Source organism: Malonomonas rubra DSM 5091, from assembly GCF_900142125.1.
In the GTDB taxonomy this organism is placed as follows: Bacteria; Desulfobacterota; Desulfuromonadia; order Desulfuromonadales; family Geopsychrobacteraceae; genus Malonomonas; species Malonomonas rubra.
This window is the reverse complement of sequence record NZ_FQZT01000006.1, coordinates 1-230686: the sequence shown is the minus strand read 5'-3', so window position 1 is coordinate 230686 and position 230686 is coordinate 1. Positions and strand designations below refer to the sequence as shown.

Annotated in this window: 189 protein-coding genes, 3 tRNA genes, 4 pseudogenes and 1 riboswitch (1 of these 197 cut by a window edge); of the genes and pseudogenes, 96 read left to right on the top strand and 100 right to left on the bottom strand. The window is 53.7% G+C overall.

Annotation, left to right across the window (positions count from 1 at the left end):
• The 6 genes from BUB13_RS10420 to BUB13_RS10395 form a co-directional block, all read right to left on the bottom strand.
• Positions 1 to 725: the start of a bifunctional diguanylate cyclase/phosphodiesterase gene (locus tag BUB13_RS10420; RefSeq protein WP_072908650.1), read on the bottom strand. It extends 2077 nt beyond the left edge of the window; only the first 725 of its 2802 coding nucleotides appear in the window; it begins with the start codon at positions 723 to 725; its stop codon lies beyond the left edge, outside the window.
• A gap of 97 nt (positions 726 to 822) precedes the next feature.
• Complete coding sequence (locus BUB13_RS10415) at positions 823 to 1005, bottom strand: hypothetical protein (protein ID WP_072908648.1); 183 nt, start codon at positions 1003 to 1005, stop codon at positions 823 to 825.
• A complete protein-coding gene (hemH, locus tag BUB13_RS10410; protein ID WP_072908645.1) occupies positions 1002 to 1976 on the bottom strand; it encodes a ferrochelatase in 975 nt (324 codons plus the stop codon). The genes BUB13_RS10415 and hemH overlap by 4 nt, the downstream gene beginning before the upstream one ends.
• 102 nt (positions 1977 to 2078) lie before the next feature.
• A complete protein-coding gene (gene hemE, locus BUB13_RS10405) occupies positions 2079 to 3113 on the bottom strand; it encodes a uroporphyrinogen decarboxylase (RefSeq protein WP_072908642.1) in 1035 nt (344 codons plus the stop codon).
• A gap of 45 nt (positions 3114 to 3158) precedes the next feature.
• Positions 3159 to 4271 carry a radical SAM/SPASM domain-containing protein gene (locus BUB13_RS10400; protein ID WP_072908641.1) on the bottom strand — a complete coding sequence of 371 codons (1113 nt, stop codon included), beginning with the start codon at positions 4269 to 4271 and terminating at the stop codon, positions 3159 to 3161.
• A gap of 109 nt (positions 4272 to 4380) precedes the next feature.
• Complete coding sequence (locus BUB13_RS10395; protein ID WP_072908638.1) at positions 4381 to 5103, bottom strand: hypothetical protein; 723 nt, start codon at positions 5101 to 5103, stop codon at positions 4381 to 4383.
• A 211-nt stretch (positions 5104 to 5314) separates the two neighbouring features.
• Between BUB13_RS10395 and BUB13_RS10390 the strand changes: the two genes are divergently transcribed.
• The 3 genes from BUB13_RS10390 (at position 5315) to BUB13_RS10380 (ending at position 9255) form a co-directional block, all read left to right on the top strand.
• Positions 5315 to 7507, top strand: a complete 2193-nt coding sequence (locus tag BUB13_RS10390; RefSeq protein ID WP_072908633.1) for a primosomal protein N' — start codon at positions 5315 to 5317, stop codon at positions 7505 to 7507.
• Positions 7508 to 7603: 96 nt separating this feature from the next.
• Positions 7604 to 8818, top strand: coding sequence for a murein transglycosylase A (gene mltA / locus BUB13_RS10385; RefSeq protein ID WP_072908628.1), 1215 nt, complete (start codon positions 7604 to 7606; stop codon positions 8816 to 8818).
• A complete protein-coding gene (locus tag BUB13_RS10380) occupies positions 8818 to 9255 on the top strand; it encodes an NUDIX hydrolase (RefSeq protein WP_072908626.1) in 438 nt (145 codons plus the stop codon). Before mltA ends, BUB13_RS10380 begins: the two co-directional genes overlap by 1 nt.
• 62 nt (positions 9256 to 9317) lie before the next feature.
• Here the strand turns inward: BUB13_RS10380 and BUB13_RS10375 are convergent, their stop codons facing one another.
• Complete coding sequence (locus BUB13_RS10375; protein ID WP_072908624.1) at positions 9318 to 9848, bottom strand: glycine cleavage system transcriptional repressor; 531 nt, start codon at positions 9846 to 9848, stop codon at positions 9318 to 9320.
• 256 nt (positions 9849 to 10104) lie between these two features.
• Between BUB13_RS10375 and BUB13_RS10370 the strand changes: the two genes are divergently transcribed.
• On the top strand, positions 10105 to 10569 hold the full coding sequence (locus BUB13_RS10370; protein WP_072908622.1) for a bacteriohemerythrin: 465 nt from the start codon (positions 10105 to 10107) through the stop codon (positions 10567 to 10569).
• 161 nt (positions 10570 to 10730) lie between these two features.
• On the opposite strand, the gene BUB13_RS10365 is transcribed toward BUB13_RS10370, so the two are convergent.
• Positions 10731 to 11174, bottom strand: a complete 444-nt coding sequence (locus tag BUB13_RS10365; protein ID WP_072908620.1) for a tetratricopeptide repeat protein — start codon at positions 11172 to 11174, stop codon at positions 10731 to 10733.
• A 182-nt stretch (positions 11175 to 11356) separates the two neighbouring features.
• Between BUB13_RS10365 and BUB13_RS10360 the strand changes: the two genes are divergently transcribed.
• Entirely contained in the window at positions 11357 to 11794 is a 438-nt protein-coding gene (locus BUB13_RS10360) for a CBS domain-containing protein (RefSeq protein WP_072908618.1), read from the top strand.
• Here the strand turns inward: BUB13_RS10360 and BUB13_RS10355 are convergent.
• From BUB13_RS10355 to BUB13_RS10345, 3 genes are all read right to left on the bottom strand, one after another.
• On the bottom strand, positions 11791 to 12342 hold the full coding sequence (locus BUB13_RS10355) for a shikimate kinase (RefSeq protein ID WP_072908616.1): 552 nt from the start codon (positions 12340 to 12342) through the stop codon (positions 11791 to 11793). The genes BUB13_RS10360 and BUB13_RS10355 overlap by 4 nt on opposite strands.
• A complete protein-coding gene (locus BUB13_RS10350; protein ID WP_072908614.1) occupies positions 12339 to 13352 on the bottom strand; it encodes a GPMC system family 4 glycosyltransferase in 1014 nt (337 codons plus the stop codon). The genes BUB13_RS10355 and BUB13_RS10350 overlap by 4 nt, the downstream gene beginning before the upstream one ends.
• Positions 13353 to 13523: 171 nt before the next feature.
• Entirely contained in the window at positions 13524 to 14516 is a 993-nt protein-coding gene (locus tag BUB13_RS10345; protein WP_072908612.1) for an NAD(P)H-quinone oxidoreductase, read from the bottom strand.
• A 140-nt stretch (positions 14517 to 14656) separates the two neighbouring features.
• On the opposite strand from BUB13_RS10345, the gene BUB13_RS10340 reads away from it, so the two are divergent.
• Both BUB13_RS10340 and BUB13_RS10335 read left to right on the top strand, forming a co-directional pair.
• A complete protein-coding gene (locus BUB13_RS10340; RefSeq protein ID WP_084091994.1) occupies positions 14657 to 15460 on the top strand; it encodes a rubredoxin-like domain-containing protein in 804 nt (267 codons plus the stop codon).
• Positions 15461 to 15486: 26 nt separating this feature from the next.
• Positions 15487 to 16092 (top strand): patatin-like phospholipase family protein, encoded by a 606-nt coding sequence (locus tag BUB13_RS10335; protein WP_072908610.1) that lies wholly within the window; start codon positions 15487 to 15489, stop codon positions 16090 to 16092.
• A gap of 80 nt (positions 16093 to 16172) precedes the next feature.
• On the opposite strand, the gene BUB13_RS10330 is transcribed toward BUB13_RS10335, so the two are convergent.
• The 4 genes from BUB13_RS10330 to BUB13_RS10315 all read right to left on the bottom strand — a co-directional run bounded on the left by BUB13_RS10330 (position 16173) and on the right by BUB13_RS10315 (position 20766).
• Complete coding sequence (locus tag BUB13_RS10330; RefSeq protein ID WP_072908608.1) at positions 16173 to 16382, bottom strand: hypothetical protein; 210 nt, start codon at positions 16380 to 16382, stop codon at positions 16173 to 16175.
• 384 nt (positions 16383 to 16766) lie between these two features.
• Positions 16767 to 19082, bottom strand: a complete 2316-nt coding sequence (locus BUB13_RS10325) for an APC family permease (RefSeq protein ID WP_084091992.1) — start codon at positions 19080 to 19082, stop codon at positions 16767 to 16769.
• Between the two features lie 30 nt (positions 19083 to 19112).
• Positions 19113 to 19817: a response regulator transcription factor gene (locus BUB13_RS10320; RefSeq protein ID WP_072908606.1), complete on the bottom strand. Its 705-nt coding sequence runs from the start codon at positions 19815 to 19817 to the stop codon at positions 19113 to 19115.
• Positions 19810 to 20766 carry a sensor histidine kinase gene (locus tag BUB13_RS10315; protein WP_084091990.1) on the bottom strand — a complete coding sequence of 319 codons (957 nt, stop codon included), beginning with the start codon at positions 20764 to 20766 and terminating at the stop codon, positions 19810 to 19812. The genes BUB13_RS10320 and BUB13_RS10315 overlap by 8 nt, the downstream gene beginning before the upstream one ends.
• A gap of 116 nt (positions 20767 to 20882) precedes the next feature.
• On the opposite strand from BUB13_RS10315, the gene BUB13_RS10310 reads away from it, so the two are divergent.
• Positions 20883 to 21962, top strand: coding sequence for an NAD(P)H-dependent flavin oxidoreductase (locus BUB13_RS10310; RefSeq protein WP_072908602.1), 1080 nt, complete (start codon positions 20883 to 20885; stop codon positions 21960 to 21962).
• A gap of 72 nt (positions 21963 to 22034) precedes the next feature.
• Here BUB13_RS10310 and gap read toward each other — a convergent pair whose 3' ends face one another.
• The 4 genes from gap to BUB13_RS10290 form a co-directional block, all read right to left on the bottom strand.
• Positions 22035 to 23090 (bottom strand): type I glyceraldehyde-3-phosphate dehydrogenase, encoded by a 1056-nt coding sequence (gene gap, locus BUB13_RS10305; RefSeq protein WP_072908600.1) that lies wholly within the window; start codon positions 23088 to 23090, stop codon positions 22035 to 22037.
• 104 nt (positions 23091 to 23194) lie between these two features.
• A complete protein-coding gene (locus tag BUB13_RS10300) occupies positions 23195 to 24391 on the bottom strand; it encodes an FprA family A-type flavoprotein (RefSeq protein WP_072908598.1) in 1197 nt (398 codons plus the stop codon).
• An 89-nt stretch (positions 24392 to 24480) separates the two neighbouring features.
• Entirely contained in the window at positions 24481 to 25491 is a 1011-nt protein-coding gene (aroF, locus tag BUB13_RS10295; RefSeq protein WP_072908596.1) for a 3-deoxy-7-phosphoheptulonate synthase, read from the bottom strand.
• A 56-nt stretch (positions 25492 to 25547) separates the two neighbouring features.
• On the bottom strand, positions 25548 to 26708 hold the full coding sequence (locus tag BUB13_RS10290) for a pyridoxal phosphate-dependent aminotransferase (protein ID WP_072908594.1): 1161 nt from the start codon (positions 26706 to 26708) through the stop codon (positions 25548 to 25550).
• 146 nt (positions 26709 to 26854) lie between these two features.
• Between BUB13_RS10290 and BUB13_RS10285 the strand changes: the two genes are divergently transcribed.
• The 4 genes from BUB13_RS10285 to BUB13_RS10270 all read left to right on the top strand — a co-directional run bounded on the left by BUB13_RS10285 (position 26855) and on the right by BUB13_RS10270 (position 30014).
• The gene (locus BUB13_RS10285) at positions 26855 to 27172 is read left to right on the top strand and encodes a c-type cytochrome (protein WP_072908592.1); all 318 of its coding nucleotides are present in this window, start codon (positions 26855 to 26857) and stop codon (positions 27170 to 27172) included.
• 18 nt (positions 27173 to 27190) lie between these two features.
• Complete coding sequence (gene trmB, locus BUB13_RS10280) at positions 27191 to 27880, top strand: tRNA (guanosine(46)-N7)-methyltransferase TrmB (protein ID WP_072908590.1); 690 nt, start codon at positions 27191 to 27193, stop codon at positions 27878 to 27880.
• Complete coding sequence (truD, locus tag BUB13_RS10275) at positions 27877 to 29064, top strand: tRNA pseudouridine(13) synthase TruD (protein ID WP_072908588.1); 1188 nt, start codon at positions 27877 to 27879, stop codon at positions 29062 to 29064. The genes trmB and truD overlap by 4 nt, the downstream gene beginning before the upstream one ends.
• 146 nt (positions 29065 to 29210) lie before the next feature.
• The gene (locus BUB13_RS10270; protein WP_072908586.1) at positions 29211 to 30014 is read left to right on the top strand and encodes a sugar phosphate isomerase/epimerase family protein; all 804 of its coding nucleotides are present in this window, start codon (positions 29211 to 29213) and stop codon (positions 30012 to 30014) included.
• A gap of 63 nt (positions 30015 to 30077) precedes the next feature.
• Here the strand turns inward: BUB13_RS10270 and BUB13_RS10265 are convergent, their stop codons facing one another.
• Positions 30078 to 30533 (bottom strand): universal stress protein, encoded by a 456-nt coding sequence (locus tag BUB13_RS10265; protein WP_072908584.1) that lies wholly within the window; start codon positions 30531 to 30533, stop codon positions 30078 to 30080.
• Between the two features lie 244 nt (positions 30534 to 30777).
• Here BUB13_RS10265 and BUB13_RS10260 point away from each other — a divergent pair, with 244 nt between their 5' ends.
• The 8 genes from BUB13_RS10260 (at position 30778) to BUB13_RS10225 (ending at position 41325) form a co-directional block, all read left to right on the top strand.
• Positions 30778 to 31560 (top strand): IclR family transcriptional regulator, encoded by a 783-nt coding sequence (locus BUB13_RS10260; RefSeq protein WP_072908582.1) that lies wholly within the window; start codon positions 30778 to 30780, stop codon positions 31558 to 31560.
• Between the two features lie 62 nt (positions 31561 to 31622).
• Positions 31623 to 32408 (top strand): alpha/beta hydrolase, encoded by a 786-nt coding sequence (locus BUB13_RS10255; RefSeq protein WP_072908580.1) that lies wholly within the window; start codon positions 31623 to 31625, stop codon positions 32406 to 32408.
• A gap of 264 nt (positions 32409 to 32672) precedes the next feature.
• Positions 32673 to 34949, top strand: coding sequence for a sensor histidine kinase (locus BUB13_RS10250; RefSeq protein WP_072908578.1), 2277 nt, complete (start codon positions 32673 to 32675; stop codon positions 34947 to 34949).
• Entirely contained in the window at positions 34949 to 36397 is a 1449-nt protein-coding gene (locus tag BUB13_RS10245; RefSeq protein WP_072908576.1) for a sigma-54-dependent transcriptional regulator, read from the top strand. Before BUB13_RS10250 ends, BUB13_RS10245 begins: the two co-directional genes overlap by 1 nt.
• A 300-nt stretch (positions 36398 to 36697) precedes the next feature.
• Positions 36698 to 38332, top strand: a complete 1635-nt coding sequence (locus BUB13_RS10240; protein ID WP_072908574.1) for a hypothetical protein — start codon at positions 36698 to 36700, stop codon at positions 38330 to 38332.
• 74 nt (positions 38333 to 38406) lie between these two features.
• Entirely contained in the window at positions 38407 to 39015 is a 609-nt protein-coding gene (locus tag BUB13_RS10235) for a DUF4412 domain-containing protein (protein ID WP_072908572.1), read from the top strand.
• Positions 39016 to 39423: 408 nt separating this feature from the next.
• Positions 39424 to 40866, top strand: coding sequence for a choice-of-anchor F family protein (locus BUB13_RS10230; RefSeq protein WP_072908570.1), 1443 nt, complete (start codon positions 39424 to 39426; stop codon positions 40864 to 40866).
• Between the two features lie 54 nt (positions 40867 to 40920).
• Complete coding sequence (locus tag BUB13_RS10225; RefSeq protein WP_072908568.1) at positions 40921 to 41325, top strand: hypothetical protein; 405 nt, start codon at positions 40921 to 40923, stop codon at positions 41323 to 41325.
• A gap of 79 nt (positions 41326 to 41404) precedes the next feature.
• Here the strand turns inward: BUB13_RS10225 and coaE are convergent, their stop codons facing one another.
• On the bottom strand, positions 41405 to 42016 hold the full coding sequence (gene coaE / locus BUB13_RS10220; protein WP_072908567.1) for a dephospho-CoA kinase: 612 nt from the start codon (positions 42014 to 42016) through the stop codon (positions 41405 to 41407).
• On the opposite strand from coaE, the pseudogene BUB13_RS19385 reads away from it, so the two are divergent.
• The 7 genes and pseudogenes from BUB13_RS19385 to BUB13_RS18945 form a co-directional block, all read left to right on the top strand.
• Positions 41988 to 42467 (top strand): annotated as a pseudogene (locus BUB13_RS19385) (AMP-binding protein); the annotation flags it as partial. The gene coaE and the pseudogene BUB13_RS19385 sit on opposite strands and share 29 nt — an antisense overlap.
• Before the next feature lie 64 nt (positions 42468 to 42531).
• Entirely contained in the window at positions 42532 to 43899 is a 1368-nt protein-coding gene (locus tag BUB13_RS10210; protein WP_072908563.1) for an AMP-dependent synthetase/ligase, read from the top strand.
• Between the two features lie 61 nt (positions 43900 to 43960).
• Positions 43961 to 45541: a HEAT repeat domain-containing protein gene (locus BUB13_RS10205; RefSeq protein WP_072908561.1), complete on the top strand. Its 1581-nt coding sequence runs from the start codon at positions 43961 to 43963 to the stop codon at positions 45539 to 45541.
• Entirely contained in the window at positions 45531 to 46838 is a 1308-nt protein-coding gene (locus tag BUB13_RS10200; RefSeq protein ID WP_072908559.1) for an HD-GYP domain-containing protein, read from the top strand. Before BUB13_RS10205 ends, BUB13_RS10200 begins: the two co-directional genes overlap by 11 nt.
• Before the next feature lie 14 nt (positions 46839 to 46852).
• The gene (locus BUB13_RS10195; RefSeq protein WP_072908557.1) at positions 46853 to 48532 is read left to right on the top strand and encodes a sensor histidine kinase; all 1680 of its coding nucleotides are present in this window, start codon (positions 46853 to 46855) and stop codon (positions 48530 to 48532) included.
• Complete coding sequence (btsR, locus tag BUB13_RS10190) at positions 48529 to 49239, top strand: two-component system response regulator BtsR (RefSeq protein ID WP_072908555.1); 711 nt, start codon at positions 48529 to 48531, stop codon at positions 49237 to 49239. The genes BUB13_RS10195 and btsR overlap by 4 nt, the downstream gene beginning before the upstream one ends.
• A gap of 177 nt (positions 49240 to 49416) precedes the next feature.
• Positions 49417 to 49554 carry a hypothetical protein gene (locus tag BUB13_RS18945; protein WP_153305039.1) on the top strand — a complete coding sequence of 46 codons (138 nt, stop codon included), beginning with the start codon at positions 49417 to 49419 and terminating at the stop codon, positions 49552 to 49554.
• A gap of 69 nt (positions 49555 to 49623) precedes the next feature.
• Here BUB13_RS18945 and BUB13_RS10185 read toward each other — a convergent pair whose 3' ends face one another.
• A complete protein-coding gene (locus BUB13_RS10185) occupies positions 49624 to 50187 on the bottom strand; it encodes a HEAT repeat domain-containing protein (protein ID WP_161947642.1) in 564 nt (187 codons plus the stop codon).
• 93 nt (positions 50188 to 50280) lie between these two features.
• Between BUB13_RS10185 and BUB13_RS10180 the strand changes: the two genes are divergently transcribed.
• Positions 50281 to 51585, top strand: a complete 1305-nt coding sequence (locus BUB13_RS10180; RefSeq protein WP_072908552.1) for a tetratricopeptide repeat protein — start codon at positions 50281 to 50283, stop codon at positions 51583 to 51585.
• 6 nt (positions 51586 to 51591) lie between these two features.
• Here BUB13_RS10180 and BUB13_RS10175 read toward each other — a convergent pair whose 3' ends face one another.
• The 4 genes from BUB13_RS10175 to BUB13_RS10160 all read right to left on the bottom strand — a co-directional run bounded on the left by BUB13_RS10175 (position 51592) and on the right by BUB13_RS10160 (position 56177).
• Entirely contained in the window at positions 51592 to 51933 is a 342-nt protein-coding gene (locus tag BUB13_RS10175; protein WP_072908550.1) for a PAS domain-containing protein, read from the bottom strand.
• A 1-nt stretch (position 51934) separates the two neighbouring features.
• A complete protein-coding gene (locus BUB13_RS10170) occupies positions 51935 to 54103 on the bottom strand; it encodes a heavy metal translocating P-type ATPase (protein WP_084091984.1) in 2169 nt (722 codons plus the stop codon).
• 89 nt (positions 54104 to 54192) lie between these two features.
• Entirely contained in the window at positions 54193 to 54876 is a 684-nt protein-coding gene (locus BUB13_RS10165) for a VWA domain-containing protein (protein ID WP_279625982.1), read from the bottom strand.
• Between the two features lie 77 nt (positions 54877 to 54953).
• The gene (locus BUB13_RS10160; protein WP_072908546.1) at positions 54954 to 56177 is read right to left on the bottom strand and encodes a magnesium chelatase ATPase subunit I; all 1224 of its coding nucleotides are present in this window, start codon (positions 56175 to 56177) and stop codon (positions 54954 to 54956) included.
• Positions 56178 to 56400: 223 nt separating this feature from the next.
• Between BUB13_RS10160 and BUB13_RS10155 the strand changes: the two genes are divergently transcribed.
• Positions 56401 to 57498 carry a phospholipase effector Tle1 domain-containing protein gene (locus BUB13_RS10155; protein WP_072908544.1) on the top strand — a complete coding sequence of 366 codons (1098 nt, stop codon included), beginning with the start codon at positions 56401 to 56403 and terminating at the stop codon, positions 57496 to 57498.
• Between the two features lie 63 nt (positions 57499 to 57561).
• Here the strand turns inward: BUB13_RS10155 and nhaA are convergent, their stop codons facing one another.
• Together nhaA and BUB13_RS10145 are read right to left on the bottom strand one after the other, a co-directional pair.
• Positions 57562 to 58743, bottom strand: coding sequence for a Na+/H+ antiporter NhaA (gene nhaA / locus BUB13_RS10150; protein WP_072908542.1), 1182 nt, complete (start codon positions 58741 to 58743; stop codon positions 57562 to 57564).
• A gap of 454 nt (positions 58744 to 59197) precedes the next feature.
• Entirely contained in the window at positions 59198 to 59716 is a 519-nt protein-coding gene (locus BUB13_RS10145; RefSeq protein ID WP_072908540.1) for a single-stranded DNA-binding protein, read from the bottom strand.
• A gap of 295 nt (positions 59717 to 60011) precedes the next feature.
• Here BUB13_RS10145 and BUB13_RS10140 point away from each other — a divergent pair, with 295 nt between their 5' ends.
• The 5 genes from BUB13_RS10140 to BUB13_RS10120 are packed head-to-tail and all read left to right on the top strand — an operon-like array spanning position 60012 to position 66253.
• Entirely contained in the window at positions 60012 to 60716 is a 705-nt protein-coding gene (locus tag BUB13_RS10140) for a lysophospholipid acyltransferase family protein (RefSeq protein WP_072908538.1), read from the top strand.
• Positions 60713 to 62392 carry a ribonuclease J gene (locus tag BUB13_RS10135; protein ID WP_072908536.1) on the top strand — a complete coding sequence of 560 codons (1680 nt, stop codon included), beginning with the start codon at positions 60713 to 60715 and terminating at the stop codon, positions 62390 to 62392. Before BUB13_RS10140 ends, BUB13_RS10135 begins: the two co-directional genes overlap by 4 nt.
• A gap of 46 nt (positions 62393 to 62438) precedes the next feature.
• On the top strand, positions 62439 to 63239 hold the full coding sequence (uppP, locus tag BUB13_RS10130; protein WP_072908534.1) for an undecaprenyl-diphosphatase UppP: 801 nt from the start codon (positions 62439 to 62441) through the stop codon (positions 63237 to 63239).
• A 22-nt stretch (positions 63240 to 63261) separates the two neighbouring features.
• A complete protein-coding gene (locus tag BUB13_RS10125; RefSeq protein ID WP_072908532.1) occupies positions 63262 to 65562 on the top strand; it encodes a DNA translocase FtsK in 2301 nt (766 codons plus the stop codon).
• A 13-nt stretch (positions 65563 to 65575) separates the two neighbouring features.
• Entirely contained in the window at positions 65576 to 66253 is a 678-nt protein-coding gene (locus BUB13_RS10120) for a DUF1847 domain-containing protein (RefSeq protein WP_072908530.1), read from the top strand.
• Between the two features lie 77 nt (positions 66254 to 66330).
• Here the strand turns inward: BUB13_RS10120 and msrA are convergent, their stop codons facing one another.
• The 10 genes and pseudogenes from msrA to hisZ form a co-directional block, all read right to left on the bottom strand.
• Positions 66331 to 66924 (bottom strand): peptide-methionine (S)-S-oxide reductase MsrA, encoded by a 594-nt coding sequence (gene msrA / locus BUB13_RS10115; RefSeq protein ID WP_208610152.1) that lies wholly within the window; start codon positions 66922 to 66924, stop codon positions 66331 to 66333.
• A gap of 26 nt (positions 66925 to 66950) precedes the next feature.
• Positions 66951 to 67385: pseudogene (gene msrB / locus BUB13_RS19525) on the bottom strand (peptide-methionine (R)-S-oxide reductase MsrB); the annotation flags it as partial.
• Between the two features lie 424 nt (positions 67386 to 67809).
• The gene (locus BUB13_RS10105) at positions 67810 to 68877 is read right to left on the bottom strand and encodes a sensor histidine kinase (RefSeq protein WP_072908528.1); all 1068 of its coding nucleotides are present in this window, start codon (positions 68875 to 68877) and stop codon (positions 67810 to 67812) included.
• Positions 68878 to 68880: 3 nt separating this feature from the next.
• On the bottom strand, positions 68881 to 69585 hold the full coding sequence (locus BUB13_RS10100; RefSeq protein WP_072908526.1) for a response regulator transcription factor: 705 nt from the start codon (positions 69583 to 69585) through the stop codon (positions 68881 to 68883).
• A 212-nt stretch (positions 69586 to 69797) separates the two neighbouring features.
• Positions 69798 to 70754, bottom strand: a complete 957-nt coding sequence (locus BUB13_RS10095; protein ID WP_072908524.1) for a Gfo/Idh/MocA family protein — start codon at positions 70752 to 70754, stop codon at positions 69798 to 69800.
• A gap of 197 nt (positions 70755 to 70951) precedes the next feature.
• On the bottom strand, positions 70952 to 71416 hold the full coding sequence (locus BUB13_RS10090) for a hypothetical protein (protein ID WP_072908522.1): 465 nt from the start codon (positions 71414 to 71416) through the stop codon (positions 70952 to 70954).
• A 140-nt stretch (positions 71417 to 71556) separates the two neighbouring features.
• A tRNA-Glu gene (locus BUB13_RS10085) sits at positions 71557 to 71634 on the bottom strand.
• Between the two features lie 54 nt (positions 71635 to 71688).
• A tRNA-Lys gene (locus BUB13_RS10080) sits at positions 71689 to 71764 on the bottom strand.
• A gap of 78 nt (positions 71765 to 71842) precedes the next feature.
• Positions 71843 to 73138, bottom strand: coding sequence for an adenylosuccinate synthase (locus BUB13_RS10075; protein WP_072908520.1), 1296 nt, complete (start codon positions 73136 to 73138; stop codon positions 71843 to 71845).
• A gap of 57 nt (positions 73139 to 73195) precedes the next feature.
• Positions 73196 to 74482, bottom strand: a complete 1287-nt coding sequence (gene hisZ / locus BUB13_RS10070) for an ATP phosphoribosyltransferase regulatory subunit (protein ID WP_072908518.1) — start codon at positions 74480 to 74482, stop codon at positions 73196 to 73198.
• 275 nt (positions 74483 to 74757) lie between these two features.
• On the opposite strand from hisZ, the gene BUB13_RS10065 reads away from it, so the two are divergent.
• The gene (locus tag BUB13_RS10065) at positions 74758 to 75354 is read left to right on the top strand and encodes a glycoside hydrolase family 108 protein (protein WP_072908516.1); all 597 of its coding nucleotides are present in this window, start codon (positions 74758 to 74760) and stop codon (positions 75352 to 75354) included.
• Positions 75355 to 75387: 33 nt separating this feature from the next.
• Here BUB13_RS10065 and BUB13_RS10060 read toward each other — a convergent pair whose 3' ends face one another.
• The gene (locus BUB13_RS10060) at positions 75388 to 76884 is read right to left on the bottom strand and encodes a leucyl aminopeptidase (protein ID WP_072908514.1); all 1497 of its coding nucleotides are present in this window, start codon (positions 76882 to 76884) and stop codon (positions 75388 to 75390) included.
• A gap of 213 nt (positions 76885 to 77097) precedes the next feature.
• Between BUB13_RS10060 and BUB13_RS10055 the strand changes: the two genes are divergently transcribed.
• A complete protein-coding gene (locus BUB13_RS10055) occupies positions 77098 to 77685 on the top strand; it encodes a DUF5666 domain-containing protein (RefSeq protein WP_072908512.1) in 588 nt (195 codons plus the stop codon).
• Between the two features lie 27 nt (positions 77686 to 77712).
• Here BUB13_RS10055 and mnmH read toward each other — a convergent pair whose 3' ends face one another.
• Positions 77713 to 78765 carry a tRNA 2-selenouridine(34) synthase MnmH gene (gene mnmH / locus BUB13_RS10050; RefSeq protein ID WP_244151860.1) on the bottom strand — a complete coding sequence of 351 codons (1053 nt, stop codon included), beginning with the start codon at positions 78763 to 78765 and terminating at the stop codon, positions 77713 to 77715.
• 127 nt (positions 78766 to 78892) lie between these two features.
• On the opposite strand from mnmH, the gene BUB13_RS10045 reads away from it, so the two are divergent.
• A tRNA-Met gene (locus BUB13_RS10045) sits at positions 78893 to 78969 on the top strand.
• A 144-nt stretch (positions 78970 to 79113) separates the two neighbouring features.
• Positions 79114 to 80262 (top strand): SEL1-like repeat protein, encoded by a 1149-nt coding sequence (locus BUB13_RS10040; protein WP_072908510.1) that lies wholly within the window; start codon positions 79114 to 79116, stop codon positions 80260 to 80262.
• Between the two features lie 59 nt (positions 80263 to 80321).
• Here BUB13_RS10040 and BUB13_RS10035 read toward each other — a convergent pair whose 3' ends face one another.
• Positions 80322 to 81299 carry a chemotaxis protein gene (locus BUB13_RS10035; RefSeq protein ID WP_072908508.1) on the bottom strand — a complete coding sequence of 326 codons (978 nt, stop codon included), beginning with the start codon at positions 81297 to 81299 and terminating at the stop codon, positions 80322 to 80324.
• A 181-nt stretch (positions 81300 to 81480) separates the two neighbouring features.
• On the opposite strand from BUB13_RS10035, the gene BUB13_RS10030 reads away from it, so the two are divergent.
• The 16 genes from BUB13_RS10030 (at position 81481) to BUB13_RS09955 (ending at position 100350) form a co-directional block, all read left to right on the top strand.
• Entirely contained in the window at positions 81481 to 82578 is a 1098-nt protein-coding gene (locus tag BUB13_RS10030; RefSeq protein WP_084091978.1) for an SEL1-like repeat protein, read from the top strand.
• Between the two features lie 8 nt (positions 82579 to 82586).
• On the top strand, positions 82587 to 84479 hold the full coding sequence (locus tag BUB13_RS10025) for a zinc ribbon domain-containing protein (protein WP_072908504.1): 1893 nt from the start codon (positions 82587 to 82589) through the stop codon (positions 84477 to 84479).
• A 76-nt stretch (positions 84480 to 84555) separates the two neighbouring features.
• Positions 84556 to 86274 (top strand): sigma-54 interaction domain-containing protein, encoded by a 1719-nt coding sequence (locus tag BUB13_RS10020; protein WP_084091976.1) that lies wholly within the window; start codon positions 84556 to 84558, stop codon positions 86272 to 86274.
• Positions 86275 to 86628: 354 nt separating this feature from the next.
• Complete coding sequence (pruA, locus tag BUB13_RS10015) at positions 86629 to 88278, top strand: L-glutamate gamma-semialdehyde dehydrogenase (RefSeq protein ID WP_072908502.1); 1650 nt, start codon at positions 86629 to 86631, stop codon at positions 88276 to 88278.
• A gap of 76 nt (positions 88279 to 88354) precedes the next feature.
• A complete protein-coding gene (locus BUB13_RS10010; RefSeq protein WP_072908501.1) occupies positions 88355 to 89260 on the top strand; it encodes a proline dehydrogenase family protein in 906 nt (301 codons plus the stop codon).
• 183 nt (positions 89261 to 89443) lie between these two features.
• Complete coding sequence (locus BUB13_RS10005) at positions 89444 to 90568, top strand: branched-chain amino acid ABC transporter substrate-binding protein (RefSeq protein ID WP_072908499.1); 1125 nt, start codon at positions 89444 to 89446, stop codon at positions 90566 to 90568.
• Between the two features lie 166 nt (positions 90569 to 90734).
• The gene (locus BUB13_RS10000) at positions 90735 to 91631 is read left to right on the top strand and encodes a branched-chain amino acid ABC transporter permease (protein ID WP_072908497.1); all 897 of its coding nucleotides are present in this window, start codon (positions 90735 to 90737) and stop codon (positions 91629 to 91631) included.
• Positions 91631 to 92587: a branched-chain amino acid ABC transporter permease gene (locus BUB13_RS09995; RefSeq protein WP_072908495.1), complete on the top strand. Its 957-nt coding sequence runs from the start codon at positions 91631 to 91633 to the stop codon at positions 92585 to 92587. Before BUB13_RS10000 ends, BUB13_RS09995 begins: the two co-directional genes overlap by 1 nt.
• Positions 92577 to 93356, top strand: a complete 780-nt coding sequence (locus BUB13_RS09990) for an ABC transporter ATP-binding protein (RefSeq protein ID WP_072908493.1) — start codon at positions 92577 to 92579, stop codon at positions 93354 to 93356. The genes BUB13_RS09995 and BUB13_RS09990 overlap by 11 nt, the downstream gene beginning before the upstream one ends.
• A complete protein-coding gene (locus BUB13_RS09985; RefSeq protein ID WP_072908491.1) occupies positions 93349 to 94065 on the top strand; it encodes an ABC transporter ATP-binding protein in 717 nt (238 codons plus the stop codon). Before BUB13_RS09990 ends, BUB13_RS09985 begins: the two co-directional genes overlap by 8 nt.
• A 51-nt stretch (positions 94066 to 94116) precedes the next feature.
• Positions 94117 to 94929 (top strand): universal stress protein, encoded by an 813-nt coding sequence (locus BUB13_RS09980; protein ID WP_072908489.1) that lies wholly within the window; start codon positions 94117 to 94119, stop codon positions 94927 to 94929.
• A 4-nt stretch (positions 94930 to 94933) separates the two neighbouring features.
• A complete protein-coding gene (locus BUB13_RS09975; protein WP_072908487.1) occupies positions 94934 to 96355 on the top strand; it encodes a sigma-54 interaction domain-containing protein in 1422 nt (473 codons plus the stop codon).
• Positions 96356 to 96501: 146 nt separating this feature from the next.
• A complete protein-coding gene (locus tag BUB13_RS09970) occupies positions 96502 to 97638 on the top strand; it encodes an MFS transporter (protein WP_072908670.1) in 1137 nt (378 codons plus the stop codon).
• A 149-nt stretch (positions 97639 to 97787) separates the two neighbouring features.
• Positions 97788 to 99014 (top strand): EAL and HDOD domain-containing protein, encoded by a 1227-nt coding sequence (locus tag BUB13_RS09965; protein ID WP_279625981.1) that lies wholly within the window; start codon positions 97788 to 97790, stop codon positions 99012 to 99014.
• Positions 99015 to 99039: 25 nt separating this feature from the next.
• The gene (locus BUB13_RS09960; RefSeq protein WP_072908469.1) at positions 99040 to 99864 is read left to right on the top strand and encodes an AraC family transcriptional regulator; all 825 of its coding nucleotides are present in this window, start codon (positions 99040 to 99042) and stop codon (positions 99862 to 99864) included.
• Between the two features lie 147 nt (positions 99865 to 100011).
• Complete coding sequence (locus BUB13_RS09955) at positions 100012 to 100350, top strand: tRNA-binding protein (protein ID WP_072908467.1); 339 nt, start codon at positions 100012 to 100014, stop codon at positions 100348 to 100350.
• A gap of 43 nt (positions 100351 to 100393) precedes the next feature.
• Here BUB13_RS09955 and BUB13_RS09950 read toward each other — a convergent pair whose 3' ends face one another.
• The 5 genes from BUB13_RS09950 to BUB13_RS09930 all read right to left on the bottom strand — a co-directional run bounded on the left by BUB13_RS09950 (position 100394) and on the right by BUB13_RS09930 (position 105081).
• On the bottom strand, positions 100394 to 100855 hold the full coding sequence (locus BUB13_RS09950; protein WP_072908465.1) for a CBS domain-containing protein: 462 nt from the start codon (positions 100853 to 100855) through the stop codon (positions 100394 to 100396).
• 17 nt (positions 100856 to 100872) lie between these two features.
• A complete protein-coding gene (locus tag BUB13_RS09945) occupies positions 100873 to 102141 on the bottom strand; it encodes a cation:proton antiporter (RefSeq protein ID WP_072908463.1) in 1269 nt (422 codons plus the stop codon).
• Between the two features lie 36 nt (positions 102142 to 102177).
• Positions 102178 to 102987 (bottom strand): Mrp/NBP35 family ATP-binding protein, encoded by an 810-nt coding sequence (locus tag BUB13_RS09940; protein ID WP_072908461.1) that lies wholly within the window; start codon positions 102985 to 102987, stop codon positions 102178 to 102180.
• Positions 102988 to 103039: 52 nt separating this feature from the next.
• Positions 103040 to 104233: a cation diffusion facilitator family transporter gene (locus tag BUB13_RS09935; RefSeq protein WP_072908459.1), complete on the bottom strand. Its 1194-nt coding sequence runs from the start codon at positions 104231 to 104233 to the stop codon at positions 103040 to 103042.
• 227 nt (positions 104234 to 104460) lie between these two features.
• Positions 104461 to 105081: a LysE family translocator gene (locus BUB13_RS09930; protein ID WP_072908457.1), complete on the bottom strand. Its 621-nt coding sequence runs from the start codon at positions 105079 to 105081 to the stop codon at positions 104461 to 104463.
• A gap of 343 nt (positions 105082 to 105424) precedes the next feature.
• Between BUB13_RS09930 and BUB13_RS09925 the strand changes: the two genes are divergently transcribed.
• From BUB13_RS09925 to BUB13_RS09920, 3 genes are all read left to right on the top strand, one after another.
• Positions 105425 to 105625 carry a cold-shock protein gene (locus tag BUB13_RS09925; protein WP_072908456.1) on the top strand — a complete coding sequence of 67 codons (201 nt, stop codon included), beginning with the start codon at positions 105425 to 105427 and terminating at the stop codon, positions 105623 to 105625.
• A 102-nt stretch (positions 105626 to 105727) separates the two neighbouring features.
• Positions 105728 to 105853 (top strand): hypothetical protein, encoded by a 126-nt coding sequence (locus BUB13_RS19380; protein ID WP_279625980.1) that lies wholly within the window; start codon positions 105728 to 105730, stop codon positions 105851 to 105853.
• A 145-nt stretch (positions 105854 to 105998) separates the two neighbouring features.
• Positions 105999 to 106370 carry a hypothetical protein gene (locus BUB13_RS09920; protein ID WP_072908454.1) on the top strand — a complete coding sequence of 124 codons (372 nt, stop codon included), beginning with the start codon at positions 105999 to 106001 and terminating at the stop codon, positions 106368 to 106370.
• Here BUB13_RS09920 and BUB13_RS09915 read toward each other — a convergent pair.
• Both BUB13_RS09915 and BUB13_RS09910 read right to left on the bottom strand, forming a co-directional pair.
• On the bottom strand, positions 106364 to 107395 hold the full coding sequence (locus BUB13_RS09915) for a M48 family metallopeptidase (protein ID WP_084091972.1): 1032 nt from the start codon (positions 107393 to 107395) through the stop codon (positions 106364 to 106366). The two genes, BUB13_RS09920 and BUB13_RS09915, sit on opposite strands and share 7 nt — an antisense overlap.
• Entirely contained in the window at positions 107395 to 108657 is a 1263-nt protein-coding gene (locus BUB13_RS09910) for a DUF898 family protein (RefSeq protein WP_072908450.1), read from the bottom strand. The genes BUB13_RS09915 and BUB13_RS09910 overlap by 1 nt, the downstream gene beginning before the upstream one ends.
• 106 nt (positions 108658 to 108763) lie before the next feature.
• On the opposite strand from BUB13_RS09910, the gene BUB13_RS09905 reads away from it, so the two are divergent.
• From BUB13_RS09905 to BUB13_RS09845, 12 genes are all read left to right on the top strand, one after another.
• On the top strand, positions 108764 to 109300 hold the full coding sequence (locus tag BUB13_RS09905; protein WP_072908448.1) for a hypothetical protein: 537 nt from the start codon (positions 108764 to 108766) through the stop codon (positions 109298 to 109300).
• A 30-nt stretch (positions 109301 to 109330) separates the two neighbouring features.
• Entirely contained in the window at positions 109331 to 110506 is a 1176-nt protein-coding gene (locus tag BUB13_RS09900) for a choice-of-anchor F family protein (RefSeq protein WP_072908446.1), read from the top strand.
• 192 nt (positions 110507 to 110698) lie between these two features.
• Positions 110699 to 111718, top strand: coding sequence for a lipid A deacylase LpxR family protein (locus tag BUB13_RS09895; protein ID WP_072908444.1), 1020 nt, complete (start codon positions 110699 to 110701; stop codon positions 111716 to 111718).
• Between the two features lie 204 nt (positions 111719 to 111922).
• The gene (locus BUB13_RS09890; RefSeq protein WP_072908442.1) at positions 111923 to 112288 is read left to right on the top strand and encodes a hypothetical protein; all 366 of its coding nucleotides are present in this window, start codon (positions 111923 to 111925) and stop codon (positions 112286 to 112288) included.
• A gap of 29 nt (positions 112289 to 112317) precedes the next feature.
• A complete protein-coding gene (locus tag BUB13_RS09885; protein WP_072908440.1) occupies positions 112318 to 113934 on the top strand; it encodes a glycerol-3-phosphate dehydrogenase/oxidase in 1617 nt (538 codons plus the stop codon).
• Positions 113935 to 114066: 132 nt separating this feature from the next.
• Positions 114067 to 115563, top strand: a complete 1497-nt coding sequence (gene glpK / locus BUB13_RS09880) for a glycerol kinase GlpK (RefSeq protein ID WP_072908438.1) — start codon at positions 114067 to 114069, stop codon at positions 115561 to 115563.
• Between the two features lie 308 nt (positions 115564 to 115871).
• A complete protein-coding gene (gene hypD, locus BUB13_RS09875) occupies positions 115872 to 118232 on the top strand; it encodes a trans-4-hydroxy-L-proline dehydratase (protein WP_139249349.1) in 2361 nt (786 codons plus the stop codon).
• Positions 118233 to 118751: 519 nt separating this feature from the next.
• On the top strand, positions 118752 to 119660 hold the full coding sequence (locus BUB13_RS09865; protein WP_072908668.1) for a glycyl-radical enzyme activating protein: 909 nt from the start codon (positions 118752 to 118754) through the stop codon (positions 119658 to 119660).
• A 267-nt stretch (positions 119661 to 119927) separates the two neighbouring features.
• Positions 119928 to 120212, top strand: a complete 285-nt coding sequence (locus BUB13_RS09860) for a hypothetical protein (RefSeq protein ID WP_072908432.1) — start codon at positions 119928 to 119930, stop codon at positions 120210 to 120212.
• A gap of 84 nt (positions 120213 to 120296) precedes the next feature.
• A complete protein-coding gene (locus BUB13_RS09855; RefSeq protein ID WP_072908430.1) occupies positions 120297 to 121622 on the top strand; it encodes an MATE family efflux transporter in 1326 nt (441 codons plus the stop codon).
• Positions 121623 to 121674: 52 nt separating this feature from the next.
• Positions 121675 to 122565, top strand: a complete 891-nt coding sequence (locus tag BUB13_RS09850) for a DMT family transporter (protein WP_244151859.1) — start codon at positions 121675 to 121677, stop codon at positions 122563 to 122565.
• 115 nt (positions 122566 to 122680) lie between these two features.
• Positions 122681 to 123103: a hypothetical protein gene (locus tag BUB13_RS09845; RefSeq protein WP_072908428.1), complete on the top strand. Its 423-nt coding sequence runs from the start codon at positions 122681 to 122683 to the stop codon at positions 123101 to 123103.
• Between the two features lie 139 nt (positions 123104 to 123242).
• Here the strand turns inward: BUB13_RS09845 and BUB13_RS09840 are convergent, their stop codons facing one another.
• The 7 genes from BUB13_RS09840 to BUB13_RS09810 all read right to left on the bottom strand — a co-directional run bounded on the left by BUB13_RS09840 (position 123243) and on the right by BUB13_RS09810 (position 134633).
• Positions 123243 to 127400: a choice-of-anchor O protein gene (locus tag BUB13_RS09840; RefSeq protein ID WP_072908426.1), complete on the bottom strand. Its 4158-nt coding sequence runs from the start codon at positions 127398 to 127400 to the stop codon at positions 123243 to 123245.
• Positions 127401 to 127854: 454 nt separating this feature from the next.
• Positions 127855 to 128046, bottom strand: a complete 192-nt coding sequence (locus tag BUB13_RS09835) for a hypothetical protein (protein ID WP_072908424.1) — start codon at positions 128044 to 128046, stop codon at positions 127855 to 127857.
• A gap of 53 nt (positions 128047 to 128099) precedes the next feature.
• Positions 128100 to 128273, bottom strand: coding sequence for a twin-arginine translocase TatA/TatE family subunit (locus BUB13_RS09830; protein ID WP_072908422.1), 174 nt, complete (start codon positions 128271 to 128273; stop codon positions 128100 to 128102).
• Between the two features lie 86 nt (positions 128274 to 128359).
• A complete protein-coding gene (locus tag BUB13_RS09825) occupies positions 128360 to 129217 on the bottom strand; it encodes a hypothetical protein (RefSeq protein WP_072908420.1) in 858 nt (285 codons plus the stop codon).
• A 76-nt stretch (positions 129218 to 129293) separates the two neighbouring features.
• Complete coding sequence (locus BUB13_RS09820) at positions 129294 to 133343, bottom strand: choice-of-anchor O protein (protein WP_139249346.1); 4050 nt, start codon at positions 133341 to 133343, stop codon at positions 129294 to 129296.
• 35 nt (positions 133344 to 133378) lie between these two features.
• Positions 133379 to 133768, bottom strand: coding sequence for a hypothetical protein (locus tag BUB13_RS09815; RefSeq protein WP_072908416.1), 390 nt, complete (start codon positions 133766 to 133768; stop codon positions 133379 to 133381).
• Between the two features lie 169 nt (positions 133769 to 133937).
• Positions 133938 to 134633: a response regulator transcription factor gene (locus tag BUB13_RS09810; protein ID WP_072908414.1), complete on the bottom strand. Its 696-nt coding sequence runs from the start codon at positions 134631 to 134633 to the stop codon at positions 133938 to 133940.
• Positions 134634 to 135368: 735 nt separating this feature from the next.
• On the opposite strand from BUB13_RS09810, the gene BUB13_RS09805 reads away from it, so the two are divergent.
• On the top strand, positions 135369 to 136253 hold the full coding sequence (locus BUB13_RS09805) for a DMT family transporter (protein ID WP_072908412.1): 885 nt from the start codon (positions 135369 to 135371) through the stop codon (positions 136251 to 136253).
• 1 nt (position 136254) lies between these two features.
• Here BUB13_RS09805 and BUB13_RS09800 read toward each other — a convergent pair whose 3' ends face one another.
• Together BUB13_RS09800 and BUB13_RS09795 are read right to left on the bottom strand one after the other, a co-directional pair.
• On the bottom strand, positions 136255 to 137688 hold the full coding sequence (locus tag BUB13_RS09800; protein ID WP_072908411.1) for a cache domain-containing protein: 1434 nt from the start codon (positions 137686 to 137688) through the stop codon (positions 136255 to 136257).
• 79 nt (positions 137689 to 137767) lie between these two features.
• A complete protein-coding gene (locus BUB13_RS09795) occupies positions 137768 to 138427 on the bottom strand; it encodes a type 1 glutamine amidotransferase (protein WP_084091970.1) in 660 nt (219 codons plus the stop codon).
• A gap of 91 nt (positions 138428 to 138518) precedes the next feature.
• Between BUB13_RS09795 and BUB13_RS09790 the strand changes: the two genes are divergently transcribed.
• From BUB13_RS09790 to BUB13_RS09760, 7 genes are all read left to right on the top strand, one after another.
• Positions 138519 to 138749 (top strand): hypothetical protein, encoded by a 231-nt coding sequence (locus BUB13_RS09790; protein WP_072908409.1) that lies wholly within the window; start codon positions 138519 to 138521, stop codon positions 138747 to 138749.
• A gap of 191 nt (positions 138750 to 138940) precedes the next feature.
• A complete protein-coding gene (gene gltB, locus BUB13_RS09785) occupies positions 138941 to 143362 on the top strand; it encodes a glutamate synthase large subunit (protein WP_072908407.1) in 4422 nt (1473 codons plus the stop codon).
• Positions 143363 to 143435: 73 nt separating this feature from the next.
• Positions 143436 to 144821 (top strand): glutamate synthase subunit beta, encoded by a 1386-nt coding sequence (locus BUB13_RS09780; RefSeq protein WP_072908405.1) that lies wholly within the window; start codon positions 143436 to 143438, stop codon positions 144819 to 144821.
• 14 nt (positions 144822 to 144835) lie between these two features.
• The gene (locus BUB13_RS09775) at positions 144836 to 145375 is read left to right on the top strand and encodes a hypothetical protein (RefSeq protein WP_072908403.1); all 540 of its coding nucleotides are present in this window, start codon (positions 144836 to 144838) and stop codon (positions 145373 to 145375) included.
• A gap of 69 nt (positions 145376 to 145444) precedes the next feature.
• Positions 145445 to 146392, top strand: coding sequence for a hypothetical protein (locus BUB13_RS09770; protein WP_072908401.1), 948 nt, complete (start codon positions 145445 to 145447; stop codon positions 146390 to 146392).
• Positions 146393 to 146451: 59 nt separating this feature from the next.
• Complete coding sequence (locus BUB13_RS09765) at positions 146452 to 147228, top strand: HAD-IIB family hydrolase (RefSeq protein WP_072908399.1); 777 nt, start codon at positions 146452 to 146454, stop codon at positions 147226 to 147228.
• A 12-nt stretch (positions 147229 to 147240) separates the two neighbouring features.
• Positions 147241 to 148452 carry a glycosyltransferase family protein gene (locus BUB13_RS09760; RefSeq protein ID WP_072908397.1) on the top strand — a complete coding sequence of 404 codons (1212 nt, stop codon included), beginning with the start codon at positions 147241 to 147243 and terminating at the stop codon, positions 148450 to 148452.
• An 87-nt stretch (positions 148453 to 148539) separates the two neighbouring features.
• On the opposite strand, the gene BUB13_RS09755 is transcribed toward BUB13_RS09760, so the two are convergent.
• From BUB13_RS09755 to BUB13_RS09745, 3 genes are all read right to left on the bottom strand, one after another.
• The gene (locus BUB13_RS09755) at positions 148540 to 150132 is read right to left on the bottom strand and encodes a DUF342 domain-containing protein (protein ID WP_072908395.1); all 1593 of its coding nucleotides are present in this window, start codon (positions 150130 to 150132) and stop codon (positions 148540 to 148542) included.
• A gap of 80 nt (positions 150133 to 150212) precedes the next feature.
• Positions 150213 to 151961 carry a sugar phosphorylase gene (locus BUB13_RS09750; protein WP_072908392.1) on the bottom strand — a complete coding sequence of 583 codons (1749 nt, stop codon included), beginning with the start codon at positions 151959 to 151961 and terminating at the stop codon, positions 150213 to 150215.
• 123 nt (positions 151962 to 152084) lie between these two features.
• Positions 152085 to 152399 (bottom strand): cytochrome c3 family protein, encoded by a 315-nt coding sequence (locus BUB13_RS09745; protein ID WP_072908390.1) that lies wholly within the window; start codon positions 152397 to 152399, stop codon positions 152085 to 152087.
• A 193-nt stretch (positions 152400 to 152592) separates the two neighbouring features.
• Between BUB13_RS09745 and BUB13_RS09740 the strand changes: the two genes are divergently transcribed.
• On the top strand, positions 152593 to 153804 hold the full coding sequence (locus tag BUB13_RS09740) for an EAL and HDOD domain-containing protein (RefSeq protein ID WP_072908388.1): 1212 nt from the start codon (positions 152593 to 152595) through the stop codon (positions 153802 to 153804).
• A gap of 21 nt (positions 153805 to 153825) precedes the next feature.
• A complete protein-coding gene (msrB, locus tag BUB13_RS09735) occupies positions 153826 to 154218 on the top strand; it encodes a peptide-methionine (R)-S-oxide reductase MsrB (RefSeq protein ID WP_072908386.1) in 393 nt (130 codons plus the stop codon).
• On the opposite strand, the gene BUB13_RS09730 is transcribed toward msrB (BUB13_RS09735), so the two are convergent.
• Positions 154215 to 154619, bottom strand: a complete 405-nt coding sequence (locus BUB13_RS09730) for a bacteriohemerythrin (RefSeq protein ID WP_072908662.1) — start codon at positions 154617 to 154619, stop codon at positions 154215 to 154217. The two genes, msrB (BUB13_RS09735) and BUB13_RS09730, sit on opposite strands and share 4 nt — an antisense overlap.
• 151 nt (positions 154620 to 154770) lie before the next feature.
• Here BUB13_RS09730 and BUB13_RS09725 point away from each other — a divergent pair, with 151 nt between their 5' ends.
• Entirely contained in the window at positions 154771 to 155190 is a 420-nt protein-coding gene (locus BUB13_RS09725) for a hypothetical protein (RefSeq protein ID WP_072908384.1), read from the top strand.
• Between the two features lie 79 nt (positions 155191 to 155269).
• Positions 155270 to 156313, top strand: coding sequence for an AI-2E family transporter (locus BUB13_RS09720; protein WP_072908382.1), 1044 nt, complete (start codon positions 155270 to 155272; stop codon positions 156311 to 156313).
• 3 nt (positions 156314 to 156316) lie between these two features.
• Here BUB13_RS09720 and BUB13_RS09715 read toward each other — a convergent pair whose 3' ends face one another.
• From BUB13_RS09715 to BUB13_RS09705, 3 genes are all read right to left on the bottom strand, one after another.
• Positions 156317 to 158242 (bottom strand): CHASE4 domain-containing protein, encoded by a 1926-nt coding sequence (locus BUB13_RS09715; protein ID WP_072908380.1) that lies wholly within the window; start codon positions 158240 to 158242, stop codon positions 156317 to 156319.
• Positions 158243 to 158432: 190 nt separating this feature from the next.
• Positions 158433 to 159821, bottom strand: a complete 1389-nt coding sequence (locus tag BUB13_RS09710) for an ammonium transporter family protein (RefSeq protein WP_084091966.1) — start codon at positions 159819 to 159821, stop codon at positions 158433 to 158435.
• A gap of 42 nt (positions 159822 to 159863) precedes the next feature.
• Positions 159864 to 160202 (bottom strand): P-II family nitrogen regulator, encoded by a 339-nt coding sequence (locus tag BUB13_RS09705; protein ID WP_072908378.1) that lies wholly within the window; start codon positions 160200 to 160202, stop codon positions 159864 to 159866.
• A gap of 394 nt (positions 160203 to 160596) precedes the next feature.
• Between BUB13_RS09705 and BUB13_RS09700 the strand changes: the two genes are divergently transcribed.
• The 4 genes from BUB13_RS09700 to BUB13_RS09685 are packed head-to-tail and all read left to right on the top strand — an operon-like array spanning position 160597 to position 166989.
• A complete protein-coding gene (locus tag BUB13_RS09700; protein ID WP_072908376.1) occupies positions 160597 to 161232 on the top strand; it encodes a TetR/AcrR family transcriptional regulator in 636 nt (211 codons plus the stop codon).
• Positions 161226 to 162632, top strand: coding sequence for an efflux transporter outer membrane subunit (locus tag BUB13_RS09695; protein WP_072908374.1), 1407 nt, complete (start codon positions 161226 to 161228; stop codon positions 162630 to 162632). The genes BUB13_RS09700 and BUB13_RS09695 overlap by 7 nt, the downstream gene beginning before the upstream one ends.
• 2 nt (positions 162633 to 162634) lie before the next feature.
• Entirely contained in the window at positions 162635 to 163822 is a 1188-nt protein-coding gene (locus BUB13_RS09690; RefSeq protein ID WP_072908372.1) for an efflux RND transporter periplasmic adaptor subunit, read from the top strand.
• Positions 163819 to 166989 (top strand): efflux RND transporter permease subunit, encoded by a 3171-nt coding sequence (locus BUB13_RS09685; RefSeq protein WP_072908370.1) that lies wholly within the window; start codon positions 163819 to 163821, stop codon positions 166987 to 166989. Before BUB13_RS09690 ends, BUB13_RS09685 begins: the two co-directional genes overlap by 4 nt.
• A gap of 80 nt (positions 166990 to 167069) precedes the next feature.
• Here BUB13_RS09685 and BUB13_RS09680 read toward each other — a convergent pair whose 3' ends face one another.
• Entirely contained in the window at positions 167070 to 167573 is a 504-nt protein-coding gene (locus tag BUB13_RS09680; protein WP_072908368.1) for a pilus assembly FimT family protein, read from the bottom strand.
• Between the two features lie 235 nt (positions 167574 to 167808).
• Here BUB13_RS09680 and BUB13_RS09675 point away from each other — a divergent pair, with 235 nt between their 5' ends.
• The gene (locus BUB13_RS09675) at positions 167809 to 168102 is read left to right on the top strand and encodes a hypothetical protein (RefSeq protein WP_072908366.1); all 294 of its coding nucleotides are present in this window, start codon (positions 167809 to 167811) and stop codon (positions 168100 to 168102) included.
• A gap of 70 nt (positions 168103 to 168172) precedes the next feature.
• Positions 168173 to 168874 (top strand): PilZ domain-containing protein, encoded by a 702-nt coding sequence (locus BUB13_RS09670; protein WP_072908364.1) that lies wholly within the window; start codon positions 168173 to 168175, stop codon positions 168872 to 168874.
• On the opposite strand, the gene BUB13_RS09665 is transcribed toward BUB13_RS09670, so the two are convergent.
• Positions 168871 to 169587 (bottom strand): lytic transglycosylase domain-containing protein, encoded by a 717-nt coding sequence (locus BUB13_RS09665; RefSeq protein WP_072908362.1) that lies wholly within the window; start codon positions 169585 to 169587, stop codon positions 168871 to 168873. The two genes, BUB13_RS09670 and BUB13_RS09665, sit on opposite strands and share 4 nt — an antisense overlap.
• Before the next feature lie 157 nt (positions 169588 to 169744).
• On the opposite strand from BUB13_RS09665, the gene ttcA reads away from it, so the two are divergent.
• Positions 169745 to 170515, top strand: coding sequence for a tRNA 2-thiocytidine(32) synthetase TtcA (ttcA, locus tag BUB13_RS09660; protein ID WP_072908360.1), 771 nt, complete (start codon positions 169745 to 169747; stop codon positions 170513 to 170515).
• A gap of 19 nt (positions 170516 to 170534) precedes the next feature.
• Here ttcA and BUB13_RS09655 read toward each other — a convergent pair whose 3' ends face one another.
• The 13 genes from BUB13_RS09655 to glmU all read right to left on the bottom strand — a co-directional run bounded on the left by BUB13_RS09655 (position 170535) and on the right by glmU (position 193240).
• Positions 170535 to 172433, bottom strand: coding sequence for a response regulator (locus BUB13_RS09655; RefSeq protein WP_072908358.1), 1899 nt, complete (start codon positions 172431 to 172433; stop codon positions 170535 to 170537).
• Positions 172426 to 175608 (bottom strand): bifunctional [glutamate--ammonia ligase]-adenylyl-L-tyrosine phosphorylase/[glutamate--ammonia-ligase] adenylyltransferase, encoded by a 3183-nt coding sequence (glnE, locus tag BUB13_RS09650; RefSeq protein WP_072908356.1) that lies wholly within the window; start codon positions 175606 to 175608, stop codon positions 172426 to 172428. Before glnE ends, BUB13_RS09655 begins: the two co-directional genes overlap by 8 nt.
• Before the next feature lie 11 nt (positions 175609 to 175619).
• Positions 175620 to 176687 carry an S-methyl-5-thioribose-1-phosphate isomerase gene (mtnA, locus tag BUB13_RS09645; protein ID WP_072908354.1) on the bottom strand — a complete coding sequence of 356 codons (1068 nt, stop codon included), beginning with the start codon at positions 176685 to 176687 and terminating at the stop codon, positions 175620 to 175622.
• A gap of 131 nt (positions 176688 to 176818) precedes the next feature.
• Positions 176819 to 178255 carry an Asp-tRNA(Asn)/Glu-tRNA(Gln) amidotransferase subunit GatB gene (gene gatB, locus BUB13_RS09640; protein WP_072908352.1) on the bottom strand — a complete coding sequence of 479 codons (1437 nt, stop codon included), beginning with the start codon at positions 178253 to 178255 and terminating at the stop codon, positions 176819 to 176821.
• Positions 178256 to 178273: 18 nt separating this feature from the next.
• A complete protein-coding gene (gene gatA / locus BUB13_RS09635) occupies positions 178274 to 179731 on the bottom strand; it encodes an Asp-tRNA(Asn)/Glu-tRNA(Gln) amidotransferase subunit GatA (RefSeq protein WP_072908350.1) in 1458 nt (485 codons plus the stop codon).
• Positions 179732 to 179758: 27 nt separating this feature from the next.
• A complete protein-coding gene (gene gatC, locus BUB13_RS09630) occupies positions 179759 to 180046 on the bottom strand; it encodes an Asp-tRNA(Asn)/Glu-tRNA(Gln) amidotransferase subunit GatC (protein ID WP_072908348.1) in 288 nt (95 codons plus the stop codon).
• 144 nt (positions 180047 to 180190) lie between these two features.
• Positions 180191 to 181057 (bottom strand): Mrp/NBP35 family ATP-binding protein, encoded by an 867-nt coding sequence (locus BUB13_RS09625; RefSeq protein ID WP_072908346.1) that lies wholly within the window; start codon positions 181055 to 181057, stop codon positions 180191 to 180193.
• A 27-nt stretch (positions 181058 to 181084) separates the two neighbouring features.
• Positions 181085 to 184108 (bottom strand): response regulator, encoded by a 3024-nt coding sequence (locus BUB13_RS09620; RefSeq protein ID WP_072908344.1) that lies wholly within the window; start codon positions 184106 to 184108, stop codon positions 181085 to 181087.
• Between the two features lie 16 nt (positions 184109 to 184124).
• Positions 184125 to 186368: an ATP-dependent helicase gene (locus BUB13_RS09615; protein WP_072908342.1), complete on the bottom strand. Its 2244-nt coding sequence runs from the start codon at positions 186366 to 186368 to the stop codon at positions 184125 to 184127.
• The gene (locus BUB13_RS09610; RefSeq protein WP_167366812.1) at positions 186368 to 188194 is read right to left on the bottom strand and encodes a chloride channel protein; all 1827 of its coding nucleotides are present in this window, start codon (positions 188192 to 188194) and stop codon (positions 186368 to 186370) included. Before BUB13_RS09610 ends, BUB13_RS09615 begins: the two co-directional genes overlap by 1 nt.
• A gap of 201 nt (positions 188195 to 188395) precedes the next feature.
• Positions 188396 to 189772 (bottom strand): sodium:solute symporter family protein, encoded by a 1377-nt coding sequence (locus tag BUB13_RS09605; RefSeq protein ID WP_072908340.1) that lies wholly within the window; start codon positions 189770 to 189772, stop codon positions 188396 to 188398.
• 123 nt (positions 189773 to 189895) lie between these two features.
• The gene (gene glmS / locus BUB13_RS09600) at positions 189896 to 191725 is read right to left on the bottom strand and encodes a glutamine--fructose-6-phosphate transaminase (isomerizing) (RefSeq protein ID WP_072908338.1); all 1830 of its coding nucleotides are present in this window, start codon (positions 191723 to 191725) and stop codon (positions 189896 to 189898) included.
• A gap of 132 nt (positions 191726 to 191857) precedes the next feature.
• Positions 191858 to 193240 carry a bifunctional UDP-N-acetylglucosamine diphosphorylase/glucosamine-1-phosphate N-acetyltransferase GlmU gene (gene glmU, locus BUB13_RS09595; protein ID WP_072908336.1) on the bottom strand — a complete coding sequence of 461 codons (1383 nt, stop codon included), beginning with the start codon at positions 193238 to 193240 and terminating at the stop codon, positions 191858 to 191860.
• 158 nt (positions 193241 to 193398) lie between these two features.
• Here glmU and BUB13_RS09590 point away from each other — a divergent pair, with 158 nt between their 5' ends.
• Both BUB13_RS09590 and BUB13_RS09585 read left to right on the top strand, forming a co-directional pair.
• On the top strand, positions 193399 to 193947 hold the full coding sequence (locus BUB13_RS09590; RefSeq protein WP_072908334.1) for an MXAN_5187 C-terminal domain-containing protein: 549 nt from the start codon (positions 193399 to 193401) through the stop codon (positions 193945 to 193947).
• Between the two features lie 10 nt (positions 193948 to 193957).
• On the top strand, positions 193958 to 195817 hold the full coding sequence (locus tag BUB13_RS09585; RefSeq protein WP_072908332.1) for a B12-binding domain-containing radical SAM protein: 1860 nt from the start codon (positions 193958 to 193960) through the stop codon (positions 195815 to 195817).
• 63 nt (positions 195818 to 195880) lie between these two features.
• On the opposite strand, the gene BUB13_RS09580 is transcribed toward BUB13_RS09585, so the two are convergent.
• The 20 genes from BUB13_RS09580 to BUB13_RS18795 all read right to left on the bottom strand — a co-directional run bounded on the left by BUB13_RS09580 (position 195881) and on the right by BUB13_RS18795 (position 222447).
• Positions 195881 to 197248 carry a response regulator gene (locus tag BUB13_RS09580; RefSeq protein WP_084091962.1) on the bottom strand — a complete coding sequence of 456 codons (1368 nt, stop codon included), beginning with the start codon at positions 197246 to 197248 and terminating at the stop codon, positions 195881 to 195883.
• Between the two features lie 127 nt (positions 197249 to 197375).
• Positions 197376 to 197651 (bottom strand): thioredoxin family protein, encoded by a 276-nt coding sequence (locus tag BUB13_RS09570; protein ID WP_072908330.1) that lies wholly within the window; start codon positions 197649 to 197651, stop codon positions 197376 to 197378.
• Between the two features lie 103 nt (positions 197652 to 197754).
• Entirely contained in the window at positions 197755 to 200367 is a 2613-nt protein-coding gene (gene clpB, locus BUB13_RS09565; protein ID WP_072908656.1) for an ATP-dependent chaperone ClpB, read from the bottom strand.
• A gap of 146 nt (positions 200368 to 200513) precedes the next feature.
• Positions 200514 to 200888 carry an Hsp20/alpha crystallin family protein gene (locus BUB13_RS09560; RefSeq protein WP_072908328.1) on the bottom strand — a complete coding sequence of 125 codons (375 nt, stop codon included), beginning with the start codon at positions 200886 to 200888 and terminating at the stop codon, positions 200514 to 200516.
• Between the two features lie 38 nt (positions 200889 to 200926).
• On the bottom strand, positions 200927 to 201355 hold the full coding sequence (locus BUB13_RS09555; protein ID WP_072908326.1) for an Hsp20/alpha crystallin family protein: 429 nt from the start codon (positions 201353 to 201355) through the stop codon (positions 200927 to 200929).
• 228 nt (positions 201356 to 201583) lie between these two features.
• On the bottom strand, positions 201584 to 203032 hold the full coding sequence (locus tag BUB13_RS09550) for a sigma-54 interaction domain-containing protein (protein WP_072908324.1): 1449 nt from the start codon (positions 203030 to 203032) through the stop codon (positions 201584 to 201586).
• 286 nt (positions 203033 to 203318) lie between these two features.
• Entirely contained in the window at positions 203319 to 203888 is a 570-nt protein-coding gene (locus BUB13_RS09545; RefSeq protein WP_072908322.1) for a methyl-accepting chemotaxis protein, read from the bottom strand.
• A 10-nt stretch (positions 203889 to 203898) separates the two neighbouring features.
• A complete protein-coding gene (locus BUB13_RS09540) occupies positions 203899 to 204870 on the bottom strand; it encodes a cytochrome c3 family protein (RefSeq protein WP_084091958.1) in 972 nt (323 codons plus the stop codon).
• Between the two features lie 20 nt (positions 204871 to 204890).
• Positions 204891 to 205784 (bottom strand): NHL repeat-containing protein, encoded by an 894-nt coding sequence (locus BUB13_RS09535; protein WP_072908318.1) that lies wholly within the window; start codon positions 205782 to 205784, stop codon positions 204891 to 204893.
• A 5-nt stretch (positions 205785 to 205789) separates the two neighbouring features.
• A complete protein-coding gene (locus BUB13_RS09530) occupies positions 205790 to 207070 on the bottom strand; it encodes a cytochrome c3 family protein (protein WP_072908316.1) in 1281 nt (426 codons plus the stop codon).
• Between the two features lie 11 nt (positions 207071 to 207081).
• Entirely contained in the window at positions 207082 to 209067 is a 1986-nt protein-coding gene (locus BUB13_RS09525; protein WP_072908314.1) for a cytochrome c3 family protein, read from the bottom strand.
• A gap of 59 nt (positions 209068 to 209126) precedes the next feature.
• Complete coding sequence (locus BUB13_RS09520) at positions 209127 to 211154, bottom strand: peptidyl-prolyl cis-trans isomerase (protein ID WP_072908312.1); 2028 nt, start codon at positions 211152 to 211154, stop codon at positions 209127 to 209129.
• 42 nt (positions 211155 to 211196) lie between these two features.
• Complete coding sequence (locus tag BUB13_RS09515) at positions 211197 to 213479, bottom strand: phage tail protein (protein WP_072908298.1); 2283 nt, start codon at positions 213477 to 213479, stop codon at positions 211197 to 211199.
• Complete coding sequence (locus BUB13_RS09510) at positions 213451 to 214044, bottom strand: GNA1162 family protein (protein ID WP_084091954.1); 594 nt, start codon at positions 214042 to 214044, stop codon at positions 213451 to 213453. Before BUB13_RS09510 ends, BUB13_RS09515 begins: the two co-directional genes overlap by 29 nt.
• Positions 214045 to 214080: 36 nt before the next feature.
• The gene (locus tag BUB13_RS09505) at positions 214081 to 216252 is read right to left on the bottom strand and encodes a hypothetical protein (RefSeq protein ID WP_072908296.1); all 2172 of its coding nucleotides are present in this window, start codon (positions 216250 to 216252) and stop codon (positions 214081 to 214083) included.
• 2 nt (positions 216253 to 216254) lie between these two features.
• Entirely contained in the window at positions 216255 to 217685 is a 1431-nt protein-coding gene (locus tag BUB13_RS09500) for a YncE family protein (RefSeq protein ID WP_139249344.1), read from the bottom strand.
• A complete protein-coding gene (locus BUB13_RS09495; protein WP_072908292.1) occupies positions 217682 to 218884 on the bottom strand; it encodes a hypothetical protein in 1203 nt (400 codons plus the stop codon). Before BUB13_RS09495 ends, BUB13_RS09500 begins: the two co-directional genes overlap by 4 nt.
• Before the next feature lie 149 nt (positions 218885 to 219033).
• A complete protein-coding gene (locus BUB13_RS09490) occupies positions 219034 to 220206 on the bottom strand; it encodes a hypothetical protein (RefSeq protein ID WP_072908290.1) in 1173 nt (390 codons plus the stop codon).
• A gap of 33 nt (positions 220207 to 220239) precedes the next feature.
• Positions 220240 to 220314, bottom strand: a riboswitch (cyclic di-GMP riboswitch).
• Positions 220315 to 220361: 47 nt separating this feature from the next.
• Positions 220362 to 221459, bottom strand: coding sequence for an NHL repeat-containing protein (locus BUB13_RS09485; protein WP_072908288.1), 1098 nt, complete (start codon positions 221457 to 221459; stop codon positions 220362 to 220364).
• Positions 221460 to 221670: 211 nt separating this feature from the next.
• The gene (locus BUB13_RS18795) at positions 221671 to 222447 is read right to left on the bottom strand and encodes a cytochrome c3 family protein (protein ID WP_139249343.1); all 777 of its coding nucleotides are present in this window, start codon (positions 222445 to 222447) and stop codon (positions 221671 to 221673) included.
• Positions 222448 to 222827: 380 nt separating this feature from the next.
• Here BUB13_RS18795 and BUB13_RS09475 point away from each other — a divergent pair, with 380 nt between their 5' ends.
• From BUB13_RS09475 to BUB13_RS09450, 6 genes and pseudogenes are all read left to right on the top strand, one after another.
• Positions 222828 to 223529, top strand: coding sequence for a response regulator (locus tag BUB13_RS09475; protein WP_072908284.1), 702 nt, complete (start codon positions 222828 to 222830; stop codon positions 223527 to 223529).
• 80 nt (positions 223530 to 223609) lie between these two features.
• Entirely contained in the window at positions 223610 to 224533 is a 924-nt protein-coding gene (locus BUB13_RS09470) for a phosphate/phosphite/phosphonate ABC transporter substrate-binding protein (protein ID WP_072908282.1), read from the top strand.
• A gap of 32 nt (positions 224534 to 224565) precedes the next feature.
• Positions 224566 to 226380 (top strand): ATP-binding protein, encoded by a 1815-nt coding sequence (locus tag BUB13_RS09465; protein WP_072908280.1) that lies wholly within the window; start codon positions 224566 to 224568, stop codon positions 226378 to 226380.
• 5 nt (positions 226381 to 226385) lie between these two features.
• Positions 226386 to 227783: a sigma-54-dependent transcriptional regulator gene (locus tag BUB13_RS09460; protein WP_072908278.1), complete on the top strand. Its 1398-nt coding sequence runs from the start codon at positions 226386 to 226388 to the stop codon at positions 227781 to 227783.
• A 707-nt stretch (positions 227784 to 228490) separates the two neighbouring features.
• Positions 228491 to 229060 (top strand): CPBP family intramembrane glutamic endopeptidase, encoded by a 570-nt coding sequence (locus tag BUB13_RS19520; RefSeq protein ID WP_084091952.1) that lies wholly within the window; start codon positions 228491 to 228493, stop codon positions 229058 to 229060.
• A 38-nt stretch (positions 229061 to 229098) separates the two neighbouring features.
• Positions 229099 to 230379: pseudogene (locus BUB13_RS09450) on the top strand (DASS family sodium-coupled anion symporter); the annotation flags it as partial.
• A 43-nt stretch (positions 230380 to 230422) separates the two neighbouring features.
• Here BUB13_RS09450 and BUB13_RS19260 read toward each other — a convergent pair.
• Positions 230423 to 230686 (bottom strand): annotated as a pseudogene (locus BUB13_RS19260) (IS3 family transposase); the annotation flags it as partial.

Below are 230686 nucleotides of genomic sequence, written 5' to 3'. Positions count from 1 at the left end.
TCACTTGTTCCGCCGAGCAGCTGTCTGCGCCAATCCGAATCAGGGGCAACAATATGCTGCAGGAAAGCGCCTTGGTCAGGGTGCAGCAAAAAACGCCCCAGTTCATCAACCAGGTACACTTCAGCACCATGCTCGAGTTCACGCCGATGGAAGAAGGAATTGAACAATGCAAGAGGAACAGATGCCTGGAGAACCCCCTTGAATTCGTCACCAAAATAACCGACCTTCGCCATGGTCAGGACGATGGACGGCCCGGAAAAATCGATATCGTAGGGCTCAACAGTGACCAGAACCCGGTTCGGCCGCTCAAGAACTTGCTGCAGGAGGCGTTCCTTCAGTGGCTTTAAAGAGCCCTGCAACACCCTGCCATCAAGCACCTTAAGGTCTTGCTGGCCCGATTCTTCGAAATAACTGAGACGGGGAAAAACATCCTGCTGCTCAACAAAGACCTTCGCCAGAACCGGAACACGTTGATAACGATGATATTCAAAGGTCTCCAGCCGCCACAAACGATCTTTTAGCTGTTTCAGCTGCTGATCGGCTTCGATCGCCAGGGCCTGGGCATGCGCTTCAAGTGTTGAACGTTGCGAATCCGTGTTAAATTCGTGGAGAAGAGAAAGGCTGATACCGGTCACCAGAGTGACCGTCATCAGGATGGAGGCAAGCTGAATACCGAAAAACTTAACCCGGATACTGCGACATTTTCTGTAACCTGATCGTGGCAAGCCAGCCTCCAAGCTAATTGATCGTTTTACAGCCAAGCCACAATTATAGTTTTAGCTTATTAAAAAATCTACACCCTTATGTAAAATCTATTTATTTCTAATCGAAGCAATCCGTCCGGTACATCATCGCCAGACGGCCACGGCTGGCCAGGCAATCTGGGCAAAGCAGACCGGCATCTCCATAATCCTGTTCGGCCAGGTGCTGACCGGCAATGGCTGCCGGATCGGTCAACACCTGGTCAGGATCGAATTCTTTCTGACAGAGGCGGCACTTTTTCATAACCCTCCCCTGTCTTTAACCAGTGCAGCCATGGCATTGAGGAAATCCGCGTTATCGTTCAGCGAAGGAGCACGGTGGAAATGATGAAAACCGGCTTCAGCAGCTAACTCGCGATACTCGATGTCGATCTCTTCCAGCGTCTCGATGTGATCAGAAACAAAAGAGATCGGCACCATCAACAGGCACCTGTGATCATCCATCGCCAGCCACTTGATCACATCCTCGGTTCCCGGCGTCATCCATCTGACCGGACCACTGCGGCTCTGGTACGCGATACGCCAGCCGAAATGATCACCGACCCGCTTCATCACCTCATGCGCAGTGACTTCAACATGTGTTTGGTAAGGGTCGCCACGGTCGATGAATTTCTGCGGCAGGGCATGAGCGGAAAAAAGAATCTGCACCTCGTTCTGCAGCAGATCGTGGAAAAGCTCGATCCCTTCCTTCACCCGGTTAGCCAGTGAATCAAGATATGGCGGCCAGTTATACCACTCTTCGATCAGGTGGTATTCCAGCTCAGGGTAGACGTTGCCAACTGCCCGACGGAAATCATTGATGCTGCTTCCAGTAGTGGCTCCGGTATAATGCGGATACATCGACAGAACCACCGCTTTTTCGATGCCCTCCTGTTTGATTTCCCGTAGCACATCATCGGCAAAGGGATGCCAATAACGCATGATGACGTAAGGTTTAACATTATCGAGCCGCGACGCGATCCCTTCTGCCTGCTTCCGCGTCCACTCCAGCAGCGGTGATTTTCCGCCGATGGTACGGTAGTTCTCCACGACTTTTTTCGCGCGGAAGTGGGAGATCATTTTTGCAAAAGGCTTCTGCAGCAGAGCACCGGCAGGTAACTGGATCAGCTCCCGGTCGGAAAAAAGGTTGTAAAGGAAGGGTTCGACGGCATCAAGCGAGTCGGGCCCGCCCATATTGAGGAGGATCAGTGCGGTTGGTTTGGCATTCGATGACATTTGCAAAGTCCTTTAAAGCTCCGGGGTTGCAGCGCTGACAAGCGAAAACGAAAAGGGGCAGAATAATAAATTCTGCCCCCATCATCACACACCAAGTTTGCTCTATTTTTGACTAAGCCTGTGTACGCATTCCACCATGTGAATCGCATTCTCCGGCGGAACCGTCGGCAGAATACCGTGGCCCAGGTTGAAGATGAAGCCGGGACGATCAGCATTCTCGTCCAGAATCCGCTGGACTTCACGCTCAATGTGGTCTTTCGGTGCATAAAGCACGGTCGGATCGAGGTTGCCCTGGACGGCGATGTCCGGGCCGAGAATATCACGTGCTTTACCGAGGTTGACATGCCAGTCGAGGCCGAGCACATCAGCACCTGCCTGCTTGACCAGTTCGAGCATACCGCCACCACCTTTGACAAAGTAGATGATCGGAATGTCTTTACGGTTGAGGCCGTTAATCAACTCTTGAACATACGGCAGAATGTATTTTTCAAAATCATGCGGCGCCAGCAAACCACCCCAGGTATCGAAAATCTGGATCGCCTGGGCGCCTGCTTCGATCTGCATGTTCAGGTAACGCCGATCCATCTCTGTGACCTTCTTCATCAGCGCATCGTAGAGCGGGAAGTCGCCGTACATCATCTGCTTGAGGCTGGCAAAATCCTTGCTCCCTTTGCCCTCAACCATGTAGCAGGCGAGAGTAAAAGGTGCGCCACCGAAACCGATCAGAGGCACACGCCCCTCGAAAGCAACACGCAGGCGCTTGATGATCTCGGGCACGTAGGAGACGGCCTCTGCCATGTCTTCCGGCACCACCAGAGCATCGACGTCGGCTGCGGTACGAATCGGGTTTTCAAACACCGGCCCCGGCACGAAGTCGAGTTTCATCCCCATCGGCTCTATCGGGGTGAGAATGTCTGAGAACAGGATTGCGGCATCAGCGTTGAGGATATCGATCGGCTGGATGGTCACTTCCGCTGCACGCTCCGGGTCTTTACACAGATCGAGAAAAGTGCCACCCCCCTTGGCGCGGACATCCTTGTAGCACTGCAGGTAACGGCCAGCCTGGCGCATCAGCCAGACAGGAACACGATCGACGGGCTGGCACCAGCAAGCTTTGAGAAAGTTGTATTCGGTCATCGTTGACAAATCTCCTGAATAAAATTTAGGGTCAAAAATCGAAATCTATTCTTTTGGCGCGTTTTCCGCCGCTTCCTTTTCCATCCGTTTGCGGGTCTTCAACGGAATGTAATTACAGAACGGCTCTTCCGCCATGTAGTCACCGTACACTGCATCGGCTCGGGCACGGCAGCCGCCACAGACATTGATGAACTCGCACTCGCCACACTTGCCTTTGTACTGGCTGAAATCGCGCAGTTCCTTGAAGGTTTTGGAGTTGAACCAGAGCTCCTTGAACGGTATCTGCTTGACGTTGCCGACGCTCGAGTGGAAATAGGAGCAAGGTTTGAGGTTACCGAAACAGTCGATCAGGCAGATGGTCTGGGCGGCAATGCAGCCTTTGCCGCCACCGGTCGAAAAGGTCAGGCTCCGGCGCTTGAAGTCGGCCCCTTCCGCTTTCGCCATTTGCGGCACGATGCGGTAGTAGTGCGGCGCACAGGTCGGGCGCATGAGGATGTCATCCTCGTTCTTTTCCTGCTCATAGTGCCAGGCGAGAATCTCTTCGTAATCCTCTTTGCTGACCAACTCGTTCATGATCTCTTCGCCACGGCCAGTCGGCACGATCATGAACATGTACCAGGCGGTGGCGCCGATCTTCTTCGCCAACTTGAAGCACTCGCCGATATCATGCTGGTTGCGCTTAGTGAAGGATGAGTTGACGAGAAATTTGATGCCGTTGCGCTTGAGAGTCTCAGCGCCACGGAGGGTGCCTTCGAAAGCACCAGGGCAAGCCCGAAAGTCGTCGTGAATTTCAGCAGTTGACCCGTCGAGAGAAAGCGACACCATCTTAATATCGGCCTTGATCATCTTCTGGCAGACTTCATCGGTTATCAGGGTGCCGTTGGTCGCCATGCACATGCGCAGGCCCTTGCTGGTTCCGTACTCGGCGATCTCGAAGATGTCGGGGCGCATCAGTGGTTCACCGCCGGAAAGCACCATGACCGGCTGGCTGACTTCACAGATATCATCAATCAGCTTGAAAGCTTCTTCAGTCGTAAAATCCCCTTCAGCGGCTTCCATATCGGATGAGCAGCGGCAATGAACACAGTTGAGGTTACAACGCTGGGTACTCTCCCAGGCCAACCACTTGGGGATAAACTTCTCTTCGTTGGAACTCATGTAGACTCCTTGGGATTTATGGTCCTTCGGCAAAAGCGCCCGTCGCCGAAATACGCAACGGGCAAAACTTTTGCGATCTAATCAAGATACTACAAAAAGCGGGTTCGACTCAATCATTGTCGAGTGCCAGCCAGGCTCTTTCCCCCTCGATAAACACTGAAAATGCCTGTGGAGATGCGCTTTTCAACAAAGCCATGATGTAATCCTGGATGCTGCCATCTTCAGTGTACAGGCGAACCGACTGCAGCAGTTCGAAAATACGAGCCCGCATCATCTGGTCACAGCCCGTCAGGTCGATCAGCAGCATCGGCCCATCGGCCACGCCCTCTTCATTGATCGGATCGGGCAATACCAGGACCCCGCCCTCAAGCGCTGATGGCAGATCGATTTTCCTCACCATGCGGACCGCCAGCTCGCGGTTGTACTTGCTCACCGACATGACTTCGCCTTCTGCCAGAGGCAGCGCAGGAACAACAAACAGGGTACCGCGCTCTTTCAGCTCATCCTGGCTGGCAAAGAAGTAAAGTTGCTGTAACGCACTGTCGAGAATATCCTGTTTCATCTGTGGCGCCACCAGGTAGGCATACTGATCGTAAGCAGGACGCTCAAGCCCAAAATCGAGCAAAGGTTCCCAGGGGATTTCCTGTGGGGGCGTTTCCTTCAGTTTCTGCTCTTCCATCTGCACCAGCAACTGCTTCAGCTTTTTCAGTTTTTCTTGCAGCAGGCGGACCCGCTCTTCCTGCTCACTGGCAAAGGCAGGAGTGATGACCGCCCCGCAACTGATCGACAACAACAGCAGACAGCAGAGCAGGGGGATATACTTTCGCAGCATTTAATTCAGCTCCTTCGGACGTGATTTCGCTAACACTAAAGTCCGAGGATTATACAGAAAAAATTGTTCAAGATGGGGCTTTTAATCTTCTTCCGGCAAAAAAGCTGCGAGGTGAGGAAAAAAACCTTGTGAAGAAATTTTCCCCCTCAGTAACTCACGGCTGTGGTAATAGAAAAGCAGTCCCCCTGTTTACTCTTCCCAGCAGGTTTTTATGTCCGAACTGATCGCCGATATTGCCGTCAACGCCCCCTTGAAGCAGCTGTTTTCCTACCTAGTGCCAGCAGAAATGGTGGAAAAGGTTGCTGTCGGCAAACGTGTCAAAGTCCCTTTCGGACGTCGAACCAGCACCGGTTTCATCCTGCTGACACGACAAGGGTCCAGTAAAGGTCTGAAAAAGATATCGACCCTGTTGGATGAAGAACCGCTTCTCACCCCGGAGCTGATAACTCTTCTGCGCTGGGCCGCTGATTATTACTGTCACCCGATTGGCCAGGTTATCCGCAACGCGCTGCCTGCAGGACTGGGTAGCGACAAAACCCAGACGCGGATACTCTATGAACCGGTTTATCGCTTGTTGAAAAGGGAACCCTTGCCGCGTGGCCAAAAACAGCAGGAACTGCTCAAGCTTATCGCTGAGGAAGAAAAAACACCTTTAAGCCGCATACGGCAAGAGTTTTCCACCCCACACAGCAGCCTGAATCGCCTGGTCGAGCAGGGCTACCTTGAAGTATGTGAACAGGAGATCCAACGCGATCCCTTTCTCTACGAAAAAATCACAGAAGACAAATGCCTGACCCTGAATAATGACCAGAAAAATGCAGTCAAATCAGTCTCTGACTCTCTCGAGAAAAATTCCTTCAGCCCCTATCTGCTACATGGCGTAACGGGCAGCGGAAAAACCGAGGTCTACCTGCAAAGCGTTGAAAAGTGTTTAAACTTAAAGCGTCAGGCATTGATACTGGTACCGGAGATTGCTTTGACTCCGCAACTGGTCGCGCGCTTCCGCGCCCGCTTCGAACCCAAAGGGAGCAAGCTGGCAGTTCTCCACAGCGGCTTGAGTGACGGCGAACGTTATGATGCCTGGCGTCGGATCAACCGTAATGAAGTTGACATCGTCATCGGTGCCCGTTCAGCGATTTTCGCTCCGCTGAGTAGGCCCGGTCTGATCATCGTCGATGAAGAACACGAAACAAGCTATAAGCAGAGCGAAGGGTTTCGTTATAACGCCCGCGACCTAGCCCTGGTTCGGGCGCAGCAGCAGGGCTGCACGATTGTTCTTGGCAGCGCCACACCTTCGCTGGCCAGCTATTACCGTAGTGAGCAGGGCAGCCTGCAACGTTTAGAGTTGCCGCAGCGCGTCCACACTGGAAACCTGCCGCAGGTCGAACTGATCAACCTGGCAGAAGAAGAAAGCTCTCAAACACTCGCCAATCCGTTGATTGAGGCATTGCAAAACACGCTGGAAAAGCGTGAACAGGCAATGCTGTTGCTTAATCGCCGGGGCTTTGCGCCTTTTTTGCTCTGCACCGATTGTGGCACCAGCTTTCATTGCCCGAACTGCGAAATCACCCTGACATTTCACCAACGTGAGCGCCTGCTCCGTTGCCATTATTGCGATTACGCCGAACCGCCGAAAGAAGTCTGCCCAAATTGCAATGGCGGGAATATCGAACCAGAAGGTGCAGGGACAGAGCGCCTTGAGCAGGAAATTACCGAGCTTTTTCCGGGAGCCCGGATTGCACGCATGGATAGAGACACCACCAGTCGAAAAGGCGCCCATCAGCGTATCGTTGACAAAATGATGCGACGCGAGATCGATATTCTCATCGGCACACAGATGATTGCCAAAGGGCATGATTTCCCCGGTGTAACTTTAGTCGGTGTGCTCGGCACAGATAACTTGCTCAATTTCCCCGACTTCAGAGCCGCAGAACGCAGCTTTACCCTGCTCACCCAGGTTGCCGGGCGGGCCGGCAGGGCAACCGGAAAAGGGAAGGTCTTTATCCAGACCTACAATCCTGAACATTATTCTCTGACCTGTGCTGCCGAGCAGAACTACGCTGATTTTTACCAGCTGGAACTCCCCTTTCGCCAGGAGCTCGGCTACCCACCTTGTGGCCATCTGGTTCATCTCGTGCTGGCGGGAAATCAACCACAGCAAGTCAAGCAGCAAGCAGAGCAACTGGCAGAACAACTGTTCAGCATAGCGACCAATGTCGAGGTCCTCGGCCCCAGTCCTTGCCCACTGGCCAAGCTACGTGGCAAAACGCGCTACCAAATCCTGTTGAAATCGGCCGCAAGAAGCAGCCTCAGAAGTATGCTTGCAGACCTTGAAGCTCTATCAAAAAATATACCTGGCGGTGTCGGGCTTTCTATCGATATCGATCCAGTCGATATGCTTTAACCTCTTTTGCCAGAAATCCACACTGGATTCTACTGTCCGCCTCTGTCATAATTGTTAGATTATTTTCAGTATCACTTTCAGGACAGCAGTAAGCATATGAAATACAAATTTTTTATTTTTATAATTTTTCTGTTCCTGGCAGCCTGTGTCAGCAAAGCACCGCCGGTTGTCATTGAACCCGAGCTCCCCCCTGTCACACCTCCGCCGCCACAAATTGAAATCGAGCCTTTACTTGCAGTTGATTGGCACCAGCTCGACGGCTGGAACGATGACGATCTTATTGAGCCATTTAAAGTTTTTGAGCAGAGCTGTAAAGCGATCGGTCAACGAGAACAATGGCGCGAGGTCTGTGAGCTTTCCAAGCAGGTTTCGCCTCTCACTTCAGCGACTGCGAAAATGTTTTTCGAAACCTTTTTCCAGCCCTACCAGGTTCGTAACGAGGACGGCAGCTTTACTGGGATGATCACCGGCTACTATGGCCCGGAACTACCGGGTAGCAGGATACAGACTGACAAATATCGCTATCCTCTCTATGGCCAACCGGAAGACCTGCTGATTGTTGATCTTGACGAAATCTACCCTGAGCTGAGCAATTATCGCCTGAGGGGGCGTGTCGTTGGCAACCGGGTTGTCCCCTATTTCGAACGAGGCGAGATCGACAACGGGAAGAATCCGCTTGCCGGGCATGAAATTTTCTGGGTCGAAGACCCTGTCGAGCTATTCTTCCTGCACATTCAGGGCTCCGGTCGCATCCGCCTGCCAGATGGCGAACTGGTGATGGTCAATTACGCGAACCAGAATGGTCACAAGTACCGTTCCATCGGCAAACTGCTGCTGGATCGGCAGGCGATGACACGCGATCAGATGTCGATGCAGAATATTCGCAGCTGGGTCAATGCCAACCCTCAGGCGGGGCGTGAATTGCTGGCCGAAAATCCAAGTTATGTCTTTTTCCGTGAGTTACCCTCTGACTATGAAACGCCACCCGGTTCACTCGGCATTCCGTTGACAGAGCGCCGCAGCCTGGCAGTTGATCCGCGCACCATCCCACTGGGAGCCCCAGTCTTTTTGGCAACCTCAGTCCCTGGAACGGACAAACCACTGCAGCAACTGATGGTCGCCCAAGATACAGGTGGCGCGATCAAGGGCCGGGTGCGTGCTGACTTTTTCTGGGGAATGGGAAAAGAGGCAGGTTCGATCGCCGGGCGCATGAAACAGGATGGGCAACTCTGGCTGCTGCTGCCAAAGAACAGCGACGAGCAACTGCAAAGTCGCATTGAATCACAACCTTCTGACACTGGAATCAACTGATGAGTCAACCGAAACATGTCGTCGTTGTCAGCTGCATGATTCGCAACACTGCCGACGAAATCCTACTGGTAAAGCACCATCTGCGCGGCTGGGAAATCCCCCAGGGCCGGGTTGAGGAAAGAGAAGCCCTGATCTATGCGCTTAGCCGCGAAGTGCTTGAAGAGGCGGGCGTCACTATCTGCAACGCTAAACCGGCAATCATCTGGTCGAAGGTTTCTGATCCAGCAGCCGTCATCTTCTGCTTTACCGCACAGCACTCCTCCGGAGAACCAACCCCAAGCGAGGAAACGCCAGAAGCCGAATGGTGCCCTGCAGACAAGGTTCTTGAGCGAATCACACATCCGGTCAACCGTGATCGCATCAAAGCTCTGCTTGAACACGACGGCAACTTGCACTTACGCAGTTACGCCACCGGTCCCTACAGGATACTCTCCTGAAAATGACAAAGCCGGAGTAAAAACTCCGGCTTCGCAATCGTCCAAAAATCAACACCGCTCACTCAACGCGACAACAGCACATCGACATGTAACTCGTCAGCGACATCCATCAACTTGTCTTCAACATCATCCAGCGGCACCTCTTCCGGTACCTGGATATGAATATCCATACAGTAAATCGGTACACCACTTTCTGGCGACGCTTTGGCCGTTGAATTAAGGCGGATAATATTCAGTTTGTTATCGGCCAGAAACTGGCTGGTTTTAAACACGATTCCAGCCTGGTCCAAACCCTCAATGTGCAGTGTACAGGTTTTATAACCTTTGCGTGCTTGTTGCTGAGCAGCCTGTAAAGGACGGACAAAAGCGGAAATCGCTTTTTCCATCTCAAGGCGCCGACATTCTTTGGCGAGATGCTCTTCAATGTCGGCCCGGGGGCTGGAAAACAGAAGACTCAGAGTAAATTCATCTGCCAGCATCGACATGCTGGTATCTTCCAGATTGCACTCATTTTCGTACAAAAGGCGAGTCACATCAGCAACAATGCCAACCCGGTCTTTGCCGAAAGCGGTCATGATATAGCGGTTCGCCATCTGCTCCTCCTTGCAGGTGATATTTCTACGTTATTTAACCACAGTTCCGAAATCACACAAAGAGAAACTAATTGACAAAGAAAGGACACAGAGTTCAGTGGGTTAGCCAAAAGAAATTAATTATTACCAAAACGGTTGATTTTAATTTCACTGCATTATAAAGTTACTGCGAATTTCATCTCACCAAATGAAAACATTTCCAGCATTAATTTTACACACGACAACACCGGGAATCTTATTTTATCAGGGGATAGCTATGAGCAATTTCATCGATTGGTCTGACAAAATCAGTGTAGGAATTCAGGAACTTGATGAGCAACACAAGCACTTGGTCGCTTTGATCAATCGCCTCTTCGAAGCCATGACAGAGGGTGAGAATAAAGCGGCCGTTGCCAAGGAGATCATGAACGAACTCATTCAGTACACAGTTATTCATTTTGCAGTTGAAGAAAGTCTGTTCCGCATTTTTGAATACCCCGACTATGATGATCACTGCCGCCATCATCAGGAGCTTCGTGCCCAGGTAATGGAAATCAACAAAAAAGTTCAGTCTGGTGAACGCATGGTCACACCAGAACTGCTATTTTTCCTGAAGAAATGGATCACTAATCATATCATGGTTGAGGATCAGAAATACGCCCCATTCCTGCTGAAAAAAGGCGTCAAAAGATCCTGGGTCAAAGATTCCTGGGTCGGCAAGTTCTGGAGTTTCGGGCACTGATAAACAGCAGGGGGCTGCATATCTGCAGCCCCCTGCTGTTTTTTGTCTGGCCTTCTGCAATTGATCATTCCCGCCGGTTCAAAGAAAACTCACCAGTTTCCCTGTGGAGAACAACTCAACCAGCATAACGACGTATTCCAGATTCACAGAATGGCGGTCTTTCAGCGCAGACCAATTGTCGAAAAAACTTTACCTACCACCTTATTCAAAGGGTGTTTTCTGTCCAGGCTTTTAAATATGGCAGGTTTTCTCAGCCCCAGAGATTTCAATTCAACAATAATCTTCGGGTTGGGACTGGTTTTCAAGCCTTGGCGAAATGCTGCGACCGCTTTCGTCTTTTCTCCCGCCAGAAGCAGGATCCGACCAAGCAGGAGATAATGCAGTGAGTTGCCCGGTTCACGACGAATAGACTCCCTGCAGGTGCGTGCCGCTGCACTTATTCGTCCCTCATCTTTGGCCATGCAATAGGCCAGATAGCTGTGAAGCTCTGGCGTGTTACGCCCTTCGACGGCTTGGTTCAACAAAACCTGAGCAGAATGAATGTACCCTTTTTCCGCGGCCTCAATGCCCTGACGAATAATCGTATCAATGTTTTCCTCTGCCATAGTTCACACCACCTTTTCTCATTTAACTTAGTCATTTAGCGTATAAGTATAACCGATCTTTGTCCATCTTCGCAGAGGTTTCAGTAGAAAAAGCGTTTGCAATTACGTTGCTCGAAGGTAGAGTATGGTGATTATATGCTTTTGATTTTTATATCGTAGAGGGATTAACACGGAGGTCAGAGATGAGAACCGTCAAGGAGATTCTGCAGGAAAAAGGGGCCAATGTTTCAACGATCAACTCTTCAAAGACTGTCTTTGAAGCGCTGCAGCAAATGGCCGCCGCCAATATTGGTGCCGTCATTGTTACCAGCGATGAGGATGGGGCATTGTGCGGTATTTTTTCCGAGCGGGACTATGCGCGCAAAGTCACTGAGCACGGTTCGGCCCCTCTCGATGCATCTGTAAGTTTATTCATGACTGAAGTCGTACATACAGTGCAACCCGAGAGTACCGTAGATGACTGCATGGCATTGGTCACAGACAAACGCTGCCGCCACCTGCCGGTTGAGCAGGAAGGTCAACTTTGCGGGCTGGTCTCCATTGGCGATCTGGTTAAAGCGTCACTGGCTGAAAAGGAATTTCTGATCAAACAGCTGACAGAATACATCCAGTACCCCTAATCGTTTTTTTTCTCTGTCATCATATCGACCCAGCGGTCGATCTGTCCCACCAGCACCTGTTTTTCAATCCGCGCTGCAACCTGCTCGGTATTCAGACCGGTGCAATCGACAAAAACATCAGCATGTTCAGCATACAAAGGCGTACGCTCAGCATACAGATCACTGAAGCTCTGCCCTGCCCCCATGACCAACCCGCGCTCCCCCATGTCGGAAATACGGGACTGCAATTCTGCAAGTCCAACCTGCAAATAGACTAATCGGCCACAGCGTTTTATGGCCTCGATCCCGGGGCGACTGTAGATAACTGAGCCACCTGTTGCAATAACGGTCCGCTGGGTCTCAAGCCCCAGGAGCACCTGCTCTTCGATCTGGCGGAAACGCTCGAGGCCCTGCCGATCGATAATGTCCTGCAAACGACAGCCCTCCTGCGCCTGGATGAGCAGATCTGTATCAATAAAGTGATAGCCAAGCCGCTTCGCGAGGATGACACCAACGGTGCTCTTGCCTGCTCCAGGCATGCCGATCAGGATGAGGTTTTCGCTGCTCATGATTTTGCCACCAATTGATTAAGAAGAGATGAAAGCACTTTTATCTCCCTCTCTGGAGCATATGCGGAGGGGTTCGGCTTTGAAAGTTTCTTTCTTAATTTGAGATCACGGCTGAGTTGCAGCGCCTGCTGAACAAACTGTTGTTGATCAAAATAAAGCAAACCATTTTTACCGTGCTGAACCACTGCGCGGTTGCCGATGATATCCGCAGCGAGGATCGGACGGCCAAGTGCAGCCGCTTCGACCAGTGCGTTGGAAACTCCTTCAGAGCGTGAATTATTAACAATGACATCGGCCTTACGCATGCTATCAGCGATAGCCATTTTCGGAATCTGATCGACATAATGCGCCCAGGGGCGCGCATCCAGAGTGTCAAAAAAACGTGCGGTATACTCCTCATCAAGCGGGGGCCCACAAAACACCAGGTTAAAGTTCGGTTGTTGCTCAACCAGTTTATCGCACATCAGGAGCAAATCGAGATTACCCTTAACCGGACGAATTCCAGCGGGGTAAAGAAACAGCGGGGTGCTGACAAGCAGGCCAAGCTTTTCCCGCAGCGGGTAAGGCTCATTGCCCAAGCGAATCCCGGGCGGCAGGTACTTCAACTTACTCCGGTCGGTTTTCAATTCTTGTCCCAGGCGCAGCAGCGCGAGCTGGTTTTGCAACAAGACAGCACCTGCCTGCTGCAAAACCCGGTCAACGACCACAGCACGATCAGGAACGCGCAAGTCGTGATTATAGTCTGTTCCACTCAAAAATACGGCAAAAGGAACCGTTGGAGGCGGGTCAAGTTGCAGCCAGCAGCGGCCGCTCCGATAAGCATGGATCAACAGAACCACATCAGGCCGATGTTGCTCAAGCGCCAAGGGAATCGCAGCAGTATTTTCAACATCGGCCTCGACAACAGTCGCCTGCCAACCATACTGCGGAAGAAGATCAGCAAAACGTCTGGCGGTAATATGATTACCCGTAATGACCGGTTGTTTCGGTACAACAATCAGCAATTGCATGCAGGTATCCTCGCATTTTTCACCAACCTGTGCAATATGCTACAGACATGGTCATGATTGCAGACAGCGACAACGTCGCAATCCTTTTGAGCAAACAAGCAGCAGCTTGAAATCATAAGAAAAGCCCGCACATTGCGGTGCGGGCTTTCGTCTATAAGATATTAATCACGATCAGGCATCGGCAATTTTCAAGACAATCTTGCCAAAATGCTTGTCCTCTTCCATCATCCGGTGGGATTCAACCACTTCCTCAATCGGGAAAACCTTTTCGATGATCGGAACAATACTGCGATCAGCAAATTTCGGTAGCGCCCGACGGGTGAATTCAGCAATGATTTCCCCTTTCTCAACAACCGGGCGGCTACGCAGAACCGAACCGATAATCTGCTGCCGCTTTACCATCATCAGCGCCAAATTCAACTCAGCCTTAATCCCGCTGATAACGCCAATAATCACCAGCTTACCTTTGTAAGCCAGCGAATTCATATTTGGCTTCAAATACTTGGCACCGACGTGGTCGAGAATCAGATCGACCCCTTTCTTACCAGTAAACTCTTTGATTGCGTCGGTAAAGTCGGGAGTTGTCGTGAAATCAATCACCAGATCGACACCCAGCTCTTTGACCCGCTCCATCTTGTCGGGATGCGCAGTGATAACCAACTTGGCGTTCGGCGTCAGCGCCTTGGCCAACTGAACCGCTGCCGTGTTGACCCCGCCACCACCGCCGTGAATAATCGCGGTCTGGCCATCTTCGAGTCCACCGATCATGAACACATTGAGGAAAGCGGTAATGTAGCTCTCGCAAACACAGGCCGCTTCTTCAAAGCTCATGCTCTCCGGGATCGGCATCACGTGATTATCGTAGGCAACCGCGAACTCGGCATAACCGCCACCACCGACCAGTGCCATAACCCGATCGCCGACTTTCCAGTCAGTGACATCACTGCCAACCTCAGCGATGGTTCCGGCCACTTCCAGTCCGAGAATCTCGGAGTCGCCCGGAGGTGCGGGATAATTGCCCATGCGCTGCACCAGATCGGGGCGATTAATACTTGTCGCAACGACTTTAATCAGAACTTCGTTGGCTTTCGGTTGCGGCTTGTCGATCTCGCCAACCTTCATGACGTCGACGGCACCGAACTCGTCCATCAAAACTGCTTTCATCTTCTCTCTCCTTAATAAATAATTATCTGATTGGAAAAACAGGCCAGATTGCTAAAATAAGCGTTAATTTCAGATTCGGCTGTGATTATAGAGAAATCTCGGCCGGAATCAAACTCTTATAAAATTGCCGGGAGGAAAGAATGTCGAAAACTTGGAGCTGCACGGTTTGCGGCGATCAACATACGGGGCTCCAACCGCCGGACACTTGCCCGACTTGCCACGTCGATGCAAGCAAGTTCGACCCCATAGAGACCCCAGGTCAGAAACCGACTGGCAACAAAAAGGACATCCTGGAAAAAGGAGCGATCGTGCAACGGGATCGTCAGACCTACGCCATTACCCCGCATACACCGGCCGGCCTAGTCGACAGCGCTACATTACGTAAAATTGCAGATGTCGCTGACAAATATCAGGCAGAGAAAATCAAGCTATCCAGTGCACAACGGATTCTCTTGATCGGCTTACAAGAAGAAGATCTGGATTCTGCCTGGAAGGACTTGGGTCAACCGATCGGCCAAGGTGGAGGGCTCTGTGTGAGAAGCGTAAAAATCTGTCCTGGCACGGACTGCTGCAAACGTGGCCTGCAGGATTCCATCAAAGTCGGGCTGGACCTCGACCGACGTTTTCACGGCAAACCGTTGCCGTGGAAGCTGAAAATGGGAGTTTCCGGCTGCCCCAACGATTGCGGTGAAACCTGCATCAAAGATATCGGCCTGATCGGCACGCCGAAGGGCTGGCACCTGACTGTTGGCGGCAACGGCGGCAGTCATCCGCGGTTGAGCCAGCGGCTGATTGAACATATTCCGGACAACGAACAGGCAATCGCCGCGGTCGAAAGGCTGCTCGACTGGATTATCGAAAACGGCCGCAAATGCCGATTTGGTAAACTTGTTGAGGAAGTCGGACTAGACAGGCTACGCAAGGTCGCGCTGGGAGAACCATAGCGGCAACAGACAACAGGATAGAGATGATGACGAACACCGAACACTCTGAGCAATCATTTCTAGCGCAGCAACCGATCGTCCCGGTGCTGGCCGGTGGTGGCACACGGTTGCCTGCCCATGTCGGGGTCATTGCCGCCCTTGATGAACTTCAGGTGCAATTCGATCACATTGTTGGCGTTTCCGGCGGCAGCATTGTTGCAGCCCTGAAAGCCTGCGGTAAAAGCATTGAAGAAATCTATGATCTGGCTCTAGATGTCGACTTCCGCCAGTTTCGTGGCTTTTCACCTTATCAGTTATTATTCCACGGCGGACTTTCTTCTGGCGCCAGTTTCGAACACTGGCTCGACGAACAGATTGCTGGCGCCCGCTTTGGCGACCTGCCGATAAACCTGCATGTTGTCGCCATGCTGATCCGATCCTTCATGACAACGGTATCGCGTGAATTTATCAATGACGCCTATTGGCACTCAACCATCATCATCAACGCTGGAGAGATTTCGCCGATCGAGTTCGGATTGAGCCGGGATAAAAAGATAGGGCTTTATCAGGAAGGCTACCAGACGGCATTGCAGTACGTACCTGCTAAATTCATGAAGTACGGCACGAAACAGAAGTTGGTTTACGAACGTTAAAAAATTGAAAACAAGAGAACTGTATGACCATCCGGCAGAGAAGTCGGATGGTCATTTTTTTTGCGGTAAAAAAGAAACGGTCAGATAGCCAACCGGTTCCGGTAAGGACAGGACTCGTGAAAGGAAAGAATGCGTGCAAATGCGCTGTCGCTTAACTGGCTCAGACACCCCTTGATTTCGCTTTTCTTCTTGCCTTTGTATTCAGCCAGGATGCAGCCAGACAGAGGATGACAATATTTACAGTGGAGCACCAAATTAACGACTGTATTCTTTTCATTTTGCAGATGCATGCAACAAACTCCTGCTCTTCTGCGAAGTAAACTCTATAAAATATTCACACCGAAGCCAGATCCCCCCTCAAGAATCACCTGCAAGTCTACGCAGAACCTCTGACATAAATCTGATTTCTAGCCATCCGGGAGAAAAAACTTTGAGAAAAACTGAGCGCAACAAAAAAGGTAAAAACATCAAGAGGTTAGAGATTAACCTCTTCAGTATCATAGGTTGCAAGAAAAAAATAACTATTTTAGTCATTTTTTTCTTGCAATTGAAAACCATTCTCAATAACATAGGAATCAAACAAAAGCTTGTTGTGGCAGGCAAGCCGAGTTCATTTTCATTCTCCTTTCGTGGTCGAGAAGGCCAGCTGCGGTGCCTCCCTGCAGTTGGCCTTCTTACGTTTGGCTATCTTTTTCCTGAAATTTGTTTTCGCCCTGGGAACTCTCATCCGGCGTCACCAATTCCCCGATAAACAAGCTGCCGTTGTGAACAAAAACACATGCAGGCAAACCTTCGGCAAGCTGATACAGGCGACGTGCGTAATCTTCTTCCTTCCCTTCCTCCGGAGTTGCCAACCCAAGCATTACCAGGTCAGCACCACTACTTTGCTCCAAAATAATCTTCTTTACGCTTTCTCCTTCAGCTCTGGTCATCACTTCGATTTCAGCATCGATCCGGATTTCTGGGATCAAACTGGCCAAGAAGTTTTCCGTCGTCTCTTTCATAAGCTCGTTAGAGGCAACGCTGAGAATACGGATGGTACTATCTCTCCACTCCGGATTGCAGCTGAGCAGATAGGCAAGCAAAAGCAGCAGATCACCATTACGCTGCAGCCCACCCCACCAGATGTCGACCCGGCGTTTTTTCCCCTCTTCGACCGGTGGAAGGGCTGTTACACGACCAATGACCATCGACTGGTTGAGATGCTTCAGGCGACGGATAATCTTCATAAAAGCGACCATCCTCTGCGGGTCATCGGGCCAGCCAAGCACAACGGTGTTACATTCAATGCCGGGAGTTCCAGTCGCCTGGGCGACGGCTACAATACCGCGCTCAACATTTTGCACAACATTCACTTCGCCGAAGGCTGGTATGCCCTCACGGTGCAGAACCTGCTGGATATATTGCTGACGCTGCTGCAGATCGATATCGACCTCCAACAGATCGCCCTGGAGCAGCTCACTGACGGTCACCACTCCCCGCTCTTCACTGAACCAGGCTGCATAGCGAACCAGATCCAGCCGCTTTTCTATGTCACCAACGAACACCAGCACATGCGGCCGCCAATTTCGTGCCGTCATCGGTTTTTCCACCAACCGCAGCAATGACCAGCGGACAAGCGCCTGATAAATGTCACGCCGGATATCGCCTGCTCCACCGCGAAACCGAAGTTTCTTCTTCAGCAGCAGCCAGATAATAAGCTCTATCGAAATAGCGAGTATGCTGGCAGGCAGATGAATCAGCATCATCACGGCAAAACAAGCCAGAGCCCCAAGCAGGCTCAGCCACCAGGGCACATCAACGCGCGGCCGCCAAGAAGGATTGCCGGAAAGTTTTTCCAGCGCAGCTACCAAGTTGATGATGCCGTAGACACTGAGAAAAAACATGGTAACAACGGTGGCAACAGCATTCAGGTCGCCCAAAAAAACGGCTCCCAAGGCCAGGAGTAACGTGGCCAGCAGTCCGAAAACAGGCTCTGAGCTAGTGCCCTTTTTTCCCCCAGCGAGCAACTTGGGGGCCAGATGGTCAAGCGCTAGGGCCTGCAGGGTACGCGGTGCTCCAAGCATCGAGCCAACAGCAGAAGAAAAGATAGCCCCCCATAAACCAGGCAGGATAAGCCAAGGGCCAAACATGGCAATTTTTGTCCAGATCAGCGGATCCTCGCGCAGAGCAGAAATATCTGCACCAAGAATCAATAAAAAGGGAACGATCAGATAGATGGCAAAACCTGCCAGAACAGCCATCATTGTTCCACGCGGAATCGCTTTACGCGGGTCCTCTAAATCACCCGAGAGGCTTAAACCAGCCATAACCCCGGTCACTGCCGGAAAAAAAATCGCGAACACCATCCAGAAACCAGCCGGTTGCAAAGGCTGCTGCACAGCGGAAGCAGGAACCGTATTGCCGAACAGGGCCCCAAGCAGCAGAGCCAGTAGTGACAAGCCAATCAAAACCATGATCGGCACCTGGCTGCGAAGTGCGGCACCCGCCCCACGAAAAGCAAGAGCAGCCACCAGAATAATGATGACAAACGCACAGGGCATCAATGGCGCATCGGGCCAGACCAGCCGCAGCGACTCGGCCAGACCGAACGCGTACAGGGTGACCGAAAGCGCCTGCGATAAAAACAGCGGCAGCCCGATGGCCCCGCCGATTTCCAGCCCCAAGCTGCGAGAGATCATGAAATAAGCACCGCCGACGCCAACCCGCGAGTTGGTCGCGACCGCAGACAGGCAGAGTGATGTCACCAGGGTAATGGCATTCGCCATACAGACGATCAGAAGGGTTTTCCATACACCGACCTGCCCGACAACCCAGCCGAAACGCAGGTACATTATGACGCCGAGAATGGTCAGGATGGTTGGAGTAAAAACACCAATGAAAGGTCCAAGTTTACTACTTGGACGATACATTTTTTTCTTCCCCTGCTGCGGGAAGAAGAGCCGTGCAAAACGTTCCAGAAAAGAGGTTTGACTTGATTGCCGACCCATAACAGCTCCAGTGATCAAAGAGGTGAAGGGCTACCCTTCATCGCGAAAGAACCTGTAACCTCTCCCTCTGACAGTCTTGAAATATCTCGGACTAGAGGGGTCAGGCTCAAAATATTTTCGCAATCTGACGATGAAATTATCGAGGGTTCTGGTTTCCGTATCGGGCTGCATCCCCCAAACTGACTGCAGCAACTCACCACGAGTCAACAACCGACCTTCATTGTCGATAAAAAGCCGAAGCATTTTCACTTCCAGCTCGGTCAGCTGAAGCTCTCCATCAGAAGTCATTGCCAAGTGGCTGTCGAGGTCAATCCGGTTCGGTCCAAAATGAACTTCGTTGTGACCATTTCCGTTACTCTGCCAGTCGACCCGGCGCAACAACCCGGCAACCCGGAGCAAAAACTCTTTCAGGTTAAATGGCTTGGCCAGGTAATCATCTGCTCCCTCCGACAGGCCGGCGACCCGGTCATCTTCCTCTCCGCGCGCCGTCAACATCAAAACAGCAACCTGGTTGCCCGCCTTGCGCAGTCGCCGACAGACCTCAAGTCCGTCGATTCCGGGCAACATCAAATCCAGAACGACCAATCCACAAGGCTCAGTCTGCAGATGCTCAAGGGCCGCTTCACCACTTTCGACATGGGTCACTTGGTAGCCTTCTTCACGCAGATTATAGACCAGCCCCTGGGCGATGTGAGGCTCATCCTCGACCAGCAGGATCGGAATTGCATCAGCCATGATCAGTATTCTTTCGTACCCTCGGAATGGTCAGGTGAACTGTCGTGCCGAAACCGGGACCGGCACTCTGCAGCCAGACTTTGCCACCGTGCAGGCGGACGGCATTACGCACGATAAACAGGCCCAGCCCGCTGCCCCGCACTGAGCGCTCTCCTTTACGAATGCGATAAAACATCTGAAACACTTTCTTTTTGTAACGCGGATCAATCCCTCGTCCCTGGTCGGCCACGGTCATGTGCGCCAGATGACCATCGCGAAACAACTTCACCTCGACCTCCGGTGGGCCGTCGGCATAAAGGATTGCATTTTCCAAAAGATTACGCAGAGCAGTCTCCAGCAGTTCGGCATCAAATCGGCCCATCAAGCCAGATTCGATTCTCCAGCTCAGCTTCCCGTTCTCAGGAAAACCGCTCTGCCGATGCTGCAAATAAGTCTCAAGCGCCTGCGATAAGTTGCCGTACTGCAGGTTAAGACCGATCCCTTTATGCTCCAATCGGCCGGCAGCCAACAGGTTGCTGATCAAACCTCCGAGCCGATCGGCATCGGCCTGCATCAGCTTGACGAACTCCTGTAGCTGTTCCCCTTCAGGCTGGCGCATCTCGATCGTCTCAAGGTGCAGTTGAATCGAAGCCAAAGGAGACTTCAGTTCATGTGTCACCTGATTGATAAAATGCCGCTGGGCCCGGTTCAACGACGCCTGCCGTTTCCAGAAGATAAAAATGACGTAGGTCCCGACCAGAATCGCAACCAGCAGAACAATCCCCTCTGCAAGGATAAACCAGTCAGTGGTATCCGGCAGCCATTCCGCCTGGTAGCGGTCAGCCAGTTCCTTGAGCTGCTGATGACGCCCCAAGAACCAGTAAATCCAGGACACCAGCAGGAAAATCCACAGTAGCTGGATACCGATAAACGTAATCAGGGGATGAAAGATACGTCGAAACAGTTTCATAGCCCTATTATGCATCTGCAAACGATTGTAACAAGTAGGTTTTTACATAAGTATTACATTGAGTTTCCAGCTCTGCTGCTAGAGTATCGGTTCAATTCTACGACAGGAGAGAGTGAATGGTGGAAGGGTTAACAATTGGTCGACACAGCGTCGCTTATCCCATTATTCAAGGCGGCATGGGCGTTCGGGTTTCCGGCGCACGCCTGGCTGGCAACGTCGCCCTTTGCGGCGGCATCGGACTGATCGCTGCAGCCGGCCTCGGACTCGGGAGCGATCATTACGACGGCAAAAACTATTTTGCTGCCGATAAGCAAGCCCTGATTGACGAACTGAAAAAAGCCTACGAGATTGCCCCCGACGGTGTTATCGGCGTCAACGCCATGGTTGCCGTCAGCAATTATGATGAATGTGTTGTCGCCGCCTGCGAAGGTGGGGCAAAAGTAATCGTGAGCGGTGCCGGCCTGCCAATGAACTTACCCGGCCTGACTGCCGACTACCCAGATGTCGCGCTGGTCCCCATCGTCTCTTCGGTCAAGGCAGCAGAGCTGATCTGCCGCAAATGGCATAAAGGGTTTGATCGCCTGCCAGATGCCATCGTTGTCGAAGACCCGGATACGGCTGGTGGTCACCTGGGGGAAAAACCGGAAGTCATCGGTACCGGTCAATATAATCAATACGAGACCGTCCGCGGTGTCAAAAGCTACCTGAAAGAGAAGTGGAAGCTGGATATTCCAGTCATTGCTGCCGGTGGCGTCTGGGATCGCAAGGACTTGCAATATGCCCTTGCACAGGGTGCGGATGGCGTGCAGATGGGTACCCGCTTCGTCGTTACTGAAGAGTGTGACGCCGATGATGCCTTCAAACAGGCCTACGTCAACTGCAGAAAAGAAGATATCGGCCTGATTATGAGCCCTGCCGGGCTACCGGGCCGGGCACTGACCGCGAACATCGATCAGGTCCGCCAGCGCGATGTCGATCTCGATATCCGCTGCCCATCCGGTTGCCTGAAGAAATGCGCGTACAAAACCAGTCAGGAGCGTTTCTGCATCGTTCACGCCCTCGACCGGGCACAAAAAGGCGACATGCAGACCGGCCTGATTTTCTGTGGCAGCAACGCCTACAAAGCCGAGCGTATCGGCACTGTCAAAGAAGTGTTTGAGGAATTGTTCCCGCAAGAAGAACGGAACGCTGTTTAACCGAACGTCTGATAAAATCAAAAAGCCGCGGGGCATCAACTCCCGCGGCTTTATTTGTTATCCGCCAGCAAATCAGGAAACCTTCAACTGCCCTTCCTGCCAGTTTCCGTCCTCTTTGATCAACGCCTGCCTGCTGCCCATGTGCTGCACCAAGTCGACGAGACGGTTTGAGTAGCCCCACTCGTTGTCGTACCAGGCAATCACACGCACCATATTTTCACCAACGACAACCGTCGATTCAGCATCGACAATTGCCGAAGCCGGATGACCGGTAAAGTCCTTCGACACCAACGGCACCTCACAGTATTCGAGAATGCCGGTCAAAGTCCCCTGTGCGGCATTCCACATCGCCCTGTTGACCTCTTCCGCTGTCACCGTCCGTTCCGTCTCCACCACCAGATCGATCAGCGAGACATTCGGCACTGGCACCCGAACTGCCATGCCAAGCAGTTTTCCTTCCAGTTCTGGCAGCACAGCTGTCACCGCTTTGGCAGCTCCGGTCGTCGTTGGAATCATCGACTGTCCAGCCGAGCGGCCCCGGCGCAGATCTGCCTGCGGCACGTCATGAATCTGCTGGCCGTTGGTGTAGCAATGTACGGTATTCAGTAACCCCTTGACGAAGCCGAACTCCTCCAGCATTACTTTGGCGACAGGAGCCAGACAGTTGGTGGTACAGGAGGCATTGGAAATGATCCGGTGCTGCTCCGCCTGGTATTGATCTTCATTGATCCCCATGCAGATGGTCAAATCGGCATCTCGTGCCGGGGCACTGATGATAACCCGTTTGGCACCTGCCTGGAGGTGTTTTTCGCTGTGCTCACGATCGGTGTAACGACCACTTGACTCAATCACGATATCAACATCTAGCTCGGCCCAGGGAAGGTTTTTCGGGTGGGGCTGGCGCAGAACCTTGATCTCTCTTCCCTCAAGCAGAAAACCGTCTTCGATAACTTCAACCAAAGGGTCGAAACCGCCGTGAACAGAATCGTACTTGAGAAAGTGCACCAGGGTCGCGGCATCGACCAGGTCGTTGATAGCGACGATTTCTATCTCCGGGTGAGCACAAGCGACACGGAAAAACGCCCGCCCGATCCGACCGAAGCCATTAATGGCAACTCTTACCGACATCTCTTTTAAATTCCTTGGTCCAAAAAGCTGAACAAAAGCCTCAACAGAAAAAAGGCTCCTCACTGTAAAGCAAGGAACCTTTTTTCACAACTGGCGAAAACTGGCTACTCTTCAGTCAGTACAGCACCGGCAACTTGCTCAGCGAAACTGCGGCAGACGTCCATATTTTCCTTGGTCGGAGTAAAACGGAAGGAGATACCCTCAGCAACCAGTTTGTACTTAAGGCCAGTCATCCTTTGCTCGACCATTTTCACAGCTTCACCACTCCAGCCATACGAGCCAAAAACAGCACCCAGTTTCGACTTCGGGGTGACTGAAGAAACCAGCGACAAGGCATGCCAGACGTGGGGCGGCGCATCACGCTGGATCGTCGGGGTGCCGATCAGCAACACGTCGGCGTGCTCAAGCGCATCGCGATAGTCGTCGTCCCGCATATCACTCAGAGCGAACATATCGACGTCGACACCCTGATCTTTCAGCTCAGTAGCAATAACGTTGGCCATGTCCCGGGTATTGCCGTGGGACGAAAGAACTGCCATCAACGCCTTCGGGCGACCATCGTTGATCGGTTCCGCACACCAGCGAGCGTAGGACTCGATCGCAAAGTTGCCGGTGGAGCGCCGAATCGGTCCATGTGACGGACAGACCATTTTGATCGGCAGACCTTCACACTTTTTCAGCGCGTCACGCACCTTGTCTTTGAACGGGCGAACAAGACAATCGAAATAGAAGTGGAAGTCGCTGTAAAACTCGTTGATCTCATCATCGAACAACTTTTCAGGGCAGTAGTGAGCACCGAAAGCATCGCAAGGGAATAGGATCTCTTCTTCAACCAGGTAGGTAAAGATGGTGTCCGGCCAATGCAAATAAGGGGCAATAACAAATCGCAGGGTCTTTCCCCCCAGATCGATTTCGTCGCCATCGTTCACATTGACCGCATTGAAAGGCTTGTTGAGAAGCTGCTTGAGAAAGTTCTCCCCGGCCTTGCTGCAATAAATCTGCACATCGGGATTTTTTTCAATAATATGAGCGACGGCACCAGAGTGGTCGGGCTCGGTATGGTTAACCACCACGATATCGACCTTCGACGGATCGATGTGCTCGCTGACCTTATTGAAAAACTCGTCGGAAAACCGCTCTTTAACAGTATCGATAAGGGCTGTCTTTTCCGTGCCCTGGATCAAGTAAGAATTATAAGTCGTTCCGTTGCGGGTCGGGAAAAGATCATCGAAAACCTTCAGATCCGGGTGCCGGGCACCGACCCAATGAACACCCTCGACAACTTTGATACTAGTCTCCATCTGCTTCGTCCTCCCTGAATTCTAATTGTGATTTTTTCAGCAAACTATAGCGTGGTCATCACCCGGCAGGCAAGGGTCTGCGGGCGTTTTTAATAACCGAGGTATTCGAACAGGCCGTTGATATCCTTCATCAGTTCGGCAAAGCCGATACCATCGAGGCTTTGCGCACCGTCGCACAACGCTCTTGCTGGATCAGGGTGAACTTCGACCATCAAGCCATGTGCCCCGACCACCAGCGCAGCTTTACCCATCGATGTTACCAGATTCCGTTTTCCGGTGGCGTGACTTGGGTCGACGATGATCGGCAGATGGCTCATCTCTTTGATCAGCGGCACAACCGAGAGGTCGAGTGTGTTGCGGGTGGTTTTTTCAAAAGTACGGATACCCCGCTCACAGAGCACCACCTGATCATTGCCTTCGGCCAGGATATATTCTGCGGCAGCCAGAAATTCCTCGATGGTTGCGCTCATTCCTCTCTTGAGCAAAACCGGATGCCTGGTCTTACCGACCTCTTTCAGCAGATCGAAGTTTTGCATATTGCGCGCACCAATCTGCACCATGTCGGCATGCTCACAGACAGCTTCAAGCTGACCGATACGCATCACCTCAGTCACAACCGGAAGACCATAGGCCTTACCCGCTCGCTGCAGATATTTTAACCCTTCAATCCCCAATCCCTGAAAAGAATAAGGACCTGTGCGCGGCTTAAAAGCGCCGCCACGCAACATCTGTGCGCCGCCTGATTTTACCTGCTCGGCTGCAGCCATCATCTGTTCTTCCGTTTCTATAGAACAGGGCCCAGCAATCATAACCGGCTTTTCACTATCTCCAAACCTGACCCCCCCAACATTGACAACCGTAGATTCAGGATGGAAGTCACGCGAAACCATTTTGTAAGGTTTACTGACGTGAATCGTCTCCCGCACGCCGGACAGGGTGCGGATGGTAGAATCATCAACATAGCCCTGGTTGCCGAGAACACCGATAGCGGTCCGCAGACTGCCGGGAATCGGCTCAGCCTTCAGGCCCATCGCCTCAACCGCCTTGATCACCTCATCAATCTGTGCATCCGTGGCGTGATGATGCATAACAATCAACATGATTTCTCTCCTTTATTATTTCTTGCGGCAAAAACCGCAAAGCTGCTCAAATCGGCTTACGGAAGCTTGCCTCTCTGCCGCAAGTACCCCTCGATACGCTCGAGCGCAACAACGATTTCATCAAACGGACGCGTGTAGGAAAAACGCAGAAAGCCTTCAGCCCCTTCACCGAAATCGATTCCAGGCGTCACGGCCACTCCGGTTTTTTGTAAAATATCAAGGGACAGTCTTTGTGAATTTGTATCTATATGACGAGCATCAGCGAGGACGTAGAAGGCTCCCTTCGGCTCGAAGTGAACGCCAAAGCCAAGCTCGCGCAAACGCTTGACCAGTTCCTGCCGACGTTTGTCGTACACCTCGCGCATATCGGCGACGTCATCAGCACACTGCTGCAAAGCAGCGATTCCGCCACGCTGGACGAAATGATTGGCACAGATCAGGAAATTCTGATGCAGGGTCTGCAGGGTACGGACGCAGGGCTTAGGCGCAATCAAATAGCCGAGTCGCCATCCGGTCATGGCATAGGCCTTGGAAAAACCGCCGAGAACAAAAGCATCATCGGTAAACTCGAGGATGCAGCGCTCCTCGCCCTGGTAAGTCAGCCCGTGATAGATTTCGTCGGAAACGATCGGTATCGGCAACTCGGCCAACGCCTGCATCTGTGCGCCACTGAGCACCGATCCGGCCGGGTTGGAGGGCGAATTAATCAGCAAGCCACGGGTTTTATCATTGATCAACGCCTGAACCTGCTCAGGTTGCGGCTGAAATCCATCCTCCGCCGACGTCTTCACCAGCGCAGGCACACCACCGGAAAACTTGACGAATCCGGGATAGCAGGCATAACCGGGATCAGGCAGGATAAACTCGTCTCCCTCTTCCAGCATAGCGGTAAAGAGCAACAGCATCAACGGGCTGGTTCCTGAGGAAACAATCACCTGCTCCGGTTCGATCACGACTGCATACTGATCACGGTAAAAACGGCAGATTTCCTGCCGCAATTCAATCAAGCCCAGCGAATGAGTATAAGATGTCGCGCCTTCGGCCAGTGCCTGGCCTGTTGCAGCAAGAATTGCCGGTGGCGTCGGGAAGTCAGGCTCTCCCAGGCAGAGGTAGATAATATCACGCCCGGCGGCTTCCAACTCTTTGGCGCGCTCCATCACCTCCATCGCTAGAAAGGGCGTGACCAGTTGTGAACGCTGTGACAGTTTGATCTGCATAAAACACGACTCCTTTTTCTTCGTCGCCCAGCTTAATCCCCGCCCAAAGCGATTGCAACTCTATTTCCCGACAACCCGGCAGAACCGTTGCAATCAGCGGCAACAGCAGGTAAAGTGGGCAAAAGTTCAGCGTAACGGATCCCACGGTGTTGATAAAAAAACTCTCTATTTTTCTTTTATTCATCCTGATTCCCCTGTCAGCGTTTGCCGAACAACAGGAATCGCCGGAGGCCCTTGGCCTGATCAACGCTCTCGGCTGCAAAGCCTGCCACAACCTGGCTGGTGAAGGAGGCAGTCTGGCGCCGACGCTGGATAAAATCGGCAGCCGCAAAACGGCTAAACAGATCGAACAGCACCTGGTCGATCATCTGAAACCCAACCCCGACGCATTCATGCCCAGCTACAACACCACCTCGAAAAAAGAGCTGAAGCAGATAAGCGACTATCTTTACAACCTGCAATAAAGAAAAGATCGAACCACCATGTCCCAGAGAATGACCCTGATCACATCGCCCGTGTTCATCCCTGAAGCACAACTGAAAAAAGCCGATGGCTTTGCAGCTCTGTTTGGCAACGACAAACCACTTTGTCTCGAAATCGGCTGCGGTATCGGCGACTTCGTTGTGCAGATAGCAGCCCGCCAGCCTGAATATAATTTCATCGCCATCGACATCTTCAACCAGGGTTGCCGCGCAACCTGTACCCGGATCGAAGAGTCGGGGCTGGACAACATCCGCATGATGCGGATGGAGGCGCGCTACCTGCTGCACCACCACCTGGGCAAAGACAGCCTGCAGGCTATCTACATCAACTGTCCCGACCCCTGGCCGAAAAAACGCCACCGTAAGCGCCGCCTGCTGAATAAAAGTTTCCTCGATTTGGTGCTGTACTGCCTGCAGCCGGGCGGTATCCTCAATTTTTCCACTGACTTTGTTGATTACGGCGAAGCCACCGGAGAGTTGCTGGCAGCTGACGAGCGCTTTGAAAACCTCCACAGCACAGCTTACACACACGAACTTGGTGATTACCCAATATCCAAGTACATGCGCCGCTTTCTCGACCTGGGCCAACCGATCTACCTTTGCCGCTACCGCAAAAAAGAAGGGGTCGTCATTCCTGCGCCGAAAATCCAGAAGGGTTTCCGCTTGCGTTGGGCCAAGGAGGATGAGTGAAGCTGCTGACGGCGGATCTGCCAGGAACCGGTGGAATCTACAAGCAAGAAGCGCAGGATTTCCAAGTTGAGGAAATCCCCCTTTACCCCTGCTCCGGTGTGGGCGAACACCTTTACCTCTGGATCGAGAAAGAGGGGATCAGCACTCACGAACTGCTCAACCAGCTAAAAAAAGAGCTAAGAATAAAGGATCGCGAAATCGGCTACGCCGGGCTGAAAGATGCCCGTGCCCGCACCCGGCAAATGATCTCGGTCCCGGCGCGCTGTGAAAAAAAACTGCAGCAGGCGAGATTGCGACAGGCGACGATCATTAACAGCAATCGCCACGGCAATAAATTACGACTCGGCCATCTGGCGGGAAACCGTTTCTCTATCCGCTTGCGCAACGTCGGCCCGGATGGGGCAAAGCGTGCACAGGCAATTCTTGATGTTTTGGCCAGCACCGGTGTCCCGAACCGCTTTGGCGAACAACGCTATGGCCTGCTCGGCAACTCTGCCAATTTGGGGTTATTGCTACTGCAGGAAAACTACCAGGCGTTCTGTCGCGAGCTGCTCGGCGATCCAGCGCTGATCCGCAACACGCAATGGCAAGCGGCAGCGACCGCCTACCGCGCGGAAAACCTATCCCGCTGCCTTGAACTGCTGCCGCAGCGGATGCGGGATGAGCGACGGTTGGTACAGGCCCTGATGGCAGGGAAATCTCATCAACAGGCAGCCCTGTCTCTACCGCGAAACTTGCTGCGTCTCTACCTGTCCGCCTGCCAATCACAACTGTTCGACCAGCTGCTTGAAAACCGCCTGCCAAACCTTGATCAACTCTTTGATGGAGACATCGCCTACAAACATGAGAATGGCGCCTGCTTCCGGGTTGAATCGGCAAAAATCGAACAGCCGCGCGCCGAACGTTTCGAGATCAGCCCAACGGCTCCACTGTTCGGATTTAAAGCCATGCAGGCTGAGCAGAAACCAGGAGCAGATGAAAAAGAATGCCTGACGAACGCCGGGCTGAGCTACGAGAGTTGGCGACTTAAAGAAGGATTGGCGATGCCGGGAGAGCGCCGACCACTGCGGGCTCCGATCCAGAACATCAATCTCAGTCAACCAGCAGAGAACCAACTTTTGCTCGAATTCTCTTTGCCTAAAGGGAGCTACGCGACCAGCGTTTTAGCTGAAATAATCAAATAAATCTTCATTAACAATCTGGAGATGCCGATTGACAGGTTGGAAGCAGTTTGATAAACAGAACTGATCAAATGTTGTTTTATTGACCCCGGAGCAGTGAACCAACTGCTTTCCGGCTGACTTCCGGATTTGGCGGAAACGCTGTACCGATGAAAATAAATCTCTCTGCAGGCTCCCTTCATACTCTCCCTCCGCGTAAAGTTTTCGAGATCGCGCGCGATGTCGGCTTTGCCGGCATTGAAATCATTATCAATCATGACTACGAGTACGGAGCGGGAAAAGAACTGCTGGCAGAGGTTGTTGAAATTCTTCCAGTTGCTTCGATCCACGCGCCCTTTTTCGAAATCAACGGTTGGGGCAATAAAATTGACCAGCTGAACAAGACTGTTCGATTGGCCAAACTGTTCGACATCCCGCTGGTCAACTTTCACCCTCCGGTCTGGCTGGGGCTGGAACGCAAATTCTGGCGTTGGATGAACAAAATCTCCGACTTTCAGCAGGACGTCGGAGAGGGCGAGGTCATCGTCACGATCGAAAACATGCCAGCCACCGGCCCCCTCGGCTGCAATCCCTATTTTCTGAGCAACACCGGGGCCATGATCGACTTCATGGACAAGCACAACCTCTACCTGACCTTCGACACCGCCCACATGGGTACATACAAAACAAACTTTTTGACCGATTTTCACCACTTTTACAATAGTGGCCGCATCCGCAACGTGCACTTTTCCGATTATGCGAACGGCCGCGAGCACCTGCTGCCTGGGCACGGAAAACTGCCGCTGACCCGCTTCCTCAATCACTTGCAACAGACCGGCTACGACGGCACCCTCACTTTGGAATTAACGCCGAGCGAACTGCCCGAAAGTGAAGAACTGATCTGCGCCAGCCTGAGCGAAATTCTTACCTATATTCGCGAACAGACCGGTCAGGCTCTGCAGAGCGCTGTCTGAGGGCACAAAAAAACAGGCTGCCAAAATTTGACAGCCTGCCTCGTCCTTATGAAACAGTTCCGCTTAGCGAACGATGTAAACAGAGCAAAGCGCATTGAGCGCCACTTTGGTGGAAATCGAACTTCGCAGCATCCGCGACAATCGACCCCGCCCGGACGCGCCGATGACAATCAGGTCACACTCTTCTTCTTCAGCGAACTTCAGTAAAGCCTCGTCGACCTCGCCGTAGATCACCTCTTTACGAAGGTTTACACCGGCCTCTTCCGCCGCCTTGTCAACAACGTAAAAAATCCGCCGCTGCTTCTCCGCCCAGTCGTCACCACGTGTTCGTTTAGGTGCCAGAGAGAGATCAGTCAGTGCCGGAGCGTCCTGTGCCGGGAGGACAATAACGGCATAAAGTGTGCTGCTGAACCGTTCACCGCTGGTGGCCCTGGTCAGCCTGACAGCTTCTTCCGCGGCCTTGTCAGAAGCCGGGGAACCATCGATAGCAACTATGATTTTCTTGCTTAAATTAAGCATTTGCTCTTGTTCCAAGGTCAGGTTTTGCACATCCTAGCCAACCGGACTCAGGCTGTCAACAAACTAAAATAAGACTAAATTTCCACATTGATTGACAAAAACAAAACGGCGTTCTATAGTTCATTGAAGATCGTATACATGCTTTGTCAAGAACTGACCCCTATACGTCTTGACAGCACTCTTTCACAGAGCTAGAATCGCTGTCTTATATATATAAGAAATTTCCAAGAAGGATATAAACACAATGGTCAAAAAAGACAAGTCGGAATATATCATCCAAGCGGTTTCGCATGCACTCGACCTTTTAGAACAGTTTCACGACGATGTCGACGAGTTGGGCGTAACCGAACTGAGCAAGCGACTTAAGCTGCATAAAAACAACGTCTTCCGACTTCTGGCCACACTGGAGTCACGCGGCTATATCGAGCAGAATAAAGCGACTGAAAACTACCGTCTCGGTTTGAAAGCGCTTGAACTGGGTCAGACCTTCATCAAACAAATGGGTTTGCTGCGCCAGGCCAAGCCAATTCTTGAAGATATCGTAGAAGACTGCAACGAGACCTCCTACGTCGCTATCTACAAAGAACATCACACAGTCTATCTCGACGTTGTCGAAACCAGCCTGACCGTACGTGTCGTTTCGCGCGTTGGCTCACGCCTGCCGGCATACTGCACCGCAGCGGGCAAGGTTCACATGGCCCACATGAACGAAGAGGAACTGGATGACCTGCTCAGTAATATCAAGCTCATTCAGCACACGCCGACCACCCTCTCCTCTCCAGAAGCACTGAAAGCCGAACTGGCCAAGGTTCGTGAGCAAGGGTACGCCTTCGACGACGAAGAGCTTGACGCCGGAGTCCGTTGCCTTGCTGCTCCGATCCGCGACTACACCCGTCGCATTGTCGGTGCCATCAGCATCTCCGGCCCCAGCATGCGTCTTGACAACGACCGCGTTGACAAAGAGCTGGTCCCGCTGGTTCTGAAAGCAGCGGCCGATCTTTCGACCCGCCTCGGCTACCCGAAATAGTTCAAAAGTCAGACTTACTTTACAAAAAGGCCCCGCATGGGGCCTTTTGCTTTGGAGCTCGTTTGAAGATAAGCATTGAGCAGGAGATAACACTGGCACAGCAGGAGGGGGTAACGCATCCCCACAATCTGCCCTATCTGCGCATGCCTGCCTGCGAAGCCAAACAAGCGGTCCTGCTGGTTCACGGCTTCGGCTCCACCCCTTGGGAAATGAACTCACTGGCAGAGCATTTACTGGCTAGAGGAGCTGCTGTTTTCGCTGTACGCCTGCCGGGTCACGGGACGAGCGCGGAAGACCTGGCCACGCGAACAGCCGAGGAGTGGCTGGCGACAACAATCCGCGGCTATAAACTTCTGCAGCAATTACAATTACCGCTGTCCGCCGCTGGTCTCAGTACCGGCTGCCTGCTGATCTTACTGTTGGCTCACCGCTATAAGTTGCACAGCATGGTCCTGCTCGCCCCCTACCTGCGCCTGAAGCACCGTCTCTCCCCTTTTGCTCGTCAGCTGGCTCCCTTCATCCGCTACCAGAAACGGGTTATCAGCCCGCAGGATCAACCGTATTACTATGAAAAACGACCACTCAAGGGGGTCGTCCAGCTTAACCGGCTACGTAAGCAAGTGACTCCTCTTCTCCCAGAAATAATAACGCCAGCCCTCATCCTGTCATCAGAAGGCGACCGAACAGTCGCACCCGGCACTGGAAAAGAGATTTTCGACCGGCTCGGAAGCGAGAATAAAACCTATCACTGCTACGGTCCCGAAGCGCCGCATGTCCTGACGTCTCCAGAGAATCCTTTTCGCGAGGACGTCCTCCAGCGCAGCGCTAGTTTCCTTCTCAGCAGTTGAGCCTCTCGATATAAAATCGGGTCGCACAATTGCATCGCCCCTGTATTCCGAATTAGACTACAGATATTATCAAGAAAGTTTCCCGATAATTACAATGGGTTAGCGACATTCGATGAAAAAACGGAACGGTCAACATTAAGCACTCAACCCTTAGCTAAATCGAGAGCTTTCTCGTGACAAAAATCGTCACCTCCTAAATAGCTGGTTTTCCATATCAATTTATGAGAAAATCGCCAAATCGCTAACTTCAGAGGGTTACCAGATTTGTCGTTCGTACGCTACACATTGCTGACAATCTTGATTTTGCTGACCGGCCTGATGACTGCCTACGCAAACCATGCAACGCCACATCTTCAAGTCGGCAGCAACAACAAACATGTCCTGATTCTTCATTCCTACCATCCGGGCTTGCCTTCGACCGACGAAGTCATGTCCGGCCTGCAAAAGACCCTGTTAGAGACCCCGCTGCCACCCAACTTTCATGTCGAGTACATGGACACCAAGCGGCATCCCGATTCCGACTATTTCAACCATGTGCTTGACGCCATCCTGCACTACAAACTCCAGGGAAAATCTTTTGATTTATTAATTGTCTCCGGGAACGAAGCGCTCCATTTTGCCCTGGAGCATCGGGTCGATTTATTTATTGATACCCCGATAGTGTTTACCGCCATCGAATCCTTCCCACCTGAGCTGCTGGTCGGTCAGGATATGCTCACCGGTGTCATCCAGGACCCCGATTATCAAGGCATGTTTGAACTGGCTGCCAGGCTGCATCCGGAAGCGAAACGCGCTATTCTTATCGGCCGCGACACCGGCTACTCAAGTGCGCTGGTAACAGAAAAACTCCGCAAGCTGACACAAGAACTCAACCTGTTCGAATTTGAATTCTGGAACAATTGCGACCATGGCACCCTGCCTCATCGCTTACAGCAACTAGACCCGCAGACCCTGATTTTCATCAACGGCCTCTACACCGATGAAAACGGCAACCTGCCCTGCGTGCTTGATAGCGAACACCACAACAGACCGATCTACAGCCCGCTGGAACTCTACTTCAATCGCGGAACAGTCGGTGGACCTTTGACCAACGACCGCCAGCAAGGAACCTTGGCTGGAGAATTGGCGCTGAAAATTCTTTCCGGCGACGATCCCAACAGTCTGCCGATTATCCGCCCGAAGCAACAACCACCGAGATTCGACAGCTTGATGCTGAAGCAGTTCGGCATTGAGGAGAAATTACTGCCGAGTAACGCCACATTCATCAACCAGCCTCAGCAGACCTACCCGCTGTCGAAAAACCTTCTTTACGGCATCATCGGATCACTACTGGCCGCAGTCGCCATCATTTTCCTGCTCAGCACCAATTACATCAAACGAACCAGAGCGGAGCAGCAATACAAGCAACTCTCCCAGCAGTTCCAGATTATTCTCAACGGGATTCCGGACAACCTCACCCTGATATCGCCCGACATGAAGGTCATCTGGTCGAACAAAGGAGGCGGCGACTACATTAATCGCCAGATCGGCACCGAAGAAGGAGAATATTGCTGCAAGCTGCTCTACAACAATTCGGCCCTGTGTGAAAACTGCCCTGCCATCGACACCCTGGCCAGCGGCGAAAACGCTGAAGCGACTATTACCAGCCCGGACGGGCAAGTCCTTGAAGCAAAAGCCTTCCCGATCAAAGACGAAAATGGCAATGTCACCAGCGCCATCCTGCTGGCAAGTGATGTCACTGAGAAAAATCGCCTCAGGGATGAAGCGATCCGTGCCAGCCGTCTTGCCTCCCTCGGCGAACTGGCTGCCGGCGTCGCCCATGAGATCAACAACCCGAATGCCTTAATCAAGCTGAATGCCGAACTGCTGAAGAAAACTTTTGACGGTATCATGCCAATCCTTGAAGAACGATATGAGCAGCAAGGTGACTTCTCCCTCGGCGGCCTGCACTATTCCGACCTCAACGAGGAGATGCCCTACCTGTTTGAGGAAATGCTGGAAGGCACCCAGCGGATCAAACATATCGTCAACGATCTGAAGGACTTTTCGCGCAATGACACACCCGACCACAACGACCAGATCGATCTGAACGAACTGGTGCAGACATCGGTGCGCCTGCTGAACAATACCATCAAGAAGAGCAGCGATCACTTCAGCACTCATTACGCCACATCACTGCCAAGCTTCAAGGGCAGCTTCCAGCGCATTGAGCAGGTTGTCGTCAACCTGATCGTCAATGCCTGCCAGTCCCTCAACAGCAAAGACAAAGCCGTCTGGGTGACCACCAAGTACGATCCAATTGCGCAGCGCGCTATACTTCAGGTCACCGACGAAGGCATCGGCATCACTGCGGACCACCTGGAGCACATAACCGAACCATTTTTCACCACGAAAAGAAAAGAAGGCGGAACCGGGCTTGGCTTGTCGGTCGCCAATCGAATTATCTCCGATCACGGCGGCGAACTGACGTTCAGTTCGCGCGAAGGTCACGGCACCACAGTGACAATGTCGCTGCCGGCCGGGCAAACAGGAGCAGTCTGATGAAAGACAATAACCTCTTCCCCGCACTTCCTATCCTGATGGTTGATGATGAGCGCCCCTGGTTGCGCAGCCTTGCCCTCACCCTGAAAGAGATGGCAGGAATCAACAACACCATCAAGTGCACCGACAGCCGGGAAGTGATGAAGATCATGGCTGAACAGGAAGTCTGCCTGGTACTGCTCGACTTGACCATGCCACACCTTTCTGGCACCGACCTGCTCACCATGATTCACGCCGACCACCCGGACGTTCCGGTCATCATCCTCAGCGGCATGAACCAGGTGGAGACAGCGGTCCAGTGCATCAAGCAGGGAGCTTTTGATTATTATGTAAAAACCGTCGAGAAAGACCGCCTGCTGACCGGCATCCAACAAGCCTTTGCCATACGGCAGCTGAAAAAAGAGAACTTCCGCCTCAAGCGCCGCTTCCTCGACCCGCTCAGCAACCCTGATGTTTTCAGCCAGTTCCAGACCCGCAATCACCGCATGCGGGCAATCTTCCAGTATCTTGAAGCGGTCGCCGGCAGCGGCGAACCGATTCTGATTACGGGCGAAAGTGGCGTTGGCAAAGAACTGGTCGCCAAAGCCTTCCACAACCTCAGCCACCCCAACGAACCCTGGGTTGCCGTCAACGCAGCCGGGCTGGACGACAACCACTTCAGCGACACCCTGTTCGGCCACACCCGCGGCGCTTTTACCAGCGCCGACAAGGAACGTCCGGGAATGATCGCCAAAGCGCAGGGCGGCACCCTGTTCCTTGATGAAATTGGTGATTTAAGCATGCAGTCACAGATCAAACTGCTGCGGCTGCTGCAGGAAGGGGAGTACTTTCCACTCGGCAGCGATGTTCCTAAAATGTCTGAAACGACTTTCGTTTTTGCCACCAACGTCAACCTGGAAGAGCAGGTCAACAAAGGAGAGTTTCGCAAAGATCTCTACTACCGTCTTTACTCGCACCATGTCCAGGTCCCGCCGCTACGTGATCGGCACGAAGACCTGCCATTGCTATTGGAAGATTTCTTCAGCGAAGCTGCGGAAAAACTTGGGAAGAATCCGCCCTCGGTGCCCCACGAGTTAATTGGCCTGCTGTCGACATACAGCTTCCCCGGCAACATCCGCGAGCTGCGGGCGATGGCATTCAACGCTATCAGTCTGCATAAATCGCATAAACTCTCGTTGCAGAGCTTCCGCGATGCCATCGTTCGCGAAAAGGATATCATCAGCAGCGACCAAGCCGAATCTGGCACCCCCCTGCCACTGTCCAACCATGTCACTTTCCCGCAACAGATGCCAACGCTCGAAGAGCTAGGCCATCAGGCCGTGCGTGAAGCGATGAAGCGAGCAAAAGACAACCAGACCCTCGCCGCCAGCCTGCTCGGCATCACCCGACAAGCCTTGAGCAAACGGCTACAAAAGTTAAATAGTCAAGAAAACAACAGCGCAACCTGAGCTGCACCTGTAAATTTTAATTGCAAAATCACAACCCCCTAAAATCACTCTACTCTTTTTTATGTCCCACCTATTATCCGCAACCTGGGTTGCACCTGGGGGAAATCCGTCAAAGCGTAAAATATCGTAAATTCAGCACATTAAGCAGCATATCAATTTTGGCACCTACCTTGCTCTAATCAAAAGCACAGCCCCCAACAAAACAATTCAAAAACAGCTGCAACACCCAAATGATTAAGTTTTCCATTCATCATAGCAGCATAAGTATCCCTTATGCTGCAAAGCACGAAAGGTAGAAAAATGAAGATGCGTTCCCTGTTGAAGAAAACTTGCCTATCGCTGTCGATGCTCGGCGTCTTTGCCGCGTCGGCCACTGCCGCAACCTACTATTCACCGGTTCACGTTTTTTCCATTGACGACGTGCAGTGCGACACACGGGTTTACGGCTCGGCCGACTGTCTCGACCTGAGCAACCCGATCCCCGGCACAAAAGATGACTACACCTACTTCGGTATCGACTCAGCGTATTCCTTCACCGCGGTCGATTTCAAGCCGCTCGAATCGAAACTGCCGATCCCACGCGATGGCGTATACAATGACGGCTGGATTGCCAACATCTATGATGCCTCCGGCAACGTCATTGGCGTCAAAGCCAAGTCGCCCGAGACAAAAACCTGGAAAGCTGGCGGCCTGAACGGCGCTTGGGCCGCAGGCTTGGGTGGTAATTCGGTTAAAGCTTCGACTGAGCACTACGGTGTCATGGACCATATCCTCAACGCTGCCTGGATGCCACCGATGGTGATGGGAACCGACTACACCTATAAGCTGAAAGACGACGGTAAGTACCTGTTCCGCTGGGGTAACATCAACAAGTCCCCTTCGGAGGTCCGTCTCTACACCCAGATTCCACTACCGGAAGGTTTTGTCGGCGGCAACTACACCGTCACCAAGGCAACCCTGACATTCAAGCACCGCATTTCCAACAGCCCGAACGATCAAATCCGTCCGGAAGATTTTGAGAACGAGGGCGCCACGGGAATCCTGCCGCAGTACTATGTCATCGGCAACCAGTGGTTCTCCTCGGTCGATTCAGTTGAAGGCGACGGCGATTTTATTCCCGCGGGAACTCTGCTGGCTGACTTTGACAACCCGATGGAAATCGATTTCGACAATGACGGCGTCATCGACTACACCGACTACATGACCAACGCCTGGTACACCACTCTCGACCGGGATCCCTGGGGCGGCGTGAATCCCCGCTATCGCTTCAAGTCGAGCAAGTACGGCCAGGATCTGCCCGGCGTCGAAATGGAACAGTACACCAGCGGCGATCTGACAACCACCACCATCGACCTGCTTACCATCCACAATGAAGAAACAGGCGAAATCATCCTGCAGAACAGCGACAACTGGGGTGACTACCTCGACGTCAACCCGCTCAAAGGCGACCTGATCGACGATGAACAGACCATCGACGACTGCGAACTCTCCGACAACCTCGACCTGATGATGTACGTCAAAGGCGAGTACAAGGGCATGGAAATTTACGACGTTCAACTCCGCGTCGATTATATCGGCGGTGTAGATGAAGGGGAGCCGATCGCTGAAGAAATCGACGTCGTCGTCTCCGTCGATGGCCCACGCACAGTAGCGACCGATGGCAGCAAAGGAGTTAAGGCCGAAGTTCAGAACCTGTTCGACTCCTTCGCCAGTGGCACCCTGCGCGTAACCGGCACCCTGCTGGACGGCACCCAGCTTTACAGTTTCAGCGAGCCGTTCACCGTCGATAGTGAGCCGCAGAAGTTTACCTTCCGCTTCACTGCACCTTCGACCGAAGACACCATTACCTGGTCTGCAAGCGCTTACATCGAGGCGGATGTCGCTCTGGACAACAATGTCGACAGCGATACAACCTCGGTGGTCGGCGGCAACTAGAATTCTCTCTTTTGCGATCGCCTCCCGCACCTGGTGTGTGGGAGGCAATTTCTTTGCAACCGGAAAGTCCCAGCATGCGCACAACCTTGCAAATATCTTTTTTTCTTCTGCTTTTCTTAACTGTCGCCTGCACAGCTCCGCACCCGAAGAACAAAATCGCACAGCCCCTCGATGTCCACTACGCCTTTATGAATATCGAATGGGATAGCTACAGTTCAGCGGCAAAAATCTGGCAACAGGAACACAAGCTGCGGATGGAAGTTCTTGGCGGGCGTAAATCTAACATCATGCTGGTTGACTACCAGAATGACAAAGCCCTTGTCCTGATCCCCAGCCAGGGGAAATACCAGCGCTTTCCCGTCGAACGTCTGAACCAGTCTTTGCCGCACTTTTTCGATCCACAAGTCATGTTGGAAAAAAAGGATCTTGGAGATGAAACGATCTCAGGCCACCCGGCAACGAAATACAGAGTCCTTGCGACAGGGCGAAATGGAAAAAAATACCGCGGCACTCTCTGGCTTTCTCAAGAATGGGAAAACTTCCCGCTGAAATGGATTTCCGCTGACAAGAAAGTTATCGTCTCCTGGAGCGACCTGGAATTGCAATCGCTGTCGACCGATTGGTTTAACCTTCCCACCCACTACCAACCCCTGAACACTGCCATTATTCAGCCCCCCCAGTAACAGAGGGGGGCGTCTCGTACATCTGTCAACATTCAACCTTAAGCAATAGGCCCGTCCGTCATATAGCCACCTACCTTCTGCATATCACAACAAAATTCACCGATATAACTACTAGGAAATGCGCAACCATGGTTGATTTGTCAACTATGGTTGCGCATTCATCTTACCTTGCGTTTTCAGATACTTAACTCGATAAAACGATACTGGCGCAACTACAGTTGACAAGTCGGCGAACATTAACATCATCATTTACCTAGAACTTTAGTCAGCTATCTCGGTGACTTACACAACCTTTATGAATTGGCACAACCATTGCCATATCCTAGCTCAGCGCTAAGACGGCGCCAAAAAGCATTATGCAGTTCTGCCGCATAAAGAAATGATTAACACTAGCCTGGAGGAGAAAAAATGAAAAACAAAAGAAGTACCAAACTTGCTCTGGCCTTAGCAGGCCTCCTCTTCACCGCCAGCCTGTCTTCGGCTGCAGTGATCAATGAATGGGACATGGACGCATCAGGTGCAACCCGCGTTGCTCCGACCAACGAAGTTATTCCCGCAGCAGATTACCCGTTCGATCCCTACAACTACATTGAGCCCGGCTCACTGATCGATCCGAACACCGGAAATGTTGCTGCTGACGGTTTCATGCCGAGCGGTTGGGCCAAGTATGTTGTCGGTTCCTGGGATCTACCGAACGGTGCTATGACCTGGAAAGAGCGTGACACTCAAGGCCCTGGCCTGAGCGTCGTCACCGGTGATGACGTTACCGGCGACAACTGCATCATGTCAGCTGGATGGAACCCGGACTCGACACCGGATGCAACCGTAATGGCTGACTGGTGGGGCGTTGACACAAAGCAGTGTTCCGATCCATGGCAGTCGAGTAAGCGCTTCAAGATTGTCAGCCGCAACCTCTCCGCTCCCCTCGACCTGACCTTTAACGTCTCCGACAACGGTCAGGAAGACATCTACCGCGTTTTGCAAAAATATGGCAACCAAACCGGTAGCCGCGTCACCGGTTACAAGCAGCAGCTCGGCTTCATGATTAACGGTCAATTTGTTGAGGCAACTCCGGGTCAGGGCTTGGCCTACACCCTGAAAAACGGCACCAAGTTCGACAATGCCAACCCGACCCCGAGCAACATGGCCAACCAGGGTGAGCTCGACTCGCTGATCGCCCACGGTCTGTTTGGTGCTCCTGACAAGCACCATACCTCTGCCGGTTACTACAACCCCTACGTCCGTGCAAACTTCGGCCTGGAAGCTGGTGAAACCTTCATCAACACAACCGGCATGCACCCGGTTCATACCTCTCTGGTCGGCGAGTGGATTCCGTCTAACGATCTGCCGGGCGCCTACTACTTCGACATGGACGGCATTGTCTACACCGACAACGCTCTGATCGCGACTTGCGAAGGTACTTTCGACGAAGAAGCTGGACAAGCTGATCCTGTCGGCACCAACGCTGGCTGTAACGGTACTTGGGTCACCTATCGCTCCTCCTATGTACCGGTTGACAACGGTGATGGCACCTGGACTATCGCTCCTTCTACGGGCATTGATCCGCTGGACACTTCTGCCAACCGCACTGAGATCCCTGCTGATGTCCTTGCTCAATGGGCTGCCAGCCCGCTGTGGATTCCGGGCTATATTGATGACTTTGCCAACGTCAACATCAACTCCTACATCGCTGTCGGAAACGCTGCCAATTGGCCGACTGCTGACGGTAACGGCAATGCCAGCTTTACCATCCGCGTAACCCCGACTTTCGACCAAGCCGTGGCGGATGAGAACAGCGTCGCTGACGACACCTACATCCTCACAACAGATGCCCCGACGACGGTTCTGTAAGCAGTGCGTGTAAACAAGAAACATTAAACCAAGAAATTTCTTTTGGAGGATAAAATGAAAACCATCAAAATGATCGTACTGGCGATGTTACTTGCATTCGTCACCGTCACCCTGGCCCAGGCAGGAACCCAGGTTGCTAAAGGACAAATCGCTCCGGTCAAAGTCACCGTTAAAAATGCTGGCTACAGCACTATGGCGGCTGTCAAAATGACCGCTTACGATAACGCTGGCAGTAAAGCTGGCCAGCTCTGCAAAGAAGTTTACCTGCGCGGCTACGGCAACACCACTGCCGTTGAATACAGCTGGCAAGCTCCGAACTACGCCACCGGTCTGTTCTGGCAGGCAAAAGTTGAGAAGAATGGCGAATGCCCGAACGTTGAAGTCCCGACTGTTGACCCCGTACCATCGCACGACAGCGACAGCGACAGCGACGACGGTGCTTACGACTATCATCATTAAGTCGCACGCATAAAGTGGCAAAAAGCGGCTGCTGGCTTTCCCAGCAGCCGCTTTTTTATTGAACCAAAGTTCAGCAGAATTAAACTATGACCAGTTTCTGCCAGAGCTGTTCGACCTGGATAAAAAGTTCCTCTAACGACCCAGAATTATCAACGACATAATCGGCCCGTGCCAGTTTTTCATCCTGTGGCATCTGCGCAGAGACACGCTGCTGTGCCGCCGCTTCATCTATGCCGTCCCTCTGCATCAGGCGTTGCAGCTGCACCTGCAGATCAACCTTTACCACCAGAACTTTATCAACCCGGTTCTCCGCTTTGGCTTCAAACAGCAATGGCGCTTCGTAGACGACCAGGGGCACATCAGCTAAGCGTTTCCCCTGCTGCAGTCGCTCGACCGCCAGCTTGCCGATGGCTGGATGGGTGATCTGGTTCAGATCAAGCCGCGCCTGCTCATCAGCAAAAATAATCTGCGCCAATTTATCCCGATCAAGGCTTTTATCCGCCCGTAGAATATCAGTTCCGAAACGCTCAACCAACTGCTGCAGCGCTGGCTGTCCCGGCTCGACGATCTCGCGCGCCAACTGGTCGGCATCGATCAATAAGGCACCACGCTCGGCAAACATTTTAGCCACAGTACTTTTCCCGGAAGCGATATTTCCGGTGATGCCTAAAATCAATTTCTCTCGTGGCATGATAAACTTGGTCCTGTTCGGTAATCTGCAGGAGGGCTTGATGAAACAAACCATTCCCCAGATGGTTTTTGCGCGTATCGAGAAGTATCAGCAGTACCCGGCAATGCGCCGTAAGATCGACGGCCACTACCAGCCGATCAGCTGGCACGAACTGGCTCAGCAGGTTGACAGCTACGCCGCTGCGCTGCTCGGATTCGGTCTACAACCGGAGGAGCAGGTCGCTATCCTCGCCCCCAACTGCCCGGAATGGGTTTTCGCAGACCTGGCGATCATGAGCCTGCAGGCCCACACTGTCCCCGTTTACCACACCGAGGGCATAAAGACAATTCTGCACATCCTGGCCGACTCTGGCAGCCGCATGTTGTTCACTCATTCGCTGCTGCTGGCACAGGAGATCATTCGTCAACGCCAGCATTGCCCGGCGCTTAAATCGATCATTCTGCTGGAAGGTGAAAGCGGCAAAGCCAATATCTATCCGCTGAAAAGGTTTCTCCAGCAGGCTAACGAAGGCAGACGTGCAGGTCGCCCGGATTCGCCAGCAGGGAGATGGCGACCAGCTGGCGACGCTGGTTTACACCTCCGGCACAACCGGCCCACCGAAAGGAGCCATGCTGACCCACGACAACATCCTTTGCAATGTCGAAGAGTGCTGTTCCCGTTTCGATGTCACCGCTGGCGATCAATGCCTCTCTTTCCTCCCGCTGTCGCATATCTTCGAGCGGACCACCGGCTACTACCTGATGCTGCGGCAGGGCGCGACCATCGCTTACGCTGAAAGCATCGATAGCGTCGCCATCAACCTAGCAGAGATCCGGCCGACGGTCCTTATCAGTGTGCCGCGCCTCTATGAAAAAATGCACAATCGTGTACTGGAGCGGGTCACCACTGGCCCCTGGCTGAAGAAACAGCTGTTTTTCTTTGCCCTGATCCTTGGCCGCAGCAAAGTTCGCCGCAGCCAGAAGGGCTTACGCGCAAGCCCGCTCCTCAACCTTTCACTAAAGTTGTTCGACCGCTTGATTTTCAGCAAGATCAAGGCACGACTTGGTGGCCGCCTGCGTATTCTGATCTCCGGAGGAGCTCCCCTCTCGGCTGAGATCGCTGAATTTTTCCTCGCTGCCGAAGTCCCCATTTATCAAGGCTGCGGCATGACTGAAACCTCGCCGGTTATCGCCGTCAACTATCCCGATAGAAACCGGATCGACAGTGTTGGCCCCCCGCTGCCACAGGTGGAACTGAAAATTGCGGATGATAGGGAATTACTGGTCAAGGGCCGCAGTGTGTTCCACGGGTACTGGCGGGAAACCGGCGAAAACTCTGCCCTGCAGGAGGGCGGTTGGTTTCGCACTGGCGACCTGGCCAAGCTGGATGATGATCGTTTTCTCTTCATCACGGGCCGGAAGAAAGAGTTGATCGTTACCGCCGGCGGGAAGAATGTTGCTCCACAGGAGATCGAGAACGAGTTGAAGACTGACAAGTTTATCAGCAACTTGGTCGTTTATGGCGATAATAAGCCTTATTTAATAGCTTTAGTAGTGCCTGACTTTGTAAGTTTGCAGAAATATGCAAACTACAAGCACCTTGATGTGCTTGACCAGAAAACCCTGCTTAACAATCCTCAGGCTCTCGATCTGATCCGCCGACGTATTACCACCCTCCAGCAGCATCGCCCATCTTACCAGCAAATCAAGCGCTTCACCCTTTTAGCACGAGACTTCAGCAGTGACAAAAGCGAAGTAACGCAAACACTGAAGCTTAAACGCAAGATTATCGCTGACAATTTCGCCGAAGTCATAGAAGACCTTTATCGCACCAAAAGTGAAGCAATTCACAAAACTTGCTTCTGCAGTATCGGCGAAGAAAAATCAGCTGTTGAGAATCCATGAGAAAGCATTTATGCTGTGAAGATTAATCATCTTTCTCCCTGTTTGCGGAACTGCCTTTGTCATGGAAGCAGCAAGTCATTTAAAAAATCTCAGCGCAGATCTGGAACGAGCGTTGGCTGGCCTGTTGAAACTGGTAAAAGCCCTCAGCTTTTATCCGGCCGACCACCCTTCTTTGCTGAGCACCATCGGTAAAACAAGTAGCGCCTTTCAGACTTTTCTGCAGAACCACAAACCAGCAGCTTACCACGTTACCCAGAATGGCTTCAGGCTTGACAGCACCCCAGTCGCCCCAGGGAACCTGCAACTGCAGGAACTTGCGCTCAAACTGGTGGAACGCCGTGTTCGCCACATTCTCTTCATGCCGAAAATGGACCAGCAAGACTTACTGATACTGGCTGAGGAGTTGGCAGCACCGCTCGAGCAAACATTAGCAGCAGGTGGGCTGGCAGAACAGCTGAAGCAGCAAGGGCTGACGTCCATAGTGATCAACGAAACCAATCTGCAGGCGATCTTCGAACAGCTGGGTTCCCCTGCAGGAGCAGTCGCTGAGGCATTCGATATTGACCCGCAGCAGTTGCTTGAAAAGCTGCCTGAAGAAAAACCTCAGCCAAGTACAACCGAGCAAATGCGAGAACTGCTCGAAGAGTTAAAAGCGCCACAGTCTGAGGTTGCCTTTGATAAACTGCTCGGCAAGATCAGAAAAACAGCTGAACCATTCTTCAACGAAACACGACTGACTGGCCAGTTGGCCGTCTTCAGCCTGCTCGAATCTCTGCATAAGGATCAAACACGCTCGCCCCGTCAACGCGCATCGGCAAACGAATTAAGCTCAGCCCTGCTAACCGCAAGCTGCCGCAAACAATTGATCGACGCCCTCGCTAACAGCGACTTGAAATCATCACAGAGGCGCCTGCTCGTACGCTTGCTGATCAATTTCGGGGAACGCATCGCGCCAGACATGCTGCAACGACTCTATGCCGAGAGAGATGCCCTTATCCGCCGTGATTATTCTGCTGTTCTGGCAAAAATGGGGGAAAAGATCTTTCCCTTATTGAAAGCCGATCTGCACCACACAACTTGGCACCGCGTGCGCAATGTCGTCACCATTCTCGGCGAATCACGCCTTGAATCGGCGTTGCCACTGCTGGCCCAGGTGGTCGACTACCCGGAGCCACGGGTCCGTCGTTCAGTCATCCGTGCCTTGGCGGCGATCGGAGGCAACCAGGTTATCCCCTTCCTGATAAAGTTGACGGAAGATGCAGACGAAGATCTACATCAACCAGCAATACAGGCCCTGGGGGGCTTGAGAAGATCACAGGCAGTTCCGCCCCTGATCGACATTCTCATGCGAAAGGGCCCTCGCGAAAAGCAGCACCTGCTGAAAATTGAAGTCATCCGGGCACTGGCGGCAACCCGCTCACCAAAAGCGATTATCCCCTTGCTGAAAATCGCCCGGCAACGAAACCTGCTCAACCGCAAAAATATTGAGACCCTGCGTGCTGAAGCAATTCTGGCCATCGGCCAACTGGGAAACGCAAAACTGATTCCACTCCTTGAACAGTTGCCGAAAGTGGAAAAAGATCCGGCCGGCCGCGCGTTGAAACAGGCGACGAGCCAACTTCTGAAGCACCATGTCGCCTGACCTGCGAAAACAGCTCCCGCAATCTCTGCATAGCCTTCTGCTTGGTCTGCGCCTTTACCCGGCCGAGCATCCGCAAATCTCGCAGCAGCTTCGCAGTTCGCTTGAAACCCTGCAGAGTTTGTTGAAATGGAACGACCGCTTGACTCTCGGGCTACTCGACGGTTGCCTGCTTGTCAACGAAATCCCCTGTACAGAACAAACAGCAGCCGTCCAGGAAATCGCCCGCTTACTCGAGAAACAGCAGCTCAAAGCCCTGGAAATCATGCCCGGCATCGACAGTCGTCAGCTATTGATTTTCTGTCAGCATTTTCCGCGCCTGCAGAACGACGACTTCCAGCAAAGACTCGAGAACCTTGGAATCCATGACATTCGTGCAATCCAGCCGGACGAGATGGATAACGCAGCGGTCACATATCAACAAGCGCTGCAAACCGTAGAGAGTTTGTGCAACGATGTCCGCGTCGGCAGGACTCCCTCGGCAGAAGACGCGATCAAAAGCACAAAAGCGATGGTGGTGAATATCCTCGAGCAGCCATACACACTGCTGGCGCTGGCGATGCTGAAAAATTACGATGACTATACATTCAACCATTCCGTCAATGTCGCGGTCATCGCCATGTCGGTCGGCAAAGCTTGTGGCCTGCCGCAAGACCAGCTGTTCAAACTGGGTCTTGGCGGATTATTCCACGACCTCGGAAAAATGACCATCACGCCACAAATTGTCAACAAACCAGGCAAGCTTAGCCCCAATGAGTATGCGACCATCCAGCAGCACCCGGGAAATGGTGCCGACCTGGTCAGCAAAATGAAAGAGATCCCTGCTGAGGTTGTCGATATCGTCAGACACCACCATTTAGGCTTTGACCGTACTGGCTACCCACCGAGCGGACGCTATCTGCATATTTCACCACTGACAGAAATGACCTGTATCGCTGACAGCTACGACGCGATGACCTCGATCCGCTGCTATCAACCACCCTGCTCGCCTCGCCAGGCAATAGATAATATGAAAAAAAGGCGTGGCAGCTATTTGCACCCTGAATTTCTGGATAAATTCATCGACTACCTCGGCCCTTATCCAGTCGGTACGCTGGTTCGATTGAAAGCTGGTTCAATTGGCCTTATCTGCGACCAGAATCGGGATCACCAGGGCTCACTCAGTCTGAAGCTGGTCATTGATTACAAAGGCCACAAACAGCCTGAACCAACCTTGTTAGAGCTGGCTGACAGCAGCAAAATTGTTGCCGAGGTCGACCCGATTCTCAACGGCATCACGTTGAACGATTATCTCCCCTGAAAGACTATGGCTCTATGGATTTAACGATCTCTTTGCTTCGTCAGTTGAGCGTTTTCCTGGTTATTGCTTACCTGTTCAGCAAATCCCCGGCCTTTAAGCCGCTGACTGAAAAGAACCTTCAACCGAAAAGCAAGTTATTGCTGTTCGCTATCTTCACCGGCTTTTCGGTCCTTGGCATTTACACCGAACTACCGGTCGAAGGGGCGATAGCCAATACCGGCGCGATCGGTGCAGTCCTTGCGGGCCTGATTGGTGGTCCAGTGCTCGGCAGTGCCGTCGGTGGCACAGCAGCCCTGCATCTTTTTATATTGAAGGGGAATTCAGCCCTCGTATATGTTGTCTCGACCGGGGTCGCCGGACTGTTCGGTGGGCTGGCCAACATTTACCTGCTGCGGCAGAACAAACCGGACCAGGTGTTCAGCCCGAAAGCCGCATTCCTGGCAACGTTTGGTGCCGAAGCGCTGCAGATGCTGATCATCCTGATGATGAAGAACCCTTTTTCCGAAGCTTGGGCGCTGGTCAAGGTGATCGCCCTGCCGATGATGATCGCCAACCCGATCGGCTCGGCGCTGTTCATGAGCATGATGCGCGACCAGAAGAGCATGTTCGACAAAGTTGGCGCGCTCTTCTCCGCCAAAGCGTTCAACATTGCCGACCGCAGTCTCGGCATCCTCAGCAAGGGGTTTAATGCCGAGAGTGCCAAGCAGCTGGCTGAAATCATTTACGACGAAACCGGGGTCGGCGCTGTCAGCATCAGCGACGGAAAAAAAATTCTTGCCTACATCGGCATCGGTGATGACCATCATCTGCCTGGTCTCGATATCGTTTCCCCGCAGACCCTGGAAGCTGTCCGTGACAACAAGGTTATCTTTGCAGACGGCGTCCACGAACATTTCCAGTGTGCTATTTCTGACAGTTGCCAGCTCGGTTCAGCACTGATTGTCCCGCTCAGGGTGGAAAACGAGGTGGTCGGCACCATTAAACTCTACGAGCCGAAAAACAAGTTGTTCCTGAACCTGAATAAAACCCTCGGTGAAGGAATCGCCAAACTGCTTGGAGAGCAACTGCTCCGGGATCGCTACCGAACCCAGCGCAACCTGCTGGTAAAGTCGGAACTGAAACTGATCCAGGCACAGGTTAACCCGCACTTTCTCTTCAACGCTCTCAACACCATCATTGCCATCGTCCGCAATGACCCGGAACAAGCCCGCAGCCTGCTACGCCACCTGTCCAACTTCTTCCGCAAAAACCTAAAACGCTCCGGTGACCTGTCATCGCTGGAAGAAGAGCTCGATCACGTCAATTCCTACCTGGTGATCGAACGCGCCCGTTTTGGTGATCGTTTGCAAGTCATTGAAGAAATCGACCCAGAATTGCTGCAGATCAAAATCCCTACATTCACCCTTCAGCCGATTGTTGAAAACGCTGTCAAACACGGTATTTCCAACCTGCTCGATGCCGGAGTCATCAAAATTTCCGCCGGCCATTCTCGCGACCGGGCGATCATCGCGGTAGAAGACAACGCAGGCTGTTTTTGTGATAAGCTTGATGGCGATGGGCTGGGAATGAACATCGTCGACAAACGGATAAAGAACCTTTACGGCAACCAGTACGGAATACAAACGGAATGTGTTCCCGACCAGGTCACTCGGGTCGCGCTGGTCCTACCGTTCGAGGAAAGAGAGTCGAAATGATCAGGGTCATGATCGTTGATGATGAGCAGCATGCACGGGACGAGCTGGCCAGCCTGCTGAATGAAGTCGCGCAGGTCGATATCGTTGCCAGCTGCGCCAACGCACTGGAAGCGGTCAAGCTGATCAACAAGCTTCACCCCGAGGTCCTTTTTCTTGATATCCAGATGCCGGTGATCGACGGCTTCGAGTTGCTCAGCCTCCTCGATCAAGAGGTCATGCCACAGGTTGTCTTCGTCACCGCTTACGACCAATATGCGCTGAAAGCCTTTGAAGAAAAAACTCTCGACTACCTGTTGAAGCCGATTGACCCGGAACGACTGAAGAAAACCATGGCAAAGATCGAAGCGGCTATCGACACCGGCGAAGAACCTCACTACCAGACCCCGGAACTGACCCGCATCCCTTGTGCCAGCGGTCACAAAATCAAGCTGATCGATCCCAAGCAAGTCGAATACATTCACTCCGATCTGAGCGGCGTCCATGTTTTTACCGCCGAAGGCAACTTTTTTACCGAATTAACCCTGAAAGTACTGGAGAAACAAATCGGCTTGCTGCGTTGCCACAAACAGTATCTCATCAACCTCGCCCATGTTGCTGAAATCATTACCCTAGAAAATGGGCTGGCGGAAATCGTTACCCTCAGCAACCATAAGCTACCGGTAAGCCGACGTTATTTGCGCAGTCTCAAAGAAGCTTTCCACTTATAACCAAGCAAAATAGTAAAAAACCGCTCACATATAACTACCGACCACTTAACTCGTGTATACGGCCGGTCACTCCGAATCGACTTTTTTTCAAAATCTGCCTGCTTTAATCTCCTTTTCAACGCGACAGGGATTGCTCCTGCCGGCAAAACTTTTTCAAAAACACAAGGAGTCAAAACAATGGGCGAAGCAGCACTTTCTTACTGGCTGGACGAATTTATCAACCCTACACCTGTAGCCGCTGATGCAGAAATCACCGACTACATCACCCTGATCGACGGCGAAACCGACGACGACTGGAAGTACGGCACCGACTGATTCTTCCAGCACTGGAATATAGTCATACGCAACGAAAGCCCGACAGTTAATGCCGGGCTTTTGCTTTTTTTACAGTGGCAGACAGGCCAGAATCTGCGCCGCTTTGGCACGAACTGCCGAACGCTTATCACGGATAGCAGTAAAAACCACCTGCTCCCCGTCAGCAGAGTTAAGTTCTCCGATCGCATCGAGCGCAACTAAAGCCAGCTCTTCCTGGCGGCAGACCAACGGCCCCAGGACTGCCAGCAACGCCGGGTCACCAAAGCCTCCGAGCACCCGAGCCACTTCGACCTGCACAGCAAGTTCTGGATCATCCAACAGCTTGATCAGCGCTGCGACCGTCTTCGGATGCTTTTTCTCCCCCAGCACTTTGACCGCCAACAGGCGCATCTCGGCATCGTCAGCCTTCAAAGCTTCCAGGAGCGCAGGATAAACCCGTTTATGATTCAATTTCCCCAGTGCATAAACCGCTTCCAGCCGCTCTACCCGTTCGCCGTTGCGCAACACGCTCAGCAGACGATCGAAATCGGCAACCGCTTCAACCACATCGAGTGCCGTGGCGGCAGCTTGACGCACATCAGCATCCGGATCGAGCAACATAGAGCGCAGTGCGCTTCGCCTTTCAGTGATCATAGTTCCCCCAAACACAATTAAAATGCTCAACATTCCCGTGGCAAAAAGATATTATAGAAGCTCCCCACACCCTCAATCAGGAAAGCAGTGATAATGCCCGCCAAACAACCTCATATTTATGTCACCTGGCTCCTTTTTGCCATAATCATTACTGGCTACCTATTATTTGCTGTCAAATTCCCCCTCGCTTACATCGTTGCCACCTATGAAGATTTGGTCGGCGAGTGGACACAGGTTTTCCTGTTTGCATCGACCATGCTGTTATGCACAAGGCTGGCATGCCAGAAAATCGCTGAGCGATGGTGGTTTGCCCTGCTCGCGCTTGCCTGCTTTTACGTGGTCGGCGAAGAGATTTCCTGGGGTCAACGAATTTTCGACATTGCGACGCCCGATTTTTTCCAGCAGCACAATCAGCAGAATGAAACCAACCTGCACAACTTTTTTACCGGCCCAATCAAGTCTACCAGCAAAATGCTGCTGGAGTACCTGCTGGCTGCCGGGATCACCGGTTACGGCTTGCTTTACCCACTACTGATCAAGCTACGCAAGCAGCCTGCACTCTGGTTCAACGGCAAAGGGCTACCCTTTCCGCCACTCTACCTCTGGCCTTTTTTTGTCGCCAGTGCCATTTTTGAGCTGGGCCTGATCCAGTTCAACGAATCTGAAATTGCAGAGCTTCTACTCCCGCTGGCTCTGTCTCTGATGGCGCTGAATTACCTGCTGACAGCTCGCGAGAAAAAGCCGTTGGCTGAGCTTTCAGGTTGGGACCTTCAGCGGTCGCGAAAACTTGGCAGACAAACGCTGCTTCTTTTCGCCACTGTAATCCTGCTGGCTTGTGGAACAACCGCGGCTTGCTACAACTCCCCCCGCCTTGGCCCTGAAATCAGCGAACGTTACCTGAACGGCATGGAAAAATTTGCCGGACGTTATCAACGACTCGGCAATTGGGAGATTGCCAGCCAACTCTACAGTCGCGTGCTGCAACAGGAACCGGAGCGAGCGGATATTTTACGCCAACTCTTCAAGGTAGAAACGGAACGGGGAGATCCTGCGCAGGCTAAAAAATACCTGCAGCAGGCACAACAAGTGGATATCGAATACCTCGCCCGCAACTCGCTCAGCGTAGCAGCCCACCTGTCGCTAGCTGACACCTATGATTTGCTGGAAAAAACAGAGGATGCTGAAGATCATCGTCTCGGAAGTTTGCAGATCGCTCAACTGAACGTCAAAAGAGCGCCTAACGGCACAACTGTCTACTGGCTCGCCAAGGCACTTGAGGCCAATGGCCAACAAGATGAAGCTTTGAAGGCATACCGACGCTCTCTCGAACTGCAACCGGGCTCACTCAGAGCACTTAAAGCGATTCAACGTCTTGGCACAGAACAGAAAAATGACTGACAACAGCTAACTGCCTCGAGGCGGCTCAAAACGCTCGAAGTAACCGATAAGTTCCCCTGCACCGTTACGAACGGCGCGCATGTAAAGGCGCCGTTTTTCATTATCGCTGATAAGAATTTCTTCCAGCCCTTCTGCCATCTGTTGCAAAATATCGCGCAGCTGCTTACGCGAATTTTCATTGTGGCATTCGAGCAAATCACAGCCGAGCAGGTTGTTTCCGTTGGGATAAAATTCTACCGCCGCCTTGTTGAGATAACGGACAACGTGATCGGTATCGGCAAAGAGCACCGGCTCCTTGACGCTGTCTAGCAGGTCGTGAAAAAAGGCCAGGGATGCAAAATCATTCATATCACACCTTGATAATACGCACGGCATTTAAGACTGCCAACAGCGCCACACCGACATCAGCAAAAATGGCCTGCCAGATGGTCGCCAAGCCGAACAGACCGAGCAACATAACAGCGCATTTGGCGACAAAGGCGAGAGAGATATTCTGCCAGACGATCCGCCGTGTCAGCCGCGCGGTTTCTATCGCTTCAGCCAGCTTCCCCGGCTCATCGGTCATCAGCACCACATCAGCCGCCTCAATGGCTGCATCGCTGCCGAGACCTCCCATGGCGACGCCGATATCAGCCCGCGCCAGAACCGGCGCGTCGTTGATACCGTCACCAACCATAACCAGTCGCCCGTGGCGGCATTTCTGCTGATAGTTTTCCAGCGCCGTCAATTTCTGCTCCGGCAACAGTTCTGCTTTCCAGCCGTCTAATTGCAGTTCATCCGCAATCCGCGCGGCCTCCTGCTGACGATCACCGCTAAGCATGCGAACTTTTCGCACTCCCATCTTTCGCAGGGCAGCCACAGCAGCAGCTGATCCTTCCCGCAAACGATCGGAGATGATCAATGCTCCAGCATATTTGCCACCAACAGCGAGAAATACCGGGCTACCGATTTCTTCTGCCTCAGGCACATCGATCCCCTCTTGCTCCAACAATTTACGCTGACCGAGCAGAACCGAGCGTTCATCAATCTGCACTGAGATACCGAAACCTGCGATCTCCTGCAAACCCTTCAGTCGCGATCTACTCAGCTTTTTAGTGTGAGCAGATCGAATCGATTCGGCAATCGGATGGTTGGAATCGATCTCCGCCAACGCAGCCAGTTCAAGAACTTCGTCGGCTGAAAAACCATTTGCAGGAAAGATCTTTTGTAAATCGAAAACACCTTCAGTCAAGGTGCCGGTTTTATCAAAAACAACCGACTCAGTCTGAGCCAATGCTTCAAGATAATTCCCACCTTTGACCAGAATTCCCTGTTTCGAAGCTCGGCCAATGCCACCGAAAAAGCCGAGAGGAATCGATATCAACAAAGCACAGGGGCAGGAAACAACCAGAAAGATCAGCGCACGATAAAACCAGTCCCCCCAACTACCGACAAAGATAGGCGGCAGCAGCGCAATCAATGCCGCGATCAGCACAACTGCAGGGGTGTAAATACGAGCGAAGCGGGTGATAAAACGTTCTGTGTTGGCTTTTTTCTCACTCGCCTGCTCGACCAGTTCAATGACACGAGTCAAAGATGATTCAGCAGAAAGCTTGACAACTCTCAGTGTCAGGCTTGAAGTATTATTAATCAGGCCGGCCAACACTTCATCCCCAACTGTCAATCGGCGTGGGCGAGACTCACCGGTCAAAGCCGAGCTGTCGAGTAAACTCTCGCCTTCGACGATAATGCCATCGAGCGGAACACGTTCACCAGGCCTCACCAGAATCATCTGACCGATACTAATCTCCTCCGGTGGCACCACGCGAACTTGATGACCTTCCAGCAGGTTTGCACTATCAGGCCGGATATTGAGCAGGGCGGAGATCTCGCGGCGTGAATGATCCACGGCTCGACCCTGAACAATCTCGCCGAGCAGATAGAAGATCATGACAGCTACGGCTTCTGCATATTCTCCAAGAAAAAGCGCACCTACCGTTGCAATCGACATGAGGAAGTGTTCGTCGAACCAACCACCGCGTCGCAGATTGTTCTGTGCTGCCCAAAGCACCGATCCACCTGTGATCGCATAACTGGCCAGGAAACAAACTACAGCCGCTGTGGAGCTAATATAGCTATCGACCAAAAATGCTAAAATAAAAAGCGCGGCACCGATAGATAGCCTTATTATCTGATTTTTTATTCGGCTACCTGGCTCTTCAACCTTCGCTTCAGCCCAGGGCCGAACAGCCACACCCGGTTCAAACCGCTCGACGATCTCGCGGACTTCCCGCAGAAGCTGATGGCAGGGCTGAGGTGAGTCAACTCGCAGGCTTCCTGCTGTAAAATTCAGGTAAGCCTCGCTGACATGGGGCAACTCCTGCACCGCGGCTTCTATTTTCCCGGCGCAACTCGCACAACCGAGACCCTGCAGGGAGAAACGGCAACTGGCGCTGGTCAAAGGGTTATCGATACGGCAGTCATCTCCCGCCGCATGAGCACAGCAACACTGGCTGCCACATGTTGAATGTTCGGACATGGCACCTATCTTTTCCGGCTGCAAGTCGTTAAAAAATCATGAATATATTATTTCAACAATAGCGTTTTCTGACCATTTTGGTCAATCATTCACCGCTCCAGTGTCTGCACAGCTTCGATCAATCGCCCGGCGTGCAAATCACGAATCTGCGTGTAGCGGCCACCCAACCGTCGAGCCAATTGCTGCAGCTTTTCGTTGCCGACACCACCGCGGCTGTCGATCACGACACTTTGAATCTGATCCCTGGCAACCTGCAGGGCCAAGCCAAACAGCTCATCGTAAACGTTGCCCCCGGGGGACAATGGCAGGTTTGCTTCACCATCGGAGACAATCACCAACAAAGGCTGCAGGCTCGGCTGCTTTTGCCGTTGCGTGCGGATCAGCTGCCATCCTTGCCAGAGTCCATCGGCAAAAGGCGTCGCACCCCCCAGCGGCAACTTGCGTAACTGCTGCTGGGCGAGCAACACGCTGGAGGTCGGTCGCAATAAAACCTGTGCTCGTTCGCCGCCGAAAGAGACCAGCGCAACCTGGTCACGATTCTGGTAGGCCGCCGTCAACAGACCGAGAATGGCTCCTTTTGCCGCCTTCATCCGCTCCAGTGAGCCTTGCCCCATCGATTCGGACGCATCTATCACGAAAACAATCAGCGCCCGCTGCCGCTGCAGAAACTGCTTCGCCTGCAGGTCTCTTAATTCGACCTCACTACCACGGATCAAGCTGGCGCGCAGGGTTGCAGGGAGATCGATGATTGCATCAGGTTGATTGGCTCGCAGCGGCAGGCTGCGCAGATGACGGCCAGCGCGGCCACGGCCCTTACTGCGGCGGCGTCCGGACCTGTTACGGGAAAAGCTCAGCTGCTCGATATTGACTGGGGCGAGGCAGTGCTGGTCGTCGATATCGACGATTCGCTGTGAAGTTTTTTTTTAAGCGTCTGGAACAGCATGCTTCCCGCGGCGGCGGAACCAGGAAACTCGTAATCGACCAACATGAAGTCAAGGTCATCAAGGGGATCCTGATCATCAAGACTAACCTGCTCCGGCTTGCCTTCAAGCACCCTCACCAGGGCGTCGTCGAGATTTTTCCGGGCAGCTTCGCTGTTCAGCAAAGTCCCGCCCGGCAGGCGATGCGGCAGGACAAAAGCGGCCGCTTCTTTGACTTCAGCCACGCTGACCGCTTTCTTTCCGAGCAATGCTGCCAGCGCACGGGCGACCTTCAGCAGGGCGATATCTGCCCGGTGGCCATGCACCTGCAGCTCAATCGCCAGCTTGACAACCAGATCATACGCGGCCTCCGGGATCACCACCTGGTTCAGATTTCTTTGGGCCTGCTGCACCTGTGCAGCCAAGAAATGTTCTTCCTGCTGCCAACGGGCAACGAAATCCTGCGGATTCTGTTCATAAGCAATGCGATTTTCGATCAATTGCCGGCGCTGATGTGGATCACTAATCCCTTCGACATTGACCACAAGACCGAAGCGATCCAGAAACTGCGGCCGCAGCTCACCCTCTTCCGGGTTCATGGTGCCAATCAGCATAAAACGTGACGGGTGAGTGACGCAGAGCCCTTCCCGCTCAACCCGGTTTACACCGGACGCAGCAGCATCGAGCAGCAGATCGACCAGGTGATCTTCCAGCAGGTTGACTTCATCGACGTAAAGAATGCCGCGATTCGCCGCAGCCAGCAGGCCAGGCTCAAAACGCTTTTGCCCGGTTTTGAGTACATGCTCCAATTGCACACTGCCGACCACCCGGTCTTCTGACGCGCTCAGTGGCAGCTCAACCACCGGCATCGGCCGTTTCGTTCTCTCCAGCTGTTCGCCTTTTTCCAGCTTTTCCCGGCAGCCGTCGTGCAGTTTTTCTATATTCCCCGGATCACACTGGTAGGGACAACCGGCAACAACCTCGATGGCAGGCAAGAGCGCAGCCAACGCACGCGCTGCGGTCGACTTCCCCGTCCCTTTCTGGCCACGAATCAGGACACCGCCAATACTGGGATCAACGGCGTTGAGCAACAATGCTGCCTTCATGGCGTCCTGGCCGACGATAGCGCTGAGAGGGAAGGGAAAGTTCTGCATGGAGCAACCTTTCGGCAAATGATATTCAAGTTTTAGCCCAGACATCGGACAAAGGCAAGCGAGCTGAACGCACAGCAGCCAGATTCAAAAGCTGCGAATAAAAACAGCTAACCTCTTGATCTTCATTAAAACTGACGTACATTTTAAGTAACACTTACCCACGCAAACCGACAGCAGCAGCTAACCACAGAACCGGCAAACCAACCATCACAGGGAGGACGCTATGGCGGGCAAAAATATCATTATCTGCTTCGACGGGACATGTAACCATCCGAAGAGCGCAAAACAGGAACGCGAATGGTTCGGATTGGGGGACATCGATGACAAGGGCATCACCAATGTTCTGAAGCTGCACCTGTTGCTGGGCGGCACACTCGACAACCGCCCCCACAACAAGCAGCAGCACAGCCTCTACTACTCTGGCGTCGGCACCTACGGCAACAAAGTACAACAGCTCTTCAATGCCGCTTTCGCTCCGAACAACCTGGACGTCGCCCGCATCATCAAACAAGCGGGTTACGATCTCCAGAAGATCTATAAAAAGAATGACCGCATCTTCCTCTTCGGCTTCAGCCGGGGTGCTGCATTAGCGCGACGCTTTGCAGCCGTCATCGACAAATATGTGCCGGTCAAACCGGAAGACAAGGTTGTCCGCTTCATCGGCGTATTCGACACAGTCGCCGCCATCGGCTTTCCCAACCTCGACGATGATGACAAACCTGTATCCGATGTGATTTTTGAAAACTGCACTGTTTCCGGGCATGTCCAGGAGGCCTTGCACCTGGTATCTCTGGACGACAAACGGATTGCCTTTCTGCCAACACTGATGAATAAAGAAGATCGGGTGACTGAAGTCTGGTTCGCTGGCGCTCATTCCGATGTCGGGGGCGGATTCTGGTTTGATGGCCTTTCAGATATCAGCCTCGATTTCATGCTGAAAGAACTCGAAAAGCGTGAACTGGGCCTGACCGTACTATCGGCAGACGATGTGCAGTTCAATAAGTTGGGCGTTCCTGCGGAAAAATATCAACTCGATTACGACGACCTGTTCATCAAACCCCGCCTGCACGGCAAAATCCACACTCAGGACCGTTGGCTGCCAATCGCCCGCGCCACCCTCACAGAACGTGAAGTTCGGGTAAACATTAATGACAAGCCCGCCCCCAACGAGCTGCCGTTGGTTCATTACACTGCCATCGAGCGCATCAAAGAAATCGTCGATTATCGACCAAAAGCATTAAAGGGAGTGAAACACAACTGCCTGCACGCCAACGGCAACACGATTGAGCATCGAGGGATTCGGGACCACATTGATGTCTAAACCAAAAACGCCCCTTGCGGCCATGCGCAAGGGGCGTTTTTATATCCCGCATTCGGCTCTCACTCAATCAGGCTTGCGCCCTCCCATCAGCACCAGGTAACCGATCACTCCGGAAACCAACGAGCCGGTAAGAATTCCCAGACGTAGGGTGGTGATGTAACTGAACGAGTCACCACCGGTATGTTCAAAGGCAAGACCACCGATAAACAAACTCATGGTGAAGCCGATGCCACAGAGAGCTGCAATACCGAGCAGGTGACGCCAACTTGCACCTTCCGGCATTTGTGCGATACCCAGTTTGATCGCAACAACAGAAAAGCCACCGACACCGATCAGTTTACCAACCACCAAACCAGACATAATGCCGAAGGGCACCGGATGCAACAGGTCACTGAAACTCATTCCAGATAACGGGATCCCGGCATTGGCAAAAGCAAAAATTGGCAGAATCATGTAATTGACCCAGGGATGCATCTCGTGTTCAAGGAATGTCAGTGGCGAATATCCTGGATCCTTCTGGCTCTTCAGGGGGATGGCAAAAGCCAGCGCCACCCCGGCCAAGGTGGCATGAACACCAGACTTGAGAACGAAAATCCAGAGGAAGAACCCAACCCAGAGATAGGGAACAACAGTCTCGACCCGCATCCGGTTGAGGATAACCAGCAGCGTCAGGCAGACCAGCGACAGCACCAGCATGGTTCCGGAAAGGTCGCCTGAATAAAACAGCGCGATAATAACGATAGCGCCGAGGTCATCCATGATCGCCAGAGCGAGCAAGAAAATCTTCAAAGAAGGCGGCACCCGGTCGCCGAGCAAAGCGACGACGCCAAGGGCAAAGGCAATATCTGTCGCTGCAGGAATCGCCCAACCGTTCAAAGCCACCATGTCACCCATGTTGATCAGCACGTAGATAAGCGCAGGAACCAACATCCCGCCGATCGCGGCGACACCGGGCAGGATAATCTGCTCTTTGCGCGAAAGGCGGCCGATCAGAAGTTCCTTTTTCACTTCCAGCCCGATGAGTAGGAAAAACACGGCCATCAGACCATCATTGACCCAGAGCAACAGCGGCTTGGCGATATGAATCTGGCGTCCCAGACGGACCTCGAAAGGCGTCTCGAGGAAGTAATCGTACAACCAGTACAGCGGTGAATTTTCCAGCAACATGGCTGCGACGGTTGCAACCATGAGCATAATGCCGACAGATGACTCTTTTTTTAAGAATTTATTGATGGCATCAAGCATCTGAGCTCTCCAGTAAAAAAAGATGTTATTTAATCCGATAAAATACCGCAAAGCGCCCTAGGGCAAAAGGCGCCTCGAGGCAACAAAGACCGAAAGCTGTTAATTTGATCGCGCAAACCGCCCCGTTGCAGCCGGCAAATCTAAGAGCACCACAAATCAACCTCAGCGCAGTCAGAGGTTAATTCCGCCAACAACAAACACCAATTATAGATATCCCCGGGTACACCCGGGTTCCTGATGCTCCGCAAACTGATTGCTGTTGCAATCAGTTAACACCACAGATCCTTCGGATCTGATTTCCCAGATGCCACAGCATCTGCAGCGGCACCCGAGAAAAGGACTCATTCAACCACGGCTAAAGCCGTGGTGTTCTGTCTTCGACCGTATAAAGGGCAAAAAAAAGGCTGCAAGTTCAACAACCTGCAGCCCTTTCTCACATTCCTCAACAGTCTTCCTAGAAGGGGATCTCATCATCAGGATTAAATGCCGGCTCACTGAAACCGCCCCCTTGTTGGGGAGCGCCTTCCTGTTTTCTCGGCGGTTGAGATTGACCGCCCCCCTGAGGCCCGCCGCCATAATTCCCCTGGCCACCCTGGTTGTAACCTTGGCCACCGCCCTGCTGTCCGCCAGCATAACCACCACCCTGATCGTCACGACTGCCGAGCATCTGCATCTGTTCAGCAACAATTTCAGTGATGTAGCGCTTATTACCGTCACGATCGTCGTATGAGCGGGTCTGGATGCGGCCTTCGATATAAACCTGCTTGCCCTTATGCAGATACTTGCCGCAAACCTCGGCCAATTGCCGCCAGGCAACAATATTGTGCCATTCAGTTTGCTTGTTACCCTCCCGGTCCTTGAACGGGTTGGTCGTCGCCAGGGAAAAAGTTGCCACCGCAGCACCGGACGGAGTATAGCGAAGCTCCGGGTCCTTCCCCAAGTTCCCCACTAAAATCACTTTATTTACAGACATTTAAAACCTCCTCGAAATTATGACTGCCCGCAAGCTTGATTCTTGAAAGAAAATCGCAGACCGCGTTTCCCAAACCTCCGACAGTTGTTTACCTGTTCGCTCTTCAGAATATTTTTGAACCGGACATGTTACACGGTTCAGCACAAGACGTGAAGCCATTTCCCTATTTGGGCACGTGCTCCAGAGACACTCTAAAATTGCAGACAGCCAACCTTTGCCGGGAATCTGTAAATTCAATTGACGGCAACGAACCAAAGTCAGTATTGTTGAATGTTTAGATGCATTGGAGGCATAAGTGCTACGCACATTGTTTTTTTATCTAACGTATTATCCCTGGACTTTCATTGTTTTACTGCTCGCGCTACCACTTTCCCTGCTGGGGCAAAATCACGTGCACCGCTTGGGAATTCTCTGGGGCCGCAGCGCTCTTTTCTGTGCTGGACTGAAAATAACAGTCAAGGGATCTGAGAACATTCCGCGCGACCAGCCTGTTGTTTATATTGTCAACCATTCGAGCAACTTCGATATTCCGGTTCTCTACGCTGGTCTGCCGCTGCAATTCCGCTGGATGGCTAAAAAAGAACTCTTTGATGTACCATTGTTTGGACTGGCAATGCGCCGTTGTGGTTATATCCCAATCGATCGCTCCGACAGGCGTAAAGCGATGCACAGCATGAATGATGCTGCCAAACAAATTCAGGCAGGGGCTTCTGTCATCATCTTCCCTGAAGGAACTCGCACACCCGATGGTCACCTGCAGGAGTTCAAGAAAGGCGGCTTTCTGATCGCAATAAAAGCCCAGGTTCCCATTGTTCCGGTCGCAATTACCGGAAGTTTCAACGTCATGTCTAAAGACAGCCTGCGAATCAACAAGAGCGATATAGAAATGGAAATTTTTCCGCCCATTACAACTGAAGGGCTTAAAAATGCCGAGACCAAGCAACTGATGGCACAAGTCCGCGAGCCGATTTTCGAAAAAACCGAAAGGGGGCAAGAGTGAGCACAGAAACAAGCGAACAACTCAGTCTCTACACTCTTGGTGGTCTCGGCGAGATCGGCATGAACATGATGGCGATTGAATATGCCGGCAAAATATTGCTGGTCGATTGCGGCCTGATGTTCCCGGAAGCCTACATGATGGGCATCGACCTGGTCCTGCCCGACATCAGCTCCCTGGAGGGAAGGCAGGACGACATCATCGCCCTGGTCCTGACTCATGGGCATGAAGATCACATCGGGGCGATCCCCTTCTTGTGGCGAGACCTTGGAGAGCCGGCAATTTATGCAACTGGCCTTACACTGGGCCTGTTGCGCAGCAAGCTGAAAGAGTTTGAACTCGACAGCAAAGTTCCGATGATCGAGATTCAAACACGGCAAAAAGTTGATCTTTTCCCCTTTGAAATTGAACCGTTTCGAGCAGCGCACTCAATAGTTGATGGTGTCGGGCTTGCCATAAGAACGCCTATTGGTTTAATTGTTCACACCGGCGATTTCAAGATCGACCAAACCCCGGTCGATGGCCAAAATACCGATCTGGCCCGCCTGGCTGAATTCGGCGAAGAGGGTGTTTTGCTGTTGCTGGCCGACTCGACCAATGTTGAAAACGACGGCTATACCCTTTCTGAACGCACGGTCAAAAAAGCGCTCGAAGAGATTATCCCGCAGAGTGTAAAGCGGGTCGTCGTGGCAACTTTTTCCTCCAACATCCACCGCATTCAGCAGATTGCCGATGTCGCTGCAAGCAATAACCGCAAACTGCTTATCAACGGGCGCAGCATGGTTGCCAACATCGATATAGCGCGCAAACTTGGCTACTTGAAAATCGCTGAGGAACAGTTTATCGATTTGCGCGATATGCGAAGCCTGCCACCAGAAGAAGTTCTCATAATAACAACAGGAAGCCAAGGAGAACCGCTTAGCGCATTAATGCGGATTGCTCTTGGCGACCATAAACAGATCGAATTGGAACGGGGCGATACGGTCATCCTCTCCTCCAAATTCATCCCTGGCAATGAAAAGGCGATTTCCGACCTGATCAACAATCTCTATCGTCGGGGCGCAGAGGTTTTTTACGAGAAAACCAGTGAAATCCACGTCTCAGGCCATGCCAGCCGAGAGGAACTGAAGCTTGTACACAACCTGACCAGGCCCAAATACTTCATGCCGGTCCATGGTGAATATCGCCATCTTGTCAAGCATGCGCAACTGGCGCAGGAGATGGGGATAGACGCAGAGAACTGTTTTGTTGTTGATAACGGCTACCCTTTGCTGATAACTGCAGAGGGGGCCGAACTTGGTGAAAAGTGTGAAACTGGCCGTGTCTTCGTCGACGGCAAAGGCGTCGGCGACGTCGGCGCCATGCAACTGCGCGACCGGCGTCATCTGGCAAATCACGGCCTGGTTATTCTCATGCTGGCGATCAACCAATCGACGGGTAAAATCGTTCAGGGACCGGAGCTGTTCAGCAAAGGCTTTATCGAGGAAGAGAGCGAAGAAAACAATGCCCTGCTGGACGAAGCGAAACAGGCGGTTTGCGACCTGCTGGACGAGCACAGCCTGGACGCCGTCAGCGACTGGGAAGAGTTGCGAGTGGAAGTCCGTAAGGCTCTACGTCGTTGTTTCAACAAAAAAGTCGCCCGTCGGCCGCTGATTTTACCCGTCATCCTGCAGCTTTAACTTCATGAACCAGAAACCAAATCAATAACCAGGATAAAATATAGAGATGGACACTTTACACGCAATACTCCTCGGCCTGATTCAGGGCCTGACCGAATTTCTTCCCGTTTCTTCTTCCGGGCATCTGGCGATAGCCCAGCACTTTCTGCCCGGCTTCGAGCAACCGGGGCTCCTGTTCGACGTACTGCTGCACTTTGCTACCACGCTGGCGGTTATTATTTATTTCCGCAAAGATGTCTGGAAGTTGCTGACCTGCTTTTTCCGCAAAGATGCTTATGCCATTGATGACCGACACACATTCTGGATGATCATTCTCGGCTCCATCCCGACAGCGGTGATTGGCCTGAGCGGGAAAGATTTCTTCGAAGGACTGTTCGAGAACCTGCTGGTCATCGGCTGCATGCTGCTATTGACAGCCATGCTCCTGATCGTCGCTGAAAAGACACGCAAGGACGGCCGCAGCCTGGCAGAAATACGCATCAACGATGCCCTTCTGGTCGGCGTGGTGCAGGGCATGGCGATCATTCCCGGCATCTCCCGCAGCGGTTCAACCATCGCCACATTGCTTCTGCGCGGAATCGATGGTGAAGCTGCGGCCAGATTTTCTTTTCTTTTGGCGTTGCCGGCAATTTGCGGCGCCATGCTGCTATCGATGAAAGACCTGCAACATGTCACGGCGAGCGAGCTGCCTGCTTACGGCATCGGCGCGATCATGGCTTTTGCCAGCGGACTGTTCGCCATCCGCTGGTTGATGAACGTTGTCCGTCGCAAACGACTGGCTGGATTCGCCGTCTACTGCCTGCTGGTCGGCAGCAGCATTATCGGCTATTCTATGCTGGCTGGCTGATTTACCGATAAATGGATAAGTTATGAGTAAAGCGAAAAGTAAAACCAAAGAGGAAACGGAAACCTCGATCGAAAGACCGGTCCACCGCGAAATTCTGGGGCTGGTCTGGCTGGCGCTGGGAATATTCCTGCTGCTCTGCCTCGGCAGTTACAGCACTGCAGACCCATCGTTCAATAACAACCTGAACCCGGCAAAAGTCAACAACCTGATCGGCATTATAGGCTCACATCTTTCCGATCTGCTTTATCAGGCATTCGGCCTGACCGCCTGGCTCTGGCCGCTCGGTTGCCTCACTCTTGCCTGGCGCTGGCTGAAGTTTCGCGAAGTTCACTTTCGCCTTTTGCGCCTGATTGCATTTCTGCTGCTGCAGGTCACCCTCGGCGGGCTGCTCGCGCTGCAGTTGTCAGAGGTCAAACTGTTCGGCAGCCAGATCCGCGAGGCGGGAGGGGCAATTGGCCGCATCCTGGTGAACCTGCTCTCCAGCTATCTGAACCTTGGCGGGGCTGCCATCGTCCTGCTGGTTTTCTTCCTGGTTTCACTGATTCTATCGACCCGCTTTTCCTTCGTTCTTTTCGTTGATGGCTTTCTCGAGCGCTTCGGCCGCAGGCTGGAACAACGCAGCGAAGCCCGTAAAGTTAAAAAAGAACTGAAACAGAAAGAGAAAAAGAACAAGCCGGAACCGGAAATCAAGGCCCCACTGATCTTACCGCAAGAGCCAAAACAACCGGTTGAAGTAAAGGGCAAAAAACAGAAAAAACCAAAAGGCAAAGATGAAGAGAACCAGGAAGCATTCGCATTTCTGGAACCCTCCGGCGCATACCATATGCCAGGCCTGTCACTTCTCGATCACGATGGTGGCGACCCTAAACCGATTGACAAGGACAGTTTAACCAAGGCTGCCCAGATGCTGGAAAACAAGCTGCTTGACTTCGGTGTCGAAGGCGACGTGGTTGAAGTCAAGCCGGGCCCGGTGGTTACCATGTACGAATTTGCTCCGGCTCCCGGCGTCAAAGTCAATAAAATTTCCAACCTGCAGGATGACCTGGCAATGGCACTGCAGGCCGTTTCGATCCGTATTGTCGCACCGATTCCGGGTCGCGGTGTGGTTGGCATCGAAATCCCGAATAAAGATCGGGAAACGGTTTACCTGAAAGAGATCATCGAAGATCAGGCGTTCCAGAAAACCGGGAGCAAACTGCCAATGGCGCTGGGGAAGGACATTTTCGGCAACGTGGTCGTTTCCGATCTGGCCAAAATGCCGCACCTGCTGGTCGCCGGCTCAACCGGCAGCGGCAAATCGGTCTCGATCAACACCATGATTTTGTCGCTACTCTACCGGGCAACGCCGGATGATGTGCGCCTGATCATGATCGACCCGAAGATGCTCGAACTGTCGATCTACGAAGGCATCCCGCACCTACTGCTGCCGGTCGTCACCAACCCGAAAAAAGCCTCCCTGGCGCTGGCCTGGGCGGTGCGGGAGATGGAGCGCCGTTACCAGCTGATGGCCGACAAAGGCGTACGCAACATCGACGGCTACAACCGCAAACTGGCAAAAGAAGAGAAGGAAGCGGAGACCCTGCCGCCGGAACCGGAGGCAAATGAGGATTTTCTCGATGCCGAAATAGAGACCCCGGAATTCATCGAACCGGAAGAGGAGCTGGAACACGGCCACCTGCCCTATATCGTTGTCATCGTCGACGAGTTGGCAGACCTGATGATGGTCGCCGGCAAGGAGATAGAAGAATCGGTCGCCCGACTGGCGCAAATGGCGCGAGCCGCCGGCATCCACCTGATCCTGGCCACTCAGCGCCCGAGTGTCGATGTCATCACCGGCCTGATCAAGGCCAACTTCCCGACCCGGATCTCCTTCAAGGTGTTCTCGCGTACCGACTCGCGCACCATCCTTGACTCGATGGGGGCCGAATCGCTGCTCGGCATGGGCGATATGCTGTTCCTGCCGCCCGGGGTCGGTTACCTGCAGCGGGTCCACGGTGCGTTTGTTTCTGAGTTGGAAGTGCAGCGGGTGGTTGACTTCCTTTCCAAGCAGGGAAATGCAGATTACGACAAGAGCATTCTGCAAGCGCCGCAGAACAGCGCCGGGGCCGAAACGGGCGAAGAGGAGTACGATGAGCTCTGGGATGAAGCGCTGAAGTTTGTCGCTGATACCAAGCAGGCTTCGATTTCCCGCCTGCAGCGCCGTTTCAAAATTGGTTACAACCGCTCTGCGCGGATGATTGAGCGGATGGAGCAGGAAGGCATTGTCGGCCCATCGGACGGAAGCGGCAAGCCGCGTGAAGTCTTGATCAACAAAATTGAATAAAGAGAGCAGGAACATGAAAGAGATGACATCTCACTGCGCCCTTTGCAATGTCGCCGTTGCAGAGCGTGCCTGCAAAATCACTCCGGGAAAAGGCCCTGCAAGCTGTCCTACCCAGCAGCATGATGACTTGAAAGAGAACGCTTTCGCCAGCTACCAGAACGAGGAACTCTGCGAGTTCGCCCGCCAGTCATCGATCCAGGAAGCGGAAGGCTACACCAACAGGGATAAAAGTTACGCAGAGCTGAAACCGGTCAAGCCGCGCATTCTGGAAATTATCGAGTTTGCCCACAAGATGAACTACCAGCACCTCGGTCTGGCCTTTTGTATCGGGCTACGCAATGAGGCTAAAGCGGTTGAACAGCTCCTGCTACAGCACGGCTTTAAAGTCAGTTCCGTCATCTGTAAAATCGGCAACATCGACAAAAACGAGATCGGCCTGGATGACAGCGAAAAGATCGTTATCAACAGCTCTGAGGCGATGTGCAACCCGGTTCTGCAGGCGCGCGTCCTGAATGACGAAAAGACCGACCTCAACGTCGTCATCGGCCTCTGTGTCGGCCACGACTCGATCTTCTTCAAAGAATCCGTTGCCCCCTGCACAGTGTTCGCCGTCAAAGATCGCCTGCTCGGCCACAACCCGCTTGCCGCCATCTACACCCTCGACAGCTATTATCGATCGCTGAAAAAATAAGCAGAAAGCCCCGGCATAACCGGGGCTTAACTTCACAATCTACAATCTATTGTCATCAAGACTCTTATCAGCAAAGCTTACCCGTGGTCCGCTTCGTCACCCCAGATCTCTTTCACCCGCTGGTCGCGGCCACACCCCCAGCGATAGTAGTTATAGCGGATCGGATTTTTTTTGTAATAATCCTGGTGATAGCTTTCTTTTCCCGTTATCGGCCAAAATGTCGTGGCCGGCAATATCGGCGTCACAACTTTCTGCTGCGGGAACAGCTCCTGCACCTGTGCTTTTGATTCTTCCGCTATTTTGCGTTCCTCCGGGTTGGCAACAAAGACGGCCGCCTTGTAGCTGTGACCGCGATCGCAGAACTGCCCACCATCATCAAAAGGATCGATATGGCGCCAGTAGTAATCGAGCAACTGACGGTAACTCAGCACCTGCGGATCATAGGTAATTTCAACCACTTCGTAATGCCCTACATGATTGCCATTATAGGTCGGGTTCTGCAGGTCTCCGCCGCTGAATCCCGAGACGACGTCGCTAACACCAGCCAGTTTTTCAAAATCGGACTCCATGCACCAGAAGCAGCCACCGGCCAATATTGTTGTCGCAGCGAAAACCTGGGTTGAAATCGTCAATATCGCTACCGTTAAAATCAATATCCGTTTCAATAACATAATGTCACCTCGACAGTTTTCTCCAATTATTTGAACAGGTGAACATAGTCGCCATAGCCTTCTTTTTCCAACTCGTCAGCAGGAATAAAGCGCAAAGCCGCTGAATTCATGCAGTAACGCAATCCAGTCGGTTGCGGGCCGTCATCGAACACGTGTCCGAGATGGGCATCGGCCAACTTGCTGCGAACCTCGTTACGCACCATGAAAAAACTCCGGTCTTCTGTGACAAAAACTGCATCCGGATCCAGCGGTTTGGTGAAGCTTGGCCAGCCTGTGCCAGAATCATATTTGTCGGTCGAACTGAAAAGAGGAACGCCAGAGATCACGTCGACGTACAAACCAGCATCATGGTTATCCCAGTAAGTATTGTTGAACGCCGGTTCAGTTCCTTCTTTACGAGTGACCTTGTATTGCAGTGGAGTCAAAGACTTGCGCAGCTCTTCATCACTCGGGACAGAATACTCACGCTTCATACTCATCCCGTCATCCATCTTCATCTTACCATCATGCATCATCGGCTTTTCCTTCATCCTATCCTGCGTATCCAGCATGTTGTCCTGCATCGACTTCTTCATTCCCTTATCCATCGCTTTCACATCCATGGAATCCTGCATTTCCGTGCCCATTGCGTGGCCTGAAGTGTTTTTCTTCATCCCCTGATCCATCATGTCTGCTGCAAAAGCCAGTTGAGAACCGAGGAACAAGGTCATAAAACAGTAAAATATCGGCATTTTTTTCGTTGATCTTTTCATCTTGTCTCTCCTTGATAAAGACCGAAAGAACTTGAACTCTGCTTGACCTTCAGAGTAGAGAGCTGTGATAAAGAGGGAAAAACGTTTCTGTAAAGATTTGGTAAAGCTCCAGCATTTTCTGTTGAACCTTTGTTCATTCCGGCACTATCAGCCACACCTCGGTTTTTCCCTCCGAACTTTCAGCACCAACCTGTCCGCCGTGCGCCGCAATCAGCTCTCTGCTGATTGCCAGACCGATGCCGGCGCCACCGCCGATGCGGGAGCGGGAACGATCGGCACGGAAGAAACGTTCAAAAATATAGGGCAGGTCTGCCGCCGGGATATCTGGCCCAGTATTCTGAAAAACAACCTTCATCCCGTCCTCCACCGGGGTAACAGCAACCCGTACGCTGCCTCCATGCGGAGTGTATTTACAGGCGTTGTCGAGCATATTCTGCATGGCCTGCAATATTTTATCTTTATCGACCTTCACTGGACGCTCCAAAGCGCTGTAGTCGGTTTCAATTTCGATCTCTTTCTTCTGAAAATTGAGCTGTCCCAAAGTGAGCAGATGGCCGACCAGGTCGGACAGCAAAACCGTTTCACGCTTGAGATAGGCCTTAGCGGCATCTGCACGGGCCAGCTGCTGCAGGCTTTCCACCAGGTGCACCAGCCGCAGGCTCTCCTGCTGCAGCATCTGCAGGGTATCAGAGGTCGGCGGGATGACACCGTCATTGAGCGCTTCCAGGTAGCCTCTCAGGTTGGTCAGGGGGGTTCTCAGCTCGTGTGCGACATCAGCGACCATCGTTTTGCGCAAGCGCTCAACCTGCTCCAGGCTATCTGCCATGCTGTTGAAAGCCTCCCCCAGCTGGCCGACCTCATCACCTGTTGTAACCTCTGCGCGCAGAGAATAATTGCCCGCAGCAACCTCTCTGGTGATCGCAGTCATCTGCTGCAAAGGGCGGAGCACCCGTCGCGTCAACAGGTAGCTGAGAACAAAGGCCAGCGCCAGGGCTGCCAGGCTGGCCCAGACAAGGTAACGATGGATCGAGCCGATGAACATGCGGTGAACGTCGTCGACAGCAACGTCGTACTTTTCCATCAGCGCCATGAAATAGTGAGCGGCAAGGTTATCAACGGAAAACCATACGATCAGGAAAATAACCCCGACCACAGGCAGGATAGTGATCAGCATCAATTTCCAGAGCAGGCGCAACTTCACGGGTCAGCCTTCCTCTTCTTCGGCAAAACGATAGCCGAAACCACGAACGGTAATTATCATCTGAGGGTTGGCCGGATCGCTTTCTATTTTCTGCCTGAGCTTGCCGATATGCACATCGATGACCCGGTCGATGACCGTTTCACCATGCTGGTAAAAGCGGTCGAGCAGTTCATCCCGGGAGAAAACCTTGCCAGGTGCCGACATCAGTGCCTGCAACAGTTTGTATTCCGAGGTTGTCAGGTTAAGGCTGCGGCCATCCAGAGTGACTTTTAGCTTGACCGGGTCGAGACTGAGGCCCTGATGGGTCAGAACCTGATCGTTGGTCTGAGAGCGCGATTCGACACGACGCAGAATCGCTTTAACCCGCTCGACCAGCTCCCTGGGACTGAACGGCTTGACGACGTAGTCATCCGCTCCGATCGACAGTCCCATCACCCGATCGATCTCCTCCTCCCGGGCCGTCAACATGAGAATGGGAACCTCGGAGAATTTCCGTATCTGCCGGCAGATTTCCCAGCCGTCCATGCTGGGCAGCATGATATCCAGAATCACGAATCCGGGGTTGCTGCGCCGCGCAAGCTGCAGGGCGTCTTCACCATCAAAAGCAACAATCGTCGAAAAGCCCTCTTGCTGCAGGTAGGTCTCCACCAGCGAGGAAGTATTCTTGTCGTCTTCCGCAATCAGTATCGTTTTTTTGGAAAGAGGCATCGCAACTTACTCCCCTGGGCCAACCTAAATACCCCGAAGAAACAGGCCAACTCCAGCGATCATAATCAGTAGCCACTTTGGAGTATTGGAAATTAAGATCTGAGCTAAATACTACCAAAAAAATCAACAATTCTGCAAAACCGACTCTCCCGGCACAAAAAAGGGGATGACCTTTCGGCCATCCCCTTGGATTTTTCTGACGCTCTGCGTGGCTAAATTTTGCGATTGGCGGCGAACAGCAGTTTATGCAACTTACAGGATAGTTCCTGGTTATCCTCACCCTTTTCGTACATTTCAGTGAGGTTGGAAAAAACACCGCAGTAGTGGTTGACCAGTCGGGGCTTGTCAGTTGCCAGGTTAAAGACCAGCTCGTCACCACCGCGATGGTTGAGACGGGCAAATTCCTTGGCGTGATCCAGCTCAATACTGCCGTTTTCGTACCAGAGGCGGGTCATCTTGTGGTTTTTACCAAGAGTCCAGTTGGTATCGACAATTCCGAATCCGGGCTGATCATCAACAATAAAACGATAAATGCCCAACCCTTGCACTTCGCTACATTTGAGGCTTGGAATTGTGGTCATCCGGCCATCGACCAGCTGCATGGCGCTTGGATCGATCAAGCGGGAAAGGATACTCAAGCTGCTGGCACCACCATCGATCCATGCGCCAGCCTTGCCGACAGCGCCAAGAGTCAGCTCACCGTTCAGGTAGTAGGGGTCGGCAAAACAGGACTCGAAACCGAGCAGCTTGCCAAGGTCGAAATTCTGCTTCTCTCGCTGCTCGACCCACCACTCGACCTCACGGCCGTAAGAAGGATGAAAAGCTGTGTAGAGTGGCAACTTGCGCGTTGTTGCTGCAGTGCGCAAAGCATCTTCCTGCTCAGGGCTGATACAGAGGGGCTTTTCTACGATAGCCACCCGATCGGCTTCGATCACTTTCATGGCAACTTCAAAATGACTCGGAGTCGGCGTCGACACCATAAACGCATCGGCTGTCGATCGCTTCAGCAACTGGTCAAAGTTTTCATAAAAAGTGACGCTTCCAGGCAGTTCCTCGGCGCGCACCGGATCAAGGTCATGAGCATCGACCAGACTGATCCCCTTGGTATGAGAAATCGCCTGCATTTGGTAGTTGGCAATCTTGCCGATTCCGATCAGTCCAATCTTCATTTCGAATCTCCGAATCTTGTTGACTCTTTAAGGCCAGAACGCCGGACAGAACTGGTCAAACCAGTGAGCCAGCAGAGCATTCAGCTTATATACAAAGAGGTTTACGGCTTGTCAAGAAATGCCGTCAACACTTTTACCAAAGCGTGAAGATGAGACCTGTTTCCAACAAAAAAGCCCCCAATGACGGGGGCCCTTCTTTAGAAATAATTGACGCGGTCAAGCATTCGCAGCTCTCGGCCGCTGATGATCTCAGCATTGAGGCAACCGATCCTCTGACAAATACCTATACAATTTGAAAAATCGTTATCAGGGGACGTAAAGAGCGCTATCAAGTGAGCGTTGCAGCCGCATTGATTGTAAATCGGGAACGGCTCGTCACAGACTGGACAACAGATTTCGACGATCTCACCGCTGCCCCACTTGGTGCCATGAAATGTTCGATCCGTATCACCAATAATTGGGCTGAGTGACAACAAACCTTCCTTCTCAGCTGTTTTCAGCTTTAACAGAATTCCGGGATAGCCGGAGTAAAGGTGGTCTTCACTGAGAATGTTGTGTCCCCGAGAGCAGTGGCACTGTTCGACCACCTGCGGTAACGGAACCTCCTCGACAACTTTCTCCACACGCCGGGCATGCCCGGGAATCAATTGCTTCCAACCCATAAAATCTCTCCCAAAAACAATATCAATCAAAAAATACCCGATAAAAGGTATACAATATATCTTTTTGATTTTGGGGTCAATTTTTGTGTTGGCAAAAAAGAAAAAGCCTCCCCCGATTTCTCGGAAGAGGCTCTTTCAATTGGCGTCCCCAGGGGGATTCGAACCCCCGTCGCCGGCGTGAAAGGCCGGTGTCCTGGGCCAGGCTAGACGATAGGGACTTAAACTTGCTAAGTACCCTGCGGGAAATGTACCCGCGTGTACGACGCCTTAAATGGTGTGCCGCGTAGGGATCGAACCTACGACCATCTGATTAAAAGTCAGATGCTCTACCAACTGAGCTAGCGGCACGCAACGGAGACCTGTTATACGGGAAAGCTCTTAACCGGTCAACCCTTTTTTCATACTTTTTTCAACTTTTTTTCACACCTATTTTACAAACGGGTTAGTGCGCTGAATGGTCTGGTCACGACGCGGTCCGACCGAAACCAAAACGACCGGACAACTGGTCCAGGCCTCAATTTTGTCGACATAATCCCTGACCTGCTGCGGCAGTTGATCGTACTCCTTTGTATCGTTGATGTCACACTGCCAGCCCGGTACTTCCTCGTAGACCGGTGTGCACTCTTTGAGGACATCAAAATCCTGCGGGAACTCTTCCAACAGCTCCTCACCGTGACGATAGGCGGTGCAAACCTTGACCGTTTCCAGTTCATTGAGAACGTCCATCTTGGTCAGGGCGATTCCAGTGAGACCGTTGGTGCGCACAGCTTCTTTCAGGGCAACAATATCCAGCCATCCGCAACGCCGTGGCCGTCCGGTGGTCGCACCGAACTCGTGCCCGGCAGCACGCAGGCGCTCACCCATTTCATCATGCAGCTCAGTCGGGAAAGGACCTTCACCGACACGGGTGACATAAGCCTTGGAGATACCAATGACTTGGTCGATCTTGTTCGGGCCGAGACCGGTTCCTGTACAGGCACCACCAGCAACGGTCGAAGAGGAGGTGACGTACGGATAGGTCCCGTGATCGACATCAAGCAAGCTACCCTGAGCACCTTCGAACAGGACGTTGTCTCCTGCTTTGATCGCAGCGTCCAGAGTGGTCGATACCCGGCCGAGGTAGCAGCGGAGGCGATCGGCATACCCCAGATACTCTTCAGCGATCTCATCAGCTGACAGCGGCTCCTCTCCCAGATACTGTTCCAGGTAGAAATTTTTCTCCGGCAGGACATCGGCCAGCTTGCGCTTGAAGGTCTCCGGCTTCATCAGATCAGCAAAACGGATCGCACGACGGCCGGCCTTATCTTCGTAAGTGGGGCCGATGCCACGACCGGTCGTACCGATCTTTTTCGCTCCAGCTTTTTGCTCGCGGGCAATATCGATCTTCTTGTGATACGGCATGATGATATTGACAGCGCCATCGACAACAAGCTGGCTATCGTCCTTGAGATAACCCTTCTTCTTCAGCCCGTCAATCTCCTCGAGGAAGACTTTGGGGTCGAGAACAACACCGTTGCCAATCAGGCAGCGCTTGCCTTCGTGCAGAATGCCGGACGGAATCAGGTGCAGAACAGTCTTTTCATCACCAACCACCAAGGTGTGACCGGCATTGTTGCCGCCCTGAAAACGCACCACCTGCTGTGAATACTCGGTGTAGATATCGACGATCTTTCCTTTGCCTTCGTCACCCCACTGGGCGCCGACGATAATTACGTTGGCCATAATTTTTTGCAACTCCTGTGACGCCGGTCGTAACCGACTGTTTTTTATGAATCGACCTTAGAGTTCCAGGCCATTCTGGAATGCTTCAGCCCAGGGAATCCAGCGAGTTTGCTCATCGGCCAGAGCGACCAGCTCAATCTCGTTCCCCTCCCCGGCAACAACTGCAAAATATCTGAAGTTCATCTGTTTTGCGTACTCGACAGCCTCGGCTCGATCGCGCGGCAAAATGTCGCGGGCAACCGCATAGCCCTGCTTACGCAGTTTGTTGGCCAGCTGTTGTGCCGGGCGCAACTCGCCTCCAGCCGCAAAAATCAACAGATCACTTCCCGGCTGAACCAGCTCGTCCAGCTCTTTATCAAGAGCAAACAGCAGATGCAGCAGACTGAACGTGAAGCCGGTCGCCGGCGCATCGAAGCCGTACTGCCCGGTGAGATTGTTGTAACGGCCCCCACTGCAGACGGCGCGACCGACGCCAGGCAGGAAACCCTGGAACGTGATGCCGGTATGATAATTGAGCCCGCGCAGTTCACCAAGATCGACAGTAACATGATCGAGCACGCCATAAACTTCCAGCACATCCAGAACTTGGGCCAGGTTATCGAGGGCCTTGCGCGAACGCGCGTTGCACACAACCTTCTCAGCCCGTTCCAGCACCTCGCGACCACCGAACAACCGCGGCAGAGCCAGCACCTCATCGCGCGCACTGTCATCGACATCGGCGTCTCTCAGCAACGCCTGCAGTTCGGAACTGTCTTTGCGCAGGATCGCATCGGCGACCTGATCGGCCACATCTCCCTCGAGAGAGAGGCCGTCCATGACGCCACGGAAGAAATCTACCTGGCCGATATCGATGGTGAACTCTTTTGCGCCGACTGCCTGCAACGCCTCGACCGCCATAACGATCATTTCAGCATCCGCTTCCGGGCTGTCAAGGCCGATCAGTTCAACGCCGGTCTGGAAGATATCGCGATCCTTGCCCATCTGCTGCTCGGTATGCCGCAACACCCGGCCACTGTAGCTCAATCGCAGCGGCATCGGCCGTTCGCTCATGCGGGTAGCGGCGATACGGGCAATCTGCGGTGTCATATCGGGCGGGAAGGCAACCAGTCGGCCGCTCTGACGGTCATCAAAGCGAAAAGCCCGATCGCGCAGGCCTTCGCCCAGCCCGTGCTCAAGCACATCAAGATATTCCAGTTGAGGGGTAATTACCGGGCGGAAGCCCCAAGCAGCAAACACCTGGCGCAACTGCTGTTGAAGGAAATCGGCCTTGGCCGCTTTCAGCGGCAGGAAGTCCTTGACTCCCTTTGGCAGATCGGTCTCCAGGGAAAACTTTGAAGAACGCATTTCCAAACTCCATCCCGCCGGTTTTTCAGCCTGTGGCAACGGGAAGCAAAATTGTTTTTGACGGTGAAAAATCACCCGGATCAGCCCACGGATTGCGGCCGAACGTGGCAATCTAGCAACAGTTTGCACAAGATGTCAAGGAAACGAAAATGGCCCATCGCTGTTTCATTTTTACGCGTCTGGCAAAGGGCCCTCATCCAAGCAGTGCACCGGCTTGTCTTTAATGAAATCAGTGATAAATTTTTACATTCAGACAAAGGAAAAAGGAGGAGCAAATGGCAGATTTTGAATCGGCATTCAAAATAACGCTCGGCCACGAAGGCGGTTATGTTTTCGATCCCGATGATGCCGGCGGTGAGACCTATCGTGGGGTCTCCCGTCGCTACCATCCGGGATGGGTTGGCTGGAGCAGCATCGACAGGCTCAAGCAGCAGGCGGAAAACCGGCGCCAGCTGAACAGGTTGCTGGCAGAGGACGACGATCTGCAGCTGCAGATCCGCGACTTCTACAAGCAGCACTACTGGGATCGCTTTCAGGGAGATGCCATCGATTCACAGCAACTGGCCGAAGAGCTGTTCGATACCGGGGTCAACATGGGGGTTCACCGGGCAGTCAGGTTCATGCAGGAAGGACTCAACCTGCTCAACCGCAACCAGAAAAGTTTCAAGGATATTCTCGAGGACGGCAAATCGGGTCCGGGCACCTTGGCAGCTCTGAACGCCTACCTGGCAAAAGACCCGGCGGAACACCTGTTGAAAATCATGAACGTGCTGCAGGGGATGCACTACATAGACTATATGCGCAAAAGTCCGGCCCAGGAAAAGTACGCCCGCGGCTGGCTGAAGCGGGTCTGCATCGGCAACGCGAAATAAAAAGGGGCAGCCGTCTCGGCTGCCCCGCAAAAATCACCCCAGCGCGCGCAGGTATTCGACCAGAACCCGCACGCCAAAACCGGTCCCACCTTTCGGCTGTCCCGGTTTGCCGCTGCCCTCCCATGCCATTCCGGCGATATCAAGGTGTGCCCAGGTGTAGTCATCGGCAAATTTCTGCAGAAATGCCGCAGCCGTGATGGTTCCTGCCGGGCGACCGCCGGTATTTTTGACATCGGCAAAATCGCTCTTGATCTGCTGCCCGTACTCTTCCCACAACGGCAGCTGCCAGAGCCGCTCCCCGCTGCGTTCACCCGCCTTGATCAGCTGGCGCGCCAGGCCATCACTGTTGCCGAGCACAGCCGCGGCATGATTCCCAAGTCCGATAATGACCGCACCGGTCAAAGTGGCGACATCGATCACCACGCGCGGTTCGAAGCGACCGACATAAGTTAGCGCATCGGCCAGGATCAGACGGCCTTCTGCGTCAGTATTCAGAACTTCGATGGTTTTCCCCGCCAGCGAAGTGAGGATATCGCCCGGCCGGATCGCCGTCCCCGATGGCATGTTCTCAACCGCCGGGACCACGGTCACCAGATTAACCGGCAGTTTCAGCTGCGCCGCTGCCATGATGGCACCAAGCACCGCTGCTGCGCCGCCCATGTCCATCTTCATCTCATCCATCTTCTCTGCAGGTTTCAGCGAGATACCTCCAGTATCGAAGACGACTCCTTTGCCGACCAGTGCGACCGGCTTTTCATCCGCTGTTCCTCCACAGTATTCGAGGACGATCAGGTAGGGATCGCGCGCGCTGCCCTGTGCTACGCCGAGCATGGCACCAAAACCCTGTTTTTCCAGCTGTTCACGATCAAGCAGTTTGACCTTGATCCCGACCCGTTCCGCCATAGTGACAGCCTGCATAGCCATAAACTCCGGTGACTTTTCGTTACCGGGAGCATTGACCAGATCGCGAGCGAACGCGACCGACGAGACAATCGCTTTAGCATCGCTGGCGGCCTTTTCGGCCTCGGCTTTACTATCGGCGGAAGAAATCAGCAGAGTGACCTTGCCCAGCTGCACAGCCTGCCCTGACCGGTCTGCTGGCAGGTAACGTACGTAACGGTAATCAGCCAGCAACACGCCCTCGGCCACGGCCTGGACTTTCTCTGCAAAGGCCAGCTTCTTGACCGGCAGCTGCGCCAGCGCCAGCACGAAGCTGTCCAGCTGTTTCTCGCTCAGTATTTTCCCTGCCATACTTGCAGTTTTGCGCAAATTATCGGCCGTCAGCTGTTTATCTTTGCCCATTCCACAGAGCAAAACCCTCTCGACACCCCCAGCAGCACAATGCAGTAACAGGGTTTCCCCTTTTTGCCCACTGAACTCTTTAGCTTTCACAGCGCGAGCAAACGCGCCGCCAACCATCTCATCCAGCTGCTGCAGTTCGTCCGTTTTCAACTTTCCTTCCACAACCCCAAGAACCAGGCAGGAGGTCTTTTGCTCCAGACCCATGCTTTTTATTATTTTCAAGTGCATTTTTTCTCCTTTCACCATCATTGACATTAACAGCATAATTTTATTTTTGTTTTTCGATCCGAGCAATCATAGCACCCTCGTCGCTGGTTTGCGACCGGCAGTATTTACTGTTAGCTTGTTCGCACTTTTTCGCGCCTCCCTCTTTTCGCCCCGACATCTCATTAAGTAAAATACAAACTATCTATCCAAGCTAACGCCTAAAAGGGGGACAACATGTTGAAGCGAATTGCTCTTTTCACAACCTTATTTATTTTAATGACCATGCACACGGCCTTTGCAAGCGGCTATGGGTATAAATCCGGCGAGCAGAAAATCTACGGCGTTGTAGAGCAGATCCCGCAAGACGGTTACGGACACTGGATCATCGACGGCCACCCGGTTCTCGTGACTGAAAGGACCAAAATAGAGAACGAGTACGGCCGCATTGCTGTCGGCAGTTACGTCGAGGTTGAAGGCGTGGTCGACAACCAGGGGTTCAGGGCCTACGAGATCGAAGGAAAAGCGAAAAACGACAGCAAGCGGAATGAATACGGAAACAAATATCGTCAAACCCGTGGCAGTGACCGCGAAGAGTACGGCAGTAATTATGCGGAAGGCAATGAATTTTACGGTGTCGTCGAACAGATCCCGACGGGGGGACTAGGGACCTGGCGCATTAGCGGCAGAGAGGTTTTCGTTGACCGCTCGACCCGGATCAAGTCAGAACATGGCCCAATTACTGTCGGTGCAAAGGTCGAGGTTTCTGGGGCAAAGCTCGCAGACAACGGGGCGTTCTACGCCCACGAAATTGAAACTGAATAACCATTCAACACTCCCCCGGCGAAGCGCTCAGCTCTCGGGGGAGCTCGTCAGTTCCTGCAATGCCGCTGCGACCCGCTCTACGCCGGCATCGACGGATTCCAGTTCGATTTCAACCCTCTGCTCCGGCTTGGTGTGCAGATAAAGCGGGTCGTAGTAATGCACCATCAGCTCGTAAACCAACTCTTCCCACCTACCCTCATTCAGCAGGCCGAGAAGTTGATTGACGATCTTTTTCCCGAGCCGTTCCTTCAATGCGCAGATCGGCTTTTCAAACTGTTCCCGCAATTGATCAAGAGCGGGGTAATCCTGCAGAATAATTTTTGTGCGGAAATCGAGCGATGCCCCAAGCCAGAGGCTCGTTTGCACCTGCATCGCCTGATGAAATCTTTTCGGCACCAGCAAACGACCGATATGCAGGCTTTCTCCTTCCGTCAGCAGATAGGCAGCATCCCGCAACTGCAGCAGGCGGTCCCACAGCAGTGCTTCGAACATTTTCTGTCCCGGCTGCTGCGGCAACCCCAAAGCACCAAATGCGCTGCCGCGATGGTTTGCCAGCCCTTCGAGATCGACAACGGGATACCCCTGTTCTGCCAAGTGATGGAGAACCTGCGTTTTTCCAACCCCGGTTAAACCTCGCAGCACATAAATCGGCTGCCAGTCAGCCTCTTCAAAATAAGCGCAAATATGGCTGCGAAAGGCTTTATACCCGCCAATCAGCTGTCGAGCATGAATACCGGCCAGATTCATAAGGCTGGTCATTGCCAGGGAACGCATGCCACCGCGCCAGCAAAAAACAACGACAGGTCCATTGCAGCCCCTGCGGAGAACCTCAACCTGCTCCATCAATTGGGGAATTTTAGGTGACACCACTTCGATGCCGCGTTTGCGAGCAACGCCTTTACCCTGCTGTTTGTATAAAGTACCAATCTCGGCCCGCTCTTCATTGCTGAAGATCGGCACATTCACAGCGCCGGGAATTGTCGCCTCGGAGAATTCCGCCGGCGTGCGGACGTCAACCAGCAAGGCACCTTGTGCCCGTAGTCGCAATACCTTCTTTAATTCAACTGTCGCTTGAATCACCTGAAAAACGCCCCTTGAGGAAAACTACAGTGGAAAGGTTCTACACCATCGCTCGCAGCAAAACAACCGATCTGTAAATAAATGGTTGACCAGCTGCTAAATTTCCGTTAGGGTCTGCATCCGTTGTCGCGGGATGGAGCAGTCTGGTAGCTCGTCGGGCTCATAACCCGAAGGTCGGGGGTTCAAATCCCTCTCCCGCAACCAAAAAAATTCAAGCGATCGACCGCTCTGGTCGATCGCTTTTTTGTTGCCTCCCCCATATTGCAAAATTTGCAACTCCTTGACAAATCTGCTAGATTCCATCGAACATGGACTAATGAGACAAACTCTCAAATTCGCGGAGATGCAATGAACAAAGCTCCTTTCATAGTCGATGGTCGCTACCGCATGGCCGCTGAGCAAGGGAATGCTGATGCCCAGTATAACTATGGACGGATGTGTGAAAAAGGTGACGGGGCCGAGCTGAATCCTGCTGAGGCGGCCAGCTGGTACCAACGCGCGGCCGAGCAGGGACATATGCAGGCCCAGCTGGCGCTGGGCTTACTTTACGAGCATGGCTCCGGTGTAGAGCAAAATGATGCTGAAGCAGTTAAATGGTATCGCCTTGCTGCGCGGCAGGACAGTGCCGACGCTCAATATCACCTTGGCGTCATGCTGGCCTTTGGTCACGGCATCACAACCGACAGCCAGGAAGCCCTTTTCTGGTGCCTGAAAGCAGCTGAACAGAATCACATTGAAGCCCAATACACTCTCGGCATGATGTACGCCAACGGCGAAGGTGTCGAGCAGAACTTCGAGCAGGCCATCTACTGGTACCGGCTGGCGGCTCAGCAAAATAATGCAGATGCCCAATACAGCCTCGGCGTCATGTACGCTTTTGGCCAAGGTGTTCCGCGAGACAGCGTGCAGGCTTTCAAATGGTGCCGCATGGCGGCCGAGCAGGGGCATGTCGATGCTCAGCATAACCTTGGCGGCATGTACGCCAAAGGAGAAGGGACCGAAGCCGATCCCTATGCCGCGGTCGAGTGGTACCGCCTCGCTGCCGAGCAGGGCGATATTGACGCCCAGTACAGCCTCGGCAGCATGTATGTGAACGGTGAGGACATCCCGCAGGATTATGCAGAAGCGCGCTACTGGTGGACCATGGCGGCCGAAGCTGGCAACGCTGCAGCACAGTACAATCTCGGGGTCATGTACGTATTCGGCTACGGTGTCGAAAAAGACGACGCCGAAGCGATCAAATGGTGGAACCTGGCTGTCGAGCAGGGCTACACAGACGCCCAGTATAACCTGGGAGGGATGTATGCCCTCGGCCGCGGGGTACCGAAGAACTACATTAAAGCTTACGTCTGGCTGCGCCTGCCAGCCGACAAGGGGCACAGTGATGCCCAGAAAGTACTAAAGTCGCTTGAAAACAAGATGACTCCAGCGCAGATCGAAGCAGCACGCAGAGATGTCGAAAAGGTCTGCTCGCGGTTGGAAAAAAATATCGGCTAAACTAAAAAGCGCTGCCAATAACTGGCAACGCTTTTTTCAGCTCTCGATCTCTATTTCTTCTAGCTATTTGCAGGCTCTCCATCGATCCCCAGATGCTTGTCCATCATCTGTACCAGGTATGGAATTTGTGGCTTGGTCGCATAGCCATCGGCGCCGACCGAATCACACTTGACCGCCATCTGCTCGTTGATCAGGGATGAAAACAGGATCACCTTGACATCCCGCATGAAAGGATCATCTTTCACCCGCTTGCACAATGTCAATCCATCCATCTTCGGCATCTCGATATCGGTAATCAGCAGGTTCAGGTAATCGGTGATCGGCTTCCCCTCCCGCGTTGCCTCTTCTTTTAACCTCATCAAATCAAGGTAACAATCCTCACCGTCTACAAATGTTTTCAGATTGGCATAGTTGGAACTCTTCAGTACCCGCTCAATGCCAGCCCGAATCAAGGATGAGTCTTCCGCCAGCATCAGTTTCATCTCCTGCCGCGTATTCGGCAGTTTTTCTTCCATCGCGGCACTATGAATTTCAGCTTCATAGTCAAGAGCGGATTCAGGATCAAACTCGGAGACGATATGCTCCAGGTCGACGATCAGAATCTCCCGCCCTTCGATATTAATACTGCCGGTAAAGCGGGGATGATACTGATCGATAAAAGTCGCCATCGGCTGAACATCGCCCCAGGAAACCCGGTGAATCATATTCACACCATCAACCTTGAAACCGTTAACGCGATCGTTGAACTCACAAATCAACACAACGCGGCGGGCGTCTTCAGGCAGATCCGGTTCTTTCGAAGCGATATGCTGTTTCAAAGCAACCAGCGGGATGGTGCTCCCCCGCAGCAGCAGAGTCCCCAGCATGCCAGGATCACTGCCCGGCACAACCGTCACGGCCTCTTCGTCGAAAGGAATAATCTCTTTCAGTTTATGTACGTTAATGCCGAACGATTGGGTTCCGAGATAAAACTCGATAATCTCCATTTCGTTGGTGCCGGTTTCCAGCAGAATTTCCTGTTTAACGAGATCTGACATATCTTTCTACCTTTCAGTCACAAAGGTCAGTGCACGGCAATCATTTGAACATCTTAACCAAATTGAGTCAATTAGCAAATACTACATTTACATTTTTTTCTCAGCCCCAACTGATGTATAATGATTTTTTGTAAAAAAACGGGTAAAACCGTATAAATCAGGAGAAATCAAGAGGGATCCAATGACAGGAATGGCACAACAGCACTACCGCCTAGGGATGAATTATTTTCAGGGCAAAGGAGTGCAGAAATCATATGCAGAGGCGATGAAATGGTTCCGCCTGGCAGCCCAGGAAGGTTATCCGCGGGCTATTTTCATGCTCGGCCGCATGTATGACACCGGAAAAGGAATCGCGGAAAACCCGGCGGAAGCGGTCAAATACTACCGTCAGGCAGCAGAGCTGGGCTATGCCCGCGCACAGAACCTCCTCGGTCAGGCCTTCATCAAGGGGCATGGCGTTCCTGCAAACTACGACGAAGCATTGAAATGGTTCCGCAAAGCAGCGGAACAGAATTTTTCCGATGGCCAGTATAACCTCGGTCTGATGTACGCCAAGGGGCACGGCGTGCCGAAAGACTTTCTCGAAGCCCGCCGCTGGTGGGGGCTGGCCGCCGAACAGGGCAACCCGAAAGTACAATTCACCCTCGGCCATATGTACCTGGTCGGCAAGGGTGTGAAAAAAAACTACTCCAAGGCTCGCCAGTGGCTGCGTCAAGCCGCTGACCAGGGTCTGCCCACCGCCCAGTACCACCTCGGCATCATGTACGCAAAAGGCACCGGCGTGCTGCAAAGCTATACCGAGGCCCGCAAATGGCTGCAGAAAGCTGCAGAACAGAACTATCTCGACGCTATCTACACTCTCGGTAAACTCCTCAGCACCGGCAACGACGAAGTGCGCGATCCGGCACTGGCAGTCAGCCTGCTGCAACAGGCAGCAACCCGCGGACACCAGCGGGCCAAAGTCGCCGTCGCCCATCACTACGCCAAGGGAATCGGCATTGCTCAGGACTTACAACTCGCCTATCACTGGTGGCTGGAAGCAGCCAAAGAGGGCAACTCTGACGCTCAGTACAACCTCGGCGTCATGTACATCAATGGCAAAGGCGCCAAAAGGGATGCATTGGAAGGCAAAAAATGGCTGACCAAAGCGGCCGACCAGGGCCACACCAAGGCGCAGTATTGCCTCGGCGTCATGTACTCCACCGGTAAAGGTGTTCCTCAGGATATGGATGAAGCTCTGCGCTGGAAAGAAGCAGCAGAGTTCTGGGAATCCCTCTAGGGTCCGTCATGCCGACAGTCAGATGCCCGCATTGCGGTGCAGAGCGCAACACCCCGAGCAGCAAACTCCCTGCAAAAAAGAGTAGCGCCCGTTGCCCTGAATGCTGCCAGACCCTTATTTTTGATCCTGCAGAATCTCAACGCACGCAAACGACTGACAACATCGCAACCTGCCCGCACTGCGGGCTGCAGCGGCGCATTCCTAGCGATCGACTCGAAATTCAATCAAAAACCGTTAATTGTCGTCGCTGCAATCGCAGTTTCTGCCTGCAGCCAGAACGAGAATTCCGGGCATCCGGTTCAGGCCTGCGCAGCATCAGTCAACTGCTTGCCGACAGCTGGGAACTGTTCTGCCGCCGCGGCTGGGGATTGCTGGGCATCTACCTGCTCGGCATTGTCCTGGCGTTCGCTCCCATTTTTTCTGCTCTCCTGCTGAAACCAGCCACATGGCTCAACCCACAAAACCAAAACTGGCAGTGGGCCATCTTGCTGGCAACTGTCGCCTACATCCTGCTGGGTCTCTCCTGGATGACAGGCAGCATGTTCATTTACATCTGCAAAACCGACGTTGGGCTGTTCAGATCGATGAAACTTGGGCTGCGACATGTCGGCTCATTCACCCTGCTCCTCATTCTGCTCATTCTTGTCGTTGGCGGGGGCTCCCTGCTGCTGATAATTCCGGGCCTGCTCTTCTGCGTCTGGTTCTTTTTCTGTCAATACGTCCTTGCCGACGACAACATCGGCGGGCTGCAGGCATTGGAAAAAAGTCGCTTGCTGGTCAGCGGGCATTGGTGGGCAATTTTCGGCCGTTTTGTTTTACTGCTTGTCATTTCTCTTACTCTCTCGTTTCTGACCGCGCGCATCCCCTATGTCGGCGAGGCAGCGAACCTTGCCTTTTCTTTGCTTCTGACGCCGTTCTCATTTCTTTACTATTACCTCATCTACAGCGACCTGAAAGCAAACTACCGGGGACCGCAGCACCCTCCCATCAAAAGGCAGTGGCTGCCGCTGACAGCTGCAATTTTCGGCTGGATGCTCATTCCGGGCTTACTGCTCGTTAGCCTCAGCCGCCAGAACCTGTCCGCCGAGCAGCTGCTTTCTGCCGGCAAAGACATTCAGCAGAGACTCGGCACACAGCCCCAGCAAACGCCTGACCTCAATCGGTCACTTCCAGAAGAACCGCAGCGTCTGAGTTCTGCCGATTACAAACTTCTGCTGAGCAAGCAGCGAAAAACTACCTCTGAAGGCGGGCTGAGCCTTGGGCCAGTGACACTTTTCGCTGACCGTTTCTGGGCCGACGACCAGAATCCTCACCTCTGGCTAAAATTGGAGCTGAGCGATTTCCCCAATCTGAGCCTGGCACAGAAAGGCTCTGCGCGGATAGAGATCGACAAGGTTCTCGACGACGACGCCCGCGATCTTTATGACAGGCAACACAGCTTCGAACACCCGGCCTTTCACTGGGTCGGTATCAACCAGACCGATGAGAACGATTTATTCTCCGGAATCCGCAGCATCTACCTGCGACAAGGCACTCAGGCTGAACAGGTCCACTCGATTCTAGGTAAACTTGAGCTAACCCTGCCCCTCGCCATCGAAAGCCTGCAGTTGACTCGTAACGATATCGGCAAAACCCTGCAAATCGGCGGCAAACAGCTGATCCTGCAACGACTCGGCAGCAATGCCGTCACGCTGCGCTTCCTCGGCGACCGCACTGACCTGCTCAATGTTCATGCCAGCAACAGTCATGCTGAGCCCCTGCGCGAAATCGGCTTCACCTGGCAGAAGTCCGGCGATGCCTTCAGCCTCAGACAGATGTTTGATGGCAACATTGAAAGCATCACAGTACTGGTCGCAGGCGACAGCATGACACAGAGCTACCCCTTCGAACTGACCCGCTAAAGCCCATTGACAGCAGTCAGTCGGGCGACTATGCTTTTGTGCATACTCTATCCCTTATTGCATAAAGGCAGTCTTCATGAACCATACCCTGTCGATCGATGCCCTGCTTGACGCCACCGCCCGCGCCATTTTCACCGTCAACGCAGCTGGTTTGATTATTCATGCCAGCCATCTGGCCAGACAGAGCCTTCACATCGAACCAGGAGAAAACCTGCTGGAGCAGCTGCCCGATTTCTGGCCACAAGTCAAAAAAACACTCAGCGGGCAGAGCCCCCAGCAAGCGCTACCACTTCACATGCGACAGGATGAATATTTTGTCGACATCAACCCGCTACTGGTCGATGGCGATATCATTGGTGTTGCCTGCACGCTGGTCGACAGCCAGCAGCTGGAGCGAATGACCAGCAAACTGCCTTCATTCCAAACGTTATCGCGCGAGCTCGACACTATCATCGACTCCTCTTCCGACGGACTGTTCGTCTGTGATGCTGACGCGAACGTAATTCGTGTCAACCCAGCCTCTGAGCGCATCCACAAAATTTCCGCCCGCGAACTCATCGGTCGCAACATGCGTGAGCTGGTAGAAAGCGGCTTTATCGATCGTTCCGCGGCACTCGAAACAAGTTTGACCAAAAAACCGGTCAGCCAGCTGCAAAATAAAGATGGTCGTAAACTGATCTCGATTTCGACTCCGGTTTTTGATGAAATGGGCGAACTGATCCGCATCGTCGTCAGCGAGCGTGACATTACCGAAATCGACACGCTGCAACGCGAACTCGAAGACAAAGAGGCGCTGAACGACCAGTTTCGTGACCAGATGCTGGCAATGCAGCACGCTGAGCTCGACGCGAAACAGATTATCGCCCGCAGCCCCGAAATGATCCGTGCCCTGCAACAAGCAGTGCGCGTCGCGGGAGCGGACTCATCGGTTCTGGTTCTTGGCGAATCAGGAGTCGGCAAAGGGCTGATTGCCGACCTGATCCACAAGAACTCGCGCCGCGCTGACAACCCGTTGATCAAAATCAACTGTGGCGCCATCCCCGAATCACTCATCGAAGCGGAACTATTCGGTTACGAAAAAGGCGCTTTTACTGGCGCCCAGGCAAACGGAAAACCGGGCCACTTTGAGCTTGCCGATGGGGGAACCCTGTTCCTCGACGAAATCGCCGAGTTGCCACTCCCGTCACAGGTGAAGCTGTTGCGTTTCCTTGAGGACGGGCGCATTACCCGCCTTGGCGGCACCAGCAGCAAGAATGTCGATGTCCGGGTGCTGGCAGCCACCCACCGCGACCTTGAGCAGATGGTCAAAGAGGGGCGCTTCCGGCTCGACCTCTATTATCGACTCAACGTTATCCCGATCCAGGTGCCTGCCGTGCGCGAGCGGCGCGACTGCGTGGTCCCGCTGATCCGCCATTACATAGAGCTGTTCAGCGAACAGGTTGGCAGTAAAAAAAGGCTGACCCGCGCCGCCCTCGACACCTTGGCCAACTACCCCTTTCCCGGAAACGTCCGTGAATTGATGAACATTTGCGAGCGCCTGGTGGTCATGAGCGAAACCGAGTCGATCGACATCAGCGACCTGCCGGCTCAAATCGTCGAACGCGCAGAAAGGCTTAATGTCAACAGCGTCGAATGGCAGGAAGGAATGAGCCTGCAGGACGCACTCGACAGGGTGGAGAAGAGCATTCTGGAAAAAGCACAGAAACGCTTTGGCAATCAAACCGAAATCGCAAAAGCTCTCGGCGTCAACCAGTCGACCATCGCCCGCAAACTGAAACGGCACCAGCTCAACTGAAACACCATTAAATCAAAAACAGGGATTTTCTAAGGCCCTTGGTCACTTGCTCGCGTTAAAACTTTACAATTTTGAATACGCCCCAAACGGTTATGCAAAAGAGCATAAAAAAGACATTCCCAAAAACCACTCCTCTTCAGAAAGCCTTCGCAAAACCTCTTTTCAAGAATTAGCCCTACCAGCCTGAAAAAAAGAAAAACCCTGATAAAATAAAGACTATTGACCTTTTCATTGGTTTTCACAGGGCACTCAAAACAGGGCTTGGCACTCTCCTTGCCATACAAAGAGGAGAAATTAATCGACATGCGCGAATGAATACACTGGACCAACCAAACGAAAGAAGAGGAAAAATCGATGAACCTTTTAAACAACGCCGTCATTAACATCCCGACACCCGTCAATGAGCCTGTTCTCTCTTACGCACCCGGCACCCCGGAGCGGCAGAAATTGAAGGACGCACTCGAGGAACTGAAATCGCAGCAGATCGAAGTTCCCCTGATTATCGGCGGCAAAGAGGTTCGCACCGGCAACACGGCAAAAATTGCCTGCCCGCATGATCACTCCATCGAGCTGGGCCAGTATCACAAGGCAGGGCCTAAGGAAGTGCAAATGGCGATCGATGCTGCCATGGCCGCCAAGCCGGTCTGGGAAAGCCTGCGCTGGGAAGAGCGCTCCGCAATTTTCCTCAAGGCCGCTGACCTGCTCTCCGGCCCATACCGCTTCCTGATCAACGCTGCAACCATGCTGAACATCAGCAAGAACCCGTTCCAGGCCGAGATCGATTCCGCCTGCGAGCTGATCGACTTCCTGCGCTTCAACGTTTTCTTCGCCTCGGAAATTTACCGCGAGCAGCCGATGTACTCTTCCAAGGACATTTGGAACTACGTTCAGCACCGTCCGCTGGAAGGGTTCGTTTTTGCCGTTGCGCCGTTCAACTTCACCGCGATCTCCGGCAACCTGCCGACCTCGCCGGCGATCATGGGTAACACCGTAGTCTGGAAGCCGGCTTCTTCGGCCGTTTTTGCTCCTTACTACTTTATGAAGCTGCTGCAGGAAGCTGGCCTGCCAGACGGCGTCATCAACTTCGTTCCGGGCTCCGGTAGCGACGTCGGCGACACCATCCTTGCCAGCCCCGACTTCAACGGCATCCATTTCACCGGCAGCACCCCGGTCTTCCAGAGCATGTGGAAAGAGATCGGCGCCAACCTGGCGAAAGATCACTACAAGACCTATCCGCGCATCGTCGGCGAGACCGGCGGCAAAGACTTCATTTTCGCCCACAGCTCGGCCAACGTAGCGGCGCTGGCCACCGCCATGGTTCGCGGCGCCTTCGAATACCAGGGGCAAAAGTGCTCGGCAGCCTCCCGTACTTACCTGCCGGAATCGCTCAAAGATGCAGTGCTCGCTGAAGTGAAAAACCAGGTCAGCCGGATCAAAACCGGTGACGTCTGCGACTTCGGCAACTTCTTCAACGCCGTTATCGATAAAGGCGCCTTCAAGTCGATCACCGAGTACATCGATTACGCCAAGACGGCGGATGATGCCGAAATCGTCATCGGTGGCGGTTACGACGACAGCAAGGGCTGGTTCATCGAGCCGACCCTGATCGTCACCACAAATCCGAAGTTCAAAACCATGGAAGAAGAGATCTTCGGCCCGGTGTTGACTGTCTACTGCTACCCGGATGCCGAATACGAGCAAACCCTGGAGCTGTGCGACCAGACCTCGCCGTTCAGCCTGACCGGCGCCGTTTTCGCCCAGGAACGCACCGCTATCAGCCTGGCGTTGACAAAGCTGGAGAATGCCTCCGGCAACTTCTACATCAACGACAAACCGACCGGTGCAGTCGTCGGCCAACAGCCCTTCGGTGGTGGCCGCGCCTCCGGCACCAACGACAAGGCCGGCAGCAAGCAGAACCTGATGCGCTGGGCCTCGGTCCGTACCATCAAGGAAAACTTCGTACCACCGACCAGCTTCGAGTATCCGTTCTTGGACGAGGAATAAGTCGCCCGGACATCTGTCGCAGGGGAGCACCTGCTCCCCTGCCCTGACTTAGCCAACAAGAGAAAGCGGAGCAATCATGTCTATTTTCAACTACCTGGTCTCCAAGACCATTATGCACATTCCCGGTCCGATCGTCGGTTTTTTCGCCAAGGGCTACATTGCCGGCGAGAAACTGGATGATGCGGTCCGCGTTGGCCGCAAACTGAACGAGCAGGGGATGGTTTTGACCCTCGACATCCTCGGCGAGTTCATCAAAACCAAGCCGGAAGCAGCGTTCTTCAAGGACCAATGCCTGGAAATCCTCGAAACCATCCACCGGGAAAAGCTTGACGGCAACCTGTCACTGAAACCGACCCAGATGGGGATGCTGCTCGACGAAGAATTCGCTTTTAAAAACATTCGCGAGATCATCGCCAAGGCAGCCGAACTTGACAACTTCGTGCGCATCGACATGGAAGATATCGAGTGCACCGACAAAACTCTCGAATTCTATCGTCGCCTGCGCGACGAGTTTCCGAAGAATGTCGGCGTTGTGCTACAGGCCTACCTGCGCCGCACCCCGCAGGATATCGAAGATCTCAGCGACAAGCCGATGCACTACCGTCTGTGCAAGGGAATATACAATGAACCGCGTACTGCGGCCTACAAAGACATGGACACCATCAATCGCAGCTTCATCTACTGCCTGGAAAAAATGTTCAAGCATGGTGCCTATGTCGGCATCGCCACCCACGACGAGAAACTGGTCTTTGAATCCTTGCGCCTGATTGAAAAGTACGGTCTCAGCAAAGACCAGTACGAGTTCCAGATGCTGCTCGGCGTCGACCCCGAACTGCGTCAGATTCTGGTGGATGCCGGCCACAAGCTGCGTGTCTACCTGCCTTACGGCGAACAGTGGATGCCTTACTCGCGGCGTCGACTGAAAGAGAACCCGAACATCGCTCGCCATGCCCTGTTGCAGATGCTGCGTGGCAATGGTTGAGCAAATTTATCGGCAATAGAAGTTGAGATTTAGTCAGGAAGGCTATTAATTTCACCAAACCGCTGTTTGATTTGGGTATACTTCAGTCTCGACTTCAGCAGATACGAAATTGCTGCAGTGAAGTTTTTGTCATCGTGCTTTTGAGTACGATCGTTCACACCTTTACTTGACGGAGGAAACAGAATGAAATTCGGAAAAATCATGCTGGCCCTGGTAGCCATCGCCCTGATCGCCGTTCCGGCTTTTGCTGACACTCTCAAGGTCGGCGTTCAGGCCCCGATCACCGGCTCCTACGCTAACGAAGGCCAAGGCATCGACAACGGCGCCCGCCTGCTCGCCGAGCAGCTCAACGCCAAAGGCGGCGTCCTCGGTAAGAATATCGAAGTCATCACCTGCGATGATCAGGGTACCGCCATGGCTTCGGCAATCTGCGCCAAGGATCTGGTCAACAAGGGTGTCAAGCTGGTCGTCGGCTCATACACCTCGACTGCTGCTGAAGCAGCCCAGAAGACCTACTACAAGGCTGGCGTCCTGCAGACGTCCGACGGCACCGCCGACAGCCTGACCGAAAAGGGTTACTGGACTTTCCTGCGCAACTCCTTCCCGAACAGCGCAGAGGCCGAGTTCGTAGCCAAATACCTGGTCGATGTCAAGAAGTACAAGCGCATCGTCGTTATCTCTGACTTCTCGACTTACGCTGACGGCCTGGCCAACGCTGCTGAAGCTGCCATCAAGAAAATGGGTGGCAACGTTGTCTCCCGCGACAAGATCAAGGCCGATTCGCAAAACTTCACCCCGGTCCTGACCAACATCAAGAGCAAGAACCCTGACGCCATCTTCTTCGCCGGTTACTACACCGACGGTGGTCTGCTGCGCGCTCAACAGGTTGCTCTCGGCATCAAGGCCGACTTCTACGGCGGCGACGCCAACGACAACCCGGACTTCGTCAAGCTGGCCGGTTCTGCCGCTGAAGGCGCATTCATTGTTAACGTTCCTGAGCCGGCAGCACTGCCGACCCCGATCGCCAAGTCGTTCATTGCTGACTACCAGAAGAAGTACGGCGAAATGCCTCCTTCCATCTGGGGCCTGATGAACATCGACGGCATGCGCGCCATCCTGCACGCGTTCGAGCAGAACGGTAATTTCGACACCAAGGCCGCTGCTGACTACCTGCACAATATGGCACAGCCGCTCGACGGCATCACCGGCCCGATCGCTTTCGCCAAAGATGGCAACCGCAAAGGCGGCGCCTACGTGGTCAAGCGCATCCAGAAGGACGGCAGCTACTTCAACGAGTACGTCCAGTAATACAGATCAAAAAGGGCGGGGGAGTCTATCTCCCGCCCTTTTTTTGCCCGCAAAAACGTAAACGGTAAACCTTTTACGCCGCTGCCCAGCAGACGCGAGACGAGGACAACGCCGTCCTCACCTGGCGTTTGCAAGGCAGACTGTTTCACCAACCTTGGAGTCACTTATGGATATTTTTCTTCAACAGCTGGCCAACGGCCTGACCATCGGCAGCATGTTTGCCTTGGTCGCCCTCGGCTACACCATGGTCTACGGCGTCATGAAGCTGATCAACTTCGCCCACGGCGATATGGTCGCAGCTTCCGCCTTCGTCGGCCTGACGATTTACACCCAGGTGATGGGGCAGGCCACGTCTCTGGCAGCGGTTATCGCCATTTTCCTGCTTTCAGCGCTGTCGATGGCGGTCATCGGGGTCATTCTCGAACGGGTTGCTTACCGCCCGTTGCGCAGTGCCCCCCGACTTTCGGCTGTGGTCTCGGCACTTGGCGCTTCGCTGGTTATCCAGAACGGCATCATGCTGATCTGGGGCCCGCGCATGCGCATCTTCCCCGAGCTGGTGCCGCAGGTTTACTGGGACCTGGGCGGCGTCGTCATCAGCCTGATCCAGGTAATCATCCTGGTGCTTTCGCTGATCCTGATGCTCGGCCTCTACCTGTTCGTCGAAAAGACCCGTATGGGTGCAGCAGTTCGCGCCGCTTCCATCGATCAGGACGCAGCCCGGCTGATGGGCGTCAACGTCAACAACATCATCGCCTTAATCTTTATCATCGGCTCCTCCCTCGGTGCCGTCGGCGGCCTCTTCATCGGCCTCTACTACCGTGGCATCACCTTCAACATGGGTTGGCAATACGGCCTCTACGCCTTCATCGCCGCAATCCTCGGTGGAATCGGCAACATCCCCGGCGCCATGCTCGGTGGCATGCTGCTCGGATTGTTCAACGCCTTTATCGCTGGTTATGTTTCCAGCACCTGGGCCGACGCCTTCACCTTCATCCTGTTGATTCTGATCCTGATCGTCCGCCCCACCGGGATTCTCGGCGAGCGCGTTGCGGAGAAAGTCTGATGAAAAATTACGAAAAATTTGTCCTCCCGGCCTTTATCGCAGTGATGGCGGTGCTGCCGCATCTGCTCAACGAGCGCTGGCAGGCGGTCGCCATCACCTTTCTGATCTTCTCAGTCGTCGCCCTTTCCCAGGACATCATCCTCGGCAAGAGCGGCATGTTCAACATGGGCCAGGCGCTGTTCTTCGGCATGGGCGCTTACACCACGGCAATCCTCAATAACGAATACGGCTGGTCGATCGTCTCCACTATCCCCTTGGCGATCCTGATTCCGGCCATCTTCGGCATCCTGCTCGCAGGCCCCATCGTTCACCTGCGCGGTGATTACCTGCTGGTGGTCACCATCGGCTTCAATATCGTCTTCGTCCAGGTGCTGCAGAATAACCTCGGCGGCGTCACCGGCGGGCCGAACGGCATCTTCGGGCTCGACTCCCTGAGCATCTTCGGCTACGACCTGATGAATCAGGTCGCGGTCTACTACTTCGCTTTCATCGTCCTGCTGCTGACCTTGTGGATAATGAGCAACCTGGAAAAGAGCAAGCCCGGCCGCGCCCTGCACTACCTGCGCGAAGACCAGCTAGCGGCCGAAAGTATCGGTATCAACACCCGCGTTTACAAAATCTTTGCCTTCGGCCTCGGCGCCGGCATCGCCGGGCTAGCCGGAACAGTGTTCGCTGTGCAGTATTCGGCGGTCAGCCCGGAAGCTTTTGAATTTATCCAATCGGTGCTGTTCTTCAGTATCGTTCTGGTCGGCGGCTCCTCAATCCCCGGCGTCATGCTCGGTGTCTTCGTCATGTTCGTGGTGCCGGAGATTTTCCGTGAGTTTGCCACCTGGCGTTACTTCATTTTCGGTTTTGCAATGATTGCAGCGATGATCCTGCGCCCACGCGGCATTGTCCCGGCCACCTTCGGCAAAATCCCCAAGTTCCTGATCAAGGGAGGCAGCCATGGCGCGTAACGAACTGATCCTGACCGATGTCACCAAGCGTTTCGGCGGGCTGACCGCTGTCGATGCCCTCAGCCTGAAAGTCGAGGACGGCCAGATCTACGGCCTGATCGGCCCGAACGGTGCCGGCAAAACCACCGCCTTCAACAACATCACCGGCATCTATAGGCCGGAAGAGGGCTCGATCAACTGGCGCGGCGAAGAGATCACTGGGCTGACGCCATACCAGATCGTCGATCGCGGCATCGTCCGGACTTTCCAGACGATCCGCCTGTTCTCGCAGATGTCGGTGGCCGAAAACATCATGAGCGGCCGTCACATCAAGAGCAAGCAGAGCTGGTGGCACGGCATTATTCCGACACCCGGAAAAAAACAGGACGAGCTGGAAAACTGGAAGAAAGTAGAAGAGCAACTCGACTTTTTCAAGCTCGGCGAGTTTGCTGCCACCCCGGTCGGCTCGCTGCCCTACGGCATTCAGCGCCGGGTAGAAATGGCCCGGGCGATGGCGGTCGAACCGACTCTGCTGATCCTCGATGAACCTGCGGCAGGCCTCAACGACAAAGAAACCATGGAGCTGCTGGAAACCATCTTCAAGATCCGCGACAGCGGTGTCACGGTGTTTTTGATCGAGCACGACATGGACATGGTCATGGAAGTCACCGACTATCTGACCGTAATCAACTTCGGCAAGAAGATCGCCGAGGGCACCCCGGCAGAAATCCAGAAGAACCCGGCCGTCATCGAGGCCTACCTGGGAAGTGAGGATGACGACGATGAGTGATGTGCTATTCGAAATAAAAGACCTGGAAGTCTCCTACGGCAGCATCGCCGCCATCAAGGGGATTTCCCTGGAAGTGCGTAAAGGTGAGATCGTCACCATACTCGGCGCCAACGGTGCTGGTAAAACCACCACCATGCGCACCATCAGCCAGTTACTGAAAGCTAAATCCGGCTCCATAAATTTTAAAGGCCAGGAACTCACAAAACTCGCTGCACACAAGATTGTCAAGCTTGGCATCAGCCATTCACCGGAAGGTCGCCGAGTCTTCGGTATCCTCACCGTCGAAGAAAACCTGATGCTCGGAGCCTTCACCCAGAAGAAGATGGACCGCGACGTTCTTGAGTGGGTCTACAAGCTGTTCCCGCGCCTGAAGGAGCGGCGCAAGCAACTGGCCGGCACCCTTTCCGGCGGCGAGCAGCAGATGCTGGCCATCGGTCGGGCGCTGATGAGTAAACCGGAGCTGCTCCTGCTTGATGAGCCCTCCCTCGGCATCGCCCCGATTCTGGTAAAGGAGATTTTCAAAGAGATCAAGGAAATTTCTAAAAGCGGTGTCACAGTGCTGCTGGTCGAGCAAAACGCCAAGGCAGCGCTGAAGCTGGCCGACCGTGGTTACGTCCTCGATGTCGGCAAGATAGCCCTCTCCGGCACCTCGGCAGAACTGCTGGCATCGGAGAAGGTGCAGGAAGCTTATCTGGGCAAAAAGCATTAGCAAAAACAAACTGACTCACGATTCAACCAAACTGCCAAATGGGGCAAAAGCATGAACTTAAAAGACATCCTTGTTCATATCGACAACCGCCAAACGTGCAAATCCAGGCTGCAAGTCGCCATACAGCTGGCCAAGCAGCAGAGTGCATTCCTCTCCGGGATTTATGTCATTCCTCACCCGTATTACGCATCGAAGCATATCGATCAGCAGGCACAGGCAGAGATTGCTCGCAAACAATTTGAGCAGACAGTGACTGAAGCCGGCCTTGACTCGGAATGGATCTGCGTCGACAGCGTCAAGACTGGCCTCGATTTACCACACGCTCTCAACCTGCACGCTCATTACCGTGACCTGCTGATTATCAGCCAGACCGACATGGACAAACCTGATCGCGCCACCCCGCACAATTTGCCGGAAAAGACCGTCCTCGGTTCCGGCCGCCCAGTGCTGATTGTCCCTTACGCTGGTCAGTTCAAAAATGTTGGCCAACAAGTGATGCTTGCCTGGCGTGGCGGCCCGGAGTCATCCCGCGCACTGCACGACGCCATGCCCCTGCTGCGCTCCGCCTCGCATGTTCAGGTCATGACAATTCAGGGCCAGCATGGAGATGAAGCCTACGAAGCCCACGATGCTGATATCTGCCAACACTTGTCCCGCTACGGGCTTCCAGGCCTGGAAGGGGAAAAACACATCACCGCTGGACTGAGTGTCGGCGACATGCTGCTCAACCGCTGTGCCGATGAAGGAATCGACCTGCTGGTCCTTGGCGCCTTCTCACAATACCGCCGTGGCCATCAGACCCTCGGTGAAGTCGGCCGCTACCTGCTCGACTACATGACCGTTCCGGTACTGATGTCACACTAGACTCATGAACCGCAAAGTTCAGGAACTGACCTGGGAACATGACGCTATTATCGACTCTTCGTCGGACGGACTGTTCGTCTGCGACGGCAAAGGGAAGATCCTGCGCGTCAATCCCGCATCTGAGCGGATAAACAATGCATCGGCCAGCCAGCTGGTTGGCCGTGATTACCTGGATGCCGCCAGCGACGGGTTGTTGATTCTGCCCTCGGCCGCCCTGGAAGCGATCAAAAAACGTGAACCGGTCAGCCTGCTGCAGGAGAACAGGCACGGGCGCAAACTGATCTCCTCCGCGACCCCGGTATTTGATGATACCGGCGAGCTGATTCGGGTGGTCGTCAGCGAACGGGATATCACTGAAACCGACCGCTTGCAACGTGAACTGGAAGAGCAACAAGCTCTCGGCGACCAGTTCCGCCATCAGATTGTCGAACTTCAACAGGAACAACTGGAAAACTACCCGGTGATCGCCAAAAGCCCCTGCATGGTCAAAGCATTGAAGCAGGCACTGAAAGTCAGCGAAGTCGACTCCACCATCCTGCTGCTCGGTGAATCAGGAGTCGGCAAAGGGCTGTTCGCCGACCTGATTCACCAGAACTCAAGGCGCAAAGAAGAACCGATCATCAAAATAAACTGCGGTGCCATTCCGGAAAATCTGATCGAAGCAGAGCTTTTCGGTTACGAAAAAGGCGCCTTCACCGGCGCTGTCGGTAGCAAACCGGGCCACCTGGAACTGGCAGACAAAGGCATCATCTTTCTTGATGAGATTGCCGAGTTGCCATTGGCCTCGCAGGTCAAACTGTTGCGCTTCATGGAAGATGGCAAAGTCTCACGGCTGGGAAGCACCCAGAGCAGGCAGATCGATGTACGCATCCTCGCCGCGACCAATCGCGACCTGCAGCAGATGGTCGATGCAGGAAGCTTTCGCCTCGACCTCTATTACCGTTTAAGCGTTATCCCTCTTTCGATCCCACCATTAAGAAACAGGAAAGAATGCCTGACCCCACTTATTCGGTCATACATAACGCATTTTTCAAAGCGTTCAAACACTGAAAAGAGATTGTCAACTGCAGCCTTGGATACCCTGACAAGCTATTCTTATCCTGGAAATGTCCGTGAGTTGATGAATATCTGTGAGCGCCTGGTCGTGATGTCGGAGACCAACCTGATTGACGTCAATGACCTGCCACAGCATATCCTTAGCGGATCTGACAACAACAGCGAAATGCTGCTCGTGAACTGGCCATCTGAAATGGATATGTCCCAGATCATTGAATCGGTCGAGCGCCGCGTCCTGCTGGAGGCAAGCAAACGCTACCGCAAGCAGCAACAGATCGCTGCCGCCCTCGGCATGAGCCAACCGACCGTTGCCCGCAAACTGCACAAATACGGTATCAGCAGCCATTTCAGCCCTGAAGAGAACCTCTGACAGAATTCATATACCAAAATCCGCACTGTTGATGTAAAAATGGGAGAGACTCGCCGTCATTTTCTACAGTTACAACAGATCGGAAACATTAAGTGCAACCCTCCCCAAGCAAATCCTGGCAACGACCGGAAACCCTGCTTCTGCTGATGGCCTTTGCCGTTCCAATCAGCTTTTCCGCTTGGCAGGCACTGCTGAATAATTTCGCCATCGAACAGGTCGCCTTTACCGGCAAGGAGATGGGCATTCTGCAGTCATTGCGGGAAGTACCAGGTTTTCTTGCCTTTGCCGTCGTCTTCGTGCTGCTGTTGTTCCGCGAACAGACACTGGCGCTGACATCACTTTTTCTGCTCGGCCTGGGGACAGCTTTAACCGGATTTTTCCCATCGACGATCGGGCTTTACCTGACCACGATACTTATGTCGCTCGGCTTCCACTACTATGAAACCATGCAGACCTCTCTGACCCAGCAATGGATCGCTAAAGAACACACGGCGGAAACTTTCGGCAAGCTGATTGCGATTGGGTCGTCAGCGGCTATCATCACGTTTGGACTGATTTGGCTGGGGTCAAGCTTTTTGCACTTGGATTTTAAATGGCTTTATCTCTTGTTCGGTGGCCTGACCATGTTAATCGCTCTGATCGCCCGTTTCAGTTTTCCGGCGTTCGAGCAGCAGACCATTCAGCACAAACACATGGTACTACGCAAACGGTACTGGCTCTACTATGCCCTCACTTTCATGTCAGGGGCGCGCCGGCAGATTTTCATGGTCTTTGCTGGTTTCCTGATGGTGGAGAAGTTCGGCTACTCGGTTAGCGACATTTCTTTGCTGTTCCTGCTGAACGCATCTCTGAATGTCTTTTTCGCTCCGCGTATCGGTCGGCTGATCAGCCGAATTGGCGAACGGAACGCCCTGGTGATCGAGTACATCGGCCTGATCCTGGTCTTCTGTGGCTACGCTTTGGTGGAAAGTGGCAAACTGGCAGCGGGTCTCTATGTTCTCGACCATCTTTTCTTCGCCTTGGCGATCAGCCAGAAAACCTATTTTCAGAAGATTGCCGCACCGGAAGATATCGCTTCAACGGCTGGTGTCAGCTTCACGATCAACCACATTGCTGCCGTCGTCATCCCCGCCCTCTTTGGTCTGATCTGGCTACAATCCCACGCGCTGGTTTTTCTCCTTGGAGCAGCGATGGCTCTAATTTCTCTGCTGCTGGCGACGCTGATCCCAAGAACGCCACAGCAAGGGCAGGAAACCTGTTTCGTAAGACCAGCTCAGCTGTGATTCTTTCGAGACAAACGTCATAGCCAAATACATGGCTGCGTGACTGCTCCAAGCTGATATCAACGATCTAATTTCTATGTCCGGAGAAACAGCTGTTTCCCTTTTGTAAGCAATAAAAGTTGTGTACTGTTACAGTTAAGACCCAAGCTGTGGAGGTTGCTTTGAATAAACAAAACGAAATTCTTCTGGCCAGTCAGCCAATTTATTCAAAGCACAAGAGACTTTTCGCTTACGAACTTTTTTTCCGCCACGCAGAAAACATTTCGGCGGCCGAATACGGCGAAGAGATGGCAACCACAGATGTTCTTGTCAATATGTGCACCGGCCTTTCTGACCACCTCGACAACAACCATCGCCCGGTATTCGTCAACTTCCCCGCCGACATCCTTTATTCGGATGTGTCGCTGCCGATTGCACCTGAAAACATCATCATCGAGCTCCCTGCTGGCTTACAGGTCGACAAACAGACATTGGATGCCGTCCAGAAATTCAAATCGGAAGGGTTTCGTTTTTCTTTAGACAGCTACAATTTTGCCCCTTGTTATGACTCCCTGCTTGAAGTCATCGACTATGTCAAAGTTGACGCCCTTGCCGAGCAAAATGAAAACACTCAGGAGAAGTTCAATCGCGTGGCCAAACGCTCTGTTGTCTGGGTCGCAGAAAGGGTTGAAACAGAAGCACAGTACCAAAAGTTTCTCGATCTCGGCTTTGCACTGTTTCAGGGCTATTTCATTGCTGAACCTCTCCAGATCGAAGGGCAATCGCTTAAGCAAAAAGCAAAAATCTGCGCCAATACACTTGAATCGATCAGCCACGCTGATATCGATATCGACAAACTTTGCCAGATCGTTGCCCAAAACCCTTATCTGGCGACCCAGCTTTTAAAAATTATCAACAGCCCGGCCTGTGCCCTGCAAAGAACGATTTCATCGTTGAAAGAAGCAATCATATATCTTGGGCTGGGTACAGTTAAAAACTGGATTATCATGCTGAGCATGCTGCACGACAGCTCTGCGAAAGAAGGAACGGGACGTGTTGTTCTAACGCGGGCAAAAGCCTGTGAGGAATATGCCTCCACAACGGTTTTCACAACCCCAGAAAAAGCATTCCTGGTCGGGCTCCTCTCTGGTGTCAACCTCCTCTTCGGGATTGATAATGAGCTTTTTTTGAAGCATAGCTCACTGCATGAGGAAATAACGTCAGCTGTGCTTCTACGAAAAGGATTTCTTGGACAAGTTCTGGATGAGATTATCAGGACAGAGCACGCCATTATGCAGAATCCATCAAGTTTGAAAAGGGATGACGACGGTTTTATTGGTTCTTTTTACCTGGCAACCAACTGGGTTGAAAAAGCGCTCAACTCCATCAGCGATTGAAACAGATGAATCCGGGTAAAACACAATGAGGAACTGTCAAGTCAGATATTTCAAACCGGAAGGGCTAAGCGGGCTGGAACTGCTCAGCTGCCCCGACGTCAACTACCTGTTCCCTCCCCATTTTCACGACGCTTACTGTATCTGGCTCAACAGCAGTGGTGGCGAACGTTATCGCCACAGTGGAAACAGTTCAATTCTGCAGCCGGGCCACTTCGGCATCATCGCCCCAGGAGAAGTTCATGAAAATTACGCTTGCGAAAACGACCGGCGCAACCTGCTGACCTTTTATCTTGCTCCCTCCCAACTGCAGTCGCTCGCTGCGCAAATCCGTGATGTCGATTCTGACGACTGCGAGTTCCGCACCGATTTTTACCGGGACAACGAAGCCTACGCTGGCCTTATCCAGTTGCACCAGACCCTTTATCATTCCGACTCCAAACTGGAAAAAGAAACCGCTTTTATTGAATTACTGGCCCTGCTGATTTCCCGGCATACCGCCAAAACCATCAATTCAGCCAAATTCGGCCAGGAAACAGAACGGGTGAACAAGATTATCGAGCTGTTCCACGAACAGATCGAAGAGGATTTCGGCCTGAGCGAGCTGGCACAGCAGTTTGATTGCACCCCCTACCACTTGATCCGCTTCTTCAAAAAAGCGGTCGGCATAGCGCCGCACGCCTATTTGGTCCAAATGAGACTGGAGAAAGCGAAGCAGCTGATCAGCGAAGGGGATTCGCTGGTCGATGCAGCCTTGGCAACAGGTTTCGCCGACCAGAGCCACCTGACCCGTCACTTTAAAAACAAATTCGGCGTCACCCCCGGCATCTACCGCAAGCAGGTTCTAGGCTGAGATCAATTTTGTACAAGAAAACCGTTCGCAATTGCGGTTATCTCTGGCCACGGCTGAGCATATGCGCAAGTATCTGGTGACCAGTCGCGTTGATGCCTAAAGTTATGCCGGTCGCTAGCAGAAAACGAACAACAGGAGCAACGCAGGATGGAAGAAATCAGCTGGCAGCAATTTGAAATGGTCGAACTCCGCACCGGAACCATCATCGAAGTAGAGGATTTCCCGGAAGCACGCACCCCGGCCTACAAAGTCAAAGTCGACTTCGGCCCGGAGATCGGTATCAAAAAATCGAGCGCGCAAGTGACCGACCTTTACAGCAAAGAAGATCTGCTCGGTCGGCAGATTATCGGCGTAGTCAATTTCCCGGTCAAACAGATCGGGCCGATGCGTTCAGAATTTCTGCTGACAGGCTTCTACCAGGAAGATCGCTCGGTTGTGTTGGCAGTGCCGGAGCGAGCCGTGCAGAACGGGGCCAAGTTGGGGTAACAGGCTACTTCACATACCTCCTCGTCCCTCAAACCGAAACTGGTCAGTGGGCATCTACGATCAAAAAACGCAGCAAATCGACAATCGTGATATCTGCTGTCACCCGCCCGGAGTTGTCCAGAACCGGAACTTCTTTGACATTTGCCCCGAGCATCCGTTTCAGTAGCGCGCCAACTTCATCTCCGTCACGAGCACTCAGGGTATTTTTCTGCATGATATCTCTGGCACATTCCGCGGTGACCATATCGATGAGAAACCGCGGATGAATCTGTGGCTCATGGCTGGGACAAAAGACATGACGAGCCAGCAGGCCCAGCGAGATGGTGCCGACAAGGCAACCCTCGCTGTTGACCACGTAAAGCAGGCGGCTGTGCTCATAATCAATCATGGCATCAACCACATCTGCGATGCTGGCGTCTTCGGGAATCAGCGGCAGATTCCTTGTTTTGATGCGAGCCACCAGTTCGCTGATTTTTGAACTGCGGACAATTTCCTCCTGTGCCATGCCTGCCATCCTTTCCCTCAACGGGCCTTCTGCTTTTGGTGTATTTCCCCCGCCCTGGACAAGGCAAAACGGACGAAAAACGGTGTCAGCAATTCATTGATGATGACCGATCCAAGGACGGCGTTGATCATCACTTCCGCCTGAAGAGTCGGCCCGAAGATCTCTTCGGCGGCCAGTACCAGCCCTACGGTGACCCCGGCTTTCGGCAACAGCGCAAAACCGAGATAGTTTCTCACGCAGTCAGGTGCGCCGGAAATGCGGGCACCGACCCGACTTCCCAGCAGTTTGCCGACAAATCGACCGAGAATGATGAGCAATGCCAGCCCACCGGCAGCTTCGATGACCCGGAAATCAAAGTGAGCTCCAGCCAGGGTAAAAAACATGGCGAAAATCGGCTCTTCAAACTCCTCGACAGCAGCAAACATGTCATCACGTCGCTCCACGAAATTGGTGACCACAAAACCGAGCGACATATTGGCCAGTAAAGGGGAGGCCTTCAGGCTGATGGCGAGACCGCCCAGTAGGAAGATCGTGCCGATCATCATGCCCGGAAGCGCTTTTTTACGGGACACAAAGCGTATGGCTTTTTGCAGCCCAAGCCCCAAAGCCCCGCCCAGAAGCAGTGACAGAAGAATGGAAACACCCGGGACAAGCACGACTTGCTGCCAACTGACTGCGGTCTGTTGCAGCAGACCTGCGGCAACAGCACTTGCGAACGCGAAAAAAAGGATCGCCAGAGCATCATCCAATGCTACAACACCAAGTAGAACCGAAGTCAAAGGTCCTCGCGCCTTGTATTCGTGGATGATAGCCAAAGTCGCTGCCGGCGCGGTTGCCGCACTCAGAGCTCCAATCAGAAGTGCGACCGGCCATTGGAGAGTTGAAAACGAAGATGACAAGGCGCTGAAAGCACCGAACGTAACAAGCAGTAAAAGCGTTACAGCGATAAAAGCGCTCGAGGCTTCTGCGCAGGTAATCCAAAGAATCTGCTTGCCGAGCTTTTTCAGCTTGGCGACCCCCAGCGACCCGCCGATGGAAAACGCGATGATCGAAAGGGCCATATCGGTGATCAGGCTTAGTTCATCCTTGACCAGCCGTTCATGAAAGACCCCCAGCACAGAAGGACTTACCAAAATCCCTATGACTAGGTAGCCAGTGACCCGCGGGGCATTGAAATAGTTGGCCACTTTGCCGCCAAAATGACTGAGCAATAACAGCAGTCCGAGAAAAACCAGCGAATGCGCCTGGCTCAGTCCTCCAGCCAGGTCAGTCTGCCACAACTCCATATCAGCCTCTCATTTCCAGCAACCGAAGGACGTGTTTCAAGTGGAAGCCAAAATACTCCGACCAATCGCTTTAAAAATTTGGCCGGCCTCGGAATCGGCATCTGCTGCCATCAATGGTACGCCTGCGTCTCCTCCGGTGCCGATGGCGAGATCCAGGGGAACAGATCCCAGAAGAGGGAGATCGAGTTCTTCACTGAGGAGTTCTCCACCCCCATGGCCGAATATCTCGATCGGCTCGGAGGTATGCCCGCACATGAAATAGGACATGTTTTCAACCAGGCCAATGATTTCAAGATCGTACCTGCGGAACATCTGTATGGCCCGCCTGACATCAGCCAGAGCAACCCCCTGGGGAGTTGTCACCATCAGCACTTTTGCCTTCGGAATCGACTGGGCGATGGTTATTGACGGGTCTCCGGTGCCGGGAGGCAGATCCACAACCAGAAAATCCAGCTCTCCCCAGAGAACGTCACCCAGCAACTGCTGAATCGCCCGGCCCACCATTGGTCCCCGCCAGATAAATGCCTGCCCGGCTTCGGCAAGCATCCCCAACGACATGACTTTCAGCCCGTATTTGCACACCGGGACGATCATTTTGTTTTCCCGGGCCGGCTCCTCTTTTAGAGCGAGCATAACCGGCACACTCGGCCCGTAAACATCTGCATCCAGAAGGCCGACCTGCTTGCCTTCTCCGGCGAGGGCCAGAGCGATATTCACCGCTAAGGTTGTTTTGCCGACACCACCCTTACCGCTGGCAACGGCCAGTACCTGCTTGACCTTTTCCAGTCCAAGCAAAGATTCTCGGCGAGAATTAAAGGTTTGCTTCTCTTTCTGTTCAGAAGACATTCTGGGCCCCTTTCCCTGAAAGACCGGTTAACACTAGCAGTACCGGCCAAATTTATGACTCCTGACTCCCGCTTTCCCGTAAATTTGACAAGGCAACCTCCGCATCGCTTTGCCGAGTCACCTCGATAGTGACCTCAGCATTGCCAAGGACATACCCCGGCCCCTTTCCGGCAAGCTGCTCACGAACCAGCAGGCTATCAACTCCCTGCGTCAACAGCCAATTGGCAACCTTGATTCCTTTTGCTTTTTCCTCATCGCAGAATGGATTCGCTGTAACGGCATCCAGAGTGACATCTCCCGTTCTGGCGAGGAGAGTGACCATCCGAAAAAATGGCGCTTCGCCGAAATGTTCAGACAAAGTTCGGCGGTCCGCTGACAGAGGCATCGCCACAATGAAATGGTCTTTTTGCTGAGGTTCGTAATGAATTTGCACATGGTCGACATGTTGCAGCTCAGCCTTGATGCTGCGCTTTATTTCCTCACTTATCCGGTGCCCCTTTTCCAGTTCCTTGACGCGTAGGGTCAAGTCCAGCTCAACAAACTTGTAGCGCCCTGCGTTGCGTGCCCTTAACTGGTTAATCGTCACAACATGCGGATCGTTCGTGACAATCCGCCGAATCGACTCCAGGCTTTCAGGATCGAGCGAGGCATCGAGCAGCACGCGAACCGCATCAAGGGCAATAAGAAGCGCAGTCCGCCCAATGAAGGCAACAACAATCAGCGCCGCATAACGATCCAGTGCGAATCCGATCATGTTGCCGAGCAGTGACAGCAGGATGACCAGCGACGACAGCATATCTGTCCAAATGTGCCGGGCATCCGCCACTAAACTGGGGGAGCCGGTCTCCTCCCCTTTTTTCAGCTCATAGCGAGAAAAAAGCCAGGTGATGATAATGGTCAGCGCAATTCCGCCGACAGCAAGCGGCATCTGCCCGGCAACCAGAGGAGAAGCGTTTGCAAACACGTCCTTGATAATTTCGTAGCCAGCCAGGAAAATCAGCAGCGAAGTTCCCAACGCGACCAGGTTTTCCAGCTTGTACAGGCCATAAGGAAAGGCGCGTGTGCGGCGTTTGGATATTTTGATGCCAAGCAGGATGGCAAACGAGGAGAGGACATCGGTGAGCGAATGAACGGCATCGGCTTTAATCGCCAGACTTCCGGTAGCAGCCGCCAACAGCGCCTTAATCATCACCAGTAACACATTGGTCAGAATAGACAACCAGGCTGTTTTGACATCAGGTTGCATACTTTTCCCAGCACATGAAAAAACCGGCACTTAACTCGATTAATCAATGAGAGATTGATACCATAATTGTCTCACGAATTAATTGGATTGCAATGTTTGAAAAAATTCTTATTCGAGGTGGGATGCAACGGCCGAACAATGAACTGAAAACATCAGACAAGGGAAATTCGGCGTGTTGATTTACGGTTTCAGTCCCGCATTAAGGTACGATTAAGAACGAGCCAGCATCAATCTACAGCCAACCACACTCCGACAGCGAACATCAGGGTGCCGGCGATGCGGTTGAGCAGGCGAACGTTATCGCTTTTCTGTAGCAGATGATTGAGGGTCCGCCCGCCACTGGCGTACAGAACCAGGCTGATAAACTCGATACACAGGATGATGCCGAGTAGAAGAGAAAGCTGCCCCGGCAGAGGCCTTTGCTGATCGATGAAAGGCGGTAGCAGGGCGATAAAAAACGCCCAGCCCTTGGGGTTGGCGACAGCGGTGACAAAGCCCTGCAAAGCCAGCTGCGGCGCGGACATCTTGCCACTGAATCCCGACTCAAAGTCGATCGCCATCTTCCCCTTGGCCATCCACATTTGCACGCCGAGGTAGCAAAGATAGAGACCACCGAGATATTTCAGCGCCAGAAACAACATCGGATATTGCAGCATGATCGCCGCCACGCCGACCACCGAAGCACCGGCAACCAAGCCGACGCCGATCAGTTCTCCCGCCATCATCCACAGCGTCCTGCGCACACCGATGGTCATGCCGAGGGTCATCGACAGTGTCATGCACATGCCGGGGGTGACCGATACGGCAACAAATGTGGGAACAAAAACAGCAAGGACGGTGCTACTCATCAACTCTATCCTGAGAACAATCTCAACCCAAGGTGGTTCTACATAGTCAATGCCGGATTCATACACCAATCCCCAGGAAAAGGCTACTGCCGACGTTCAATCTCCGTAAAACAATACAGCTAAACGGAACCAATATTGACTTGCTCCTTGCTTTTATAATGCCAAAGGTGCTATGGTTAAAAAACTTAAGTACGTTTGTGGAAATTTTTTGTCACTCACCGGACTGGCAAGGTGTCGTTCCGGACCAAAAACACAGGCCCTCTTGGGCGTGTGTTTTTTATTTTAGCTGAGTGAGTTTCGCACGAACAAATCATGTTCCGATACAGGAACAAGGAGAAAATCAATGGCAGAAGGTACAGTGAAGTGGTTTAACGAATCAAAAGGTTTTGGTTTCATCGAGCAGGATAATGGACCTGATGTGTTCGTCCACTTTTCCAATATCCAGGGCGAGGGGTTCAAATCCCTCTACGAAGGCGACCGGGTAAGTTTTGATGTCACCCAAGGTCAGAAAGGCCCTCAATCAGCGAATGTCGTCAAGCTCTAAAAATACTTGCATAACATTCGAAAAAGGGCTCTGCAGTTTTGCAGAGCCCTTTTTTTCAGCTTTCAAGTGGAATTGTGCCCTGCTGACAGAAAAGGATACCTGATGGCAAGAAAAACGAATTATGGTTATGAGAAACGCCAGAAAGAACTCGCGAAAAAGGCCAAAAAAGAAGAAAAATTAAAGCGTAAGCAAGAACAATCTTCCCAGCCCCCACAAGATCAAGAGTGAAGAAGCTTCTCCACACTTCAGGAAAATAGTATTTTCATCATTGCCTTTTTGCTGTTACTTTCGTTTTTTGACCTACCAAATTTTTCCAGTAATATGTGATATAGACCACCTTTAAGATATCATCAGGGCCCCTTAGAGGAAAAATATGCGCAGAGCCATTGAGTATTTAAATGACTTGGACATTGTATGCGTGCAAACTTTGGGAACCTATGCCCTCAATCAGGAAGTTGAAACCGTAAAAAGGGCGATTGAGATGATGAAATCGCACAGATGTAATCGTTGCCTGTTCGATCATCGGCAGACAGAGGTGATCGCGGAAACCATGGAAGCCTATGAGCGCTCAGATCGTTATAAGGAAATTGGTCTGGAGCCGCAAATGCGGATTGCGTCCCTGCTGCAAGAAATCACCAGAGACCTACAATTCTACCGTGATGCCGCGGTCACACGCGGTTGGACCGTTGAAATTTTTGATGACTACGATGCAGCTCTGGCCTGGCTGAAAAAGTCTGATCAATAGCTGGATAAGCGCTCAATCCTCTCCTGCGTTGCCGGATGCGTTGAGAGATAACGAAGCGCCGAGGGCTCACCGCTGCCTTCTTTTTCCCCACCAACTGATCTTTGCAGGTTCAGCAGAACGTCAGCAAGATGATGTAAAGGAATCCCCTGCGCCAGCATGTATTCAACAGCGGCATCGTCTGCTTCCCGTTCCATGTCGCGGGAGTACTTGGCATCAACCAGCATAGTCGGCAGAGCGGCAGCGATGGATCCGGAAGAAAGAATATCGCCAGTTATAGCTGCGACCAGCAATCCCGCGGTAGAACTCTGAATAATCTTGCGCAGGGCATGCCGGTTGCGGATGTGACCGATTTCATGGGCCAGTACCGCGATCAGTTCTTCATCCCGGTCAACCAGCGCCATAAAATCATCAGTGACGATGACGGTTCCGCCCGGCAATGCCAATGCATTGGCTCCGAAAGCAGCCGAGTCACGAAACAACAGCTGGTAATCGCGCTGATCCTGTTCCATGCCAGAGACAACCTGATTGAACAACTGTTCAACCTCTAGCTGTCGCCACTTAGGCAGACCTGTTTCGCTGAAAAAGCTGCTGTCGAGAAATTCGAAAGCCTCTTTTCCCATGCTGACTTCTGCCGATGGGGGAATGGCGTATGCCATCCGCTCTGCCAGCACCGGGATACCAAACCGGATGAAGGCCCAGACAACGACAGCAGTCAGCAGCAGGGCTATAGCTGCCAACCGCAGGCTGTTTTCAAAGCGATGCACCTGGTTGAAAAAACCACCCCGGCCGAGTTTCTTCTGCAACTCAGCAGCGAACACCCTGTTGCGGATATCGCATTTCCCGCCATCCGGCAGATAAATCGAGCGGCTGACGCTGCCAAGAGCATCACTCAACCGCAGCTCGCTGTAAGGCAGCTGCAATTCCAGACCGTCGCCGTCAATCTGTAGGCAATCATTCTTTAGACGCAGCACGACATGCTTGCAGGCCGCACTTTGACCATCGAAATATTCGCCGCGACTTTCCATCAAAACCCAATATCCATGTCGAAAATATCGCCGATCTGCTCGCCGACCGCGCTGCCTCCCTGCCGGTTGAAGGCCTCGAAGGCGTCCAGGTCGCCATCGACAATCATGGTCAAATTTTCCAACCGGTAGCGGGTCAAACGGATCGTCGCCCAGGGTGTTAACAAGCCAAAAGAGAACATTATCGCCAAGCCGTTGGAAAAGTAGAGCCAGGCCATCTCTTTAATTTTCAGGCTGGAACGGAAACGATGCTTGCCGAGCTGGGTGTTGTCCCAGGTCAGGTTAGTGATACGGACATAAAAATAGAGGATGACGAAGAGGTAGGCAAGCAGGATGGTCAGCGGAAAGAAAAAGACCAGCATCGACGCGATAACGCCACCACCGACAGCCACGCCCTGAAGCATCGGCGCAAAAATGCCAATCATGGCACCACTGGCGATGATTACCAGAACAACAATACCGATACCGCGCAGGAAAAGCCGGTAAAAATCTTTTGCTGTTCCGTTAAAGCGGAAATTGGTGCGACCGAAACTGCTATTGTCGACCAGGAACTGCTTCTGGCGAAAGATCATATACGGAGCCGCCAGGCCCAAAGTCAACGAGGCAAGCGCCGACAAACCGATATAAACAATGTAGGCTCCGCGATAATCAGGGTAAAAGCCGAAACAGATGTTGCGGTGCGCTGAATTGCGGCTGTTGTATATGCGCGATCTGACAATTGCCCAAGGCATGATGACAAAAATGATCAAACCGACGACCGAGCTGAGTACCGGACTGAAATTGGCGCCGAGGGTGTAGAGAAGAAAAAGTGCGGCTCCGACCAGCCAGCCTTTCAGCAAAGTAATCGGGTTGGCCAGATAATCGAAGTTCATCCCTTCCAACTGGGTACAGCGATAAAAGTAGCTGCGCTTGCGCACTTTCGCCCAGGGCGAATAGATGCCGAGGGTGACTATCTTCAACAGGGTATTGACGATCCAGATACCGAAATATTCTTTTGCATCCCCACGGAAAACAAAATTGATCGACCGCGGTAGCTGTCTCTCAGCCGGCACTGAAGCGGCCCTCGTTTGCGCTGCAGGCGACTCAGACCTCCTCTCCGAATCTGGGGCCGGTTGCGGAGCAGCAGCGGGCGTTACCGCTTCAGCCATACTGAAGCCCTGGCCACACTGCGGGCATTTCACCCGCGTAACCTTTGCCGGGACCTTTGCTTCTGCCATCTTTTTGCTGTAGCCACAATGTGGGCAGCGGATCAGAACCTGGGACATTTCACCCCTTTCTTTGAGAGTCTGAGGCTAAAGTTCTCAAATAAAAAGATTAACCCCTGCTCATTTTACAGGCAAGGTTCTTAATAATTTTCTTTTGAAAGATTTCATGGGATTGCTGAAACATAAACTCCAAACAGGTTCCACGGGCAAAAGAGCGGTTATTTTCCTTTTCAAAAATTATTTTTCTCTTTTTTTAGTGGAAAATAGCCTGAAGAAATCACTGCAAAAACAAAACACCGCAACATTGGTTGCAACGCAACCAAAGCTACCCACTCCACGGAGCGCCCTATTTCACGCGCCTCCAGCCGTATACCAAAAACAAAGCGCAACCATAGTTGCAATTAAGCAGCGCCAACAAATCGGACAAAACAATCTATTCTTATTTATTTTCATACAGTTAGACGCAAATCCATCCCTTGGCACTCAACTTGCCGTAGTTTTTTCTACAAAGCAAAAAAATTTCAACCGACAAAAACAGAGATTGAAAACAAACCCTACTACCAAAATGAAAAGTAAAACTTATAGACAAATTACAATCACTGATAGTCGGACTTATTGGCGACAGCAAAATATCAACGACTGCCGAATAGAGGATTGGCAGAAAAGAAAAAACCTCGATAGCAAGAAACACCTGGTTCATTAAATACTAACCAAGCCAAAAAGGAGAAAGCGAATGAAAATTGCCAAGAAACTAACTGCCACAGTTTTGGGCCTGACCTTCTGCGCCGGCATGGCCAACGCAGGAGTCATCAGCAACTGGAATACCGCCAACGTCACAACCGACGCCGGTCCTTATGCCGTCGAAGAGCTCTACCAGAGCACCCTGTTCACCGACAGCAGTAAAACCGACAGCAACGGTTTCATCGGTTGGGAAGAGTCCGACGTGCAGGCACCGGGCATGAAAGTTGTCACCGATGATGTCACCGGCAGCAGCTGCATCATGACCTCCGGCTACAACCCTGAGCTGGGTGTTGACGTTACCAAGCAGTGCGAAGACGGTCTGAAATCGAGCAAGCGCTTCAAGCTTAAAGGCACTGTAAGTGGCGCACCAATGGACATCATCTTTGATGTTGCTGATGGTGCTGACACCGCATACAAAGTTCTTCACAAGCTCAGCGACTACGTCGACTCTGAGGACTGGGCAGGGTTCACCCTCCAACTTGGCTTCACTGTTGACGGTCAGTTCGTTTCTTCGACCGCCAACGACGGCCTCGGCTTCAGTGACTCCAACGGCAACGTTTTCCTCGGTACCGTTTCTTCCAACGACATTAAAGCTGAAGTCCTGTCCGGCTACTTCTCCCAAGGTCTGGCTGGCCCTATTGACAAGTGGCACCCGGAAAGCGGTTACTTCGACACCACAACCCGCATGGGCTACGAACTGACCGCAACCGAAGACAGCATCGTCACCGGCGCCACCATCGGTAAATACGAAGAGCTGTTCGGTCCCTGGAACACCATCTACGACATCCCGACCGCTATCCTCTGGGACGACGATTCCGACCCGAGCACCGACGACCTGCTGATGGCCAACTGCGCAGGCACCTTCAACGAAACCGACAACACTTGTGTTGATGCAGCTGGCGAGAATGCCTGGGTCACCTATCGCACACTGCCGATTCTGGTAGACGGTGTTGCCAGCGCTTCCGACGGCGTCGCAAAACCGGTCACTCAAGCTGTTGTCGAAACATGGCTCACCACGACCGATGACAATGGAAATCTTGCTTACCACACTGACCCGATCGAAGATCTGGCGAACCTCGGCCTGACCTACTGGCTCACCATCGGAGACACCAGCGGCTGGCCGGTCCAGAGCTTCACCATGCGCTTCATCCCGATCGCTGTTCAATAAACGACCTTGTTAAAAAAACAGCCGCTGCCAAAATTTCGGCAGCGGCTGAGAAATCTTGCCGTTAATACTCCTTCATCAGTTTAACGCAAGACAGAAAAGCCGGGAGAGCCTCCACCTCCCGGCTTTTATTTTCTTCGCCACTGCCGCAATGCTATACTCCCTGCTCATTCACCATCAACCGAGGGAAACAACATGCGCCGCAAGCTGATCCTGTTTATCCTGCTGCTTCTGCCGTTCAACCTTTTCGCCGCCGAAAATCCCTGGACCCACAATCTTTATTTCGAAAACGATCTGTTCTTCGGCACCGACAGCGATTACACCAACGGCGTCAAATACTCATTCATTTCGCCCGACCTCGCCCCGGACGCCCCCGTTAACGTCACCGGGAAAATACCGCGCACTGCGCTTAATTTCATCCATAACCTGCCACTGATCAAGAACGCGCCAGCCGAGACGGGACACAAGCTGGAATTTGGTCTGGGGCAGAATATGTACACGCCACGCGATATCAGCCGATACGATTTAATCGAAGATGATCGGCCTTACGCTGGCTACAGCTACCTGTCGACCTCCTATCACCGCAAAAGTGAAGACGGCGATGGCTGGAGCCAGATGGATACGCTCGAGGTCCAGCTCGGCATTGTCGGCCCTTCTTCGTTGGCCGAGCAGTCACAAAAGTTCGTCCATCGCGTGCGCGCTCTGCAGCGACCCAACGGCTGGGATCATCAACTGGAAGACGAGCCGGCGCTGCTGCTCGCCTTCGAGCGCAAGTGGCTTTATCATCCTACTTACCGACAAAAATTCTGCACCGACCTGATCGGTCATGCAGGACTGGCTATCGGCAACGTCATGACTTACCTCAACGCTGGCGGCGAAGTGCGCTTCGGCTGGAATATCCCGCGGAGTTTCTCCGTTTCGCAGATCCGCCCGGCTGGCAGCAATTGGCTAACCACCACCCGTGGCTTCAGCAGCTACCTTTTCGCCGCCGTCAACGGCCGCGCCGTGCTGCTCGATATTTTCCTCGACGGCAACAACTTTCGCGACAGCCACAGTGTCGACAAAGAACCACTGGTCGCCGACCTGATGACCGGCATCACCGTCCGCTATCAACGCGTGTCCTTCAGCTTTGCCTACACCCACCGCACTCGTGAATTTAAGCGACAACCGGAACATCACGGCTTCGGTTCAATGACTTTGAGTTACGTTTTTTAGCGCAAAAACATATCCACGGTAGGGTTCTGAGCCATCATTGAAAGGATATCTGCCGCCCGGATGGCGGCAGCTGAGTCCCACGGACGAGTTTATGCGGCCCTGGCAAATGAAGTGGGCGAACCCGGCACACAAACACCAAGCCGATTGGTTTTTCCCGCCAGCTTTGCTAATCTGACTTTTTACGTGCAATGAAAAGGAGAGGTTATGAACTCACAGGATAAAATTCTTCGCAGCGGCTTCGCCCTGTTCAGCCTGATTACATCCTTCCTGTTCGTCTACTACGCCGTCACCATTTTCACCGGCGAGACAGGTTCTCAGCATCTGAAAATTTTTGCTTACGTCACCGGCGGCTACGGCCTGATGAACACCTACATTCTCAGCTGGGCCTGGCGCACCCAAGTTGGGTGGACAATGGCCGCCAACACCGTTATTTCCGTCTGCTTCTTCGGCGTCTTCCTGATGGACATGTTGCGCGGCGGCCTGCAGGACAGCAAACAGATCGCCGTACTGGTCGGGCTGGCGGTGGTGCTGGGTATCAACTGGTACACTATCAGAAAACTGAACCAGTAAAAGACAACGACCTGCCGACGAGGAGAGCTGTGACTAGAGACCAAATCCTGACAGCGCTCAAACAGGACCACCTCTTCGACCTGTTGATCATCGGTGCCGGTGCCACCGGCTGTGGCATTGCCGTCGACGCCGCGGCACGTGGATTCAAAGTCGCTCTGCTCGACAAGCAGGACATCGCCGAGGGGACCAGCAGCCGCAGCACCAAACTGGTTCACGGCGGCGTGCGCTACCTGGAGAAGGCGGTCAAACATCTCGACCGCGAACAGTACGACCTGGTCAGGGAGGGCCTGCATGAACGTGGCATCCTGCTGAAAAATGCGCCGCATCTTTCCAACAAAATCATCTTCATCACCCCACTCTATAAATGGCTCGACGTTCCCATGGTGTTCGCCGGCCTGAAACTGTACGACTTTCTATCCGGCAAAATGCGCCTCGGCAGCAGCCGCCTGCTCAGCCGCAAAGAGACCCTCGAACGTTTCCCGGCGATCAAGGCACAAGGCCTGAAGGCGAGCATTCTTTACTACGACGGCCAATTTAACGATGCCCGCATGGCGGTTTCGCTCGCCCGCACCGCCGAGCAACAGGGTGCGATCATCGGCAACCATATCGAAGTGGTCGATCTGCTGAAAGAGAACGGAAAAGTCTGCGGCGTCAAAGCGAAGGACACTATCAGTGGCGCGAGCTGGGCCATCAAGGCAAAAGGCGTCATCAACGCCACCGGTCCCTTCAGCGATGCGATCCGTAAAATGGACGATCCGGCCGTTGAGCCTGTCATCACCGTCAGCTCCGGCATCCACATCGTCCTCGACAAAAGCTTCGCGCCGCCGGCGAACGGCTTGATGATTCCAGAAACCGAAGATGGCCGCGTGCTTTTTGTTCTGCCCTGGCAGGGGCACGCGCTGGTCGGTACCACTGACGAACCTGCTGAAATCAGCGATCATCCGAGAGTGAGCGATGCGGATATCGCTTACCTGCTACGTCACGTCGGCAATTACTTCAACCTGAAACCGACCCGCACCGATGTCAAGGCGACCTGGTCGGGGCTGCGGCCACTGGTCTCCGATCCACAAGCGGTCGACACGTCTAACCTGGTGCGCGACCATGTGATCTCGATGAGCGAAAATGGCCTGCTGAGCATCCTTGGCGGCAAATGGACCAGCTACCGCCGCATGGCCGAAGACACTATCGATCAGGCGATCATCGGCTGGCGCTTGCAGGCCAAGCGGCCTTGCAGCACGGAGCAGAGTCCGATCATCGGAGGCGCTCACTACGACCCTCGTGACGTGCAGAAACTGAACAGCAGCTTCGGTTTTGATGACGAGGTCAGCAACAACCTGAACCATTCCTATGGCGATCAGGCTCTCATGCTGGCAGAAGAAGGTCGTGAGGCAGACCTGAACAGGCGCTTGCACCCGAATCACCCTTACATTGAAGCAGAGGTGCTGTTCGCTGCGCGGCACGAATTCGCCCTTCGCGCCATCGATGTGCTGGCCCGCCGTACGCCGCTGGCGTTGATCGACCAATCGGCTTCGCTGCAAGTGCTCCCCCGCGTTATCGAAATCATGGCTAAAGAGTTGGGCTGGGATCAGCAACGACGCGACACTGAGCGCGATCTCGCCATTCGTCGCCTTGAGGATGCTCTTTAATATTCCAGGCAACAAATGCCAGCCTCAGCGATCAATGCTATTATTTACAGAGCATGAATCTCGAAATACCCGCTGTCACTTTCAAGGCTCATTACCAGCAGCCTTGAGACACATCTCTATCGGAGCGAACCAATGGCTAACTACATTGCCGCGATCGACCAGGGAACGACCAGCTCCCGCTGCATGATTTTCAACCACGCCGGAGAACCGGTTTCCAGCCACCAGCTTGAGCATGAGCAGATTTACCCCAAACCAGGCTGGGTCGAGCACGATGCCGTTGAAATCTGGTCACGCACCGAAGAGGTCATCCGCACTGCGATGAAAAAAGTGGAACTGTCCGCAACCGACATCGCCGCGATCGGTGTTACCAACCAGCGCGAAACCACCGTTGTCTGGGACAAAAAAACCGGCCAGCCTTACTACAACGCTATCGTCTGGCAGGACACACGAACCGACAGGATTTGCAACGAGCTGATGGGCGACGTGGGGCAGGACCGCCTGCGCGAAAAAACCGGCCTGCCGCTGGCAACCTACTTCTCCGGACCGAAAATCAGCTGGATTCTTGATAACGTCGCAGGCGTGCGCCAAGCCGCCGAACGGGGCGACGCCCTGTTCGGCACCATGGACAGCTGGATTATCTGGAAGCTGACCGGTGTCCATGTAACCGACGTGACCAATGCCTCTCGCACCATGCTAATGGACCTTGAATCCTGCGACTGGGACGATGAAATCCTCGAGCTGATGAATATCCCCAGGCAGATGCTGCCAAGCATCCGCCCCTCGAGCGATCCTGAAATTTACGGTGAAACTTCGACCGATGGCCCTTTCAGTGGCGTTATCCCGGTTTGTGGCGACCTTGGTGACCAGCAGGCAGCAACCGTCGGCCAGACCTGCTTTGACATTGGAGAAGCTAAAAACACCTACGGCACCGGCTGCTTCATGCTGCTCAATACCGGCACAGAAATCGTTCAATCTAAAAACGGGCTGCTGACCACCCCCTGCTACAAGTTCGGCAACGAGCCGACCGTGTATGCCCTGGAAGGCTCTATCGCCATCGCCGGTGCAGTCGTACAGTGGCTGCGAGATCAGCTGCAACTGATTGAACATGCCGAAGAGATCGAAGCTCTCGCCTTCAGTGTTGAAGATAACGGCGGCATGTACTTCGTTCCTGCCTTCTCTGGCCTGTTTGCCCCCTACTGGAAGAGTAACGCACGCGGCGCTATTGTCGGCATGACCCGTTACGTGACCCGTGGCCATTTTGCCCGCGCCGCCCTGGAAGCAGTTGCCTACCAGACACGAGAAATCCTTGACGCCATGGAAGCCGATTCCGGAGTAAAATTGCAGGCCCTGAAAGTTGATGGCGGCATGGTCGCGAACGAACTGCTGATGCAATACCAGGCCCATGTCCTTGGCGTTCCGGTAACTCGACCCAAGGTCGCTGAAAGTACTGCGCTGGGCGCCGCATACGCCGCCGGGCTGGCTGTCGAGTTCTGGAAGAACACTGCAGAGATGCGTCAGAACTGGGGCATCGACAAGACCTGGCACCCCTCAGAAGAAGATACAGCACGTACCGCGAACTACAGAATGTGGAAAAAGGCAGTTACCCGCACCTTCGACTGGATTGAATAGCCCCTTATGCGTTCATGGTTTTTTTATTCACACATGAATAAAAAAACCATGAACGCTTTCCAAAAAATCCGACAATTATACGCCTTTCCAATAACTTAGCCTAAAAAAAGCAGAAGCAAAAATTGGTATTCAATTTGCTCTACTTTCCTGCAATAACCGACTAGAGTAAAATAAACATCTGCTGGCAGTTCTGCCTGCATGAAATTAGAGGACTGCTCATGGAAACCAACGACAGAAGGCAACCGGAACGAAAAGCCGCAAGCGAAGGCAACTTCTATCCGGAGAAACAAAACGTTATCGGCCCCGGTATGAATGCACGGATTCAGCGCCTGCGCAAACAAACGGTCGAAACCGAGCCGAGCCTGTCGATCGAACGTGCTCTGCACGAGACCGCTTTCTACAAAGAAAACTACGGTAAATATTCGATTCCAGTCTTACGTGCGCTCAACTTCCTCGATCACTGCCAGAAAAAAACCATCTACATCGGCGATGACGAGCTGATCGTCGGCGAGCGCGGTCCGAAACCGAAAGCGGTGCCGACCTTCCCCGAACTGACTTGTCACAGCGTTGAGGACTTTCACGTTCTCAACACCCGCGATCAACAACGCTACAGCATCAGCCAGGAAGATATCGATACTTACGAGAAAGAGGTTATCCCCTACTGGCAGGGCCGCACCGTGCGCGAGCGAATTTTCGGCCACGTACCCCCGGAATGGCAGGCAGCCTACCAGGCAGGACTGTTCACCGAGTTCATGGAGCAGCGCGCGCCAGGCCACACGGCACTCGACGGCCAGATTTATCAGAAAGGGATGCTCGACTTCAAAAAGCAGATTGCCACAGAAATTGAACAGCTAGACTTTTTGAACGATCCGATCGCTGCAGACAAGCTTGAAGAGCTCAAGGCGATGGATATTTCCTGCGATGCAGTTATCCTGTTCGCCGAACGCCATGCCGAGATGGCCGAACGGATGGCGGCCGAAACCAGCGATCCGCAGCGCGCTGCAGAGTTGAAAAAGATTGCCGAAGTCTGCCGCTACGTCCCGACCAACAAACCGCGCACTTTCCACGAGGCGATCCAGATGTACTGGTTCGTGCATCTGGGCACCATCACCGAATTGAACGGCTGGGACGCTATGAACCCCGGCCATTTCGACCAGCACCTGGCACCTTTCTACAACGCGGAAATTGCCGCCGGCACCCTGACTCGCGAGCAGGCCAAAGAGCTGCTCTGCTGTTTCTGGATCAAGGTCAACAACCACCCGGCACCACCGAAGGTCGGCATCACCGCCCGCGAAAGCGGTACCTACAATGACTTCACCAATCTCAACATCGGTGGCATCACCTCCGACGGCAAAGATGGCGTCAGCGAGGTTTCCTACATCATGCTGGAGATCGTCGAGGAACTGCACATCCTGCAGCCGGGCAATGCGGTGCATATCAGCAAAGTCACCCCGGATCGTTTCCTGGAGGCGGCCTGCAAGGTGATCCGCCAGGGTCACGGCTATCCGTCGATCTTCAATCCCGATATCTACGTACAGGAATTGGTACGTCAGGGAAAATCGCTGAAAGATGCCCGCGAAGGGGGCTGCAGCGGTTGTATCGAAGTCGGCGCTTTTGGTAAAGAGGCCTTCATCCTCACCGGCTACCTGAACGTGCCGAAGATCCTCGAAGTCACGCTGAACAACGGCATCGACCCGGTCACCGGCGACAAGGTCGGCATCGAAACCGGAGATCCACGCGAATTCAAAACTTACGATGAACTGTACGAGGCTTTCGTCAAGCAACTGAACTACATCGTCGACCTGAAAATCCGCGTCAGCAACTACATCGACCGGATGTTCGCCAAGTATGCCCCGGCGCCATTTTTGTCGGTGGTGATCGAAGACTGCATCAGCAAGGGGCGCGACTACTACGATGCCGGCCCGCGCTACAACACCAACTACATCCAGTGCACCGGCCTCGGCACCGTCACCGACAGTCTGTCGACGCTGAAGAAACATGTCTTCGAAAACGAAACTTTCAGCATGGATCGGGTACTAAGCGCGGTGGCAAAAGATTTCGAGGAGGAAGAATTCCTGCGCCAGACGATCATCAACAAGACGCCTTTCTTCGGCAATGACGATGATTACGCTGATGACATCGCCCTGCGGGTCTACGCCGACCTGCTCGCCGCCATCGATGGCAAACCGAACACCAAGGGAGAGACATTTCACCTCAACATGCTCTCGACCACTTGCCACATCTACTTCGGCAAAGTGATGGGCGCTACCCCCAATGGTCGTTTTGCCGGAAAATCGATCTCCGACGGCACCTCTCCCTCGCACGGTGCCGACACCAAAGGACCTTCAGCGGTGGTTCGTTCGTTGACCAAACTGGATCACACCATGAGCGGGGGCACCCTGCTGAACCAGCGGTTCCTGCCGAGCCTGCTGAAGCGGGATGAGGACATCAAGAAGCTGGCGGCGTTGATCCGTAGCTACTTCAGTATGGGCGGGCACCATATTCAGTTCAATATTGTCGATACGGCAACGCTCAAAGCAGCGCAGGAGACGCCGGAAGATTACAAGGACTTGCTGGTGCGGATGGCGGGGTATAGTGATTATTTCAATGATATGAACGAGGATCTGCAACAGGAAGTGATCGAGCGCACCGAGAACGAGGCGTTCTAACGACTCACCGCTTTCGCCTTTGATCTTCCCCCCATTTGCCACCGCTGGAACGGAGCAGTTTATTGGCGAATAAGCGAGGAATGTTTGAGGGCTTCAGCCCGAGTTTTGCGAGCGCGCCAAGCAACTGCGGAGTGGAAGGAACCTGCTGAAAGCAGGCGGGGGCATTCGGGGCGTCTTCTTTTGGTTCGTTTTCTTGGACGAGCAAGAAAATGAAGTCGGCTGGCGGGCCGAAACCCGCCGGTTTGAATTTGATTGTTTCATCTAAAATCACAAACAAAGACAAGGTCGCGGGGTTGCGCCCCCGCCCGTCGCCTCACTCTTTTGTAACGCCACAAAAGAGTAAGCAGAAAAAGGCGCCCGACCTCCTTGCCCTGCGGGTTCCCTCCATTGCGCTTACGTTTTGCGGCGAAGAAAAAAACTCGCTACGCTCAAACATTTTTCGTCAAAGACCCCGCAAAACTAAGCTACATTCTGGCTGCGTCACACGGGATCGAAAAATCAAAAACGTTAAGGCACACCATGCAATCCGCTCTTACTTTTGACATCAAGCGTTACGCCATCAACGACGGCCCGGGTATCCGGGTGACCATTTTCCTCAAAGGTTGCCCGCTCAACTGCCGCTGGTGCCACAACCCGGAAAGCATCTCGCCACAGGTGCAGAAACTGTTCACCCGCAGCAAATGCATCGGCTGTGGCGAATGCGTCAAAGTGTGTCCGACGGAAGCTTGCAGACTAACTGCCGAGGGCATTATCACCGACAAAGAGCTCTGCACGCTCTGCGGCAAATGTGCCGAAGTCTGCCCGACGCTGGCAATTGAAATGTCAGGCCAGCAGCAGACCGTCGCCGAACTGCTGGAAATCATCGAAAAAGAGCGGCCCTTTTTTAACCAGTCTGGTGGCGGAGTTACCTTTTCCGGCGGAGAGCCGTTGCTCTATCCGGATTTTCTCTGTGAAATTCTCAATGCCTGTGGCGAGCGAAATATTCATCGCTGCATCGACACGGCCGGGCTGGTAAAAACCGAAACCCTGCTCGAAGTCGCCAAACGGACCGACCTGTTCTTGTTTGACCTCAAACATATGAACTCTGACAAGCATAAAGAGTGGACCGGGGTCGGCAATGAACTGATCTTGCAGAACCTTTACGCACTGGCAGAGTCTGGCGCCGACATTCAGATTCGCATTCCACTGATTGAAGGGGTTAATGCCGACACTGAAAACTTAACAGCCATGGCCACTTATGTTGCCAATCTTCCGGGCAAAAAAAAGCCGGTGAGTTTGCTTCCCTATCACAACATTGCGACCGGCAAAGATCAGAAACTTGGCCAGATACGGGATATGTCCGGAATGGAAGAGCCAAGCGCAGAAAAGATCAATAAGACTATCAAGCTTTTTGCACAGTACGATCTCGTCGCAACCGTTGGTGGGTAAGCAGTTTATTCACTTGCAAATATCCCGGCAGACATTTTATGCCTTAACGCATAAAACACAGCTGCGTTGCAAAGAAAACACAATTCTCCGCAGTGCAGAAGAAACCAGTAAAACCTTTTTTTCTCACAATAACACCTGCAAGCAGCTAATATTTCACTGCAATTTAATTTGTTAGTAAATATAAATGAAAAACAACATTCCTTGGCATCACCCTTGCTCAGCAAAGCTGCGTATACATTTTGTCGTATTGGCGTCTAAGGAGAAAGCATGACCAGTGACAGCAGTTGTGATTTTCGTAATGAGGACAAACAGCTCAAGGTTGGCAACCAGGTCAAAGCTTACTGGTGTAAAGATGGCTTTTACTACCAGGGCGAAGGGATCATCACGCAACTTCAGCGGGATAATGTGACCGTTCAGTTGCAGGAGCGCGTTGCCTGGAGCGACGACTACACTGCCGGCCGCAGCATCCGCTTGCCACGGATCAACGACAGTGTCCGCTGGAACGCCCGCAACTGCGTTCGTCCCTTGAAAAAAGTGGGCAAAAAGCATTAAATTACCCACCGTCCATCAGCTTCAAACGGGAGCGGCCAACATGGTCGCTCCTTTTTTATTTATCTGTTGCGGGAATGACTAGCTTTGAAGGCAGAAAACAAAGAACTCACATATTTCAAAATATTTCTCTTCTGGCTACCGCTGGCGGCGACCTGGTTGATGATGGCGGTCGAGGGACCGTTCCTTGCGGCGGTCATTGCCCGCATGGCAGAAGAGAAACTGAACCTTGCCGCCTACGGCGTGGCTTACGCATTTGGCCTGGTGGCGGAGTCACCGGTGATCATGCTGATGAGTGCCAGTACCGCGCTCTGTCAGGATGCGCTCAGTTACCGTCGACTGCGCAACTTCACTCTCTGGCTCTGCCTCGCCGTCACTCTTTTACTCGGACTGTTTCTGCTGCCGCCGGTTTTCAGTTTCTTTGCCGAAAAGTTGCTTGGCCTCTCGCAGGATATCGCCGCCCACACCCACCGTGCGCTGGTCTGGCTGTTGCCCTGGGCGCCGGCAATCGGATTACGCCGTTTTTACCAGGGCATCCTGATCTCCGCGCACAAAACCCGCCGCGTTGCGCTGGCGACAATTTTTCGCCTGGGCGGCATGGCTGGAACAGCCTTGCTGCTGTTTTACTACAGCGATTTCAATGGAGCAGAAGTCGGCACCCTGTCACTCTCCATCGGGGTCACTGCCGAAGCGATATTCACTCGCTACCTGGCCTCCGCCGCGATCGATGAAACACTGCAGAAAAAACCGGCTGCCGAAGGCAAGCAGATGAGCTACCGGCAGATCTGGGACTATTACCTGCCACTGGCGCTGACCCCATTTATCGGCCTGTCGATCCACCCACTGGTCACTTTCTTTCTCGGCAAAAGCCGGGATGCTCTCGATTCTTTGGCGGTAATGCCGGTGATCTACGGGCTGACCTTCGTCTTTCGTGCCTTGGGGCTATCGTACCAGGAGGTTGTCATCGCCCTGATCGGTGAAGACAAGGCCAACTACCGCAAGGCACGTAACTTCGCAGTCTGCCTCGGCCTGTCGACCAGTTGCGCACTGAGCCTGATCGCCTTTACCCCGCTGGCCGAACTCTGGTTCCGCGACCTGTCGGGTCTCAGTCAGCACCTCAGCGACTTCGCCACCCCCGCGTTGCAGATTATGGCCATTTTCCCGGCCTTCACCGTGCTGGTCTGCTGGCAACGGGCGATCCTGATCGACGGTCGCATCACCCGTCCGGTGTCGATTGCAACAGCAGTGGAAGCGTCGGGAATATTCTCCCTTTTGACATTATCAATGTTATATTTCCCGATCCCCGGCGCTGTCGCGGCATCGATCGCCTATGCCGTCGGGCGGTTGCTCGCAGTCCTGCTGTTGCAAAAACCGGTCAACAGGCAGGTGAAGGTCAATTTCGTACAAGATTGAAAACGAGGCAGCCGTTAGGCTGGAGCGAACTCGAAACAGAAAGATTTCTATTGTGTCAGACCTGAATCAGAATACCGCGAAATCTGCAACCGGAGCCTGGTTTGTCCTCGGCGCCGCTCTGCTCTGGGGCACCACGGGAACCGCTCAAGCCTTTGCTCCAAGCGGATTCGACCCGAAAATCATCGGCACCTTGCGTTTGCTTGTTGGAGGAATCGCCCTGCTTATACTCGCGGTTTCCCGGCGGGAACTGGGTCAACTATCAGACTGGCAGTGGCGCCCCGTTTTACTGGCGGCGGCCTTCACCGCCTGCTACCAGATCAGCTTCTTTGCCGCTGTCGCCAAAACCGGCGTCGCTATCGGTACCGTGGTCGGCATCGGTAGCGCGCCAATTGCCGGCGGCCTGCTGGGACGTATTTTCCGCGGCGAACAACTTGACCGGCGCTGGCTGCTGGCAACACTTCTGGCGATCTTCGGCTGCGCCTTACTCAGTCTGGCCAATGGCGGCGCGGTGACAATAGACTTGTTTGGTATTTTTCTGGCGATTATCGCCGGCGCGGCCTATGCCGCCTACACCCTGGTGATCAAAGGGCTGCTGCAAAAGCACAGCCCCAACGCCGTCATGGCCGTCGTCGTTTGTGTCGGCGCGGTCATGCTCTCACCGACCCTGGTCAATTGCGACCTGCAATGGCTGATGCAACCACGCTCCATCGCAGTCGTCCTGCACCTGGGTCTGGCGACCATGGCACTGTCCTACTGGCTCTTCGCCCGCGGCCTGCAAACGGTGCAGGTGGCGACCGCAACCACTCTTTCGCTCGCAGAGCCGATGACAGCGGCAACCTTGGGCATTGTCGTGCTTGGCGAACAGATGAACCCGCAGGCCTTCAGCGGAATTTTGCTAATTTTCCTGGGTCTGGCGGCGCTGGTACTACGCATACGACGCTAGAAATAAGCTCAAACAGCATCGCCTTTGTCAACCGACAGACAAATTTCACGTTCTATCTATTACCACCCTTACTTTTTCGGCTCCATATCCCGTAAGCATGAAAGAGAGGTAGAAAATGAAAAGTCTGTACGTTGCCATCCTGTTGTCCCTGTCGTTGATTGTCGTCGCTTTCGCCCATCACCCTGCTGAAGACATGGTCGATGAGGAAGTCTACGCCATGATCGATGCCCTGGTCGCCGACACTCCACACGCTGACCTCACATTTGACGAGGAGATGGGGGAGGTCACAACCACCATCACCACCGAAAGCGTCGGCACCGCTGACCTGCTGATCATGGACGGTCTGCTCGACGATGTGGCCCTGCTCGACGGTGACGTCACTATGACCATCGAGTTTCCGGAAGAAGTCGTAGAAGAGCAATTATTCAAAACCATTGAAGAGTTGAACGGAACCCAGAAAAAGGGAGAGAACTACTACAAGAAATGGCGCGATTGGGGTCCGCCGGTGAAGATTACGATTGTTCAGCAGATCGATTGACCTGCTGCTGGTTAGAGCAAAAAGAGCTGCCGGACGAAATGTCCGGCAGCTCTTTTCAGTTCTTCAAGATTACTAACGGTAACAACAGCTACCGGCGCCGGATTAAACCGGCACCGGTATTTTTCAATCATGTTATTTCCTAATCAAGGCTGCCGCCACTATCGCCGTCACCAGCATCGGAACTGGACCCATCATCTTCAAGGAGATCATCCAAAATGGTGCCATCGTAACCGATGGTCCCTTCAGGCACGGTCCCGTCAGCCCAATTGGCCTCGAAGACCGGGGGCAGAATACGGCGGAAAACGATGTCACTACCATCTTCGCCCTCATCCAGCCAGCTGGCGTAGAAACGGGAGCCGTCCGGAGTCTCTCGCAGCTGGACCTCACCCTGTTCCTGATCCCCCTTGGCCATGTAATCCCAGCGGTAAACTGTTTCGTCAGCCAAACCACCATCGCTGTCGGGATTTACCTCCCACTCACGCAGGTAGTAGGTCTCACCCATGTCCACAGAAACGCTCCACCAAAGGTCTTGAGGCGCGGGTTCTTCCTGCTCACCGGTGATCGGATCCTTGATCGGGTTGGTGCTGGTTCCATAGGCTACGTAGAACACGCTCTTGTTTTGCTCGTCCTCCGGAAGACCTGTTTTGACACCACCGGCCTTAATGGTGCCCGGCACTGCCACGATACGCGGCTCGATGACCGACTGCTTGTGGTTCGGCAGCTGAGACAGGTTGCGCATTGCCTCATACTCACCGGCTGCGTAAGTGCTGCACTCTTCTACCTTGGTACCAGCTTCCTGGGTACCACTCGGATAGGTCCAGGTCCGGCAGTGCTCGACTCCTGTTCCGCCAAGTGAAGCGGGAGCAGTCGTCCAGGTCTGGCCACCGTCATAGGAACGGCGAATATAGAAGTCATAGTGATCATGACCGTTACGGGCAGCGGCCCAGTTGGCAGTGTAGCTGAAGCCACAGGTGACCCAGTCGCCGCGAAGAGAACCACGGTGAGCCCGGGCATCGTCGTAAGGGTTCTCTACAGTCAGATCGGTGGTATTGACTAACCCACTCTCATCATATCTTCTGGTCCCGGTCGGGTCCTTCAGATTATCCTCGGTCTGAATCCACTCGACAACTTTGACCGCACCCCAGGCATCATCCTGCTCGGGATCACCAGCACTGTCGGTTGTCACTGTCGGCGTTACAGAACTCACGTTCTGTACGCCGTCAGCGTAGTAGCCCTGACCACTGGCATCGTCGACAACCCACTCACCAACAATTCGCTCGGGGCTGTAGGGGTTGATCCAGTTACCTTTCACATCCTTGATGCTGAAGCCAAGAACAACAGTACCGGCATTGTTTTCATTTTTGAAAGGAACCTTCGTAGCACCAGCTGGAAGCTGCCAACGGCGCAGCAAGATATCCGAAGGACGACCTGCGCCGTCCGGTCCCTGCTTGTGAACCATCACCAGCGCAGTACCGGTCTTGCCAAAAGCACCGATCCCCTGCGGCATGAAGCGGCCACGGCGCGCATTTTCGTACGCAAGCTGAGGACGCTCCAGGTAGTCCTTGATCACAACCCCGTCCTCGTCCACCAAGTAAACCAGTTCGCCCTCATCGATGATATTGTTTTCGTTGACATCAATGAACTCAGGACGGTTGACGATCCGGCCAGCCGAAACCAAATCCGGCTCGAACATATCGAAGCTGTGGTAGATAACGTTCTTACCCTCTTCCGGGATGTAAGCGTCGGAGTTCGTATTGTCTTCTCCTCCACCCTCTTCTTCCGGCGGTCCGGCACCGGCACCCTTGGTTTCCTCGTAGGTAATGATCGTCCAAGCGCTGATGACCGGGTTGCCCTTGGCATCGTATTCACCCGTAGCGTAAGGCTGTAGGAAGATGTTGCCACGGCTGGCGCCGGTGTCGCCGTCCAGCAGGCGGCCATCTTCTGTAATAGCTACTTCCTTGAACTCCTCGTCATAGTTGGTAAATCCGTACCACCCACCATCAAGCAGACCGGGAACTTCAAGGGCATAGAGGTGAGTACCGTCACTATCCGCCGAAATAGCGTCGTCATTCGGAATGATGATGTAGTTGCCATCAGCATCTGTCTTTACAGTACCGTCTTCGTTTAATTCCACCCGAATATTGTCTTTGTTGATAACCTCGTTATCCGACAGGCGCACCGGCAACGAGCAGGGGATCAGAGCTTTGGGCCGATTTGACACCCATTCTTCGTCGGTATCTATATCAGCGAGATGATCGACCTCGCTTCCGGGCACGAAGTCCTCGTCTATCTTGGAGAAATCCCCCCAGGCGAGATAGCTGTACCAGATATCGGTTTTATGGCTGGTGGTCGCGCCGCCCCAACCAGGGCCCGGACCTACGGCCTTGCCAGGCTGCACGCCATTGGGGTCTTCCTGCCAGACCATGGCAAATCCGGCGCTGCCGGCAGAGGCTACAAAAATCTGGTTGACGTCACGGCGGCCGCTGGTCACGCGCTCAGGCTTGAACCAGACAATGTCACCGATCTCTTTGTCGGCCCAAAAGCCACCTAGCTTGATCTCATTGGCCGTTACGATCACACCACGGCAAACCCACAGAGCAGCAAAAGGAATTTCGCCGACTTCGGGAAAACCGTCCTCGGTGTAGTCGTGGCTGCGCTGCGGGCCGCCGACGCCCCAGATATCCTCGCCAATATACGATGGGTTGGGGGTTGCGGAGGGAACCGGGTTGCCTTCATCATCGAGAACCGGGTCGCCGTTTTCGTCAACTGCACCCAGGAATTCTGGTTCAGCATAACCGGGCTTACCGCCCTTAGCGTACTTGCTCGACCAGGCAACGAGTATTTTGTTACCCCTGACCTGGAATACGGGTTTTTTGGTGGAACCGTAGTAGGGTTCGCCGTTAGCCAATGTGAACGAGCTTAGGTCGCCGGAGCGAGACAGGTTTTTGCGCTTCCAAGTATTTCCATCGTCTCGAGAGACCGCGGCCCAGGTATCTGCACCACCAGTAACGGGATCGTCGTCGGTATAGGTGACGATAATCGGCTTGGCATGTGTGTTCGGATCGATTGTGCCGTTTCCTACCAAGTCAATGGAGTTGCCATCCGCATCGTTATAAACGATTCCATCTGCATCAACAGGGTCTCCATTCGCCTTCTTGGCCGGGAACCAGACTGTCATGATATTCATTTTGGCCTTGCTGCTGGCCAGATCCGGCGTTTTGGAAATATTTTTGCGGAACATCGAATTGTTGACGGTGTCGGCTAGATGAGTTTGAGCATCCTCGGGATACACTTCAACCAGATCAACCCCTAGTGAAGAAGCCTGAAAAATGGCTTCGTCGATAATGGCATCGATTTCTTCTGTGCTGTCAAAGTTCAAACTCGAGTAACCGAGATTGCCCATTGCGGTTTCAAACGCTTTGACAACATCAGCAGTAATGGTAATTCCATCTTTCGGGTAAGCGTTACTATCCAAGCTCTGTAGCAGGCGCGCCATGTTGGTGACATTTTCGTCTTCAACATCGGACAACGGATAGAAATCGAGCGGTGAAATTTTGTGGTCGGCAACAGTGGTGCCGAGCAGATAGTTGCCAATCGACAGGGTCACCGATTCACCCGGGAAGAAATCGAAAGCACCTGCTTCATCGGTCAGGTTGCTGTGGGTCGGCGTGGTGAATGAGAGACCACCGACCGGGGAATCGATGAAGTGGCCACGGCTCGGGTGGGAGAGCATATAGCTGAACCACCAGCCTTTACCCATGCTTTCGAGTTCGATTTCGCTGAGCGACTCTTCATCGATGTCGCCGAACTCGGTATCGGCACCATCACCGGTGTAGGCCCAGGCAGCGGCTTCGGCGATGACGTTGCCGCTGGCATCGAATTTCTCCCCAGCGACATGAACAGCGATATTCTGTACCCGTAAATCGGAATAAGGTTCGCCCCAGGAAAAGCCCATGTCTGTTTCAAGGTCGAGGACCAGAACATTGCTTCCTTCGGCATTTTGATAGGGTTCTTTGTAATTAAAACGGCCGGGAATCAAATTCCCTTTTCTGGTCGCCGGAACGGGATCGTTACCGACATAAATATGGAAGGTTTTCAGCTGCCAATCATCGACTCCATCGAGCCGCAGTTGAAATTTGTCGCCGGTGTTCCAGACGCTGACGACGCCAATCCGTTCAAAAGTCTGTGTGATAAGTGGGGCCTGAACCAGGCCGGGCCCTTCGTTGTGTGCAGCAAAGGCTGTGGCCGCATAAAGTAACAATAGTAACGCGAAAATGATACTAAACCTTCTTTTCATAATGAATCTCCCCAGGGCAAGCAAACAATTTGCATGGCAACTTTTCATTTCGCGGGATTACTTTTCATTTCGCTAAAACCGAGCGACCACCTTAATTAACTTCTCCTTTCCATTCAGGCCACCCCTCCTAAAAATCCGTATTTTGGTTATAATTCAAGAACTTAAAGACATTTTTTATTCAACATAAATTATGCGAAAATCACACCAAGGCAAAATCGGAAACAAATACGATGATTTGCTCGGGAAGCGCTTTATAAAACACCTCAATGTAAAGTATTACGACAATCGCCTTACTCCATCTCTAAATGTTATAAAGGCCACAATAAAGAACCAGAAGATGAAGATTAGAATGTAAAAAAGCCGGACCGATTGATATCGATCCGGCTTAAAGCTGCAATGTTTTGTGAGCGGCTGAAAAGGTTCAGTAGAGCTATAATTTTAGCAAGTCAAAGCGTTAGCGGTTTTTCTTGTTAATTTTCCTTACAGCCTTATCACTTGTCTCTTTTCCGTTAGTTCCTTTGGCACATTTTGTCGATCTTGGCTTAGCCTTTAATCCTTTATTGCTCTGTTTCTCGGCAGCCAGACCGGCTGTTGCCAGAGAGAAAACAAAACACAGCATCGTCAAAAAGAGTGTTATTTTCTTCATAATTTATCTTTCCATTTAGTTTGTTAAAAACGGTTCTGCCCGTCCAGGTTGGTTCACAGCTCGGACTTGTCTTCCAGAACCGGCGCGTCTTCTTCTCGCATGCCCTTTTTAAAGTCTCGCAAGCCCTGCCCAAGGGCACTGCCAACCTGGGGCAGTTTGCCGGCGCCAAAAACCACCATAACGAGCACAAGGATGATCAACATTTCCGTGGTACCAAGTCCGAACATAAATACTCCTGCTAGCCCAAGCGGACAGTAACACCAAAGTGCGACTGTCCGCCTTTGAAGATTAAAACTCAAACATCAGGTTCGATTTAGCGGGGATGACGCCCTTTGACAGAGTGGCACTCGGTACACTCCATCTTACCAGAGGCATTTTTCAAGCCACCCTCTGCGACTGGAGCTGACACGTGACACTCATAGCAGCCGGCATAATTCTTATCCGGTGCCCAGGCTGCCGGCATTAACCCAGCTAAATAATCATTGATCAATTGTGCTGCATAACCGGCAGCATCCCCGGTGACCTTGGAGCAACGGTCTTTTTTCAAATTGCGCCCCAGTTCATCTGCAGATTCAAGGTTGACACCAGCAGCGGCCATCCATTTGGAAACCGAGTTGTGGCAGAGAGGCGACTCAGGAACCGAGTGACCTTCAACTTCGCTGTCCAGGATTGGTATCGGTACGGGCTTGGCGTATGTGGTAGGTGGAACATAACCATCCAAATTGGCCAGCGGGAAATTGGCATTTTCATACCAGCTAACCAAAGCAGGGCCAAGAGACCCATGGACACCTGCCAGGTTAAAGACTGCCAGGATACTTGCAATAGAACCACACATTGCTCCCCAGCCGACTCCACCACCATTAGCGTAACCAAACATGCCATACGGCAGTTTCGCCCAATCAGAGTCAGGTAAAGCATCTATGAGTCCCCGGACAACGGCGGTACCACCACCATGTCCACAACCTGATTGGAAGTATTCGCAATAGCCATACTGACGAACTTGTTCAACATCTAATGCTGCCAAAGGAAACGTCAGAGTTTCTGCATGGGCCGTTTTAGGAACAATCAACGACCCTGCGGTCATCCCGGCTGCTAAACTACATGCACCAACTGCAACAGTACCACTAGCCAAAAACTTACGCCGCGAAATACCTTTTTTCATTTCATCCATGGTTCCATTCTCCTTGGTTGGTGTGATGGGAGAGCTCACCACTGAACCCTCCCGGACTCTTCGTTTCATTTACGTTTTATGGAGCAGTTATTACTGTAGAAGTCGTATTAGCGGGAAAAACGTTCGGTTGTATCCGGCGGAAGACGATATCGCTACCGTCGTCACCTTCATCCAGCCAGCTGGCATAGAAACTGGAGCCATCCGGTGTCATGCGCAGTTGAACTTCGCCCTGCTCCTGGTCACCTTTGGCCATCCAGGGCCAACTGGTTACGCTCTCCCCTGATTCGGGCGCAGTCTCGCCCTCCGGTTCGCCATTCACTTCCCATGTCTCAAGGTAGTAAGACTGGCCCCTGTCGATCGTTACACTCCAGAACAGATCCTGCGGAACAGGCTCTTCCTGCTCACCGGTAACAGGGTCTTTCTTCGGATTGGTTGATGTTCCATAAGCCACATAGAAGACATCGGGATTTTGTTTGTCTTCAGCAATCCCAGTCCAGACACCATCTTTCTTGATGGTTCCCGGAACAGCGACGATACGCGGCTCGATGACGCTGGACTTGTGATTCGAAAGTTGCGAGAGGTTGCGCATAGGCTCAAAAACACCGGCGCCATATGTCACACAGTCCTCGGTTTTTGTTCCTTCCTCACCCGTAGTCCCGCTGGGTTCTGTCCAGGTATTGCAGGTTTCATAAACAGCATCTGAATCCATCGGGTCAGGGTCGGTCCGCCAGGTCTGGCCACCGTCGAAGGAGCGACGAATGTAGAAATTGTAGTTGTCGTTGCCGTTGCGAGCAGCTGCCCAGTTGGCGGTGTAACTGAAACCCATAGTCACGAAGTCACCACGGATTGCGCCACGGTGCGCCCGGGCATCATCGAAGGGATTCCCTTTTGTCCAGTATTCGCCGTCATAGTCGTCCCTGTCGCCTGTCGGGTCATTCAGGTTGGCTTCAGTCTGCTCCCACTTAACGACCTTGACAGCACCCCAGGGATCTACTGCTTCGGGGTCACCCATGCTGTCAGTCGTCTCTGTCGGCGTTACCGAACTGACGTTCTGGACACCATCAGCGTAGTACCACTGTTCACTAACTTCACCATCGACACCTGTATCCTGAATCCAATCACCGACCAGGCAATCGGCGCTATAGGGGTTCACCGTGTTGCCGTCCGCATCCACGATGTTGTAACCAACAACAACTTGTGTTCCTACGCTGTTAGCTTTCTTCAGTGGAATTTTCTTAGAACCATCGGGAATGACCCAGCGCCGCAGCAGAATATCCGAAGGACGGCCTGAACCATCGGGGCCTTGCTTGTGAACCATCAGCTGTGAGGTGCCGGTCGCACCGAAAGCACCAAGCCCCTGAGGCAGGAAGCGACCCCGGCGGGCGTTTTCGTAAGCCAGCTGCGGGCGATCCCGATAATCCAGGACCTGATTACCGTCCTCGGCGTCCAGCAGATACACCAGCTCTTCAGGATCGACATAGTTGTCGCCATCAGAATCGTTGAACTCTGGACGGTTGACGATACGACCGGCGGAAACCAGCTCCGGGGTCTTGAAGTCGAAGCTGTGATAAATAACGTTCTTGCCTTCTTCGGGCAGGTAGGCCTCGGAAGGTTCTTCTCCTTCTGCTGGCGGACCGGCACCGGCCCCCTTAGTTTCTTCGTAGGTGATGATCGCCCATGCGCTGACGGCGATTGACCCATCCGGTTTGGTGAAGGCATAAGGCTGCAGGAAAATATTGCCGCGGCTGGCGCCGGTGTCACCATCGAGCAGGCGGCCGTCTTCGGTAATTGCGACTCGCTTGGTCTCACCAACACCATCGCCATCGTCATCGTTATAATTGTCAAAGGTGTAGAACCCCTCTACATTGATGTCTACAGGTGCGGCACTGACGTTGTTGACATCAATCAGGCCCGGAATCATGTAGGCGTAGGCATGGGTTCCGTCGGCATCATCAGAAACTGCAAGAGCGTTAGTATCCGGCACATATCCCAAGGGGTTATAATCGGGATGAGTTTCATCCTTATAACTCTCATCAATTCTCGGATAGTCACCATCCAGTTCAACCAGGATATTGTCCGTGTTGATCACTTCATTATCGGACAGACGCACCGGCAACGTCATCGGCACCAAAGCTTTGGGCCGGTTGGACTCCCACTCCGCAGGATGTTCAACATCGCTGCCGGGAACAAAGTTTGTGTCGACCTTGGTGTGATCACCCCAGGCGAGGTAGCTGTACCAGATATCGGTTTTGTGACTTGTTGTTGCGCCGCCCCAACCCGGACCAGGACCGACTGCTCTACCAGGCTTCACACCGTTCGGATCCTCCTGCCAAACCATGGCGAAACCAGCGCTACCGGCTGCAGCGACAAAGATCTGGTTGACATCGCGGCGGCCACTGGTGAGCCGCTCCGGCTTGAACCAGACGATATCTCCGACAAACTCACCAACCCCTTTATCGACATCAAGCTGGGTGGCAATAATTCCCCGGCAGATCCAGAGGGCAGAATGGGGAACTTCGAGAGCGTGGAATGGAGTCTCTTCCGCATCGGTAAAACCATCTTGCGAATAGTCATAGGAACGCTGCGGTCCGGCTACACCCCAGATATCATCGACAGCATAGGGATCGTCAAAGGTATAATCATCTTCGCTATCGATCGCGTAACGCGGTTTGCCACCCTGGGCAAACTTACTCGACCAGGCAACGAGAATCTTATTCCCCCGCACCTGAAAAACCGGTTTCTTGCAACCGCCGTAGTAAGGTTCGCCGTTCGCCAAGGTGAACGAGGAAAGGTCGGCCATGCGGGACAGGTTCTTGCGTTTCCAGGTATTCCCGTCATCACGGGACACAGCCGCCCAGACATCATGCTCTCCTGTCACCGGGTTCTCGTCGGTGTAGGTCACGATGCTTGGCTTGGCCTCTTCAGCCGTGCGTAACAGGTTACCTTCTTCATCATGGTATTCGATGACCGTCGCGGTATTGTCCGCTTTTAAGGCCGGCAACCAGACTGTGGCCGTATTCATTTTGGCCTTCGAACTGGCCAAGTCCGGTGTTTTTGAGATATTTTTGCGGAACATAGTATTGCTCAAAGTATCAGCCAGGTGAGCAATGGCATCTTCGGCAGTGACTGCAGCCAGAGGGATTTCCTCGGGATAGAGCAAAGAGTATTGAGCGATGGTCTTATCAATGATGAGGGTGATCTGAGCGCTGTCATTGAAGTCGAATGACGTTAGAGTCAACTCCTCCATTGCCGCAAGCAGGGCGATGATCACTTCATCGGTAATTTCGATTCCGTCCTCAGGATCTGCGCCGCTGTCAAAACTCTGTAGCAGGCGCGCCATGTTGGCGACTTCTTCATCGTCGACATCAGCCAGCGGGAAAAAATCCAGCGGTGAAATCCGGTGATCAGCGACCGTAATGCCAAGGCTGTAAGGACCGATCGCCAGGGTAACTTCTTCTCCCGGGAAATAGGCGAAACCACCGGCCGGGTCGGTTTTACCGGAATTCGTCGGGGTGGTGAAATTCAAACCACCAACAGGAGAATCGATGAAGTGGCCTAGTTTCGGATGGGCCATCTCGTAGCTGAACCACCAACCGGTGCCCAAGCCTTCAAAATCTTCGTAATATCCAGCCTCACCTGTTTCGGAGCCTTTTCCGGTGTAAGCCCAGGCGCTGCTACCGGAGATATATTTCCCTTCGTTGTCAAAATGCTCCATGGTCAGGAAAATCGACACATTCTGAATCCGCAAAGCGTCGTACGCTTCTCCCCAGAGGAAACCGAGGTCATCTTCAAGGTCGAGCACCAAGACATGGGTATCAGCAGGTGAGGAGTAATCCCAGTTATAAGGGTAACGCCCCGGCAGCAAGGCGCCGCTACGCGAGGTCGGTAACCCTTCATGACTTACAAAAATCTGCGCCGTCTTGATTTTGTAGTTATCGGTCGGCTCGATATTGACAATGAACTTGTCGCCAGAGTTCCAGATACTGGCGATACCAGCATCCTCATACTGCTCGGTCACCAACCGCGCTTCAACCTTGCCAGGCCCCTCGTGAACAGCAGAGGCATAGCTTGCGCTGAACAAAAAAAGCAGCAACAAAACTGAGATCCATCTAAACCATTTCAACATACTCTTCCTCCCATCAAGTCAGGAACAAAGCGGCCCTATAGCCGCCAAAAAAAATCGATATTGGCAGCCACTTCAGCTTCCTGCGGGGTCATGGCACAGGTCATTGAAAGCGGCAGAATCATGTCGGTGGCAGAAAATTCAAGAGCAAAGCCGCCTTCATCGCAGCGGACCGGGTGGGCGACAAAGCGAATTAAAAAACGGGATTCAACCTGCTGCCGAGCAAACAGGGAAATCTCGTAATAAACACTGGCCAGCAGCTCGGATCGTTTGCTCCATTGCGCAGTACCGCTGACATATGCACCTTTGGCGGAAAGATTTTTTGTTAATGACAGTTGGCTGGTCGAAGAGGCGTCTTTGTCCAGGGAGGACAATAGAATAGGGCAGTTCAGGGAGTATCGTTCGATCTGGCGTAAATGTGCCTGCAAAGCAAACCCTCCAGCGAAACCGATGATTCAGCAGAATCAACTATCGCAGGAGGGTCGCAATGATAATATCGAGCAAAGGTGTGATAAATTTCTTAACTTGGTATTTACTATGTTTGCAACCTATTTCGTAAATTGCTCCTCAGGAATAAGAAGTTAGTACTAGGTGTTTTCACAGGTTCTTCGCTGCCCAAAGCGCTGCCTGAGTCCTGGAAGGAACATCTATCTTCCTGAAAATATTATAAATATGAGTTTTTACCGTATGCGTACTGATACACAGGTTGTCAGCTATTTTTTGGTTACTCGCTCCCGAAGCGATCAGCGACAAGATGGTTTTCTGTCTTGATGTCAGCGCCTCCAATACCGGATCCGTTGCATGAATATGTTGCATGGAAGCAGTTTGTCGCTCTATAAAGCATTCGCTCATAATTTTACGCGAGACCCAGAGTTCGCCACGAGTAATTGAACAGACTCCACGGATCAAATCTTCGGCACGATCATATTCGTGAAAAATACCGCGGACCCCGCAGATCAGTGCATCCTTCTCAAAACGGGCCGACTTGGGCGTATTAAAGATTGCCAGCAGGTGATCTTTTTTCAGCATATTGCTGACCTCGGAGCAAAGTCGTTCAGTGAGGTTGATGTGTTCTTTGTCGGCCTCCAGCAGAATCAATGGTTTGTTGCCATGCCTGCAACCGCCATCCGCCAATTCATGCAAAGAATCGAACACACTACACCTGGCACCAGTATGCTCTTGGAGAAAAATTGATATTTGTTCTCCTAAGAACCGGGACTTGGCAACGATTTTGACCTGATGCCCCTTGTAACAACAATCCCCACAGTGACCACCCTTCATTTCAATGCTCATTGTCCCACTCCAACAACGAAAATTCTCACAAGTCAGAAAAAATCTTTATGTCCAGCAGTAAACTTTCAAATAATAAAAACGAGTCCCAAAATTAGACTGTCGTACAATTATAGACAGAATGAATGTTCTTTACATTTGCCTTTAACTTCTTTTTTCTCTTTCAGCCCATTCTCCCTGAAACTGGAACTTGTCAATGTTTCATCCGCTTAAATCAACGGGAAAGAAGCGAGCAACCCAAAATAATTTGAGTGGCGCAGACTGCTGACACACCACTGGTATTTTGTAAAACGTATGAACCCGAAAATGGTTGACAAATTTTCTTGTTAAAGAAAATTTTTTAGAAGAGATACGTGTGCAGCAGAAAGCCGCTACAAACTGTTGTCAAAGCAACAAGCCTTGCGTATTACCGGGAGAAAGCCAACAAACAGCACGCTAAACTTCATTAAATAAACACAAAAAAAGGGGCAAAAAAAACTTAAAATTTAAATTTAATAATTAATTATCAGGGAGTTAGACAACTCACCCAAATTCATCCTACAAACTTTAAAGATTAGTGTCAACCGCCTATTCAACTAGAGAAAAACCCTCACAGCACCCAGTAAAAAGTTACTTTACTACCACAAATCACAGCCCCCATTCGACAGCCCACAGCAATCGCTTTTCTCTTTATCTTGGAGAGGATTTGGTGTAGTGGGGGGGGGAAGGCGTCTGTCAAAAACTTTATGGATATACCTGATGACCCGCGAACAACAAGCAACCCTCTACGGCCTGAGCGCTGTGCTGCTCTGGTCAACGATCGCCACAGCCTTTAAGCTCTCGCTGAAACATCTGCAGCCGATCGAGCTGTTGCTGTTCTCGGGCTCTTTCTCCACCTTACTGTTGGCAGTCGTTTTGCGCTTTCAGGGCAAACTGCGGCAGGCATTTCGTTGCAGTAAAAAAGATTACCTGCTCTCGATCGGGCTGGGGCTGCTGAATCCTTTTCTTTACTATCTGGTACTGTTACAGGCCTACGACCTGCTGCCAGCACAACAGGCACAGCCTCTCAACTACACTTGGGCAATCACCCTGTCGTTACTGTCGGTTCCGCTGCTGAAACAGAACGTTCGCTGGCAGCAGTGGCTGGCGCTGATTATCAGCTATTGCGGCGTGCTGGTCATTTCGACAGAGGGCAGACCGTTCAGCCTGGAATTCACTGATCCGGTCGGCGTTGGGCTGGCGCTGGCAAGTACGATCATCTGGGCGCTGTACTGGATTTTCAACACCAAAGACAAACGCGACCCGGTGGTCGGGCTGTTCGTCAATTTTCTATGCAGTTTTCCTTTTGTCCTCGGTTACTACCTGCTGACCTGTGATCTGCGCCTGCCGACCGTTGAAGGGCTGCTCGGCGCGGCTTACGTGGGAACCTTCGAGATGGGAGCCTGCTTTGTCCTATGGCTGCTGGCACTGAAAAAAACACAGAATACCGCTCGTATCAGCAACCTGATTTTCATTTCACCATTTTTGTCACTGGTCTTCATCGCCATGCTGCTCGGTGAAACCATCCTGCCTGCAACATTTGTCGGTTTACTGTTGATTATAGCGGGATTGCTCTGCCAGCAGATCGGCAAAAAGAACAACTGACCTACTCTTTTTTCGGCAAGCTGCCTTCTTTCAGATGAGAAAGGCGTATCTCTTTTTTCACATCCGGGAAGTGTTCACCAAGGCAATCGTTGCAGATACCGTGACTGAACTGGGCTTCGCTGTGGGTTTCGATATAACCTTCCAGTCGTTGCCAGTAGCCTTCATCATCGCGGATTTTCTTACAATATGAGCAAATCGGCAGCAGACCACTGAGCGCCTTGACATCTTCCATCGCTGTCATCAGCTCATCGATCAGCTCTTCCCGTTGCTGCTGCAGTTTTTCTTTGGCGTTCAACTCATCCTGCAACTGCAGGTTTTTGTCTGCCAGTTGACGGCGACCAACCTCGACCATGAGCTCCAGTTTTCGCGAGGTGTAGCGCAACCCGAACCAGAGAAGGATTTCGATAAAAACAAAACCGAGCAGAGCATATGCGCTGTTACTGTAAAGGTTGTGCTGCAATGCCAGATAGGTTTCGGTGACATCGTTTGATAACACCACCTGGCCGATGGCTGTGCGTGCAGGGTCTTTTTCGCCCCAATAATCGCGCAGCGGAAAAGAGGCCAGCCAATGATAAGCACCATCGGTACAGCGGTGCACCTCTGTCCTTTCAACACTGAGCAGAAAATCTATATCGACCTTCCTGAAGAAACTATCGACATGGGGAAAGCTGGCTTCTTCGACAACATAATTTTCAACCACGACTTTTTCCCGCAGTTTTTTCCCCAGTTGTTCCGGCCAGACCATCTGCTCCAACTGCTCCATATCGAGCAGTATGGCCAGGCCAACATTCTGGTTTGCGGCGACATCATTGACCACCCGCTCCAGCAGCTTGGCGAACTCCAGAGTGCCGACGTAAACGTCACGGCCAAGTTCAGCATCATATGCATAAACGGGAGCCACCCCCCGCAAGCTTAAATTGATGCGACCGACTTCCAAACCGCCAACCAGGCTCTCTGATTCATGGGCGTCGATCAACATCTGGCGGAAGGGAGATAATTGGTCGCCATAGGCATCCGGCTTATGCACACGAAGAAACGAAGTCGCCTTGCCCGGCAGGTGGTAATGCATCTGCAGAACATCAAACCCCTGCCCAAGCAGAAACCAGATATCCTGACTGACTGTCAGCAGCTTATCGCGGACCTTGGCTGCGTCTTCTCCCCCAACACCACCACCTTCATTTTCTACTGCCCGACGGCCGGCAAGAAACAGTTGACGCACAGCGGGAAAGCTGGCGACATAGCTGGCCAACTCTTCCATCTTGTGCTGCTTGCTGGAAAGTTCAAGGGATAAACTGGAGCGAACCTGCTTTATTTTCTCACGCAGGCTTTCGTCCAAGGCAGCTTTTTGCTGCTGATGAGTCACAACAACAAAAAACGTCAACGCAGCTGCGATGATCAGTGAAAGGACAACAAATGTTTGTAACGTTTTTTTCATGCAACACCACTTGGTCAGTTGCCTTTCATCATAGCAAAACCGACAAATAGATGAAGCTTTACCTAAAAAATTTTCGCTTCTAATGGGCAATAAAATTAGTCAACAATTGCCGGGACTGCTGCAGATAGTCAGCCTGATAGCGCCGGAACTCCAGCAATGGTGCTTTCCCTGCCCCGGTCTTCTGGCACCAGTCGGCAACCACCTGGTCATCGACCTCCGGGTGAAACTGCAGTCCCCAGGCATTGCGGTAGCGGAACGCCTGGCCGAAACAGTGGTCGGTTTGCGCCAGGTGCTGGGCTTCATTCGGCAGATCGAAGCTGTCATTATGCCATTCGAAACTCAAGAAAGGGTCCGGCAGACCTGCAAAGAGCGAATCCTTGCGGCCTGTAGTGGTCAATTCAACGTAGCGAACACCCCTTTCCTGCCGGCTTTGACTATGCACCTGGGCACCCAGAGCATGGGCCAGCAACTGGCCGCCGAGGCAGATCGCCAGCAAATACCGATCTGCTGCCACCACCGCCGCTGACCAATCCGCCACCCGCTGTAAATAAGGCAGCTCATCCCGCTCATTCACCCCCATGTACCCTCCAAGCAGGATCACCTTGGTTTTAGCGTCCAGCGCTGGGAGCTCACCGCGGTCTGCGTGCCACAAACGAACCTCGCAGTTCATCTCTTTCAGCCATTCGGCAAAGGCCCCCAGGCCAACCTTTTCATCGAACTTTATAACGTCAATCAGCAACTTAGCCTCCAGATGATTAAAATTGTCATCTTTGCTTGATTATTAAAAACAACTTAAGTTAAAATTAGCCTACTCTCACAAAGAGAAAGGAATGCTCATGTCACGTGTAGCGATTATCCTGATTGTCGGCTCGATCTTTATAGTCACCCTAAGCCAGGCTCTTGCCCGTCAGGTTGCTACTACAGGGGACGTTACCCCTCCCGAGCTACTACTCGCCTTCGGCCTGCTCTATTGTGCCATGAAGATTTTCACCTGCTGGCTCGGCGCGCCACGGCCTGAACCTGTCGAGGACGATGAGGACGACCAGCACAATGAAAAATAGTTAGCAATAATCATTCCCGTATCACAAAAGGGCAGCTCTTCGCGAGTTTGCCCTTTTTTTCTTCTACCCTCTCCCTGTAAACGCCAATCCTATTGTATACTTTGTACTCATTTTTGCGTTTATTGTTGAAATCAGGTACCGTCCCGTTCCCTACCTGATGTTTTGAAATTACAGTAAAAAGGACAATTCAGATGAATCTTGCTGAACGCTTCAAGGACAACTGCGGCTTCGGCCTGTTGGCGCATATCCGCAACATCCCCAGCCATCAACTGTTACAAGACGCCATCCAGTCGCTCAGCCGGATGATGCACCGTGGCGCTGTCTCCGCCGATGGCAAAACCGGTGACGGCTGCGGCCTGCTCTGTTCGATGCCGGTCGGTTTTATGCGCAAAGTAGCCGAACAGCAGGGTCTGTCACTGCCGGAACAGTTCGCCGTTGCAACCCTGTTCTTGAGCGACGAAGAGAAGCAGCTCGACATCTTCCGCGAAACCTGTGAAAAGAACGACCTGAGTATCCTGCTGGTGCGCGAGGTTCCACTCGACACCGATGCCCTCGGCGAATACGCGCTGGAGATGCTGCCGAAGATCGTCCAGGTGTTCGTTGTGCCGGCGGCGCTGATCGCCACCCGCCGTTTCGATGCACTGGTTTACCTGACCCGCCGTGAAGTCGAGCGACAGCTGATCGATGACGCCGATTTCTACATCCCCAGCTTCTCGCGCAGCTTGATCTCCTACAAGGGGCTGGTGATGCCGCACTACATCGCCAAGCTTTACCCCGATCTGCAGAGCGAGGATTTCCGGATCAGTTTCGCCATGTTCCACCAGCGCTTTTCCACCAACACTCTGCCTAAATGGAAACTGGCACAACCGTTGCGCAACATCGCCCATAACGGTGAGATCAATTCGATTCAGGGCAATCGCTTCAAAGCGCTGGGAAAGTTCACCGACGCAGAAAGCCCGGCGTTCTCCAAAGAAGAGCTCGAGCAGATGCTGCCGATCCTGCAGGATGGCGTTAGTGACAGTGCCAACCTCGACAACATGGTCGAGTTCATGCTGGCCAACGGCGTCGATTTTTTCAAGGCGATCCGTTCACTGGTCCCCCCGGCTCGCCACAATGTCGCCAACATGCCGGCCAAGCTGCGCGCCTTTTACGAGTACAGCTCGGCGGCCTACGAACCCTGGGACGGCCCAGCAGCTGTCAGCATCACCAACGGCCGCTACATCGGCTGCGTGCTTGATCGCAACGGCCTGCGCCCGGCCAAGTATGTCATCACCACAGACGACCGACTGCTGATCACCAGTGAGTACGGCGTGCTCGGCACCCCGCCGGAGAAAATCCGGGAGCGCGGACGCCTGCAGAGCGGCGAAATGATTGCCGCCGACCTGAAGCACGGCAAGATTTTCTACACCCGCGACATCGACCGCTACCTGATGGATTCGCAGCCGTACAACCAGTGGCTGACCGAGCACACCTACTATCTGCAGGAATTCATCGAGCGCCAGTTCGAGGACCTCTCCGATTATCATTATGGAAACCTCGAAACCCTGCAACGCTACCACAATGTCACCAGCGAGCTGGTCGACCTGATCATCCGGCCGATGATGGAAGAAGGAAAAGAACCGGTCGGTTCGATGGGCGACGACTGCCCGCCCGCAGCCTTCTCCGAGCAGCAGCGCAGCTTCAGTGATTTCTTCAAGCAGAAGTTCGCCCAGGTCACCAATCCACCGATCGACCCGCTGCGCGAGAAAGCGGTGATGTCGACCACCATCGGCTTCGGTGGAATCGGCAACCCCCTGATCGAAACCAAGGACCGCGCCAAACGCCTGAAGAGCATCTCACCGATCCTCTCCAACGATATCTTCCAGGCGCTGCTCTCCTTCGGCGACCCTGACCTGCCCCGCTTCGAGCCCTGCTACAGGCACCGCACCTTTTCCACCTGTTACGCGGAAAACCTCCAGCAGTCACTGGAAACCCTGGCTGAAGAGGTGCTCGCCGCCGTCACCGACGACGCAGTCCGTATCGTCATCCTCGACGATCGTGGTCTGTCACTCGAACAGAAAGTGATCCCGATGGCGCTGGCGGTCGGCTACATCAATCAGCAGCTGCTGAAAGTCGGGCTGCGCCAGCAGATCAACATCGTCGCTTGCACCGCCGAGGTGCTTGAGCCTCATTCAGCCTGCGTCCTGATCGGCTATGGTGCGGTCGCCATCTATCCCTGGCTGCTGTACGCCACTGGTGTACAGCTGTGCGAAAAGAAGCAGATGGCGCACAAAGAAATTCGCCTGCAGCTGAAAAATACCTACGAAGCCCTGACCAAAGGCATTCTCAAAGTGATGTCGAAGATGGGCATCAGCACCGTCTCCAGTTACCGCAATGCCGCCCTGTTCGACGTCATCGGCCTGAGCAAAAAAATTGTCGCCGACTGTTTCCCCGGTTCAGCCGCGCTCCTGCCGGGCCTCGATTTCACCGACCTGGAAGAACGGATCGACAAGATTCACCGCAAGGTGTTCCGAGAAAACTACATGATGCCGATTTACCCACTGGACATCGGTGGCTACTACCGTGACAACCCGGGTTTTGAGTATCACGATTTCAACTCGAAAGTCGTCACCCAGCTGCATCGTTTTGCTGAAGTCCGCAGTCGCGGCGAATACCTGAAATTCCGTGGAATGATCGACAGCCGCGGTTTCCAGTTCGTGCGTGACGGCCTGACCTTCAACAGTCCGAACAAGGCAATCGCACTTGAAGATGTCGAACCGGTCGAGGCGATCACCCGCCGTTTCGACTCCGCAGCCATGTCCCTCGGCGCGCTGTCGCCGGAGGCACACGAAGCGCTGGCCGAAGCGATGAACATTCTCGGCGGCTCGTCCAACTGTGGCGAGGGTGGCGAAGATGCAGCCCGCTTCAGAACAGTGAAAAACAGTAAAATCAAACAGGTCGCCTCGGGCCGCTTCGGCGTTACCCCCGGCTACCTGCGTAACGCCGAAGAGATCCAGATCAAGCTGGCGCAGGGCGCAAAGCCCGGAGAAGGCGGACAGCTGCCGGGCGAGAAGGTCACCCCGCTGATCGCCACCCTCCGCTTCACCGTGCCAGGCGTCACCCTGATTTCGCCGCCACCGCATCACGATATCTATTCCATCGAGGACTTGGCGCAGTTGATTTTCGACCTCAAGCAGATCAACCCGGAAGCGACCATCAGCGTCAAGCTGGTCTCTTCGGAAGGGGTCGGCACCATCGCTGCCGGGGTAGCCAAAGCCTACGCCGACAAGATCATCATCTCTGGTGGTGACGGCGGCACCGGCGCTGCACCTTTCAGTTCGATCAAGGCAGCTGGAAATCCCTGGGAGCTCGGGCTTTCCGAGGCGCACCTGAGCCTGAAAGCCAACAACCTGCGAGAACTGGTAGAGCTGCAGACAGATGGTGGTTTGAAAATTGGTCGTGACGTGGTGAAAGCGGCAATGCTTGGTGCTGAGGGCTTCGGTTTCGGCACCCCGTTACTGGTGATCCTCGGCTGCAAAATCCTGCGCGTCTGTCACCTCAACCGTTGCACCGTCGGCATCGCCACCCAGGACGAGAACCTCCGCGCCCACTACCGGGGTACGGTGGAAAAAGTGGTCAGTTACCTGCAGAACGTTGCTGAAGATGTCCGCGAAATCCTTGCCGAACTCGGCTTCACATCATTGGACGAAGTCATCGGCCGCAGCGACCTGCTCAAACAGCTGGATGACCCCAAAGTGCAGAAGTTCGACTACTCCGCCGTACTACAGCAGGTCGAAGGCATCAACACCAAGCAGAAGCCGAACCCACCCTTTGATGACAACGCTTTCGAAAAGCAGTTACTCGAAGAAGTGATACCCGTCATCCGCAACCCGAACGACGAGTTGGTGGTCGAACGTACTGTCATGAACACCAACCGCAGCTTCGGTACCCTGATCAGTGGCACCATCGCTCGCTACTACGGCGACGAAGGTCTGCCAAAGGATGCGCTTACCATCAAGCTGACCGGTGTTGCCGGGCAATCTCTCGGGGCTTTCCTCTCTCGTGGTGTCAGCATCTTCCTGACTGGCGTCGGCAACGACTACGTCGGCAAAGGGATGCATGACGGCCGCATCATCATCACCCCTGCCATCTACCAGGAAGGCGCTTCTGCGGTCGGCAACACCTGCCTCTACGGCGCCACCGGCGGGAAGCTGTTCGTTTCCGGCACAGCGGGCGAACGCTTCGGCGTACGCAACTCGGGAGCGCTGGCAGTGGTCGAAGGGACCGGTGACCACGCCTGCGAATACATGACCGGCGGAACCGTCGTCGTGCTTGGTGACACCGGCATCAACTTCGGTGCCGGCATGACCGGCGGCGTCGCCTTTGTCTACGATCGGGAAAAGAAATTCATCGACCGGCTCAACCAGGAGCTGGTCATCGCCCGGCGGATCGACGTCGATGACGACAACGAGGGCAAGCTGTATCTGAAGAAAATTCTGACCAGCTTCCACAACCGCACCCGGAGCCCGAAAGCGAAACGGATTCTCGATGAGTTCCGCGAAGAGCTCGCCTACTTCTGGATGGTGACACCAAAGGACATGAAGGCACCGCTGAATCCGAAAGAAGGGGACTGAGATAGCAGGTTTCATCAATTTAGTTTTTTAAAGTTCATGAATTTTAAATTTTAGTGAACAGGAAATACAGACTATGCAAAACTTTGTAAATAGCAACAGACGTGATCCGGAAAAAATTGAAGCTCCAGAGCGGTTGCAGAATTTTGACGAAATTTACCGTCTGTTCGACAAGCGATTGACCCGCAGACAGGCAGAACGTTGCGTTCAGTGTGGCGATCCCTTCTGTACCACCATCGGCTGCCCACTGCAGAATCACATCCCTCAATGGCTGGAAGCGATCGCCAACCGTGATCTGGAACGGGCCTTCGCCCTGTCGAACGAAAGTTCGCCCTTCCCGGAAATTCTTGGCCGCGTCTGCCCGCAAGGCCACCTCTGTGAGGGGGCCTGCACCCTCGACGACGGTCACGGTGCCATCACCATCGGCGCTATCGAAGCATCGATCACCGACCTGGCGTTTGAAGCTGGATTACAATTGCCCTTCCCCGGCATCCGCCACGACAAAACCGTCGCGATTGTCGGCTCCGGGCCAGCCGGTATTTCCTGTGCGCATTTTCTTCTGCGTGCCGGCATCGGCGTCGAAATGTACGAACGTGCCGAACGCCCGGGCGGGTTGCTGACCTACGGCATCCCCGGCTTCAAACTGGATAAAGAAATCGTCGACCGCCGCTTCAAGCTGCTGCGCAAGGTGGGGCTCAACCTGCACCTGCAGCATGCCGTCGGTGAGGAGATTGCCCTCAAGGATCTGACCGAAAAGCACGATGCAGTCTTCATCGGTATCGGTGCTACCAAGGGCAAAAAAGGGGTGGAGGGGGATAATCTGCCGCAAGTCATGCTGGCGATGGACTACCTGACGGTGAAACAGCACCAGCTGTTCGGCAAGGAAGCCGGCCCCAAGTACGACATGCATGGCAAACGCGTTGTCGTCATCGGCGGCGGTGACACGGCGATGGACTGTCTGCGTACGGCCATGCGTGACGGGGCCGAAAGTGTCAGCTGCCTCTATCGCCGTGACATGGCGAACATGCCGGGCAGCAAAAAAGAATACTTCAACGCACTGGAAGAAGGAGTGGAGTTCAACTTCAACATCAGCCCGCGCAAGATTTATGATAAGAAGGATGGCTCAGTCTGTGTCGAAGTGGAGAAAACCCAAATGGGCAAAGCGGGTGATGACGGTCGCCAACGAGTCGAAATCCTTCCAGATACGACCCACTGCATTCCGGCCGATGTGGTCATTCTCGCCCTCGGTTTCGACATGGAAGCGCTTCCCGGCCTGCTCGATGCCGGCGTTGAATGCAACAAGTGGGGTGAAGTGCAGATAGATCCGGAAACCTGCGTCACCGCCAACCCGAAAATTTATGCCGGTGGTGACTGCTATCGCGGTGCCGACCTGGTGGTGACAGCAGCCGCGGATGGCCGCCGGGCCGCGTTTGCGATCATGCGGCAATTGCTGGCCACCTAAGTCATAGCCGCAATATGATTGAAGTCTTCGCCCATAAACGCTTTGTCTGGCTGAGTTTACTGGCCTTTCTACTGACCTTCGCCGTCTGCACATTCATCGTCAACCCACAAATCGACGGAAAAGACGGCTCCGGCCTGCTGGCGTTGCAACTGGCCTTTGACAAAGAAGTTGGCATCAAAATCATAGAAAGCTGGGGCGCAGAAGGCAGAGCATTCTATCAGCGCTGGTCTTTCACCGACTACATCTACGCTGCCGCATACTCGATTTTCCTCGCCTCGCTGCTCTCCAGCCTGGCGGTACGAACCGGCAAAAGTGACGCGCTGATGTTTTTCATCACCCCGCTGATCGCCCTTTCAGCCGGAGTTTTCGACTGTGCTGAAAACTCTCTGGAGGCCGCTTTTATCAACAACCCGGCGACCTTCAGCGCCGACCTCTTTTACTTCCATTCGATTATTGCCCTGTGCAAATGGGCTGCTATCGGTGTCGCCCTGATGACCATTTTTATTCTCGCGCTGCAGTGCCTGGTACTGGCGGTTTCTCAACATCGACAATAAAACAAAATTCTTGGCACAACTCCCGCATCGGGTTTATAAAACCTAAACCCGTTTAAGTCAGGAGTACCGATGCAATCCGATCTCTGGCCCGCAGCGAACTTTCCTTTAAGCGATGCCCAGGAAACCGAGCTGCTCGATTTTCTGCAGCCACTATTCGGTGGCGAACTCTCCCTCAACCGATTGCCGGTTGAGTTGTCAACCGAGCTGCCCCGTCTCTACCTGCCGCTGGCAGCCTGGCTGAACCAGCAACGACAGCAAGGCGTTCCTCTGCTGGTCGGATTAAACGGTTCACAGGGAAGCGGCAAATCGACCCTCTGCAGCCTGCTGAAGTGGATTCTTGAGGCAGCATTCGAGTGTCGCACCTGCATTATTTCCATCGACGATCTTTACCTGACAAAAGCAGATCGCGAGCAGCTGGGCAAAGAGGTTCACCCCCTGCTGGCGACCCGCGGCGTACCCGGCACCCACGACATCCCCCTCGGCCTCAAATTGCTGAGCAGCCTGAAAAACAGCGGTGAAGGTGAGGAGGTCGAGATTCCCCGTTTCAACAAAGCGATCGATGACCGTCTCCCGGAAGAAGACTGGGACGTCGTCATGACTCCGGTCGACCTGATTCTGTTCGAGGGCTGGTGCGTCGGCGCCACCCCACAAACTGATGCTGAGCTGGCTGCGCCGATCAATTTTCTGGAAGAAAAAGAGGATACCGATCACAGCTGGCGGAACTACGTCAACGGCCAGCTGCAGGGGCCTTACCATGAACTTTTTTCGCTGATTGATCTGCAGCTGATGCTGAAGATCCCAAGCTGGCAGATGGTTTATCACTGGCGCAAAAAGCAGGAACAGCAGCTGGCGGCCAAGCAGAGCGGCAGCGGCTTGATGGGCGAGGCTGCGCTGCAACGCTTCATCATGCACTACGAACGTCTGACCAAGCACCAGCTGCAAACCATGCCACAAACCGCCGACCTGGTGATGGAACTGAATCAGCACCAGCGCGTCACGACAATCGCGATAAAATAGTGGCACCCAGCTTGCAATTTTAGATCTCCGACGGCCACTGAGGCCGAAGGAGATTTTCATTGTATTGCGCACCCCTCATCATTTTCACCGATCTTGACGGCACCCTGCTCGATCATCACAGCTACAGCTGGCAGGCGGCCCAGCCCGCCTTACGACAGCTGCGCGAGCGCGGCATCCCGCTGATCCTCTGCACCAGTAAGACTGCCGCCGAAGTATCTCGCCTGCATTCCGAACTGGAACTGACGACCCCGTTCATCGTCGAAAACGGCGCCGCAATCATCCTCAATCCGGCGGAAGACTCTGCCCATTTTTTTGGCACTTCTCATTCTGAGCTGATCGATCTGGTGCAGCAACTGCGTCAGGAACGAGACTATCGCTTCACCGGTTTCAGCGATATGTCGGTTGCTGACGTGGTTGCTGTCACCAGTCTTGATGCCGATCGCGCCAAGCTGGCCAAACAGCGCCTCTGCTCGGAACCGATCCTTTGGGAGGATGACGAAGAAGCGTTGCAGAAGTTCCAGCAGGATCTCGCCGAGCAGAATCTGCAGTTGCTGCGGGGAGGCCGCTTTTATCATGTCTTGAGCAAAGATGCGGATAAAGGGACTGCGTTACGCTGGCTGCTGGCCAACTACCCGGGCAAAGAAGGTTGCAGCTGGCACAGCATTGCCCTCGGCGACGGGCCGAATGATCAATCGATGCTGGAAGCTGCCGACCTTGCAATCGTTATCCCTTCAGCCACTGGCCTTTCACCGAAACCGAGCAATGTCACCGTTATTCATGCCGAGGAGATGGGTCCGATCGGTTGGAACCGCACCCTGCTTGAGATCCTCAAATAAAGGAGCAAACCAATGGCTGATTTTTTCCAGAATGGCGTCATCACAACTTTACACAATCTGACCGACCGCCCCCTCGACGAACTTGAATCGGAGCTGCAGAAATTCTCCGGCCGGCGGCCGATGAGCCTGGTGCTGCCGTCTCTCTTCTCCGAACTGGAAGGCCCGGCGCTGGGTCCGATACTCGATGACCTGAAGCATGCTTGCTACCTGGGCGAGATCGTCATCGGTCTGGATCGCGCCGATGAAAAGCAGTTCAACTATGCCAAGGAATACTTTGCCAGGCTGCCGCAGGAACACCGCATCCTCTGGAACGACGGTCCTCGCTTGCGCGCCGTTGACAAAATGTTGGCAGATAAAGGGCTGGCACCGACCGAGCCGGGAAAGGGGCGCAACGTCTGGTACTGCTTCGGCTACGTACTCGCTTCAGGGCGCAGCCGGGCGGTGGCGCTGCACGATTGCGATATCGTCACTTACCAGCGCGATATGCTGGCACGGCTGATCTATCCAGTTGCCAACCCGGCCTTCAACTACCAGTTCTGTAAAGGTTTCTATTCGCGGATAGCGAATGGCAGCCTCAACGGTCGCGTCTGCCGCCTGCTTGTCACGCCGCTGTTACGCTCGCTGCAGAAAGTGGTCGGACACTCCGATTATCTCGAATACCTCGACAGCTTCCGCTATGCGCTGGCCGGTGAATTTTCCATGCGCGTTGACGTTCTCAACGACTTGCGCATCCCGAGCGACTGGGGGCTGGAGATCGGCCTGCTGTCAGAAATGTACCGTAACTACACCCGTAGCCGCGTCTGCCAGGTCGATATTGCCGATGTCTATGACCACAAGCACCAGGACCTGTCTGAGGATAACCCGCAGGGTGGGCTGTCACGCATGAGTACCGACATCACCAAGGCGGTTATCCGCAAACTGGCAACCCAGGGCAATGTTTTCTCACTGGAAACCTTCCGTACGGTAAAAGCGACCTACTTCCGCGAAGCGCTCGATTTTGTCGAGAGGTTTTATAACGATGCACTGATGAACGGACTGGAGATCGATCGCCACAAAGAGGAAAAAGCGGTTGAACTCTTTGCTGAAAACATCATGCGGGCCGGAGAGTTCTATTTAAGCAACCCGATGGAAACACCGAACATGCCGACCTGGAACCGGGTGATCAGTGCGATTCCGGATATTCTGGATCATATTTATGAGGCGGTGGAGGAGGATAATAAGTAGGACACCCCTCTACTGCAGTCAAAAACAAACCCGGTGGGATGCCATTCCGCCGGGTACTTTAAATCGCTATTGTGCGCAGGAGAAGTCTCAAGATTCCTCTTTATTATTTTCCGGCGAAGCGTCAGCAGGTCCCTGGATCGCCGCCCTCTCCGCCTCAATCTCCTTCTGCTCCAACTCCGTCGCCAGCTTCGGTAGCGGTGTCAGACTCAAATAACGAAATCCTCCCCTTTTCGTATTCTCGATGATCGACATCGGCCCTTTCCGCACCATTTTGTACTTGTAGGAAGAGTTGCCAAGATGAATCAGCACACCATCATACAATTGCGAACCGACATTTATTTTCGGGTTGCTGGTCACCTGCTCTTGCTTCGTCGATGCCTTCTCTTCCGCCTGCAGTGAGTCCCGCTCGACCTCCAGCTTTTCCCACTGCTCGGTTAAGATTGCCAAGCGCTTTTCCGTTGTTTCATCCAGATTGGTCAGTCTCTCCAAGGGGCCGATAGTACCCCGCAAGCGCTCAATCTGCTCGTCCACAACTTTCCGGCGCCGATGAAGAAAATCGAAACGGTCAGCATCGGGGAAATAGACCCCCGCGACAAGCCGCGTTTCCAGCCCCGAAGTTGCTCCAAGAATTTTGGCCTCTATTCCTTCCAACGCGACACAGCTGCCACCGATAATCGATCCACGTTCAACGACAATAGCACCGGTCGCCTTGACATCTGAATTACGAATTTCATTGGTCACCAGAACATTGCCGTGACATTCGACTTTCACCTGGTTGAGAAAACCGGCCTTCAAATCACCTTTGCAAATGACCTCGCCCGTCTCTTTTCCGGCCATGCTGCCGATCTCGACTAGGCCATCCGATTCCAGGCGACAGGCACCGACTACACCACCAACCTTGATTCCTTTGCTCGCTTTGATGTGAAATTCGTCCAACACATCCCCTTTCACCTCAACGAAACCATGGAAATCGATGTTTCCGGTCTTCAGATCGAGATCGCCGCTGACAACCAATTGATCGACCACCGTCAGCACCTGCCTCTCCAGCAGTGCCCGTCCTTCCCGGGTGGCGAAGGCGACCCGGCCATCGAACTTCAGCTCCACCCCTTCACCGGCAACCAGCGAGTAGATGCGACCACGCTCGGCGGGTATAACTTCTCCGTTAACCGTACATCCGGGGATACCTTCCTGCGGCTGGTGCAGGATGCCGATTTTCTGCCCGGCCTCGATTTCGGTGTAAGCATGGCGCGTGCGCAGGTCGACCCGGCCATGCGCATCTTCGATAAATTCCGCTTCGTCTCCAGAGGTCTTCACCATCAGCTCAAACCAGCCATCAGCACCGGTTTTCGGCTCGGTCCCCCTCGCCAGGAGGATCGCTTGCTGCTCGACACCCGATTCCACGGCAGCACAAAAATCGTAAATCGCAGCGATATCGATATTGTCGACATGATGTTGTTTCAATTGAGCGATCAGCTCATAGGCGGGAAGTTTTCTGGGAGGAGAAGAATTCTCAGCTTCAAATGCAGGCGGCTCTGGCTCTGGCTCTGGCTCTGGGGGGAGAATCATCAAATCGGCACGGCATTCCATCCTGTTATTCGCCAGTTGCAGGCAAACACGGAAGCCCGGCTTCTCGATCTCACAAAGCAGATCAGATATAGGTTGTTCATCTTGTTCAGTCATCTCTTCCCCTAACGGACTTAGAGAAGTCTAACCGAACTGGATGTTTTCGCAAACAGTAAAAGTTTTGCTGTTACCGCTGTTTAGCTTGATTCCTGAGCCAACCAGAGAACATGGTAGGGCGGCAATTCGACCACTGCGCGCTCGGCAGTGACAACTTCACCGGTCAACAACCCGACCCAGCGGCCTTCAAACTGGCCGTCCAGAGCTCCGTCAAGGTAGAGTTTACGCACTTGATCGGTCAGGTTATGGACAGCGAAAACCCGCTGTTTACCGTCGAGACTGGTCCGCCAGAAACCGAACAGATATTCTCCCAGATGCAGAATTTCCTGTCGCGCGTCGGGATGAAAAGCCGGTTGCTCCCGCCTGATTGCCAGGCGCCGTTTCAGCTCGCTAAAAACAATCGACTGATCCGAATCGGTATCGCCCAGCAACTCGGCCAACACCTTCTGCTGCCAGCGACGTCGGTTGATGCTGCGGGCACGGCCAGTTTGCTCAACGCCTTCATGGTCGTTTGCGGTTGCCAGCAGACTGTGAATGTAAACTGCTGGAATGCCACGCAGCCCCATCATCAGAGTTTGCGCCAACAGAAAACGAGCAATCTGCCAGCAGTCATCCCCCATCCATGTGCCTTTGAGAGCATCGAAATAGCTGATATTGATTTCGTAAGGACTTTTGCTGCCATCGGTATTGGCTTTATAGCTGACCATGCCGCCAAATTTTTCCATCCCCTGCAGCAGCAGATCGATCTCTCCTTGCGGCAGCAAGCCTTCGAGCGGGCGCATACCGACACCATCATGAGAGGCGGTGAAATTCAGGAAAGTACAGCCGGGAGGTGCGCTGCAACGGGTGCGCGCCCAATCACACAGATAGTGGCTTGTGCCACGAAATAATCCGTGCAGCAACAGTGGCGCCAGGCTGAACTGGTAAATCATGTGCGCTTCGTCACTGTCGCCGAAATAGCTGATGTTCTGCTGATGCGGCAGGTTGGTTTCAGTCAGCAGCACCGTCTTTGGCGCCACCACACCGAGGAAGTCGCGCAGCAGCTTGACGATCTCGTGAGTCTGCGGCAGGTTGAGGCAGCTGGTACCCCACTCCTTCCAGAGAAACGCAACGGCATCGAGCCGAATAAAACGGGCCCCCTGCTGCAGGTAGAACAGCAAAATCCTGATATATTCAAGCAACACATCGGGATTGGAAAAATCGACATCGACCTGATCGGCGCTAAAAGTGGTCCAGACTTTGGCCGGGCCGCTGTCGGTTTCCACATCCGTCAGCAGCGGCGACTGTCGTGGCCGTACCACGTATTGCAGTTCAGCAGATTCCGGCGGAGAGATAAAATAATCTTTCCCTGGTTGCTCATTGCGTAAAAATTGCTGGAACCAGCGATGTTGGCTGGAAATGTGGTTGATCACCAGGTCGACCATCAGGTCGAAGTTCCGGTTGATTTCCGCGACCTGGGACCAGTCGCCAAGCTCAGGATTGACCTGCAGGTAATCGATGACGGCGAAACCATCGTCGGAGCTGTACGGGAAAAAAGGAAGCAGATGCACAACACTGATCAGACCCCGCAGGTGCTGCTCAAGAAATGTGCATAAAGTCTGCAGCGGCGAACATTGTTCCGAACAGAGAGAATCTCCGTAACTGATCAGGATGATATCCTGCTCACTCCACAAACGGCAATGATGCTCCTGCTGGCTTGCGGGTAAGCCCTCTTCAAGTTCCTGGAAAAGCTGGGATAAAAACCGTTTGGCCTGTTCGGCCGGATAAATTCTTTTTATCCGCTGCGCCGCTGTCGTTTTGAACGCTTCCAGATAATCGGCTTGCTGCATCCTTTTCGCTATCCTTTCCCTCGGAGGAACCAGTAAGAACAGTGCAGGTTACAAGCCAATTCAAACAAAGAAAGCCCGCCGAAATGGTTCGACGGGCTTTGCTGACGTATTATCGCTTCCTGTTTATTTAACGTGGCAGCGGTTACAGCTTGCCTTGGCTTCAAAAGCGCGTTTGCCATTATGACAGACACCACATAGTTTTCCGCTGTAGATTTCCGCCATAGTGATATCCACAGTGCCTTTCTTCATCTTCGGGAACATCCCCTTATTGTGACACTCCATGCATTTAATACCGGCATCAGCATGAACCTTGCCGGAAAAAAGCACCTTACCCATGGAGCTGTCGGTAAACTCCAGGGTTTTGTTCGGAGGGACAGCAACGGCAACAGCAGAGGCACAGAAAATGGCGACAGCTAACAGAATCAGTATTTTTTTCATTTCTCCCACCTTGTCAGTAAAAGAGTTAATCGGACAAAACATCAGTCGTTAAATTAGCTTACCCGCCTGCGAAGGTCAAGGCTGGAAAGAAAGAGATAAAATTAACCCTTTCTCAGATCAGTCCGCTGGGTTATTATCAGCTTTATGCTATAAATTGAAGTGAGCATTTATTTCACATTCTGCGGAGACTTCCTTGGAACATTTTATCGCACGGCAACCGATTTTCGATCAGAAGGGCAAGGTATACGCTTACGAGCTGCTGTTCCGCTCCGGCCTGCACAATTACTTCGATGCAGACGATCAGGACCAGGCTGCAGCCAGTGTCATCGCCAACAGCAGTCTGCTGTTCGGTCTCAACGAAATGAGCGGTGGGGCCAAGGTTTTCATCAACTGCACCCATAAAGTGCTGGTGGAAGACTTCATGACCGTACTGCCGAAAGAGCAAGCAGTGGTTGAAGTATTGGAACATGTCACCCCCGATGCCGCCGTCATCGACGCCTGCCGTCGCCTCAAGCAACAGGGCTACATCCTGGCGCTGGATGATTTCGTTTACCAGGACAACTGGGAACCGCTGCTGGAGCTGGCTGATATCATCAAGGTCGATTTCCTCGAAAGTGACCGGGAAGAACAGGAGCGTCTGGCCAAAATGATGATTCCGCGTGGCATAAAAATGCTGGCGGAAAAGGTGGAGACCAACGAAGTCTATGAAGATGCCAAGAAGATGGGCTACCAGTATTTTCAGGGCTATTTCTTCAGCAAGCCGGTGATCATCTCGCGCAAAGACATTCCGACCAACAAAATCCAGTTTCTGCGCATTCTTAAAGACATTTATGCCGAGGACATCGAATTTCAGGAACTGGCAAAAACAATTCAGAGCGAAGTTTCCCTCTCCTACAAACTCCTCAAGCTGATAAACTCGGCAGCCTTCGCCCTGCGTCATAAAGTGACCAATATTCTGCAGGCTCTCTCTCTCCTCGGCATCCGCGAAATCCGTAACTGGGTCTCGCTGTTATCAGTTTCCGCCATGGCAGATGACAAACCGGCCGAACTCGTTGTCAGCTCTCTGGTGCGAGCCAAATTCTGTGAACAGATGGCTCAACCCTGCGGATTCCGCGGGCGTGAATCGGATATGTTTCTGCTCGGTCTGTTCTCGCTGCTCGACGCTATCATGTCGCGGCCAATTGAGGAGATCCTGGAAGAGATCACCATCGAAGAGGATGTCCGTGAAGCTCTGGTCGGTGGGGAAAGCACGATGCACACAGTCCTCAGCCTGATTCTGGCCATCGAGCAGGGGGACTGGGACCAGGTCACCCAACTGGCAAACCAACTGGGCGTTGAGGAGCAGCCGATGAATGAGGCCTACATGGACGCCATCAAGTGGGCGCATGAAATTTACAACATTTGACCGGAAAAGAAGAGGGATTGAGTGGAAAAGGTTTTTCGCAATGAAGAGGAGTGGCGCACGCAATTAAGCGAGCAGGAGTACCGCGTCGCCCGCGAGGCGGGGACCGAGCCACCGTTTAAGAACCGTTACTGGGATCATCACGAAAACGGTCGCTATCATTGTGTCTGCTGTGGTCTGGAGCTGTTCGACTCTGCCAGTAAATTTGACTCCGGCACCGGTTGGCCCAGCTTTTTTCAGGCGATTGCAGATAAACATATCGAGCGCTTGGAAGATCACAGTCATCTAATGATTCGCACCGAGGTCGTCTGCGCCCGCTGCGATGCCCATCTCGGTCACCTGTTCGGTGACGGACCCAAGCCGACCGGACTGCGTTACTGTATCAACTCGGCAGCGCTCAAATTTGTGCCAGCCTAACAAATTCCCTTCTTGTTCATCGTTAAGCTGTATTTTTTATCATTTTCCAGAATGTGCGCCTTCAGCCAGTCGGAGAGGAAATTCACCACCTCGGCCGAAAGAACGAAATCTCCCTCCTGGCAACGCTGAGCCAACTCGTCTGCCTTGCGACTAAACACTTCGTGTTCTTTCAAATGCTGCAGTAAACCGAGGTAGCCACTTTTACGCATCAACTCTTCTTCCACATTGAAATGCATGCGTGCGTAATCGACCATCTCCAACACGATGTCCTTGACAACCTGCTGACCACGATCGTTCTTCATGGCGAAAGAAAGTTCGTTGATCATGGCAATCAGCTTCTTGTGGTGTTCATCCAGTTGGGCGACGCCGACACTGTAACTCTGGTCCCAAATAATCTGCATGATATGCTTCCGTCCGTAGAAATTGATGATGGCTCCAAGCTTAAAGAGGACGCTCGAAGAGAGCAAGAGGTTCCTTGTAAGTTTTAATTTTTCGAAGATTGACAGTCGCTCCTGCGCGGGGTACAACGGGCTCCTTTTTAAAGGAGAAACCATGTCCAGCAAAGTTCTGTCCGCCGGCGATTATATTCTTTCCCGCTGCACCAAATGCAAAGACACCCTCGGCCACACCATCGTTGCAATGGTCGGTGACAAGGTGGTCAAGGTTGAGTGCAACACCTGCGGTAGCGTTCACGCTCACCGCGAGAGCAAACCGAAGACAACAACCAAGCGGACCACCGCGGCTGCCAAACCTCGCACCCAGACAAAAGCTCAGCAAAATTGGGAAGAACTGCTACAGAAAGCAGAACGTGAAGGGACCGAACCCTACAGCATGAAGACACCGATGAAGGAAGATATGCTGATCGTGCATCCAACCTTCGGGCTCGGTCAGGTGGTCAACTGTATCCGTCCGAACAAAATGGAAGTTCAGTTCCAGGACGGCATTAAAATGCTGCGCTGTAAACTCGGCTAAGCTTTCCATGAATTGACAAGCAACAGATCTTCCTGTTTAGTTGTGGCTACCGATTACTCACAACGGACAGCGAGGTTGCATGTCATCCGTCAATCTACAAAAAACAAGCGTCCTCATAACTCTGGCCGCACTGGTCATCATCATTGCCGGAGCGAAAGCCGCTTCGGCACTGCTGGTCCCTTTTCTGCTGGCAATCTTCATCGCCATTATCTGCTCCGGCCCCTTTCACTGGCTGCAAAAACGTAAAGTTCCGGCTTCGTTGTCCCTGCTGCTGGTTATCGGTGCCGTCATGCTGGGCGGGCTCCTGGTGGTCACCCTGGTCGGAACATCGGTCAATGATTTCACCCGCGACCTGCCAACCTACCAGGAGAAGCTGCGCGGTCAAACGCTTCATCTGGCCGGTTATCTCGACAAATTCGGCATCCAGATTTCCAAAGATATCCTGCTGGAGCACTTTGACCCGGGCGCAGTGATGCAATCCGCCGCCGGCATGCTGGCAAAAGCAGGAGGGGTGCTGACAAACTCTTTCCTGATCCTGCTGACGGTCATATTTATTCTTTTCGAAGCGGCCGGAATGCCGGCCAAACTGCGTGCAGCGCTGCCTGACGCGGACTCTTCCCTGGCGTCCTTTGAAAAATTCACCGATGGCGTCCGCCAGTACCTGGCGATCAAAACCTTCGTCAGCCTCGCCACCGGCCTGGTGGTTGCCCTCGGCCTGACGTTCCTCGGCCTGGACTACGCTCTTCTCTGGGGACTGATCGCTTTTCTGCTCAATTATGTTCCGAACATCGGCTCGATCATCGCAGCGATACCGGCCGTACTCTTGGCGATTGTCCAGCTCGGCTCGATGCAGGCGCTGATCGTCGCAATCCTTTACGTTGCCGTCAATGTCATCATGGGCAACGCCGTCGAGCCCAAACTGATGGGGCGCAAGCTCGGCCTGTCATCGCTGGTGGTATTTATCTCTTTGGTTTTCTGGGGTTGGATTCTGGGACCGGTCGGCATGCTGCTGTCAGTTCCACTGACGATGATCGTCAAGATCGCGCTGGAAGTGAACGATTCGACCCGCTGGCTGGCGATACTGCTCGGCTCGGAAGTTCCCGTTACGGTGGCTAAAAAATAGCGCTCACTGCAAGCCATCCGGAAGGGTGAAGTAGAAGCGGGTTCCTTCGCCCGGTGTGCTACGCAGCCAGATGCGACCACCGTGGGCCTCGATGATGCTGCGGGAGATGTTCAGACCGAGGCCGAGGCCACGCACGGCAGTGAGTGAATTGTCGACCCGGTAGAATTTTTCGAACACCCGCCCGACCTGCTCTTCGGTCAAACCAACCCCTTCATCGGCAACACAAATCAACAGTTCGTGCTCATGCCTGCTGCCGGACACTTTGATCAGCCCACCGTTTGGGGAATATTTCACCGCGTTGCTCAGCAAATTATCGAACACCTGGCCAAGCCGGTGCCGGTCCGCGACAACAACCACATCATCTTCCATCAGGTTGACTTGAAAACTGTGCTTGGGTGACTTCTTCTCATAGGTCTCGACAACCTGATGGATGTGCTCAGCCAGGTCATAGGGTTCAGCATCAAGGTAGATCTCGCGGCCGGCTTCGATTTTTCCGAGATGCAGCAGATCGTCGACGATTTTTTCCAGTGAATGAGCTTTTTCGTTAATCAAGCCACAATATTCCAGGAGCTCTTCACAACCATTGTACTCGCCGCTTTCCAGCAGGTCGGTAAAGCCGATGATGATCGACAACGGGGTGTTCAGCTCATGCGCCGCAGAGGCGATAAACTCGTCCTTCATCCGCTGCAACTCTTTCTCCCGCGTCATGTCCTGCAGCGTGGCGATGGCGCCATGCTGCTTGCCCTGCTCACCGACCAGCGGTGCCATGTAGGCACGCAGATGACTCTGCCCGCTACGCTTGGGATCAGGCAGAGATATCTCCACCGGCCCGGCAATTTTCCCGTTCAGGCCGGCGCTTATAAGCTCTTTAAATTCAGGAATGGCAAAACATGCGCGCCCTGCTCTGGCGAGATCGTCGCCAACTCCGAGCAGCTTCTGCGCCGCTGGATTGATCAGAGCCAGATGTTCATCATTTTCGACAACGAAAAGGCCATCGGTGGCGTTTTCAAAAATATAGCGGAATCTCTTTTCGGCAACCGAACGCTTTTTCTGCAGGGCGCTCAGAAGTAAATAAAGCACGGCACCGAACAAAAAACTGAAAACAAAAAAGCTGAGCTGAAAATAAATAACCGTGCGCTGCCCCTGGTAAAACAGGCTGCGTGGCATGGAAATGCTTAAATGAAAGGCAGGATGGCCTTCCAGATCGTGAATCAGCACATCGCCGCGGATCTGTTTTTCGCTGCCTTTCAGAGGCTGTATCTGGACAACCTCTTCCTGCTCCTGGAGCGAATTCGTCAATGGCTTCAGCTCAAGCTCCAAGGCCATCCGTTCCGCCAGTCTCGCCCGCACAGCATCGCTGAACCAGCGCGCCATCACCATGATCCCCATCGCTGGACCATTATTATCGCTGGTCAGGATCGGCCGGAATGACAGCATCATCGGCCCCTGTTCAAACAGCAGCAAACCGTCCTGTCGACTGAAACTGTTCTGCGGTGGCCAGAGATCTTCGCGTTGCTGGAAATAATCGAGCAAAACCTGCGGTGGAACACCCGCTTCTTCACTCTCAAGATCCATTCCCTTGCCGAACACCAGTTCGCCCCGGCTATCGAAAATCAGTAAGGCATTCAAGCTCAGTTCAAGCAGGCTGTCATCACCAAGGTTGGAATCCATATATCCCTGGTTTTTGTCCTGCACAAAGCGATAGGTATCATCCCAGAAGGACCAGTCACGACACAGAATACCGAGGGTTTCGGAATCATTTTGCACGGCGCTGGCCAACCGGTAGAGGTTTTCCTCCACTGCCGCCTGCTCCAACTGCAGAAAACTGTCGAGAAGAATCATCCGGCTACCGCCGAGCACAATGGCATTGAACACCAGCAGCGATACCAGGATCGTGAACAACAGCTTTTTTTGAACCAGTCTCTCCAACGCTCGCCCTCACTTGAATCTGGAATAGTCAGCGCAATAACATCAATATTAGATCAGGCATTTCAACCTTTCATTTTAAACAATTGCCAGCCAAAACAACACCTAATTCCTATTAATACAAAAAGCCGCCCCCGAAGGAGCGGCTTTTAAAAACCCGGACACTGTTTCTGTCCGTTATTTTCAATCAGATTTAGCTTTGCTTAGCTGGCTTGCTTGCTGCAGCTGCAGCGACCTGGGCAGCCATCTGAGTCCCAAGAACGCCGCTGCCACCACCGATGCTGACCGACTGGAAGTCCGGGTAGGCTTCCATACCGATTTCGCTCATGTCGCAACCAATCAGCTCTTCTTCTTCGCTGACGCGGATGCCGATGGTGTACTTCAGTGCCAGCCAAACAATCGAGCTGGTGGCCATGACGAAAGCGCCGGTCGCGACAACACCGATCAACTGGGTAACGAAGCTGGCTTCGCTGTCAGTGATAGGCACGGCAAGGGTACCCCAGATACCGCAGACCAAGTGAACCGAGAGAGCACCGACAACATCATCAATCTTCAGCTTGTCGAACATCGGAACAGCGAGAACAACCAGGACACCACCGACAGCACCGATCAGGGTCGCAGCACCGAGGCTCGGGGTTGCCGGACCGGCTGTGATCGAAACCAGACCAGCCAGGGCACCGTTGAGACCCATGGTGACATCAACTTTTTTGTAGAGAACCTGAACCATCAGCATGGCAGCGATCATACCGCCACAGGCAGCCATGTTGGTGTTGACCATGACGTTTGACATTTCGATAACCGAGGCAGCATCGCCCAGAGCCAGGACCGAACCGCCGTTGAAACCGTACCAACCCATCCAGAGAATGAAGGTACCGATGGTTGCCAGAGGAATGTTGGCACCCGGGATCGGGTTAACGCGACCGTCTTTACCGTACTTGCCCTTACGTGCACCGAGGATGATTGCACCGGTCAGAGCAGCCCAGCCGCCGACCGAGTGAACGATGGTGGAACCAGCGTAGTCGGAGAAACCCATTTCCGACAACCAGCCGCCGCCCCAGCCCCAGGAGCCCTGGATCGGGTAGATGATACCGCAGAGAACAGCAGCAAAAGCGAGGAACGACCAGAGCTTGATCCGCTCGGCAACACAACCGGAGACGACCGAGCAGGCAGCACCACAGAAAACCATCTGGAAGAACCAGTCGGAAGCGGCCGAGTAACCACCGGAGTAGTCGCCAGCCAGGGCAGCAGCGTCGTCAGCAGCCCAGAGGCCGAAAGAGCCCATGAAACCACCGTCAACGCCAGCGTACATCAGGTTGTAACCGGTGATGTAGAAGAGGATACCGGCGATACCGAACAGCGAGATATTTTTCAGACAGATAGTCGCAGTGTTCTTGGCCCGTACCAGGCCGGACTCGAGCATGGCGAAACCGGCGGCCATCCACATGACCAGCACGCCCATGATCAGGAATGAGAAAGAGTTGAGGATATAAGTCATCTCCGAAACCGGAGCATCTTCGGCGAGGGCCAGAGCGGGCAGGCCGAGCATCAGGCCGGCAACCAGGATAGCAGTAAACTTCTTCATGACGTTTTGTCTCCTTTTATGAAATCAATCGATCAATTGTTTTTAGAGAGAATCGGTGCCGGTTTCGCCGGTCCGGATACGGACTGACTGCTCAACCGCGTAAACAAAAATCTTGCCATCGCCGATGCGGCCGGTGCTGGCCTCGCGCTGCACTGCAGCAACCACTTCATCGACCTGCGCGTCGTCAATAACCAGCTCCAGCTTGACCTTGGGGATAAAATCGATCTGGTATTCAGCACCGCGGTAAAGCTCGGTGTGGCCTTTCTGACGACCGAAACCGCGAACCTCGCTGACGGTCATGCCGGTAATGCCCAGATCACAGAGGGCCGACTTGACGTCGTCCAGCTTGAACGGTTTGATAATGCAATCAACTTTCTTCATCCTGTTGTTCTCCTTTCCAGAGGTACACAAATAAAAAAGGCGCTCTTAACTCTTTGAAAAAATCCTCCAGAGCTAAGAGCGCCGTTGCCCTTATCAGTCGTAAATGCGAAACGTCTTTGTCCCGACGACTGGTCAAATCAAATCAGCTCGCTCAATCGCGTAGCACGACATCCCATGTAGCATCGCCCGTGCCAACTTTTTAAATAGCTGATTTTATAGGAACAAACCTAGAAGCCGATGCTTTTCTGCCCTTTTTTTATGCACGAAAAAGAGCAACTGGTCAGTCGCTGTGCATAAAAAAGAGGCTCCATTGGAAAAAATTTCCCTCTCTCAGTTGACAGCCGTTTCAAACGAGTGTTTAAGTTATAAATACACCTTTCCCATAGGATGATTGATGGCACAAACCGACACAAAAACCCGCATCCTGGACGCAGCGGAACAACTATTCGCTCGCGATGGCTACCACAGCACCTCGATGCGCAGCCTGACCGAACTGGCCCAAGTCAACCTGGCGGCAGTCAACTACCACTTCGGTTCCAAAGAGGGGTTGATCAAAGCGGTCTTCGCACGCCGGCTCAATCCTCTGAATAGAATTCGTCAGGAACAGATTGAAGCGGTTCTGCAGCAAGCGGAAGCAGAGGGTGCGCGGCCGCAAGCAAAAGAGTTGCTGCGCGCTTTTATCGCTCCGATTCTTGAGTTCCGCAAAACAGAATCGGGCGCCCAGAACTTCCTGACCCTGATCGGCCGTTCACTGAGCGAGCCGGACGAAACAGTGCGCAGCTACTTTATCCAGCAGGTATTGCCAATCTTCACCCTGCTCTTCCGCAGCCTGCAGCACGCCTTGCCACAGCTGCCTGAACAATTGCTGTTCTCCCGGATACAGTTCGCGATGGGCGCGATGAGTCACATGATGGTCAACAGCCCGCAGCACCAGAAAACGCTACCTGGCTTTCCCAAACCACTGCCGACGGAACAGATGGCAGACGAGCTGCTCGAATTCATCAGTGCCGGATTGGAGGCCCCATGCTGATCCGTCTCGCACTTATCTCCTTCATCCTGCTCACTGCCTGCAATCCTCTGCAGCCGCCGAAATCGGACCCTCCGCAGCTGCCGGAAAAATATGCAGCACCAGCGGAGTCGACAGAGCAACGGCCAGATCGCTGGTGGCAGAGTTTCAACGACCCACAGCTCGACCAACTGCAGGAGCAGATGCTCAGCGGCAACCTTGACCTGCGGCAGAGCCTCTACCGGCTGGATCAACTGGATGCTCTGCGCAGGACCAGCGGCGCTGGTCTCTGGCCGAGCTTGAGCGCAAACGCATCTGCCGGCCGTGACCGCACCCCCAGCGCAGCCGGAGAGAGCACCAGCAGCAGCTATCGCGGCTCTCTGGCAGCGAGCTACGAAATCGACCTGTGGAATCGTCTGCATGATAAAGAGCAGGCTGCCGAATTCCGGCGTCAGGCAGGAGAAAAAGAGGCCGAAAGCTTGTTGCTAAGCTTGACAGCACAACTGGCAGAAAACTACTTCTCCGCCGGCGAACAGCGAGCTCAGATCGCACTCCTGCAGCAACAGATCGAGCGCAACGAGAAGCTGCTGGCAACAGCGACCGACCGCTACCGCGCCGGGTTGGCATCGGCGGAGGAAATCTATCAGGCGCAGGTCAGCCTGGTTGCGCTGCAGGCACAATTGCCACAATTGCAGACTGCTCTGGTTCGCAGCGAACAGGCGCTCGCCCTGCTGCTCGGCCGATTTTCTGGTGAAGAGGTGACCACCACGGCAACGCTGCCTGAACCAGGTACTGCTGGTGATAACAGCCTGCCCGCCAGTCTGCTGCAACAGCGACCCGATATTTCCGCCGCCTTCCTGCAACTGCAAGCTGCAGATCACGAACTGGCGGCAGCACTGGCCGACAAGCTGCCAGGCATAAGTTTAAGCGCCAGCCTCGGCCGCAGCGTCACCAGGCTTTCCAGTGGCGACATCGAAGGGACCTTCTGGAGCCTGGCCGCCTCGCTGGTCCAACCACTGATCGACGGCGGGCGACGGCAGGCGGCAGTTGATCAGCAGCAAGCCTTGCGGCAGCAGCAGGCGACACAGATGCAGCAACTCCTGATCAAAGCAGTGCAGGACGTAGAAACCGCACTGGTCGCCGAGCGGAACAGCCTGCTGCGCTATCGGCAACTCCAGCAGCAACAACACATCAGCCAGCAGACACTGGAACTGAACCAGGCGAACTACCGCTCTGGCCTGACCAGCAGTAGTGATCTGCTTAACAGCGAACTGCAGCAGCTGAATATCCGCAGCCAATTGATCAGCAGCCAGGCTGGCTGGCTGAGCAGCCGTATTTCTCTGGCCCGCGCCCTGGGTGGCAGTTGGATGGCCGAAGAACGGAAAAAGCAGCAAAACCACCTCAGCGCCAAAGAGGATAAATAATTATGAGCGAAACCGGAAAAAAGCGCCTCGCTTTGAAAATCATCCTGCCGATCCTGATCCTGGCTGTCGGTTTTTTTGCCTTCAAATCCCTGATCGGGATGAAGAAAGCACCTAAACGACAACAACCACCGCAACTCGGTGCGCTGGTTGATGTAATCGAGCTGCAGAGCAAAGCCCATCAGGTCAAAGTCCACGCCACTGGCACCGTTGTCGCCGAGCAAGAAATCAGCATCGTGCCGGAAGTCAATGGCAAGGTCGTCTGGATCTCACCGCAACTGGTCGGCGGCGGCCTGTTCAAACAGGGCGAGACGATGCTCAAAATTGATGCAAGCGACTATCAGCTGGCGGTTGAACGCGCCCAGGCCGATATTGCCCGTGCCGAGGTTGCCCTGCGCACCGAACAGGAAAAGGCCCGTGTCGCCATGCAGGAGTGGAACCGGATCGAGCTGCCGAATAAAGGCGTGCCGGGGCCCTTGGTGACCCGCGAAATTCAACTGCAACAGGAACAGGCCAACCTGACTGCGGCCAAGGCAAACCTGAAGCAAGCCGAGTTGAACCTGCAGCGCACCATCATAAAAGCGCCTTTCGACGGCCGTATCCGCCAGGAGCAAGTCGACCTCGGTCAATATTTACGAGCGGGCAGCAGCATCGGCACGTTCTCAGGCACTGCACGGGCGGAAATTCATGTCCCCCTGCCGCTTGAAGAATTACGCTGGCTCAGTATCCCGACCAGCAAAAACAAGATTGCCGGTTCGCTGGCAATAATCCGTCTGTCTACCAACAGGCAGGCACAGTGGCAGGGAAAAATCGTCCGCAGCCTTGGTGAAATCGACACCGGCAGCCGCATGGCAACCATCGTCATCGGCATCGACGATCCCTATCAGTTGGAGAAATCTGCGGATGGCCCTGTACTGCAGAACGGACAGTTTGTCGAAATCGATATTTTCGGCCAACATCTAGAACAGATCATCAGTATCCCGCGCGAAGCCTTGCGCACTGGACAACAGGTCTGGATCGTGGATACCGACAACCGTCTTCAGCAACGCCCGGTAAAAGTCCTGCGCCGCGAACAGCAACAGCTGTTGCTCGAAAGCGGAGTCGACGCGGGAGAAAAATTGATCCTGACCACCCTCTCCGGGGCTGCTGACGGACTGCTGCTGCGACCGGTTATGCGGGAGCAGGCGCAATGACCGGGCCGGTCAAATGGATGGCCCATAATCATGTGGCCGCCAACCTGTTGATGCTGGCGCTGATTCTCGGCGGTATCATCATGGGTCCGAGCATCAAGCAGGAGATTTTCCCAGAAGTTTCCCTCGATACGGTCTCGGTCAGCGTCGCTTACCCCGGCGCCGGCCCGGAGGAGGTTGAAGAAGGAATTCTGCTAAAAATCGAGGAGAGTTTGACCGCGGTCGACGGGATCAAGCAGTTGCGTGCCACCGCCAACGAAGGCTCCGGCACGGTAACAGCCGAAATCTACGCAGATGAAGATGTCGATGAAGTGCTGCAGGAAATCCGCAGTGAAATCGACCGGATCACAACCTTCCCCGGCGATGCAGAAAAGCCGATTGTCAGTAAGCTCTCAAACAGGCGAGAAGTCATCTCGGTGGTGGTGTACGGAGATGCCAGCGAGAAAACACTGCGCGAGCAGGCCGAAACGATCCGCGATGAAATCCTCGAACTGCCCGACATCACCCAGGTCGATCTGAGCGGCGTGCGACCGTTTGAAATCACCATCGAAGTCGCGGAAGAAAATCTGCGGCGCTACAACCTGACCCTGGAACAGATAGCGAGCCGGATCCGCGCCGCATCCCTCGATCTGCCGGGCGGCACAGTGAAAACCAGCGGCGGAGAGATCCTGTTGCGAACCAAGGAGCGACGCTACTGGGGTCCCGAATATGCGGATATCGTCATTCTCAGCCAGGCCGACGGCAGCCAGGTGCGACTGGGCGACATTGCCAACGTCGTCGACGGCTTCGCCGACAGCGACACCTACGCCCGCTTCGACGGCAAACCGGCAGCGATGCTCAACGTCTTTCGTATCGGCGAGCAAAAACCGACTGAAATTTCTGAAAAAATTATCGACTACATCGAGCAGAAGCAACTCAACCTGCCGGACAGTCTGCAGCTGGCAATCTGGAACGACACCACCGAACTCTTCACCAGCCGAATGAACCTGCTGCAAAAAAATGCGTTGCTCGGTCTGGCGTTGGTGGTGGTCGTCCTCGGCCTGTTCCTGGAAATCCGTTTGGCCGGCTGGGTCATGCTCGGCATCCCGATCTCCTTTTTCGGCACCCTGCTATTCATGCCCTGGCTCGGCGTCTCGATCAACATGGTTTCACTGTTCGCTTTTATCCTGGCCCTGGGGATTCTTGTCGATGACGCCATCGTCGTCGGTGAAAATATTTTCGACCATCGCCAGCAGGGCAAACCCTACGCCCGGGCTGCGGTCGATGGTGCCCTTGAGGTCTCGATTCCGGTCACTTACGCGATCCTGACGACGGTTGCCGCGTTCACCCCGCTGATCTTCGTCAGCGGGATGATGGGCAAGTTCATCAAAGTCATCCCCATTATAGTCATTGCGTTACTCCTCGCCTCGTTGATCGAATCCTTGTTCGTGCTACCGGCACACCTGAGCGGCGGTAAACCGCGGTCGGATAATGGCGGCCTGCTCGGGCGGATCGACCGGGTCCGTAAATGGTTCGGGGCAGCGCTGGAACGTTTTGTCGCAGGTCCCTACAACTGGGCCCTGCACCTAAATCTGAAGTATCGCTATGCCTCACTGGCCATCGGTATCTGCATGCTGCTGCTGACAATCGGCGTGGTCAAAAACGGCTTTCTCAAGTTCACTTTCATGCCGGAAGTCGACGGTGACAGAATTACTGTCTCCTTACAGATGAACCGGGGCGTCCCGATTGAAGAAACCGGCCGGGTCAGCGACCTGATCATGCAGACAGGGCTGGAAACGGTGGCCGAATACGATGCCGGCCGCCCCGCAGGCGACAGCATTCTGCGTAACATTTACATGCTGGTGGGCGGCAACATCCCCGGCGGCGGACCCGGCGGTGGCAGCAGTACGACAGCCTCGCACATGAGTAACGTGGCAATGTTTCTGGTTGAGAGCGAACAGCGCGGAGTCGCCGCTACCGAGATTTCCAACCACTGGCGGAAAAAGCTGGGAGAGCTGCCGGGAGTCGACTCCATGACTTTCCGCTCCAACCTGATGCGACTGGGTGCCAACATCGATGTTCAGCTGGCGCATCAGGACTTCACCGTGCTGGAGAAGGCGTCCAACCTGATCCGCGCAACCCTTGCGGAATATGAGGGGGTGAGCGACATTGAAGACAGCTATGCCCGTGGTAAGCAGGAGATCAAACTGAAGCTGAAACCTGCGGCGCGCACTCTCGGGATCACTGAAACCGAGCTGGGACGGCAGGTTCGTTCCGCCTTTTACGGTGCCGAAGCCCTGCGCCTGCAACGGGGCCGCAACGAAGTCAAGGTGATGGTTCGTTTCCCGGAAGAAGACCGGAAAGTGCTCTGGAATTTAGAGAATATGCGCATCCGCACCCCTGCCGGACAGGAGATTCCACTACTGCAGGCAGCAGAAGTGATCGAGGGGCAAGGCTTCTCAGAAATCAAGCGCACCGACCGCAAACGGGTGATTAACGTCTCGGCCAGCGTCGATGACGAGCAGACCAACGCTCAGGAAATAATCAGCGATCTGAAGTCAAACCTGCTGCCGCAGCTGGTCGCTGACTATCCGGGTCTGTCCTGGGACATGGAGGGGGAAGAGAAGGAACGGCGGGAATCCCTCAGCAGCATGCTGGCCGGCTTCAAACTGGCCCTGATCGCCATCTTCATCCTGCTGGCAATCCCGTTCCGCAGCTACAGCCAGCCACTACTGATCATGACCGCAATCCCTTTCGGCATGATCGGCGCGGTCCTCGGTCATATCATTATGGGTTACAACCTCAGCTTGCTGAGCATGTTCGGCCTCGTCGCGCTGTCCGGAGTCGTGGTCAACGACTCGCTGCTGCTGATCGACAAGACCAACCGCAACCGGATCGACGGGATGCCGCTTTACGAAGCATTGGTTGCCGCCGGAACACGACGTTTCCGGCCGATTATTCTTACATCTTTCACGACCTTTTTCGGCTTGATGCCGATGATTCTGGAGACCAGTGTACAGGCCAAGTTTCTCATTCCGATGGCAATCTCCCTCGGCTTCGGCATCCTTTTCGGCACCGGCATCATTCTGCTGCTAATCCCGGCACTCTACCTGATTCTGGAAGATTTCCGCAGGTTGCTCGGCCTTCGCGACAAGCACGCAGAGCAGGCAGCAGCAAGCATTGAGAGCTGACAAAAAAAAACGGCCCGATCCTTAGTTGGACGGGCCGTTTCCTTTTGGTGCTGAGCAGCCATCTTAAAACTGCGCGGAAATCATTGTGTTTTGCTGGCCGGTTTCGCTACTTTCTGCGCTGTTGTCGGCTGAAAAACAAACTCCCACTCGCTGTAGCGGGTTTTGCCGACAAAAGCACTGTTGGCAGAATCAAACCCGTCCTGCTTGAAAACTTCAAGCTCGCTGCTGCTCCGCACGCCACTGATCTTGCCGGAAGGATCTTTTATCACAACCCAATCGTTCCCGGTCATTGGATCGTTATAAAGCTTGCGCAGGTGACGCAACACAGCGATTGAACGATCATCTTTTACGAGCTTCTCCAGATCGGTCGGCAAAGCGGCCACTGCCCCTCCCTGGCTGCTTTTGTAATAGGATTCGATTGCCTTGCGATACTGGCTGCCCCGCCACAGCAACTCTTCTTCTTTGGCACGCTGAACGATGGACTTCCAACTGGAACCGGCAATCCCCGACATCAGGCCAAGAACCACCACCGCCATCAGCACCCCCATAAGGGCAACACCACGTTGATTGTGCAAACTGTTCATTATCCTTCTTCCGCTGAAAAATAAGAATTTCAGTTTGCTGGCGAAGAGCAAATCCGTCAACCTTTTTAACCTGATTCGGCGGCCATCCACCGCAACACGTCAGTTACCAACACAACAGGATTATGACATCCTGGCATCAAAAAAACTTTACTCTAGTTGACTTCACTGCTAGATAATTAATTAAGAAAGCAAGAGTAACGAACTAAACTTTTTGGTGATGAGATCGGGGGGAAACATGCTGAGCAAGAAAAATCATCCGAAAATCGAACTGAAGGGTTGGATCAATGTCGAAGGCGAGGAATGCCTGATTTCCCAGGTTTATCAAGGGTATTCACTCTCCGGAGCCTGCGAGGTAGTGACTAACCCGGAACGCCCGATCAACAAGGATGTCGGCTGGGACGGTGAAAAATGGTTCTTTTCAAAGCAGGAACCGCTGGTCAACGCTGCCCAAACGTCTCGCCTGAAAGAGTTTGTTGATGAACTGAAGCGTGAACGACAAAGCGGCCGATTCTTTGACAAAAAATCCTGAAACTTCTCAAAATTGACGACCTCTAACGTTAGGGCTATACTATCGTCAAAGCCCGTACGGAAAGGTCGTTATGAACGTTCGCACTATCGTTGCAGCAGCAGATCCAGAGATTCGCAAATTGTACCAGCAGCAGGTCAGCAGTCTGGGAGCTGATTGCGACACCGCCGCCAGTCTGCACGAAATGTTCGAGCAGATGAAAGAAATCCCCTACAACGGTCTGCTGATCGACCTACCCACGCTGGTCAAAGCGAACCAGGTTGAAAAAGCCCAGTGCCACGAACTGCTGCGGCTTTTCCCGACCCTACGCCTGCGCTGGGACCAATCCAGCCAGAAGCTTCTGTGCCTGCTTTACGGTAGCCACCCTACTGACAACATGAGCTTGAAGCTGTTTATTGACGAGCATTGCCAAAGTTTCACAGCACGAAGAATCCGCCGCTTTCAGCGCATGCGCCTCCATTACAACGTTCTGCTGGCAAGTGATGAGGATTTTCGCGATGACGATGTTGAACGCTCGACCAGTATTGATATTTCAGAAGGGGGTTGCTCCCTGATCACTGGGCGTGATCGCCCCCTGGAAAGCAATGTCTGGCTACGCTTCATTGAATTTGAAGATCAAACTCCGATCCAAGCCAGCATCTGCAGCAGAATTCCCTGGGGAACTGCGATGAAAATCCCCTCTATCGGTGTCAGCTTTACGACGATCAGCGAAGCACAACTGGAGCAGATCCGGCATCCGGGCAAAGCAATTTACGAGAAAAAACTCAAAAGCTAACCTGTCGACAGCCCGGCTTTGACTTTAACCAGGTAGTCCCGGGTTTCCTCGGGCATCTGTTGCAAGCCTTTTCGGTCAACGTTCCCCTGGCCCCAGTTGTAAGCCGCCAGCGCCTTATCGAGATCACCGTCATATTTGTCGAGCAATTGCTTTAAATAACGGCTTCCACCCAACAGGTTCTGCTGTGGATCAAAGCTATCCTCCACCCCAAGCTCGGCCGCCGTCGCAGGCATCAACTGCATCAACCCCTGAGCGCCAACGGGCGAGATCGCCTGTGGCTGAAAATTACTCTCAGCAGCCACGACTGAACGGATCAACTCCGGTGCCAGGCTGACCTGCTGCGCAACCCGCTCGATCATACTTTCGATCTCCGCGCGCTCCGGTGGATTCTGCAATGAAGGCTGCAGTTGCCGGTAAACCCGATCAGCCTGCTGAACCTGAGGGGCTGCGCGCAGACTGAAGCCCGCGGTAGACAAACGGCTGAGGAGATCATCATTCTTGCCTGCCTCCTCCTTTGTATCGAACAGCCCCTGCAACAGTTGCATCTGCGCCAGCTCCATCAACTCCTGGGCTTTGGCGACACCGGCTTTCACCTGCCCGGCAGCATCAAGGAGTTCGGCAAACCCCGTATTTGTGGTTTCGTCGCGACCAACCTGATTCAAGGGCTTCAGTTGTGTTGACGGCAATAGCGACTGTAACGGGTCGATACTCATAACGCATCACCTCTTGTCAAAAAAACGGCACGTTTCTCTTCGGCAGACTTAAACTTGCAAAAAACAAACCGTTTTACATTCGCAACCGATGGTCATTGCTTTTGCTCGACAATTCCATTACAAGAAGCTTTCCATTTATTTTTCAGGAGCTTGCCCTGTGTCAAAACAAAGCGATAAACTTTTCCAGCAGTTAAAACGTCAAACCGGTAAAGCGATCGGCGATTTCAAGCTGATCGAGGAGGGCGATAAAATTGCAGTCGCCGTTTCCGGTGGGAAGGATTCCTACCTGCTTCTCGACATCCTGGAAGAGCTGCGCAAGCGAGCGCCGGTCGAATTTGAACTGATCGCTGTCAACATTGACTCCGGGTTTCCCGGTTATCGCACCGACATTATCGAACAGCACCTGCGCGAGCGGGGGCATAACTACCGCATTAAAAGAATCGATGCCTACCAGATTATCAGTGAAAAACGCAAACCGAACTCGTCATATTGCGCTTTCTGTGCTCGGCTGCGACGCGGAGCTCTCTACACGCTGGCAGATGAGCTCGGTTGCAACAAAATCGCTCTCGGCCACCACCTTGACGACTTCATTGAAACGCTGCTACTCAACCAGTTTTATGTCGGCACCTTGGCAGCAATGAGTCCAAAGCTGCTGGCTGACAACGGTAAACAGACCGTCATCCGCCCGCTGGTCTATGTTGAAGAGGCTGATATTTCAGAATACAGCAGATTGATAGAGTACCCGCTGATCTGCTGTTCCTGTCCGGTTGCAGGTGGGGTTGATCAGAAGCGACAACGGATGAAGCAACTGATCAATGACCTCGCCGAAGAGATCCCACAGATCCGTAACAGTATGATCAGTGCACTGGGGAATGTTCAGCTTCGGCACCTGCTGGACAAGGAGAGTCCGCTGAAAGAGAAGAGATAAAAAACGCGGAAGACGCTGCTTAATCCTTGTGGATAAATTTCTTCAGCAAGCCCTTCGACTGCGCTCCCTGTTCCCGCCGCAGATTGATCAGACGCAGCTCGCGTAAAGCCTCGGTGCAGTCGGGATTGGCCTGCACGGCCATCTCGAAGCACTTCTCAGCCTGCCGTTCCTTATCCTGCTGCTGATAGACAAAACCCAGGTAAAGGTGGGTCTGGTAGAGGCCGGGATTCAATTCGCGCGAAGCGAGCAGAACTTCCATCGCCTGAGTCTGGTTTTCCGTTTTTTCCGGTGCCGACTTGAAGAGCGCCCAGGCAAAATAGGTGAGGTATTCCGGCTCCTCCGGGCTGAGTTCGATCGCCCGTTTGAGCGGCTTGACCGCAGCACTGAAACGTCGAATGTTAAGCAGGTTGCGCCCTTCCTGGTAAGCAGTTTCAGCCTCGATCACTTGGTTGATGTCGATACTTTTTTTCGGTCCGTTAATAAGCTCATCGAGGTAATCAGAGCAGGATTTGGGATCACTCAGCACCGTATATGCCTGGCTGACGTACTGAAACATTTCGTTGATCTTATTGCTCATCTCCTTCGACAAACCACTGCCGAGAAAACGATCGGGATGATATTCCTTCGCCATCTTGTAGTAGGCACGGCGCACTTCCGAGCAGTTGCACTGCCGCGATACTCCAAGGGCCTCGAAGTAATCAGTGTCCATGATGCGCTTGTAGTCTTCCAGGATCTTTTTCCGCAGTTGTTCGTCGATCGGTCGGCTGCCACTGATACCGGGGACTTCAGCAGCATCAACCTTTTCAGCGACCTCACTCACTTCTACCAATTCTGACAGAACCAGTCCTGCGAGCACCTGCTGGACTTCCTGTTTCGCCAGCGGATGCTGGTCAATGATCTCGCTGGTGGTGAGGCTGCCGAGGCACTGCCCGTAAATTTCCTGCCCGCGGCGGTTCAATTCGATATCCTGAAAGCGGTATTTCGGGTTGCCCGACTGCTTCAGGTAGAGGTTGCGCAGCGGCAGGATAAACTCATCCAGCTGGGCCTGCGACCAGTAATTTTTGATTCCCTGCATAATCAATGAAGCGGGAGAAACCTTGATCGCCGCAACATTCTTTTTAAAATCCTTGCCGTCAACAAAACGGAAAGAACCATCACCCCATTTGAAGGTGCTGAGCAGCTTTTCCGTTACCTGGCGCGACAGCGCAGCATGCAGGTCCTGTGGTGTCAGAATACCCATCTCGATCAGCACCGTACCCTGCAGACGCCCCGACTCACGGCTGCGTTCAACCGAAGCATCGCAGTCAACCTGGGTCAGCACCCCCTCTTTCACCAGCATCCGGCCGAGGCATTCGTTGAGCACGTTGGAGCGGGCAAAAACCGGGTAACCATCTTTGATATAAATAATTTTTTTGGCATCCCCCCGCTCCAGATGGAGCAGGCCGGTTTTCTCGTTGCTGTAAAGATCGTGCAGCAATTGTGGAACGTTCTTCTCTTCCAAAGATCCCTGACTGGCATCATTTTCTGCCTGCGCATCCGGGTTGAACAGACGCTCCAGCAAGGCCAGCATATCTTTTGAAGTGAAAGGCTTGAGTAAAAATTCATCCGCACCGTAATCGGCTTTTGCCTGTTCAATCTGCTCCGGGCTATGGAACATGGCGGTGATCATCACCACCTTCAGATCTTTGGTTTTTTCATGCTTGCGCAGGGCTTTACACACGGCAGGGCCGGAAATCTCCGGCATATTGATGTCGATCAACACCAGGTCAAAGTCATCTTTCAGCAACTTCTGCAGGCCGATCGCTCCCCGATCGACAGTCTCGACAGAGCAGCCAGCTGCAGTCAGAAGTTTCTCCAGATGTGATCGCAGCATACGGTCATCATCGATGACCATCACTTTTTTACTGATGTCAGGCATCTTGGCCGTCCTCCCCCGGCTGCGGGTTCAGATAGTTTTCGAACAGTTCGCGAATTCCTTCGGTCGTCGCGCGGTACTCTTCCAGGAACTCTTTCTCCGGAACAATTCCCTTTTTACCATAGCCAAGCCCCAAGGCAACCCGGCGCAGACTCTTGGCATCAAGCGACAATTCGTTAATCGACTGATCGTGTAGTAACCGCAGCTTGTTTTCCAAGCGACGCAGAAACTTGTAACCTTTGATCAGCTTGTTCGCTTCTGCAACATGCAAAATATCATTTCTAGCCAGAACATGCAGTATTTCCAGCGTGTTCTGCACCCATAACTCGTTAATCTGACGAGCATAGCGCAATTGCAGGTATTGAGCAATAAACTCGACATCAACCATACCTCCGCGTCCGGTCTTGATGTTGAAGTGATCATCGCTCTCTTTGGCGATCTCTTTCTCCATGCGCTGGCGCAGACGGTAGATCTCTGCCTGCAGGTCGTCCGGTATAGGTCGATAGAAAGCGAGGTCGGAGATCAGGTGCTGCAGGCGCTCGGCAAACTCTTCCGGCCCACAGACAACCCGGGCCTTGGTCATCGCCTGTCGTTCCCAGGGTTGCGCCGATTCCTGGTGATAGCGCTTGAAGGCACTGTAGCTGGTCACCAGTGGCCCCTGGTTGCCAGAGGGCCGCAAACGGGTGTCGATCTCGTAAACCGTGCCTTCGCGTGTCACCAGAGTCAACGCAGTAATAATCCGCTGCGCCAGTTTGGCGAAATACTCATGGTTGCTGATTTCGCGAAACCGGTTCGGATCAGTTCCCTCAACCGGGCGGGTACGCCCTTCGCTGTCATAAATAAAGATGATATCGAGATCCGAGTGGTAGTTCAGTTCGAGGCCGCCCAGCTTGCCCATGCCGACCACGGCAAAAGCAGTCCGCTCGGCATCCGCCGGGGCATCCTCGGCGAAGGGACAGCCGAAGCGGGGCTTCAGTTCGCTGCGGGCCATTTCGATCGCCTGCTCCAGACAGACTTCGGCCACCCAGGAGAGCTGCTTCGCCCCTTCCCCCTGCTTCATTTGCCCGTGCAGATCACTCAGCGCGATGCGCAGAAACTCTTCGTTGCGGAAACGACGCAAGCCATCCAGCTGCATTTCGTAATCTTCTGCCAGCGCCATCTGCTCGGCCAGCGAGGCGGCCAGTTCATCACGATCCTTATTTTCCACCGCATAAGACCGTGCCACCAGCGTATCAAGCAGTTCCGGGCGCTGGATAAAAATCCGCGATAGCAGCTGGCTGGAGCTGAACAGGGCGATCAGCAGCTTGACGATACCGGTGTTCTCGTTCAGTAATGAGAAATAAGAAGTGCGGGCACGAATCCCTTTGATAAATCGTTCCAGGTTGTTCAGCGCCTGATCTGGATTGGCCGAATCAAGAATTTCGGAGAGCAGCAGCGGCGCCAGTTTGTCCAGGCAACGGCGCCCCCGTTCGGTCAAACGCTTGTGCGGATCGCCGTCGCGCAGCCAAGCCAGGTTCTCGTAAGCAGCATCGGGGTTTTTAAAGCCCTTCTCTTCCAGCAGATCTTTGACCAGATCGCTGTCCGATTCAGAGTCGAAAATAAAGTTGACCTCAGGTCGAACTTCGATTTCCTCCTCTTCTGCGGAATGAAACAGGTCCTTGAAAATTTCAGAAACGCCCTGCCGGTGCCGTTCCAGCTCAGAATTGAAACTCTCGACATCCTTGAAGCCACTGCGTCGAGCCAACGTCAGCAGCTCTCTCGGCTGTGTCGGCAACGAGTGCGTTTGCCGCTCCTGCACAATTTGGATACGGTGCTCTACGGTGCGCAGAAAACGATAAGCATCGCTCAGTAGCAACATCTCGTCTTTGCTGATCAGCTCCTCCTGCTCCAGCAACTGCAGCATACGCAATGAGTTGCGGTACTGTAAATGCGGTCGGGTTCCGGCGTTAACCAGTTGCTGCGCCTGAATGAAAAACTCGATCTCGCGGATACCGCCACGTCCGAGCTTGAGGTTGCGTTCGCCTTCCTGCTCGCGACCGAGGCTGGCATTGATCTTCTGTTTCATCAGCTTGATGTCTTCGATCATGCCGAAATCGAGGTAACGACGGTAAATGAAAGGTTTCAGTCGCTTCAGCAGTTCGACACCCAAAGAGATCGAACCGGCCACCGGGCGTGCCTTGATCATCGCTGCCCGTTCCCAGCTCTGCCCCCATGACTCGTAGTAGGTTTCAGCACCGACAACCGAAATGGCCAAATCACCACTGTTGCCATCCGGCCGCAAGCGGGTGTCGACACGAAAAACAAAACCGTCTTCGGTGACCTGATGTAGCGCACGGGTGACAAGTTCGGCCAACTTGACAAAGTAACGATGCAGGCTGATTTTTTCGCCCTTGCTGCCACCGCTGGTTTCACCGTTGTTGGAGGAATAGCAATAGATGAGGTCGATATCGGAAGAAAAATTCAATTCATTGCCGCCGAACTTGCCCATCCCGAGGATGGTCATCTCAGCCCGCTGCCGGTCGCCGGACTCGGTGGTCTCCAGCGGTTCGCCGAACTCTTCCTGCAACTGATAGCCACAAATTTCATAAGCCCGCTGCAGAGACGCGGCCGCCAATCCGGACAGTTCAGCTGTAACTTCTTCCAGCGATGCCATCCCGCAGAGATCACGGCTGCCGATGCGCAGGATCTGCTCGACCTTGTAGTGCCGCAGGCCTGCCTTGAGCTGCGGGAAGTCGGCGTCATCTGGAATGATTTGCCGCAGATCAGCCAGCATATCGGCTTCATTGCGTGGTGCGTCGATTTTACCTTGCAGCAGCAGGTGCTCGGCGAACTGCGGTTTGCGGCAGAGGATACCGGCAAGAAAGTTGGAACCACCCAGCACAGTCAGCAGTTGCTGGCGCCGCTTCGGCTGTTTCAGCAGGCTCATCAGGATTTCAGCGCCGACACAATCGAACTGCCGTTCCAGCAGGTTGAGAGCCGCATCGGGATCAGCGACATTGAAGGCATCATAGAGAACATCCTGCAGCAGTTCCCAGTCCTGCAACTGCTCGCCGAGGAGACGCAGGTTGGTTGTCGCACGCTGACCGTCGAACAAGGCGAAACTTTCGAGCCAGTCGCTCAGTTGCTGCTCATCCTCGCTCCCCAGCAGGGCAAGTTTCTGTCGGATCTGTTCTCTCATGGCACTCCCACTTAACGTTTATTCGCCAATGCCGCCAGTTCCTGCTGATAATTTCCTTCCGCCACACCCCGCTCGGTAATAATCGCGGTCACCAACTCGTTCGGGGTCACATCGAAGGCCGGGTTACGCACCTCGATTCCCTCCGGTGCCAACTGGATGTCTTTAAGGTGGGTGATCTCGCGGGCATCCCGCTCCTCGATCGGGATCAGGCTGCCGTCGCTCAAACTCAGATCGACAGTCGACATCGGCGCAGCGACGTAAAACGGAATCTTGTGCGCTTTCGCCAACACCGCCACCGTGTAGGTCCCTATTTTATTGGCGACATCGCCGTTGGCGGCAATCCGGTCAGCACCAACGATGACGCAGTCGATCTCGCCCTTGCTCATCAGGTAGCCAGCCATGTTGTCGCAAATCAGTGTCACCGGGATATTGTCTTTTTTCAACTCCCAGGCGGTCAGCCGCGACCCCTGGTTGAACGGACGAGTTTCGTCGGCCAGCACAGAAATCTTCTTACCAGCATCAACCGCAGCCCGGATCACACCAAGAGCAGTCCCGTAACCAGCCGTCGCCAGAGCCCCGGCGTTACAGTGAGTTAGAACCCGAGCACCGTCCGGGATCAGTCCCTCACCCTGTTTCCCCAGTTGAATACAAAGTTTTTCATCTTCCTGGGTGATCGCCAATGCTTCGTACTCGAGACCGATTTTCAACTCCAGCACCGTGCGATCGAGGTTGGCGTGAGCGAAACGCTTCATCCGCTCTAAGGCCCAGAACAGATTGACCGCGGTCGGCCGGGTAGCAGCGAGAACATCACAGATTTTTTCCATTTCGGCGTAGAACTCTTCCGTCGACTCGGTCTCGATATCGCGCACACCGAACCAGACGCCAATGGCCGCGGCAACACCAATCGCCGGGGCACCACGCACCACCATGCTGCGGATCGCCTCTGCGACTTCTTCGTAGGTATTGTAATTAAGCCAGACCTCTTCCGCCGGCAGCAGACGCTGATCGAGCATCTGGGCTTTGCCGTTAAAAAAACGGATCGGACGGATAACACTTTTATCGATTTGACAGCCTGCCATAGTGCACAATTCCTCTTTGTCTGATTTTTCCCTTCTCCCTCGGGGAGAAGGTGGCCGAAGGCCGGATGAGGGGGAATCCTTCGTTTTTTAACTGCCGCCTCACCCCAACCCTCTCTCCTGGGGAGAGGGAGTTACCCTTTTAACTTCTTTTGCATCAACTGGTTGACCATCCCCGGGTTGGCCTTGCCCTTCGACGCCTTCATCACCTGACCGACAAAGAAGCCCATCAGCTTGTCTTTACCACCTTTGAGCTCTTCGAACTGACTCTGGTTGGCGGCGATAATTTCGTCGAGCATTGTTTCGATGGCGCCGGTATCAGTCACCTGCTTCAGGCCCTTCTCTTCAATCACCTGGTCGGCGCTTTTGCCGCTGTTCCAGATTTCCTCGAAGACGGTCTTGGCGATCTTGCCGGAGATGGTGTTGTCGGCAATCCGATCAAGGATACCGGCCAACAACTCCGGGGTCACCGGACAGTCGGCAATGGCGATCCCGTTGTCATTGAGCGCACGGGAAACTTCGCCCATCACCCAGTTGGCGCAGATTTTCGGGTTATTGTGCAGCTTAACCAAGGCATCGAAATACTCGGCGACAGAGCGCTCGGTCGAGATAACACCGGCGTCGTATTCCGACAGGCCGAGCTCGTCAGTGTAGCGCTTGACCTTGGCTTCGGGCAGCTCCGGCAGCTCGCCGCGTACCCGCTCGACCCAGTCGTCGGAAACCACCAGCGGCACCAGGTCCGGATCGGGAAAGTAGCGGTAATCGTGCGCCTCTTCCTTGCCACGCATCGAGCGGGTGACACCGGAATCGGGGTCAAACAGGCGGGTTTCCTGCACGACCTTGCCACCGTCATCGATCAGGTCGGCCTGGCGCTCCACCTCGTACTCAATCGCCTGCTTGATGAAGCGGAAGGAGTTGAGGTTCTTCAGCTCGGCGCGGGTGCCGAACTCTTCCTGTCCCCAGGGACGGATCGAGACATTGGCATCGCAGCGGAAGGAGCCCTCTTCCATGTTGCCGTCACAGACACCCAGGTACATGACGATCTGGTGCAGCTTCTTGAGATAAGCAATCGCCTCGTCAGCACTGCGCATATCCGGTTCGGAGACAATTTCCAACAGCGGCGTGCAGGCGCGGTTGAGGTCGACCGCCGAACTGTTGCCTTCGGAGTGGATCAGCTTGCCGGCGTCTTCTTCCATGTGGATACGGGTGATGCCGACCTTCTTCTTGCCCATCTCCTCGGTCTCGATATTCAACCAGCCATGCTCGCAGATCGGCAGCTCGAACTGGGAAATCTGGTAACCCTTCGGCAGATCGGGATAAAAGTAGTTCTTGCGCGCGAAGATCGAGCGCGGCGCGATCTTGTGGTTGGTCGCCAGTCCGGTCTTGATAGCGTACTCGACCACCTGTTTGTTGAGCACCGGCAGCGCCCCCGGCAGGCCGAGACAGACCGGGCAGGTCTGGCTGTTCGGCTCCTGACCGAAATCCTTTGAGCAGCCGCAGAAGATCTTGGTTTTGGTGGTCAACTGGACGTGGACTTCCAACCCGATCACGACTTCGTATCTTGAATCCATCTTTTTATTCCTTTCCGATTACAGCGACGCCAGCTTGCCGCCGAAATCGGTTGTATTTTCAAACGCCCAGGCCGCCTGCAGGATCTCCGCCTCAGCGAAGGGTTTGCCGAGCAACTGCAGACCGATCGGCAAGCCTTCGCTGCTGTTGCCGCAAGGCAGGCTGATACCACACAGTCCCGCCAGATTGAGCGGGATAGTGAAGATGTCGGACAGGTACATCTGCAGTGGATCGTCAGTTTTTTCACCTATCTTGAAGGCTGGAGTCGGCGCCACCGGAGTGAGCAGCAGATCGACCTTCTCGAAAGCATCAAGGAAATCCTGACGAATCAGGGTGCGAACCTTCTGCGCTTTCAGGTAGTAGGCATCGTAATAGCCGGACGAGAGAGCATAGGTGCCGAGCATAATCCGGCGTTTGACCTCATCGCCGAAACCGGCGGCGCGAGTCTGGCTGTACATACCGATCAACCCTTCGCCTTCATCTTTGCGCACGCCGTAGCGCACACCGTCATAGCGAGCCAGATTGCTGGAGGCCTCGGCAGTGGCGATCAGGTAGTAGCAGGCCACGGCATAATCGGTATGCGGCAAACTGACTTCGACGATCTCGGCACCGAGTCCTTTGTAGGTTGCGATGGCCGCATCGACCGCCTTTTTCACATCAGCATCGAGACCATCGATGAAATACTCTTTCGGCAGACCGATCTTCTTCCCCTTCACACCGTCTTTCAGTGTTGCCAAGTAATCGGGCACCGGGGTGTCGACCGAGGTCGAATCCATCGGGTCGTAACCGGCCACAGCACCGAGCAGAGTGGCGCAGTCCTCAACGTTACGTGCCAGCGGACCAACCTGATCCAGAGAGGAGGCGTAAGCGATGACCCCGTAGCGGGAAACCCGACCGTAAGTCGGCTTGAGACCGACCACGCCACAATGGGAGGCCGGCTGACGGATCGAACCACCGGTATCAGTGCCCAGCGTTGCCAGCGCCTGCCCGGCCGCGATAGCAGCAGCAGAACCGCCGGAGGATCCGCCCGGAACCCGCTCCAGATCCCAAGGGTTTTTCACCGGCCCAGCCGCCGAGTTCTCGTTGGAGGAGCCCATGGCGAACTCGTCCATGTTCAGCTTGCCGATGATCACCGCGCCCTGTTCGCGAAGCTTGGCGATGGCAGTAGCATCATAGGGCGAAACATAGTTGTCGAGAATCTTCGAGCCACAAGTGGTGCGCACATCGAGGGTGTTGAAGATATCCTTCACCGCCAGCGGAATCCCGGTCATCGGCGCAGCGTTACCGGCAGCGATCCGCTGATCGGCCTCAGCAGCAGCAGCCAGCGCTTCGGCTTCGCAGACAGTGATAAAAGAGTTGACCTTGTCGTTGGTCGCAGCAATCCGCGCCAGAAATGCCTTGGTCAGCTCAACCGAAGTGGTTTCGCCGGACGCCAACTTTTCCCGCAGTTGCGAAATTGTCAGATCGTTCAATTGCATGTTTTCTCCAGAATCGCTTGGCGATATTTACTCGATGACTTTTGGGACTTTGAAGCAACTTCCGTCAGTGGCCGGCGCATTCTGCTGCGCCCGCTCAATGCCGATCGACGGCTTCACCTCGTCGGCGCGGAAAGCGTTCTCCATCGGCACCGCATGCGCAGTCGGCTCAATTCCTTCGGTATCCAGCTCATTCAATTTGTCGACATAACCGAGGATGGCATCCATCTGCCCGGTCATCGCCTCCAGCTCTTCCGGTTGTAAGGCCAAGCGGGCCAGGCGGGCCACGTGCTCAACTTCTTCACGACTGATCTTCATCGTTTTTTCTCCATTGCAGCCGGGGATTTTCGCGTTTTATTGCAGGTCAGGCCGACTCGCATAAGCGAGTCGGCCCAAAAGCCTAAATTTAGCATTTATTCCCGGCATCCAACAAGCGAAACGCTTGTTTTTATTGCTCTGATTTTAAACGCCGTCGAATGCCACCACGGCATCGGCGGCCTGACGCAGAGCTTCACTGCATTTGGAATCGGGGCAGGAAAGGATATGCGGCTTGCCATCATCGCCAGCAGCGACCACGCGCGGGTCGAGCGGCACTTTGGCCAGCATGGCAACGCCAGTCTTTTCGGCCAGCTTGTCGCCACCGCCACTCTTGAAAATATCGGAAACCTTGTTGCAGTGCGGGCAGATAAAACCGCTCATATTTTCGATCAGACCGACGACCGGCAGCTTAAGCTCGTTGCAGAAGCTGAGCGATTTTTCGACATCGACCAGGGCCACATCCTGCGGGGTAGTGACGACCACGGCGGCAGCGTTCTTCCCGAGTAACTGAACAGCGCTCAAAGGCTCGTCGCCGGTACCCGGAGGGCAGTCGATCAGCAGGTAATCAAGCTCACCCCAGTTGACATCGGCCAGAAGCTGCATGATGGCGCCATGCTTCATCGGCCCACGCATGATGGTCGCCTGGTTGGTCGACTGCAGCAGAAAGCCGATCGACATCAGCTTCAGACCGGAAACGACCATCGGCAGGATACCCTCTTCGTCCATCTGCGGGTGCTCTCCGCTCAGACCACACATAGTCGGCACGCTCGGCCCGTGCAGATCGATATCGAGCAGACCAACTTTGAAACCTTTTTCCACCAGTGCATATGCCAGGTTGACAGCAGTGGTGCTTTTGCCGACACCACCCTTACCCGACATAACGATCAACTTGTTCTTGATGCCACACAAGCGGATCGCCAGGTTACGCTGGATCTGTGCCTGCTCGTCGTTGGCGGCGTTCGGCTGTTTGACCGAACAGGAACTGTCATTGCATGAATCACAACTACTCATTGTCTTACCTTTCTCTCCTGTTGAGTGTTACCCCTCAAACCGTCCCGGGTTCAAGGTCGCGATTAATTCGTCGATCTCTTCGGCGCTGTAATCTTCCGCCTGCAAAGCGCGACGATAGTTGTCCAGTAACTGATGGATGGCGCGAATTTCGTTGCGCTGCTGATAAATATCGAGCAGCTTCTGCACCATGCCGTCGTGAGTCGGTTCAAAAGCGAGGCCGATCTTCAGCAGCCGCACTGCTTCGTCTATATCGCCACGTTGTTCCAGCAGGCGCGCCAGACCGTCCAGTTGTTCCAGCCGCAGCTGACTGTACTGATCGGACCGGTAGGGCAGATCCGCTTCCAGTTCAAAACCGGCGAGAAACTCGCCCTGCCAGAAACGATCGGCCCGCCAGTAGGCAAGTTCGGCCTGCCAGAGATTACGCCGCTGAATATGACGGCGTGACTCTTCTATTTCAGCGGCAAACTCAATAGCGTCGATATGCAGATTGCGCAGCAACAGCATACCCTTTTCCAGAATCAGGTAATCCTCCCGAATCTGTTTGCCAAAAACCGTCTCCAGCGCTTTGCGCAAACGTGACAGAGAGGAATCGAAACTGTTGCGCGCCTTACTGGTCGGGCTTTCAGGCCAGAGGGTGCCCATGATCAGTTCAGAGCTCAGAGCCCGATCGGGTGAAACCGCCAGCAACGCCAGCAACTGCCGCGAAGCCTGTCCAGCTTTGCTCAATTCGCAATTTTTCCCCTGCAGGAAAAAATTGTAACCGCCAAATGTCTGCAAGCGAGCCAGCGGAACCAACCGGCCATCATCTAACAAGTTACTGTCGAGCCAGAGGCGCGCCATGCATCGCAGCTGGTCACTCCATGCCGGCTCAGTCAACGCCAGCGGCAAAAGTTGCTGCACCAGTTCAGGTGTCAAGGCAAAGAAAGAATCTACCCGTTGACGCCGCAACAGATCAAACAAAAATCCCAGCTGTTGCTTCGCTGCAGATTTATCCTTTTGCTGCAGATAAGCAACAGCCAGCGAGGCATGCAACCCGCTCCGATAGCGGCCCTCTTGCTGTTTTTCCGAGAGCTGCAAACCACGCTGAAGAAAATCGACCGCAGCAGCCGTATCATCAAGCTCCAACGCAGTCATCCCGGCCAGCAACAGGTTCGGCACCTGATGCAGCTCAATCGCGGCCTTCTCCCGTAACCGCAATGCCTTGTCGCAGTCCTCACGAGCGCTTTCCATACGGCCGCTTTTGGCATGCAGCAAACCACGTAATTGCAGCAGCCAGCTTTGGTAGTGAGGTTTGCGGGCGGCAGGGTTTTCCAACAAAGCCACGTCGATCAGTTCTTCAGCTGCGGCATTATTTCCCTGGCTCATTTCAGTGAGTGCAACGTAAAAATAGAGCAACGGTAGCTGTGCCGAGCGACGAAAAGCGCCATCACTCCAGCTTTTTTCCACCTGATGGCGACGCTGTTCAAATGCCACCAGATCACCACTGGCGTAAAGCAGCTCACAAGCGACGATGCGGAAAAGTGCCGCCGGAAAACTGTGCCTCTGTAAAGACATAATGGCGGTGCGCGCCTGTTCCATCGCTGCCCGAGCAACGAGATAGCGACCTTGAAAGAGACCGAGCACCGCCTTCAATAACGAAAAGTAGGCTTGCAGGTCGGGAAAATCTTCCCGCATCAGCTCACTCAATCCTGCTGCCAACAATTGTTCGCAACGTTTGAGGTCACCGCTGTAGAAAAGTTCGCCCAAGCCGACTGACATCAACACGTTCAGACGATTGAACGGGTCGAGCAGTTCCAGCTGCTGCTGTGCCAGTTCGCGCATTCGCAGCACCCGCTCCGGACCCAACTCGACCTGACCATCGACCACCAGAAACTGCATGACCTGCCGAGTCAGCACCATCAGCTCGCCACGTTGATCTCCGGCATCAACAAAGCGTGCCCGCGCCAGCTCTAACCAAGTATCGACCTCTTGCGGCCGACTGTAGAAACAACCGATTCCGACATAGAGGGATTGCCAACCGCAGGACACCGCCTGTTCTTCCGGCAGCTGCGCAAGCAAGGCAAGCAGCTCGGGACGGTACTTGTCGGCCGTCAACTCAAGACCAACCTGACTGAGAAGCTGCGACAACGCCTGCGACTGTTCCCCGCGCAGCAGGCAGGCAAAAGCAGATAACGGGTCCTGACGCAGCTGGTACCAGTCAGAAGCCAGCAGGTAAACCTGTTTCCGCTCATCGGCGCTCAGCTCTCGATACGCCAATTTACGAAGAAATTCGCGTCCACTTGCAGTGAAGCTGAATTGCTCTTCAACAGCAGAACCGGTCAGCAGCGAGTTGTGACGGTAAAGATAGTCGAACACCGCCTCGACATCTTCCAGTTCGCTCAGCTTATTCAATAGAGGCAGCGGCAGTTTTTTCAGCAAGGCCAGCTTACAGAATGTGCGGCGCCAGTTTTGAGGAAACGTCCGTTCCAGCAGATCGAGTAGCTGCTCTTCCTTCAGCTCACCATCCCCGGGCAGTTCCTGTGCCAGCGCTTGCAGCAGGCGCTGATCCTCGTCAGTCAAACTGCCCCCAACCGACAACAGCAGGCCACGGAACCAGCGCAGCCGGATCGAATCAAGACCGGTGGCCTGTGCCCCGCCATTCTGCTGTGATTGCCGTTCCCCCTCGCACAGTCGCAGCATGACCTTGACCCGTGCCAGCATTTCAACATTGCTGATTGGCTGGGAGATAAAATCATAAGCGCCGACTTCGAGCCCCTCGGCACGCATCTCCGGCGAAGCGACATGAGCAGTAATCAGCACCAGCGGCATTCCTGCAGTACGCGGCTCAGCCTTGAGCCTGCGGCACATCTCCAGTCCACTCATTTCCGGCATCTGCACGTCGATAAAAGCGCCGTCGATCCGCTCCTGCGCGGCCAGCTGCAGGCCGTCAGGGCCGTTGCTCGCTGTCAGCACCCGCACCTGCGGCAGGTCGAGTTCGATGATCTTCTCCAGCAGGGCCAGGTTGGTCGGATTATCATCCACCAGCAGCAGGGTAAATTGTTGGTCAGCCATGCAAATCCTCTTCGCGCTAGAGCGGCATCAGACCGGCAAATTTAAGCAACAACTTTTTATGGCCGACCGAGTTGAAGTAGACAGTCACTTTCTGCTTGTCGCCACTGCCCTCCAGGCGGCGCACGGTACCAACACCAAACTTGATGTGACGCACCTTGCTGCCGAGGCGCAATTGGCCAGCCGGGACTTCAGGCTCCTCCGGTGCGGCCGGTTGCGGTTCGGGCTCGTTGATCGGTTCGGGAGCAGGTTCCCTTTTCGACTCCGGCTGCGCCAGGTCGAACAGTGATGCCAGGTTGTGGGTCGGCTCCTGCTTCGGCGCAGCGAACTCGGCGACGTTGTCATCGAGAAACTGGACCGGAATCTCGCCAAGAAAACGACTCGGCGGATTGAACTGGTAGGTACCGTAAACCCGCCGTCGGCGCGCGTGCGACAGGTAGAGCTTCTGCATTGCCCGGGTCATGCCGACGTAGCAGAGACGACGCTCTTCGGCCAACTCTTCCCCGGCATCGCCGGAACGGGAATGGGGGAAAATACCTTCCTCCATACCGGTCATGAAGACCACCGGGAACTCGAGCCCCTTTGCCGAGTGCAGGGTCATCAGGGTGACCCGTTGCTGCGAAGCATCGTAATTATCGAGATCGGTCACCAGCGCCACCTGCTCCAGGTAATCCTGCAGCGAACCATCGGCGGCAGCGTGTTCCTCCATCCCGGCCAGCAACTGCTCGAGATTTTCCAGCCGACCCTTCGCTTCCTGTCGCCCGTCGGCAGTCAATGCCTGCTCCGCTTCCTCTTTCAGTGCAGGTCCGTAACCGCTGCGATCAATCAGTTCGGCCATCAACTGCGGATAAGGCAAGCGTTCCAACATTTCGTTAAACTCATCGATCAGCGCAACAAAAGCGGCCACCCGCTTGGCGGCAGCACCTTTCAAGGTGCCGTTGCCGATGGCAATTCGGCAGGCCGCCAGAAAGCCTCCCGCCTCCTGTTCAAACGCTGCGATCTTCTGCACCGTGGTGTTGCCGATGCCGCGCGCGGGGACGTTGATGATCCGCTTTGCCGCCAGCGAATCGGCCGGGTTGACCAGCAGGCGCAAATAGGAGAGGACATCCTTGATCTCCATTCGCGCGTAAAACTTGACGCCGCCGAACATAACGTAGGGGATGCGGCTGCCACGCAGTGATTCCTCCAGTGCCCGCGACTGGGCGTTGGTACGGTAAAAAACGGCGATGTCGCGCAGGTTGGTGCCGTCGCACTGCAGGCGACCGATCTCTTCGGCGACAAAGCGCGCTTCTTCCATATCGTCGGGTGAAGCTTCAATGTGCAGCGGTTCGCCAACCGGGTTTTCGGTCCAGAGCTGCTTGTCCCGGCGATCCTTGTTGCGACCGACCACCGCCCCGGCAGCGTTGATAATCGACTGGGTGCTGCGGTAATTCTGCTCCAGCCGGATAATCGCGGCATTGGGGAAATCATGATCGAAGTTGAGAATATTGCCGACCTCGGCACCGCGCCAGCGGTAGATCGATTGATCATCATCGCCGACCACGCAGAGGTTGGCGTCGGGGCCGACCAGCAGCTGCACCAAGCGGTACTGCACCCGGTTGGTGTCCTGAAACTCGTCGATCAACAGGTGCTCGAAACGTTCCTGCCAGTGGCGGCGAACCTCCGGAAACTCTTCGAACAAACGTACGGTCAACAGCAGCAGGTCACCGAAATCGACGGCATTGGCGGACTGCATACGGCGCTGATAAAGCGCGTAAAGCTCAACCAATTCCCGTTCATCCGGCCGGGCTTCAAGCAGGAAATCGGGTGTCAGTCCACGATTCTTGGCACTGTCGATGTAACTGGCAGCAGCACGCGGCTTCAGCTGTTTTTCCGCGATGCCCTTTTCTTTCAGCAGATCGCGCAACAGGCGCAACTGATCCTGGTCATCGTAGATAGTGAAGTCACGACTGAAACCGAGGTGTTGGATCTCCTGCCGCAGAATCCGTACGCAGCTGGAATGGAAAGTCGCCACCCAGGGAGATTCGCCATCATCGAGCAGCGCTTCCAGCCGCTCGCGCATTTCCGCGGCAGCCTTGTTGGTGAAAGTCACCGCCATGATTCGCCAGGGCGGCACACCCCGTTCGCGGATCAGGTGGGCGACCCGGTGGGTCAGCGCCCGGGTCTTGCCGGACCCGGCCCCGGCCAGCAACAACAGGGGCCCTTCGCCGTGCAGCACCGCCTGCCTCTGCGGCTCATTCAGTCCGGCCAGCAGATCGCGCATCACTCGTCCTCTCCCAGATTCCTCGCCATCAACGCCCGGTTGTAAGCGGTAATCATATCCCGCCGCGAAATGATGCCGTACAGCTTGCGATGGGTTTCACGGTCGACCACCGGCAGCTGCTCGATGTTACGGTAACCGATCTTGCGCATCGCCGTGTCAAGATCCTCCTCGGGATGTACGGTGACCACCTCTGTGGTCGCCAGTTCTTTGATCACGACCAGGTCCATCAAGTCCTTTTCGAACACCACCCCCATGAAATCCTGCACCGAAATAATACCGGTCAACTCCCCCAGCTCATCAACCAGTGGAAAATTGGTATGGTGGGTCTGCTCGATAAATTTGGCGAAATTCCCCAGGGTCATACTCTCCGGCACAGTTTCAACGCGGCGCGACATCACATCGCCGACCGCCAGCGCCTTCATGATGTTTCGCTCTTTCCCCGCTTCCAGGTCGATCCCCAGCTTACTCAACTCTGCCGTTTCCAGGCTGTCGTTTTTCAGATGACGGGCTATGCTGGTGCCGATAACGCAGGTCAGCATGATCGGAATGATAACCTCGTAGCTGTCGGTAATTTCAAACAGCAGGAAAATCGCCGTCATCGGCGCGTGAGTCGCTGCGGCAAGAAAGGCCCCCATACCGACCAGTGCGTAAGCCCCGGCGGAGAGACCGGCCGCAGGCAGAGCAAAAGCAACCAGCTTGCCGAATGCGCCCCCTGCCACTGCACCGAGGAACAGGCAAGGCGCGAACAACCCGCCCGGCATACCGGAGCCGAGAGTGATCGAGGTTGCGAGCATTTTAATCACTACCAGCCCGGCGAGCAGGTACCAGGCATGATGACCGGAGAGGACGCTGCTCATAAACTCGTAACCATTGCCGAAGACCTGCGGGAACATCATACCGATAATGCCGACGGCCAGACCGCCAAGCAGCAATTTGGCGAACTTGTGCAGCTTGATCCCCTCGATCTTGCCCTTAATGCGCATATGCAGGTCGATGAAACCGGCTGCAAGCCCACCGATGATCAAACCGAGCAGCAGGTAGAGTCCAATCTCCCAGAAATTACCAACAAAATACGGCGGCGCGATCAGCTCGGAATGGTTGCCAAGCAGTGCCCGCGACACAACGGTCGCCATGCCACTGGCGATAACGATGGAGGTGAAGCTGGCCAGTTCGAAAGATGAAAGCAGAACGATTTCGGTAGCAAAAAAGACCCCGGCGATCGGCGCGTTGAAGGTCGCCGCGACGCCAGCAGCAGCCCCGCAGGCGACCAGCACTTTAAGGCGATCACCGCTGACTTTGAACAGCTGACCGAACTGGCTGCCGATAGCGCCGCCGATGGCCGCAATCGGCCCCTCCTGCCCGGCGCTACCGCCGGCCCCGAGGGTGATCGCCGAACCGAAGCCACGGGTAAAGATCGGCCGCAGAGGCAGCTTGGCCCCTTTCAGGTTGACCTTGACGAGAAACCCGGAAAAGCCCCCTTTAAGGTCTTTACCGAAGAAGGCCCAGAGCGGGATCAGCATCAGCGCAGCGGCAACCGGGAAAAACATCACCAGAAAACGCTGCGGAGTCCAGTAAGCGAGAGAGATATCAAAAAACTCCAACCCCTGCTCAAACACCAGCCAGTGCACCAGCTCGATCGTCTTGCGGAACAGGTAGTTACCGAGTCCACCAAGCAAACCGATGATGACAGCAAGAACAATCAGGAAGGTGTTGTCACTGATTTTAAAACGATTCAGCAACTGCGAGATGAAACCGTTCAATAGGCTGAAGGAGGTTGTACGAGGGCGAGAACGTTCTTCGTGCTGCTGATTCTTCGGGGTTGGCATTATAAAAATCTATCTTTATGCGTACAAAAATTTACCACAACAAAACACCACAGGAAAAACCGAGGAAAGACATTTCGAACAACCTCGCCTTTTTCGCTGTATTCGACAAAGCAAACCATGATTTTTACGCCACGGATATCGACAGGTCAAGGAGAATTTCCCTTCGATTTTAATTGTTTGCCTTAATTTGCCAGAGCAGAGTCAGTGACGGGAAAAACGCTGCTGAACGAAGCCCCCCAAAAGCAGCAGAAAAGAGGTACCGAGGCCAAGATATAGCGGCGAAATAAATTGTACCTGCAGCACCCCGGCAACCACCACGGTTGCAGGAGCAAGGAAAATCGACAACACCCCGGCACGCCTCGAAATGCCCTGGCGGAAAAAGACGGCGAACAGCAGTGGGAAACAGATGGTCGCACCGCGCAGCCCCATCGACAAAAAGCTCCAGTCCATGATCGCCGAACCGAGGTTGAACAGCAAAAGCACAAAAGCACCGGCAACCACCACCGTCGTCAGGGTGCGGAAAAAAGCCAGGCTTTCGCTCCAGCGGGAAAACCAGCGTTGCAACACATCGACCTTCAAGGTGGTCGAAACGCCGAGCGCCAGTCCTGACGCCGTACCGACAGCGGCGATCAGAAGCGCGGCGAAAGCAATCCCGGCGAACAGGGTGGGAAAGTTCTGCGAGATAAAAGTCGGAAGCGTCAGGGCGCTGTTCAAGTCGGGGCTGGTTTGGCGCATATAGAGGCCGACAAGAACCCCCAGCAGGCCGAGTGGCGGAATGATCAGAGCACTGACAAAAGCCCCGCTGCGAGCCGTTTTTTGTCCGCTTGCGGAGAAGATCGCCTGCAGGTAAGTCTGGGTCGAAACCACACCGACAATCATCGACAGCAAGTCGGAAATACCCTCCTGCACACCGTATCCGAACAGGCTGAACCAGGGGAAGTCGGGAAAGGGCTCGGCCAAACGGCTTAAACCGCCGGCCTGCTGCAGTGCCAGAATCCCGGCAGCGACCATGGTCAGGTAGATCAGAAACATTTTTATCAGACCGGTACTCCCGGCCGACTTCATACCACCGCCGAGGGTGAAAAAGATTACCAGCAACGCCGAAATCGAGGCGCTCCAGAGCAGCGACAGATCGAACAACACCGCCAGCAGCGCACCGCAGGCAAGCAACTGGGCGACGATCTGAATAAACATGCCGAGAGCGGAAAACAGGCTGGCAGCTACCCGTGCCCGCTCACCGTAGTAACGGGAAATAAATTGCGGAATGGTTTCAACGTTGCTGTTGCGTAGCGGAACAGCGAGAAAAATACCCAGAAAAAGGCAGGCCAGGCCGGCACCCAAGGTGAACCACCAGGCAGAGAGGCCGTAGAGAAAAGCAAGTTGGGCCGTACCGACAGTCGAAGCACCTCCGACCAGAGTCCCGGTTATTGCCCCGGCAACACTCCAGCTTCCCGCCCTGCGTCCACCGAGAGAAAAATCGGCATTGTCGCGCGCCTTGCTTTTGCCGCCCCAGGCAAAAAACAGGATTCCCGCCAGGGTGGCACAAAAAGCGGCTATAAAGAGTGGATCTTTGCCCATTCCATTCCCAGTTCAGCTCCCGCGGGCCAACGTGAAGATTTCTGCACAAGAAAGGCAGCCCTCCCCGCTGTCATGGAAAGGCTGCCTCTCGTCATCAAAAACTCGTAAACCAACAGGCTCTGGTTATTCGACCGTTACCGATTTCGCCAGGTTCCTTGGCTGGTCAACGTCGGTGCCTTTGAACACGGCGACATGATAAGCAAGCAGTTGCATCGGAATCGAAGTCAGCAGCGGCATCAGGTCGTCGTTAATCTCGGGCACACGGATAATGGCATCAACTTTGTCGATCAGCTCACTGTCGTCACCGCTGACGACGGCGATCACTTTGCCGCCGCGTGCTTTGACCTCTTCCAGGTTGGAGACCACTTTCTCGTAGGTATCGTTGCGCGGCACCAACACCACCACCGGCAACTGCTCGTCGATCAGCGCGATCGGGCCATGCTTCATTTCCCCGGCCGGGTAGCCTTCGGCGTGAATATAGGAGATCTCTTTGAGCTTAAGTGCCCCTTCCAGCGCAATCGGGTACTGGTTGCCACGACCAAGGTAGAGGAAATCGCGGGCGTTCATAAACTCGCGCGATATCTCTTCGACATGGCCATCAATTTCAAGAGCTTCTTCCAGTTTCCGTGGCAGAGTCAGCAAGGCTTCAACCTGCTCGCGGCACTGATCTGCGGTCAGCAGACCACGCACCCGCCCCAGCTTCAACGCCAGCTGGTAGAGGGCCACCAGCTGGGTGGTGAAAGCCTTGGTCGAAGCGACGCCGATCTCCGGCCCGGCGTGGGTGTAGATAACACCGTCGCTCTCGCGGGCAATGGAGGAATCGACCACGTTACAGACGCAGAGGGTCTTGCCCCCTTTGCCCTTGGCCTCACGCAGTCCGGCCAGAGTGTCGGCGGTCTCACCGCTCTGGCTGATCAATACCGTCAGGCTGTTCTCGCCGACGATCGGGTCGCGGTAGCGGAACTCACTGGCGATATCGATCTCGACCGGCACACGCGCCAGTTTTTCGATGTAGAACTTGCCGACCAGTCCAGCATGCCAGGAGGTACCACAGGCGATGATGAAGATCTTGTCGAGCTGTTGCAGCTGTTCGTCGGAGAGGCCGATATCCTCCAGGTAGATATCCCCCTCTTCCGCCTGCAGGCGGCCGGCGATGGTATCGGCAACGGCTCGCGGCTGCTCATAAATTTCTTTCAGCATGAAGTGCTTGTAGCCACCCTTCTCCGCCATCAGCGGGCTCCAGGTGATGGTTTTACTCTGTTTCTGCAGCTCGTCACCGGCCAGATCGGTGAAACGCATCTCCTGCTCGGTGAAGACCACCATCTCACCATCTTCGAGAAAGATCATTTCGCGGGTGTGGGAGAGCATCGCCGGGATATCCGAGGCGACGAAGTACTCGCCCTGCCCCTGACCGACGACCAGCGGCGAACCGAGCTTGGCGGCAATCAGCTTGTCCGGTTCCTGCCGGCAGATGATGGCAACAGCGTAAGCCCCTTGAACTTCGTTGAGGGTTTTGCGCACGGCCGTTTCGAAATCGCCACTGCCCTTGTAGTTTTCTTCCACCAGGTGGGCGATGATCTCGGTGTCGGTCTCCGAGCTGAAGTTATGCCCGGCCGCCTGCAACATCTCTTTAAGTTTCAGGTAATTTTCGATGATGCCGTTGTGCACCACGACGAAATCGCCCGCTTTGTGCGGATGAGCGTTGATTTCCGACGGCTTGCCGTGGGTCGCCCAACGGGTGTGGCCGATCCCGCGGCTGCCGGTCGCCGGGGTTTCCCGCAGGATATTTTCCAGGTTGATCAGCTTGCCCTCGGCGCGATAAATCTGCAGCTCACCGTTCTCCAAGGTACAGATACCGGCCGAATCGTAGCCGCGATATTCGAGACGACGCAGGCCATCAATGATAATAGGTGACGCTTGCTGTTGGCCGATATAGCCGACGATTCCACACATAAAAAACTCCTCTTTACTCCCGATGAGTTCGTTCCCCATGGAAAGGATGTCGGTCGCCGGGATGGCGACAGTCAAGCCCCATGGATGGGTCGATGCGACCTTGGAATGGGGAACGAACTCATCTCCCTCCGTTTAAGATTTCTTCGGTTTCTTTTTCAGCGCCCAGCCTTCGATCACCTTCTGCTCGCTGCGCGAGATCGCCAGCGAATCGGCGGGGACATCCTTGGTAATGGTCGAACCGGCGCCGATTAAACTGTTGCGACCGATATTGACCGGGGCAACAAATTGCACGTCGCTGCCGATAAAAACATCATCGTCGATAGTGGTTTTGTGCTTGTTGGCGCCATCGTAATTGCAGGTGATGGTGCCACAACCGAAATTGACGTTTTTGCCGACCTCGGCATCACCGATGTAGGTCAGATGGCTCGACTGCGAACCCTCACCGAGTACCGCTTTTTTCGTTTCGACAAAGTTGCCGATCTTGTTGCTGCCAGTCAGCACGGTGCCAGGTCGCAGGTGGGCCATCGGGCCGATTTTGCAGTCGGGGCCGATCTGCGATTCTTCGATCGCCGAACCGGCTTTCAGGTGGGCGCCATCAGCGATAGTCGAATCAACCACGACAACACCGGTTTCGATGATGCAGTTACGGCCGATTTTTGTCTTGCCGCGCAGCTGCACGTTGGGATGCAGCGTGGTGTCGTTGCCGATCTCGACCCCCTTGTCGACATAAACCGTGGTCGGGTCGATCATCGACACCCCTTCCGCCATCAGCTCGGAGTTGATATGCCAGCGCATCACCGCCTCGGCCTCAGCAAGCTGGCGGCGATCGTTGATCCCCATCATCTGGGTCGAATCGGGGATGACCACGCCACGCACCTTGTGGCCGGCATTCGCCGCGGCGGCAACCACATCGGTCAGGTAGTACTCACCCTGGGCGTTGTCGGTTTTCAGGTTTTTCAGTGCCGAGAAAACAAACTTGGCATCGAAAAGGTAGGTACCGGTATTGATTTCGTTGATGCTGCGCTGCTCCTTGGTCGCATCCTTCTCTTCGACGATCTGGGTGACCTGCTCGTTGGTACGGACAATCCGCCCATAACCGGTCGGTTCCTCCATTTCGGCAGTCAGGACGGTCACGGTTGCCTTTTCATGCTTATGGTAATGCAGCACCTGCTCCAGCACATCGGCCTGCAGCAGGGGGACATCACCGCAAAGCAACAGCAGAGTGCCGGTGAAACCTTCCAGCGATTCGGCCGCACACATCAGTGCGTGGCCAGTACCGAGCTGCTCGGTCTGCTCAACCCAGACGAGATCCTGCCCGGCAAAGGCGTCTTTCACCTGGTCGGCCTGATGACCAATCACCACTGAAATCTGCTCGATCCCGGCCTGCCGGGTCGCATCGAGCGGGTAAGCCAGCATCGGCTTGCCACAAATCGGATGCAGTACCTTCGGCAGCGCCGACTTCATCCGGGTTCCTTTTCCAGCGGCCAGCACAACCGCAGCCAATCCGTTATTCATAAATCTCCCCTGTCATTTATTCGATGAAAAAACGCTTGATTATCACGAAAGGGAAGCAGGCAAGTCAAGCCGTTCCCGGTTAATTCAAGGATATTTAGCAGGATTATTTACAATATTCTAATCATCGAGTATAGTTTGTGTTTCCGGAGGCGATCGGCATGAATGAAAAGCGCGAGCTGGCACACGAGCTTGACGAAATTCAGCAACAGATGAAGGAACTCGAAATCCGCTACGAGCAGTACTTTGCCGGCGTGGAAAAACGGGAACCTGTCAATGACCGCAAGAATATTGCGCGCAAACTGCGCCAGTATGTCAACCGCCGCATTGTCTGGACCGACATGAAGTTCCGCTGTCAGGGGATGATGTCCCGCTTCGCCAGCTATTCCCAGTACTGGGACCGCATCCTCCGGTTGATGGATGAAGGCAAATACCACCGCCATACGGCCAAGCTCCACAAGCCAAGCGTACCGGCAGAACCCCAGAAAGCAGCCGCTTCAAAAGAAAACGAGGCCCAACGCCTGCAACGCGAGTTGGCCGACGCCCGCTCTGCCTGCGGCCTGAAAGGCGCGCCGAGTGCAACCAAAGTTGCCGAGTTTCTCGATGCACAGAAAGAAAAGATTCGCGAGCGCTACGGCGATCGGGATATCGTCTTCAGCGTCGATGCCAGCGACGGCAAGCCCCGCATCAAAGTTAGCCTGAAGAAATAACCTCGCCATCATGCGCATTTCGCTGCCCACTCTGCACGTCCGTCCATCCGCCCAGGCAGTTCCGCTGGCAGCAGGCAACCTGAAAGCATGCCTGCCGGAAAAGCAGCAACCTCAAACAGTCCTGGTCAACCTGTTTCCGGAGCAATCGATCGAAGAGATGTGTGCCACGATCCTGGCCGAAACACCGGACCTGGTCGCATTCTCCCTCTATCTCTGGAATCGGCAGCAGGTTTCTGAGCTCTGCCACCTCCTGCGGCAAAAACGCCCTGGAATCAAACTGGTTGCCGGTGGCCCGGAAGCGAGCGCCGATGCAGTGAATGTGCTGAAAGAAGCAGGGCTGGATGGCATCATCTGCGGGGAAGGAGAGGAGGTTTTTTCCGAACTGGTTGCGACGATGACAAAAGGAAACAACTGCGACCACATCCCCGGCTTTCTCTCTGCAGCACATTCTTCAGCGACTGCCTCAGCAGCAGTCTGTAGCGACCTGGAAAAACTGCCGTCCCCCTGGCTGACCGGCACCCTTACGCTGGAGCCGGGCTGTGGCGTCCTTTGGGAAGTGGCGCGCGGCTGTCGCTTCAACTGTGCTTTCTGCTACGATGCGAAAGGGCATCAGGGCGTTCGCCCACTGCCCGTAGAGCGATTGCGCTCGGAGCTGCAACTGTTCACGGAAAAACAGGTCGGGCAGGTCTGGATACTCGACTCCACTTTCAACGCACCGGCGGAACGGGGCAAGCAGCTGTTGCGGATGTTGCTGGAGTACGCCCCACAGATCCACTATCACCTGGAAGCGAAGGCTGACTTCCTCGACAGTGAAACTGCCGCCCTGCTTGGTCAGCTTTCCTGCTCGGTGCAGATCGGCCTGCAATCGGCACAGGCAGATGTGCTTAAACCCCTGCACCGCAACCTTGATCGCAAACAGATGCAGCGTGCCCTGCAAATGCTGTCGGAGTACAGTGTCACTTACGGTCTCGACCTGATTTACGGCCTGCCCGGCGACACTCATCAGGGCTTCTGCAGCAGCCTCGATTTTGCCCTGCAGCTGCAACCGAATCAGGTTGATATTTTCCCGCTGGCGGTGTTGCCCGGAACCGAGCTTCATCAGAAGAAAAGTGCATTCGGCCTGCACGCGGACAATCGCCCACCTTATCTGATCACGGCGAACAGCAGCTACTCACCAGAAGAACTGGAAAAAACGGCGAAACTGGCAACGGCCACAGATATTTTTTACAACCGCGGCCGGGCTGTCGGTTTTTTCCTCCAGCTCTGCGAGACATTTTCCTTGTCACCGGTCGAGTTGCTGCAGACATTCACCGACTGGCTGCAAGAGCAACAGCAATTGTCCCCAGAACAGAAAACCGATGCAGAACTCTGGCAATCAGGCGATATTTTATGCTTGCAGCAGCAGTTCATCGCCCAATTGCTGAACAAGAAAAAACTGGCAAAACTACAGCCTTTAGCCGAAGACCTGCTCAACTACCACTTCTGCTGTGCAGAGTTGATTTTGGCAGAAAACTGCCGACCAGCAACAAAGGTTCCAGCCAATAAACAGCTGCTGAAACAAAAATGGCTGCTGAACCCGGCCGTAAAGATCCAGCATTTCAATTACGAACTGGAAGAACTGGAAGCATTCGGTGGCGACCCCCTCCCACGCCTGTTCAGGAAACTCGCAGAATCAGCTAACTACGGTATTTTTTTGCAACAGAACGGTGAGCTGATAGCTGAAGGGCTGCAGGACGAATTTGCCCGGCTGCTGCTGCGGGCTGACGGCAACACCCAGACGGCAGATCTGTTGCGCGGTTTTCCCCGCGAGGAAGGGGTGGAGCTGCTGGGATTCGCCGTTGCCCAGGGGATCCTGCTCTCCGTCAACTGATCAAAAAGAAGCCCGGCTGATCGAAATACAGCCGGGCTTCTTTTTTCTCTGCAACCTGTCGAGCTATTTCAATAGCAGGTCGACAAATCCCTGATAGGTCTGGCGTTTGCGCTCGGAACGTCCGTACAGAGTCGACGAAAAGAGCGCGGTCGCCGCATGTTCACCGAGCATCGAGAAGAGCTGGTAATCGATCGATTCAAGCTGCTCTTTCTGGATAAACAGTCGGTAGATCGCCAGCAGGCCGATCATCTGTTCCTGAATAATTAAAGGGATGGCGACAATCGGCTCGTTGATATCGTCCGACCCCTCACCGATCCCTCCCTCGAAAAAGTAGTTTTCACCACTGGCCGCAGTTTCACCGAGAACACCTTGCCCAAGGGGAATTTCCGGGAAGATATCGTCATCCTCAAAGCCTTCGCCGGTTTCGAACTGTAACCGTTTCGTCGCCTTATCGTACAGGAAGACAGCGAATTTCTCGGCACCGACAAAATTGATGACAACCTCTTTGATAATCTCCAGCGTCTCTTCCCGGTCAAGGGTCGAATGCAGCCGCGAAGAGGCAATATAAAGATTGGTCAGGTTGTTGTTGACATCCTCAACCTGCACCAGCTGCTTGGCAAAATCGAGGTTCTCCTGCTCCAGTTCGCCAATCCGGCGCATCGCCTCATCCTGCTCGGCGCGTAGTTTGACGCACTCTTCCTCCAGAGTCAGAATCCGCTCGCCGAGCTTTTCATCAATCTGCTCTTCTTCGAGTTCTTCGCCTTTTTTCGCCTGAATCAAACTGTTGAGCAGCTGCTTGCTCTGCTGATCTGGGTGGAGGAAATAGACGCCACAGCCATCTTCCGTTTTCTCGTCCTGGCGCTTGATTTTACCGTAAAGAACCAGCGGCGTCCCTTCTGTCGACTCCAGCCGGATTTCGATGCCGCCCTTTTCACTCAAAGGCTCGGCCGATTTCAGGTGGATACCGCTGAAAGAAATATCCTGCGCGCTGGCAACATGCAGCTTGCCCCCCTCACGGACCTGCACCGGCAGCTTGACCGGAACGCGCTGATCTTTGCGGCGGGTCAGTTGACCGAGCAAGCGTTTTACTTTTTCCTGCAGCTCCTGTTTGTTGACCGGCTTGGTGATGTAGTCGTCGCAACCAGCCTGCAGACATTGCTGCACCTCTTCCGGTTTGCCCGCGGCAGTCACCATGATGATCGGCAATTTCTGCCATCGCGGATTTTGTCGGATCAGGCGACAGACCTCGTCACCGTCCATCCCTGGCATATAAAAATCGAGCAGAAGCAGATCGGGGGCAATTTTATCGAGGCGTTGCAGGGCCTCTTCACCAGAGGACGCAGTGACCAGGTCGTAGCCATAGCCGTCAAGGTAGGATCGTTCCAGTTCGAGAAACAGGTCGACATCATCGACCAGCAGGATTTTCGGCATCAGCAGTCTCCTTGGAAAGTGCTGATAAAGACTACCCGACAAATTAAAAAAAGTAAAGGTTCCCCGCCGTCAGCGGCAAGGAACCTTTAATAAGGAAAAGAGAGAGTGAGTGATGCTTTCTTTCGTACTATGCGACCTTGGCCGTATCCTGCAGGTAGCGCGGACGCTCGGCCAGAAAATTAACAATCTCATCAACCTCGGGAACGCGGCCGGCAATACGCAACTGATCATCAATCAGCAGCGCCGGAACCACGTAGATGCGGTTGTCGATCATTTTACGGGAATCGTTGAACTGATGAACTTCAGCTTCGACACCCAGTTTATCAAGAGCTTCGCGGACATTTTCTGCAGTTCCACGGCATGCTTCCGGTTTGTCAGGCTTGCAAACGATATCTATACGCATGATGTCCCCCTTTGATAAGGTGATCTTATACATAACCAATTTAGTCAGATTATACGTGCTTTTTTTTCTTTGGCAAGTATTTTCGCACGCCAGATAAGAATTATTATTTTTTCTTTTCTATTCTCACCTGCAGACCATCCTCACCCAGGCCAACATGTACAGTCCCTGCCTCTCCGATCTCACCGGAGATCAACGCCCGCGCAATCTGCGTTTCCAGCTGATGTTGCAGGAAGCGCTTGAGCGGCCGGGCTCCGTAAACCGGGTCATAAGCCGTTTCAGCAATATAACTGCAAGCCTCTTCCGACAACTCTAAAGACAGACGCCGTTCGGCCAGACGCTGGCGAATTTCGTCGGTCAGCAGCTGCACGATCTGCAGAATTTCACCGCGACTGAGCGGCTTGAAGATGATGGTATCATCAACCCGGTTGAGAAACTCCGGGCGGAAATTCTGCCGCAGCGCCATTTCGACCTGCAACCGTACCGACTCGGGAATCTCGGTCCCTTCGATCCCATCGAGCAACTGCTGCGAAGCGATATTCGAGGTCATGATAATGACCGCGTTCTTGAAACTGACAGTCCGCCCTTTCGCATCGGTTGCACGGCCGTCGTCGAGGATCTGCAGCAGCACATTGAAAACATCCGGGTGTGCTTTTTCGATCTCATCGAACAGGATCACCGCATACGGCTGCCGCCTTACCGCTTCCGTCAACTGTCCACCTTCCTCGTAACCGACATAGCCGGGAGGCGCACCGAGCAATCGACTTACAGCATGCTTTTCCATGTACTCCGACATATCGATGCGGATCAGGTTCTCCTCGCTGTCGAACAGGGCCTCTGAAAGGGCGCGCGCCAGCTCGGTCTTGCCGACACCGGTCGGCCCGAGGAAGATGAAGGAGCCGATCGGCCGCTTCGGGTCTTTGATCCCGGCGCGGGCACGAATCACCGCGTCGGCAACGCGCTGTACCGCTTCGTCCTGACCGACCACCCGCTGGTGCAGGATTTCATCCAGTTTCAGCAGTTTCTCCCGCTCGCTCTCAACCAAACGGGTCACCGGGATACCGGTCCAGCGGGCGACAATCTCAGCGATCTCTTCCTCTGTCACCTCTTCCCGCAGCATCTTTTCGCTGTCGTCGGTGGTCTGTAGTTCCTGCTCCTGAGTTTTCAGCTGCTGCTCCAGCGCCGGAAGCTTGCCATGCTTCAGTTCGGCAGCACGGTTCAGGTCATAGGCCCGCTCCGCTTCTGCAATGTCGAGCCGCAGCTGTTCGATCTCTTCACGCAACTGCTGCACGCTGCGAATACCGCCCTTTTCCAGCTGCCATTGAGCCGACAGGCTTTGCTCCTGTTCACGCAGATCGGCCAGCTCTTTTTGCAACACGTTCAAGCGCTCCCGACTGGCAGCATCCTTTTCCTTTTTTAACGCTGCTTCCTCGATCTCCAGCTGCATCAGGCGCCGGGTGATGGCGTCCAGCTCGGCCGGCATCGAATCGATCTCGGTACGGATAGTGGCGCAGGCTTCATCCACCAGGTCAATCGCCTTGTCCGGCAGAAAACGATCAGCGATGTAGCGGTGACTCAGTTCAGCCGCCGCGACCAGTGCGTTGTCCTGAATGCGGACACCGTGATAAACCTCGAAGCGCTCTTTCAGCCCACGCAGGATACTGATTGTCGATTCAATATTCGGCTGCTCCACCAGAACCGGCTGAAAACGCCGCTCCAGCGCGGGGTCCTTTTCCAGATACTGGCGATATTCATCCAACGTGGTCGCACCGATACAATGCAGTTCGCCGCGAGCCAGCATCGGCTTGAGCATGTTGCCGGCATCGATCGCCCCTTCGCTTTTGCCGGTGCCGACGATGGTGTGCAGTTCGTCGATAAACAGCAGAATCCGCCCGGCACTGTCGTGAATTTCTTTCAGAACAGCCTTCAACCGCTCTTCGAACTCGCCACGATACTTGGCACCAGCCACCAGTGCGCCCATGTCGAGGGAATAGACCGTTTTGCCTTTCAAGCCTTCCGGCACGTCGCCACGCACAATCCGGTGCGCGAGGCCTTCGACGATCGCGGTCTTGCCGACCCCCGGCTCGCCGATCAGCACCGGGTTGTTCTTGGTTTTACGCGAGAGAATACGGATCACCCGACGGATCTCTTCATCACGCCCGATGACCGGATCAAGCTTGCCGCTTTTCACCTCTTCCACCAGGTCACGGCCAAATTTTGCCAACGCTTCGTATGTCTCTTCCGGATCCTGACTGGTCACCCGCTGGTTGCCACGAATTTCGGTCAGCCCCTGCAGCATGCGGTTGCGGTCGATTTTCAGTTTCTGCAGCAAGCGACCTGCCGCAGTCCTTTCTCCTTCAGCGGCCACAGCAAGAAGAATGTGCTCAACGCTGACGTATTCATCCTTCAGCTGTTTCGCTTCCTCGCTCGCCTGTAGCAGCAGGTTGCCTAAGCGACGACTGGCATAAAGCTGGCCACTGTCGGCACCCGGTCCACTGATCGACGCCCGCGACTCCAGCTCCTTGCGCAAGCCACCACTCACTTCTTCGAGGGGAACCTGCAGCTTTTGCAGCAAGCGCGGCGTCAAGCCATCCTGCTGCTCACATAACGCCAGCAGCAGGTGTTCGCCATCGATTTCGGCATGGCCGAAACGTAGCGCCAACGCCTGTGCAGCCTGCAGCGCTTCCTGTACTTTTTGCGTGGTTCGATTGAGGTCGATCATCTTCTTCTCCTGAAAATCTTTTTATCGCTATGAATTATCCGGATGCGGACAGAACAAGCGAGTCAGCCAAATAATTATACCCGGCATTTGCCGATGAGCCTGAAAAAAGGGCCGGAAGTTCCACCTCCCGGCCCTTGTCTGTGTTAATGCAGAGTTTTCACTTCTATCCGCTTCGGTTTGGCTGCTTCTGTTTTTGGCAACCTCAGCTGCAGGACGCCATCCTTCAACTCGGCGGTCCCCGCGTCGGCATCAATCCGCTCTGACAGTTTAAACTGGCGATAGTAGGCCTTTCGAGCGACTCCCTCGACGGCGGCCTGTTCCGCCTCCAGGGTAAGAATGCCGCGCTCAACCTCCAGATGCATATCCTGTTCGGTCACGCCTGGCAGGTCGGCCAGCACTACCAGCTCCTGCTCGCTTTCATAGATATCGACATCCGGGGTGAAGCGCTGCAGCGGCAACGCGCGTTCAACTTTTTCCAGCTTCTGCTCTTCTCTATTGATCATCTGCTTGTCAGTCATTTCCATCTCCTTTTGGCGATCTATTTTCAATTCAACGGTTAAGCTGTTTTGACAGCAATTTTCTTTGGCAGCGCCGATGCCGCCTTTGGCAGGACCACGCGCAAGATGCCCTGCTGGTACTCTGCTTCAACCTTTTCGGCGTCGATGTTAGCCGCCAACTGCAGGTTTCTTTCGAACTGACCACGACTTCTTTCGCGGCGATGCCAGTTCGCCGCTTCCGGAATATCCGGACGGGCAAATTCACCAGCCAGGGTCAGGCGACGACCAAGCACCTTGATATCGATCTTCTCTGCATCCAGACCAGGCAGAACCGCTTCAACCTGAAAAGCATCACCCTGATCTTTCACTCTAATTTCACCAGATTGCGGCATATCGCAGCTCGCTGCCTGAAAACCGAGGCCACGGAAAAGCTGCTCCATTTCACGCTGCATATTGTCCATTTCGTGAATCATCTGTAATCCGAACATCTGTATTCCTCCTTTTGGAATGTCCTTTGTGGGTTGTTTCGTTTCGCTTGTGCCAGGCTATATATCAAACTCAATGCCAATCCGTGAAAACCAGAAAAACATCGAAAATTCAGTGATATAAAAAATACGGAAAAAGACAGAGAGGAAAGTTGCGACGTCACAGGCGTCGCAGGAGAGCTTAAGTTGCGACAGTTGCGACGTCGCAACTTAAAAGAAAAAAGAGAAAACTCAGGAGAGCTGTTCGCGAGTGAGGTTTAAACGGGAAAGATGGCGGTAGAGGGTTGCACGATGCACCCCCAGACGCCGGGCGGCAGCAGTCAAATTACCACCGCAGGCCCGGTAAGCGGCACGGATCGCCTCAGCTGTCAGCTCAGCCCTGATGCCACGCCCTCGGCCGGACGCAACGATATCAGCCTCGACCACCGATACCGGGGAAATGGAATCCTGATCCTGGTAAGGAATGACCATCGGCAGGTTGTCAGCCGGAGCGGGCCGCGAATCCATAACTGCGTGCGCAGGCGGTGCCGCAGAGGCGAACTGCTGCCGCTCCTGGATCCACTCACCGAAAGCACGTGCACCGATCGCTTCGGTCTCGGCTTCGACCACCACCCGCTCGATGACGTTGCGCAGTTCACGTACGTTGCCGGGCCAGAGGTAGGATTGCAGCAGACGGATCGCCTCGGGCGTAAAGCGCTGCACCCCTTTGTTGTATTTGCTGTTGAAATGCTGCAGGAAGCGCTCGGCCAGCAGGGAAATATCTTCCCTGCGTTCACGCAATGCCGGGATATGGATACGCAAGACTGCCAAACGATGATAGAGATCGGCGCGAAAACGATTTTCAGCCACCGCCTGTTCCAGTGGCACATTAGTGGCGCCAACAATGCGGACGTCGACCTGGTGGCTCTTTTCGCTGCCAACCCGCTGTACCTTGCCATCCTCCAGCACACGCAGCAGCTTGCTTTGGGTATGCAGTGGCATATCGCCGATCTCGTCAAGGAACAGGGTGCCGCCATCGGCCCGCTCGAAATAGCCGCGATGCTCTCGCACCGCCCCGGTAAATGCGCCGCGCTCGTGGCCGAAAAGCTCCGACTCAAGCAGCTGGTCGCTGATAGCAGTACAGTTGATGGCAGCAAACAGACGGGAATGACGCGTACTCTCTTCGTGCAACGCCTGGGCAACCAGCTCTTTACCGGCACCGGTCTCGCCAGTGATAATCACGGCGGCATCAGATGGACCGTAAAGTTGAATCTTGCGGAACACCTCGCGCATCGCCGCACTTTGTCCGACCAGGTTACGGAAGCCGATTTCCTGTCGGCTGGCCGTCGTCTCCCGGCGCAAAGTAACCCGCACCAGTCGGCCGAGATAATCATCCGTCAGTCCGGCAAACTGTATATCTGCCAAAAACTCCGGTTGCTCAGGAAAAAGACGAATTTTGACGTCACTCAAATCCTGCCCGCGCTCGAGCACCTCGGTTGCGAGTTCAAGCAGCGAAGGGACGGCATCGGCAAACAGGTGCTCGGCCGAACGCCCTCTCGCCTGCAGCGGGTCGATGCCCAGCCAGGCGGAAAGCCGTTCGGAAAAGCTTTTAACCTGCCACTCGCCATGCCCCCAGAGCACCAGCACAAGATCAGGCGCAACAGCGGGGAGGCGTTCTGAAGAAGGAATGTGATCGGTCATGGGAGAAAAATATCACAGAATTGACAAGAAACAAAAAATGAACTGACCATCGCGATCGCTCAAGTCGCCAGCAACTCCGGCATCACATCAACAGACGATTAGAGGCTTAGTGCCGCTGGCGGATGCTGCCACATCCACCAGCGGCGTGCCACAAAAACCTAATGGGAGGCTTTAATTATGGCATTGCTGAATTTAGCAAAAAAAATGGATAAATAAAAACATTCCTCATTTTCTGGGAATTATTCATCCAGGCAGTATCATTTTTTCTGCCCCAGCGAATGCCGCCCTAAACCTGTTCCTGGCCACTTTTCAGCGTGCCGAGCTGTTCCTGTAACTGGCTGGAAATTCTTATCAGAGCATCACTTTCATCGGAGTCGAGTTCTATTTTTTCCAGCTGTTCCAGTTGCTGCTGCGAAATCCCCACCCGGCGCTGAAAGTCTTTCAGCAACAGGTTGATCTGCTCAGCCACCGCCATAACCTGATCGCCTTCACGCAACCTGATCCGATAAGTCAGGTCGCCACTTGCAATTACGTGCCTGAGATCTTCTTCGATGCGGTAGAGTCCACCGGCAAAGGGTTTGGGGAAAAACAAGCTGGCGATGACCCCGCAAAGCAGGCTGATAAGGAAAGAAACACTGACGATCGGCAACAGCATATCGAGAAAATTCCGTGCTTTGACATGAAACATTTTGAACGAACCAGTGATCTCCTGGTTGGCATAATGAAAATAGATCGCACTACTGAGCAGAAGACAGACAAATAGAATCGAGCTGATCCTGACAATCATACCGAGCTGCATTTTGCGATTGATGGAAAAATTCAACAGTTTGCGATGATAACGCCGAGAAGTGATCATGGCAGCTCCTTTAATCGCGGAACATGGTGCTCGGTGAACTGTTCTTGTACTTGTAATGACAGGTGACACACAGCTGGGTTTTGATTTGCGTACGAACCAGCATCTCCCCGGGACCGCCATGCGGATCATGGCAGGTGACGCAGGTCAGCATGCCCTCGACCGTCGGCAGCGTTTCCGGAATCCGCACATCGCGACCACTGTAAAGACGCACCGGGTGCGAGGTGCCGAGATCAGCCTCCGAGTGGCACTGGTAACAGACGGTGATCGCCTGCTCCTCCGGCGACCGCAGCGGCGGATGCGTCTGCTGACCGTCTTCTGCCGAAGCTTCGATAACCTCTGCTTCCTCAAGCAGTTCAAGCTCAAGCCAGCTGTAGTAAGGCTGTGCTGTCTGCCAGGAAACCACCGCGGTATCAGCGCTGACCAACTGAATTTTCAGTGCCGCGATATTGGCCCCGACAACGCCACTCAGCCCATCTGTGACCAGCATTTCCGGGTACTCAGTCAGCTCGGCCAAACGCAATCCCAGCCAACTGCTGGCGGCAAAGGGCTCACCCGGCTGTTCGCCAAGCTGCAGGCGAAAACGGTACAGCGCGGACGGCTGCAGGCCAGCCAATGTGACAAGATGGTCATATCCGCTGATATCACCGGCAAAGCTTTGCCGCTTACGCCAGAGAGGCTGTTGATCGACCAGCAGTCCGGTCTGCGGCAGACTCTCAGACTGGGCTGACCATTCGGCATCACCGGCCCGGTGACAGATGCTGCACTGACGTTCAAAAACCGGCGGATGGATCACCTGCTGCCGCAGGGCGTCATTATAGATCTCGACGTGGCAACGGATGCACTGCTCATCCTGCGCATCTGCCTGCTGCGCAACCGTGGAGCGATCACGGATCAGCAGCAGGCCGATAACGACAATCGTCATTATCAGCAGCCCTCGCCTCAGCCGTCGCTCCAGGTTATTTCGCCTGCCTTGCCACCTCATGGCAACTCCGTCTCCAGGGTTTACTCTTCGATGTTAAATTGCTGCACACGGTGGTTTTCAGTATCGGCAATAAAGACCTGCCCTTCAGCTCCAACGCTGACCTGGCTCGGATAATAAAGCTGACCATCACTCCAACCGGTGCTCAGCTTGCGGCCACTAAAACCACCATCCGGACCGATGACCGCGAGGCCACTGCCATACTTATCGACCAGCAGCAAGCTCCCGTTCGTCGCAGCAAGACTGACCGGAAAGTTGGTATAGTCTTTCAGGTTATCGCTCCAGAGGGTGAACGCTTCCTCGCCCTTGTTGGCGCGGTAAATCCTGCCGCCGACACTGTCGAGCAGGAACAGCTGGCCCTGCGGGTTGACAGCGACATCGGAAAAGAAGCCCTCCCCGTCTGGAAACAGCAGTTCCCGCTGCAGACTCCCGGCTTCATCCAACAGCAGGACCCGGCTGCTGAAGAGATCGAGCAGCAGCCATTGACCATCCGGAGTCCGTTTGAAACTGCGCGGGACAACGCGCTTATCGCCTGCCCCTTTGACCTTCAAAGTCGCCTTCTGCTTGCCATTGCGATCAAGAATCAGCACCTGCCGCTCCAGTCCGTCCAGCACGTAGAAATCTCCATTGCTGGCCAGCTCCACCATCAGCGGAAAATTCTGCGGCAACGGCAAGACCCGCTCGGGGGTCACAACCCCGGCGGCGTATTTAAATGTCAGCACGCGCTTGGCCCCACTGTCGGCAACCAGCAACCGGTCTCCGCTCATCGTCACCCCGGCCGGATGCTGTAAGGGTCCGCCCTCGGCATCGGTATAAATACTACCGGCGTATCTCAATCTCAGCTGAGCGGCGACCGCCGGCTGACAAACCATCGTAAGCAGGACTGCAACAAGAACTATAAAAAGAACGTTTTTCATCGATCCTACCTCCGATACTGTTGATGACACTGGACGCACAGATCATTGATTGTCTCGGTGTAGATAAAATGTTTGTACTCGGTGCCATGGGTGCGGTGGCAACTCAGGCAGTCGAGCGACAGGTTCGGGTTGCGCGGATCGATGACATCATCGCCGATCGGGTGTGTCGAGTGCGTCTGCCAATCGTGGCACTGGCCACAGAGGTTGATGTTCGACTTCTCCGTCAGGATGAACGGGTTATCCGAGCTGTGTGGGCTGTGGCAACTGCTGCACTCGCCATCATCGATCGGCTGGTGCTTGGTCAGCGCGCGGGCCTGACGAGCAATGGTGTCGCTGTGACAACTGCTGCAGACCTCCTTCTGTGGCGCCTTCATCAGCATCGCTTCACTCGACGCGTGCGGCGAGTGGCAATTCAGGCAACCTTTTTCATCGACCACCGGCCAGTGCATACGATCCTTGTTGAAGGTATCGTTGACCATCTCGTAATGACAGCCCTGACAAAGTTCGAAGCTCGGTTTGACAGTAGCAAAAGGTGTTGCCGAGCTGGGATCCTCGTGGCATTGCTTGCACATGCGGCTGGTCAACGGCTGGTGGACGTTGTCATACAGCATGGCTGTTGTGTTCGATCCATGCGGGTTGTGACATGACGAACAGTTGGCGGTCTCGACCGGATAGCCGACATGCTGGCTCTTGAAGGTCTTTTTGCTCGAGTCGTGGCAGTCGAGGCACAGCTCAGGAGCCTGGCTGCGCAGCAAGGCCGGGTTCTCGGCTGAGAAATGTGGCGCATGGCAGGTCATGCAATCCTGTTTGACCGGACTGTGAGCAAACTTGTTGCTGGCCACCTGCTGCCCCAACTCTTCATGGCAGCCGAAGCAAAGTTCGCTTCCGGACGCGACCAGGTTCATCCGGTTGTCGGACGAATGCGGATCATGGCAGGTGACACAGTCTCCATCGCTGACAACCTGGTGAGCGCTGCGGACATTTGCTGCGCTCATATCCTCGTGGCAGCTGGCACAGATCTGCGTCGGATCGGCAGCCAGCAACTTGCCATGGTCGGCTGCATGCGGATTATGGCAGCCGGTGCATTGCCCCTCGGCCAGCGGGGTGTGGATAAACTTTTTCTCCATGGTGCCCTTGAAACCCTCGTGGCAATCGAGGCAGAGCTTGCCGCGGGCGCCCGGCGCCAGGTTGTAGGGATTGTCCGCTGCTGTGGCCTGGAAAGCAAAAACAACACTCAGCAAAGAGAACAGGCAGAGGGTGACCAATGTGTGCTTAAAGATCGTCATATCGTACCCCCTTATTCGCCGGACAGATGACAGGGTTGACAGGAACGGGCGGCAAACGGTGCATGCATGACATCCTTGAAATATTTCGGATCCTTCGACGCATGCGGGTTATGGCAACTGACGCAATCCATCTTATCCGTCGCAACCCCGGCATGCTGCTGGGTAAACTCGGCTTCGCCGGTTTCGTGGCATTCGGCACAGAGGGGCTGCTGCGGCAACTTGAGCAGCGGGTTCACGCTGGCAAAATGCGGTTGATGACAGCTCATACAGTCCTGTCCCGCCGGGGCGTGAGTGCGGCCTTCGTCCATGCGGGCCTGCAGGTCTTTGTGGCAAGCCAGGCAAAGGTCGGTTTCAGTGGCCAGCAGCAACTTGGGCAGGCTGGTTTTATGCGGGTTGTGGCAACTGCTGCACTGCCCCTGCTGCACCGGCTGATGCCGGCTCGGTGAAGCTTCGGCCTGACTGGTGACATCGGTATGACAATTAGCACAAATCACCGTCTGACTATCGCTGAGCAGCCCCTGGTAAGGGCTGGCATGGGCGCTGTGGCAGATCATGCAGTCACGATCAGCGAACGGCTCATGCTCTGTTTCTTCCTTGCCCGCTGGCAGCAACAGGGTGTCGTGACAGCTTTCACAGAGTTTTGCTCCAGACTCTTTGAGGAAGGCGCTGTTCTGGCCACCGTGGCCGCTATGACAGCTGTTGCAGCTGCCGGACTGCACCGGTTGGTGCACAACCGCTTGGGCAAAATCGCTCTGGGCATCAGCATGACATTCGTAGCAGATCTGATCCGCCCGACCCGCCATCATCGCCTCGCCGTTTGAACCATGCGGGTTATGGCAACTGCTACACATCTTCTCGGTCACCGGCATGTGCGGCTGGGCCAACTTCTCAGCATCTTTCAGCGTATCCGGGTGGCAGCTCAGGCAGTGTTCTCCTTCTCCGGGAGCTGGCAACAGCGCGGAGAACTCAGCAGCGTGCGGCTGGTGGCAGGAGAGGCAACCGTCACCAGACTCAAGCGGCGCATGTGGATACTTAACATTCCGCTGCATATCGCTGTGACAGGTGAAGCAGAGGTCGTTCCCTTGCGCCACCATCAGCTTGGGGAACTCCGAGGTATGCGGGTTGTGGCAGGAAAGGCAATCCCCTTCCATGAAAGGACCATGCTTGATCGCTTTGTCACCTGCCAGCGATTCGTTGTCGTGACAGTTGAAACAGAGCTCCGAGCCTGTACTTAGCAGTTTGAAAGGCTCCGCCGCATCGCTTGCGGCATGGCAGGCGTCGCAACTTGCGTCAGCAACCGGCGAATGAATGCTGCTCTTCAGCAACTTGCCCTGGTTCGAGGAATGCGGGTCATGACAGGTCGAACAGCTTTGCTGCTCGACTGGGTAATCGCCATGCGCCCGGGTAAAGGCTTTTTCTTTACTGTCGTGACAGGACAGGCAGAGAGTTGTTGCTTCCTGCTTCAACAAATCCTTCTGGGCGGAGGCGTGGGCGTTGTGACAAGTCGCGCACCCCTGATCTTCGATCACCGCGTGGACCTCTTTCTTGCTGAACGGTCCCGGCTCGTGACAGCTAAGGCAGATCGCATTGCCCGATTCACTGAGCAGAAAATCATTATCCGAGGAATGCGGGTCGTGACAGGAGATGCATTGGCTGTTGCGCAGAGCCCCGTGAATCACCTTCTGGTCGAGTCCGAGCGATTCTGCGCTGTGGCACATCTGACAAAGCTTGTTGCCCGTCTCTTTCATCAGCAGCTTCGGAACAATCCCATGTGGCAGGTGACATTCTTCGCAACGTTTCTCTTTGACCACCGGATGAACATTCTTTTTCCCCAGATACTGCTTGGTATAGTCCTGGTGGCAGTCGACACAGCCCTTTTTTGCGAACGAGCGCTTGGCCGCATCCGCTGCTCCGGCGCAACAGAGAAACAGGGTCAACAGACCTGCCAGAAGCAGCACCTGGCGAGCGGTGTGAACATGATTAATTCGATTGAACATACGCATTCCCCATCGTGAATATGGCGTTGGCATTTGTCTTTACTGTCCGCCTCCGGACGTTAGCCTCCCTGCCCGACCAGATAGATTTCTGTCGGATAGGCCTCTTTCAATTTTTCAACCCACTGCCCGAGGGTCGATTCAACCTCCTGCTGGTAGACGATTTTGAGGATCTCTTCGCGAACCTGGTCGTAGGGCTTCGGTTGCGGGGGATAAACATTTTCGAAATAAAGCACGTAGTAGAAGTTGTTCGGCTCGGCGTGAACCAGCGTATCGCCTCGCTGCGCCGCAGCGGCTTGCGACTGGAGGGTCTGCGGCAGTGCAGTCAGGCTGAGAATTTTTTGATCGAACTGCAGCAGGTCCTTGTCCTGCACATCGACAAGGCCTTCGGAGTTTGCCGAAACCCACTTGAAGTCGCTTCCCTTGCGCAGCTTTTCGGCCGCGTCTTCGGCATCTTTCTGCTGGTAAAAGGGCAGGCTCTGTAGTTTGAGCATTGCCGGAGTCTGGTATTCTTCGAGGTGCTCCTGGTAGTAGGCCCGAACTTTCTCTTCAGTAAAGCGAACGTCCGGTGTGATGACTTTCTGCATGAAGATATCAAACAGGGTACGGCGCTCGAACTCTTCGACCTCGTTCAGATAGCCGGCTTGCTGGTCCAATCCCTGTTTTTTGGCTTCAAGGGTACCGGCCATGCGGAACAGCATATCCTGGATGATTTCATCTTTGGTCTGATCAACCTCCGCCGGTTTCAGGATCACATCAGTGCCATGAAAAAATGTCTCTTCGATCCGTTTCGCCACTTCGGCCACCATGACCTGACCTGGATCACCTCCGGATACCGTTGCCAGAGCCCGTTGATCCTTCAGCAGGGGGGCCAGGGCACCACTGAGCTTGATATCAGGATCGGTTTGCTTGATAGCAGCAAAATCAAGGACCTCCTGCGCATCTTGGTTAAAGCTCGCATATTGGTCAATCAGCTGGTTGATGTATTCCGTACCGGCCCGGGCGCGCTGAGTATCCCAGACGTTGTTGCGGGCAAACTGCAGGGCTTGGGGATCATCGACAAAACGACGGTCGATCAGACGGAACAGGATAAAACCGTCGGCTTGGCGGAAGATTTCGCTGATCTCGCCGATCTCCATATTGCTTGCGGCTTTAGCGATGTTCGGCAGCAGGTCTTTAAACCGGGTGAAGTCCTGTTCCTCGCCGCCAACTGCCTTTCCTGCTTTGACTGCTGCCGCGATCAGGTTATCGAACTGTTCACCATTATTGACTTTTTGGAGCAGCAGCTTGGCGTCAGCGTCGTTGCTGAAACGGTAGCTTTCCAGCTTTCCCTCCAGAGAAATCTGCCGATAGAGATCGTCGACTGCCGCTTCGTCCAGCACGACACTGGCGGCCTGCAGATTGAGTAAGCCGTAGAGCAGGGTTTTCTGGGCATGGTTGGCAACCTGTTTCTGGAAGGACGGAGTCTGATCGAAACCGATATTCCGAGCTTCAAGCTCGACCAGCCGAACCGTGATCAAGCGCTCCATCAGTTTCTGGATATTGTCGCGCATCCCGGTGTGGGCGTGGTTGCCGCTGGCCTCGCTATGCACTGCCTGCAGATCATCAGAAAACTCATCGACGGTGATCGGCACACCATCAATGGTTGCCACCGGAACAGCGGCGAATGGTTCGGAGAAAAGCGGGACATCGATGGCAAGACGCTGCTGATCATCAATCTGGCCACGAGTGAATTGCACCACAAGGTTCGGCTCTGTCGTCAATTCCTGCAAACGTGCAGACAGCGCCTGGTTAAATTGCACCGTTAAATCAGCACCACTGGTTGCGCTTTCCCAGAGCAGGAAAGAACTGTTTTTCTCCAGTTTCGGGGTCACTTCTTTCAGCGCCACCAGAATCCCACCAGCTGAAGCGACTGGCAGGTCGGCAAACTCGTCAGCAAACAGTGGGACCTTCAGTTCAACGGCGAGATCATCGCCGAGTGCCGGCGGTTTACCTGCCGGAGCCTGCCCGGCGGGCCCAAAGGCCAGAGACGACGTACACAGCAGCATGGTAACGAAGCAGAGGGCGGTCAGCTGTTGCATTAATTTCATGTTGATATCCTTTGCTATTTAAGCTCCCGAATACGAGAGGTTTCAGCGAGTGCCGGCCCAAGAGACCGGCTCCCTGCGTTGTGGTTTGAACAGCAATTCACTGATGGCCGTGGTCATCTGGTCAAGCATCACCTGAGCTGAGCGAACGCGGCCGAAATCATAAAAAAGCACACCGTCATTACCACTGGCATAACTGCGCGACCACCAGGCAACCTGACGCTGCTTGCCTGCGAACAGCCGGGTAGAGAAATCGATCTTCGGGTTGCCGGTGTCGTCCTGAAAGTCGAAGATGTGGCCGGACAGAATCAGATCCGCGTCAAGGGTGCTCACACTGGCCAGCACGTCTGAGATGGCTAGCGACGGCCCTGCCTGCATGATCAGTCGGTATTTCAGCAATTGTTCACGCACCAGCCCTGGTTCGAAGATTTCCAGCTCTCCCTGGCGGTGCAGGGCGCTGAGCAGTTGCAGCGGAACGATAAAACCGGCATTGCGACGGGCATAACGGTTGAGGAAAGGCACGATGGCAATTTTGTACGGCTTCTGAACCAACAGCTCACTGGCCCGGTAGTGATCATTTGGTGGCAACGGGTCACTGAGATGCTCATCCTGCAACCGACCACTCTGCAAATAGTCTGTCAGCGAGACAACCAACCGATTGAGTGCGCGGTCGATCAACGTGTTAACATCCGTCACCCGCTTCAGAGCCAGCAAACCGGGAGTATCTTCACCGGTAAAACCGAGAGCATCTATCCAGGCGATCCTCGGCAGTTCCTGGCAAACCACCAGACGTGAGGAAAGAGCCAGTTGCGGCACCCCTTTATCAGCGTAGCTGATCAGCGAAGTGATGATCACAGCACCGACCTGCTCCTCTTCACGCAGCGCTTCCGCCAGACTGGCACTCAAACCACCGGTGTAACGCATGCGGTGGCGGTGCATGAAGGCTTCGAGCCGTTCCCGGCTGAGAAAGTGCAGCCCCTGCTGTTCGAGCTGTTGCTGGTACGTCGCGGCAATTTCGGCCGCCGGGATTTTTTTACCGCTGAGGTTCTCAAGCGGCAGAAACGCAATCAGGGCGTCCGGGTCCAATGCGTTCTCAATCTGGTAGGGTTCCGACCAGGAGCTTTCTGCGCTGGCACCGAGTTCGTCAGTCACTTGCACTTTCAGCTGGTACTCTCCCGCCTCGCGCGGCAGCCAGCGCCAACTCGCCGAACCGGCATCCTGAACGATGGTCGCCTGCTTTTGCTGTTGCAGGAAAAAGGTATAGTTCAATTGTCCAACGCCACCTGAGGTTTTAACCTGCCAGCGGATCGGCCGGGCCAGGGCCTTCTGCGGAGCCGGAAAATCGGGAACCAGAGCCTCAATCGTCAATGGCGCCCGCACTTCGGTCCAGCCCGACCAGTCGCTCTGTAGCTGGTTTCCGAGTTTGTCGGTTGCCCGGGCCCGAACCCGGTAAAAGCCTGGCTCGGTCGGCTGCCAACGCCAGTTCTGGTTGCCATCGGTCTTGACTGAACGGGGAGCGACTCCTCGTTTTTCCACCTCGAAAGAGATAGCTTTCCGGCCGACTCCACCACTGGCAATGCTCTGCCAAGTGATCCCGCCACCAAGCGGGTACTGATCTGCAGGGGTTTTCGCTTGTGGTGTAGTTATACGCAGTGGCTCCACGATCCGATAACGGGATGACCAGTCACTCTGACGACGATTGCCGCGCGCGTCAATTACTGTTACCCGCACTTTGTAGCGACCGGCTTCCTCAGGACGCCACTGCCATTCTTGCTGCGATCCCTGCTGCACGAAGCGTTGCTGGTCAACGCTGGTCAGCTCAAACTGGTAGCTGTAGGGCGGTACCCCGCCACTGATCCGTGGGCGCCAGTTGATCGGCACACTCTGGGCGGCCTGTGGCGCAGAACGATCCGCTTCGAGCGATTCAATGCTCAACGGCGCGGCGATCTCGAACGGTTGTGACCAAGCGCTCAACTCGTACGTGCCATCGGCCGCAAAGCGAGCGACTTGGACCCGGTAGACACCGGGCTTTTCCGGTTGCCATTGCCAATGAGGTTCGGGCAACCGGGAACTATATTTCACCGGTTCGCCGATCCGACCGCAGATAAACTGATAGCTAGCACCTGGCACAGTCGGCACCTCCAGTCGCCAGTCAATGGTCACGGAGTCGACCACTTGGGGCGAGGGAAGCCCGGCCACCGGAGCAGGCAGAGTCGCGGTCGGTTCGGGAGTCTCCTGGAAAAATGCGCAGCCACTAAGCAGCAACGCAGCCAACAGCGCCAGGAGACAACGAGCCAGATTATTGGAATAGCTGGTTGAGTAAGTCATTAACCGCTTCTTTAGTCACCTCGTTCATCGGGTTGCCACCACCACCGAACAGTCGTTCTGGGACGCCAATCCCCCCCTTGGTCGAAGCACCTGACCAGACGATGCTGCCGGTTTCCACTTCCATCATCTGCAAGCTCAAAGAAATCAGGTTGGCTTCGGTCTGGCCGGAGCGGACATTGCCATATTCTCGCAGCACACCGGTCATCACGGCGTCAACCTGGAGGATCTCGCCCAAGGCTTTGACCTTGTCACTTGAGGGTGCCGACGGATTGCGCAGGCTGGTGCGCTCAATGCCACGTTGGACTTCGCCGGGTGGCAGCACGTAGATCGCTTCAGTCGCCAACAGCATCCCCATAAAAGCATCACGAACCCGTGCCGCAGCATCATCATCGGCGGTCAAGTTCTGGAACGGCAAAACCGCGACACTCTGCACGGCGGCAAAGTTCATCACACTGTTCTTGAAAGTTTCCTCTCCTGAACCGGAGGACGTCACGGCACAGCCGCTCAGGCAGAACATGAGCAGACTGATAGCGAGAATTCCCAGCTGCTTAACTGACATCTTCATAGCAGTCCCTTTACTGTTTTGACGCAGATCGAACCTTTAGTCATAGAAAATCCTGAAATTCAATAAAGCCGTTTCAAAGCTGTTGATTTCACTGTTTGTTTCCTCTTCACCGCGGCTGTAACGCAGCGAGAGATTGGCAAAATGCGTCAGCTCCCAAGTCAGGTTCGGAGTAAACGCCCAGGTGCGGTTACCGTCCCGGTCCTCTTCTTCGCTGTAGGCGAGCACGCATTGCAGGCTGCCGTCGCGCAGCGGCAGCCAGCTAGCACTGGATTCCCAGGAAAGCTGATCATCACCATCACTCCGCCGCAGGCGAATTTCCCCCGAAAAACTGAGCGTATCCAGCGGCACCCAGAAAGCGCGTAGGCGGCCTGTATCACTGCGCTCAGTACCATCCCCATCCTGATCCCAGTCGATCGAATATTCAGCGATCAGGTTGTAGCTGCTGTGCGGAACCAGACTGGTCTGCAGACGGACAAAATAGCTTTTCGACTCACCATCACGGTCGGAGTTTTGCTGGGTGGCACCTTGGTCAAAAGAAAGGTCCCAGCCTTCGTACAATGCCGCATTGGTGCGCAGAATCAGCGAATTCGAGGTACTGTCACCGTCACCGTCATCTTCATCCTGCTCTAAAGTGCCGCTGTAGATCAGTGATTGATTGAGAGTCTCCAGGTAACGACCGGTCAAACGCGCGCTGTAGTTATAGGTGCTACTGTCGAGCTGACCCTGATCCCAGCGATAACCGGCAGACACCCGGCCGGTCCCGGTAAAGATGTCGTTGAAGGTGTGAATGACGGTCAGACCGTTGTTGAGCCGGCTATTGCGCTCGTCGAACAAGCTGCTGCGCCGTTCCTGATAATTGAAGGTGTAGGAGAAACGGGTCGAGTCGGTCGCCTGCCAGCCCAGGCCGAACTGGGCCTGGTAGACTTGGGTCGTGAGCTGGGTGCCTTCAGCAACGGTTACGATGTCGACGGCATTGATAGCTGTTATTTCTACACTCGGTCCTGTTGGCGGCGATCCAACTGCAGGCCTTGAATATATAAGAACGATATGTTCAGGGACGCTGACCTCTGGGGTCAACTCGATTTCGATGATGTTGTTGGCTTGATCAAAAAAAACATTGATTGCGGAAATTGTTGGGGTCCAATCTTCTTTGTTGTCACTGACATAAACTGCCCAGTTACCAGCATCAAGGATTGCAGCATCGACAATTCCGTCGCCAGGATTTACGACTAGATCGACTCTGTCAACAACACCGTTAGAGTCGGTCAAAGTAAAACCGAGAGCGAGATTATTGCCGTTACTAATATTGCGCAGATCAGGATTTGGATTTAGAGATTCAAAACTTAAATAATTGCCCGGATCTATATCATTCGGATTCAAGTCTGAATTGTTCAAGAAAAAGCCACTTCCTGAAAGGCTTCTGTCAACATCGATAAAGGTTTCGTTTCCGGTGAATTCCTGAGTCGAATATTCCATCCGCAGACCGGCATTAAGGTTGAGCTTGCCATCCAGAAAGCTGCGATTCAACCGTATACGTCCATTGTGCGTGCTGGTAGTCGTTTCCGTCTGGTTAATATTATTTCTGTCCTCACCGCGCAAAAAACTGTAGCGAAATTCATAGTCTTTGTATTCGTAACGACTGTTCACTAGCCAGGTGTTACTTTCACTATCGGTTTCATCCTGGTTGTCGTCGCGCTCGCTATGAAGATAGTTCAATTCCAATTGTGGAAATTCAACCGGCCTCCACTCTCCTCGCAGGTTGTAGCTGGTGACATAGTCTTTATCGGTACCGCTAATGCTATCACCTCTCCTGCGGGCATAGCGCTCCCGGTAACCGCCACTGAAAGAGTACAGCGGGTTGCGCCATTCAAGATCGACATAAGGCAGGATCTGCTGATCACGGGTGCTGCTCTCAGCCTCTCCTACCGTCTCACTGTTGTTTCGGTTTTGCTCCACCTGTATTCCCGTGTTCAGGTTAAGGGTCGGAAATAACTGTTTGCTTAAATCGACCCGGTAAGTTTGCTGCAAACGATCCGTTTCACTTTCGCTGACACTGCCGTCGCTTCGGTCTTCAGTTTCCGATTTAGTCTCGGTGTAATTCAGGTCATACATCAACCTCAGGCTCGTACTGCCGGCAATTGCAGGCATCAGTAACGTCGGCAACAGCATGCCGAGCAAGACTGTCAGCAAAACCCGCGCACCAAACATTTTTACTGTTCACCCATCAGGGTTGCTTCAAACCCGTCCATGCCGAGTTCGAGGGTCGCCTGCCTACGTTTGCTGATCAGATCGTATTTTTCCAGCTGTTGCCGGTTGGTCAGCACAAACAGGCTGTTCTCCTGCCGGTCCTGAATCAGGTCACGCACAGCGCCACCAACCGGGAACTGGTCGATCGCCAGCTCGACACGAGGATCGATCACCTGCACGACACCGCTTTGCATACCGACATAGAGCAACCCATTTGCCGCAGTTGCCAGACAGGTCGCACCGTAGCCGACAAAGACACGGCCACGCAGCTGCAGGCTCTGGCTGTCGAGCAAGAGCAGGTCGGGTGAGGTTTCGGTGAGCAGGAAAAGGGTTTTGCCGTCACTGCTCAAACTACCAAAGGTCGGTGTTTCCGGCAGGCTTACGCTGGCGTCGATGCTGCCGCGCTCAGCATCGATCAGGGCAATGCCGTTGGTTTCCGGCAACAGAACGTAAGCTCGCTGGCTGTTTGCGGCGCTAATCACTTCTGCCGGGCGGGTGATGAAATGAACGCGCTGCAATTCCCGGAACAGCTGCGTATCGACAATCGATACAGCGTTGCCACCGGGCAGACTGACAAGCAGCCGCTGACCACGATCACTCAGGCTCAGACGTTGCGGGCGATCCCCCGGCCGCAGGCGGATTTTGCGCTCAACCTGCTGACGAACCAGGTCGATGGCGACGATAGCATCCTCTCCGGACAGAGAAACATAGGCACGGCGACCTGCCTGATCGAGCGCCAGACCGGTTGGTTGTTGACCAAGCGCCAGCACCGAGAAGATCAGCGGCGTTTTCTTTTCAAAAAAACTCAGGCTACCCGTTGTCGGGTGACTGACCAAACCCTTCAGTTCGGTCAGTGGCGGCTGCCCGGACCAGAGAGAGAACTTGGCAGTCAGTCGGTAGCCGTCGGTCACCAGCCGATCGGAACTCAAACTAAGAAATAGCGGAGTTGCCTGATCAGCACGTACCTGGAAAGGATTTTTCAGCAGCTTGGCCTCGGTTTCGGTCAACAGGGCGATCGGACCCTCTTCACTCGCCTGTGCCGCCTGGTCGATCAACAGGCTGATACCGAGATAATCTCCGGGTGGTAACTGACGACTGAGCAGCTTGGTCTGGCGGCTGATCCTCTGTGCCGGGTTCAGTTCCAGAGTGTTTGCCAGCAAGGGAAACTCTTCACCGTCGGTGCGCACGGCATTGAGCGTGGCGATGCGCAAACTCAGAGACCGAACTTCCTGCGGCAGCGGCTGCAGATAGAGATGCAGGGTTGCGCCGGGATCAACAACCGGAGTCGGTTCCACAGGCGTTAGAGTGCAGCTCGCTGCAAGCAGAAAGAACATGGCCGAGGCGAGAAAGCGCCAGAAAACTGATAATTTTATCCGGGATATCCGCATACTCACATCCCCATTCCACCACCCATGCCGCCATGACCGGAGTGGCATTTTTCACAGAAGGGGCCCTGCCCGGTGCCAAATTCCAGCGCGATATCCCGGCCGTAATAGCTGTTGGCAACATCAGCCGCAGTTGCGCCACTGTCGCCGATGGCCGGGTGCGAATCGACCAGCAATGCGGCGTTGAAATCCCAGCGACCGGCCGAGGTAAAAGCGGATGCGTGGGCCCGATGACAGGTCAGGCAACTCACGTTGCTGTTGCTGTCCGGCCCCTGGGTACTCTGGGGGCTGAGCAGGCTCGGATCGATGATTCCACGTTCGAAGGTCACAAACTGCAGGTAAGCGGTTGCCGCCGTTCCGGAAAGATCGCCACTCTTCACGTAGCTGTTGTACTGACTGATAACAGATGAAGAGAGCTGGACATTGTCACCAGCACGGTGATGGGACATACCGCCCCCCATGCCACCGCTGTTGAGCATACCTTGGTGGCAGTTGGCGCACCATTCACTGATGCCGCTGCCGTAATCAACATGCGACGCATCAGTTTCGGCAAATGGCAGGATCGAGTTCTGGCGGGCGACCGGTGCCGGGTTGTTAAAGCTGAAACCGCCGACACTGTAATCCTGGTCACCGAGCAGACGATAATTACCGGCGTTGGTGCCGGGTGCAGGCGAATCGCCGTAAGAGCCTGACACCGAAACCGGGGGCGCGCCGGAACGGGTGCCGCCCCCGCTGCGGCCATGCGGGTCGTGACAGCTGATGCAACTCAGCTGGGCCGAAGGGTAGGTTCCGCCCGGGCCGACCATCTTGTTGGGGTCAGGGACGAGACCGAAATCCTGGGCGACCACGTTGTGGCCATGGCGAGCTCCCGGGCTGGTGCCGCCGACCCAGCTAAAAGTTTTAGTCAGCCAGTAAAAGTCACCACCGGGGGTCAGGGCCGAGCCATCAAAACTGAAAACCGATGGAAGCTGGCTGCCGCCGGGGCCGGAATGACAGTTCAAACAGATTGAGCTGGGATCGGAGCCTTTGAGCAGGGGTGCGCTGGAGCCGGCCATATAGGCGAGGCCATCCTCGGTACCGTGGCCACCGACATGGCAGCCCTGGCAAGAAGCAACGCCGCCGGAGTGGAACCAGCTGAACGCACTCGACGCCATGCCGAACTGGCAGGCGATAAGTATTGCGGCTATGAGGATTGAACGTGTCAACATGGTCTGATCCCGGTGTTGGTTGACGAAGCTCTCCTCCTTAAAATTGCATTGCAGAAAGTGCGAGGCCGGCGGCAGGAGAGATATGCCGCCGGCCTCTGATGTCAAGCTAACAGTCTAGCTTGTTTGGTGCCTTTTGCCAGTCCTTTCGATTAGTCTTGGACGTGACACTTGTTACACAGTGAACGCTGGTACTCACCGTAACCACCGTCCCAAGGATTCTGCGGGTCGAGAGCGACGTCAACAACGGTACCATGCTTGTAGTAAAGAGCGGCCACTGCCGGGTCAGGCAGAACTGCGCCGGTACCGGTCAGGTGGGTCCAGTTTTCAGCGATAAATTCGCTGGTGGTGTAGTCCCAACGCAGAGCGTTTTCAAACGGGGAAGCGTGGGCACGGTGGCAGGTCAGACACATGACCTGAGAAGTACCGGTAGTACCGAAACCAGCATCCGCAGCAACTTCTGGATCAGGCAGTTCGCTGGAAGCAGTAACGCCGCCACGCTCGATCGGAACCAGTGGGTCGTACGCGGTTGCGTTGACGCCGGTGAAGTTACCGGTGGCGACATAGCTGTCATAAGTTGCAGGAACAGCAACGTCGGTCGGGTGCATGCCGCCGCTGGCGGACTGGGTGTAGAAGCCGAGATGACAGTTGGCACACCAGCCACTCATGCCGTCACCGTACTGAACGGAGGCACCGTCGTAGCTGTTGGCGCGGGCGATCGGTGCATCTTCAGCGAAACCAACACGGTTGGAATCATAAAGAATCCGGTAGTTACCAGCCTGGGTGCCGGCTGCAGGAACTTCACCGTAGGAACCGGAGACCGAGATCGGCAGTGCGCCACCGATGGTACCGCCACCTGCCTGGCCGTGCGGGTCATGGCAACCGGTACAACCGAAACCGGCAGACGGGAAACCGCCGCCCGGTGCTGCTGCGAGATCGGTATCATTGGCAAGACCGAAATCAGCTGCCAGCATGTTGTGGCCAAAGTTATTGTTGTTAATAGCAACTACGTTACCGCGCTGAACAAATGCGTAGCCGTTGTCCGCGGTCCAGTGGAAGTCACCACCTTCGTTGGTGTTGTCGCCGCCAGCAGAGTTGACGTGATAGCGGGCCGAGCCATCATGGCAGTTCAGGCAGGTGGAGCTGGCATCGGAGCCGTTAGTCAGGGACGGGCCCTGGGCGCCGAAGCGATCGTTGCCGTTGCCGGCGTGCATGGAGTGACAGCCGTCACAATGGGCGACACCGCCGCCGTGGAACGCAAATGCGGTTCCGGTCAGGCAGAGGCTGAAAAAGATGGCTGAGATAATCATCAAAGATTTTTTCATTTGTGTAACTCCTCCCAAAAGGTTGTTGTGTACTCCGGCAGCCCAGCCACCCGCTTGGGGTCTGTGGCTTTGTGTCCCCGCCTCACGGCAGGTTTACTATTTGCGGAGAAGTTATTGACCTTCACTCTCAAGTGAAAACCAACAGGTGTTGCACGTTACATGTCTACAGTGGCAGTCTGAGACGTTTCGTTTTCTGACCTCCTTTCCGGGTTAAGGGCCAAATGCTTTTCGGCCAATTGTTTGTTTTTTGCTGCAGCCGGGGCTGCAAGGCTGAAGACGCTGACGCCGCGGTTGGCCGCCTGGGCGACATAGAGGCGATGATTCTTTTCATCGATAGCGATGTCGTCCGGCACCACCAGGTTGTGTGCCTGGGAACCGCGGTAGCCAAACTCATTTTGATAGTTAAGCTCTGCATCGAACATCAGGACTACACAGCGCAGCCGGTCAGAGACATAAATATTTCCCTGGCTGTCGGCGCAAATGCTGGCGACGACACCAAATTTTCCCGGTGCACTACCGGGTGTACCGAAAGCCTGCAGCTGATCGTTCTGGGGAAAATACCGATACGCAGTGAACAGTGACCCGAGGGTAAAATAGATATTGCCTGTACGATCGACACCGAAACCACCGAAGATTGCTCCACTCAACTTTTCAAGATCCTCACGGATACTTTTCCGCTGCGCTTCGTTCAACTCAGAATTTTTGATACTTTCTTTGATCTGCACATTAATCTGCTTGCGGAAGTCGTAGTCCTCCTCGATATCACCGTTGGTCGATGCAACCAGCACCCGCATGCTGCCGCTATCGGCCAGGTAAAGCTTCCCAGCCTGGTAATCGATATAGTCGGGCTGAAAGCCGGCCTGCTCAATCCGAATATCAGCGATCGCAGCACCACGGTAATCGAGATGCTTGATGCTGCTCGCCGGGTGACGGTAAAGAATAAAAATTTCACCGTTGTCACCGGCAGCAATATCGCTGGCTGAAGCGAGCCGCAGATCCTCACCGAAACCGAAGGTCTGCATGGCGGTCTGATTGTAGATGCCGATGAATTTGTCGGAGCGATCGAGAGTGTAGACTTCACCCTGCTCCGGATCGATTGCCAGGCGCGCCCAAAGCGACTCCACCGGACCGTTGAAATCGGATAGCCGGTAAAGATAGCTGGCTGACAGTTGCGCCTGAGCGGCACTTGCGATCAGTAGTGTCAGGGCGACGAGAGTCGCTATGTGAAATCGACATGGCATCATGACAGCCATATATCGCAAACCCTGTGCCGAAACTTGAAAAAACCTCTATTACCTAATAAAACTAAGCACTTTTGATTTGTTGATTTGTTTTGAAAGAATTTCTTGAGCGAAAGTTTTGGGAATTTTCCAGAAACCTCACGGAAAAATTCCCAGTATTTTGAAAAACTCCAAATTATGCTCTGGCTGCTGTTTTTTACTCGCTACGAACTTGAGTTACCGATTACTGCAGGTTGTGCGCATCGCCATGACACTCGAGGCAATCGCGGTATTTCCCGTGGATCGCCTGGGTGTGCGGCAGTCCGTGACAATCCTGGCACTGGGGCGTAGAGGGGTGGCGACCTTTGTGGCAATAGAGGCAGTTGATACCGCCATGCAGGGTGGTCGTGCTGGCCAGGTCGTTGGCTTCTTCGACATGGCAAGGACGACAGGCGTTTGCCGGCAGGCGCCCACTGGGGGCAACCAGCAGCGGCTGGTGCGCGGGGTGACATTGCTGACAAACATCGGCGGACTGACTCTGCTGGTGCGGCTGGTGACAGTCGAGGCAAGCCGGGATCTGCCGATGCTTTTCGTGACAGCGGTTGCAGAACAGCTTTGCGTGGCGGCTCGGCTCTGCAGCCATCTGTTGGCCGACCTCCGCGTGGCAGCTGAGACATTCTTTCTTTGCCGGTTTCAACGGGTCGCGCAGGGACATCAATGGCTGGTGGGGATCGAGGTGGCAGTGCTGGCAATTATCCAGCTGGTAATGCGGGCGATCTGTGTGGCAGCTGGCGCAATCCAGCCTGGTCGTCTTATCGGTCGGCAGGTGATGCGGGTGGCAGTCTACGCAAGTCACTGCTGATGCGTGTTTGCCGCCTGAAGCCAGCAATGTTTTCTGCTGTATCAGGTGACATTTACTGCAGTCTTCCAACGTTAGCTCCGAACTTAGCGCCGGTGGTGCAAACAGCACCATCAACAGCCAAAAAGCAAGCAACCCTGGAATATGTGTTCGGATAGACATTTCACTCCTGCAGCACGTTTCTAGACACTTATCTCAAGCGGATACTGACGATTTAAGAGCAACCACCGTGCCATGGCGAACGGTTTGCCAAAGCGACGGTTACAAGCCTGTTGACCCACTGGGGTGCGCATAGATTCGGGAAAAATCCAATTGTCGGGTTGGGAAATTTCCCGAACTGGGGATGAAGTGAGGCGCAGTGAACAGGTAATTGGGCAACCCATTGTGCCCTCTTTGACCAAGCTGAAATCACTGGGGAGCAGCGTTGGCGGGAAAAGGAGTGGCATTCGTCGATTGCGGTAGAGCCTGGAGTAGAAACTGGAATAGTTTTTGCGAATATCCTTTAACAATTCAATACGACATTTGCCCCTGGAGCAGCACTTATGAATCCACCCCCACTGAAAATTCTTGCTTTCGACAGTGAGCAGCTCCTGCTCTGGGCACTGAAACGGGCGGGGAAAAGCAGGTCTCTGGAGATAGAAACAGCGTCGTCTCTGCCCCAGGCTTACAACGAAATTGAACAGCACCACTTTGACTTGTACCTGATCGCTTACGATTCAAGAGATAAAAATCGGCTGAAATTATTGCAGGCGATCGATGAAAAATACCCCTACGTGCCGATCATCATCATGACAACCAATGAGGTCAACTGCTATCACCTGAACGACGAAATCAAATCGGTTCGTCACCATGGTTCCTGGCACCTGCTGGAAAAACCCTTTCGGCTTGAAAAAATTCTCGGTTTCATTGATCTGCTGTTTCATAATGTTGAACATCTAAAAAAGGCCGCACCTGACCTGGTGCATCATTTTGACAACGAAAAACGGGGGCAGTTCAGACGCTCTCACATCCTGCCTCTGGACTATTCCTATCCATCTATTGTCAAAGGGAAAGAGATAAAAACCTATACGTCTGGTATTGTTACCGATATCAGCGATTGCGGTCTCGGTCTGCTCTCCCGCTCTCCACTGGAAGAGGAGATGCTGATCCAGTTCGGCGATACCATGTTACGGCAATACGGCATTGTTGCCTGGAGCACGAAGCTGGAAAAAGAAACCTATCGTGCCGGGATTAAACTCTGTTGAGCTTTACCATACTTTAGTTTTCCGCTAGACTTTGCTTTGTAGGAAGTTACCCCACAGCAACCCTTGCCGAATGGTGGCCTATGTTTCACCGGTTTTACCACCTTTTGCTCCTTGTGCTTTTTCTTTTCTGGCTGCCCGGCTGCGAGCAGCCTGAAGCGAACAATCCCACCGCCGTTGTCGGGAACCCCCACCAGGTCTATCGCATCGGTCTGATCCCGGAACATAATATTTTCACCCAGAAAAAGCGCTACGGTCCGCTGATAGACTATCTTTCGCAGGAGCTGGGCATCACGCTGGAAAGCGTTATTCTGCCCCGCTATGGAAATATTATTGAAAACTTCAACCAACTTCAGCTTGACGGCGCATTTTTCGGTAGCTTTACCGGGGCGATGGCAATCAAAACTCTCGGGGTGGAACCGCTGGCCCGGCCCCGCTATGTGAACGGGGCATCGACCTACTACGGCATGGTTTTCGTCAAGAAACAAAGCAATATCCACACAGCAGAGGATATACGTAATAAACGGATGGCTTTTGTCGACCGGGCAACAACGGCCGGTTACCTGCTGCCGGTATCATACTTCAAGTCTGTCGGTATTGCTGACTACACCAACTGGCTTGGGGAATACTATTTCAGTGGCACCCACGAGGATGCTATCAAGGATGTGCTGGAAGGAGTCGCCGATATCGGTGCAGCCAAAAATACAGTTTTTTACCGCATGGCAGAAGCTGACCCACGGATTATAAAAGAGCTTGAAATCCTGGCAACCTCGCCACGGGTTCCGGCCAACGGCCTCGCCCTGAACAAGGATATTCCTCAAGAAGTAAAACAAGCGTTCCTGGAAAAGCTGCTGACGATGCACCAGAGCTGCGAAGGGCGTAAAGTGCTGGCGGAATTACAAATCGACCGATTTATCAGTACAACCGTTAATGACTATCAGCCGGTTCTCGATTACGCTGCAAAAATCGGTCTCGACCTGAGTCGTTATGAGTACAGTAACAAGTAATCTTTGCTGGCCACAGGACCTCACCTGACTCTATGAAGAAACAAGTTCTCATAGCGCTGTCCCTGATGATTATCTGCTTTGTCACAGGCGGCATTTATATTGCGGTCTCTTTTCAAGTCGGAACGGAAAAACTGGAACGCATTACCGCTCTGCACCAGGTCGAATTCATGCGTCAATCCCTGGAGCACGACATCAAGGTCGCTCAATCCAGCCTGTTACTGCAGGGCTCACCACATAACGATATCGAATCGACCATTTCCCATATCGAAGAAATAGAGCGCGCGGCCAACAACTGCCTGACCTGTCACCATGATCCGGCGACCAAGCAGAAGCTTGAAGAGATGTTGCTCGACCTGAACGAGTATATGCAGCTTTACAGCAGGACTTTGACCATCCGCGCCAACCAGGTGAGGTTGCAACAAGCGCGCACCCTGACCTATGAGAAAGGGGAGCAGCTGCTGACCGATGTCAAATCGCTTTCGATCGCATCTGCAGGCAAAATTTCATCACGGATTCAGGACATCCACCAGGACATCAGAACAACAAACAAATTTCTTATTCTCTGCCTGGTCCTGGGGCCGATCGCTATTCTGCTGATCAGCCTGTTCTTCCTGAGACGCTTCACCGGCTCGGTAACGACCCTGACAAAAGCAACAGAGCATATCTGTTCCGGCAACCTTGAGCCGATAGACATCCCGCTGAAGAATGAGTTCAAAGCGCTGGCAGGCTCATTTAACAAGATGGTCGATTCGCTCAAGCAAGAGCGCGTCAACGTCAGCACGGCAAACGCTCTCTACCTCGCCCTGTTCGAAGCAGCCGGCGACGGTATCTGTATTCTTCACACAGGCGAGAAACTCGGCCAGATCGCTTCGGTCAACCCGGCAACTCTGCAATTGTACGGCTACACCGCGGAAGAGCTGATCGGCAAAAACTGCATGGATCTTTCTCCTGCCGAGGAACATGCCAAGTTTCAGGAGAAAATGCAGAAGATCATGCAGGGCGAGTGGATCAACTGCACGATCACACGAATCCGGAAAAATGGTGAGCATTTCGCCGCCGACATCAGCGCCGGGCCGTTGGAGATCAACCAGCAGCAGTACGTTCTGACCTTCACCCGCGACGTTACGGAGCGGCAGAAAGCCCAGCAGGAGCTGCAGCGGACCAACCAGATGGCGATTGTCGGACAGATGGCAGCCGGTCTCGCCCACGAAATCAAAAACCCGCTGGCGGGTGTCAAGGTGTCGCTCGATGTGCTCTCTGAAGATGTCGATCTCGACGCTGAGGATAAAGAGATTTTTGTTCGCGTTCTCAAGGAAATCGACCGGATGGAAAAGCTTTTGAAGGGGCTGCTCAATTATGCGCGGCCACCGACTCCGCATTTCGACCTGATCGACATCAACCGCCTGCTGGAGCACACCATAAAAAATGTCTCCGTCACCGTCGGCGACGATCTCAGGAAGAAGGTTGAGTTCAAAACCGATTTAGCGACAGACATGCCCCAGTCAGAAGCTGATTCCGGTCAGCTGCAACAGGTTTTTCTGAATATTTACCTCAACGCGATTGACGCTATGGACGGAGTTGGCACTATTACAACAACGACTCAGCGTGAAGATGAAAATTATCTGCGGATCGAGTTTAGCGATACCGGCAAAGGCCTGTCGGAGAATATGAGAGAACAGATTTTCAGCCCCTTTTTCACCACCAAGTCCAAAGGCAGCGGCCTGGGCCTGGCGATCTGCAGGCGTTTGATCGAACAGCACGCCGGATATATTGACGTCGACAGCACAGAAGGCACTGGAACGACATTTACAATCAGGCTACCGCTCAAGCAGGAACAGGGGGAGTAGGCTCTATGCAGACCAAAGCTAGAATTTTTTTGCTCGACGATGATGAGCTGATCATCTCCATGCTGGCAAGATCGCTGCGCAAGGATGGCTACGAAACCCATCTTTTGAGCGCCTCGACAGGCGCCGTTGAAACGATCTGCGACTGGCAGCCGGATGCCCTTCTGCTCGACATCGACATGGGTGAAGGACCGAATGGTCTTGAAGTTCTCCAGATGCTGCAGGAAGCGGAAGTCAGTTTTCCGGTCATTATGCTGACAGCCGATGACTCGGCAGAATCGGCGATCAAGGCAATGCGCTTTGGCGCGGCCGACTACCTGAACAAACCCTTCAACGTTGAAGAAGTAAAAATTGTCCTGGAAAAACTGCTGGCGAGTTCTCGCCTGAAAAATGAAGTGCAGTACCTGAAAGGGTCGACGACGGCAACGCTCGGTCGAACCTTTATCGGTGAATCACAGGCCATACAGAAGCTTCTCACAAACGCGCAAAAGATTGCCAGCGCAGGGGTCCAATCGATTCTGATTACGGGGAAATCGGGTACTGGCAAAGAGGTCCTGGCGAGAAATATCCACTACTGGCAATTCGGCTCGCAAAACAATTTCGAAAGCGTTCCCTACATCGCCATCAATTGCACCGCCCTGCCGGAAAGTTTAATCGAGGGCGAACTGTTCGGTCATGTCAAAGGGGCCTTCACTGACGCCAAGAGCGACAAAAAAGGGGTCTTTGAGCTGGCCCAGGGCGGCACCCTTTTGCTGGATGAAATTGGTGACATGCGCCCGGAGCTGCAGAGCAAGCTGCTGCGTGTACTCGAAGAGAGAACCGTGCGCAGAATCGGCGGCAAAGTTGACCTGCCGATCAACATCAACATCATCTCAAGTACCAACCGGGACCTGAAGAGGGCTGTTGAAAAGGGAGACTTCCGGGAGGACCTCTATTACCGTCTCAATTCTTTTTCGTTACATATTCCGGATTTGAAAGAAAGAGACGATGACGTGCTTATCCTGACCAAGCATTTTTTGAAAACCTTTGCCAGCAAATACGGCAGACCAGCCATTGAGAAAATCTCCAAGGAAGCCACCACGCTGCTGAAAGAGTATCCCTGGCCCGGCAATGTCCGCGAACTGCGCAACGTCATAGAGCGCTGTGTCGTTATGGAAGACACGGACGTTTTATCCGCCGATAACCTCCCGTTGGAAATTGGTGGCAGAGACAAGCTGGCCGGGGAAAGGCGCAAGAACTTCCAGATTATTCTTCCGGAAAATGGTGTCAGCCTTGAAGAGGTGGAAAAAGAACTGATCCGGCTGGCGCTGGAGAGATGCGATAACAATATGACCCAAGGGGCAAAACTGCTCAAAGTCAGCTATGACACCTTCCGCTATCAGGTGAAAAAGTACAACCTCACATAGACATTTCACCGCGGCCCCGATAGAGAATTCTCTCTTTCGGAAGAGCAAAAAACTTACGACTTGTTTAACCTCAAACCGGACAAACAAAAAGGGACTTACAGCATCTTTCCGTAAGTCCCTGTATTTTATGGCTCCCCGAGCTAGGCGAAAATGGACACGGGATAGAAACGTTAAGCCTAGCGTGAAGGCAGTAAAAGATTACCGATTTTGTATTTTTTTACTTGCAAATGAAAATCAGTTTCAGTATGATTCAAATCATAAGAACAAAGCTTGTTGTGGCAGGCGAGCTCAGTTCTCATTTCATTCTCCTTTCGTGGTCAAAAAAGCCAAGTGGGTGCCTCCCCCACTTGGCTTTTTTATTTTCCAGATATTTCCTCAGGCGCATTCTTCGACTTGGCGTTTAAGTTCCCATATTTGGCAACAGGCTGATTAGGCCACGATTTCATTCCTAAAAGTGATTTTGCTATTTATGAAGACACCTTCAGGTCACATGCGGCGGATTGTCTTGTAAGTCCCAGATCTTGTGAGATCAGTATTGGAACAACTTATGGAATGAGGAAAAGCTGATTGACTGGTGTTTTTCTATCGATTCAGGATTTCCATACATATGACACAGCCATCCCACCACATTTCCCAAAAAGAATGATTAATTTCTCAGGCTGCTCTTACCTGCCCTTGTAGCTCATTTTTTTTTGTAAAATTTGGGTATGTCTAAACCTCTAATTAAGGCAACTCAGCTCTGGGTTTACATACTCGTGTGCTTTTCTCTCACCGTGCTCGCCTGTGCGTTGAAATATTATCTTGTCTGTGCAGTCCACACCTCATCTGCTTGCCGTTATTTGTGCCCCTCATTTTTAGCGCATGACACATCGAGTTTTCCGATTTTCTTAAATAAAATATTTGATCTGCAAGTTTGGGTTCTGCATATCGGACAGAATTTATTTGGCATAGATGGGACCTATAAAAATCTCATTTTTTCAAACTTAATCATGGCACCAGTGGTCGATGAATTGATATATCGAGGGCCTCTCTTTTTACTGAAAAACCGAATTGGATTATACCTATGGTGGTTCTTGGCGGTTTGCCTCTGCGTATTTTTTGCAATTGGCCATAAATGTGCCGGGTTGTCGCTTTTCCCACTTATTATCTTCGGCCTAACATCTTCTTGGCTGGTGATGAAAACTAAAAGATTTTGGCCATGCATCGCCTTGCACTTTTTGTATAATTTTCAAGCGATTTCTTTGTCATTTTATCAATCATTTCTATGGGGGAGTTGATCTCGTCCTGAAATTTCACAACTCAGAGACACACATACTTGGAAGGAGTCAGATTGAAAAGAAGAGGGCTTTCACTGCTACTGACTATATTGATTTCCGGTGCTATCTATTGGGGATCAGGTCTTGAACCGCAGTTGGGATTTGGCCTGGCTGTATTGGCCGGGATAGCCACGCTTTGGATAACTGAAACCTTCCATATCACAATCACAGCCTTACTCATACCGATATTGGCTATTACCGGTGGCGTATTCGACGTTGCGGGTGCGTTGCGGAGCTTTGCAGACCCTATTATTTTCTTGTTCTTGGGGGGATTTGCTTTAGCCGCGACTTTACACAAGCAGGAGCTTGATTCTCGCTTGGCGTCTCAAGTTATCGGTATTGCTAGAGGACGCATGGATCTGGCCTGCTTACTGTTGTTCGCTGTTACTGCGCTCTTGTCCATGTGGGTTTCAAATACTGCAACAACGGCAATGATGCTGCCCTTGGGGCTGGGGTTGTTGACTGACCATCCCTATAAAGAAAATCAGCGGCTTTACTGGTTTTTACTTCTGGGAATTGCCTATTCAGCAAATATCGGCGGTGTCGGAACTCTAGTCGGAAGTCCTCCAAATGCCATTGCTGCTGCTGCGACTGGATTAAGTTTTACCGATTGGTTGTTTTTCGGGTTACCAACAGCGGTAGCAATGTTTCCAATAGTCGTTGTGGTTCTTTACCTCACTCTTCGCCCGAAATTTCCAGACAGATGTGAGATAACTACGAATCAGGTAAAACCAATGCGGCCTAATCAGTGGATTACGTTGCTGGTGTTTATATTGACTGTGAGCTTGTGGCTTTTCAGTAAACCCCTAGCTGAAATTCTGGGAATTGAAAAGGGTTTTGACTCGGTAGTGGCAATAGCGGCGCTTGTTTTGCTCTCAGCCCTGCGATTGGTTGAATGGAAAGACATTAATGCTACTGTGGACTGGGGTGTGCTCCTTTTGTTTGGTGGTGGGCTAACTCTATCAGCTCTCCTCCAAGCGACAGGGTCCAGCATTTATCTTGCCGAATCCTTGGTTAAGTTGATGCATGGCGCTCCATTGCTAGTGTTCTTCTCAGCAGTAGCAGGTTTCGTCGTAATGCTTACAGAGATTGCTAGCAATACCGCCAGCAGCGCACTGTTAGTGCCAATTTTCGTTTCAGTTGCGGAAGCAATGGGGCTGCCTCCTTCCACAATGGCAGCAGTGATTGCAATATCAGCTTCCTGTGCTTTCATGCTGCCAGTTGCAACACCACCAAATGCATTGGTTTTTGGAACTGGCAAAATACCGCACTCTCGAATGATGAGTGTCGGCGGGTGTCAAGGTAGTTGTCGCCTCAACCTTTTCAAGCAGCTTCTGATTTCAGGCCCTCTTCGGAGGGCCGTTTTCGTTCAGGGTTTAGTCGAACGATCTCTATTGGTGTCCAGTTACGGATCTGTCTTGCCCAGCGCTCCGGATTCTTCTCCCGCGCTTGTTCATAAACGTTCTTTCGGTTCTTCAGCTTTGCAGTGTCACGCCCGTAATGTCGGTCATCTGGGGTGACGAAACGGATCTCACTGTGTAGGTGCTCAGTGTTGTACCAGTGAACAAAGGCATCCACCCATTTCTG

Bases quoted from the DNA above. Each gene is read 5' to 3' on its own strand.
- BUB13_RS10415 (WP_072908648.1), bottom strand. From the start codon at position 1,005: ATGAAAAAGTGCCGCCTCTGTCAGAAAGAATTCGATCCTGACCAGGTG.
- hemH (WP_072908645.1), bottom strand. From the start codon at position 1,976: ATGTCATCGAATGCCAAACCAACCGCACTGATCCTCCTCAATATGGGC.
- hemE (WP_072908642.1), bottom strand. From the start codon at position 3,113: ATGACCGAATACAACTTTCTCAAAGCTTGCTGGTGCCAGCCCGTCGAT.
- BUB13_RS10400 (WP_072908641.1), bottom strand. From the start codon at position 4,271: ATGAGTTCCAACGAAGAGAAGTTTATCCCCAAGTGGTTGGCCTGGGAG.
- BUB13_RS10395 (WP_072908638.1), bottom strand. From the start codon at position 5,103: ATGCTGCGAAAGTATATCCCCCTGCTCTGCTGTCTGCTGTTGTTGTCG.
- BUB13_RS10390 (WP_072908633.1), top strand. From the start codon at position 5,315: ATGTCCGAACTGATCGCCGATATTGCCGTCAACGCCCCCTTGAAGCAG.
- mltA (WP_072908628.1), top strand. From the start codon at position 7,604: ATGAAATACAAATTTTTTATTTTTATAATTTTTCTGTTCCTGGCAGCC.
- BUB13_RS10380 (WP_072908626.1), top strand. From the start codon at position 8,818: ATGAGTCAACCGAAACATGTCGTCGTTGTCAGCTGCATGATTCGCAAC.
- BUB13_RS10375 (WP_072908624.1), bottom strand. From the start codon at position 9,848: ATGGCGAACCGCTATATCATGACCGCTTTCGGCAAAGACCGGGTTGGC.
- BUB13_RS10370 (WP_072908622.1), top strand. From the start codon at position 10,105: ATGAGCAATTTCATCGATTGGTCTGACAAAATCAGTGTAGGAATTCAG.
- BUB13_RS10365 (WP_072908620.1), bottom strand. From the start codon at position 11,174: ATGGCAGAGGAAAACATTGATACGATTATTCGTCAGGGCATTGAGGCC.
- BUB13_RS10360 (WP_072908618.1), top strand. From the start codon at position 11,357: ATGAGAACCGTCAAGGAGATTCTGCAGGAAAAAGGGGCCAATGTTTCA.
- BUB13_RS10355 (WP_072908616.1), bottom strand. From the start codon at position 12,342: ATGAGCAGCGAAAACCTCATCCTGATCGGCATGCCTGGAGCAGGCAAG.
- BUB13_RS10350 (WP_072908614.1), bottom strand. From the start codon at position 13,352: ATGCAATTGCTGATTGTTGTACCGAAACAACCGGTCATTACGGGTAAT.
- BUB13_RS10345 (WP_072908612.1), bottom strand. From the start codon at position 14,516: ATGAAAGCAGTTTTGATGGACGAGTTCGGTGCCGTCGACGTCATGAAG.
- BUB13_RS10340 (WP_084091994.1), top strand. From the start codon at position 14,657: ATGTCGAAAACTTGGAGCTGCACGGTTTGCGGCGATCAACATACGGGG.
- BUB13_RS10335 (WP_072908610.1), top strand. From the start codon at position 15,487: ATGACGAACACCGAACACTCTGAGCAATCATTTCTAGCGCAGCAACCG.
- BUB13_RS10330 (WP_072908608.1), bottom strand. From the start codon at position 16,382: ATGCATCTGCAAAATGAAAAGAATACAGTCGTTAATTTGGTGCTCCAC.
- BUB13_RS10325 (WP_084091992.1), bottom strand. From the start codon at position 19,082: ATGGGTCGGCAATCAAGTCAAACCTCTTTTCTGGAACGTTTTGCACGG.
- BUB13_RS10320 (WP_072908606.1), bottom strand. From the start codon at position 19,817: ATGGCTGATGCAATTCCGATCCTGCTGGTCGAGGATGAGCCTCACATC.
- BUB13_RS10315 (WP_084091990.1), bottom strand. From the start codon at position 20,766: ATGAAACTGTTTCGACGTATCTTTCATCCCCTGATTACGTTTATCGGT.
- BUB13_RS10310 (WP_072908602.1), top strand. From the start codon at position 20,883: ATGGTGGAAGGGTTAACAATTGGTCGACACAGCGTCGCTTATCCCATT.
- gap (WP_072908600.1), bottom strand. From the start codon at position 23,090: ATGTCGGTAAGAGTTGCCATTAATGGCTTCGGTCGGATCGGGCGGGCG.
- BUB13_RS10300 (WP_072908598.1), bottom strand. From the start codon at position 24,391: ATGGAGACTAGTATCAAAGTTGTCGAGGGTGTTCATTGGGTCGGTGCC.
- aroF (WP_072908596.1), bottom strand. From the start codon at position 25,491: ATGTTGATTGTTATGCATCATCACGCCACGGATGCACAGATTGATGAG.
- BUB13_RS10290 (WP_072908594.1), bottom strand. From the start codon at position 26,708: ATGCAGATCAAACTGTCACAGCGTTCACAACTGGTCACGCCCTTTCTA.
- trmB (WP_072908590.1), top strand. From the start codon at position 27,191: ATGTCCCAGAGAATGACCCTGATCACATCGCCCGTGTTCATCCCTGAA.
- BUB13_RS10270 (WP_072908586.1), top strand. From the start codon at position 29,211: ATGAAAATAAATCTCTCTGCAGGCTCCCTTCATACTCTCCCTCCGCGT.
- BUB13_RS10265 (WP_072908584.1), bottom strand. From the start codon at position 30,533: ATGCTTAATTTAAGCAAGAAAATCATAGTTGCTATCGATGGTTCCCCG.
- BUB13_RS10260 (WP_072908582.1), top strand. From the start codon at position 30,778: ATGGTCAAAAAAGACAAGTCGGAATATATCATCCAAGCGGTTTCGCAT.
- BUB13_RS10245 (WP_072908576.1), top strand. From the start codon at position 34,949: ATGAAAGACAATAACCTCTTCCCCGCACTTCCTATCCTGATGGTTGAT.
- BUB13_RS10240 (WP_072908574.1), top strand. From the start codon at position 36,698: ATGAAGATGCGTTCCCTGTTGAAGAAAACTTGCCTATCGCTGTCGATG.
- BUB13_RS10235 (WP_072908572.1), top strand. From the start codon at position 38,407: ATGCGCACAACCTTGCAAATATCTTTTTTTCTTCTGCTTTTCTTAACT.
- BUB13_RS10230 (WP_072908570.1), top strand. From the start codon at position 39,424: ATGAAAAACAAAAGAAGTACCAAACTTGCTCTGGCCTTAGCAGGCCTC.
- BUB13_RS10225 (WP_072908568.1), top strand. From the start codon at position 40,921: ATGAAAACCATCAAAATGATCGTACTGGCGATGTTACTTGCATTCGTC.
- coaE (WP_072908567.1), bottom strand. From the start codon at position 42,016: ATGCCACGAGAGAAATTGATTTTAGGCATCACCGGAAATATCGCTTCC.
- BUB13_RS10205 (WP_072908561.1), top strand. From the start codon at position 43,961: ATGGAAGCAGCAAGTCATTTAAAAAATCTCAGCGCAGATCTGGAACGA.
- BUB13_RS10200 (WP_072908559.1), top strand. From the start codon at position 45,531: ATGTCGCCTGACCTGCGAAAACAGCTCCCGCAATCTCTGCATAGCCTT.
- BUB13_RS10195 (WP_072908557.1), top strand. From the start codon at position 46,853: ATGGATTTAACGATCTCTTTGCTTCGTCAGTTGAGCGTTTTCCTGGTT.
- btsR (WP_072908555.1), top strand. From the start codon at position 48,529: ATGATCAGGGTCATGATCGTTGATGATGAGCAGCATGCACGGGACGAG.
- BUB13_RS18945 (WP_153305039.1), top strand. From the start codon at position 49,417: ATGGGCGAAGCAGCACTTTCTTACTGGCTGGACGAATTTATCAACCCT.
- BUB13_RS10185 (WP_161947642.1), bottom strand. From the start codon at position 50,187: ATGATCACTGAAAGGCGAAGCGCACTGCGCTCTATGTTGCTCGATCCG.
- BUB13_RS10180 (WP_072908552.1), top strand. From the start codon at position 50,281: ATGCCCGCCAAACAACCTCATATTTATGTCACCTGGCTCCTTTTTGCC.
- BUB13_RS10175 (WP_072908550.1), bottom strand. From the start codon at position 51,933: ATGAATGATTTTGCATCCCTGGCCTTTTTTCACGACCTGCTAGACAGC.
- BUB13_RS10170 (WP_084091984.1), bottom strand. From the start codon at position 54,103: ATGTCCGAACATTCAACATGTGGCAGCCAGTGTTGCTGTGCTCATGCG.
- BUB13_RS10160 (WP_072908546.1), bottom strand. From the start codon at position 56,177: ATGCAGAACTTTCCCTTCCCTCTCAGCGCTATCGTCGGCCAGGACGCC.
- BUB13_RS10155 (WP_072908544.1), top strand. From the start codon at position 56,401: ATGGCGGGCAAAAATATCATTATCTGCTTCGACGGGACATGTAACCAT.
- nhaA (WP_072908542.1), bottom strand. From the start codon at position 58,743: ATGCTTGATGCCATCAATAAATTCTTAAAAAAAGAGTCATCTGTCGGC.
- BUB13_RS10145 (WP_072908540.1), bottom strand. From the start codon at position 59,716: ATGTCTGTAAATAAAGTGATTTTAGTGGGGAACTTGGGGAAGGACCCG.
- uppP (WP_072908534.1), top strand. From the start codon at position 62,439: ATGGACACTTTACACGCAATACTCCTCGGCCTGATTCAGGGCCTGACC.
- BUB13_RS10125 (WP_072908532.1), top strand. From the start codon at position 63,262: ATGAGTAAAGCGAAAAGTAAAACCAAAGAGGAAACGGAAACCTCGATC.
- BUB13_RS10120 (WP_072908530.1), top strand. From the start codon at position 65,576: ATGAAAGAGATGACATCTCACTGCGCCCTTTGCAATGTCGCCGTTGCA.
- msrA (WP_208610152.1), bottom strand. From the start codon at position 66,924: ATGTTATTGAAACGGATATTGATTTTAACGGTAGCGATATTGACGATT.
- BUB13_RS10100 (WP_072908526.1), bottom strand. From the start codon at position 69,585: ATGCCTCTTTCCAAAAAAACGATACTGATTGCGGAAGACGACAAGAAT.
- BUB13_RS10095 (WP_072908524.1), bottom strand. From the start codon at position 70,754: ATGAAGATTGGACTGATCGGAATCGGCAAGATTGCCAACTACCAAATG.
- BUB13_RS10090 (WP_072908522.1), bottom strand. From the start codon at position 71,416: ATGGGTTGGAAGCAATTGATTCCCGGGCATGCCCGGCGTGTGGAGAAA.
- BUB13_RS10075 (WP_072908520.1), bottom strand. From the start codon at position 73,138: ATGGCCAACGTAATTATCGTCGGCGCCCAGTGGGGTGACGAAGGCAAA.
- hisZ (WP_072908518.1), bottom strand. From the start codon at position 74,482: ATGCGTTCTTCAAAGTTTTCCCTGGAGACCGATCTGCCAAAGGGAGTC.
- BUB13_RS10065 (WP_072908516.1), top strand. From the start codon at position 74,758: ATGGCAGATTTTGAATCGGCATTCAAAATAACGCTCGGCCACGAAGGC.
- BUB13_RS10060 (WP_072908514.1), bottom strand. From the start codon at position 76,884: ATGCACTTGAAAATAATAAAAAGCATGGGTCTGGAGCAAAAGACCTCC.
- BUB13_RS10055 (WP_072908512.1), top strand. From the start codon at position 77,098: ATGTTGAAGCGAATTGCTCTTTTCACAACCTTATTTATTTTAATGACC.
- BUB13_RS10040 (WP_072908510.1), top strand. From the start codon at position 79,114: ATGAACAAAGCTCCTTTCATAGTCGATGGTCGCTACCGCATGGCCGCT.
- BUB13_RS10035 (WP_072908508.1), bottom strand. From the start codon at position 81,299: ATGTCAGATCTCGTTAAACAGGAAATTCTGCTGGAAACCGGCACCAAC.
- BUB13_RS10030 (WP_084091978.1), top strand. From the start codon at position 81,481: ATGACAGGAATGGCACAACAGCACTACCGCCTAGGGATGAATTATTTT.
- BUB13_RS10025 (WP_072908504.1), top strand. From the start codon at position 82,587: ATGCCGACAGTCAGATGCCCGCATTGCGGTGCAGAGCGCAACACCCCG.
- BUB13_RS10020 (WP_084091976.1), top strand. From the start codon at position 84,556: ATGAACCATACCCTGTCGATCGATGCCCTGCTTGACGCCACCGCCCGC.
- pruA (WP_072908502.1), top strand. From the start codon at position 86,629: ATGAACCTTTTAAACAACGCCGTCATTAACATCCCGACACCCGTCAAT.
- BUB13_RS10010 (WP_072908501.1), top strand. From the start codon at position 88,355: ATGTCTATTTTCAACTACCTGGTCTCCAAGACCATTATGCACATTCCC.
- BUB13_RS10005 (WP_072908499.1), top strand. From the start codon at position 89,444: ATGAAATTCGGAAAAATCATGCTGGCCCTGGTAGCCATCGCCCTGATC.
- BUB13_RS10000 (WP_072908497.1), top strand. From the start codon at position 90,735: ATGGATATTTTTCTTCAACAGCTGGCCAACGGCCTGACCATCGGCAGC.
- BUB13_RS09995 (WP_072908495.1), top strand. From the start codon at position 91,631: ATGAAAAATTACGAAAAATTTGTCCTCCCGGCCTTTATCGCAGTGATG.
- BUB13_RS09990 (WP_072908493.1), top strand. From the start codon at position 92,577: ATGGCGCGTAACGAACTGATCCTGACCGATGTCACCAAGCGTTTCGGC.
- BUB13_RS09985 (WP_072908491.1), top strand. From the start codon at position 93,349: ATGAGTGATGTGCTATTCGAAATAAAAGACCTGGAAGTCTCCTACGGC.
- BUB13_RS09980 (WP_072908489.1), top strand. From the start codon at position 94,117: ATGAACTTAAAAGACATCCTTGTTCATATCGACAACCGCCAAACGTGC.
- BUB13_RS09975 (WP_072908487.1), top strand. From the start codon at position 94,934: ATGAACCGCAAAGTTCAGGAACTGACCTGGGAACATGACGCTATTATC.
- BUB13_RS09970 (WP_072908670.1), top strand. From the start codon at position 96,502: ATGGCCTTTGCCGTTCCAATCAGCTTTTCCGCTTGGCAGGCACTGCTG.
- BUB13_RS09960 (WP_072908469.1), top strand. From the start codon at position 99,040: ATGAGGAACTGTCAAGTCAGATATTTCAAACCGGAAGGGCTAAGCGGG.
- BUB13_RS09955 (WP_072908467.1), top strand. From the start codon at position 100,012: ATGGAAGAAATCAGCTGGCAGCAATTTGAAATGGTCGAACTCCGCACC.
- BUB13_RS09950 (WP_072908465.1), bottom strand. From the start codon at position 100,855: ATGGCACAGGAGGAAATTGTCCGCAGTTCAAAAATCAGCGAACTGGTG.
- BUB13_RS09945 (WP_072908463.1), bottom strand. From the start codon at position 102,141: ATGGAGTTGTGGCAGACTGACCTGGCTGGAGGACTGAGCCAGGCGCAT.
- BUB13_RS09940 (WP_072908461.1), bottom strand. From the start codon at position 102,987: ATGTCTTCTGAACAGAAAGAGAAGCAAACCTTTAATTCTCGCCGAGAA.
- BUB13_RS09935 (WP_072908459.1), bottom strand. From the start codon at position 104,233: ATGCAACCTGATGTCAAAACAGCCTGGTTGTCTATTCTGACCAATGTG.
- BUB13_RS09930 (WP_072908457.1), bottom strand. From the start codon at position 105,081: ATGAGTAGCACCGTCCTTGCTGTTTTTGTTCCCACATTTGTTGCCGTA.
- BUB13_RS09925 (WP_072908456.1), top strand. From the start codon at position 105,425: ATGGCAGAAGGTACAGTGAAGTGGTTTAACGAATCAAAAGGTTTTGGT.
- BUB13_RS19380 (WP_279625980.1), top strand. From the start codon at position 105,728: ATGGCAAGAAAAACGAATTATGGTTATGAGAAACGCCAGAAAGAACTC.
- BUB13_RS09920 (WP_072908454.1), top strand. From the start codon at position 105,999: ATGCGCAGAGCCATTGAGTATTTAAATGACTTGGACATTGTATGCGTG.
- BUB13_RS09915 (WP_084091972.1), bottom strand. From the start codon at position 107,395: ATGGAAAGTCGCGGCGAATATTTCGATGGTCAAAGTGCGGCCTGCAAG.
- BUB13_RS09910 (WP_072908450.1), bottom strand. From the start codon at position 108,657: ATGTCCCAGGTTCTGATCCGCTGCCCACATTGTGGCTACAGCAAAAAG.
- BUB13_RS09905 (WP_072908448.1), top strand. From the start codon at position 108,764: ATGGGATTGCTGAAACATAAACTCCAAACAGGTTCCACGGGCAAAAGA.
- BUB13_RS09900 (WP_072908446.1), top strand. From the start codon at position 109,331: ATGAAAATTGCCAAGAAACTAACTGCCACAGTTTTGGGCCTGACCTTC.
- BUB13_RS09895 (WP_072908444.1), top strand. From the start codon at position 110,699: ATGCGCCGCAAGCTGATCCTGTTTATCCTGCTGCTTCTGCCGTTCAAC.
- BUB13_RS09890 (WP_072908442.1), top strand. From the start codon at position 111,923: ATGAACTCACAGGATAAAATTCTTCGCAGCGGCTTCGCCCTGTTCAGC.
- glpK (WP_072908438.1), top strand. From the start codon at position 114,067: ATGGCTAACTACATTGCCGCGATCGACCAGGGAACGACCAGCTCCCGC.
- hypD (WP_139249349.1), top strand. From the start codon at position 115,872: ATGAATGCACGGATTCAGCGCCTGCGCAAACAAACGGTCGAAACCGAG.
- BUB13_RS09865 (WP_072908668.1), top strand. From the start codon at position 118,752: ATGCAATCCGCTCTTACTTTTGACATCAAGCGTTACGCCATCAACGAC.
- BUB13_RS09860 (WP_072908432.1), top strand. From the start codon at position 119,928: ATGACCAGTGACAGCAGTTGTGATTTTCGTAATGAGGACAAACAGCTC.
- BUB13_RS09845 (WP_072908428.1), top strand. From the start codon at position 122,681: ATGAAAAGTCTGTACGTTGCCATCCTGTTGTCCCTGTCGTTGATTGTC.
- BUB13_RS09840 (WP_072908426.1), bottom strand. From the start codon at position 127,400: ATGAAAAGAAGGTTTAGTATCATTTTCGCGTTACTATTGTTACTTTAT.
- BUB13_RS09835 (WP_072908424.1), bottom strand. From the start codon at position 128,046: ATGAAGAAAATAACACTCTTTTTGACGATGCTGTGTTTTGTTTTCTCT.
- BUB13_RS09830 (WP_072908422.1), bottom strand. From the start codon at position 128,273: ATGTTCGGACTTGGTACCACGGAAATGTTGATCATCCTTGTGCTCGTT.
- BUB13_RS09825 (WP_072908420.1), bottom strand. From the start codon at position 129,217: ATGGATGAAATGAAAAAAGGTATTTCGCGGCGTAAGTTTTTGGCTAGT.
- BUB13_RS09820 (WP_139249346.1), bottom strand. From the start codon at position 133,343: ATGTTGAAATGGTTTAGATGGATCTCAGTTTTGTTGCTGCTTTTTTTG.
- BUB13_RS09810 (WP_072908414.1), bottom strand. From the start codon at position 134,633: ATGAGCATTGAAATGAAGGGTGGTCACTGTGGGGATTGTTGTTACAAG.
- BUB13_RS09805 (WP_072908412.1), top strand. From the start codon at position 135,369: ATGACCCGCGAACAACAAGCAACCCTCTACGGCCTGAGCGCTGTGCTG.
- BUB13_RS09800 (WP_072908411.1), bottom strand. From the start codon at position 137,688: ATGAAAAAAACGTTACAAACATTTGTTGTCCTTTCACTGATCATCGCA.
- BUB13_RS09790 (WP_072908409.1), top strand. From the start codon at position 138,519: ATGCTCATGTCACGTGTAGCGATTATCCTGATTGTCGGCTCGATCTTT.
- gltB (WP_072908407.1), top strand. From the start codon at position 138,941: ATGAATCTTGCTGAACGCTTCAAGGACAACTGCGGCTTCGGCCTGTTG.
- BUB13_RS09780 (WP_072908405.1), top strand. From the start codon at position 143,436: ATGCAAAACTTTGTAAATAGCAACAGACGTGATCCGGAAAAAATTGAA.
- BUB13_RS09775 (WP_072908403.1), top strand. From the start codon at position 144,836: ATGATTGAAGTCTTCGCCCATAAACGCTTTGTCTGGCTGAGTTTACTG.
- BUB13_RS09770 (WP_072908401.1), top strand. From the start codon at position 145,445: ATGCAATCCGATCTCTGGCCCGCAGCGAACTTTCCTTTAAGCGATGCC.
- BUB13_RS09760 (WP_072908397.1), top strand. From the start codon at position 147,241: ATGGCTGATTTTTTCCAGAATGGCGTCATCACAACTTTACACAATCTG.
- BUB13_RS09755 (WP_072908395.1), bottom strand. From the start codon at position 150,132: ATGACTGAACAAGATGAACAACCTATATCTGATCTGCTTTGTGAGATC.
- BUB13_RS09750 (WP_072908392.1), bottom strand. From the start codon at position 151,961: ATGCAGCAAGCCGATTATCTGGAAGCGTTCAAAACGACAGCGGCGCAG.
- BUB13_RS09745 (WP_072908390.1), bottom strand. From the start codon at position 152,399: ATGAAAAAAATACTGATTCTGTTAGCTGTCGCCATTTTCTGTGCCTCT.
- BUB13_RS09730 (WP_072908662.1), bottom strand. From the start codon at position 154,619: ATGCAGATTATTTGGGACCAGAGTTACAGTGTCGGCGTCGCCCAACTG.
- BUB13_RS09725 (WP_072908384.1), top strand. From the start codon at position 154,771: ATGTCCAGCAAAGTTCTGTCCGCCGGCGATTATATTCTTTCCCGCTGC.
- BUB13_RS09720 (WP_072908382.1), top strand. From the start codon at position 155,270: ATGTCATCCGTCAATCTACAAAAAACAAGCGTCCTCATAACTCTGGCC.
- BUB13_RS09710 (WP_084091966.1), bottom strand. From the start codon at position 159,821: ATGAAGAAGTTTACTGCTATCCTGGTTGCCGGCCTGATGCTCGGCCTG.
- BUB13_RS09705 (WP_072908378.1), bottom strand. From the start codon at position 160,202: ATGAAGAAAGTTGATTGCATTATCAAACCGTTCAAGCTGGACGACGTC.
- BUB13_RS09700 (WP_072908376.1), top strand. From the start codon at position 160,597: ATGGCACAAACCGACACAAAAACCCGCATCCTGGACGCAGCGGAACAA.
- BUB13_RS09695 (WP_072908374.1), top strand. From the start codon at position 161,226: ATGCTGATCCGTCTCGCACTTATCTCCTTCATCCTGCTCACTGCCTGC.
- BUB13_RS09690 (WP_072908372.1), top strand. From the start codon at position 162,635: ATGAGCGAAACCGGAAAAAAGCGCCTCGCTTTGAAAATCATCCTGCCG.
- BUB13_RS09685 (WP_072908370.1), top strand. From the start codon at position 163,819: ATGACCGGGCCGGTCAAATGGATGGCCCATAATCATGTGGCCGCCAAC.
- BUB13_RS09680 (WP_072908368.1), bottom strand. From the start codon at position 167,573: ATGAACAGTTTGCACAATCAACGTGGTGTTGCCCTTATGGGGGTGCTG.
- BUB13_RS09675 (WP_072908366.1), top strand. From the start codon at position 167,809: ATGCTGAGCAAGAAAAATCATCCGAAAATCGAACTGAAGGGTTGGATC.
- BUB13_RS09670 (WP_072908364.1), top strand. From the start codon at position 168,173: ATGAACGTTCGCACTATCGTTGCAGCAGCAGATCCAGAGATTCGCAAA.
- BUB13_RS09665 (WP_072908362.1), bottom strand. From the start codon at position 169,587: ATGAGTATCGACCCGTTACAGTCGCTATTGCCGTCAACACAACTGAAG.
- BUB13_RS09655 (WP_072908358.1), bottom strand. From the start codon at position 172,433: ATGCCTGACATCAGTAAAAAAGTGATGGTCATCGATGATGACCGTATG.
- glnE (WP_072908356.1), bottom strand. From the start codon at position 175,608: ATGAGAGAACAGATCCGACAGAAACTTGCCCTGCTGGGGAGCGAGGAT.
- mtnA (WP_072908354.1), bottom strand. From the start codon at position 176,687: ATGGCAGGCTGTCAAATCGATAAAAGTGTTATCCGTCCGATCCGTTTT.
- gatB (WP_072908352.1), bottom strand. From the start codon at position 178,255: ATGGATTCAAGATACGAAGTCGTGATCGGGTTGGAAGTCCACGTCCAG.
- gatA (WP_072908350.1), bottom strand. From the start codon at position 179,731: ATGCAATTGAACGATCTGACAATTTCGCAACTGCGGGAAAAGTTGGCG.
- gatC (WP_072908348.1), bottom strand. From the start codon at position 180,046: ATGAAGATCAGTCGTGAAGAAGTTGAGCACGTGGCCCGCCTGGCCCGC.
- BUB13_RS09625 (WP_072908346.1), bottom strand. From the start codon at position 181,057: ATGAGTAGTTGTGATTCATGCAATGACAGTTCCTGTTCGGTCAAACAG.
- BUB13_RS09620 (WP_072908344.1), bottom strand. From the start codon at position 184,108: ATGGCTGACCAACAATTTACCCTGCTGCTGGTGGATGATAATCCGACC.
- BUB13_RS09615 (WP_072908342.1), bottom strand. From the start codon at position 186,368: ATGCGCGATCTGCTGGCCGGACTGAATGAGCCGCAGAGGCAGGCGGTG.
- BUB13_RS09610 (WP_167366812.1), bottom strand. From the start codon at position 188,194: ATGCCAACCCCGAAGAATCAGCAGCACGAAGAACGTTCTCGCCCTCGT.
- BUB13_RS09605 (WP_072908340.1), bottom strand. From the start codon at position 189,772: ATGGGCAAAGATCCACTCTTTATAGCCGCTTTTTGTGCCACCCTGGCG.
- glmS (WP_072908338.1), bottom strand. From the start codon at position 191,725: ATGTGTGGAATCGTCGGCTATATCGGCCAACAGCAAGCGTCACCTATT.
- glmU (WP_072908336.1), bottom strand. From the start codon at position 193,240: ATGAATAACGGATTGGCTGCGGTTGTGCTGGCCGCTGGAAAAGGAACC.
- BUB13_RS09590 (WP_072908334.1), top strand. From the start codon at position 193,399: ATGAATGAAAAGCGCGAGCTGGCACACGAGCTTGACGAAATTCAGCAA.
- BUB13_RS09585 (WP_072908332.1), top strand. From the start codon at position 193,958: ATGCGCATTTCGCTGCCCACTCTGCACGTCCGTCCATCCGCCCAGGCA.
- BUB13_RS09580 (WP_084091962.1), bottom strand. From the start codon at position 197,248: ATGCCGAAAATCCTGCTGGTCGATGATGTCGACCTGTTTCTCGAACTG.
- BUB13_RS09570 (WP_072908330.1), bottom strand. From the start codon at position 197,651: ATGCGTATAGATATCGTTTGCAAGCCTGACAAACCGGAAGCATGCCGT.
- BUB13_RS09560 (WP_072908328.1), bottom strand. From the start codon at position 200,888: ATGACTGACAAGCAGATGATCAATAGAGAAGAGCAGAAGCTGGAAAAA.
- BUB13_RS09555 (WP_072908326.1), bottom strand. From the start codon at position 201,355: ATGTTCGGATTACAGATGATTCACGAAATGGACAATATGCAGCGTGAA.
- BUB13_RS09550 (WP_072908324.1), bottom strand. From the start codon at position 203,032: ATGACCGATCACATTCCTTCTTCAGAACGCCTCCCCGCTGTTGCGCCT.
- BUB13_RS09545 (WP_072908322.1), bottom strand. From the start codon at position 203,888: ATGATCACTTCTCGGCGTTATCATCGCAAACTGTTGAATTTTTCCATC.
- BUB13_RS09540 (WP_084091958.1), bottom strand. From the start codon at position 204,870: ATGAGGTGGCAAGGCAGGCGAAATAACCTGGAGCGACGGCTGAGGCGA.
- BUB13_RS09535 (WP_072908318.1), bottom strand. From the start codon at position 205,784: ATGAAAAACGTTCTTTTTATAGTTCTTGTTGCAGTCCTGCTTACGATG.
- BUB13_RS09530 (WP_072908316.1), bottom strand. From the start codon at position 207,070: ATGACGATCTTTAAGCACACATTGGTCACCCTCTGCCTGTTCTCTTTG.
- BUB13_RS09525 (WP_072908314.1), bottom strand. From the start codon at position 209,067: ATGTTCAATCGAATTAATCATGTTCACACCGCTCGCCAGGTGCTGCTT.
- BUB13_RS09520 (WP_072908312.1), bottom strand. From the start codon at position 211,154: ATGAAATTAATGCAACAGCTGACCGCCCTCTGCTTCGTTACCATGCTG.
- BUB13_RS09515 (WP_072908298.1), bottom strand. From the start codon at position 213,479: ATGACTTACTCAACCAGCTATTCCAATAATCTGGCTCGTTGTCTCCTG.
- BUB13_RS09510 (WP_084091954.1), bottom strand. From the start codon at position 214,044: ATGAAGATGTCAGTTAAGCAGCTGGGAATTCTCGCTATCAGTCTGCTC.
- BUB13_RS09505 (WP_072908296.1), bottom strand. From the start codon at position 216,252: ATGTTTGGTGCGCGGGTTTTGCTGACAGTCTTGCTCGGCATGCTGTTG.
- BUB13_RS09495 (WP_072908292.1), bottom strand. From the start codon at position 218,884: ATGTTGACACGTTCAATCCTCATAGCCGCAATACTTATCGCCTGCCAG.
- BUB13_RS09490 (WP_072908290.1), bottom strand. From the start codon at position 220,206: ATGAAAAAATCTTTGATGATTATCTCAGCCATCTTTTTCAGCCTCTGC.
- BUB13_RS09485 (WP_072908288.1), bottom strand. From the start codon at position 221,459: ATGGCTGTCATGATGCCATGTCGATTTCACATAGCGACTCTCGTCGCC.
- BUB13_RS18795 (WP_139249343.1), bottom strand. From the start codon at position 222,447: ATGTCTATCCGAACACATATTCCAGGGTTGCTTGCTTTTTGGCTGTTG.
- BUB13_RS09475 (WP_072908284.1), top strand. From the start codon at position 222,828: ATGAATCCACCCCCACTGAAAATTCTTGCTTTCGACAGTGAGCAGCTC.
- BUB13_RS09470 (WP_072908282.1), top strand. From the start codon at position 223,610: ATGTTTCACCGGTTTTACCACCTTTTGCTCCTTGTGCTTTTTCTTTTC.
- BUB13_RS09465 (WP_072908280.1), top strand. From the start codon at position 224,566: ATGAAGAAACAAGTTCTCATAGCGCTGTCCCTGATGATTATCTGCTTT.
- BUB13_RS09460 (WP_072908278.1), top strand. From the start codon at position 226,386: ATGCAGACCAAAGCTAGAATTTTTTTGCTCGACGATGATGAGCTGATC.
- BUB13_RS19520 (WP_084091952.1), top strand. From the start codon at position 228,491: ATGTCTAAACCTCTAATTAAGGCAACTCAGCTCTGGGTTTACATACTC.